The organism is Pseudomonas sp. KH_024_B2, assembly GCF_057839965.1.
Genome location: NZ_CM174502.1, coordinates 3058823 through 3289508, shown reverse-complemented (window position 1 = coordinate 3289508; position 230686 = coordinate 3058823). Strand labels below are relative to the sequence as shown.

The following is a 230686-nucleotide window of genomic DNA, read 5'->3' as shown; positions in this document are numbered from 1 at the left end:
CTTGCTTCGTCTCTATGGTGAATCAGCGCTGCCAGCAAATTCCTGTAAGTCGCCTGTTGGGAATCCGGGAGAAGTCTGAGTACCCAGTTTTGCAGCGCACCTGCTGCGCGCTCGGTCAGTTCGGCTATCAGATTGCCGGCATTTTCGAACTTTTCCAGGCCGCCGTATGGGGGATAGTTAGTGCTTATGCGTGACAGATACAGATTTCGCGACCAGCGCTTGCGCACGAGCCATCGACAAGAGTTGACAGGAAGCTCGCCAAGCGTTGTTTAATCGCGGTGCCGGACCTTCATACGCTGTTGCCCCCTCCAATAATTAAACTGGAGCTTCAGATGTCTGCATCACCTTTGGTTGTCGAAACCCCTTCAGAACATGTCACCTTCGCTCAGCTGGTGGCGCTGTTAGAGCAAATTTTTCTGCATCACGGTACCTCGGTCAAAGTGGCTCGCGTCCTCGCCGAAAACTGTGCCAGTGCCGAACGCGATGGCGCCCACAGTCATGGTGTATTCCGTATTCCCGGTTATGTCTCGACGCTGGCGAGCGGCTGGGTCGATGGTAAAGCGGTACCTGTTGTCGAGGACGTGGCATCAGGCTTTGTAAGGGTCGATGCGGCCAACGGTTTTGCTCAACCGGCACTGGCGGCTGCTCGGGCGCTTCTGGTAGAAAAAGCCCGAAGCGCCGGGATCGCGGTATTGGCGATTCGCAACTCTCACCACTTCGCTGCACTCTGGCCGGATGTCGAGCCCTTCGCCGATGAAGGGCTGGTGGCGTTAAGCGTGGTTAACAGCATGACCTGCGTGGTGCCTCACGGTGCTGATCGTCCACTGTTCGGCACCAACCCGATTGCCTTTGCCGCGCCGCGGGCCGGTGGCAATCCGATTGTCTTCGATCTGGCCACCAGTGCCATCGCCCACGGCGACGTACAGATCGCCGCGCGCAAGGGCGAGCGTCTGCCGGCCGGCATGGGCGTGGACAGCCTGGGCCAGCCGACTCAGGACCCCAAAGCGATCCTCGAAGGCGGTGCGCTGTTGCCGTTTGGCGGCCACAAGGGCTCGGCGTTGTCGATGATGGTTGAGCTGCTGGCGGCGGCCCTGACCGGTGGCAACTTCTCGTTCGAATTCGACTGGTCGAATCACCCGGGGGCCAAAACCCCCTGGACCGGGCAGTTGATTATCGTGATCGACCCCAGCAAAACCGCCGGGCAGAACTTCGCCGAGCGCAGTCAGGAACTGGTGCGACAGATGCATGGGGTAGGGCTCAAGCGAATGCCGGGGGATCGTCGTCATCGTGAGCGAGCCAGGTCTCACGAAAAAGGGATTGCCATTGCGCTGGATGAGCTGGCGCATTTGCGTGTGTTGGCTGGAGATTGAGGCACCAGGCTCAGGTGTTTAGCTGCGACGCCCGAGCAGTAGACCCACCACCAGCCCGAAACCGGCAGAGATCGCCACCGTCTGCCAGGGATGTCCACCGATATAGACTTCGGTGGCATCGACCACCGGCCTGCTGCGTTCGCGCACGACCGACACCGAATCCAGTGCCTGCTTGAGTTTCAGCGAGACTTGTTCGCGCAGACCTTCACCTTCCGGACCCACCAGCGAGGCACTGTTTTTGAGTAATTTTTCCGACTCTTCGATCAGCGCCTGCAGCTCGCTGAAGACTTGATCCTTGATTTGTTCGTCGGCCATTTGCGTGTCGTTTCTTCGGGCCATTGGGGTACTCCTTGCAGGTGAATGGGCAGTGAACAATGGAGTCGGCTGCAAGTGGAAAAGTTGCAGCTGTTTTGTGCCTGGGTCGTAAGCCTACGAAAAATCCAGGCCAGGACATTCCTTCCTACAGTGTAAGATGTCGCCAATTTTACGCAGCAGGTAACTCCCATGAGCTTCAATCTGGCCAACCAGCCCCTTGCCGAGCGCGCTGCGCTCGAAGATGAAAAGTCCCGTCTGTTCGACCTTTGGCAGAGCAATCTGGGCAAGGCCAAAGGCGAGGGCGCACGCTTGCTCGGTGAGCGCGCCAAGCGCAAGGGCAAATGGGCGGAATGGGTGCGCTCGGAGCTCGATACCCTGTCCCCGCCGGAATTCGCGAACATGGTGCGCAGTGAAGTCAACCGGTTGATGGCGGCGAAGTAAGCGGATTTTCCTGTGTCTATCGGCAAGGCCACCCTTGTACCTGTAGGAGCCGAGCTTGCTCGCGATGGCGGCCTGACAGCCGACCGATCACTTAATAGTGTACATATCCATTCCTGCGGTAACGGCCACTAATGGTTCCGCCCTTACGGCGTGTCACTTTTTCAAACGCCAAAAAGTAACCAAAAGGCTTGCCCCAAGCGTTCGGCCCCTCGCCAAGGCTCGGCGTTCCCTCGCTCCGGTGTCCATCAGGGGGCATCGCCCTCCGGTCTGCTGCGCGACGACCTCCATGCAATGTCCTCGGCTTCGCCGAGGGGTGCGGTGGTCAACTAATTCCAGACACCTCGATAGGTGGTTTCGACGCCATTGTCCGTTCGTAAACGGTCGGTGGTAGATATCCCAGTTTCGAGTGCAGCCGTTTGTTGTTGTAAAACCCAACGATGTACTCCGTGATGTCGCGGATCGCTTCGCCATGGTTGGCGTAATCACGTCGCCAGACCCGCTCCATTTTCAAGCTCAGGAAGAAGCGCTCCATCACCGAGTTATCCCAACAGTTACCTTTACGGCTCATGCTTTGCTGCATGTCATTTCGCGCCAGCAGCGCTCTGTAGCTCGCGCTGGCGTATTGGCTGCCACGGTCTGAGTGAGCGATCAGTCCCGGTGGTGGTTGACGCTGAGCAATGGCCAACTGCATCGCGCTACACACCAGCTCCGCCGGCATGTTCGGGGCCATGGACCAGCCGACAATTTTACGGGAGTACAAGTCCAGCACCACCGCCAGGTATAACCAGCCGCTGCGGGTCCGGATGTAGGTAATGTCAGCCACCCAAGCCTTGTTCGGCGCAGCGGGGTCAAACTGACGATTCAACACATTTTCGGCAATGGGCAGGTCATGATTGCTGTCAGTCGTATGGACGAACTTGCGCTTCCAGGCCGAACGCAGACCGTTGGCACTCATCAAACGGCGGATTTTATAAAGGCCGACCACCATGCCCTTGCCACGCAAAGCATCCCGCAACGGGCGGCTGCCGTAGCAACCACCACTTTCGACAAACGAGGCTTTGAGCTGAACCGTGATCGGGCACACAGATGCCGGCTCAGCAGCGCGTTTGTTGGCCTCATAGAAACCGGATCGACTGACGTTGAGTAACCGACAGACATGCGCAACCGAGTAAGCCTTCTGTTGCAACTGCCTGACCAGCCGATAGGTCATTTCAGTTCGCGGGCAAAGAAGGCGGTAGCCTTTTTTAAGATGTCATTGTCCATCTTAAGCTGGCGGTTTTCCTGCTCCAATTGCCGGATACGTTGTTGCTCAGTCGTCAGTGGTTTGCCGATACCGGTCTCTCCCAGTAGCTCAGCATCGTACTGACGCACCCAACGTCGAACAGCCGTCTCACCTAGATTCAAATCCAGGCAGACCTGTGGAACGGTCAGGCCTTGGTCCTTGATCATCCTAACGACTTGTAGCTTGAAGCTCTCGTCAAAAACTCTGCGTTTGTCGGTCATGAAAAACTCCTCGATAGATGTATTTTCCACCTATCGGGGTGTCTGGGGAAATTAGACCACTGCAGGGCGCTGCGCGCCAGTCCCCTGATGAACACCTCCACTCGGCCTGCCGAAGGGGCGGGTAGATCAAAAGCGAAAGCAAAAGCCAAAGCGAGGCGGCCTACCGGCCGGCCTGTTTATGTGGTGACAAGCGAGCCGGATTACAGCAAAACCGTGTTGACGGAGAGGCTCAGGGCGTGATGGCGGCCTGACAGCCGGCCAATCTCTTGCTGGTGTACATATCCATTCCTGCGGTAACGGCTGCTTATGGTTTCGCCCTTACGGCGCCTCCCTTTGGCAAACGCCCCAAAGGAAGCAAAGGTCTTCGCCCCAAGCGTACGGCACCTCGCCAAGGCTCGGCGTTCCCTCGCTCCGGTGTCCATCAGGGGGCATCGCCCTCCGGTCTGCTTCGCGACGACCTCCATGCGATGTCCTCGGCTTCGCCGAGGGGCGCTGCGCGCCAGTCCCCTGATGAACACCTCCACTCGGCCTGCCGAAGGGGCGGGTAGATCAAAAGCCAAAGCAAAGCAAAGCGGGGCGGGGCGAGGCGGCCTACCGGCCGGCCTGGCTCCCACAGGTTCTGCGCTCGGCGCTATTGCTACAGAAAGCATGCCACTATCGCTTCGCGGACTTTCAACACCACCGGATCGAGCTGAGTACTGGTGCGCCAGCCCAGTTCGATCGGATAGCGCGGCAGCGCCAGAGGGCAGGGCAGCAGCGTCAGCCCGGTGAGCGCGGCAATGCTCCGGGCCGCATGGGCCGGGATGGTCGCCACGGCCTGGCTACCCTTGAGCAACCAGGGCAACGCCGCGAAGTGGGTGGTCGAGGCGCAGACCTGTCGGTTCAGTCCCAACCCGGCCAGGCCCTCATCGGTGATCCCGATAAACCCTCCCGACGACACCAGAATATGTTCGCGTCTGACGAACTCGTCGAGGTCGATTTCATGCTGCCCGTCGGCCAGGCTGCCCGGGTCCACCAGGCACAGATAACTCCCTTCGCCGAGCACCTGGCGGCTGAGCATGCGCTCGGCAAAACCACCGGCGGTGATTGCCAGGTCGATACTGCGCTCCATCAATGCATGGGCAACAATCTGACTGTGGGTTTGCCGAAAGATCAGGCGCAGTTTCGGTGCGCGCAACGCGATCTCCTCAATCAACCTGCGGCCGTAGGCAATTTCGAAGTCATCCGATAAACCGACGGTGACCGAGCGGCCTTCGTAGTGGCCGACATTAGGGTCGACCATCGCCAGGCTTTGCCGACACTTGTTCAGTGCTTCACTGACCACCGGTTTCAGTTGGTTGGCCCGCAACGTCGGTGCCAACCCGCGACCCGTGCGCACGAAGAGTTGATCGCCATACAAGTCCCGCAACCGCCGCAATGCCGCACTCATGGCCGACTGCGTCACTCCCAGACGCAACGCCGCGCGGCTGGCACTGGACTCGTCATGCAGCGCCTCGAAGGCCTTGAGCAAGTTGAGGTCGACGTTGGCGATATTCATCTGGCTCATATCATTCAGCAGTGAAGTGGTCTTTGTTCATCATCGGTCGCGGCCGGAGAATGAGCAACACCTCATTGCTTATGGAGTTACCGTGATGCCCAAGTCCATCGTTGCTGCACTGCAAATCGGTTCATTGCCCGGCGGCAAGGACGAGACCCTGGAACAGATTCTCGCTTATGAAGGGGCCATCCTCGAGTCCGGTGCGAGCCTGGTGGTGATGCCGGAAGCCTTGCTTGGGGGATATCCAAAAGGTGAAGGTTTTGGTACGCAACTGGGTTATCGCTTGCCGGAAGGTCGCGAAGCCTTTGCCCGTTATTTCGCCAATGCCATCGATGTCCCCGGCGTTGAAACCGAGGCCTTGGCGCGATTGTCCGCGCGCACTGGCGCCAGTCTGGTGCTGGGGGTGATCGAGCGCTTCGGCAGCACGCTGTATTGCACCGTGCTGTATTTCGAACCGCAAGGCGGTCTGGTGGCCAGGCACCGCAAGCTGATGCCCACCGGTACCGAACGGCTGATCTGGGGTAAAGGCGACGGCTCGACCTTGCCGGTGATTGACTCCAACGTCGGACGAATCGGCGCCGCGGTGTGCTGGGAAAACATGATGCCGTTGCTGCGCACCGCGATGTACGCCAAAGGCGTGGAAGTCTGGTGCGCACCGACGGTGGATGAGCGGGAAATGTGGCAGGTCAGCATGCGGCATATCGCTCACGAAGGACGTTGCTTTGTGGTCAGTGCCTGTCAGGTTCAGGACTCACCGCACGCCTTGGGCCTGGATATCGCCAACTGGCCGGCCGAGCGCCCGCTGATTGCCGGCGGCAGCGTGATTGTCGGCCCCATGGGCGATATTCTCGCCGGACCGCTATTGGGCGGCGCGGGTCTGCTGAGCGCTGAAATCGACACCGATCAATTGGTCGGCGCCCGCTATGATTTCGACGTCACCGGACACTATGCGCGCCCGGACGTATTCGAATTGACCGTGGATGAGCGGGCGAAGCCGGGGGTGCGGTTTATCTGAGACGCCGCCATTCCTCGCGGGTGATTTCCCAGATATCACAGGGGAAGCGCCCGCCAACGAAATCGCGTTCTTCGGTGCCGATCAGACGCATGCCATCACGTTCTGAAATACGCCGTGACGCCAGGTTCGGTGAGGCCTTGGGCACTCGCATCAGCGGGCGATCCAGGGTCTGGAACCAATAGTCGGTCACCGCGGCGCTGGCTTCGCTCATCAACCTCTGGCGCTGCCATTGCGGTGCGAGCCAAAAGCCCCGGTTGTTGTCTTGCTCCGCCATCAGGCTGACGTTACCGATCAGTTGTTCGGGCGCCGACTTCAGGCGGATCGACCAGTGCCATTCTTCGCCCCGGGCTATGGCCGGCAAGGCAATGTCACGCAGATAGGTCAGCGCGCCGTCCGCCGGATAAGGCCAGGGCACCAGGGCATTGAGATAACGCACCACCTCCCAATGGGGGAACTGCTGCTGAATGGCCTCGGCGTCAGACAGATCAAGCGGGCGCAGAATCAGGCGCTCGGTGTACAGGATTGGGGTGGGTTCCATGTGCGATGTTTCCTCCTTGGTGTGTAACAGAAATCTACGTCTGGCGATCAATTGTGGCGAGGGAGCTTGCTCCCGCTGGGGCGCGTAGCGGCCCCAATACCAGCCAGCTCGTTGTGTCAGGTAAAACACGTTTGCAGGCTTTACGACGGCTTCGCCGCCGAGCGGGAGCAAGCTCCCTCGCCACAGGTCTGCGCTCGGCTTATCGGGTCCCGGTGATCGTGCCAGGCAGGCTCAGATTACCGCGCTCAACGAAACGCATCGTGCCAATCACCCCGCCCGCCAGTTTGCCGCGCAGCACATAAGGCAGGTTGTCGAGGCTTTGGGTCTGGCTCAGGCCCAGGGTCTGGCGCAGCACGGAGAAGGCCGAGATGCTCACCGGCACTGTCAGGATCGCTTCGGAGAAACGCGGGATCGAACCCTGTTGATCGCTCACGCCACTGGCCAAGGGGTGTCCGTTGACTTCAAGATTCAGCGCCACACCGTTGTAAGTGATCGGCGTTTCGTTAGGGTTTTGCAGGCGCAGTTTCACCGCGAAACGCACTTCCAGGCCCTGACTGGGCAGGGGGTCGATGCCCACCACATTGATGTTCAGCGGATCACGATCAGGGAACAGGGCGCAGGCGCTCAAGGTGAGCAGGAGCAGGGAGAGGGATAAACCGAGGAATCTGCGCATGAAATACTCTCTGATTGATTCGGTCGACATCCGGGTTCTGCATGCCAGGTCAGGGAAAACGCCGTCAGCAAGTCTTCCTCGAATGCCCGCTGCGCATCCCCGGGAACCTGTGCCCGATGGCGGGCCAGGTGAAAGGCCACCTCAAAGCTCAAGTCTGGCCGAGGCACGGCCCTGAGCAAGCCTTTTTCCTCCCACGAACGGGCGAAGTGGCTGGGCAGATAACCAACGTGCTTGCCGGAAAGGATGAAGGCGAGAGTGCCTTCGACTTGCTCCGAGCGGGCCGAGCAGAGCTTGCCCTGAAAGGGTTCATCACTGCGCAGAAAACGATAAGGGTGGTCGACCCGATCGGTGCTGTGTAGCGCCTCATCGTCAGGTGCGTCGTTGCTGAACAGCGGATGTCCTTTCGCACAATACAGATGCTGGGTTTCAGTGAACAGTTGACGGTAATTGAAAGCGCTTTGCACCTGTGAGAAGTAGCCGATCGCCAGGTCCAGCCGCTGTTGCAGCAACAGCCTTTCCATCTCGCCGGGCATGGCGCTGATCAGTTCGATGCGCACCGATTCATCCCGTTCGCGAAAGCGCCGGATCGCTTCGGCTACCCGTTGCAGTACCGACTGATCGAGAGCTTCGGACAAACCCAGACGCACTTCACCGAGCAATCGACCGGCCACCCCGTTGGATTGATGGCGGAAGGCTTCAATGGATTGGAACAGCTCGCGAGTCGAGCCGAGCAGTTGTTCACCTTTGGGCGTCAGTTTGAAACCGCCTTTGCCGCGACTGCACAGCCGGTAGCCGAGACGGGTTTCGAGCTTGGCCATCTGCTGGCTGATGCTCGACTGGCTGAGCCCGAGTTCACCTTGGGCGGCGCTGAAACCGCCGCATTCCACGACGCTGACAAACAGGCGCAGCAGGTGCAGGTCCAGATCGTGAATTTGACCGAGCATCAAACATTACTCCTGGATAAAGTCAGGATAATAAACTTAATATTTTTACAATGTATCCTAAGGCAGCATGCTGCAGGCACTCAATCCCGGCAGGTATTTCGTCATGGGTAAGTTTCTCGGATTCTGTTGTCCAGCTCTGGCTTTCGCCATTGCGCTGTCGGCTCATGCCGAAGACAAAGTGCTTAATCTCTACAGTTGGGCCGATTACGTGGCGCCCGAGGCGTTGCAGCGTTTCGAACAGGAAACCGGCATTCGTGTGCGCTATGACACCTTCGATACCCCGGAAGTCCTGGAAACCAAACTGCTCACCGGCGGCAGCGGCTATGACGTGGTGGTGCCGTCGTCCAGTGTGCTGGCCCGTGGTATGGCCGCCGGTGCGCTGAAGGAAATTCCCCATGACAGCCTTAAAGGCTACGCCAACCTCGACCCGGACTTGCTGGAAAAGCTCGCCGCTGTCGACCCCGGCAACCGCTATGGCGTGCCTTACACCTGGGGTACCTTGGGTCTGGGCATCAATGTCGAGGCGGTGCAGAAGCGACTGCCGGGCGTAGCCCTGAATAGCCTGGACCTGCTGTTCAAACCCGAATATGCCAGCAAACTGAAAGACTGCGGTGTGGCCATTCTTGATTCGCCGCAGGAAGTGATCGGTCTGGCACTGCATTATCTGGGTAAAGATCCCTACAGCACCGATAAGAACGATCTGGCCGCCGCCGAAGCCTTGCTGCATCGGTTGCAGCCCTCGGTGCTGTACGTAGCCACCGGGCGCCAGATCAGTGATCTGGCCAACGGCAGCGTATGCCTGGCGTTGACCTACAACGGTGACGCGAGCATGGCCGCCGACCAGGCACACAAGGCCAACAAGCCGTTCGAAGTGGCCTACCGGATTCCCAGGGAAGGCACGCTGGTGTGGCAGGACAATCTGGCGATCCCCAAGGATGCCCCGCACCCGGAAGCCGCGCGGGCCTTTATCGAATTCATGCTGCGCCCGGAATCGGTGGCAGGGCTGACCAACAGGTTGTTTTTCGCCACCGCCAACCGGGCCGCGACACCCTTGGTGGATGCCGCGGTGCGTGATGACTCCGACATTTTTCCGCCCGCCGATGTGCGTGGCCGTCTATACGCCGACCGCAGCATGAGCCTCAAGGACATGCGTCAGCGCACCCGCGTGTGGACCACTTTCCGTAGCCGCCAATAATAAGGATCTCTCCATGGAAATCGCTGACCTGAACGATCAGGCCATGACCCGCGACAGCCTCTACGGGACTGCCGCTGAAAGCACCTACGCCGGCATCACCAGTTTCATGCGCCGGCGTTACAGCCGCGACTTGCGCGGTGTCGATGTGGTGGTCAGCGGCGTGCCGTTCGACACCGCCACCAGTAACCGCCCGGGCGCACGTTTCGGCCCGCGGGGGATCCGCAGTGCCTCGACCGGAATTGCCTGGGAGCGGCATTGGCCGTGGGCCTTCGATCCATTCGATCATCTGGCGGTGATCGATTACGGAGATTGCAGTTTCGATTCCGGTACGCCGCAGTCGGTGCCGGACAGCATCGAAGCCCATGCCGAAAAAATTCTCGCGGCCGGCTGCGCGATGCTGACGTTTGGTGGAGACCACTTCATCAGCTATCCGCTGCTCAAGGCCCATGCCCGACAACACGGTCCGTTATCGCTGATCCATTTCGACGCCCATAGCGACACCTGGCCCGATGAGGATGGCAAGCGCATCGACCACGGCACCATGTTCTGGCATGCGGCGAAGGAGGGACTGGTGGATCCGTCCCGCTCGGTGCAGATCGGTTTGCGCACCACCAATAATGATCATCAGGGATTTCAGGTGCTGGATGCGCGGCAGGTGCATCGGCGTGGCTGCGACGCGATCATCGAGTCGATCCGCGAGCGGGTCGGCGATAACCCGGTGTACCTGACGTTCGACATCGACTGCCTCGACCCGGCATTCGCTCCCGGTACCGGCACACCGGTGTGTGGCGGTTTGAGCACGGTGCAGGCGCTGGAGATTATCGGCGGCTTGCGCGGGATCAACCTGGTGGGCATGGATGTGGTGGAAGTCGCGCCAGCCTATGACAGCGCAGACATCACCTCATTGGCGGCAGCGACCCTGGCGATGGAGATGCTGTGTGTGTATGCCGCGCGGCATAAGGTGGATCGGTAGATTGGAGTTTCCTGCACTTCTTCGGTGACTGTCAGACCACCTTCGCGGGCAAGCCCGCTCCCACATGGATTGAGTACAGTCACAATTTTGTGCTCACCCATGATTTGTGGGAGCGGGCTTGCCCGCGAAGCTTTTAAACCACCTTGCGCAACCCGACGGTGCTTGCCGGACCGGCGGGTTACGGCTATCCGCAAAATGCCGTGGAGTTGAATGTCTTTCGCCAGGCCATTCGCAGCCAGGTAAAGCTGCACATCGATTATGCAGACGTGAATAAAGTCCCCCGGCTGATTTAGCATGACTCCAGAATCAATAGACAAGGCGCTGTATCAACATGTCGAATCCAGTAACTTCCACACGTATTGTTTCGGCGTGTGTTGAAAACACGGTTAATGTGTGTCGGATACTAATACGCTGAAAAGATCAATGCTGTGCAATAACGTATTTGTAGTTTTTCGGACGCTTTACCGATTGGCAAGGCGGGAATTGCGAAAGTGTCATATATAAAAAAGGCACCCAAAAGGACGCCAAAGCTAATCTCTGCCAAAGGAGCGGTATTGCCAGAACTTAGTAGATTGCTGCGTGGGGTCAGGTGTTGGGCTGTTGTTCTTTTTCTATCTGATAGTCATTAGCGGGTGCGGTTTTAACCGTGTCGACGGACGCCGTGCTATCGGATTTACCGTGGAGTTGTTGCTGACTCAACTTGAAATTGTCCCAATGTTGCCTGATTCGTTCAGCCCCCCCTTCGGCGAAGACTGCGGCAGAACTAACGGTCATCAAGCCAGCGAGGATCAGAGTTGAAAGTTTCATACTGTGTTTAGCCTCAAGAGTGTGTGGTGTCCGCTTCGGACGTGATATGAAGTCACGGGTGCAGTGTGTGGCCATTCTATTAAGTGGAAGTTAACGCCCGCGTGGGGCGAAGATTACATTTTTGACAGGTAATCGCAGGGCGGATGAAGTAATACGACAACCCGAGAGTTTCAGGCTCGCCGCCACAGCAGGGCGAGCGCTATCCGGGACGTCGCAGCGACCTGCTGCGGGCCTGGCGCAAAAACTGGATGAAGCGGGGCGTTTCACTCCTGACAAGAACTGACACAGGGCTGTTTTAGCATGCTTCCAGAATCAACCAACAAGGAGCCATACCCACATGTCGAATCCAGCCTCTTCACTTGCGCCCGCCATCGCCGCTTACATTGCCGCCGCCAATGCCCGCGACAGCTCGACGGTCGTGTAGCAGCTGGCGAAGCCTGCTGCTACATTGCCCAGCTTCAACCTCCCGGACTCTTTTGCCTGTATGACCTTCGATTCTCCCCTCAGCGCCTATCGACATGCTATCGAGCAACAAGGCTTCGTCCAGGATGACGCGCAATGGCAAGCGGTGCAGGCGCTTGAGCAGTGTCACGAAGCTCTGCATCAGGGCCACACGCACGTCACCGGCGTCTACCTCTGGGGGCCGGTGGGCCGAGGCAAGACCTGGTTGATGGATCAGTTCTACCAAAGCTTGCGCATCCCGGCCCGGCGTCAGCACTTTCACCATTTCATGGGATGGGTGCATCAGCGCTCGTTCCAGCTGACCGGCACCGCCGATCCGCTAAAAGCCCTGGCCCGCGAGCTGAGTGCCCAGGTGCGGGTGTTGTGTTTCGACGAGCTGTTCGTCAACGACATTGGCGACGCGATCATTCTCGGCCGGCTGTTTCAGGTGATGTTCGAGGAAGGCGTGGTCATCGTCTCCACCTCCAATCAGCCACCGGAGCAGCTCTACGTCGATGGTTTCAATCGTGACCGGTTTCTACCGGCGATTACCGCGATCAAAAGCCGTATGCAGGTGGTGGCGGTGGAGGGGAGTGAAGACCATCGATTGCATCCGGGCCTCGGAGTTCAGCGTTATTGGGTCAGCGCACCCGACCAGGCAAGCGCCATGAGCGAAGTGTTCAAGGGATTGACTGTCGGGCAAGCGGTTTTCAGCGAGCCGGTCAGCGTCGGTTACCGCTGCGTCACGGCCGTGCAGTCCAGCATTAGCGTGCTCTGGTGCCATTACGCGGACCTGTGCGCGCAACCCTTTGCGGCGATGGACTTCATGGCGCTGTGCGACAGCTTCAGCGCTATTCTATTGAGCGAAGTCCCGAATCTCAGTGCACACCAGCGCCCCGGCCGAATTGCCCGCGGCACGGAAGACGGGGTCGAACGGGTCGACGCCGGAGACCGCGAGCTGCCGCAGTTGTCGGTGTATGACGACAGCGTGCGGCGCTTTATCGCCTTGGTCGATGAGTGTTACGACCGCAAGGTCCCACTGTACATCGAAGCCCGGGTGCCAATGGAGTCGTTGTACACCGAGGGTTATCTTGCATTTGCGTTTCGCCGCACCCTCAGTCGCTTGCGGGAAATGCAATTGCAGCGGTTTTGCCAGGCGCTTTGAACATCATGGGAGGTACCGCTGTGAGCCAGCCTCTGTCCCACCATTTACTGACCATGGCTTACCAGAACGCCTGGGCCAATCACCGCTTGGCCAAGGCTTGCGGGCAGTTGAGCAGGTGTGGGGGACGTAAGATATAGACTCTAATGCTGAAGGAAAAATGCAAAGGTATTGTAGGAATGGGTCTGGCCGCGATAATGTCCGTTGACCTTTTCAGCCGTCTGGAGACGTACTGGGGAAGGGAAAACCACTAGGTGATCGAGGATGGAAATGGAAGCCGCAGAAATTCTGGTACTACAAGCCAGCTATACCAATCCGGTGCATGCCGAGGCCATCGGTTTTGTCTTGAACCACTACGCCGAAGATCCCATGGGCGGTGGCGCGCCGTTGTCGGCCGATGTATTGCAGAATTTGCCCGGTGAACTGGCCAAGCGTCCTCACGCATTCAGTGTTCTGGCGTTCGTCGGTGGCGAGCCTGCCGGGTTGGTGAACTGTTTCGAAGGGTTTTCAACCTTCGCCTGTCGCCCGTTGGTCAATGTGCATGACGTGTCGGTGGTGAAGAAATACCGTGGGCTTGGCCTGAGCCAGAAAATGCTGCAAAAGGTCGAGGATATCGCCCGCCAGCGTGGTTGCTGCAAAATTACCCTGGAAGTCCTTGAAGGCAATGACGCGGCTCAGGCGTCCTACGGCAAATTCGGTTTCGCCGCCGGGATGCTCGACCCGGCCCATGGCCGCATGCTGTTCTGGACCAAAGCCTTGTAGGAGCACGGATTGCCGGCAAGCCGTGCTCCTGCAAAAGCCATCTTACTTCTGAACGACTGCCGGAGCTTGCGGTGCGATCTTCGGCTTCATCAGACTGAAATCGATCAGCGGTTTTGTTTTGCGTTCATACGGATTGCCGATCAACAGCGGACGCACCTTGAAGCTGTCACTGACCAGGCTTTTACTGCGGTCCAGTTCGTCAAAGCTCAAACCGGCCAGATCAGCCCAGGTGTGGATCAAGTGCGAACTGCTGTAGGGGCGGTCCACATCACCGGCAAAATCCCAAGTGTGGGTTTCACGCCATTTCGGTGAGGCCCAGGCCATGAACGGAACGGTGTACATCGGAGCGGTCGGCTTGCCTTCGTTGCGTCCCAAGGTGTTGTGGCCAGGGGAGTCGAAGACATCTTCGCCATGGTCGGAGAGGTACATCAAGAAACCGTTCGGGTCAGTCTTGGCATAGTCCTTGATCAGGCTCGAGACCACGAAGTCGTTGTACAGAACCGCGTTGTCATAACTGTTGTAGGTCGGCAGCTGATCGTCCCGCACGCCATCAGGTACACCTTTGCGGTCGGTGAACTTGTCGAAGGTCGGCGGGTAGCGGTACTGGTAGCTCATGTGCGTGCCGAGCAGGTGCACGATGATCAGCTTGCGCGGTGCGCTGTCGGCCAGTGCCTTGGAGAAGGGCTGCAGCACATCGCCGTCGTACTGACGGGCATTCTGATTGCGGTTGTTGTTCAGGTAGACCTGCTCGTCGGCCTGCTCGGAGAAAGTCGTGAGCATGGTGTTGCGTTTGGTCATGGTCTGCTGGTTGGTGATCCACCAGGTCTTGTAACCGGCCTGTTTCATCATGCTGACCAGCGACGGAGTCTTGAGGTACAGGTCCGGGTTTTCTTCGTCGGCGAAGGTCAACACCTGTTGCAGCGCCTCGATGGTGTAAGGGCGCGGCGTGATGACGTTATTGAAAACCGCCATCTGGTCTTTGAGTTTGTCCAGTTCCGGCGTGGTATCCCGAGGGTAGCCATACAGGCTCATGCGCTGGCGGTTGGTCGACTCGCCAATCACCAGCACCAGGGTCGCCGGCTGGTCGGCCATCGCATCCTTGAGGTTATGCAGAGGCGCGATCTTGCTGACGTTGTCGAGCATGCCTTGCATGTTTTCCAGTTGCTGGGTGTAGCGACGCCAGGCGACGACCATTTGCCATGGCACGGCCGGTTCGACCCTGGTTTCGAATTTTTCGATGGCGGCGGTCAACGTGTCGTTCTTGATGATCTGTCTGATCAGCGGGTAACCGACGACGGCGATCACGATCGCCATGGCGGCAATCCAGGCCTGAGCGCGGGGCAAATGCACCGCACGCAATCGGGTCCAGAGAAATATGGAGAACGCAGTGTGGGCGATGAACGCCAGCACGATCCACCAGGCAAAGTATTGGGTCATGTACTCGCCGGCTTCAGAGATGTTCGACTCGAACATGATGAAGATCACGCTTTGCGAGAATTCTTGCTGGTAGATGAAGAAGTAGCCCAGGCTCGCCATCGAACAGGCCCACAACACCACACCGATCAATGCCGCCAGCAACCGGGTGCGCGCTGGGAACAGCAGCATCGGTGCCAGCCACACGGCACTCATCACAAAGGCCTGACGGAAGCCGGAGAAACCGGATGTGCCGGTCAAAAGGATCAGCAGTTGGGTGATGCCGGAAAAATACCAGAAGAACAGAAACAGCCAACCGAATCCTGCCCAGTCAAAACCTTTCGCAGACGTATTGCTGCGTTTAAACAATGCCATTCAGGGCTCCAGCCGATTAATGACTTCAACCGCTGGAGATTTCTACGCGCCAGCGACAACAAACCGCTCAAAAATCGAGCAGCCATAATGTTCAGGAGTATCACTATCTGAGTGTGAAAAAAACGTGAGTAGCATGGTCGAGGCGCACGGAGGGATATTTAGTTACCGCACATCGACCGGTGAAATCGCATTACATCCCGTTGAAGCAGGCCAGAGGGGCCTGCTGCCCAATGCATAACAACAGGATGTTGAAATGACAGACGTTCCAGCAACACCGGAAAAGGCCTCTGACACATTGGCCCAGGCGGTCTATCAAGAGTTCAAGGACCGACCGATAGTGATCACGGCTGCTTTGAGACAGTTCAGTGCGGCGCTGAACAACAAATACCCCGAACTGAAAATTAACGTGCTCACGGTGACCCTCAATACGCCCAATTGGGTCAGCGGAAAACGGACTGTTCTTGAGGGCTACGGTGAACACAGTCGCTTTGTTGAACGCCAGGACACCTGGATCAATGGCTATACCAGAACACCGCTGTTCGAGGTGATGATCCATAGCATTACCGCAAAAGCCCGGTTGCATTTCACCCGCGAGCACTTTCTGAGCGATGAACGAAACCGGCGCATAGCGGTAGAGATGCGCGAAGTCGAAGATCTTTTACGAAGGTTGCCCAAGGTCATGATTGCCGCATTGCAGCAATCCTTGACGGATTACTGGAATGAGCCGGCGGTTGAAGGCACCAGCCGCTGGCAATGGCTCAGCGATGTGCTCAGAAGCGCATTGCTGGTCAGCATGGGGCCTTCGGGCAGTGGCTCCTTTCTGGATGCAGAGCAGGCCGGCACCCTCTTGCAAGTCATCAACTGCCCCATCAAAGAGGATCGTTTGATTCAATACGGACCGGACTGCGCGCAGGCTTTCCTCATTGACTATCGTGCCCGGACTGGAGGCACCTACAGGGCTCACCTGAGTTATGACATATTGGTGATGCGTTACGTCAGCTGTCGCCAGGTTGTAGTGTGGTTTGAACCCAGTGGCTTTATCAAAACCTACGACTCGCTGCAGGCTTTCGCTGACGCAGAGGGGAGCAAATGGGGGCGCCGGGCGGAAATCAGCACGCTTGAGCTGCAACCCTATGAGTCGTTCGGTGATGTCTTTGTTACTCAGGCCCAGGCGTTGCTCAATAATCAGCTTGAGGTCTTGAACTTCTTCGGGGCATTCGAGGGGCAGGATCTAAAAGCGTTGGAGGATCGATATGCGCGTCTGACAGATCTGGCTCCCTATCTGCTCAAACAGAACCCCGGTGTTTACGAGCAAACGCTTTATAACGAAGTCAGCATTCAGTTGCCCGACTGGATAGAGCTGGCCAGCCCTGTCGAGACTCAGGAATACAGTCGTTACATGTTTCGGCTGGCGGCCCTTCAGCAAGCGACAAAAGGACAGGCCTACAATCACGGGATTCGTACTGCCGAGCAGTTCGCCAGGAAGGCCCTGGAGGACGGGATGTCTGCCTATGGCGAAGCGGTGGACCCGGACCAGATCGACGTCACCCAATACCGTAATGAAGATGGCGTGCTGGTAATCCTTGGGCCTGGGACCGGACGGCTTACCAGCGAAACCCAAAGCCTGACTCACAGGGCGTTGAATAACCTCGCCGGATTACCCTTCCTGGCCACTGAGTTCAAGCGTAAAGACGGTTCGCCTGCGCCGGCCTGGATGACCCTCGACAGGCTGAGAGATCTGATCAGCGCCGCGGACATCGGCAAAAACTACCCGGCCGAAATCAAAAGATTGCTGCTCGGTGATCAGCTACAGAGAGCCGAGCGCGAAAAACTCTTCGCCAATCAGTTGCGTATTCAACTGCCGATGCTGGCACTCGAGAACAAGATCAGGAAGCGCTCGGGCTTTACCGACGCAGGATATCGTTGCGTGGCGGCAATCATGGAAGCAAAGCCTGAAGCCAGGCGCGTTTGCGGGCAAGTGATCGTGGCCAGGTCCCTGGCCTTCAATACCGATGTGTCGAATCAGACGCATGTGGTTCCCGATATGTTTGTGTTCGGGCCAACAGACGTGACGGTCGGCCCGCATATCCTGTACCGGCCTCTTTACCCGGAACGACTGATTGAGTTTGCTTCGCTCGATGCCTTGATGGATGAGGTCGTCAGTAACGACCCTCGGCCAACGTTAGAACTACCCCGGGGCAGCCGGCCCAATCCGTCGCTGCAAAAAAGCATCCTGGACTGGTTGGCGCCTGATGTGCGGAGAATCTATGACAACGGAGGATTTCGCGAACCCCATCCGGCAGGTGTCATATTCGATGCGGACTTGCTCCGCCCGGCACCCGCTGAGCTCGACAAGCAAGTGCTGAACGGCGATGTGCTGGCTCATTTGTACGAAGCAAACGCCAACGTCCTGGCTCTCCAGGCCGACGAGCAAACGCTGTCCAATGCCGAGTACCGTTGGAACACGCTGAAAGAAATGGGCTTGATCACCTTCAACAGCGTACTTAACGTGGTGTTGCCATTTGTGAGTGGGCCCGCAGCAGCCGTTGGCTGGTTGTTTGTTATGGAGACCGCTGTTTTACAGGCCTTGGAGTCACTCGCGGAGGACGACAGCGAACCTCTGAAAGACTTGACGTTCAACCTGTTGATCAATCTGGCGCTGGCCTTGTTGATTCGTTTTTCACCCGCTTCCACTACGCCGGTCAAACCCTTCGAACCCCACCGGATTGTGTCCAGACCGGGTGCTGTCGAGGTCAAGGCGCAGCTGAAACCTCCCATCGGGTCGGGTGCGGCCAGCGCCCTTACCGACAGTGTGCTGGATTTCTCCTCGCCGATTTCCGGCAATTCCCGGCAATTGCTCGAGCGTTTTCTGCGGGTCAATCAGGACGGACGCGGGCCGGTCATTACCGCACCGGCGCCGAAAGGGATCGAGGTGGTCGATGGACGCTGGTATGCAAAAGTGCCCGGTCGTCTCCGTGGGCAGGGTTGGGCGAATGTCGCGCCGACCGAGGGCGAGAACGTCGTGGTCCTCGATAATCTTGGGGCGCCGATAAAATGGCTGGAGTTGAAAAACAACGGCCAGGACCTTTGGGATATCGCACCGGAGTTTCGTGTGCGTGGCGGCGGACCAGGAATGAGCCGCTATCTGTCTGACGTGTTCGCTGATCCGCAGCTACGAGCGCGACGTGTGGATTATGCGCTCAAGGTCAAGAGACTGAATGATCGCATAGCTGAATTGCACTCAGGCATACAGCAAGCATTGAACGAAGCAAAGGGTGCCTTCGGTAAAGCGCGCCATATAGCGGAGGATATAATACGCGACGCTGCAACACGTGAGACGCTTGTCGGTGACGAGCGTAGTCGGCTTGAGACGAAACTCGAAACGCTGAAAAAGAGTCTGCGCAATGCGGATATAGATTACAGGAAGAAAGCCAGGCGATTCATTGATGGTCATTTGAATCTAATCAGTCTACGTGAGGAAGTTGCGAGGCTTCTTGAAAAAGATAAAGACTATCAACGTGATGCCATTCTTGAAAATCTGCAGGGGATCGTGATCGGTTATGGTGTTGTCGATGAGGAGCTGATCAGGCTGTCGGCGATATGGTTGGAGCTGGGGCTTTCTCAGAAAAACGTATTTCCACTGGCCTTTAATCTCAAGACCGTTACGACTGATGTGCCTTACAGCGCGTTGCTGGAAATCAGGAAGCGAGTACTTAACGGGTTTCCCGAACGGATCAGAGTCAGTACCAGACTTGAGCAGACAATGGCAGAGCTTGAGGCCCTGGATAGAAGTACAAGAAAGGGTTATTTACAAAGAACCGGCTATTTGTCCGCAGAGACTCAATTGCTTAAAGACGCGCTGGAGAAGCGCGCGGAGACCACCGAGTGGTTAATCGTTCGTGAATTGGCGTGCTTGCGAGGTGTGCTGGCCGGGGATCCCGCACTTGAGCCCAGCCTCGCTGAAGTGGCGGGCCTGGAAGGGGTGGGCAAGGCGAGATTGGGAGCAGTGACGGTTAACGTATTGAAGCTGGAATCGACGCAGGGGTTTGAGCCGCGGCAACGTATCGACCTGCTCCAGGAGGCGGTCAATGTTTACAATGACGCGGAACTGATGGCGGGCAACCTGCGCAAAGTTGGAAATCAACGTACTTATGTCCCTCAGGACTTTCTCGAGAGGTTTCTTGATGCCTTGAAGCGTGTGCGGGCTATCGCTGAAAAAGAGTTGTCCGAGTCGATCAATGAGGAGGTGCTGGGTGAAGAACCTTCCCCGGTAGAGACTGAACAACCCGTCGGGGAGGCCCCGAAAAAAACCAGAAAGAGGGTCAAGCGTCCCAATGAGCGTCTGATTAAAACATCGGAAGGCTACCGCTTGGGAGACGCTCAAGAGAAAACAGCGAGCGAACCTGACGAAACGGTGGCGGTAAAGGATGTCGAAACCGGAGAAGACATTATTTACTACAAGCATGAGGGTGAAGACATTTACCGGCAGAGAATTGTCGAGCAACCGCAAGAACCCCAATCACCCACGCCTGCTCCAGCGCTCCTTACGTTAATCGACAAGGGCAGAAAGTTTGTCGATGGCGTCATTAAACTTATTGCTGATTACAAGAAAGACGCTCATCGGTACCGTGAGCCAGCCAGTCTCGAAGACAGGTTTCTGGCTCAGGCAAAAAAACTGAATGAAATGGCTGCGGATATCCAGCAAAAAATGCAAGGCGTTACAGGCCCTGATTGGGGCGCGGCTGTCAAAGTGTTCCAGGATCTGAAGAGCGCAGGTGAGCGGCTGACCGTTGAAGGGAAAAAGCTGCGAATTGATGTAACCAAGACCTTGCCGCCGAATGCCGGGAGCTTCGAATATCTACTGGGAGAGCGTGAAGTTCATGTCGAAAACCCGTCCTGGACGGATAAGTCTACGCCGAACGAAAAAAGTTTTTTACTTGAGTACGAAATAGTCGACAGCAAAAGTCGAAGCGCTAGAAAAGTAGTGTGGTATGCACACTTTCATTGCTCTGCCAAATCAGTCGTTTCCATGACGCAAGGGCATCTGAAACTGGCGCGTTTAAGGTTCATGACTGTTAAAGATCAGTTGAGCAACCCCGGGGGCGGGGCGGGAAGCGTTATCTATCCCGGCACTATGAAAACCGATTTCGCCAGGAAATACTTCTTCGATCCCCTCCCACCAAGGGCGTAACGCGGAGCAAGCAGAAGTCATGCACTAATCAAAAGACTGGATCGTATCGATGGCTATCATAGCGTCAAAACCGCCGATTAGCCGTGTACATCTGCCAATCAATCCAGGGAGCGGATCAGCGAACGAGGCGACAGATCTTCGAAGCCCAGCGCCTGCAATTGCAGGCGCAGTTGTGCAACCTGGTTGAGCAACTGCTCGCGCTCGTCTTTGAGCTGGCGCAGTTCATCGCGACGAATGGTGACGTAAAGAGTTTGTGCAGGACGTGCTGTCAGTAATGTGCCCACTGCTCACCTCGCAAATGGCGTGTCTCAACTGTGGTCCGGCCGCTCAAGTCTGAGGGTCGGATCACCATCGGCGTCGATTCTGATTTCTTTTTCCGGCAAATGGAACTTTTTTATTTTTTATTGTCCTTGTGTCTTCGTCGCGATTTCTGACGTGATCCTGCGCATCGATCCCCTTGACGGGAAACTATGTCGAGCCGCTCTGGACTAACCCTCATTAGCCTCATTGCGCTATAACCTTTGACACGTCTTTATTTGTAGTAGGGAGCATCAGTACATGCAACTCGGGATTATTGGACTGGGCCGCATGGGCGGCAATATTGCGCGACGCCTGATGCTCAATGGGCATACCACCGTGGTCTACGACCGCAACGCAGCATTTGTCAGCGCCTTGAGCGAAGAGGGCGCAACTGGCGTGGCGGATTTACCGGCGCTGGTCGCGGGCCTGGAAAAACCACGAGCGGTCTGGGTGATGCTGCCGGCCGGCGCTCCAACCGAAGACACCATCGAAACCTTGAGCCAACTGCTCGACGCCGGCGATGTGATCATCGACGGTGGCAACACCTTCTATAAGGACGACATCCGCCGCGCCAGGACGTTGTCGGAAAGCGGCCTGCACTACATCGACGTCGGCACCTCCGGCGGCGTGTGGGGGCTGGAGCGTGGTTACTGCATGATGATTGGCGGCGATAGCGAAGTGGTCAAACGTCTCGACCCGCTGTTCGACAGCCTGGCGCCCGGCCTGGGTGACATCCCACGGACCAGGGATCGCGTGGCCGAAGATGATCGCGCCGAACGCGGTTACATCCATGCAGGTCCTGCGGGTTCCGGGCACTTCGTGAAGATGATCCACAACGGCATCGAATATGGAATGATGCAGGCGTTCGCCGAGGGTTTCGACATCCTCAAGACCAAGGCGTCCGAGAACCTGCCGGAAGATCAGCGCTTTGACCTGAACGTGGCGGACATCGCCGAAGTCTGGCGTCGTGGCAGCGTGGTCTCGTCCTGGCTGCTGGACCTGACCGCCGATGCGCTGGCCAGCGACCCTAAACTCGACGGCTACTCTGGCGCCGTGGCCGACAGTGGCGAGGGCCGCTGGACCATCGAGGCGGCCATGGAGCAATCGGTGCCGGTACCGGTCCTGTCCAACTCGTTGTTCGCGCGCTTTCGTTCGCGCCAACAAAGCACTTACGGCGACAAACTGTTATCAGCCATGCGCTTCGGCTTTGGCGGCCATGTCGAGACACCGAAAAAATGACCTCGCACCGAAAAAAAAACAAGGCAGAACCCGCGCCGCCGACCACGCTGTTTCTGTTCGGCGCCCATGGTGATCTGGTCAAGCGGCTGCTGATGCCGGCGCTGTACAACCTGAGTCGTGACGGTTTACTGGACGATGGCCTGCGCATCGTGGGCGTCGATCACAACGCTATCAGTGATGTGGACTTCGCCAGGAAAATCGAGGACTTCATTCGTGCCGAGGTGGCCAACAAGGTCGGTAAAGGCAAGGAAGCCCTGGACCCGCTGTTGTGGTCCAAGCTGGCCAAGAGCATCAGCTACGTCCAGGGTGATTTCCTCGACGACAGTACCTACGAGGCACTGGCCGCGAAAATCGCCGCCAGTGGCAGCGCTAATGCGGTGTTTTATCTAGCGACCGCACCGCGCTTTTTCAGCGAAGTGGTGCGTCGCCTCGGATCCGCCGGCTTGCTCCTGGAAACCCCGGAAGCCTTTCGCCGGGTGGTGATCGAAAAACCGTTCGGCTCCGACCTGCAAACCGCCGAAGCGCTGAACGCCTGCCTGCTCAAGGTCATGACGGAGAAGCAGATCTACCGGATCGACCATTATCTGGGCAAGGAAACGGTCCAGAACATTCTCGTCAGCCGGTTTTCCAACAGTCTGTTCGAGGCCTTCTGGAACAACCATTACATCGATCATGTGCAGATCACCGCGGCGGAAACCGTCGGGGTCGAGACCCGCGGCAGCTTCTACGAAAATACCGGCGCGCTGCGGGACATGGTGCCCAATCATCTGTTTCAGCTGCTGGCGATGGTCGCTATGGAGCCGCCGGCCGCTTTTGGCGCCGATGCGGTGCGCGGAGAAAAAGCCAAGGTCATCGGGGCGATCCGTCCCTGGTCCACCGAGGAGGCGCTGGCTAACTCGGTACGCGGCCAGTACGCGGCGGGTGAGCTTGATGGCAAGCCGTTGGCCGGTTATCGCGAAGAGCCGAATGTGGCCCCCGACAGCAGCATCGAAACCTATGTCGCGCTAAAAATCATGATCGATAACTGGCGCTGGGTCGGCGTGCCGTTCTACCTGCGCACCGGCAAGCGCATGAGCGTGCGCGACACGGAAATCGTCATCTGTTTCAAACCCGCGCCGTACGCGCCGTTCCGCGATACCGAAGTCGATGAGCTGCAACCGACCTATCTGCGGATCCAGATTCAGCCCAATGAAGGCATGTGGTTCGACTTGCTGGCCAAGCGTCCCGGGCCTGCGTTGGCCATGGCCAACATCGAGCTGGGATTCGCCTACAAGGACTTCTTCGAAATGCAGCCGTCCACCGGCTACGAAACCCTGATCTACGACTGCCTGACCGGTGACCAGACGCTGTTCCAGCGTGCGGACAATATCGAGAATGGCTGGCGCGTCGTGCAACCTTTCCTCGATGCCTGGAAGGAGCAGTCCAGGGTTCAGACTTACGCGGCGGGCGAAGACGGCCCGGCCTCAGCAGAAGATTTGCTGACTCGAGACGGGCGCGTCTGGCACAGCCTCGGATGAGAGGTGTAACGGATTATCCGATCCAGTTTGTGCTCAGCGATATGGACGGCACCTTGTTGCTTCCCGACCACAGCCTCAGTCAGCGGACGATCGAGGCGGTGCGGGCGCTGCGTCGGGCCGGGGTGTTCTTCAGTCTGGCCACTGGCCGACCGCCCAAGGCCATGCTGCAGCAGATCGAGGCCTTGGGCGTCGATCTGCCGACGGCGGCGTTCAATGGCGGAACCATCGTTCATCCGGATGGCAGTTTTCTGGTCGCCCATTACCTGCCGCGGGATGCGGCAATCACCACCCTGGAGTTGTTTTGCGGGCAACCGGAGGTGGAGGTCTGGGTCTTCGCCGACGGTGACTGGTTGCTACGAGAGCCGACCGCGCCCATGGTTCCCCGTGAACAGCACAGCCTGGGTTATCCGCCAGTGACGGTCGAGAGTTTCGAGCCGTACCTTGAACGGATCGACAAAATCGTCGCCGCCAGCGCCAATGGGCAATTGTTGATTGAGCTCGAAGCGCGACTGCAACCCAAAGTCGAGGGCCAGGCCCAGGTTTCGCGTTCGCAACCGATCTACCTGGACGTAACCGCGATGCAGGCGACCAAGGGGCATGCCTTGGCAACCCTGGCCGAATTCCTCGGCGTGGCACTGGAGCAGACCGCGGCTATCGGCGATGGCGGCAACGACCCGCCGATGTTTCATCGCGCCGGGCTGTCGATTGCCATGGGGCAGGCGCCAGAAGAGGTGAAAGGGCAGGCCGACGTGGTCACTGGCAGCAATGTCGAGGATGGCGCGGCCGAGGCGATCGAGCGGTTTATTCTCGGGATGGGCTAGCCTGAGACACCGAGTCGCCTGAATCGCAGGCAAGCCAGCTCCCACACTGGACCGAGTACGGGTATCAATTTTCGGCCCGCCGCAGATCCAGTGTGGGAGCGTGGCTTGCCCGCGAAGAGGCCGGTGCAATCACCTCACAACCAGAAGCTCACCGCATACCACCCCAAAACCCCCATCACCACGGTATACGGCAACGCCATCCAGACCATCCGCCCGTACGACAGGCGAACCAGCGGCGCAATCGCCGACGTCAGCAGAAACAGAAACGCCGCTTGCCCATTCGGGGTCGCCACGCTTGGCAGGTTGGTGCCGGTGTTGATGGCGATCGCCAGGGTCTCGAAGTGTTCGCGGCTCATATGGCCGGAAATGAACGCCTGTTTCACTTCAGTGATGTAAATCGTCGCCACGAACACGTTATCGCTGATGGCCGACAACAGACCATTGGCGATAAACAGCATGCCCGGTTGCTGCTCTGGCGGCAGGGTCAGTACCCACTGAATCAATGGCGTGAACAGCTGTTGATCGTGAATCACCGCCACCACGGCGAAGAACACCACCAACAACGCGGTGAACGGCATTGCATCCTTGAAGGCATTACCGATGCGGTGCTCTTCGGTGATGCCGGTGAATGAGGTGATCAGCACGATCACCATCAAGCCGATCAGGCCGACTTCGGCAATGTGAAACCCCAGCCCACCAATCAGAATCAACGCCGCCAGGCCTTGGACCAGCAGCGCCGCGCGCTGACGCGAGGTGCGTTCGGCGTTGTCTTCAGCGGCATAGTTGGCCAGTACCGCGCGCACGTTGTCCGGCAGCAAGGTGCCGTAACCGAACCAGCGCAGCTTCTCCAGCAGCACGCAGGTCACCAGGCCGGCCACCAATACCGGCAGCGAGACCGGGGCCATTCTCAGGAAGAATTCGGCGAAGTGCCAGCCCATCTCATGGCCGATCAACAGGTTCTGCGGTTCGCCCACCAGGGTGCAGACACCGCCTAGCGCCGTGCCCACTGCGCCGTGCATCAGCAGGCTGCGCAGGAAAGCGCGGAATTGTTCGAGGTCTTCGTGGTGCAGCGTCGGCAGGTGTTGGTCGTCGTCGAACTCGCTGTCCTGGCGCGGGTCATTGCCCGAGGCCACGCGGTGATAGACCGAATAAAACCCCACCGCGGCGCTGATGATCACCGCCGTCACGGTCAATGCATCGAGAAACGCCGACAGAAACGCCGAAAGAAAACAGAACATCAGCCCCAGCAACGCCTTGGAGCGAACCCCTAACAGCAAGCGCGAGAACAGGAACAGCAGCAGGTCCTTCATGAAATAGATGCCTGCGACCATGAACATCAGCAACAGGATCACCGGGAAGTTATGCAGCAATTCGTCATACAGCGCCTGGGGCGTGGTCATGCTTAGCAGCAAGGCTTCGACCAGCAACAGCCCGCCGGGCAGCAGCGGGTAGCACTTGAGCGCCATGGCCAGGGTGAAAATGAACTCCACCACCAGCAGCCATCCGGCAGCCACCGGGCCGACGGTCCAGAGCACCAGCGGATTGAGGATCAGGAACGCGAGAATGCTTGCCTTGTACCAGCGTGGCGAATGCCCGAGAAAATTGTGCGCGAACGCCTGGGCCATTGAACCGGACATCGGCAGCTCCTTGTATTAAGAAGCGCGCAAGGTGCCGTAAGCGAAGGGGAAGTTCAAGGTGCGCTATTGCTTTACTGACTTGTGATTGATCGTCTGCATAGGCCCTTGAATACTGCAATCTCGTCTTTTTGCAAAGATACAACTGTCATTTATGACAGTTTCGAACGCTCAACAGTTCTGTTTGAATCATCCCGGTAAGTCGTGGGTTGTGATGACTGGCTTGTCAGGCGACTCAGGGCGTACCGCGAGCAGTATTCAAAACTATAGAGACAGGTGCAAACATCATGGAAATTCAGGCAAAAGAGGTCAGCCGGGTTGACCCGGGCAAACTCGACCCGAAATTTGTTGATTCTGGACAAATCAGACCCAACTTTCAGAGCGGCTCGGTCAGGGCCACTGTGTTATCAGCTGAAGGTGCCTTGACCTACGCTGCCTGGCAGGGAAAAGGTTTCACTTTATACCGCACCGATCCCGACGGTATCCCGGACCCAGGGTTTGGTGGTGGTAGTGGGAATACCGGTGAGTGGCAGTTTGTCGACGGTGAAGATGCAAGACCAACGCGCTTGCTATTGCAAAAGGATGGCAAGGTTCTGGTGATCGGCAATAGCCTGGAAGTCACCGGTCTCAAGCCGGCAGCACTGACACGTTTTAATGCCAACGGTAGCCCGGACCTGGTCTTCGGCAGGTTCGTTATCCCTATACCACACCGTGATTACGCCTTTGTGGATTGGATCGACGGTTGTCTGCAGGATGATGGAAAAATTCTCATAGCCTTCAGTTATTTCACTTCTACCTCCGGAGGGTCAGTACTGCTTCGCCTGCAAAGTAACGGTGAACTCGATACCAGCTTTGCCGGTACCGGTTTTGTCGAGGTCGAAAGTGAGGACACCACTATCTTGCTTCGTAGCGTTGTGATTCAAGACGGAAAAATCATTGTAGGAGGTGGCGCCACACCCGGTCAGCTGGTTCTTGTGCGTTATGACATGGAGGGGAAGATCGATACCAAATTTGGTGACAATGGTTTTGCTTTTTTTGCGACGGACGGCTTGTCACTCAGCTTTGGGCAACTCATCGTGCAGACGGATGACAAGCTGGTGTTTGCTGGCATGAAATCAGAAGGGGGCGTGAGGACAAGGGGCATCGTGATGAGGTTCACCGCAGACGGTCACCCCGATGAGCAGTGGAATGGCGGGCTTCCTGTATTGACCTACGCCAATAGTGCTCTTTTACGCTGGACTTCATTGGTCCAACAACTGGATGGCAAGCTCGTGGTGGTCGGATACACCGACAGCACAGTAGAGCAGCCGATTGCTCGGGATCTGATCGCTTGCAGGCTATTACCCAATGGTGTTCATGACATCAGCTTCGGTACGACCGGGTGGGTTCATGTCGGTACGTCAGGAGGATTGTCCTGGGATGTGAAGGTTCAGAGCAGTGCTCGTATTATCGTTGGCGGTGAAGCTTTCCTCGATAGTGGGCGTCGCGGCCCAGTGGTTTACGGGCTCCAGGCTTGAACTCATGCGAAGGGCCGCAATACCCTTCATGACCACCGAGGTCAAGATGTCATAACCGGCCACCCACTCACCCTGTGGGTGGCTCATTCTTCGGCACTGGACGCCGATACTTTTTCAGCTAAATACCATTCACTGGTTTCTTGACCAAAAATGGTTGAAAGAATGAGCATGTCCGTTCTTTCAACCATTGTCTTGCACCTGAAGGCAATGGCTTACTCCGGCATTGTCCAGGATTGCAGTGTGTAGCCTTCCTGACTCAACTCGGCGCGAGCCTCTTCCAGCAGACTTTCCAGCTGGGCAGGATCGGAGTAGGTGCTGCTTGGAATCTGTTTGCGGCCAATACGGGTATTGGTCCGGTCGATGACGGTCAGGCTGAGTTCGCCATTACCGTCGGCCCAGGCGACACACTGAAAAGGCTCGAATGCGTGGCCGGCAATCAAAAGTGCTTCGTTGATGCGGAGCGGGGCGTCCATGTGTCTTCTCTCCAAATGCCCAAACAAGTGATATGCCGCCGGTTGGGCTTACCGTTCGGCTGGTTACTAGTACTGATGCACAAAGAGGTGGGGCAGGTCACACGCAATAACAGGTTTTTTCAACTTTTCTTCAAATAGCCAGTTAAACAGTGCTTTTGAAAGCTGAATGAAAGGTTTGTAACTCAATAGGCAACTAACAAAGTCCGTTCTTATAGCGAATCAAGGATGATTGGGTATTGCCCCTATAATCAAACGATACAAGGCCGCGTCAAGTTGTTGCTAATGTTACAAACGGGCCCGCCAAATGATTGTTTCTAATAACATTTCTTAAATTTGGCGCCAAGGAACAGTCATGCTCGAAGCGCCTGCCCTACGACGACTGCTAGTGGTCGATCCTTGTGACGATTGTCATCGTCTGCTGCCTGGTTTGCGCACGGTCGGCTGGGACGTCGACAGCTGTACGTTGGAGGCCGCCACCGACCGTTCCTGCGATGTGGGTCTGTTGCGGTTGCAGCCGTTTCATCTGGAGCGACCGGAGGCGGTCAAGGAACTGATCAGCCACAGCGGGACCGAATGGATCGCCGTGCTTAGCCAGGACATGCTGCATTTGCAAAACGTTGGTGATTTTGTCTGCGAATGGTTTTTTGACTTTCATACCTTGCCTTTCGATGTATCGCGGGTTCAGGTGACCCTGGGGCGGGCATTCGGCATGGCGCGGTTGCGCGGTCAGGGCTCTATTCATGTCGATCAACCGGAGCATGAACTGCTGGGCGACAGTCGACCGATTCGCGAGTTGCGCAAACTCTTGAACAAACTGGCGCCGACCGAGTCGCCGGTATTGATTCGTGGCGAGAGCGGCACCGGCAAGGAGTTGGCGGCTAGAACCCTGCATCGGCAGTCCCAGCGTCACAGCAAGCCGTTCGTGGCGATCAATTGCGGTGCTATCCCCGAACATCTGATCCAGTCCGAACTCTTCGGGCATGAAAAGGGCGCTTTTACCGGCGCTCACCAACGCAAGATCGGACGTATCGAAGCGGCCCACGGCGGCACGCTGTTCCTCGACGAAATTGGCGATTTGCCGTTGGAGTTGCAAGCCAATCTGCTGCGGTTCTTACAGGAAAAGCACATCGAGCGGGTCGGTGGCAGTCAGCCGATTCCGGTAGACGTGCGGGTATTGGCAGCCACCCATGTCGATCTGGAAGCAGCCATCGAAAAAAAGCGTTTCCGTGAGGACTTGTATTACCGTTTGAATGTATTACAAGTCGTCACTGTGCCCTTGCGTGAGCGCCATGGTGACCTGTCGATGCTGGCCAATCACTTTTCGCACTTTTATAGCCAGGAAACCGGTCGACGTCCGCGCAGTTTCAGTGAGGATGCACTGGTAGCCATGGGCAAGCATGACTGGCCTGGCAATGTCCGTGAACTGGCCAATCGTGTTCGCCGCGGGTTGGTCCTGGCCGAGGGACGGCAAATCGAAGCGCAGGATCTGGGATTACTCAGCCCCCACTCCATCGCAACACCCATGGGCACCCTCGAAGACTACAAGCACCGCGCCGAACGCCAGGCGCTGTGCGACGTATTGAATCGGCACAGCGATAATTTGAGTGTGGCCGCCAGAGTATTGGGTGTATCGCGTCCGACGTTTTACCGACTGCTGCACAAGCATCAAATTCGTTAGGTTTCCCAAGGGAAGAGGCCCGCTGCGATTTCCATCGCAGCGGGCCTTTTCTTTTGGATCGCTAGAAGTAGTACGGGAGTTTCAGGCTGAAGGTGAAGTCCGGCGCATCATCGGTCAGACCAATGGACAGGTTGGGCACGATGGTCAGGTTGTCGGTGGCGGCCAGGGTCATGCCGACGTTGAAGTAGCCTGCGTTGGCATCGCTGGAAACCACCGATTGCCAATCGCCGCCATCGGGCTTGAGCTTGCTCTTTTTCTGAATCAGGTCGGAGAACGAAAACGACATACTCATTTTTTCGTTCAAGGCGAACGCGATGCCAGCACCGATCTGGAAGCTGTCGCCCAGTCTGACCTTGCCCGGGGTTTGCACATTGACCGTCGAGCTTATGTCGTCGAAAGACTCCTCCAGGTTGTGGGTGTAGGACAGGCTGCCGAAGAGAACGGCCGGGTCGTAGGTCTTGACCAGCGAGATCCCCGGAGTGACCGACCAGACGCCGTTACCGGTTGGCAGTTCGTCAGGTACGAACAGGTTGGTGTTGTTTTGCACCTGGCGCAGTTTGATCCCGAACGGCTCCTCGCCGGTGGGTGCCTTGACCCGCAGGGTCAGCACGGCATCCGGGGTGTTGACCGATTCGTCGAGAAATTTGTAGGCAATACCGAAGTGGACGTCGCCAAGGGCCGGATCTCGGGTGACCGTTTCTTCGCTGGTTACGCCTGCTGCGCCGTTATTGGCACCACCTGATTGATAGGTCGACTCACGGTAAACCACCGGTACGTTGAGTTCGAACTGCCAGCGGTTGTTGAAGTTGTAGCGCCCGGTGACGTCCAGAGTCCAGGTATCCGCCTTGATCCGGTCCAGGTTGATGTTGCCGAGGAAGATCGAGTCCAGGGCCAGGAAGCCATTGAGAATCAGCTGCCGGTTGTCATAGCGCGAATAGGTCAACCCGGTTTCGACGCTGAACTTGCCGCCACCGAAAAAGCCGCTGGCCTCGTCGTAGAGGTTGGAAACGCTTTGCGCCGGTTCCGAATCATCCTTGAGCGATTGACCGTAGGAACTGCCACCCGCAGCGCCCCCTGAGGCGGCGCGAGCACCAGTGCCTGCGACCTGCGTGTTGCCCTTCATGTCCGCTGGAGATTTGGCCAGGCGTCTGGGTTGTGGCGTGGCCGGTTGCTCCTCCACCTGACGAACCCGTTGCTCCAGTATCGCTAATGCTTTTTGCTGCACTTCGTATCGTTGTTTCAGCTCTAAAAGTTCCTGTTTCAGGCTCTCTACGTCCGCATCAGGTGCTGCTTGCAGCAGTGCTGCCGGATAGAGAGCGCTCAAGCATACAACCACTCTAAGCGCCGCTGATCGATACATGAGTTAACCCATCCCTTGTAGCCCAATGGTCGAGAACAGCGTAGTTCAATATCCCTGATTGCGTAGCCCTCTGAGTTGACTCAAATTGCAGTCCAGCGCACCGGCACTGTGGCCGTTATTGTTGAGCACCACGTTGAGTCGAGTCAGGTTGTTGACCTGGTTGCTGTTGCCCAGCAGTCGGGTGTTTTGCAGCAGGCCGCCGTGGGCCGTTTGCTGCAGGGACCTGCCCTGATTGTTATTGGCTTGAATCGCCATCTGGACGCCGCCGCCACTGGCGGATACCGCGACACTGCCAGCTTCATTACTGCTGGTAATCGTTTGTCCGCTCATCAACATCTGGCCTTGTGTGGGAGGCAGTGCCGGGGCCTGACTGGCTTCTGTAACGTTGATACTGACGTCGTTGTAGGCCGTATTGCCGTCGCCTGCGGCACGCACGCTTTGAGTGACGCCCTGGGTAGTACTCAGGCCTGCACCGCCGGTGATGTTCCCCGTGCCATGGCTGGGGGTGGTGCCATCGCCCGCTTGGCTGATGGTCGAGACATAGAATTCGGGTTTGATGGTGGACTGCTGGATCTGCATGAACGCGGTTGCGCCAATCAGATCACCACTGGCATTGCGCCAGGTGCTGCTCATGACAATGCCGAAGCTGATGATCCGCCCTGGCATGACATAACGACCGCGTAATTGCGCGAGTTCCTGATCCTTGACTTCTATCGGTTTGAATCCTGCGTTGGCAAGCGCAGGAAAGGTTGCTGCCAGGCAGGCGGCGGCCAGCCAGTATGAGGTTTTCATCTGCTGCTCCCGGAGCTTCCTGCCCCATTATCATTATTTGGCTTCTAGAAAAAGTCGCTCTGAATGAAACCAAAGTCCATCAGTTCTGCATCTTTGACGGGGTTGAAGGTATCCAGCTTGTTTTTCGCGGTCAGGGGGATCGGTGGGTCGAGCAAAGCGTTGGTTTTGTCGTAACCGGTGCCGATGATTGCGAAGACGATGCCGTTCCAGCCTTTGACAAAGTCCGCGTGGGAATAGCGTTTATGGCCCAGTACCGGGTCACCTATGTAGACCCAGTCCTTGTGTGCCCGCTGCATCACCACGAAGTGCTTGTAGCCGCGAACTTCCATCAGTACCACCACCGGAATCGTCACGGCCGCAAGCTTTTCTGGAGGAATCCGGTAACCCCGGGCACGCATGCCGATGCTTTCTATGTAGCGCTTCATGTCGAGCATGGAGAAACCTTGAGTGCGTACAAGGTTCTGGTCAGCGTTGACCAGCATGCCTTTGATGACATGCTCCTCATCGACGTCGAGCCAGTAGGCTTGGCGTAACACCGTGGCCAGTGCAGCGGCGCCGCAACTGAAATCGGTTTTCTGTTCGACCAGGTCGCTGAATTTGCGCTCGCGCACGCTTTGTACAGGCTTGTACACCAGGTTTCCGCCCGGGAGGACGGCGACCGGCATTTGTGCGGCCTGAGTCAGGCCAGCCAGGCAAAGGAGGAAGGTGAGGGCAGCCATACGCATGATCGATTCGCCTTGTGGGGACTGTGGAAAGCCCCGTTTCCGGGGCTTTTTGATCATCGTGGTTAGAACGTGCTTGGGCAGGCATTGCAGCCGGCAGCAATGGACATCGAGTTGCTTTGTTGGTTACCCACACCCGCCGCTACGTTGGCGCCACCGTTGCCGGAGAAGCCGTTCATCGAACCGCTCATGCCGGCGAAGTTCACCACTGGGTCTTTCCAGCCGTCTTTGGTCAGCACTTGCTGGGTCGTTACGCCAGAGAGATCGATAGTGCCTTGTTCGTGGAAGGTGAATCTGTCCCCATGGTGGCCAATGCGGCCCCTGCCAGTACCCTCGTAAGTGCCACTGGACTCGACAGTGCCGGTAAGGGTGTCTGTTTTGTAAGTCCGCACACCTTTGTTGTCCACATCCAGACCGCCGGAGTATTGGTCAGCGTCAGCTGATGCGGTCGCTACGCGTCCGCCGGACACGGCGATTGCCAGGTTGTTTTTCTGTTGGTTGAAGTTGCCGGCAGCCACGTTGATGCCAATGTTGCCGGAACCGTTATTGCCCGAATTGTCCAGCGTAGCGGTGTTTTGCGTGGAGAAGTTTCTGACGGAGTTATTGGTGTTGTCCTGGTACGCGGTGGACGATGCCACGGCACTGCCGAAGATGAAACTTTCATCAGCGGTAGCCAGAGCGACGGCATTGTCTTGTTGGTTGCCGTCACCGCCCGCCACGTTGGCGCCCATATTGCCGTCGGAGCCGTTCATCGAGTCGTCGACTTCGGCACTGTTTTCGGTGGCCTGGTTGAGCACTGAGTTGTTCGAGCTTTCCTGGTAGTCGCCTACGGTCGCGGTAGCGGCGGCATCGATTGAAAGCTGCTGTTCCCAGGTTGGACCTTTGGGTCCGTGATGGTGGTGACCATGCCCGTGTTCGTTTCTGCCGTTTGCTTGTACAGCCATAGCCATGATCGCCGCCAGAGCGAAGACCAGTGGTTTGAGAGCCGTTGTGGGTTTCATGGTGTTTCTCCGTGCTTATTAGTTGGTTAAGTGTCGGTACGTTCTAAATGCACTTCGTTTAGCCTAATCGCACTGCGTTCGGGTCAGTCAGCGACCCGGATGCTCAGGGTGTTAGCCATTCGGTTCCCCACCCCGGCACTCTGGTTCACCTGAATCACTCCCCGGCTGCCAGTGAATGCCTGGTCGCTGGTAACGACCTGGCGGCTGCCTTGCGAAGCGTCAGTTGCTCCCGAGTCTGGTAATAGCGCTACGTTCTGTTGGGACAGGACGCTGTCATCGATGCTTTGCGGTTGGGCACTGATGCTGATCCGCATCGCGTTGATCATTTGGTTGTTGGCCCCGGCGGACTGGTTGACGCCCAGCGCGCCGTTGCCATTGCTGAAAGAGCTGCCGCCAATGGTGGTCGTGGCATTCATGGATCGATCGGCACCAGTGGTGAGTTTTTGCTTCAGGCTACCGCCGGCCTGTGCCTGGGTATCGATAGCAATGGCCCGGCTGTTGATTTGTTGTTGCTGATCGCCGGCGGCCTGGTTGACGGTAAGGTTGCCGTGGTATTGCGCGCCCGAGTTCTGCAGGGTGGCGTTGTTCACCACAGGTACGGCGGAGTCGGCCATGGCCCAGGTACAACCGAGCAATGCCAGAAACAAAAGGGAGCGCTTCATCTCATTTCCCTCCGCCAATGTTGGACAGCGGAGAAAGGCCCACACCGATGGAACGGTTGATCGTTCCCGAGATCGCGTTGCCGCTGCCGCCACCGTGGCCAGCACTCATGCCGGGCATGCCGTTGGGATTGGTCACGACGTTGAGCCCTGGCAGGTTTGAACTGTTTGGAAGGTTATTGCCGCCGCGAATGGACGAACCGCTGCTGACCCCGGCAAAGTCGCCGTCACTCAATTCGGTGTTATTGGCCGACTGAATGACCCGCGCCGAGGGATTGGCACTGACGGTGGTCGGATAGGGGTCTTTTTGCAGTGGAGGTCTGCCGACGGCTTGTGGCTGCACATCGCGTCGCAGGACGATTGTGCCGTCATCAGTGGCCTGGGCCGGGAAGCTGAGTATCGAGCTGATGGTACAACCGATGAGCAGGAAGCGAGCAAAACCCGTATTGATAGTTCCCACGGCGAAAATCCTTCTCTATGCGCTGGCCCTATTCAGCGATATGAAGGAAAGAGCAGAAGTTGTGCCGCTTTCGGTTTTTACTTGTTAATCAGCGGGTTGTGTTTAAACGCTGAAACTTTTTCAGGTTCAGGTGTTCCAGCTGTGAGACAGATAAACTTTCAGTAACTACCTGTACACAGCGTGGAACTATGAATCAGGCATTGACGAAGAGGTGTATCAAACGATTAACAATCGTAATGACAATGTAGTGAACCCGCGTGGGGAGGGTGTTTTTGTGAGCAACGAGTGTTTCAGGAATGGACACATCCTCAAGCAAATGGAGGTTTTATGTCTCTATTTGAGCAGGATCAGCGAGCGAGCAGTTTTTCGACGGCATTGAACGCCTGCTTGCGGCGTTCCTCCCAGTCACCCCTGATCACCTGAAAGGGTTGTTGATGCTGCTGCAACCAGACCAGACTGGCGTCGAAAAAGCACTGGCGTTCAGTCAGCTCGGGCTGGCAGCGCTGACCGTCATCGGTCCAGTCGACGCCTTCGGGTGACAGCAACAGGTGCAGATCGTAATGCCGGGATAACAATGCCTGTTCGACCCAGTCTGGACAGTCACCAAACAGGGTCCGGCTCCAGAGCATATTGCTCAGCAGATGGGTATCGAGAATCAGCAAGGCCGGTAATTGTGCCCGGGCCTCGTCTTCCCGGGCCAGCTGTCCGTTGGCGATGTCCGGGATATCGGCCAGGCAGGTGTCGCGCAGATTCTGCTCAATGAAATAACGCACATACTCACCCACCAGCACCCCGCCGAAGCAGGCTTGCAGCTCGGCCGCCAGCCAACTCTTGCCGCTGGACTCCGGGCCGCTCAAGACCAGTACTTTCATGTGCGCAACGCCGGATCGGCGCGCCATTCCCGCCAGCCTTGCACCGCCAGCAGCATAAATATGCCGTAGAGCGCGGCGGTCAGGTACATACCTTTATAGACAAACAGACCGACGAAAATCACATCGAGCGCGATCCACAGCGGCCAGCACTGTATGCGTTTCTGCGCCATCCACAGCTGCGCGACCAGACTGAATCCTGTCAGCGCGGCGTCCAGCCAAGGCTGAGCCGCATCCGTCCAGTGGGCCATGGCGGCCCCCAGCAGCAGGCTGCCGACTGCACCAACAGCAAGACCGAGCAGCATGGGTTGAGTGTCCAGCTGACTGATTTGCCGTCCATGATGAGCCTCGCCCGCACGAGTCCATTGCCACCAGCCATAGAGCTGCAGCGCGGCATAGATCACCTGCAAAAGCATGTCCGAATACAGCTTCACCTCAAAGAAGATCCAGCTGTAGAGCAGCACCATGACCAGGCCGATCGGCCAGCACCAGGGGTTTTGTTTGACTGTCAGCCAGACGGCGATAACACCCAGCGCGGCGGCAAACAGTTCAAGCCCGGACATGCGGATTCCTTGGAGGAGTTGAAGAGGGTGGATTGTAACCAGAGAGTGCGCCGGCGCGTTAGCCTGCGGGAGTTAGCGCAAATTTTCAGTTGGGTGGCATTTGTGGCGAGGGAGCTTGCTCCCGCTGGGGCGCGCAGCGGCCCTAAAACCTGCAAGCCGGCTCTGCCAGACAGACCGCATGTACAGGCTTTACGACTGCTGCGCAGCCGAGCGGGAGCAAGCTCCCTCGCCACAGTTGACCGTCCGACAATAGATTTTCGTTAACTGACCGGGCAAGCACCCTTCGCCACAAAAACATCACACGCGAAACTGGCGCAACAACCCGTTCAACTGCTCACTGAGCTCTTTGAGGTGCAGGCTGGCGACACTGGACTGCTCGGCGGCCAAGGCGGTGCCATGGGACAGGCCGGCAGCCTGGGTGACGTTCTGGTTGATGTCCTCGACCACCTGCGCCTGTTGCAATGTCGCGCTGGCAATCGAGGCATTCAGGCCGTTGAGATTGCGCAAAGCCTGGCCGATGGCGTTCAGGCTGGCACTGGCCAGACCTGTCTGTTCGATGGTCAGTTGCGATGCCCGACTACTGTCGCTGATGACTTTGACTGCAGCCTCGGAGTGATTCTGCAGGCGCTCGATCATCGACTGAATCTCGGCCGTGGATTTTTGCGTACGCTGGGCCAGCAGCCGGACTTCATCGGCGACCACCGCAAAACCACGGCCTTGCTCACCGGCTCGCGCTGCTTCGATCGCGGCGTTGAGCGCCAGCAGGTTGGTTTGCTCGGCGATGGAGCGGATCACCTCGAGTACGCTGCCGATCTGCGTGCTTTCTGCCGCCAGCGTGCGGATAACCTCGACGGCCTGATCGATGGTGGTCGAGAGCTGGTCGATCTGCTGCAAACTGCCATCGATATTCACCTGGCCTTGCTGAGCCTGTACCTCGGCGTCACGCATTTCGCTGGCCGCATGCTCGGCGTTTTTCGCCACGTCCTGCACGCCGTAAGTCACCTCGTTGATTGCCGTGGCCACCCGTTCCATTTGCCGGGATTGCTGTTGGCTGCGTTCCTGAGCCTGTGCGGCGTTGCTGCCCAGATCCACGGAGGACTGACCGAGGGCGCTGGCGGATATTTGCAACTGGCTGATGACCTGACGCAGCTTGGCCGTGAAACCGTTGAAGTGCCGGGCCAATTGAGCGACTTCATCCTGCCCGTGGGTATCGAGGCTGCGGGTCAAATCGCTTTCTCCGCTGGCGATATTGGCCATGGCCTGCACCGCTTCCTGCAGGGGGCGCACAATGCTGCGGGCGATCAAGGTCACCAGCAGCGCCATGATCAGCGCAATGGCGAGCCCGATGAACGAGGCTTCCCCTACCTGGCCATAGAACTCGGCCTGCATGTCATCGATGTAGACACCGGAACCAAGAATCCAGCCCCAAGGTTCGAACAGCTGTACATAGGAGGTTTTCTGAACCGCAGCGCTGGCGCCTGGTTTTGGCCAGCGGTAGTTGACCATGCCGGCGCCTTTGGCCTTGGCGATGCTCACCATCTCGTTGAACAGCGCATAGCCGTCAGGATCCTTGATCCCGGACAGATCCTGGCCTTCGAGTTTTGGATTAGTCGGGTGCATGAGCATCACCGGCTTGAGATCGTTGATCCAGAAGTAGTCGTTCTGCTGATAACGCAAACCGCGAACAACGCTCAGCGCCTGTTTCTGCGCAGCATCACGGCTCAAGGTGCCAGCGGTTTCCAGGCCATGGTAATAAGCCAGTACCCCATTGGCGGTTTGCACTACGTGCTGGGTCTTCTGCGCCTTGGCCTGGTAAAGGTCATCATGAATCTGCTTGAGCATCACCACGCCCAAGGTCAATAGCATCAACACCGCCACTATCAGGATGAGCCACAACCGACGACTGATCGACACACTGCGCAAGCTATTCATAACCCGTTACTCCCGATTCTTATTCTTGTAATAAATGCCGCCAGCCCTACCCAAGTCTGCTAACGCGACAGCGTTAATCGGGTATGTCTGATAGGATTTCGGCCGCGCGCGGAAAAACCTGAGTCTGGTATGGTTTTTTACCGAATTTTTACGGTTCCTGTTGATCTGATGCGCGCAGAAATTTAGCTGCGCTAGCGAAGCAAACGCTATGGAAAATATTAACGAGGCATGCCTGGAGGCATCGCTTCATTTGGGGGATTGATGGATCTTTGGACTGCCGCTCAGGCATTGATTTTAGGGATTGTAGAGGGACTGACGGAATTTCTGCCCATTTCCAGTACCGGGCACCAGATTATTGTCGCCGACTTGCTCAATTTTGACGGTGAAAGGGCCATGGCCTTCAACATCATCATCCAGCTGGGGGCGATTCTGGCGGTGGTCTGGGAGTTTCGCCGCAAGATCTTCGACGTTGTCGTCGGGTTACCCACAAAACCCAGCGCTCAACGATTCACCATCAATCTGCTGATCGCCTTTTTGCCGGCGGTGGTGTTGGGCGTGATTTTCGCCGACCTGATTCACCACTACCTCTTTAACCCGATTACCGTGGCGACAGCGCTGGTGACAGGCGGGATCGTCATGCTCTGGGCCGAGCGTCGCCAACATGAAGTGCATGCTCACAGCGTTGACGAAATGACCTGGAAAGATGCGCTGAAAGTCGGCTTTGCCCAATGCCTGGCGATGATTCCCGGTACTTCGCGTTCCGGCTCGACCATTATCGGCGGCTTGCTGTTCGGCTTGTCGCGCAAAACCGCCACGGAGTTTTCGTTCTTTCTGGCGATGCCGACCATGGTCGGAGCGGCAGTGTACTCGGGCTATAAATACCGCGACCTGTTCCAGCCAAGTGACTTTCCGGTGTTTGCCCTTGGCTTCGTCACCGCATTCATCTTTGCGATGCTTTCGGTCAGGGGGCTGCTCAGGTTCATTGCCAGCCACAGCTATGCGGTGTTTGCCTGGTATCGGATTGCCTTTGGCCTGGTGATCCTCGCCACCTGGCAGTTCGGCTGGGTCGACTGGGCGGCGGCGAAACCGTGATCGAGCCCCGGCCCCGCGGCAACTCCGGGCAAAAGTCCGGGATTGTCATCCGCTACCCGCGATTCAAAGGGCTGGTCTTTCTCGGTCTATGTGTATTACCGGGCTTCGGCTCGGTGCTGCTATGGCTTCGCGATATCTCGCTGATTCCTTTGGCAGCCTACGGGATCGTCAGCCTGCTGGCGTTCTTCCTGTACTGGAGCGACAAACGCAAGGCCAGCGCCGACAGGTGGCGCACTCCGGAAAACGTTCTGCATGCAGTGGAGCTGGCCGGTGGCTGGCCGGGCGCTTTGTTGGCCCAGCAGCTGTTTCGGCACAAGACGCGCAAGGTCTCCTATCAACTGGTGTTCTGGGTGATCGTGCTGTTGCACCAGGTGTTCTGGATCGACTGGTTGTTTCTTGGCGCCACTGTGTTTTCCCTGTTCTAGAGCTGTAAGCCGATCTGCGCGCGCTTGGGCAACTTGCTGACCACCAATTGATGGGAGCGTTGCAACAAGCCTTGCAGCTCATCGGTGGCCAGCGGGTAGGGCGTTTCCATGATGATCCACTGCGCCCGTGCCAGATAAGGCGCAGGATGAATGCCCGGGCGGTCGACATGGCCGAGAAACAGCTCCTTGTCGACCTTGAAGGCCAGCGACGCACCCCGCAGGTTCTGCAGCGCAAACATCTTGTTCCCGGCAATCGAGAACACCCGCACGCCCCCCCACTTGTAGTCTTCCCTGGCGCCGGGCAGTGCCAGGCAGAAGTGAGCCACGTCCTCTTCGGTCATGGGTCTGGCTTTCATAGCCGTCGATCTCCGCAGCTTTTGAACGACTCGGTCAAATGATCAATCCAGGCGCGCACCGCTGGCAGCACGCCGCGCCGATGAGGGTAGACCGCTTGCAGCCAACCGCCAGGCAGCGACCACTCGGGCAGTAACTGAACCAGTTGACCGTTTTCCAGTTCCTGTTCGCAATACATCATCGGCAGGGTAGTAAAGCCCAAACCAGCCAGTGTGCAGGCTTTGCGCACGATGAAATCATCGACCCCCAGGCGTGCTTCGAGCGCCAACTCAAAGGCCTGCCCCTGGGCATCGAGCAGACGCAGGTGAACCAGGCGATCAGCTTCCAGAGCACCCAATACCGGAACACTCTTCAAGTCTTCGGGGGTGTTGATCTGCCGCTCGCGGACAAAAGCCGGGGTGGCAACCATGATCGTCTGGGCCTGACGCAGGCGTCGGGTGACCAGCAACGGGTCTTCATCGCCCAATTCCCTGACTCGCAAGGCGACGTCTATGCCTTCGGTCACCAGGTCGACTCTGCGGTTGAGCAGCATCATCTCAAGCTGAACTTGCGGGTATTTCTCAAGAAAGGTGCTGGTCACCACCGGCCAGAATTCATGGGCCAGCCCCACCGGGCACGACACCCGCAAACGTCCACGGGGTTCACTGGACATGCTGGCGACCGCCTCGTCGGCCATTTCCGCCTCCAGCAACATGGCCTGGCAGTGCCGAAGGTAACGTTCACCGACCGCTGTCAGTTTCAATTGACGGGTAGTGCGCTGCAGCAATCGGGCATTCAACCGCTCCTCCAGCTCGGCAATACGCCGGGACAAGCGCGACTTCGGAATGCCCAGCATGCGCCCGGCGGCGGCAAAACCACCGGCTTCGACGACCTTGGCAAAATAGTAAAGATCATTGAGGTCTTGCATGGTCAACACTCGACTGTTCTATCAGTGAGACGAACTATCGCATCAATGCCGTCTAATCAGCTATTGGTTTCACCTGTAGGATTGTCCTCAATTGATCGCCCGGTGGCGATCCTCACTTGGAGATCCCACATGAAACTTCTGCATATCGATTCGAGCATCCTCGGCGACAACTCCGCTTCCCGTCAGCTCAGCCGCAGCGTCGTCCAAGCCTGGCAAGCCGCTGAACCGGCAGCCGTGGTGACTTACCGCGATCTGGCGAGCGATGCCATCAGCCATTTCTCCGCCACCACCCTGGTTGCCGCTGGCACTACCGCTGAACTGCGCGACGCCGCGCAACAGCACGAAGCCGAGCTGAGCGCGCAGGCCCTGGCCGAATTCCTCGCGGCTGACGCCGTGGTCATTGCCGCGCCAATGTACAACTTCACCATTCCAACCCAATTGAAAGCCTGGATCGACCGTATCGCGGTGGCCGGCCAGACCTTCCGTTACACCGAAGCCGGCCCTGAAGGCCTGTGCGGCAACAAGAAAGTCGTGGTGGTGTCGACTTCCGGCGGTTTGCATGTCGGTCAAGCGACTGGCGTTGCCCACGAAGAGTATTTGAAAGTCATGTTCGGCTTCCTCGGCATCACTGACATCGAATTCGTCCGTGCCCATGGCCTGGCCTATGGTGACGAAGTCCGCGTCAAAGCCATGAGCGATGCTCAGGTGCAGATCAGCGAGCAGTTGTTCGCTGCCGCGTAAGGCTTGTGTAAAGGCGTAAGCCGCTCGGTTAACAGCCGCTAAACTCCATACCTTGGCCGTCAGTAGACGGTCAGGGTATGGAGTTTTTTGTTTCTGGCGTTTCAGGTGTTGGCCCAGGTTATGCGGTCGTGGCACTTTGAGGGCGTGGATGCCGATCAATAACAGCTCCTACGCGGACCGGTGTTTCAGTAGCAAGGTCAAACCCAGCCCGGTCACCGACAACATCGCCGCGCAGAAAAAAATCCACGAGTAACCCAGGTTCAGCGCCACGGCGCCCATCAACGGCCCGGCAATCGCCAGCGCCAGATCGAAAAACACCGCATAAGCACTCAGGCCCGCGCCGCGACTGGTACTTGGTACTTGCTTGATCGCTTCGACACCCAAGGCTGGGTAGACCAGCGACAAACCGAATCCGGTCATCCCGGCACCCAACAGGGCATAGCCAGTCGATGGTGCAAGCCAAAGCAATACCAGGCCCAGGGTTTCGATACACATACAGGCGATCGCCGCCGTGAAGCCGCCGAATCGGCTGATGCTGGAGATAAAGAGCAGTCGCGCCAGAATAAAACACACGCCGAATACCGTCAGGCAGTAAGCGGCGCCGGTCCAGCCACGGCTGACATAGAAGAGCGTAATAAAGGTGGTCAAGGTGCCATAGCCGATCGATGCCAGGCTCAGGCTGGCGCCATACGGGGCAATGCGCCCGAACACGGCCCAAAACGGCAGGCGCTCGCCGCTGATGACGGGCACCGAGGGCTTGTTGCGGATCAGCAGCAAAGCCATCGCTGCCAGCAATGACAGGGCAATGCCCAGACTGGCGAAGCCCAATTCACCGACCATCACCACGCCCAGCGGTGCGCCAATGGCGATGGCGCCATAAGACGCGATGCCATTCCAGGAGATCGAGCGGGCCGTATGTTCCACGCCGACTTGGCCCATGCACCAACTGATGGTGCCGACCCCGATCAAGCCTTGGGCGATACCCAGCAGCAAGCGGCCGCCGATCAGAATCAACAGACTCAGCAGCGGCAAACTTTGCAGCAAGGTCGAAACCAGCGTCAGCCCGCCACTCAAGACAATCCCCAGCAACCCATAGATGATTGCGCGCTTGGTGCCGATGCTATCCGACAGGCGTCCCGCCATGGGGCGGCTGAGCAGGGTGGCGAGGTATTGCGAGCCGATGGTCAGCCCGGCCACCACGGCACTGAAACCCAGTTGTTCATGGACATAACCGGGCAGCACAGCGATCGGCAGGCCGATGCAGAGAAAGGCGATAAAGGTATAGAAGACGATGGCGACGATCTGCAGGGTGATCGCCGTCGAGCTGAGTAGGGGCGTTTGCTGCGCAGACATGAGGGCTCGTTCGCGGGCGGGCGGTTGGAGAACTGCATCATGGCGCGGGAGTGGGATAAAAGAAAGCAGGCTAACGATTTGTTTAGTTGTGGTGCCTTTCAGACCGCTATCGCGAGCAAGCTCGCTCCCACATTTGATCTCTGGTGTTCACAAGTAGTGTGTCCACAGGAGATCCAGTGTGGGAGCGAGCTTGCTCGCGATGATCCTGAGACCACTGAAGATACAAGCCCAAAAACACAAAAGCCCCGTCACAAGGACAGGGCTTTGGCTTGAAGCTATGCGTTGGTGCTAAATCAGAACACCACGCCCTGGCTACGCAGGTAGTCGTCGTAGGTGCCGCTGAAGTCCATCACACCGCTCGGGCTCAGCTCGATGATGCGGGTTGCCAGGGACGATACAAACTCACGGTCATGGCTGACGAAGATCAGCGTGCCCGGGTAGTTTTCCAGCGCCAGGTTCAGCGCCTCGATGGATTCCATGTCCAGGTGGTTGGTCGGTTCGTCCATGATCAGCACGTTCGGCTTTTGCAGAATCAATTTGCCGAACAGCATGCGGCCTTGCTCACCACCGGAGATGACCTTGACCGACTTGAGGATCTCGTCGTTGGAGAACAGCATGCGGCCCAGGGTGCCACGAACCACTTGCTCGCCTTCCTTGGTCCAGCGACCCATCCAGTCGAACAGGTTGGATTCGTCTTCGAAGTCAGACGCGTGATCCTGTGCGTAATAGCCCAGCTCCGCCGCTTCGGTCCATTTCACTGTGCCGGCATCCGGGCTCAGTTCGTTGACCAGAGTACGCAGCAGGGTGGTCTTGCCGATACCGTTCGGGCCGATGATCGCCACGCGCTCGCCGGCTTCGACGGTGAAGCTGAAGTCCTTGAACAGCGTCTTGCCATCGAAGCCTTTGGCCATACGCTCGACGATGACCGCCTGGCGATGGATCTTCTTGGTCTGGTCGAAGCGGATGAACGGGCTGACCCGGCTCGACGGCTTGACTTCGGCCAGCTGGATCTTGTCGATCTGCTTGGCGCGGGAAGTGGCCTGCTTGGCTTTCGAGGCGTTGGCCGAGAAGCGGCTGACGAACGATTGCAGCTCGGAGATCTGCGCTTTCTTCTTGGCGTTGTCCGAGAGCAGCTGCTCGCGGGACTGGGTGGCCACGGTCATGTACTCGTCATAGTTGCCCGGGAACAGGCGCAGCTCGCCGTAGTCCAGGTCAGCCATGTGGGTGCAGACACTGTTCAGGAAGTGTCTATCGTGGGAAATGATGATCATCAGGCTGTTGCGCTGGGTCAGAATGTTTTCCAGCCAGCGAATGGTGTTGATGTCCAGGTGGTTGGTCGGTTCGTCGAGCAACAGCACTTCAGGATCGGAGAACAACGCCTGGGCCAGCAACACGCGCAGTTTCCAGCCCGGCGATACTTCGCTCATCGGGCCGTTGTGCTGCTCGATGCCGATACCCAGGCCCAACAGCAGCTCACCGGCACGGGATTCGGCGGTGTAGCCGTCCATCTCGGCGAACTCGGTTTCCAGCTCGGCCACGGCCATGCCGTCTTCTTCGGTCATTTCCGGCAGCGAGTAGATGCGATCGCGCTCGGCCTTGACCTTCCACAGCTCTTCGTGACCCATGATCACGGTGTCAAGCACGGTGAATTCTTCGTAGGCGAACTGGTCCTGGCGCAATTTACCCAGACGTACGTTCGGCTCCAGCATCACCTGGCCACCGGAAGACTCCAGATCGCCGCCGAGGATCTTCATGAAGGTCGACTTGCCGCAACCGTTGGCGCCGATCAGGCCATAACGGTTACCAGCACCAAATTTGACCGAAACGTTCTCGAATAACGGCTTGGCGCCGAACTGCATCGTGATGTTCGCTGTGGAGATCAATTACCTTACCTATCAATGGTTTAGAGCTGGCTTATGTCTGCTGAAACCGATTTTTCAACCCTCTGGAGCTTTCCAGTCCGGTTCAGGTTCAGTCTTAGCTTGATTCGAGCCAGCAGGCATACGTCGACAGCAACATCTGGACGCGCTGGCCAGGTTGCTGAGCAATAAATGCGGGGGTCATGGTGGAATTTGGGGCGCATTATCGCATATGTGAGAGGGTAGTTGTACGGCGATCGGTAATGGTTTTTCAGCGCCCGATCGCCGGGTGCCCGCCGTGATCTCCCGGCCATCCATCCAAAGCTGCGCATATTCAAGGCCCGAGATTGAAATGGCCCAAGCTGCCGTTGCGCGCCTGCCTCTGCCTTCAGCGCAATAGGTGAGGGGCTATGCTGAGGATTGATCAGATCGAGAAGGTGAACCCTTCAAGGTGAGCCCATGGTGCATTATGTGGTTACAGCCGTTCGAATCAACGATGACGACGAAATAGAGCTCTTCATGTGGGCAAAGACTGACCCCAGCGTCAGCAGGGGAAGGCTTCTTGAAAAGCCGCACATAGCTTCGATGGAAGACATCATTGCGGCTATTCGCGATGGCGACGTTGTTGAGATCACATTCGAAGCGGGCATCGGGACGGTGTCAGGTGGAAAGCTACTGGAGGGTCACTTGCAAAGTGGTGAGGTGACCGTAACCGAAGAGCGTGCTGTTCCAGGCAGAATGATTGGCGACCTACCAAGATTTTAAATCGTTTCAACTACCCGTCTGCCAGCGAGGATGCAATGGATAAATATCCGAAGGGAACGCTAAACTTAGAGCCACTCATGAAATTCATTGATCACATGCCAAACAGTGGCGATGTTGAGCTGGCTTTATTGAAATCACATCTTTTAATTGAGGAAGTGTTAACTCACATTCTTTTAAAGAAGGCGCAAAATCCTCAACATCTGAAAAAGACACAGATATCATTTTCCTCAAAAGCTACGCTGGCTCGTTGTTTTAGCGACCTTGACGGCTCCCCGTGGATTTGGACGGCTCTGAAGAAACTAAACTCGGCTCGCAACTCGCTGACTCACGATTTAGATCGGAATGACTTTGCCAATAAGCTGGAAGATTTTGTGAGTTACGTTGAGACCACCCAAGGGAAAATAGATCCAAGCCTCGTCAGCGAAAAAATATCAAGCTTCCACTATGCAGTTTTCAACCTTTATTCTGCTCTTTCCGCGTACGCTCATTTTGATCCCGCAGCCATGGGGGTTCTGACGATTTTAGGGTTAGGAAAGAAAAACCCATAACTGCGCAATCGATCAACTCGGCGTGAAGTGCTCGTCGCCAGGGTCTTTGCGCATAACATTCTGGTTGATTCGGTAGAGCAGGGCAGGGAGGGGATCGTTTGGTATGGCTTATTCCTCCATTGAGAGAGGAAAGCGTAGTCCAGGATCAAAAGCTGGCGCACCTTCAACAAATCGCAGACAACAAAAAGCCCGCACGTAGCGGGCTCTCTGCCGATGGGGCCAAATCATTTGGCTGGATGTAGCCTGCACCTCTGGTTGTGAAGAAAGCGTGAAAAGGTGCAGATACGAAAAAGCCCGGCGCTGGGCCGGGCTCTCTATAGAAGGGGCCAAATCCTTTTGGCTGACCGCATTGTGCCTGGAAGGTGTGACAAAGGCATGACAGGGCAGATCGGCAAAAGGCCCGCGCCAGACGGGCCTGGGTACTCTGTGTCGTTAGCCTTTCTTCTTTGTGCACTCATCCATATTCCTATAGGAGAAGCTCACAATTGCCGAGACATTAGGCTCAGAACCTAAAAATTCACTGGAAATCTCTATCAGGTCGTCGCCTAGCTTGTACTTATCCGCTGACCAGACAACGCCCCGGGGGACCTTGTCATCCTTCACGGGCACTCCGTATCTGGATTTAAGCTCCAGAATAGCGGGTGAGGCCGTTTGACTCACATCATCGAAGAGCAGCTGGACCAGGCATAAATCACCTTCTGCGCTAAAAACGTATTTGTACGAGTCCGCTTGCGCCTTCATGGATGGAGCTTGCTTTGATGAATACACAGTGACCCCTGTATTGTTCGATCCAGAAGCCTCAAGCACGGCATATTTTTCAATCTGATCTTTCTTCAGGCCCATCTTTGTGCCGGCAGGCCCATTCCATGGTCCGGAGTCGCTGCATCCTGGCAGCCACAGCATCAAAGAAAGAATCAGCATTCCCCGAACCATAAATATCTCCTCTTATCGGCTTAAGACAGGCGGGCACCTCACAGCAAAAAGCCCGGCGCTGGGCCGGGCTTGGGACGACCAATCCCGACTGGATGACATGCAGGTCGACTCAGCGCGCAATCATACCCCACCAGAGCACATCTCCAGGATCGGGGGCCGCTATTCAAACTACAAATGCTTTCTGCGCATGCACTTCAAAGGCGACCAACTCACCCTCTACCCGCTCAAGTTGGAGAAGGTCTGCCGGCGCTGGTCCCTGGCACCGGGCGTCGCCAGGCTGGCGAAGGTGCAGCGCACCTGGAGGTTGCGGGCAACGCCTGGAAGCACCGGCCCGCGCTTCGTGCCAGCCTCGGGTGCGCTCGAACCGCAGTTGATCGAGCCACCCATCATAGTGAATCATCTTTTCCAACAGCGGGCATAGACGAGCTAACAGAGAGCGAGCTCACCTCCACTATTTCAAAGTAGAGCGCAACGTTTGTGCCTGGTCATGCCTCTGGCTCCCGCCGTTTCGCCATGGGGCACGGGATCAGAGGCTATAGCGTGATTCGAGAGATGCGCGCGCAGCTATCTGCCATCAATCGAATATCTACCCGCGCCTGTAATACCCAGAAGCAGCAAGCCGCCCATGATGCTGAGATTCTTGAAGTACAGGGCCATGTTGGCTGCGCGTTCCGGATCAGCCATGGTCCAGAAGTGGTGTCCGATCAGTGCCGTGCCGAGTACGAACAAGGCGAAGAGAAAGGCCAGCGGACGGGTGTAGAAGCCCAGGATGATCGCTATGGCGACAAAGAACTCCATGACTACCGCAACTCCCGCAGCGAGCATCGGCACAGGGGCGCCGAGTGAGGTCATGTAACCAACGGTACCGTCAAAGTTAGTCAGCTTGTTCCAGCCGGCCATGATGAAAAGGATCATCAGAAGAATGCGGGCGAGCAGGATGATCACGTCTCTTTGGTTCTCGAACAGGTTGTATCTCATGACGAGTTTCCTTTGATAGTGGCAGTTTTACATTAGCACCTGCTGAAAAGTTTGCCGGATCGCAACAAATGTGTGAGGGCAGTTATATGGCGGCCGGTATCGGATTCTCAGTGCCTGCTTCGAGTGGCGCGAGGGTAAAGGGTGTGCCTTACTGAGCATTGAATTCAGGAGGATGCGGTGATGACCGAGCGCCATATAGATCACCACGAAGGGCTATCAAACGGCTGCAGAATCGAGGTGCACGCGAAGATCCTCAGGGATGGCTCCCTGCAGCTGGTCATCGATGCGTACAAGCCGGATGGGGCACCCATCGTTGAGGGCTACGCGCCAGCGGTCCATCACCTGGACATGGAGGCTGCTATGGATTTGGCGATAGAGATCGCCAGACGCATTGGCAATGGCGAAAAACCTCCCGCGCCCTGATGCCCGCGATTTTTATTTTGATCTGAAACATTCGAAATGCCGATTACGCTATCGCGAGCAAGCTCGCTCCCACATTTGATCTTCGTTTGTCTGCATTTATGAGCACGACGCAAAACCAGTGTGGGAGCGACGGTGCGGCGATCCGACTTGCTCGCGATGAGGCCGGAACATTCAGCAAAAAAATCCCATCAAGACACCGCTCTCACGGGTTCCTGCCCCCCAGCTTCTCCCACATCTTTTTTGTAATCTTCTGCCGATGGGCATAGCCCGCCCAAGGATCGGTTTTCAATCCCTCCAGCCGCTCGGGCAACGTATGGATATCCCAGTGCTGAGAGTTGTGCAGTTCACCCAACTCCTCACGGGCAATGGGCACCGAGACCGGCAATCCGGGCCGGGCACGTACCGAATAGGCCGCCACCGTGCTGGCACCACGGGTGTTGCGCAGGTAATCGATAAAAATTTTCCCCACCCGGTTTTTTGGCCCCATGGTCGCGGTAAAACGTTCCGGCAGTTGCCGGGTCAAGAACTGCGAGATGGCTTTGGCGAATGCCTTGACCGTATCCCAGTCGTCCTTGCGGGCTAACGGCACGATCACGTGCATGCCTTTGCCGCCGCTGGTTTTGAGAAACGCCTCGAGGCCCAGCTCGTCCAGCACCGAGAGGGTCAGCTGGGTTGCTTCAACCATGCTTTTCCAGGGCAGCGCTGGGTCGGGGTCCAGGTCGAGGACGAAGCAGTCTGGCGTTTCAATCTGGTCGTTGGTTGCACCCCAGGTATGCAATTCGATGGCGCCCATTTGCGCGGCGCCGATCAGTGCCTTGGTACTGTCGATTTCCATCAGGCGCGCGTGTCCGGGATCCAGTGCCGGATCGAGGTGTTTGATATTCGGGATCGCCAGCCGCTCGGCATGTTTCTGGAAAAACTGCTCGCCACCGACGCCATCCGGTGCCCTGAGCAGGGAGACCGGCCGATTGCGCAGATGTGGCAGTATCCAGTCGCTGATGGTGTTGTAGAACTCAGCCAGTTGCAGCTTTTGCGTGCCGCTTTGCGGGTCGATCAGCCGGTCTGGATGAGTGATCTTGATCCCGGCAACGATGGCGGTGGTTTTTCGGCTGTTGGACAAGGCGGATTTTTCAGCGTTGGGTTGTGTCGCGTTAATCGATTGCGGCTGTTCGCGAATAATTTCCTTTGCCGGTTTATCGTTGCGCATGGCAATAAACGCCGCCTGGCGAACCACGCCTTCGCGGGTCCACTGTGCGAATTCGACCTCGCAGACCAACTGCGGCTCGATCCAGTGAACCCCGCGAGCTTGAGAGGAGGTGATGGCCTTGGCCAAAGGCGATGAGTCGCGCTCAAGCGCCTGCATCTGCTCATGAAGCCGCTTCAGGGTCGCCTGGTCGAAGCCGGTACCGACCCGGCCGGCGTATACCAGCCCTAAGTCATCATTGACTGCCAGCAGTAATGCGCCAAAGCCACTGCGCGAACCTTGCGGACCGGTGTAGCCCACCACCACGAACTCCTGGCGCAACCGGCATTTGAGCTTGATCCAGTCGGCACTGCGCCGCGACACGTATGAGCTGCCGGCACGCTTGCCGATCAAACCCTCCAGCGCCAGTGCGCAGGCACTTGCGAGGATATCAAGAGGGTGCGCCGCAAATGCCTCGGAGAAACGCAACAGCTTGCTGGCTTGACGCCCCATAGCCTTCTTCAGGGCTGCACGACGTTCCTCCACAGGAGACTCGCGCAGGTCGACGCCGTCGAGGAACGGTGCATCGAACAGGTAATAGATAATGTCGACGCTGCGACCGATCTCGAACGCGTTTTGCAGCGCCTGAAAGTCCGGCAAGCCTTGATCGTTGAGCACCACCATTTCGCCATCGAGCCAGCTGTCCTCGAGTTTCAACGCGGCCAGCGCCTTCGCTTGCAACGGCAGCTTTTCGGTCCAGTCGTGACCGTTGCGGGTCAGCAGGCGCACCTCGCCGTCGGCGATACGCGTGAGGATGCGGTAGCCGTCGAATTTGACTTCATAGGTCCAGTCACCGGCCGGGGCCTGGTCCATCAGCGTTGCCAGTTGTGGCGCGAGGCTTTCGGGAAGGGCGCAGGTGTTCTTTTTCACGGCTTTGGCGCTGGGAGATTGGCTGGCCTTGGCCGCCTTTGGTTTTTTATCGCCCACGGTTGCACCGCTCAACACGCTTTTGGGTTGCGCCTGGACGATGTCGTATTCGCTGATTGGCCGTGCCTGCCGGTCGTGTTCCTTGATCAACAGCCACTGCTCCTTGTCGCCGCTGCCCTTGAGGTGGGTTCTGACCAGGGCCCAGTCGCCCGCGAGCTTCTCGCCGATCAGCGTGAACTTCAGTTTTCCGGCCTTATAGGTCGCCTCGGGGTCGCCGTGGGGTTGCCAGACGCCTTGGTCCCAAACGATCACGTCACCCGCGCCATATTGTCCGGCGGGAATCGTGCCCTCAAAACTGCCATAGCTCAGCGGATGGTCTTCGACGTGGACGGCCAGACGTTTTTGCGTCGGATCCAGGCTTGGACCTTTGGGCACCGCCCAGCTTTTCAGGGTGCCGGCCAATTCCAGGCGGAAGTCGTAATGCAGGTTGCGCGCATCGTGTTTCTGGATGACGAAACGCAGGGACGCGGTGGTCTTCCTGCCCTTGGCGGAAGGTGTTGCGTCCGAGGGCTCGGAGGTGATGTCGAAGTTGCGTTTGCGGCTGTACTCACTCACAGGTTTGGCCATGAAGAACTCCCTTGTGCAGACCCGCGAGGCGTTCAGCCGCGCGAGGTCTTCGTGGCCTTTTTGGCTGGGGCGGTCTTGCCGGCAGGCTTGCCTGACCTGGACGTGGATTTACCCGGTGCTTTACCCGCCAGGCTGCGTCTGAGCAACTCGGTCAGGTCGATCACATCGGCAGTTCTGCGCTCTTCTTCACCGGTATCGGCTTCGACGGTTTCGATCTTGCCTTCGCGGGCTTTTTGGTCGACCAGTTGCATGATCTTGTCCTCGAAGCTGTCGCGGTACTCGTCCGGTTGCCAATCGGCACTCATGTCCTCCACCAGACGTTTGGCCATATCCAGCTCGCCCTTGGCCAGGTCGGGCTTGGTCACGTCGCTGCCCAGGGCCAGCTCGTCGAGGCTGCGCACTTCGGCCGGCCAGCGCAGCATCACCAGCACCAGGGCCGATTCGAGCGGCATCAGCGCCGCAAGATGTTGGCGGGTATGCAGCACCACTTGGGCGAGGGCGACCTTGTTGGTGTTATTCAGGGTTTCGCGCAGCAAGGCATAGACCTTGCCGCCGCGCTTGTCGGGTGCCAGGAAATACGGAGTGTCGATGTGTTGCAGCGGGATTTGCTCGCTGTCGACAAAGGCAAAGATGTCGATGGTCTGGGTCGACTTGGGATGCGCCGAGCGAATTTCCTCTTCGCTGAGGACCACGTAGCGACCTTTTTCGTACTCCACGCCTTTGACGATGTGTTCCATGGTCACTTCCTTGCCGGTGACTTTGTTGACCCGCTTGTAACCCACCGGGTCCATGCTGCGTGAATCCAGCCAGGAGAAATCGACCCCGTGGGAAGAGGTGGCCGAGACCAGCGCCACCGGGATATACACCAGCCCGAAACTGATTGCGCCTTTCCAGATTGCCCGTGCCATCGCCGTAGTCCTGCAAGCCTCTAATGTTCAGGTGACCTGTGGCGCGCGGCAAAGTTTCAGTCGGTTGCGGCCAGGGATTTTCCGGCGGATCAGCGGTCTTGAGAGTTCGTGTTACATGTTCCGAGGGACTTTTTGTTAACAAATCCGAACCCGGCGCGTAGCGTGTTATCGAAGGGAAAGTTTTTGGCGTCTTGGCTACACAAAGGAGGTATCCAATGAACAGGCTTGTGCTCAGATTCATAGTGCTGGCATTGAGTGGTTTGCTGAGCAGCCTGGTCCAGGCCCGACCAGAAGCACTCACGTCAGAGGATGCCGCGCGCCAACCCATGGTCCTTGCCCAGAATCTACCGGGCAGCAGCGACAATCCTTACAACAGCCCGATCCGTCGGGCCAATCCCAACAGCATGCAGGGCACTCGGCCCAGCGCCCCGACGGTTCGCTCGCCGAATTTCGTGCCAGTGCCGCGTCCACCGACCCTGGAAAACGGCGGCATCCGCAATGGCTATCCACGCAACGGTTCTGAGCCGGGCGCGGTCAGACCCATTATCCAGCCACAATCGGCCCCAAGAGATTCGAATGACAGCAAGCGTTGAGCGGTGGACGAGGAAGTCTTGCCGGTCATTTTTTCGACAAAAGGAATCGTGCATGTTGCGTAAAACTCTTCTGGCAACCCTCTGTGCCAGCGCTCTGGTGACGGTGCCGGCCTTTGCCGCTCAAAACCAGCAGTTTCAAAGCGAGCAAGGCACCCTCAGTGCAACCCGGATCACCAAAGGTCTTGAGCATCCATGGGCGCTGGCATTCCTGCCGGACAAAAAAGGCATGCTGGTGACCGAAAGGCCGGGCAACCTGCGCCTTGTCAGTCCTGAAGGCAAACTGTCCGCCCCGCTGAGCGGAGTGCCAAAGGTTTGGGCCAAAGGGCAGGGTGGTCTGCTGGATGTGGTGCTGTCGCCGGCTTTCAACGAGGACCGCATGGTCTATCTCTCGTATGCCGAAGGCGGTGGTGAGGGGGGGACTGCTGGAACCGCGGTCGGTCGTGGGCGATTGTCCGAAGACTTGAGCCAATTGAAGGATTTCAAGGTGATCTTCCGTCAGGAGCCGAAGCTTTCCACCGGACTTCACTTCGGCTCGCGGCTGGTGTTCGACCGCGACGGCTATCTGTTCATTACCCTGGGCGAAAACAACGATCGGGCAACGGCCCAGGACCTCGACAAGCTCCAGGGCAAAATCGTGCGGATCTATCCTGACGGTAAAGTGCCGGACGATAACCCCTTTGTCGGTCAGCAAGGCGTACGCCCGGAAATCTGGTCCTATGGCCATCGCAATCCGCAAGGCGCAGCGCTGAACCCCTGGAGCGGTACGCTCTGGGAAAACGAACACGGGCCCAGGGGCGGTGATGAAGTCAACATCGTCGAACGCGGCAAGAACTACGGCTGGCCGCTGGCGACCCACGGCATCAATTACTCGGGCGGGCCGATACCGGAAGCCAGGGGCAAAACCGCCGAAGGCACCGTGGCACCACACCATGTCTGGGAAAAATCCCCGGCCATCAGTGGCATGGCGTTCTACGACGCCGACCGATTCAAAGTCTGGCAGCACAACCTGTTTATCGGAGCGCTGGTATCCCGGGAGCTGATCCGCCTGCAATTCGAGGGCGACAAGGTCGTCCACGAAGAACGTCTGCTCGGTGAGCTGAACGCGCGGATTCGGGATGTGCGGCAGGGCCCGGATGGTTACCTGTATGTACTGACCGATGAGGATGATGGGGCGTTGTATAGAATCGGGTTGGAGTGATCGACCCTAAGAACAGTGCTGATGCCTGTTAGTTAAGTAGATGGGCAGATGCAATCTACAGGGTGGGAGCGAGCTTGCTCGCGATGGCATCACCTCGGTGTTACAGACAAATCGTGTCGCCTGCATCGCGAGCAAGCTCGCTCCCACATTGGATTGTCTTCGCATCAAGCCCGCGTTCCGTTAGAAGACATTTGAGCTCGGCCCGCGAAGCCCCCGCATCACCAGATACAGCAACGGCCCAATGGACACGAAAACCGCGGTGATCAGCAGGTACGGCAGCACCGCAAGTACCGACTGACCACGACTGCGCGCATCCTTGTACATCCAGACGCAGGCCAGTGTCGCCAATAGATAGAGATCGATCACCACTTGCGCAGTATCCGGGCGGGACATCAGGCTGATACCAAAATCAATCAGCGACTGCTCGGCCTGTAACATCACCGAGACGGTATAGCCGGCGAAGGCGATGAGGGCGATCAAAGGGAGTGCGACAGCTTTCATGTATTCCTTCCTTGGGTAGATGAACCGGGTATTCAGCGTGGCAGGGGAGTCATCAAGAGAGTACCGGGCGCAGGAACGTAAAATAAATGCATGCATTCGAGTCTATTTCTTTATGCCAAAAAAGTCTTGGCAAGGCCAGTTCCAAAAAGCTTAGAAGGTAAATGAAGGCCTTTGAATCAACGATTAAAAAAAGCTGACAGGGATCGGAAAATCGGCCTACTCTAGGAATTGGCATTGGCTCTCCAGGGTCGGTGGAGCAATGCAGGAAGTCACTCAGCCCGGGTGGCTTGCGAATACACATGGTACTGACAAAAACTGATAGACAGTCTCCTGCTAAAGAGAGGGTCACGATGTTTCTTTCTGCCTTGGAAGTACGCCATATCATTGAAGGCAGTTTCCTGCCCAAGCGTTGCCAATGCACCTTGTCCCCGGATTTGTCGATGACGGTGAAGGTGTACGGCGACCACGAAACCGACCGCGTGGAATTGGTAGTCACAGGCATAAAAGCGGACCGCCTCAACGGATGCCGCGAGATTGGCGACCTGATCGCAGAGTTGCGCTACGACCTTGAACACAACCCAGGTAGCCACCCTTTCGTCGGCTTGGGGGCGAAACCGCATTAACCCATTGTTTGCGTGAGCCCGATTGATGCGCGCCTGGTCTGGATAAACCCCAGACCAAGCGCGATCTCGACTATTACCGCTAGCGGTTATGCCAGTCAGTTCTGATAAACGCAGGCATCCGACAGCTTGAGATAACTGATTTCCTTGAGCTCGCCTGCTATATCGATGAACTTCATGTTCGCGGTAATCACCTTGCACTCCATCGTTGACGGCTCGGTCATGGAAACTACTTTGGCCACATGCAACGGCATTCCGTAGTGATAGGGCACGGCTTGGGTGGTGGTGTCGGTGTCGGCCTGAACTGCACCGGCAAATGCAGAAAGGGCGAGGGCACCTGCAATCAGCAATGTACGACTGTTCATGAGAATTCTCCGAGCTGCTCTGAATCGTCAATCCGACGTTGAAACGACGTCGAACTTGCCGCGCAGGGCGTCAGGAATATTCTGCGCTAACGCGGTCCTGTTTAATTTTAGACTGCTGGATTAGCCAATAATTAAGTTGGGAGCTTGCAGCTTTTCTGAGGTGCGACAATCAGATTCGGACCAGGATTTGTGTTGCTTGTTCTACCGTCATCGCGAGCAGGTCGGATCGCCGCACCGTCGCTCCCACATTTGAATTGCGGTGTGCACACAATGTGTGGCTAACGCAGATTTAGTGTGGGAGCGACGGTGCGGCGATCCGACCTGCTCGCGATGACGTCAGAGCAGATCAAAGTAGATCTCGACCAGATCTCAATCGAGCTGATGCCGATACGGCAAATCCGGCCCGGTTTTGCTGCAGGTCAGGGCGGCGGCACTGACGGCGAAGGTGAGCATGGCGTTGATTTGCTCGCGGGTCAGGCGCTGCAGGCCTTCGATTGAGTCAAGTTGCTGTTCTGTGAGCCAGGCAATCAATGCGGCTTGAAAGGTGTCGCCGGCGCCCACGGTATCGGCCATCACCACGGAGCAGGCCGGCACCGACCAACTGCCATGGCGGCGGCTGAATACCGTTGCTCCCTGGCCGCCTCGGGTGAGGAATACCAACTGACAGCGGTGTTCCAGCCAGCTTTCGATCACGCTCTGCGGGTCACGCTCGGGGTAGAGCAGGTTCAGGTCTTCGTCGCTGACCTTGATCAGGTCGGCGTGCTCGACCAGCGTGCTGATGCGTTCGCGCCAGAGTCCGATATTCGGCTCAGGGTTGAGCCGCACGTTGGGATCGAGACTGATCAGGCGTTTGCCGCTTTCCCGGTGTACCAGGGCGAGCAGGGTGTCGGCAACCGGCTGCACCACCAGCGAGAACGAGCCGATATGCAGGCCACGAACCTCTGGCCCCAGTTCAGGCAAGTGTTCGACCTGTAGCTGACGATCGGCACAGCCTTCACCGCGGAAGCTGTAATGCGGCGAGCCATCGGCACCGACGGCGACCATCGCCAGCGTGGTGGGCGCGTCGAAGTCCAGCAGGTAGTCCGGGCGCACGCCTTCTTCGCGCAGCACTTGCTGCAAACGGCGGCCGAGGTAGTCGGTAGATAGCCCGGCAAACAGCGCCACGTCGATGCCCAAACGGCGCAAACCCAGCGCCACGTTGAACGGCGAACCGCCGGCAATTGCCTTGAAATTCACTTTTGAAGCCTGACCGCTGGCGTCGTTCTCACTGAAGAAATCGAACAGCGCCTCGCCACATACCAGATACATAGTCATTCGCTCTTTAAAGGGTTGCTACATGCTGTTGATAGCGTTCATAAACCTGTTGATAGGCGCTCACATTAGCCTCGATGGGCAAGGTTTCGCTGGCCGGATCGAGGCTGACACAGCGCTCGCACAGTTCAAGCAGGCTGTGTTCTGTTCCATTTACCCAGGACTCGCACCAGGCGGCCTGAATTGCCGCACCCAGGGCAGCGGCTTCGCTTTGTTCGGTGCAGATCACCGGGGTGTTCATGATATCGGCGACCATCTGTCGCCACAGTGGGCTTTTCGAGCCGCCGCCAATTAGCCGGATACTGCGGCTCTGCAAACCGTTATTGCGCAGCAGGTCCAGGCCATAGCGCAAACCGAAGGTGGTGCCTTCGACCACCGCACGGCACAGGTTGGCCTGGGTCAGGTTGCTCATGGTCAAGCCCAGCAGACTGCCGGTGGCATGGGGCAGGGCGGGAACCCGTTCGCCATTGAGGAATGGCAGCATGCACACGCCTTCGGCGCCGACAGGAGCCTCGGCGACCAACTGGTTGAAGCGTTCGATGTCCAGCTCGAACAGTTCACGAATCACTCCCGTGGCATTAGTCAGGTTCATGGTGCAGATCAAGGGCAACCAGCCGCCACTGGATGAGCAGAAGGTTGCCACCGACGCATCCGGGCTGACGTGCGGCTGTTCGGCGTAGGCATACACGGTGCCGGAGGAGCCGAGGCTCATGGTGATCGCGCCGGGCTGGATATTGTCGGTGCCAATGGCGCCCATCATGTTGTCGCCGCCGCCAGTGGATACCAGCGCTTTTGGATTGAGGCCCAACTGCTCGGCGATCCCCGGAAGGATCGTACCCAACGACTGATGGGCGTCAATCAGCTCGGGCAGGGCCGACTGCAAACGGCCGCTGGGGTCGATGTCACGCAGCAATTGCAAGTCCCATTGGCGAGTGCGCACATTGAAATAGCCAGTACCTGAGGCATCACCGTATTCGCTGCAACAGCGGCCGGTCAGCCAGTAGTTGAGGTAGTCGTGGGGCAGCAGGATATGGGCGATTCGGGCGAAGATTCTGGGGTGCTGTTCTTTGGTCCAGAGCAGTTTCGACACGGTATAACCCGGTGCGATGACCACGCCGAGCCGCTCCAGCGAGCCGCGTTCGCCGCCCAGATGAGTCAGCAGCCGGTCGTTCTGCGGGGTGGATTCGGTGTCGCACCAGAGTTTGGCCGGGCGCAGCACTTCACCCTGCTCGTCCAGTAGAACCAGGCCGTGTTGCTGGCCCGAGACGCCGATGCCGAGGATCTCCTGGCCGCTGACGTTTGCCGCGAGCAATGCCCGGCGGGTGGCGAGGATGAACGCCTCCAGCCACTGCGCGGTGTCCTGCTCACGGCGGCCATTGGCGCCGCTGATCATGCTGTGGGCTGCCGCACCCTGGCCCAGGACCTTGCCGCTGATCGAGTCGAGGACAAGGGCTTTGGTGCCTTGGGTGCCGCAGTCGATGCCGAGGAAGAGTGATTGGTTTGCCATGGAAAGACCTTGGTTCGTCAGTTCAATATCGTTGCTGCACAAATCGTTGTGACCGCTTCACGGTCATTCGCGAGCAAGCTCGCCCCCACAGGAATTCGCGCCAGCCTTCGATTGTGTGAACAACGAACAACCTGTGGGAGCGAGCTTGCTCGCGAAGGCGGCTTTGGCTTCACCACAAAAGCCTGAGGCTCAACCCACTTTCTCCAACACCCGCTCCAACGTCCGGGTCACCCCATCCTCGCGCAAACTGTCAAGGCATCGCTCAAACGCCGCGACAAACTCGGGCGACTCAGGAATCGCTGTTCCGAAGATTTCTTCCACGCTCAGCAACCGCTGCGTGATCAACCCATCATCAGCCACCAACGCCTGACAGAACCCGGCCCGCGGATCGGGAATGCGGTAGCTGTCACCCTTCTCATCGACACCTTTCAGATACAGCGCCCAAGCGGCAATCACCAGGGCCGCGCGCTCTGTCTCCTGACCATCAGCGATCAAGCGATTGATGGTCGGCACGATGAACTTGGGAAATTTCGACGAGCCATCGGAACACACCCGTTCCAGCTGATCGGCAATCGCCTGGTTGGAGAAACGTTCCACCAGCGTGTCTTTGTAACGCGTCAGATCGATCCCGGGGACCGGCGCCAATTGTGGGGTGACGTCGAGGTCCATCCAGGCGCGCATATAACGCACGAACAGCGGGTCGTTCATGGTCTCGTGAACGAAGCGATAACCCTTGAGAAACCCCAGATAAGTCAGCGCCAGATGGCTGCCGTTGAGCAGTTTGATCTTCATTTCTTCATAGGGCGTGACGTCATCGGTGAACTGCACGCCGACCTTCTCCCAGGCCGGGCGACCGTTGACGAACTTGTCTTCCAGTACCCATTGCACAAAGGGCTCGCAGACCACCGGCCAGGCATCGTCGATGTCGTGTTCGTCGTGCAGTTGCAGGCGATGGGCGGCGCTGGTCATCGGCGTGATGCGGTCAACCATGGCATTGGGAAAACTGACGTTGGCGCCGATCCAGTCGTGGAGGTCGGCATCACGCAGGGCGGCAAAGGCCAGCAGCGCCTTGCGGGCCACCGCGCCGTTGTGCGGCAGGTTATCGCAGGACATCAGGGTGAACGCCGGAGTGCCGACGGCGCGACGTTTGGCCAGGGCGGCGCAGAGGAAGCCGAACACGGTTTTCGGTGCATCCGGATGGGCCAGGTCATGCTGGATCTGCGGCAAGTGCGTCATGAACTCGCCATTGCTGTCGTCGATGCAGTAACCGCCTTCGGTGATGGTCAGCGAGACGATACGAATCTGCGGGCTGGCGAGTTTGTCGATCAGCCTGTCGGCGCCGTCTTCGGCCAGCAGCATGTCGCTGATGGCGCCGATCACCCGTACCTGGGTGGCGTCGGTGTCGCCCATTTCATACAGGGTAAAGAGGTAATCCTGGCCGGCCAGGTCGTCCCGGGCGCGGCGATCCTCGGGGCGCAGGCCGACGCCGCAGATGCTCCAGTCCAGGCCTTCACCCAGGTTCATCAAGGCGTCGGTGTAATACGCCTGATGGGCGCGGTGAAAGCCGCCGACACCGATATGTGCGATGCCTTGCCGGGTATCAGCCACTGCGTAGGCTGGCACGACCACTTCAGGCGCCAGACGGCTGAGGTTCTGCTGGTTCAATTTCATTACTAAGGTCTCGGCGATCAGGCGGCGGCGCGCAGCGGTCGGGTAACCGCCACACCGTCGGCATCGAATAAATGGCAGTGTTCAGCGTCCAGGTGCAGGCTCAGTGTCTCGCCATAGCGGCTGGCCAGATCACCGCGTATGCGCAGGGTCAGGGCTTCACCGCAAGCGGTCAGGACGTGGCAGAAGGTGTCGCTGCCCAAACGTTCGCTGACGTCGGCGGTTACCTGCAACGTGCAGTCACCGGGTTGCGCCAGGTTCAGATGCTCCGGGCGAATGCCCAGGGTGACCGGGCTGCCGACGCTCAATGTCGCACTACTGAGCGGCAGGCTGATGCGGGTGCCGGCGTCCAGTTCGACTTCACAGCCCTGAGCCTCGACACGGCTGACCTTGCCTTTGAGAAAGCCCATTTTTGGCGTGCCGAGGAAGCCCGCCACAAACAAGTTGGCCGGCTGGTGATAAAGCTCCAGTGGCGAGCCGACCTGCTCGACGCGTCCGGCATTGAGTACCACCACTTTGTCGGCCAGGGTCATGGCTTCGACCTGATCGTGGGTCACGTAGATCATCGTCGCTTGCAGTTCTTTGTGCAGCCGCAACAGCTCCAGGCGCATCTGCACCCGCAGGGCGGCATCGAGGTTGGACAGCGGTTCGTCGAACAGGAAGATTTTCGGATTACGCACAATCGCCCGGCCGATGGCCACACGCTGGCGCTGACCGCCGGACAGCTGCTTCGGTTTGCGCTCGAGCATCGGTTCCAGCTCCAGAATCCGCGCGGCGTCGCCGACTTTTTTATCGACTTCGGCCTTGGCCACACCGGCCAGGTCGAGGGCGAAGGACATGTTTTTGCGCACGCTCATGTGCGGGTACAGGGCGTAGGTCTGGAATACCATCGCCAGGTCGCGTTTGGCCGGGCTGACTTCGGTGATGTCGCGGCCATCGAGTTCGATGGTCCCGCCGCTGACTTCTTCTAGCCCTGCGATGAGCCGCAGCAGTGTGGATTTCCCGCAACCGGACGGGCCGACGAAGACCACGAACTCGCGGTCGTTCACTTCCAGGTCGATGCCTTTGATGATGGAAAAGCCTTCGAAACCTTTTTGCAGATTCTTGATTTTCAGGTTGGCCATGATGGGCCTCCACTTTTAATTGTTCGCGAGAATGTTTACTTCACGGCGCCGAAGGACAGGCCGCGGACCAGTTGTTTCTGGCTGATCCAGCCGAAGATCAGAATCGGCGCGCAGGCCAGCGTGGACACCGCCGACAACTTGGCCCAGAACAGACCTTCGGGACTTGAGTAGGAGGCGATCAGCGCGGTCAGCGGCGCGGCGTGGGATGAGGTCAGGTTCAGCGACCAGAAGGCCTCGTTCCAGCACAGGATCAGCGACAGCAGTACGGTGGACGCCAGGCCGCCCTTGGCGATCGGCAGTAGCACCCGGACCATTTCCTGCCACAGCGTCGCGCCATCGAGGCGGGCGGCTTCGAGGATGTCCTTGGGGATGTCTTTGAAGTAGGTGTAAATCATCCAGACCACGATCGGCAGGTTGATCAGGGTGTAGATGACGATCAGCGCGATCCGCGTATCCAGCAGGCCGAAACTCTTGGCCAGCAGGTAGATCGGCATCAGCACGCCCACTGGTGGCAGCATCTTGGTGGAGAGCATCCACAGCAGCGTGCCTTTGGTGCGTTTGGTTTCGTAGAACGCCATGGAGTAGGCCGCCGGCACCGCGATCAGCAGGCACAAGGCGGTGGCGCTGAAGGAGATCAGCACCGAGTTCCAGGCGAAACTGAAGTAACCGCTGCGGTCTTCGATGTGCAGGTAGTTCTCCAGCGTCGGGGTGAAGATGAACTGCGGCGGCGTGGCGAAGGCGTCGATTTCGCTTTTGAAACTGGTGAGCACCATCCAGAAGATCGGGAAGAAAACCAGGATCGCGATGGCCCAGGCCAGGGTGCCGAGCAGCAGGCTTTGCAGACGACGGGATTGTTGAAGGGTCATGGCGCAGGCCTCAAGGCTTGTCAGTCAGGTTTTTGCCGATCATCCGGATCAGGACGATCGCCGCGATATTGGCGATCACCACCGCAATCAAGCCGCCGGCCGAAGCCATGCCGACATCGAATTGCACCAGCGCCTGGTTGTAGATCAGGTAGGCGAGGTTGGTCGAGGCGTAGCCGGGGCCGCCGTTGGTGGTGGTGAAGATTTCGGCGAACACCGAGAGCAGGAAGATCGTTTCGATCATCACCACCACGGCAATCGGCCGCGCCAGGTGCGGCAAGGTCAGGTGCCAGAAGATCGCGATCGGCCCGGCACCGTCCAGGCGCGCGGCTTCTTTCTGTTCCTGGTCCAGGGACTGCATGGCGGTCATCAGGATCAGGATCGCGAAGGGCAGCCATTGCCAGGACACAATGATGATGATCGACAGCAGCGGGTAATGCGCGAGCCAGTCCACGGGCTGGGCGCCGAACAGCTTCCACAGCGCGGCGAGAATCCCCGAGACCGGATGGAAGATCAGGTTTTTCCAGATCAACGCCCCTACGGTGGGCATGATGAAAAACGGCGAGATCAGCATCACCCGAACGATACCGCGACCGAGGAACTCACTGGCCTCGAGCATGGCGCTGATCAACACACCGAGCACCACGCTGATCAGCAACACGCTGCCCACCAGCAACAGGGTATTGGTGGCGCCGGGCAGGAAGCCCGAGTCGGTCAGGAAGTAGCTGAAGTTCTCCAGCCCCACGAACTGGTTTTCACCGGGGTAGAGCAGGCTGTAGCGGATCAGCGAAAAGTACAGGGTCATGCCCAGCGGCACGATCATCCAGAGCAACAACAGGGCGACCGAGGGGCTGACCAGAAACCAGCCGGGATTGGCCAGACGGCTTTTGCGCAGCGGCTGGGGGATGTCCATGTGAGCTTTGAGCGTTGAAATATTCATGGTGATAACAACCAATTGGGAACAGACAGATGAAGATCCAGTGTGGGAGCGAGCTTGCTCGCGAAGGGGCCGGTACATCCGACACATCTTCTGCGACTGGAACACCGCTTTCGCGAGCAAGCTCGCTCCCACAGGGGTTGCGGGGTTACTTGGGATAACCGGCGCGCTTCATCTCACGTTCGGTGGTTTGCTGGGCGGCGGCCAGGGCCTGGTCGACAGTGCTCTGGCCGGTCAGTGCGGCGGAGAACAGTTTGCCGACCTGGGTGCCGATCGCCTGGAACTCGGGAATGGTCACCAACTGGATACCGATGTAAGGCACCGGCTTGAGGGTCGGCTTGCTCGGGTCGGCGGCTTTCAGCGATTCCAGTGTGACCTTGGCGAACGGCGCGGCGCTCATATAGGCCTCGCTGTAGGTCGAGGCGCGAGTGCCTGGCGGTACGTTGGCGATGCCGTCTTTCTCGGCGACCAATGCGCCGTATTCCCTGGAGGTTGCCCAACTGGTGAACGCTTTCGCCGCGTCCTTGGCTTTGGAGCTGGCCGGAATCGCCAGAGACCAGGAGTAGAGCCAGGCCGAACTTTTGTCGCTCACTTGATGGGGGGCGTAGGCGAAGCCGGCATGCTCGCTGACTTTGCTTTGGGTTTTGTCGGTGACAAAGGAGCCGGCCACGCTGGCGTCGATCCAGATGGCGCACTTGCCACTGTTGAACAGCGCCAGATTTTCGTTGAAACCGTTGCTGGAGGCGCCCGGAGGGCCGGATTTCTTCAGGGTATCGACGTAGAAATTCAGCGCGTTTTTCCATTCCGGACCATTGAATTCCGGTTGCCATTGCTCATCGAACCAGCGCGCGCCATAGGCGTTGGCGATGGTGGAGATCACCGCGATGTTCTCGCCCCAGCCGGCCTTGCCGCGCAGGCAGATACCGTATTGATCCTGCCCGGGTTTGTTCAGTTTGCTGGCGAACTCGCCAATCTGCTCCCAGGTCGGGCGTTCAGGCATCGTCAGCCCGGCGTCCTTGAACAGGTCGGTGCGGTAGTAGGTCATGGAGCTTTCGGCGTAGAACGGCAGGGCATAGAGCGTGCCCTTGACCGAGAGGCCTTCACGCACCGAAGGAAATACATCGTTGAGGTCGTAGGAGGCGGGCAGGTCTTTCATCGGTTCCAGCCAACCCTTGGCGCCCCAGAGTGCGGCTTCGTACATGCCGATGGTCAGCACATCGAACTGGCCGCCCTGGGTGGCGATGTCGGTGGTCAGGCGCTGGCGCAGGACGTTTTCTTCCAGCACCACCCAATTGAGCTTGATATCCGGGTGCTCGGCTTCGAAGGTCTTCGAGAGCTTTTGCATGCGGATCATGTCGCTGTTGTTGACCGTGGCGATGGTCAGGGTTTGTGCGCCAAGGCTGACGCCGCTGAGGGTCATGCAGGTGGAGACAAGCAGAGCTTTTACAGAGGGTTTCATCGCGCACTCCTCTTCTACGCCCGGCAGGCAGCAGAAGGACCGTTGTTGTTTTTATGTCTTCCGCAGGTAAGGAAGAATGTGGGCTGATTACAGCCCTCTAACGACGCGATGACAAATCATCCATGACACTTGAATCGATACTTTTTTGCACTGGAGGGAGATGCAGGGGTAAAGCGCATTAAACGATTCAGCAAAAAATCCGTAGGCGCGGATGTACACAGACCACTGTGTGGCTTGCCTGCGATGGTGGCCTGACAGCCGACCTGTCTTTTGCGGATGTACCCAATCAAATGTGGGAGCTGGCTTGCCTGCGAAGGCGGCCTGACAGCCGACCTGTCTCTTGCGGATGTACCCAAATCAAATGTGGGAGCCGAGCTTGCTCGCGATGACGGTCTTACAGCCGGCCTATTTCTCGCTGGTGTACATATCCATTCCTGCGGTAACGGCCACTTAGGGTTTCGCCCTTACGGCGCCTCACTTTTCCAGACGCCGAAAAGTAAGCAAGGCTTCGCCCCGAGCGTCCGGCCCCTCGCTAAGGCTCGGTGTTCCCTCGCTGCGGTGTCCATCAGGGGGCATCGCCCTCCGGTCTGCTGCGCGACGACCTCCATGCGATGTCCTCGGCTTCGCCGAGGGGCGCTGCGCGCCAGTCCCCTGATGAACACCTCCGCTCGGCCTGCCGAAGGGGCGGGTAGATCAAAAGCCAGATCAAAAGCCAAAGCGAGGCGGCCTACCGGCCGGCCTGTTTGTATGGGCCGGAGTACGCGTTTCCCCTGTTAGCCGCCGCAGACTGCGAGCTTTTGGTCTTGCTTTCGATCTTGATTTTGATTGGGCTCAACCCGGATTCTGCTCAGTCAGCCGCTGCACAGCGAAGCGCCGGTAATGAGTTGGCGTCATACCTTTGAGCTGCTGAAAACGCCGGTTGAAATTGGAAATGTTGTTGAAGCCGGACTCGAAGCACACATCGGTGACCGGTTTGTCGCCATCAGCCAGTAGCTCGCAGGACTTGCTGATCCGCAAGCGATTGACGAACTCGATGAAGCAGCGTCCGGTAGCCTGCTTGAACACTCGGGAAAAATACGTGGGCTTCATGCCCAGGTGTTCGGCGACTTCTTCGAGCGGCAATTCGCGGGTGTAATGGGCAAAGATGTAATCCACCGCGCGGTTGGTGCGGTCGATGTTGTGTTCGTCGGCCAGTTGCGGGGTGGTCGCGCCCGAGAGCAATTGGTAATCATCGGTCGCCGCCAGCAGTTCCAGTAGAATGAAAAAATGCCCGAGCCGGGTGATTCCGTTGGAATCGGCGATGCGTTGCATCAAGGTCATTGCCTGGCGGATCGTGTGTTTGCCGCGAAACTCGATCCCGTATTGCGCGCGTTCGAGCAAGGGCGTGAGGGCCTTGAGCTCGGCGAACACCTGATGACCGCTTTCAAACAGCTCGTCAGTGAAATTCACCAGCATGTCGCGCTTGGGGACTACTTCGTCCTCGGCAATCTGGCTGATCCAGTTGTGTGGCAGGTTGGGGCCGGTGAGGAAGAGTGTTTCGGGGTAGAAGTTACCGATGTAATCGCCGATGAACACCTTGCCGGAGCTGGCGACGATCAGGTGCAGCTCGTATTCCTTATGGAAATGCCAGCGCACCAGCGGACTGGGAAAACCGTGCTGGCGATAGATGATGGACAACCCGTTGTGGTCGTCCATCAGTTCGTAGGAAGGATCGGTGATTCTTGCTGCTCGGGTCATGCCGGGGCCGTTTTATTGTTATGGCTGAAACGATAATGCCTCCTTGCAGTGAACCGCGCCAGCTCAGGACTTTCAACTGCTGCGGTTTTTCGCCTCGATCCACTGCGCCATGTATTGGGTGCTTTTGTGGTGATGGTGACGCAGCATGCCGCCGGTGAAGTTGTTGCGCCGCTCTTGCGCAAGATTTGCCCGGCATAGCGCAATACGCTCGATCAGCGCGGGGCCATGGACCTGTTGCCGGTACCGGGCAGCCAACAGTTCACGGCCACGAACCTGCGCCTGAGTCCATAGGGTCTGGTCCTTATACAACTGCACGGCGGCCTCGGCGAATGCGCTCGCGGTTTCGGCAATCGCACCTGGCCAGGGCAGGTCGCCATTCATGGCTTCCGCGCCAATCGGTGTGGTGACGTTGGGTGTGCCACAGCGCATGGCATCGAAAATCTTGCCTTTGATCCCGGCACCAAAACGCAGCGGTGCGAGGCAGATCCGTGCGGCCGACATCACCTGCAAGGCGTCTTCGGCCCAGTTCATCACATGAAAGCCTTGGGCCGGATTGTGCAACGCGGTGGCCTTGGGCGGGGTGTAGGAGCCGTATATGTGCAACTGCGCGCCGGGCAGTTGCTGACGGATCAGCGGCCAGATCGTGGTTTTCATCCAGAGCACCGCGTCCCAGTTCGGCGCATGGCGGAAGTTGCCGATGCTGAGAAAATGCGCGCGGTCTTCGAAGGGCAGAAACTCGCCCGGCGGACTGTCGAGCATCAGCGGACACCAGTGCAGTAAACAGCGCGGAACCTTGAATTGCTCGACCAACAGCTCGATTTCCACTTCGGAAATCATCAGGCTCAGGTCACAGCGATAGAGCGCGGCGATTTCCCGCCTGGCCAGGTCAGTCTCGGCCATATGCTCGAATTCCTGACGCAGGGCAGGGGCAAACAGTGCACTGAAGTCGTCCTGGTCATCGCTGGCCTTGAGACGTTCCTTGAGTTGCTGGTGACGGGCATGCCGCAGGCTTTGCAGATCCGATGTCTCCAGAATGCGCAGGGCGTCGGGGCATTGTTTCTCGACGCGCCAGCCGAATTGCTCCTCCATCATGAACTGATCGAACAACACGATATCCGGCGCCAGTTCGGCGATGAAAGTATCGAAGCTGCTGTTATTCAATTCGATCGGGCATTCACGAATGCCCAGCGCGAGCAGGTCGGCCTTGTGCTCGCCAATGCCCGCGGGACTGCTGAAAGTGACGTCCCAGCCTTGCTGTAAAAAGGTTTCGAGGATCTGCATCACATGCCCACCGGCGGCAGATGAGCGCGGCTCGGGCCATACGTAACCAATGACCAGGACTTTGGTTGCGCGGGGCTGAATCATGAGCGATCAATTCCTGATGGCGAGCAGAAGGTTGGGACAAATGAGGGGGCGCAATTAAACCACAGTCGGCGAACAGGAGTGGGACTGTCAGGCCCGCGAGCGGTGAGTTCTTCGTATGCACCGCCCGCAGGCACTGGCAACCGTTATAAGCCATTCACGCCTATCCAGGCACTCCGCTCGCCGGTAGAACTATCTAAAAGCGGTCAAATAACTGGTTATCTTCGCCCCTCGCGCCTGGTAGGAATTCAGCGAGAGGTGGTACCAATCGTTGCCTCTTTTCAAGACCAGTACATCAGCTGCTTGGGACAGTTCGCCAATGCTTTCCAAATGGGCAATTTTAACGTCTACGCAATTCAAGGACTTTGCCGCGTTCAATGCATCGAGTGTTCCGCTTACAGATCGAAGTTGTCGGGTAGCTTTACCGGAGGTTTTGACTCCATGACCGGTGATGAGCAGCGCACCATTTTTGGTGAGTTTCGCACCTTTTTTCATGAGACTTGGGACACCATCCAATGGGTTGATCAAACTCAAGGCAAAGCTGCCACTGACCCTGATCAGCTTTACGGATTTCGAAAGCAGGCTTCCGGATTTCAAAGCGATGCTTGCGAGTTTCGGAGCAACGCCTACTACCGCACCAACGACCGCCAGCGCGTCCAGTGCGCATCCGAAAGCCCCGGATGCTTCACGGTCAGGATCACCCGAGGTCAGATCTTCGATGCAACTTTTGAACGGAATAATCAAATTAAGAATCAAATCCAGGTTTTCTTTCGAGTTCTTTCTTGCCGCCTCAAGTGGCGTTATGCCGTAACCCACATCGTACAGTTCGTCATATTTGGCAGGCGGGAAATGTTTAAGTACCTTGTTTATAATGTCTTCCGTTTTCTGGGAGAAAAAGGTTTCCAGCTGACCCATGGTGATTGGAGCGACTCGCTCGGCTTCGTATGATTCCCATAACTTCTCGACAACCAATTTGTTAGTAGCGCCTTTAACGGGCTTGGTTCCATTAAGGTAAGCGTCAATATCCAAGGGCCAATCAAGAGCTTGCGTCTGCCATTGTTTCTTGTCCTTGTCTGCTGATTCGGTGGGATCAAAATATTCGATGGGGGTCCCCACGAACACGTTTCGGAGGTCGTGGCGGCTGTCGCATACAGCTCGCAGCGTAAACAGTTCATAGTAATAACGTTGCGATTTGTATTGGGCGCAAATGATAACACCATAGCGGCCCCTGTGTTTGTCCCTCTGTCGTTGTGTTTCTTGTGTCGCATGATCGGAAAATTTCTTGCGCGCGGTATAAAAGCTGAGAGTGCCATATTCCAGGCGAATTCGATCTTTCTCAGGCAGTTTGGATAGGGCAAGTTTTAATGCGGTGGCTATTCCAAGCTGTAATTGTTTGAAATAATTGTCGAATTTTTCCTTGTGCAGGGTTTGAATATTTTTAAGGCTGTGGGTATAGGGAGTGATCAGGTCTAAATCGTTTTTTGTGTCGAGTAAGACGATGTTATATGCTGCCGCGTTTCCGGTCCAGCCAAAATTTAATAAATCTCCGGACATGGATAATTCATGAATCGATACCTCACCAGATGAAAAATCCGGGTGCATATAGTTTTTTTCTGTCAGGTAGTCGCCACCCGGCAAGACTCTTTTAAGTTCTTCCAAGGCCACCTCTTCTCGCGTAGGGAGTGGTGTACTTAGTGCTTTGCTGCATTGCTCCAAGGCCTCGGTGTATTTGGCATAGTGGGTCTCGGCTGCGCAAAAGTTATCAGCGGTGTATTCACCGTCAGCGCTGTACGGAATGATGCTGTTGACTGCGCCCCAGTTCAGTGCGGACTCTATTACAATAAGACTAAATAGTTGCTCGAGTTGCTCGTCGAACGGTTCAATATCGGAATGCATTTGTACTTGTTCATAACTCATTGCACGCGATGAGCCAGGGGCAATAGTTTCGATTTTCGCAACGGTAACGCTATGCACGAGCCATCCTGGCGCACCGATTGTCATGTCGGCGGGGATTTTTTTTACGAGGAGTTCAGGTGCTACGCCAGATACAAGAATGTACGCGGCCAAGGGGGCTGTTTTTGCGTCGATTACGTTGTTATCGACAAGGTGCTTTTCCAGGCCGAGTAAAACTTGAGACGGGTGCCGTTCTGCGTTCGCAGGCTTGTAAAGTTCGTAACCCATTACACGGCCCTTGCTTTCAACCTCACCTATCGTCGGGTCAATGTTCAGCAGGATGGCTGTCATGAGGAGCTGTTGAAGATCCTCTTGGGATGGCGACTCATCCGCGTTAGTGCCGTACCACTCTAAAGCGCTCAGGTAACCCTTTGCCCATATGTTACCAATCGTATTCGCCATTAAATGGTTTATATATTGGTGAGGTTCGCTCCTCAACGCATCGACTGATGCGCTAATTGCTTGCTCGAACAAACGGTTTAATAGTTGACCTGTACCACTTAGTCCGAACGTTTTTGTTACCTTCTGGATTTCTTCGCGCTGGGCCTGGGAGAGCGCTGTTGGGAAAATATCCGGATTTTTAAGAATCTCGTAATAGTCTCCTCTTGCTGATAATTCAGGACGTTTTTTGTTCAAAAAGTCCACCAGGCTCATGAGCTGCTTTGCCGTGGACGGCATAGGATATCCATAAAATCGCAGCCACTGCTCGATGTTGATGTCATCGGAGCTGTATATAAAGCCGCCGGCTCTGCTCGCATATTCGCTGAGTTCGTCCAGGTATTGGCTGAGGGCTTCATTTTCCGTGAGAAGGTCGTCAATTTGCATTGGATCGTCATCAACTATAACCTGCACGTTCTTCTTGGAATCGCACAGGTACGTTGCGGTGTTCGGAAGGCTGGATAATTCTTCCAGGCTCAAAAATTCAGCGCTTCGCAACAGGTCATTCAGTTTGGATTGACCTGCCTGTTGAGCTAGTTGCAATGAGCTTCCAGGGGTGGCCGAAACAATCAGGTTGGAAAGTTTGAATTCGGCATTGGCGTCGGGAGGATTGGCTAAATAGCTTTCCAGGTCTGCAATAATGGATTGTTTTTCTGATTTGTTTATTTCCAGCAAAGCTTCAATGTCGGATTCTAAGGTTTCAATGGTTGATGGCTTTCTATAATCATATTGAGTGGTGTTCATCATAAGTCCTTTTTGATGATTGACAGGCGTGCGCATGCCTGCGAAGACGTAATTGTCAGTTGTTGATTTGTGTTTGGTTTAGTAAATGGCGGAATTTAGAGTAATACTAATAATATCGAGCTGGCCAGGTTATATGTTGTGCTTTTTGTTTCGTTGAGGCATTAGTTGTTCCCAAGGACAGAAACCCGGTGAAGGCTGCTCCGGGATCAGAGCATGCCACGAACCTTGTCGCGCAACTGATCGATCGAGAACGGCTTGCCAATGACCGACATGCCGACAGGGACTTCGATGCTTTCGGCATAGCCGCTGGCAAACAGAATCGGCAACGCGGGTCGAAGTTCACGGGCGCGGGCAGCCAGCTCCTTGCCGTCCATGCCAGGCAGTCCGACGTCGGTCAGCAACAGGTCGATGATCTGCCCACTGTCCTCGATAAGCTTCAAGGCGGCTTCGCTGCCGTCGGCTTCGAGTACCTTGAACTCCAGCTCCTCCAGTACATCGACGATCAGCATGCGCACGATGGTGTCATCTTCGACTACAAGGATGGTGGACATGATGGGCTCTCGAAAAATGAAATCGCGCATACCGGTCGCAGAAATGTACCGGCCTCTTGCATGAGTAAGTGGCGGATCCTGACAAGTTCCCGAAGCTGTACAAAAAAACATGGCTGTACAACGGTCTGCAAGAATAACCGGTCTGCTTGACCCTGGGCAGCACTGTGTAGGGATTTGCGCGTAGAGTTGTCAGAAGATTAGATGTTGCGTCCAGCTATGGGGCAAACTCCATGGCTATCAACACTCCATCAAGGCCAATAAATGACCCCTCCGTCTTCGGTTGATGAGCAGAGTTTGCGCCGACTCCTGAACCGTAACGTCAGTCTGCCGTTGGGCGTCGGCGTGCTCAGTGCAGTCTTTTTCGTGTCCTTGATTACCTATTTGCTGTCGGTGATCCAGTGGGTCGAGCACTCCGATCGAGTGATCAATAACACCAATGAAGCGGCGAAGCTGAGCGTCGACCTCGAAACCGGGATGCGCGGGTTTCTGATCACCGGTGACGAACATTTTCTCGATCCTTATGAAGTGGCCAGACCGCGAATCATCGGCGAACTTCGCGGGCTGCAGGATCTGGTGGCGGATAACCCGCAGCAAGTTGACCGGCTCAAGCGGCTTGAGGCCTTGCAAGTCGAGTGGAATAACTACGCTCAGAGCATGATCCAGTTGCGCCGGCAAAATGGTGATTACCGGGGGGCCGTGCAAGCCGGGCGGGGCAAGCGCCTGACCGACGAGATGCGCAAGGAATACGACGAAACCGTGGCGATGGAGCAGCAGTTGCGGGTTGGCCGTAATCAGGAAGTCAGCAGTACGACGATTTTGAGCGTCACGCTGTACCTGGTGTTTGTGCTGGGCTTCAGCGCCTTGCTGGCCTATATAGGTCGGCGCGACTTACTAAATATTTCAAGTAGTTACAAAGAAAACCTCGAGTCGCAACAGAAGAGTGCGCAACGTCTGGAACAACAAGCGTGGCTGCGTAACGGCCAGACCGAACTGGCTGAACAGGTGCTTGGCCAGCTGACGTTGAATGTGTTGGGGCGCAATATCCTGCAGTTCTGCGCGCAGTACCTGGGAACCGCCGTCGCAGCGATGTATGTGCGCGAAGAGCACGGCGGCCTGAGACGCGTGGCGTCCTACGGTTTCTCCCGTGAGCAGGAAGAGCGAGGTCAGGCCATTTTCAGCGGCGAAGGCATTGTCGGCCAGGTGGCGCAGCAGGATCGTTTGATCCGCCTGGACGATGTGCCTGTCGATTACTTCAAGGTCAGCTCCGGGCTGGGTGAAGGCGTGCCGCGCAGTGTGCTGGTGGTGCCGACCAACAGTGATGACCGGGTCAATGGGGTTATTGAACTGGGTTTTCTGCGGGCATTGACCGACCGCGACGTCGAATTGCTGGAGTTGATTGCCGACAATATTGGCACCTCCATCGAAGCAGCACGCTACCGCCAGCGTTTGCAGGAAGTGCTCGCCGAAACCCAACAACTCAATGAAGAGCTGCAAGTGCAGCAGGAAGAACTCAAGAGCGCCAATGAGGAGCTTGAAGAACAGTCGCGGATCCTCAAGGACTCCCAGGCCCATCTGGAAGCCCAACAGATCGAACTGGAGCAGACCAACGAGATGCTGGCCGAACAGGCATTGGCTCTGGCTGAGCAGCGCGATGCCATGGACCACAAGAATGGTGAGCTGCGTGAGGCGCAGATCCAGCTGGAGGACCGCGCGCTGGAGCTGCAGCGCTCAAGCACCTACAAGTCCGAATTCCTTGCCAATATGTCCCATGAGCTGCGCACGCCGCTGAACAGTACGTTGATCCTGGCCAGGTTGCTGGCGGAAAATCCGCAGGAGAACCTCAGCGCCGAACAGGTCAAGTTCGCCGAGTCGATCTACTCGGCCGGCAACGACTTGCTCAACCTGATCAACGATATTCTCGACATTTCCAAGGTCGAAGCCGGCAAGCTGGAAATACGCCCGGAAAACACCCACGTGGCACGTCTGGTGGAAGGCTTGTGCGAGCTGTTCCAGCCTTTGGCCGCGGATAAACACTTGCAGTTCCAGATTGAATTGCAGGATGGCGCTCCCCAGATGATCTTCACCGACCGTCAACGTCTGGAGCAGGTCCTCAAAAACCTGCTGTCCAACGCAGTGAAGTTCACCGAAAGGGGCAACGTCAGTCTGACCGTCTCTCGTCAGCCGGGCGGTATTGCCTTTACCGTGCGTGACTCGGGAATCGGTATTGCCCGGGATCAGCAGGAAAGCATTTTCGAAGCCTTCCGCCAGGCCGACGGCACCACCAACCGCCGTTACGGCGGCACCGGGCTGGGCTTGTCGATCTCCCGCGATCTGGCGGCGCTGCTGGGTGGTTCCATCAGCGTCAGCAGCGAGCCGGGGCAGGGCAGCATTTTTACCCTGGTGTTGCCTGAGCAGTATGTCGAGTCTGGCGAAGTGCCGATCGAACCCCTGCGGGCCGCGTCTATGGTCGTCGCACCTGCTGTTGCTCCATTACCTGTGGTGAGCGAAGTCGAGATTCCACGCTTTGCCGATGACCGCGACAAGGCACCGTTCGCCACCCGTTGCATTCTGGTGGTGGAAGATGAGCCGAACTTCGCGCACATCCTCTTCGATCTGGCCCACGAGCTGGGTTATCAGTGCCTGGTGGCCCATGGTGCCGACGAGGGCTACAGTCTCGCCACCCGGTTCATCCCGGACGCAATCCTTCTGGACATGCGTCTGCCGGATCACTCCGGGCTGACCGTGCTGCAACGCCTCAAGGAACATGCCGAAACCCGGCATATCCCGGTTCACGTGATTTCCGTCGAGGACCGCTTCGAGGCCGCCATGCACATGGGCGCTATTGGCTACGCCATCAAACCCACTACCCGCGAAGAGCTCAAGGACGTGTTCGCCCGTCTGGAAGCCAAATTGACCCAGAAGGTCAAACGCGTGCTGCTGGTGGAAGACGACGACCTGCAGCGTGAGAGCATTGCCCGGCTGATCGGCGATGATGACATCGAGATCACCGCCGTCGGCCTGGCGCAGGAGGCGCTGGATCTTTTGCGCAGCACGATCTACGACTGCATGATCATCGACCTCAAGCTGCCGGACATGCTTGGCGATGACCTGCTCAAGCGCATGTCCACCGAAGATATCTGCTCGTTCCCGCCGGTGATCGTTTACACCGGGCGCAACCTGACCCGCGATGAGGAGAGCGAGCTGCGCAAGTACTCACGCTCGATCATCATCAAAGGCGCGCGTTCACCGGAGCGCCTGCTCGATGAAGTGACACTGTTTCTGCATAAAGTCGAATCCCGACTGTCCCAGGAACGGCAAAAAATGCTCAGGACCGCCCGCAGCCGCGACAGGGTTTTCGAGGGGCGCAAGGTTCTATTGGTGGACGACGACGTACGCAATATTTTCGCCCTCACCAGTGCCCTTGAACAAAAGGGGGCAATCGTCGTCATTGGCCGTAACGGCCGCGAGGCGATCGAGAAGCTCAATCAAGTCGATGACATCGACCTGGTGCTGATGGACGTGATGATGCCGGAGATGGACGGCTTCGAAGCCACGATCGAGATTCGCAAGGATCCGCGCTGGCGCAAACTGCCGATCATCGCGGTGACGGCCAAGGCCATGAAGGATGATCAGGAGCGCTGCCTGCAGGCGGGGTCCAATGATTACCTGGCCAAGCCCATCGACCTGGATCGACTGTTCTCACTCATTCGTGTGTGGTTGCCGAAGATGGAACGCATCTAAGTGGAGCGAAATTCCGAGATCGAACTGCGTTTGCTGATCGAGGCGATCTACCTCAAGTACAGCTACGATTTTCGCGACTACTCCAGCGCCTCGATCAAGCGCCGGGTCAACCATGCGCTGCACCAGTTCGAGTGCAAGAGCATTTCCGCGTTGCAGGAGCGTGTGCTGCACGACCCGACGGTGTTCATGCAACTGCTGCAACTGCTGACCATTCCGGTCAGCGAGATGTTTCGTGATCCCGCGCACTTTCTGGCGATTCGTCAGGAAGTGGTGCCGCTGCTCAAAACCTGGCCCTCGATCAAGGTCTGGATCGCCGGTTGCAGCACGGGGGAGGAGGTCTACTCCATGGCCATCCTGTTGCGCGAAGAAGGCCTGTTGGACCGCACCATCATCTACGCGACCGACATCAACCCCCGTTCGCTGGAAAAAGCCAGGCAGGGTATTTTCTCTCTGGAGAATATTCGCGCCTACACCCACAACTATCAGCAGGCCGGTGGCCAGTCTTCGTTCGCCGACTACTACACTGCTGCCTATGACTATGCGATTTTCGACAAGACCTTGCGCGAGAACGTGACCTTTGCCGATCACAGTCTGGCGACCGATAGCGTTTTTTCAGAAACTCAATTAATTTCGTGTCGTAACGTACTGATTTATTTCAATAAAAAATTGCAAAATCGAGCTTTTGGTTTGTTTCACGAATCGCTGTGCCATCGCGGTTTCCTGGCGCTGGGCAGCAAGGAAACCCTGGATTTTTCCACGTATGGCAAGCAGTTCGAGCCTTTGGTCAAACAACAACGGATTTACCGCAAATCATGTTAAGTAATATCCAGGCAAAACTGCTGATCGTCGACGATCTGCCGGAGAATCTGTTGGCGCTCGAGGCGCTGATCACGCGTAAAGACCGCACGGTGTATAAAGCCCGGTCCGCGGACGAAGCCTTGTCACTGCTGCTGCAGCACGAATTTGCCATGGCCATTCTCGACGTGCAGATGCCGGACATGAATGGGTTCGAACTGGCGGAACTGATGCGCGGCACCGAGAAAACCAGGAACATTCCAATTGTTTTTGTCAGTGCCGGGGGGCGCGAGCTGAACTATGCCTTCAAGGGCTATGAAAGCGGGGCGGTGGACTTCTTGTACAAGCCGCTGGATATCCACGCGGTGAAAAGCAAGGTCAATGTGTTTGTCGATCTTTACCGGCAAAGCAAGGCCATGCAGCAGCAGGTCGAAGCCCTGGAGCAGAGCCGCCGCGAGCAGGAGGCGCTGCTTGCGCAATTGCAGACCACGCAAAACGAGCTCGAACAGGCGGTACGCATGCGCGATGACTTTATGTCGATCGTCGCCCATGAAGTGCGCACGCCGCTGAACGGGTTGATCCTCGAAACCCAGCTGCGCAAGATGCACCTGGCCCGGGACAATGCTGCGGCCTTCACCCTCGAGAAGATGCACGCGATGGTCGATCGCGACGAGCGACAGATCAAAAGCCTGATCCGGCTGATCGAAGACATGCTCGATGTCTCGCGGATTCGCACCGGTAAGCTGTCGATTCGTACCACCCGGTTTGACCTGGCGCAGCTGGTGCGCAACCTGCTGCAAAACTTCGCCCCGCAGATCGACGCAGCCGAATGTTCGGTGAGTCTGGTCGCGGATCAACCGGTAGAGGGCGACTGGGACGAATTTCGCATCGAACAGGTCGTGTCCAATCTGCTGACCAATGCCTTGCGTTATGGCGCCAAGGGGCTGATCGAGGTGCGCGTGTACGCCGAAGACGGCCAGGCGCGGGTCGAGGTGCGTGACCACGGCATTGGCATCAGCGACGAGAACCAGAAACGTATTTTTCAACAGTTCGAGCGGGTGTCGGCGAAAACCGCAGTGGCGGGCCTCGGTCTCGGACTGTTCATTTCCGAGCAGATTGTCGCCGCCCATGGTGGCTCTATCAGCGTCGAAAGCAAGATCAACCAAGGCTCGTTATTTCGCGTTTGTCTGCCGCTCTAGAAAACAGCCGCACGCAACGCAACCTCTGCCTGACCCTAGGGTCGTATCTGGCAGCTATTGACCGAACAAAGGTTTTCCATGAGTGAAGATGCACAAGACGTTGTATTGATCGTCGAAGATGAACCGGTAATCCTCATGCTCCTCGCCGACTACCTGTCGGGCCTGGGCTATCGGGTATTACAAGCCGGGAACGGCGAGCAGGCCTTCGAGATTCTGGCCAGCAAACCGCATCTGGACCTCATGATCATCGATTATCGACTGCCCGGCGGCATCACTGGGGTAATGATCGCCGAACCTGCGGTCAAGCTGCGTCCGGACCTGAAAGTGATCTTTATCAGCGGCTATGCGGCTGAAATTCGCGAGTCCGGCAGCCCCATCACACGGACTGCACCGATCCTCGAAAAACCCTTCGACCTGAAAACCTTGCAAGAGAAGATTCAGGAAATGCTGGAGTAGAAACTCGTATCGCTTACGTAGCAGCTGGCGAAGCCTGCGTCAGGCCCGGTCCGCGTTCGGGCGCAGCGGTCGTAAAGGCATAAAACGCGTTTTTACTGAATAACCGTGATCGCAGGATTTACGAGGACTACGTCCTCGGACGCAGCCTTCGGCAGCTGCTACGAGATCGGCGTTCGCTTCAAACCCGAATCATTTCCCGCACCTTCGCCGTCAGTAGATCGAAGGTGAACGGTTTGGAGATCAACTGCATGCCGGGGTCGAGAAAACCTCCGCGCACCGCCGCATGCTCGGCATAACCGGTGATGAACAGCACCTTCAGCTCTGGCCTGAACTGCCGGCCAATTTCCGCCAATTGACGGCCGTTCATGCCCGGCAGCCCCACATCGCTGATCAATAGATCGATACGCTGGCCGGAGTCGAGAATCGGCAACGCGCTATCGGCATCGCCCGCTTCGACGAAGGCATAGCCCAATTCGCGCAATACTTCGCTGACCAGCATGCGTACGGCGACGTCATCCTCGACGATCAACACGGTTTCACCATTGGCGGCATAAGGCGTCTGCTGTTGATCGACCGGCGTGTCTTGCGCCGGGTCGCCGCACAAGCGTGGCAGGAACAGGTTTACCGTGGTGCCCTTGCCGACCTCGCTATCGATTGTGACATGGCCGTGGGACTGCTTGCTGAACCCATAGATCATCGACAGTCCCAACCCGGTACCCTGGCCGATCGGCTTGGTGGTGAAGAAAGGATCGAACGCACGCCTGATAATGTGCTCCGGCATGCCGCAACCGGAATCCCCGACGCTCAAGACCACATAGTCGCCCGGTTCAAGGTTGCCATAGGCCTCGGTGTATCCGCTGTCCAGGTGTTGATTGAAGGTTTTCACCAGCAGTTTTCCGCCGTTGGGCATCGCGTCACGGGCGTTGAGCACCAGGTTGAGCAGGGCGCTTTCCAGTTGGCTGGAGTCCGCTTCGGCCACCCACAGTTGCTCACTCAATTGCATCTGCAGCTGGATGCTTTCGTTGAGGTTGCGCTGCAGCAGTTCACCCAGGGAGGTGACCAGCGCGTTCATTTCCACTGGCTTGGCATCCAGCGATTGCCGACGAGAAAAGGCCAGCAGTCGGTGAGTCAGACCGGCCGCGCGGTTGGCCGAGGTCACGCCGAGATCGATCAAGCTGTCCAGATCTTCGGTACGGCCACGGGCCAGACGCCTTCGCAGCAACTCCAGGCTGCCGATGATGCCGGTCAGCATGTTGTTGAAGTCGTGGGCGATACCGCCAGTGAGTTGCCCCACCGCTTCCATTTTTTGCGCCTGACGCAGTACTTCTTCGTTGTGGCGTAATTGGGCGGTGCGTTCTTCAACCTGTTGATCGAGGGTTTTCAGGGTGTTCTGCAAGCGCCGTTCGCTTTCACTGAGGTCGATCAAGCGGTCCCGGGCTTCATATTGCCGACATCGGCTGCGAAGCGCGCTCGTCACCAGGCTGATCAGGGTCATCGGATGAAACGGCTGCTCCAGGAAGGTGACGTTGCCTAACTGTGCCCCCAGCCGTGAAGACGGGTCCTGCTCCGGGCCGTCGTGCTGCGTGAGCAACACGATGGGCAAGTCCGACCATGCCGGTTGCTGCTCAAGGTAATGCATCAAGGGTGCAAGATCTGCACCGCGCAAGGCATCGGTGGCGATGATCAGCAAGCCGGCGCCCCGTTCGAGTTCTTCGCACAATCCAGGCAGATCCTGGGCTACGACGCCACTGAAACCGGCCCCGTTGAGCACTGCGAGCTGACCGTCACTTTCCGGCGGCGCGAAAATGATCGTGCGCTGGGAGATCGGTTCGCTGATCAAGGTGTTTGAGGTAGACAAAAAAATGCCCTCTCGTGACTCGGAACAAACGGGCAGCAGGCCGGGTGGCCTGAATTCACTGCCTTCTCACTTGACCGTTGTGCACCGTGACGGTTCAACCTTTCTTTGCCGGGAAAGAATTGTGTTAGCGAATAGACCCTAATATCGATCACGAGCGAGGAATCTGTGGCGAGGGAGCTTGCTCCCGCCGGCCGGTCCGCGCTCGGGCGAAGCAGTCGTAAAATTTGAGAATGTGGTGTGTCTGACACAACGGGGTTGCAGGTTTTAGGGCCGCTGCGCGCCCCAGCGGGAGCAAGCTCCCTCGCCACAGGAGGGCAGAGGTCAACCTACAACTACAACCCCTGCTGCAACGCCGGATCATCCGGATTCTGTTGTTCCAGCTGCGCGAGCAGGATTTGCACGTTCTGCAATTGTCCGGTTTCTTTCCAGTAGTTGATCAGCAGCACCCGCGCCTTGCGATTGGCCGGCTGGCGCTGAACGATCTCTTCGAGCTGCTTTTGGGCGGCTTCGACTTCTTCTTCGGCGTGCAGTGTGGTGGCCAGGTCGTAGCGGTACTCGTTGTTGTCCGGCTCAAGCTCTACGGCTTTGGACAGGCCCAGCAGGGCGAATTCACTTTGCCCGTGATGTAGCAGCCAGAGACCCAGGGCATGTTGCAGATAAGCCGAACCGGATTGGGCTTGCAGCTGTTTGGCGAGCAACTGTCGGGCTGCGTCACTCTGACCTTGTTTGTCCAGTACCTCGACCTGCATCACTACCGCATGCAGATTCCCGGGTTCCAGGCGCAGTACCTGTTCAAGTGCCTGCTGCGCCTCCTTCAATTGCGCATTGTGCAGGTGCAAACGGGCCAGTTGGTACTGTGCCTCGACGCTCCCCGGTTGAGCCTTGAGGACTGCTTCATATTCGTCGAGCACTTGCTCCAGAGGCCCGAAGTACAAGCCCAGATCGTCCGGCGAAAGTCCCAGCAGCGCGGATGACGCGGCAAAACGTATGCGCTGTTCGGGGGCGTCGAGCAACGGTCCCAGCAACAGGCTTCTTTGTCCACCGGGCAGCAGCCCGACAATGCTTTTAATCGCCGCCTGACGAACCACCACCGAGGAGCTGAGCAGATCGGCATCCGCCAGTTTCAACGCCTGTGGGCTCGGATAGTTGGGTAATTCGGCATGCAGTCTGACGCGCTGACTGTCCGAGAGATCCGGTCGGGCCAATTGTTGGTAGAGCACTCGAGCAGCTCCCGGCAGGCCGTTGCGGGCCTGTTCCAGCGCTTTGCTGTAACCGTGCTTCACCGCAGGCGGGACCACTGGCGCAGTGCTGCGCATAAAAAACCAGGTAGTGCCGACGGCAAACACGATAAGCAAACTGATGAGCAGATAGCGGCGGGGCTTGGACATGCAGGAATCCGGGGGCTGGCAGGCTTTTGCAAAGGCGTCAGCTTCGGTCAGGAGGGGCCGCGAGTCAAACCCTGAGTCGGATCGCCGCTGGAATTCACAACACCGTGGGAGCTGGCACAAGTCTCAACACAGCGAAGATCGAATGTGGGAGCGAGCTTGCTCGCGATGACGGAATAACATTCAGCATCAATGTTGACTGACCCACCGCAATCGCGAGCAAGCTCGCTCCCACAGGATCTCAGTGTTTCCCAAAGGGCTGGAGCCAAAAAAAGCCCCGCGTCCGAATGCGGCGCGGGGCAAAAAAACGGGTTGGTTGCGGCCAACCAAAGGAGCTCTTGAATCAGTTGCTGCTGGCGACCGTCTCTGGCTGCCAGCCGCCGCCGAGGGCTTTGTAGATGGCGACGATGCCGCGGTACAGATCGACTTCGGCCTGAGCCTGGGAGTCTTCGGCCGCCAGACGTTCGCGTTGAGCGTCGAGCAGCACGAGGAAGTCCACGGTGCCTTCGCGGTAGCGGATCTGGGCCAGGTCGGCAGCGGCGCGGCTCGATTCGCTTTGACGAATCAGCGAGATCAAGCGTTGCTGACGTTTGCCGTAATCGCTGAAAGCGTTTTCCGATTCCTCCAGGGCCAACAGCACTTGCTGTTCATAGGTCGCCAAGGCGCCTTCGGCATCGGCATCGGCACCGCGCAGGCGAGCCCGCACGCTGCCCAGGTCGAACGCCGCCCAGGTGATGCTTGGGCCCAGCGCCCAGGCGCTGGCCGCCGAGGAACCGATCTGCGAACCCCGTCCGGCGGTGAAACCGAGGAAACCACTCAAGCTGACCTTGGGGAACAAGTCGGCCTTGGCCACGCCGATCCGCGCAGTCGCCGCCGCCAGTTTGCGTTCGGCGCTGAGGATGTCTGGACGACGTTGCAGCAACTCACCCGGATCACCAATCGGTAGCGCCTTGGCAATCGCCGGCAGGCTTGCCGGGCTGAGGTCGACGGTCAGTTTGTCCGGGCGCTGACCGAGCAGGGTGGCGATGCGGTTACGCTGGCGCACTTGCTCGGCTTGCAGTTGCGGCACGCTGGCTTCGACGGACGCGAGGCGCGCGTCGGCACGCACCACATCGAGCTGATCACCGACACCCGCCTCACGCAGGCTTTCGGTGATGGTGCGCGAGTCCTGCTGGTTCTTCAGGTTGGCCAGCGCGATTTTTTCCCGCAGTTGCGCGCCGCGCAGTTGCCCGTAGGCATCCACCAGTTCGGCAATCATGCTGACTTGCAGTTGGTAGAGGTCGGCTTCGACAGCCTGCTGGTCGGCATCGCTGGCTTCCAGGTTGCGCTGGATGCGCCCGAACAGGTCCAGCTCCCAGGCCATGTCGAGGCCCAGGTCGTAGCGTTCGCTGCTGACCCGTTTGGTGGTCTGGCCGGGAATCTGGCCTTTGGCCAAATCACTGCTGGCACGGCTGGTGATGGTCGGCATGGCGTCATTGCTGGCGTCATCGCGAATCGCTCGAGCCGCTTTCAAACGGGCAAAGGCCACACGCAACTCACGGTTGCCCTGCAAGGATTGAGTCACCAACCGGTTGAGGGTCGGATCGTCGAATTGCTGCCACCAGATGCCTTCGAAGCGCGCGCGGTCGAAGTTCTTCTGACCGGCGGCGCCATCGGTGGCGGCCGTGATGTTGGCCGCCTCCGTCGTTGGAGTTTTGTAGTCCGGGCCAACGGCACAGGCGCTCAAGGCCAGTGCCAGCAAGCTTGGCAGGAAGGCTTTCAGGCTCATTGTTGCGCCTCCGGTTTCAGGGCCTTGGCCGCTTTGCGGGCTTCGCCGCGCTCGACAAAACGGCGGATCAATACGTAGAACACCGGCGTCAGCAACAGACCGAAGAAGGTCACCCCGAGCATCCCGGAGAACACCGCCACACCCATGGCATGACGCATTTCCGCACCGGCACCGCTGGAGAAGACCAATGGCACCACACCCATGATGAAGGCGAACGAGGTCATCAGGATCGGCCGCAGACGCAGACGGCAGGCTTCCAGTACCGCGCTGAGCGGGTCCATGCCTTCCTCTTGCTTATCCTTGGCGAACTCGACGATCAGAATCGCGTTCTTGCAGGCCAGTCCCACCAGTACGATCAAGCCGATCTGGGTAAAGATGTTGTTGTCGCCGCCCGAAGCAATCACACCGGTGATGGCCGAGAGCAGGGTCATAGGTACGATCAGAATCACCGCCAGTGGCAGACTCCAGCTTTCGTACTGTGCCGCGAGCACCAGGAACGCCAGCAGTACACAGAGCGGGAACACGAACAACGCGGTGTTACCGGAAAGGATCTGCTGATAGGTCAGGTCGGTCCATTCGTAGGTCATGCCGTTAGGCAGTTCGTCCTTGAGCAGTTTCTCGATGGCTTTCTCGGCCTGGCCAGAGCTGTAGCCGGGTGCCGCGGCACCGTTGATTTCAGCGGTGATGAAGCCGTTGTAGTGCATCACACGGTCGGGACCCGAGGTGTCGCTGATCTTGATGAAGGTCGCCAGCGGGATCATCTCGCCTTTGTTGTTGCGCACTTTCAACTGACCGATCTGTTCAGGCTCAAGACGGAACTGTTGCTCGGCTTGAACGTTGACCTGATAGGTGCGACCAAAGCGGTTGAAGTCGTTGGCATACAGCGAACCCAGGTAGATCTGCAGGGTGTCGAAGATGTCGCTGACGGCCACGCCGTGGGTCTTGGCTTTTTCACGGTCGATAGCGGCATCGACCTGCGGCACGTTCACCGTGTAGCTGGTGAACAGGCCTGCCAGTTCCGGCACGCTGTGGCTTTTGTTGATGATGTTCATGGTTTCTTTGTACAGCTCGTCATAGCCCAGGTTACCCCGGTCTTCGATCTGCAGACGGAAACCACCGATGGTCCCCAGGCCCTGTACCGGCGGCGGTGGGAAAATCGCGATGTAGGCACCCTGGATATCAGCGAACTTTGCGTTCAGCGCGGCCGCGATGGCACCCGCAGACTGGCTCGGGTCGGTACGCTCATCGAATGGCTTGAGCGGGGTGAACACGATGCCGCTGTTCGGACTGTTGGTGAAACCGTTGATCGACAGGCCAGGGAAGGCCACCGAGTCGGCGACACCGGGTTGCTTGAGGGCGATTTCCGACATCTGCTTGATCACTTCTTCGGTGCGATCCAGGCTCGAAGCGTCGGGCAGTTGGGCAAACGCCACCAGATATTGCTTATCCTGGGCCGGAACGAAACCGGTCGGCGTGCTGGCGAACCCCATCCAGGTCAGCACCATCAGGCCTGCATAGACCAGCAGGGCGATGCCGCTGCTGCGGATCACGCGGCTGACGGTGCCGACATAGCCATGACTGGCTCGATCGAAGAAACGGTTGAACGGACGGAACAACCAGCCACCGAACAGCGTGTCGAGCACCTTCGAGAAACGGTCTTTGGGCGCGTCGTGGCTTTTCAGCAGGACTGCGGCCAGTGCTGGCGACAGGGTCAGCGAGTTGAAGGCCGAGATCACGGTGGAGATCGCGATGGTCAGGGCGAACTGCTTGTAGAACTGCCCGGTCAACCCGGAAATGAACGCTGCCGGGATGAACACCGCGCACAACACCAGCGCCGTGGCGACGATCGGCCCGGTCACTTCACGCATGGCGCGCTTGGTGGCCTCGACCGGGGTCAGTCCGAGCCCGATGTTTCGCTCGACGTTTTCCACCACCACGATGGCGTCGTCCACCACGATGCCGATGGCCAATACCAGTCCGAACAGCGACAGGGCGTTCAACGAGAAGCCGAACAGGTGCATCACGGCAAAGGTACCGATCAGCGAAACCGGAACCGCCACCAACGGAATGATCGAGGCACGCCAGGTCTGCAGGAACAGGATCACCACCAGTACCACCAGGATCAGCGCTTCGAACAGGGTATGCACCACTGCCTCGATGGAACCGCGCACGAAGATGGTCGGGTCATAGATGATGTCGAAGTCCATGCCTTCGGGGAAGTTCTTCTTCAGTTCGGTCATTTTTGCCCGAACGTCGTTGGAGATCTCGATGGCGTTGGAGCCAGGGCGCTGGAAAATCGGGATCGCTACGGCCGGCTGGTTATTGAGCAACGAGCGCAGGGCGTATTGGCTGGAGCCCAGCTCAACGCGGGCAATGTCTTTGAGGCGAGTGATTTCACCGTTATCGCCTGCGCGAATGATGATGTTCTCGAACTCTTCCTCGGAGACCAAACGCCCTTGGGTGTTGATCGACAGCTGGAACGCGGTGGCGTTCGGTGCCGGCGGCGCACCCAATGCACCAGCGGCGACCTGACGGTTCTGTTCGCGGATCGCGGTGACCACATCGGTTGCGGTCAGGTTGCGCGAAGCCGTTTTGTTCGGATCGAGCCAGACCCGCAGCGAGTAGTCGCCCATACCGAACAGTTGCACGTCGCCGACACCGCCCAGACGCGCCAGCTCATCCTTGATGTTGAGCAGGGCGTAGTTGGACAGGTAGAGCATGTCGTAGCGTTTGTCCGGCGAGGTCAAGTGCACGACCATGGTCAGGTCAGGCGATGCCTTGTCCACCGTGATACCGATCCGGGTCACTTCCTCGGGCAGCTTGGGCTCGGATCGGGTGACCCGGTTCTGCACCTGGACCTGGGCGTTGTCCAGGTCGGTACCGAGCGCGAAGGTGATGGTCAGGGTGATCTTGCCGTCAGCGGTGGACTGCGAGGACATGTACAGCATGTTCTCGACGCCGGTGATGGCTTGCTCCAGGGGAGCGGCCACGGTTTCACCGATGACTTTAGGGTTGGCACCCGGGAAGTTGGCGCGCACCACCACGGTCGGCGGAACCACTTCCGGGTATTCGCTGATCGGCAACTGGAACAGCGAGATGGCGCCGGCGATCAGGATCAGCAGCGAAAGCACCGCTGCAAAGATCGGCCGTGAAATGAAGAATTGGGAAAAATTCATCGGAGTCGCCCCTTAACCGCGTGGAGTCGCAGCAGCCAGTTTCACAACCGTACCCGGCGCGACCTTGGCAGGTGCGACTTGGGGCAGGTTGCTGGCTTCCAGCGCTTGTCGTTGTTGTGCGAGAGCCGCGAGGGTTTGCTCGCTGGCCATCGGGATCACTTCCGGTGCTAGCGGTGAGCCCGGACGTACCCGCTGCAAGCCCTTGACGATGATCGTGTCGTCTTTGTTCAGACCGCTGCGCACGATGCGCAAGCCCTCGATTTTCGGACCCAGCTCGACCGCGCGATAGACCGACTTGTTGTCGGCATCCATCACCAGCACGAACTTCTTGCCCAGGTCGGTACCGACCGCTTCATCGTTGATCAGCACGGCGGAGTAGGTACCGCTGCCCACCAGTTTCAGACGGGCATACAGACCAGGGGTGTATTCGCCTTTGCTGTTGTCGAAGACGGCGCGACCACGGATGGTGCCGGTTTTCGGGTTGACCTGGTTGTCGACGAAGTTCATCTGACCCAGGTGCGGGTTGCCATCTTCATTGGACAGGCCGAGGTAAACCGGGGTGGTTTGACCGCGTTGGCCCTCACGCGCCAGCTGGGTGTACTTGAGGTACACGCGCTCGTCGGCGTCGAAGTAGGCATAGACCTTGTCGGTGGACACCACGCTGGTCAGCGCAGTGGTATCGGCGGTCACCAGGTTGCCGGCGGTGATTTGCGCACGGCTGACGCGACCGCTGATGGGCGAGGTCACGCGGGTGAAACTCAGGTTCAGTTTGGCCAGGTCCAGTTGCGCTTGAATCGCTGCGACACCGGCACGGGCTTCCTGGGCGGCGCTGGTGCGCGAGTCGGCGAGTTCGGCGGAAATCGCATTGCTGATACGCAGACGTTCGCCGCGTTGGGCTTCGTTCTCACTGCGGGTGGCGCTGGCGCGGGCTTGTGCAACCTGGGCTTCGAGGCGGCGGACTTCGGCCTGGAATGGCCGAGGATCGATCTGGAACAGCAGGTCGCCTTTCTTGACCAGTGCGCCTTCGGTGAAAGCCACTTCATCGATCTGGCCGGACACCCGTGGACGGATCTCGACGGTTTCCGGGGCCTCAAGACGCCCGGTGAATTCGTCCCACTCGTTGACCGGTTGTTCCAGCACCCTGGCCACGCTGACCTTGGCCGCAGGCAGGGTGGCGGCAGCGTCCGGGGTCTTGCCGCAGGCGCTCATCACCAACAAGGCCAGCGCGGCCAAGGGGAAGCGCAAATGTTTGAGTGACTGTTCCATGGATGCATCCGCCAATGTATTGAGATGGGCGGATAATGCTTGGCGAGGCGGTATCGCACGAATCGAATGAAGCAAAGGTAACTATCATTCGTAATGATATAGGTGCAAAGCGAGCGCTCTAGACTGCAGCTTTCGTTAGGTGGCTATCAAATGAATTGATGACAATTCGGCGTTAAACCGAGTTGCGGCCATCGCGAGCAAGCTCGCTCCCACATAGGATGGCGGCGCACGCAAAACCCCTGTGGGAGCGAGCTTGCTCGCGATAGGGCCAGAAGCCCTCATGCAACATCAGGATCAAGCCAGACTGTCCGGATCCCCGAAGAACAGAGGCCGGGAAGGTGCTACCAGCAGGGCGAATCTTCCCTCAAGTGGCATTAATTCCAATAAATTGCAGGCAATGCCCCAAATAAAACACAAATCCAGGGAATTACGTGCCTTGAACTGAATTGTGGTTAATTCTATAATTTTGGGTATTAATCGGTGTTCAGCGACGGAAGACACGTTATGTTGGATTTAAGCTTCAGTAAGCCGAGTGAGATCGTCAAGCGACTCTGCGATCGCCTGCGCACGGAGCGGCTGGCTCTGCAGATGACGCAAGCCGATGTGGCCGGTCGCGCCGGTATCGGGACCAATACCGTGTCCAACCTCGAAGCTGGGCGCAATGTCGGGTTCGAGAATGTGGTCCGTGTGGCCATGGTCCTTGGACGAACCAAGGAGCTCGAAGGACTGTTCTTGCCAAAGCTGGACAGCCTTGAAGACATTCGCCGATACGAAAACAGTGTCAATCGTCATCGTGCCAAGAGGAAGTCCGACAATGCTCGAACAAGTTGACGTCTACTACGATGGTTGGGGTGAACGTTGGCTGTGGGGCACGCTTGTGTCTACGACCGCCATCACCGGTCGCCCACAGATTGTGTTTGAGTACAGCAATGAAGCGAAGAGTAGAGGCCTGGAGCTGTCGTCCTACACACTTCCATTGGCGGGGCCCCAGTTACGTCGAGGCTTTGCGTCCCACCAGTTGGGTCTGCCAGGGCCTGTCTATGACTCGTTGCCTGACGGTTGGGGCATGCTGCTGATGGACCGGTTGTTCAGGCGCCGCGGCCTCAACACGGCACGCATAGGACCTCTGGAACGGCTGGCCTATATTGGCAACAATGCCATGGGGGCAATGTCGTTCGAGCCCGTGGCGCCCGAGGGGCAGGAGCCGCAAGCGCATATCCCCCTTGAGCTGCTTGCGGCTGAGATTAAGGAAGTTCTCCATGGTGAAGGTGGGGAATTCCTGCAGACGTTGCTGCTGGTGGGGGGCTCGCCTCAAGGCGCCAGGCCAAAGGCGTTGGTCTATCGCGACCCTCAAACTGGAGCCTTTACCACCGCCGCCAAGCCGGGCTTTGAAGCCTGGCTGATCAAGTTCCCGGCAAAAGAAGAACATTCCGAGGTGTGTGCTATCGAAATGGTCTATGCCGAGTGCTTGCGCATGTGCGGCATCCAGACCCCGGACACGCAGCACTTCAGTCTGCCCAACGGGCTGGCAGCCTTCGCGAGTAAACGCTTTGATCGTATAGACGGTCAGCGCGTGCCCATGCAAAGCCTTGCAGCCTTTACCGGGGCCGACTACAAGTCACCGGGGGCCTTGGACTATGTCAACTTCTTGCGTGCGACACAGATGTGCACCAACGATGTGCGAGAGAAAGCTATCGCCTTCGAGCGTGCCGTCTTCAATGTCGCGTTCAACAACCGAGACGACCATCCCAAAAACTTCGCCTACGTCATGTCGCCGTCCGGTGCATGGCAGCTGGCGCCGGCCTACGACGTGACTTTCTGCGAGGGACCGGGCGGTTATCACCAGATGGACGTGATGGGCGAGGCCTTGGAGATTGACCGGGATGCAATGCTCAGACTTGCAGACGAAGCAGAGGTCGCAGTGGAGACTGCTGGCGGCATCATTGACAGAATTTGCCGCGTCGCCAGCCAGTTTGCGGCCATCGCCGAGAACATGTACCCACGCATGATCACCCAAGACACCCTGGATATCGTTCAAGGCCGAATCGACGAGAACATCGACCTGCTGCGCTAACGCCGCTGCTCGCCTACAACTTCAAACGGGTGTTGAACCTGCTGGCGGGTGCTGCATACTCGATCTGCTTTCGGTCCAAGGAACCAGCGTTGTGAATGAAGATCACTCTTCGCCGCTCCCCACTTCTCGTTCTTCGAATGCGCAGCGCACGGCTTCCACAACACGTTCCGCCCGGTGAGCGTCGTCCAGCTGCGGATACGCTTTCTTCAATTTGCCAGATACCTGCCAGCCATTTTCCTTGAGAGAGCGAATGATGCGGTTTGCGTCCTGATCCGGCATTTCCAGCACCTCTTTGAGCCGCTCCTGGGCGCGCTGGAAAATGACCAGCACACGGGCCTCATCGGCCATCTCGGTACGGACCGTATGCGCCACGACCTGTGCCGTGTACAGGACGTGTTCAGTCAGATCGGGATAGCGCCATGCGAATTGCGCATCGTCGTAGTCATCGAAGATCAGGTTGCTCGAGGTGCCGTCCTCGTAGACGACGAGTTCGCCAAACCGATAGGACGCTGCGTAACGTTGCATGAATGGCCGCGAAAACACCTCCAGCGTACGATCGTAGCGCGCCCGGAAGTCGATCGAACTCGTGATGGTGGCCGATATGGGCAAGATAACGCCATCAGGCATCGCCTTATCGCGGATCAGGGTGTCGTTGATCAGGAAGCGATGGATCCGACCATTGCCGTCCCGCATGGGGTGGATATACACAAAGGCGAAGGCGATTACAGCTGCCCGGGCCAGCGGCTCGGCGCCCCGTGTTGCTAGCTCGAATGCTTTCAGGCCTTCGAGCAGTTGCGCTAGCACCTCAAATTGCGGCGCAATGTAGTGCACGATGTCCTCGTGCATGGTCGCCTGCCCCACGAAGACTGGCGAGCGCCGCAGGCCCAGTCCGAAGGCCTCATGACCCAAAATACCGGCTTGCAACGTGTGCAGGCTGTCGTTGCTCAACGGATCCTTGATATGGCCACAGTACTTGACGATCACGTGGGCAAACCGCTGGATCCTGTCGGTTTGGTCTGCCTCTTTCTCGATCAGAAAGCTCGCACGCGACTCCTTGAGCGTCAGCCAGCTGGCCGTGCGCATCAGGATGTCGGCGCCAAAGGTTTGGTTCAGCTCGCGCAGTGCCGCATCCAGGTCAAATTGCAGCGCTTGCTGTACGGTATCGGTACGGCGGACCAGGGGGCAGAACTCCGGCACGCCGGGCAGATTATCCTTGATGCGCCAGCGCCGTATCCGCAGTGGCGCAACGCGGGCCAGGTACTGCTGCTTTGATACGGCATCGACATAGCCGCCATTGGTGACATCTGGCACATCCAGATGCTGTCCGGTCAGCCACTCGTACAGGAATCCGGTGCGGCGGGCATATTGGCCAAAGGGCGCTTGCCGGCACCAGGCTTCGATGGGCTCTGGGCCAACAGCCGCAAACAGACGGGCGAAAAACTCGAGGTGAATTTCTTCGTACTTGAGCCCAAATTCGAAATGCCCCGCGAAATTGTCCACCGGCTGGTAGCTGGCGGGATACTTGTTCTCGACATGTCCGTTGCTCTCGCGGCTCATCCGTGTCGTACCGATCACCGATTCGACACGTAGGGGTTGTGCAAGCGCGATACCGTAGCGATCGGCGAGTAGCTTGAAGCCTACTTGCATTGTCGAATCCCCTAACGAGAGCTAAAAAATGATAACCAGAAGGGGATAGTACGCGAAAACAATAATTCGATGAGCACGAAAACGCTAACGTGCGCTTAAATTTATTAACGAATGAGCTTTTTTCGCCGAAAACGATAAAGCGCTGAGGCGCCCCGTTGGACACTTGCCCTGGAGTCAGTGTCAGGGAAGCCCAGGCTTTGGTTACAATAGGAGTGCTCGGCCTGCAACCGCCCAGCAGGGTGTTCAAGGCTTGGCCGATGCCTGTAGATACGCGTTCACCCAGTCCGGAGTGACAGGGGGCAACAGCGCTTCGATGGGATAAAGCGTATAGGGCTGTGCTTGCCTTGCCGCCCAACGTTGTGGCAGTCAAAGGCTCTCAGGGTCGCCAAAGAACATCTGTATCCGCGAGCGCAACCAGCGTTCGCCCGGATCATTATCCTGCGAACCGCGCCAGGCCATGTGCAGTTCGAAGCTGCGCACCGGCAACGGCGGATCTTCGGCCCGAACGCCCCCAGCGGCGGTCAGCGCCTCGGCGGTGTAGTCGGGCACGGTGGCAACGATATCCGTACCGCTGATCAGCGTGCTGAGCCCGTTGAACTGCGGCACGGCGAGCACCACATGGCGTTTGCGGCCGAGCTTCTCCAGCTCTTCGTCGATAAACCCGCTCAGGTCACCGGCAAACGACACCAGTGCATGGGGGCGGGCGCAGAAGTCGTCCAGGCTCAAGGCGCCGGGCATGCTGTCCGCACGCAATAGTTTCGGCAGGCTGCGGCGCAAGACTTTGCGTTTGGCATTGGCTGGCAAGTCGGTGGTGTAACTGACGCCAATCGAGATTTCGCCGGACGCCAGCAACCCCGGCATTAATATGTAGTTGACCCGCCGCACCACCAACACGATGCCCGGCGCTTCGGCGCGCAGGCGTTTGAGCAGCATGGGCAGCAGAGCGAACTCAACGTCATCCGACAGACCGATACGGAACACCGCGGTGCTGGTCGCCGGGTCGAACTCGGCGGCGCGGCTCACCGCGGTGGAAATCGAATCCAGGGCAGGTGAGAGCAGGGCGAAGATTTCCACCGCCCGGGCTGACGGTTCCATGCTGCGGCCAGTGCGCACGAACAGCGGGTCGTCGAACAGTCCACGCAGGCGCGACAACGCCGCGCTGATGGCCGGCTGGCCGAGGAACAGTTTCTCCGCAGCACGGGTCACGCTGCGTTCATGCATCAATGTTTCGAACACGATCAACAGGTTCAGGTCGACACGACGCAGGTCATTACGGTTCATCTTGTGTCCTGGCAAAATCAGCAAGGAGAGTCAGTAAACTTGACGAGAGCGGCCATATGAGAACAATGGCCGGCATGAATCTTACGGGGAAAGGCTGGTACTCTGCACCGGCTAATTCAGTTTTCCTGCAATGCGGGTTCGGTTTACTACGGCATTTGACGTCGTAGCAGGAGTTGCGGAATCAATGACAGGCATGTCGACTATTAATAGCCACTGATGGTCTTGGCTGGTAAGCCCGGATAGAGTTCATGGCATTAGAGGTTACTTTGACGAGGTTTGCGATGTCCCGCACGATCCGTTTTCACAAGTTTGGTCCAGCCGAGGTGCTCAAATGCGAAGAGCATGCGGCAGCGATGCCTGCACCGGGCGAAGTGCAGGTGCGCGTCGAAGCGATTGGCATCAGCTGGTACGACATTCTCTGGCGCCAGAACCTGGCGTCGTCCCATGCTCGTCTGCCTTCGGGGCTTGGCCATGAAATGGCCGGCGTGATAACGGCGGTCGGTGAGGGCGTCGATGACCTGGCGGTGGGTGACAAGGTCGCCAGCTTCCCGGCAGAAAGCCCGAACGATTACCCGGTCTATGGCGAGCAGATCGTTCTGCCACGCTCGGCGTTGACCCGTTACCCCGACGTACTCAGCCCGATTGAAGCCAGCGTGCATTACACGCCGCTGCTGGTTGCGTACTTTGCCTACGTCGATCTGGCGCGGGTCAAACCGGGTCAGTTTGCCCTGGTGACCGATGCCAGCCATTGTGCCGGACCATCCTTTGTGCAGCTGGGTAAAGCATTGGGCGTGCGGGTCATTGCCGCGACCAAAACTGCGGATGAACGTGAATATCTGTTGTCCCTCGGTGCCGAGAAGGTGATCGTTACCGAAGAACAGGACCTGCTGATGCAGATTAACAAGTACACCGATAATCGCGGCGTCGACGTGGTATTCGATGGCCTCGGTGGGCCACAGATGTCGTTGCTCGGTGATGTGCTGGCGCCTCGTGGTAGCCTGGTGTTGTATGGCCTGCAAGGCGGCAACCAGACACCGTTCCCGGCCTGTGCGGCGTTCCAGAAGAATATTCAGTTCTTTGTGCATTGCATCGGCAACTTCACCGGCAAGCCGGAACTGGGCATCATTCAGGATCAGGTGGCATTGCAACGAGCGTTGCGCGACATCAATCAGCTGACTGCAGATCGTGTCCTGCTGCCGCTCAAGACTCGGGTCTTCCCGTTCAATCAGTTTGTCGAAGCCCACCGCTATATGGACGAATGCCCATGCCGCGAGCGGGTTGCCCTCCAGATCGAGCCTGCTTGATCATTTTCGCCAGAGCCCACTACTCCAGTGGTCTCTGGCGTTTTTGCCAGAACGAATTAACCCGCACTCTCTAACGATCGCTGAAAACTTTAGGCTCTGGCCTGTTAGTCCTTGCCAGCACTGCCCATTGAAAATGTTCCGGTTTTCGTGTGCGCGATTAAGCCCGCATCTGTAGATGTTCTGCCCCCTGAGCTGTTGAAGTTAAATGACGCTTCAGGCCGCGCATTTTAAATACTCGGCAACTGAACTGGTTTTTTGTCCGAATCTGTATCTTCCAATCATTATATAAGCCTTGATAATTGGATGGTCGTTTTCGTCTCAAGGAATGAGTCATGGTTGAAGTTAATGGGTTGTTTTGTTTTTGCCTCGAAATCCTCCCTGAAGCCCCCGCTGCACATGGTTGCACGCGTCATTCGAAAGAAACAAGGTACGTTGGATTAGTTGTGGCAGGTAACGCACGCGTGCATCTTCTTTATTTTATGTACTCATTGTTTGTGGGAAGTCGTAGGAAGTCTCCTAGGCCATGTTCATTTGCCTTTTAACAGTTCCGATGCTGCATTGGGGTGTTAACATTCGGTAACTGATGTCTGTGGTGATGGGCGATATTACTTTTCCCGGAAACAGCAGGTGAGGCAAGGCCAATGATTGCCTGCTTAATACTGACTATATATTTCAGGAGTACGACAATGAGCGCTATTCACGATCAAGCAATGAACTATGTTTATCAGCAAGTATTGCACCGCTTGCTGGGGTATTTCTCCCGGGCAGAACGGACGGCATTGCAGCTTTTTATCCAGCGTCTGGTCATTGCCGCCGGGGGAATGGAGCGTATCGGTGACTACAAGGTGCTGGTGGTCCAGGCGGGCACCAGGGACAGCGGCTATACGCTGGCATTCTTGCGCGCCGCTCAGCTGAGCATTGCCGCCAGAGCTCCGAGCACTTTCAACCTGCGGATCGCGACCTTGCGCCATGCCTGGATGAGTCCGGCAGCCATGGCCAATGTTCATCGCAGTTACGGCGCCTTGTTCGTTTATGACGACCCACGGGTGGAGGTATTGATGCTCGATGAGCGCAATGTCCTGCCCTTTGATCATCTGACACCCATCTCCGATGCCGGGCGTGAGCGCAATCGTCGAAACGTGCTGCTGAGTGGCCACCTTTCGCCAGGCAAAAAGCGCTCGACGTTTCGCGATGAGTATCACCTGTCTATGGGTGACTTCTACGCAGTGATGACTCGCTGGGAGGGTGGCGTCGATACGCTGGTCAACGGCGACTCCCCTCGCGAGCAAAGACAGTACCTGTCCTGCTTCATACGCGCCGCACAGAGAATAGGGTTGTCGGTGCCGGGCACCAGTGCGCTCGATTTCGATGATCTGTTCAGGACACTGGACGAGTTCGGGGAGGATTATTATCGCGAACTATGCGCCGGCAATGATCAGGAAAACCTCGGCATCGCGGCTCGGGAGGCCAGTAGACCGGTGTCATATGTTGGCCTGCATGATTTGGTCGGTGGCAACGATGAGGAGCGATGGCCATTACTCAGCGAGTTTCTCGGGTTCCAGTTCGATCAGCTCACCTCGCATGTCGGCGAAAGCGAATGCGCCAGCCCTTTGTTGCTGGCTCACATGCGAGGCCTGCAGGCTCAGTTCGTACGCGGTAGGGGGTATGAGGAGGGGATTGCCGAATACCTGCAACGGGTCTCGGTCATGATGCGCAAGAAGAACCTGCCCGAGAAGGTTGTAGAGCAAGCGCTGCATGCCTACAGCAGCCCGGACAGGATTGAAGAGCGTCGCGCCCTGGCGAACGCTTACGCCCGGCAAACCCTGGGCCTGAATGAGACACAACTGGTTTGTCTGCTGTTCTCGCCCTTTGTCGACGAAGGTGCGGGTCTTGAGGACTTTCTGCGTCGTTGTCACCCCGGCATGCTGGTGGCCATACCCGAGTTGCATAAAGCACTGCGGACCCAGTCGGCGCCCGAGCAGGTCATGCAGTGGATGGTCGACGTCAGCGGCCTGCCGGTCAGCTTGCTTGGCAAGCTCTACAGCCTGCAGGTGGACGTTGATGACGAAGCATCGTTTGACGTTGACGACCCTGATCAATGCCGGGAAGGGCTTCTCATCCTCGATGGCCGTGGCGTGACGACCGAAAAGTCAGCGGGACGTTGAAGGGGTTTGAGTTGATTGGTTCAAAGAAAGTGTTCCCGTGTTCGCACGTACCGGGTATCGAAAAGCGCCGGCGGGCGTCCGGCACCTCCACGCGGGTCGGTCATTTCTCATGAAAGGAGTCAGACAAACCGATTTCGCTTATCAGGCGGTGTACCGCTATCTGACCAGTCTGATCAGCGAGGTGGGGACCGATGATGCCCGCGTCAAGCTGCCTTCCTTGCGACAGTTGGCGGACCGGCTGAATGTCTCCATTTCGACGATTCAGTATGCCTATTCACTGCTGGAAAAGGAGGGACGGGTCTATTCGGTCGCCAAGTCTGGCTACTATGCATTGCCGGTGTCCTCCAGCAGTTTTTACAGCAGTAGCAATGATCTGCTTGAGACGGTCTACGTCAGTGCCAGACGTCCGGACATGCTGGTGTTGAGCAACGACGAGCCGGCGTTGTTGCTTTCTCTGGACAGTCCCTTATTGCTCCTGGAGCGCGAGTTGGTGCGCCAATACCCGCGTCAGCTGCAGTCGCTGTCGCAGCCTTGTGGTGAGCTGGAACTGCGCACCGCCCTGGCGGCCCGCTACACCTCATCGCCGGTGCGTTACTGGCATGCGGACGATGTCTACATCGGCGCGGACCTGCGTGGTGTGCTGGAAATCCTCATCACAGTACTGGGACTCAAGGGCGCTACGGTGCTGGTGGAGTCGCCCTGTGACTGGGGAATTCTGCGCTTGCTCCAGACCGCAGGTGTATTGGTGATCGAGTTGCCACTGCAAGACAGTGGCTGCCTGGACCTCGATGCGCTCACCTATTTGCTGGAAACCCAAGTGGTGCGTCTAGTGATACTGTCCTCCGGCATCAGCATGCCGATGGGCAGCCTGATGCCGGTGAGCGAAAGACGACAGGTGGCGCAATTGCTGGAGCTGCACGGTTGCTGGGTGCTGGAGAACGACATCTACGGTGAACTGGCTTTTGAGCACACCCAATGGCGATTTCGTGATCTGGTCAATGCTGACCGGCTGATGGTGTTTTCGACGTTCGAGAAAGTCATCGGGCCGGAAGCGCCTTATGGGTATGTGCTTTCACGTCACTTGAGTGCCGAACTGCAGCGACATTTTCTCTTGCGGTCTTTTCGCTTGTCGCCGATCCGTCAGAAGGCCATTGCCCGTCTCTACACCAGTGGCCGCTTCGATCAACATCTGCAGGTGCTGCGCCGGTTATTGAAGGAACGCATGCAGCACATGATGCGGCTGCTGCAGGAGCGTATGGCCGACTCACTGCAATTCATCGTGCCTGCCGGTGGCGCGACTGTCTGGGTGCGCTCCTTGCGTCCGGTCGATTTACGTCGAGTATTCCAGCGCCTGCTCAAACAGCGGATCGTCGTTGCCCCCGGCGAACTGTTCAGCATTCACGGGCTTCATTCCCAGAGCCTGAGATTGAGTCACGCCTTCAACGGTCATCACGACCTGGATGCGGCGCTGAGCTATCTGGCGGATGCCTTGAGACTTGAACTGCTCGAGTGAGTGCTGCCGACAAACATCTCGGGAGGATGGGATATATAACATGGGATAGATAACGTCGCACAGTGGTCGAACTGCCAGTAAACTGCGTTTCTATCCCTGAATCATTCTTTCCAGAGGTTATGCATGACAATCAGTCCTTTTGCGGGCAAACCGGCACCGGCAGAACTCTTGGTCGATATCCCGCGACTGGTAACGGCCTATTACACCGGCCAACCTGATGCAGCAGTCTCCACACAACGCGTGGCTTTTGGCACTTCGGGACACCGTGGCAGCTCCTTCGAACTGAGCTTCAATGAATGGCATGTTCTGGCTATCAGTCAGGCCATCTGCCTGTATCGCGAAGCTCAGGGTATCGATGGTCCACTGTTTGTCGGCATCGACACCCATGCGCTCTCGACTCCGGCCGGAGCCAGCGCGCTGGAAGTGCTCGCGGCAAACGGCGTGACGGTAATGATCGCTGAAGGCGATGAATACACCCCGACACCGGCGATTTCCCACGCCATTCTTTGCTACAACCGCGGCCGCACCTCGGGCCTGGCCGACGGCATCGTCATCACGCCGTCGCATAACCCGCCGCAAAGCGGTGGCTACAAATACAACCCAACCAATGGCGGCCCGGCCGATACCCATATCACCAAATGGATCGAAGCCAAGGCCAACGAACTGCTGAGCAACAAGCTCGCCGGCGTAAAACGCATCAGTTACGAGCAGGCGCTGAAGGCCAGCACCACCCATCGTCATGACTACCTCAACACCTACGTTGCCGATCTGATCAATGTGATCGACATGGACGCCATTCGTGACGCCAAGCTGCGTCTGGGCGTAGACCCGTTGGGCGGAGCAGGGGTTCGCTACTGGTCGGCGATTGCCGAGCATTACCGTCTGGATCTGGACGTGGTCAACACCCAGGTTGACCCGACCTTCCGCTTCATGTCGGTGGATTGGGATGGTCAGATCCGCATGGACCCGTCTTCCAGCTACGCCATGCAAGGCTTGATCGGCCTTAAAGAGCGCTTCGACGTGGCCTTCGCCTGTGACCCGGACCACGACCGCCACGGTATCGTGACCCCGTCGGGCGGCTTGCTGGCGCCGAACAACTATCTGGCAGTCTCCATCGACTATCTGTTCCAGAACCGTCCGCAATGGCGTGCTGATGCTGCCGTGGGCAAGACTGTGGTCAGCAGTGGTTTGATCGATCGTGTCGCCAGGCGACTGGGTCGGCGTTTGTATGAAGTGCCGGTGGGTTTCAAATGGTTCGCCGACGGCTTGTTCGACGGCTCTTTGGGCTTCGGCGGCGAAGAAAGCGCCGGTGCCTCGTTCCTGCGCAAGGACGGCGGCGTCTGGAGTACCGACAAGGATGGTCTGATTCCAGCGCTGTTGGCGGCGGAAATGACCGCTCGTACCGGTCGCGATCCGAGCCAGATCTACCGCGCCTTGACCGATGAGTTGGGTGAGCCGTTCTCGGTGCGCGTCGATGCCAAGGCCAATCCTGAGCAGAAAGCCTTGCTCGGCAAGCTATCGCCGGATCAGGTCAAGTCGACCCAATTGGCCGGGGAAGCGATTCAAAGCATTCTCAGCCATGCACCGGGCAACGATCAGGCCATCGGTGGGTTGAAAGTCATGACTGAGAACGGCTGGTTCGCGGCACGCCCTTCGGGCACCGAAGACATCTACAAGATCTACGCCGAAAGCTTCATTGGTGAGGAGCATCTCAAGCAGCTGGTAGCAGAAGCTCAGACGTTGGTGGATGGGGCAATTTCTGTGAAGTGATTGAGGATGCCAGTCAGTTAAGAAAAAGGAGCGCCTAACACAAAACCTGTGGCGAGGGAGCTTGCTCCCGCTGGGGTGCGCAGCAGCCCTAAAATCGGTGATCGCGTTTTATCAGGTTGAACGCATTAGCCGGTTTACGACTGCTTCGCAGCCGAGCGGGAGCAAGCTCCCTCGCCACAGTTGATCGCGTAAACGCAGAAAAAAAAGGGGCGGCCAAACGGCCGCCTCTTTTTTCATCTGGCATTTACCGGATCAAGCCAGATCCACCAGCACGATTTCACTGTCTTCGATCGCGGTCACTCGCAGCACTTGCTCATGCTCGACTGCAACTCCGTCTCGAGCTTGCGCACGCAAGCCATTGATATCAATGACTCCAGTGGCTGGAACCAGATACGCCCGACGGCCACTGTCCAGGCGATATTCCGCAGTCTCACCAGCTTTCAGATTGGCTGCCACCAGTCGTGCATCGGCGCGAATGCGCAGGCTTTCAGCGTCGCCGGCCTTGCCGCTGGCCAGGGTGACGAAACCTTCGCGCTGCCCTTTGGGGAATGGCTTGGCGCCCCACGACGGAGCCGAACCGGCCTCATTCGGGATGATCCAGATCTGAAAAATCTTGGTCGCGGTCGACTCCAGGTTGTACTCGCTGTGGGCGATCCCGGTACCGGCACTCATCACCTGCACGTCACCGGCTTCGGTCCGGCCCTTGTTGCCCAGGTTGTCTTGGTGGCTGATCGCACCTTCGCGAACGTAGGTGATGATTTCCATGTCGCGGTGCGGGTGCTTCGGGAACCCGGTACCGGCAGCAATCACATCATCGTTCCATACGCGCAGGTTGCCCCAGTTCATGCGTTTGGGATCATGGTACTCGGCGAACGAAAAGTGGTGATGGGCATCCAACCAGCCATGGTCAGCACTGCCCAGGGATTTGAAGGGTCTGAGTTCAAGCATGATCGTCTCCTGTAAGGGTTCGTCATGTGGCAAGCCGCAGAACGATAACCGGTGGTTGATGGCGAGCATCATCTATCAAGCCAATATCGATAAAAAGCGGAAAAAATGCCTCAAACAAATCTAATTAATAGATATATCTGAGGCCAAGATTCTCTCTTTCAGCTTTCAGTTCATCGCTTAACCCAATGACGAATAAGCATTTCACTAGAAGTCATCGGTAAATGAAGCGACCATAGCCCTCAACAGCCTCACACCCTGGAGTCAGCGTGCCGCGACACACCCCCGATCTTCCTCCCGAACTCGTGCCTCTAGCCGAGATGCCGCTGTTCAAGCGACTTGCCGCCAGGTTTTTCGGCCACGGTCTTAATCGCTTGCGTGCCCAGCACCGTGCGTCCTGGCTGCATGGCCAGGCCGACGGCTTTCGTAGCGGCCACAGTGCTGGCGTGGATTACGGCTATAAAGAAGGCAAGCTCGAAGGTATCGAGGAAGGTCGGCAGGTTCTGCTGATTCGCGACACGCGCTCTAGCGAACACCGGGCGCCGGGTATCGATGACAACCTGTTCGATGACTGGCGCCTGCCGCTCACCGCCGAGTTGAAGAAGCGCATCAAGGCCGATGTGAGCCGGTTGCTCCCACCACAGGCGCAGCCCAGCGCAGCGCAGTGGAAAATGATCTTCAGCGACACACCTTCGACCTCGGTGATTGCCGGCGCGGGGGCGGGCAAGTCGACATCGCTGGTGCTGCGCATACTGTTGCTGACCCATTACCTGGGTTTTGAGCTGAGTTCTTTGACCGTGGTGACGTTCACCCGTGAGTCGCGCAAAGACTTCATCAATAAACTGATGGAGATGTTCGCCATCTGGGGGCGCACGCTGAGCCCCAAAGATGCCCGGGACGTGGTACGAACCTTCCACTCGCGAATTCTGCCGATGGTCCGCAGCCTGCCGGGCTTCGCTCGGTTGCAGGCCTTCGAGAATCTCAACGCTCGCTCGCTACTGGGCGATGACGGGGCTGACAGCAATCCGTTCGATCTACGGATCAATGACACTCAGCGTCAGTACCTGAATGCCTGTTACCAAGCTTTGCACGGCAGTGATGAACGTTTTCGCGAGTTGATCAAGCCACTGTCCCGGCACGCTTTGCAACTCAAGGAGCTGGAGCGTGATCACCCGGACGTGCAGAAGCGAGTCGCGGTAACCGAGCTTGCCGCCAAGCGTGATGAAGAACTCTGCGACACGCTCGAAGACCTGTGGTTTCGCGCGGGTGCCTGGCCGATCAAGGGCATCGAACCCAGCCGCCAGACATTCGAGATCAATGGCTCGTCATTCCATTGCCATGGCTATATTGCCGAACTGGATGCCTGGGTCGTTCTGGGCTTCGATCCTCGGGAGAATGCACAAGTCAGCCGGCCCGGAGCCAAATTGTCAGTCCGCGCGGAATGGGCGGTAAAGCGCACCCTATTTCAAGCTTTCTGTCGTAAGCCACTGATTTGGCTAGATAGTTATGAATCAGCGAAACGAGTTTTATCGTCGCTGGCGGGGGATGCCAGCGCTGGCCCGGGTTTCGATTACAAGGTCAAAGGCGAGCTGAGTTCCGCGCCACTGCTGGATTGTTTTGTCTTTGCTGCCAGTTTTATCGAGAACCTGGGGCTGGATGTACCCGCCGCCGTAGGGCAGATGACTTTTGCCAAGGACGATCCGGATCGCTACTTCTTTGAAGCCCTGAGCCTTTTCTGGCGAGCGCTGGAAGATCACTTGCTCGATCAATCGCCGCCGATCATGACCTATAACCGCATGTTCGCCTTGTTCAGTGAGCATTCACCGGAAAACTTAAAGTTGCTCAGCGATGAGCTGCTGAGACCGTTGTCGCACTTGATGATCGACGAGTTTCAGGACGTTTCGCCGCAAATCGTTTCCTGGATTCGCGCGAGCCTGCGGGAGATTCGCAGTCGTGGCCCGGCCATGCATGTCGGTCGGGGCGCGCAACGTTCATCGCTACTGTGCGTCGGTGATGACTGGCAATCGATCTACGGCTGGCGCGGCAGTTCACCGAAATACTTCATGGAATTCAACAAGGAGTTTCCCTCTGCGAGCACCACACGGGTCATGCTCAGTGAAAACTACCGCAGTCATCAGCACATCATCGACGCGGCAGAGCATATCGTCCGTGGTGCTGCGGCGATTACCGGGAAAAAGGCCAAGGCCAGCGGCGAACCCAAAGAATTGCTGCCGGTGAACATCATGGATCGGGACGACCAAGGGCTGGCCAAGCGCTTGATCGAGCATTATGGAAACGGCGACTCAGTCTTGATGTTGTTTCGAAAAAGCAGCGATAAGTTATTGATAGAAGAGCATATTAAGTCTGTAGTTAATGTTGATTCTAGATTGCCTGTCGAGGATCGACGACTCAAACAACTGACCTACCACAGCTCCAAAGGCCTACAGGCAGACGCGGTGTTTCTGTTGGGCGATTGCCAGCATCTGACCAGTTCACCTTACAAGAATCAGGTTTACCGAATGGCCGGGCTGGCCAGGGATGGCGATGCCGAACCTTATGACAGCGCCCAGAAAGACGAAATCCTGCGCCTGGCGTATGTCGGTATCACTCGGGCAGTGAAACATTGTTACTGGTATGTCGATGGCCAGGATGCGCAAGCGGCCAATGTCCCGAAGGCCTCCGACCGGATTGCCAGGGACAAGGCGTTCTTTGCCGATCAGCGGGGGATGAAGGTTCAGGCTTGAGCAGAGTGTTGTATCCAGCAAAAAGCCCACAAACTGTGGGCTTTTTGTCGGAATATCAATGGCTAACCAACACTTCTCAATCCAACGGGTGGAATGAAGGATTCAAGCTCATCTTCTACCGCCTCGATTATTCGCTCTACATCGGCGGCGTTCATCACTGTTGCACAAGGGATACCGGCAATGGCAATCATGGTTTCGCCGCTGGCACGGTCGAACAACCGGGCAATCATACTGTCCGGTGCATCCATACTGGCCTCGAAGCCCATGGGATGAAAATGCCAGCGCATGAGCTGGCAGGCATTCGGAAAAGTGACCTTGCTGAAAAAGACTTGATTCATGTGTTGCCCACCTCATTTCATTGAGCGCGTCCTTGAGCTCGCGGTAGGAACGGAAGGGCCGTTACTGGCCCAACCTGTGTAGTGCTTAAAAGTAGCAGTCCCTGTGGAAGGCATGAGGTTTTTTTCAAACCGTTTGGCTATTGCTTGAAAAAACTTTGATGTAGGTCATGTTCCACCGATCGTTAGGCAAAGTGCCGCTATGTCTGGCATCCAGCGACCGCGCCGTGGCGGCGCAAGCTCGCCAGTCGTGTGGCGGACTTCATGGGCGGCTTCATGCAGCAGTAGCTCGCCGAAAACAAATAGAAGCGGGCGACGCCCTGATGTTGCCAACCAACAGCGCCGGGATCCGGGATATCCAGGAAACCGAAATGGCACCTGTCAGGTACCGAGATGCACAACCCAAAGCTCTTCGTTTTGGCTAGGTAGGCGTTTGATTTTCACTGACATGATGACACCTTCAGATTTGAGCTAACGGTTAAAAATGGATTTCTGCGTTCTTGATCCCCAGATCGCGGAGCTCGTCAATCAAGTCATCCAAACGTGCAAATGTCTCTACCTCTTCTTTGTCATCGACCAGGAAATAGCTCCTTCCCAAGTCCTTTTTGAAGAACACAATCCATTCCTTGGTGTTGGTCGGATTTGCAATCACATGGGTGTCGAAGACAATTCCTTCAGAATGTTTGGCTTGCACATCATTACGGTTCATTTCAGCTACCACGCTAGGTGTGCTCTCGCACGTTGTTACTTTCAGTACAGGGTCAAGGGGCTGCTCACCAGCTTGAAAGCAGCGGATCAAGACCTTTGTCATTATCACAGCATGTTAATATTATGCACATGCACCTTTTGAGGAGCTAGTCATGATTGCAGTGCGTGAAGCGTGGAAAGCAGGTCTGTTTGGCCGCGATCAGTGGATACGGAACCTGGTTTGCGGCGTGATTGTTGGGGTCGTGGCGTTGCCACTGGCAATGGCATTTGCCATCGCGTCAGGTGTAAAGCCTGAACAAGGCATCTACACAGCGATTATTGCCGGTGTGCTGGTTTCACTATTGGGCGGGAGTCGGTTGCAGATTGCGGGTCCAACGGGTGCCTTCATCGTGATTTTGGCGAGCATCACGAGCAAATATGGCGTTGATGGTCTGCAAATCGCCACGATGATGGCCGGTATGATTCTGTTGCTGTTGGGGGTTACTCGGCTTGGCTCAATTATCAAATTTATTCCTGATCCAGTGATTGTGGGGTTTACCGCTGGTATTGGAGTGATTATCTGGGTTGGGCAGTGGAAGGACTTTTTCGGCCTGCCAAAGATCAGTGGAGAGCATTTTCACGAGAAGCTTTGGCATCTGCTGCAGGTTCTCCCTGATCTGCATATGGCCACTACGTTCTTGGCCGTCGTCAGCCTCGTCCTCGCCATCACCGCGTCCAAAGTGCCTGGGCTCCGGCGAGTGCCTGGTCCACTGGTGGCGATGATCGTCGCCACGGCCATCCAGTCAGTATTCCATTTCGAGGGTGTGGCCACGATTGGCAGCGCCTTCGGAGGTATTCCCCAAGGGCTGCCAGAGATAAGCTTGCCTGAAGTTACATTGCCTCGCGTCATTGAGCTGATTGGTCCAGCATTTGCGATTGCCATGCTGGGGGCAATCGAATCGCTTCTCTCAGCGGTAGTAGCCGACGGCATGGCAGGTACCAAGCATGATTCCAATCAGGAGCTGATCGGGCAAGGCATCGCCAATCTGGTAGCCCCATTATTTGGTGGCTTCGCAGCCACTGGAGCGATTGCGCGCACGGCGACCAACATTCGTAACGGCGGTACCAGCCCGCTGGCGGGCATCATGCATGCCGTCACTCTGTTGCTGATCATTCTGTTTCTGGCACCGTTGGCTTCCAACATCCCGCTGTGCGCCCTGGCCGCGATCCTGTTTGTCGTCGCCTATAACATGAGTGAGCTGAAACACTTCAGGCGTATGGTCCAGCGGGCACCTCGTGCCGACGTGGCAATCCTGCTCATCACCTTCGGTCTCACCGTGTTCAGTGACTTGGTGATCGCGGTGAATATCGGTGTCATTCTCGCGATGTTGCACTTCATGCGCCGCATGGCTGAGTCTGTTGAGGTGCAACAGGTCGTCGAGCAAGAGCTCGAGGCTGAGCTACGAGTCAATGGCCATGCCCATTTACCGCCGGGAGTTCTGGTCTATACGATTGAAGGACCGCTATTCTTCGGTGCTGCGGAGACCTTCGAGCGCGCATTGGCACAGACCCACACTGATCCACGCATGCTGGTTATTCGCCTCAAGCGTGTGCCATTCATGGATATCACAGGCCTGCAGACGTTGCAGGAGGTCATTGAGCAACTGCACAAGCGGAATATCGTGGTGAAGCTCTGTGAGGCAAACAAGAAAGTTTTGAGCAAACTCGACAAAGCGGGGATCCTGCAGGAGATTGGCAGGAAGCATTATCATGACGAACTCCACGCCGCTTTGGGGAGCGACGAGGAGTAAAAGAAAACTCCGCTACAACCAGGTCTGCTTTGGGTGAGGTGAGTCGACCAGGTGGAGCCAACTCTATCGCAGAGTCATGATCGAGCGCTGACAGCTATTTTGCTCTTGGTTGCATAGGTGACACCGTGAGTGTCCAGGTATTCACGGATCAACTGCCGGACGACCTGCGAAGGCGTCAGGTCCTGTGCCGCGCAAAGCTCCTCGAACGCTTTTTTCTTGATGGGATCTATGAGCACAGTGAGACGTGCAGTCTTGCGTTCCATGGGGTATCCGCTCATTCAAATCGATAGATGTTAATCAAATTATAATGATGACGTCTTGTGCTGTCACTGCAAAGGCTCTGCAGAGAGTGAAGCGAGCCCTGGGGGGATTCATCTGGTGCGGTGATCGGATCAAGCTCTTGTGGTGGGATGGCGATGGTTGAGCGGCGATATCTTCCTGGCCTTCGCCACCGGCAACCATAACCTGCCGCCCGCGGACTATGGGCGCAAGGATCTGCCGCTGAGCACTCCTCTGGAGATGCTGAACAATGACCATATTTCACCCTTGTCCAGCGCTGCCGCCGAAGCGGTGGAGGAGGCGATCATCAATGCACTGTTGGCAGGTGAAGACATGAATACGGCCGACGGAACCTTAGTTCCTGCGCTCGAAGCGGATGTGTTGCGGCAAGCATTAAGCTCGACCGGATGGAGCAAGCGTTAGTTGCCGAAAACTGCGACGCAGCGAACAAAAACTAACTTACGCCTATTTAAATTTTAAATAGTAGATTGTCGGACAATTTGGCGGGGTGCGAAATAACCAAGAATATTTATAGCTTGCAGGCGTTGTTTTCGGGCGTTTGCTGGAACAACACAGTTTGACGTCAAAAAAAGTAGTGGACGTTTGTTTTCGAATTGTGTCAGCTTTCTTTTCCCGAACCGGACGGCCTATCGCTGACGGGTAAAGAGGGCTCGAGAATTATTCATTTAACCCGACAAAAAGAAGGGCTCTACCAAGCCACTTTGAAGTCCGAGACAGTGCTTATTCTGCAACGCGCTCAGTAATAGAGAACAACTGTGCGCTGAGTATTATCGGAGATGCTTATATTCGCTCGCCCGCAATTTAGAACTTGCAGGTCATTAAATGGCTGGATCGTTATTTTTTCTGATAATGGCGTTTCAAACATCCAATAACGTTTCGACGTGGGTGCGGACATTCTATTGAACCCTCGCCGAACTGCCGCGCGGAATATTAGCTCATGGGACTAATGAAGATGGCGAAGACCACCTCCACTGCACCGTTATTGAAGGCACTGGGCGATTATAAGAACACCCTGATCAGCGTCGGCTGTTTCACCGCGCTGATCAACGTGCTGATGTTGGTACCGTCGATCTATATGCTCCAGGTCTACGACCGGGTGCTCTCTTCGCAGAACGAAACCACCCTGGCCATGTTGACCTTGATGGTGGTCGGGTTCTTCGCGTTTATCGGCGTGCTGGAAATCATCCGCAGCTTCATCGTCATCCGTATCGGCAGCCAGTTGGAGCGGCGCTTCAACCTGCAGGTCTACAGCGCCGCGTTCGAGCGCAACCTGTTCAAGGGCGAGGGCAACGCCGGGCAATCGCTGGGGGATCTCACCCATATTCGCCAGTTCGTCACGGGGCCTGCGCTGTTCGCCTTCTTCGACGCACCCTGGTTCCCGGTCTATCTGTTGGTTATTTTCCTGTTCAATACCTGGCTCGGCGTGCTGGCCACGGCTGGCGCCTTGCTGTTGATCGCGCTGGCCTGCCTCAACGAGGCCATGACCAAAAAGCCGCTGGGTGAAGCCAGTGGCTATTCGCAAAAATCCAGCCAGTTGGCCACCAGTCATTTGCACAATGCCGAAACCATCCAGGCCATGGGCATGCTCGGGGTTTTGCGCAAACGCTGGTTTGCGCTGCATTCACGTTTTCTCGGGTTGCAGAATCAGGCCAGCGACACCGGCGCGATCATCAGTTCCCTGAGTAAAACCCTGCGCCTGTGTCTGCAATCGCTGGTGCTGGGGCTGGGCGCGTTGCTGGTGATCAAAGGCGACATGAGCGCCGGGATGATGATTGCCGGCTCGATCCTGATGGGCCGGGTCTTGAGCCCGATCGATCAATTGATCGCGGTGTGGAAGCAATGGAGTTCGGCGAAGCTCGCCTACCGGCGCCTGGACAGCTTGCTGCAAGAGTTCCCGCCCAGCGACAGCGCCATGGCCTTGCCGGCGCCTAAAGGTCAGGTGGCTTTCGAGCAGGTCAGCGCCGGCCCACCGGGCAAGCGCGCAGCGACCTTGCATCAGCTCAGTTTCAGCCTCGGGGCGGGCGAAGTACTTGGCGTGCTGGGCGCGTCCGGCTCGGGTAAATCCACATTGGCGCGGGTGCTGGTGGGAGTCTGGCCGACGCTGGCCGGCACGGTGCGTCTGGACGGCGCCGATATCCATCGCTGGAATCGCGATGATCTCGGCCCCTACATCGGCTATCTGCCGCAGGACATCGAACTGTTCAGCGGCAGCATAGCCGAAAACATCGCGCGGTTTCGCGACAGCGACCCGCAGAAAGTCGTCGAAGCCGCCCGGCAAGCCGGTGTTCACGAACTGATTCTGCGTCTGCCACAAGGTTACGACACGGTTCTAGGGGAAGACGGCAGCGGCCTGTCCGGTGGTCAAAAGCAGCGCGTGGCTTTGGCCCGCGCGCTGTATGGCGGTCCGAGCCTGGTGGTGCTCGATGAGCCGAACTCGAACCTGGACACCGTCGGCGAGGCCGCGTTGGCAGCCGCCATCGCACAGATGAAAGCCCAGGGCACCAGCGTGATTCTGGTGACTCACCGTTCCTCGGCATTGGCCCAGGCCGACAAGCTGCTGGTGCTCAACGAAGGGCGACTGCAAGCCTTCGGCCCCAGCCATGAGGTGCTCAAGGCGCTGTCCGGCGCTCAGGAACAGCAACGGGAAAAAGCCCCGTCTCCGACACCGACCGGGCTCAGCCTGAGCCGCCAGTATCAGGCTTCAACCAAGGGGGCCGGCGCATGAGCAAGGACTGCGACATGACACTCGAACAAGGTTATGCGCCGGAGCGTCCTGAGCGCGACGCGCGCTTTTTTGCCCGCATGGGCTGGATTCTGGCCGTGGTCGGCGCCGGCAGTTTCTTTACCTGGGCCAGCCTCGCACCGCTCGATCAAGGGATTGCGGTGCAGGGTACCGTGGTGGTTTCGGGTAAGCGCAAAGCCGTGCAATCGCTCAGCGGTGGTGTCGTCAGCCGGATTCTGGTGCGCGAAGGCGAGGCGGTGAAGCAGGGCCAGCCGTTGTTTCGGCTGGATCAGACTCAGGTCGCGGCCGACGTTCAATCCCTGCAGGCGCAATACCGGATGGCCTGGGCCAGCCTGGCGCGCTGGCAGAGTGAGCGCGACAACCTCAAGCAGGTCAACTTTCCTGCAGAGTTGAGCAGCGATCCCGACCCGCGACTGGCGCTGGTGCTCGAAGGTCAGCGGCAACTGTTCAGCAGCCGCCGCCAAGCGTTTGCCCGGGAGCAGGCCGGCATCCGCGCCAACATCGAAGGCGCCACCGCGCAGCTGGCCGGTATGCGCCGTGCCCGCACCGATCTGAGCGCACAGGCCGAGTCCCTGCGTGAGCAACTGAACAACCTGCGCCCGCTCGCGGCCAACGGTTACATCCCACGCAACCGCTTGATGGAGTACCAACGACAGTTGTCGCAGGTGCAACAGGACCAGGCGCAAAACACCGGTGAAAGCGGCCGCATCGAGCAGGGCATCCTCGAGTCGCGCTTGAAGCTGCAACAACACAGCGAGGAGTACCAGAAAGAAGTCCGCAGCCAACTGGCTGAAGCACAACTGAAAAGCCTGACCCTGGAACAGCAGCTCCGCTCGGCCGGGTTTGACCTGCAACACAGCCAGATCGATGCGCCCGCCGACGGTATCGCAGTGAACCTCGGCGTGCACACCGAAGGCGCGGTGGTGCGGCCCGGTGAAACGTTGCTGGAGATCGTTCCCCAAGGCACCCGCCTGGAGGTGGAAGGGCATCTGCCGGTGAACCTGATCGACAAGGTCGGTGGCAACTTGCCGGTGGACATCCTGTTCACCGCCTTCAACCAGAGCCGCACCCCCCGTGTGGCCGGCGAGGTCAGCCTGATTTCGGCCGACCAGATGGTCGATGAGAAATCCGGCGTGCCCTATTACGTGCTGCGCAGCAGTGTCAGCGATGTGGCCATGGAGCAGCTCAACGGGCTGGTGATCAAACCCGGCATGCCCGCGCAAATGTTCGTGCGCACCGGCGAGCGTTCACTCCTCAATTACTTGTTCAAACCTCTGCTCGATCGGGCAGGCTCCGCATTGACCGAGGAATAGGAATGTTCCGTCGTATGAGTTCCGTCGTATGAACAAGCTTTCCATTCTCGGGGCAACCTTGGCGTTCCTTGCTTGCAGCAGTGTGATGGCCATGGGGCCGTTTCAGGTCTATGAGCAGGCGCTGCGCAATGATCCGGTGTTTCTCGGCGCCATGAAGGAGCGCGATGCCGGCCTGGAAAACCGCGCCATTGGTCGCGCCGGGCTGCTGCCGAAACTGGGTTACAACTACAACAAGGGTCGCAACCATTCCAAGGCGACTTATCTGGATACCCAGCGCGGTACCCAGCATGACGATCGCAACTACAACAGCTACGGTTCGACCCTCACCCTGCAACAGCCTTTGATCGACTACGAGGCCTATGCCTCCTACCGCAAAGGCGTGGCCCAGGCGCTGTTCGCCGACGAAAACTTTCGCAGTAAAAGTCAGGAGCTGTTGGTCCGGGTGCTGACCTCCTATACCCAGGCGCTGTTTGCCCAGGATCAGATCGACATTGCGCAGGCCAAGAAAAAAGCCTTCGAACAGCAGTTCCAGCAGAACGAACAGATGTTTCGTCAGGGCGAGGGCACCCGCACCGACATTCTCGAGGCCGAATCGCGCTACGAACTGGCGACCGCCGAAGAAATCGAAGCGCGGGACGAGCAGGACGCAGCCTTGCGCGAACTGGGCGCGCTGATTGGCGTGCCGGCGGTCGACATCGCCGATCTGGCACCGCTGAGCGACGGGTTCCAGTCCTTTACCCTGCAACCGGCCAACTTCGATACCTGGCATGAACTGGCGGTCAGCAACAACCCGACGCTCGCTTCCCAGCGTCAGGCGCTGGAAGCCGCACAGTTCGAGGTCGAGCGCAATCGCGCCGGGCACCTGCCCAGGGTCAGCGCCTACGCCTCCGTTCGGCAAAACGAGTCGGAAAGCGGCAACACCTACAACCAGCGCTATGACACCAACACCATTGGCGTCGAAGTCAGCGTGCCGCTGTATGCCGGTGGCGGTGTGTCCGCGTCCACCCGTCAGGCCAGCCGTTCGATGGAGCAGGCCGAGTACGAACTCGAGGCGAAAACCCGGGAAACCCTGATCGAACTGCGGCGCCAGTTCAGCGCCTGTCTGTCCGGGGTCAGCAAACTGCGGGCGTATCAGAAAGCCCTGCGCTCGGCCGAGGCGCTGGTGGTTTCGACCAGACAAAGCATCCTCGGTGGCGAGCGGGTCAACCTCGACGCCTTGAATGCCGAGCAGCAGCTCTACACCACCCGCCGGGATCTGGCCCGCGCCCGTTATGACTATTTAATGGCCTGGACCAAATTGCATTACTACGCCGGCACCTTGCGCGAAGACGATCTGGCCAAGGTCGACGAGGCCTTCATGCCCCGTTAAGTAACCTGCTAACCCGCGAGTGAAAGGGTAATAACTGCTGCGTGAGCTATCTCGAACAATTCCAACAAAAAGAGAGGCAATACCATGGGTGTCTATGACTACAAAAACCTCGGTTCAGAGGACTCCAAAGCGCTGTTTGCCGATGCGCTGGCGATCACGCTTTACTCCTACCACAACCTCGATAACGGCTTTGCCACCGGTTACCAGGACAATGGCTTCGGGTTGGGGCTGCCGGCCACGCTGGTCACTGCGTTGATTGGCGGCACCGATTCTCAGGGGGTCATTCCCGGCATTCCGTGGAACCCTGACTCGGAAAAAGCCGCATTGGACGCCGTGCAGCAAGCCGGCTGGACGCCGATCAGCGCAGGTCAACTGGGCTATGACGGCAAGGTCGACGCACGCGGAACCTTCTTCGGTGAAAAGGCCGGTTACACCACGGCGCAGGTCGAAGTGCTCGGCAAGTACGATGCAAGCGGCCATTTGACCTCGATCGGTATTGCCTTTCGCGGCACCAGCGGGCCAAGGGAGTCAGAGATCAGCGACTCCATCGGCGACGTCATCAATGACCTGATGGCAGCCCTCGGGCCAAAAGACTATGCGAAGAACTACGCTGGCGAAGCCTTTGGTTTACTGCTCAGCGACGTCGCCGCGTTTGCCAGTGCCAACGGTCTTACCGGCAAGGACGTTCTGGTCAGCGGCCATAGTCTCGGCGGTCTGGCAGTCAACAGCCTGGCGGACTTGAGTGCCGATCACTTTTCGGGTTTCTACCAAGACGCCAGCTACATCGCTTACGCATCGCCTACCCAAAGCAGCACCGACAAAGTATTGAACATCGGCTACGAAAACGATCCGGTGTTCCGCGCGCTGGACGGCTCGTCATTCAGCCTGGCATCGCTGGGCGTACACGATGCCCATCAGGATACGGCGACCAATAACATCGTCAGCTTCAACGACCACTATGCGTCCACGGCCTGGAACATCCTGCCATTTTCCATCCTCAACATTCCGACCTGGATTTCCCATCTGCCCACCGGTTACGGCGACGGCATGACCCGGGTGCTTGAATCGCAGTTCTACGATCTGACGAGCAAGGACTCGACCATCATCGTCGCCAATCTCTCGGACCCGGCCCGCAGCAATACCTGGGTCCAGGACCTGAACCGCAACGCTGAAACCCACAAGGGCAGCACCTTCATCATCGGCACTGACGCTGCAGACCTGATTCAGGGCGGTGGCGGCAACGACTACCTCGAAGGCCGCGACGGCAATGACACCTTCAGGGAAGGTGGAGGCTACAACATCCTGCTGGGTGGCAAGGGCAGCAACACCCTGGACGTGCAGCAGTCGGTGAAAAACTTCGATTTCGCCAACGACGGCGCCGGGACGCTGTATGTTCGCGATGCCAACGGCGGCATCAGCATCACCCGCGACATCGGCACGCTGACCAGCAAGGAACCGGGGTTCATGTGGGGGCTGTTCAAGGATGACGTCACCCACAGCGTCACCAACAATGGCCTGCTGGCCGGCACCAGCCTGACCCAGTATGAGTCATCGGTGAAGGGCGATGTCGGCGACAACACGCTCAAGGCGCACGTTGGCGGCGACTGGCTGTTCGGCCTGGACGGCAATGACCACTTGATCGGCTCCACCGGCAACGACATCTTCGTCGGCGGCGCGGGCAATGACCTTTTGGAGTCGGGGGGCGGTAGCAATACCTTCCTGTTCAGCGGTGATTTTGGCAACGACAAAATCATTGGCTACCAGTCCACCGACAAACTGGTGTTCCTGGGGGTTGAAGGCGTGGGCCAGAGTTATGACTACCGCGAGCACGCCACGGCGGTGGGCAGCGACACGCTGCTGACCTTTGGCGACGATTCGGTGACGCTGGTCGGTGTCGGGCTGGATCATCTGTCCGGCGCGGGTATCGTCATCGCCTAATCCTGGAGAAATGATCGTTCCCACGCTCTGCGTGGGAATGCCTCACTGGACGCTCTGCGTCCGCTCTTGAATGTGACGCGGAGCGTCACGGGCTGCATTCCCACGCGGAGCGTGGGAACGATCCGGCAGCTGCAGGTCTCAGGTTTCAATCTTCCTGGCGAACGGTGGCGACATCATCCGCCTTGACCTTGACGTGTTTACCCGAGATGTCATCGAATTCATAAGTACCATCACTGTTCTTGGTTTGCGGAGTGTCCTTGGTCAAGTACTGAGTGCCGTTCTGCAGGGTGACTACCGTCGCAGAAGAGCAGCCGCCCAACGCCAGAAACGCCATGACTGCCAGGGGCAAGCCCAGGATTCTGATGTTCATACTCAAACCTCTCGTTCAAAAAAAATCCGCATCCCTCGGCTGAAGGGAGTCATGAATGCAGTGATATCGGTGTTGGTGTAATTAACGGAAAGAAAGTTCGCACCGCCCTGAAAAAATCCCTCTATCCAGCCCATTTATCCAATACCGTTTGCCAGCGCAGGGACTGAACTGTTATCTGTACGCATAACCAGTACCCCATTGCGTGGCGCGCTCAATTCGTGACTTCCAACCCGCTCGACGATCCGTTCTATTACCTGAACAACTTTGTGCAAGTGCTCGGCTGGCTTGAGCAGCGTTATGCCGATGTGCTGAGTATCGAAGAGCAGCAGTTCATTCTCGACTTCAGTCAGCTGTCCCGAGCCTCCCAAGGGTTGCTGGTCAGAATGGTGATGCGCAAAGGCGTGCGGTTTCGTGCTGGCAAACTGCGTTACGACGAAATCGCTGAGGTTGAGCCTGCGGTCGCACCCTTGCTGCGGCTGGGCTGGGTCGATGAACAGGCGTTGCTGTCGATCGAAGAGCTGTTCGAGGTCTTGCTGAAGCAGGAAATTCTCCAGTGTTTCAAAACCGCCATCGATCAGCCCAAGGCAAAAAAGACCGATTGGCTGGCGTCCTTGAGCGGACAGTTCAGCGAAGCGAAGACCTTCAAGCAATGGTGTCCGACGCTGGAAGACCGGCTCTTTACGTTGACCATCATGGGCCTCTGCGATCGGCTGCGGCTGATGTTCTTCGGCAACCTCTATCAGGACTGGTCGGAATTCGTGTTGGCGGATCTGGGGATCTTCACCTACGAAAAAGTCGAGTTTTGCGCCGAATCCCGTGGCTTGCGCAGCCGTGACGATGTGGATGGCTTTCTGTACCTGCACAATTGTCAGGAACGGTTCGAGAGCGGGGAGCCATTGAGTGAGGTTGTTGAACACATCAATGCCCTGGAGACGGCCAACCCCTGGCTTGAACGACGCCGCGCCAGGCTGTTGTTTCAGATTGGCCAGCACTGCGAACGAATCGCCGATTTGTCGGCTGCGCTGGCGATCTATCGTGCTTGCGATTATCCCGGCGCGAGGCTGCGCCTGATCCGGGTGCTCGAGCGCCGCGCCGAGTATTCGTTGGCAATGGCGCTGGCTAGCCATGCCGATCAGTACCCGGAAAGCGCCGCCGAACAGCAGCAACTGCTGCGAGTCCTGCCAAGGCTGCGACGCAAGCTCGGTGGCCCGGTCATGCCGCGAACGGTTGTGCGGGAGATGCTACGCCTGGATCTCAGCCTGCCGCGAAGCGACCCGGCGTTATCGGTCGAGCAGCATGTTCAAGCCCATCTCGATGAAGAACTGGCGCCGGTGCACTATGTCGAAAACAGCCTGATCAATTCATTGTTCGGGCTGCTTTGCTGGCCGGCGATCTTCGCGCCATTGCCGGGCGCGTTTTTTCACCCGTTTCAGCGAGGGCCGGTCGACCTGCTCAACGAGGACTTTCATTCGCGGCGCGCCGAGCTGTTCCAGGCCTGCCTGGCTGAGTTGGACGACGGCCGTTACACCGACACCATCCGCAATCGTTACGCCGCCAAGTGGGGCGTGCAGTCGCCCTTCGTGTTTTGGGGCGTCTTGACTGAAGAGTTGCTCGAGCAGGCCCTCGAGTGCCTGCCGGCCGAGCACCTCAAACACTGGTTCAATCGTTTGCTGCTGGACATCAAGGCCAACCGCGCCGGCATGCCGGACCTGATCCAGTTCTGGCCGCAGCAAAAGACCTACCGCATGATCGAAGTCAAAGGTCCGGGGGATCGCCTGCAAGACAACCAGCTGCGCTGGCTGGAGTTCTGCCGGCAGCATCAGATGCCGGTGGCCGTCTGTTATGTGCAATGGGCGGAGCCGGACGCGTGAGCTACAGCATCGCGGTACGCGCCTTGTGCGAGTTCACGGCCAAGGTCGGTGATCTCGACCTGCGCTTTACCCCGTCACCCACGGCGCTGGAAGGCATCGTGGGTCACCGCACTGTCGCTTCACGGCGTAACCAGGGTTATCAAACCGAAGTCGCGCTGGAAGGTCAGTACGGGCAATTGAAGGTGCGGGGCAGGGCGGACGGCTATGACCCCGCTCAGAGCCAGCTGGAAGAAGTGAAAACCTACCGCGGCGACCTGGGCGCCATGCCAGCCAATCATCGTCAGTTGCATTGGGCGCAGGCAAAGATCTATGGCTGGTTGATGTGTCAGCAATTGCAGCTGCCTGAGATCAGCCTGGCGCTGGTGTATTTCGACATTGTCAGCGAAAAGGAAACCCGGTTCGTCGAAGTATCGAGCGCCGTGGATCTGGAGCTTTTCTTCGATCATCACTGCCGGTTGTTCCTGCAATGGGCCGAGCAGGAGCTGAGCCACCGCGATGAGCGTAATCAGGCCGCGCAGTCGCTGGGTTTTCCCCACGTCGGCTTTCGTCCGGGGCAACGTCACCTCGCTGAATCTGTCTTCAAAGCCGTGAGCACCGGCCGCTGCCTGATGGCCCAGGCACCGACCGGCATCGGCAAAACCGTCGGCACTCTGTTCCCGATGCTCAAGGCGCTGGCGCCGCAGCAACTGGACAAGGTGTTTTTCCTGACCGCCAAGACGCCGGGCCGAAAACTCGCGCTCGATGCAGCGCAAGTGATCTACGACAGCGCGCCCGATCTGCCCTTGCGAGTGCTCGAACTGGTGGCGCGCGACAAGGCCTGCGAGCACCTGGACAAAGCCTGTCACGGTGAATCCTGTCCCTTGGCGAAAGGCTTTTATGATCGTCTGCCAGCGGCCCGGGAAGAGGCGACGCAGGTACAGTTATGGGATCAGAGCAGTCTGCGACAAATCGCGCTGCGGCATGAAGTCTGCCCGTACTACCTGAGTCAGGAAATGGCCCGTTGGGCTGATGTGGTGGTTGCCGACTACAACTACTACTTCGACTTCAGTGCCTTGTTGTTCGGCCTGGCGCAGGCCAACCAGTGGAAGGTCGCAGTGCTGGTCGACGAGGCCCACAACCTGGTGGACCGCGGGCGGCAGATGTACAGCGCGAGCCTCGATCAATTCACCTTGAACACGCTGCGTAACACTGCGCCAGAGCCGTTGAAGAAGTCGCTGCAACGGCTGAATCGTGAATGGAATGCCCTACACAAGGAGCAGATCCGCCCGTATCAGGCCTACGCCCAAACACCGGGCAAACTGCTGCAAGCGCTTTCGCTGTGCACTGCAGCCATCGGTGATTACCTGAATGATCATCCTCAGGGGCTGGACAGCACGCTGCAAAGTTTCTATTTCGAGGCGCTGCAGTTTTCCCGGGTTGCCGAGCTGTTCGATGAGCAGTTCCTGTTTGACATCAGCAAGCGCGACCTCAACGCCAAACGCAGCATGTCGCAGCTCTGCTTACGCAACGTCGTACCCGCCGGCTTCATCCGGCCACGGCTCACCGCGGCTCGCAGTACCGTGCTGTTTTCCGCGACCTTGAGTCCCCGGCATTACTATGCCGACCTGTTAGGGCTGCCGACGAATACGGTATGGATCGATGTCGAGTCACCGTTCACCGCCAATCAACTGGATGTGCATATCGTCAGCCGGATTTCCACGCGCTTCGTGCACCGACAGGCGTCGCTTGCGCCCATCGTCGAGTTGATGGCCGCGCAGTTCCAGCAGCGTCCCGGCAACTACCTGGCGTTCTTCAGCAGCTTCGATTATCTGCAACAAGTGGCGCAGTTGCTGGCCGATAAATACCCGCACATCGAGCTTTGGTCACAATCGCGCGGTATGGATGAAGGGCAGCGTCAGGTTTTCCTTGAACAGTTCACGACGAGCAGTCAGGGGATCGGCTTTGCGGTGCTCGGCGGAGCCTTCGGCGAAGGCATCGACCTGCCGGGCGCACGGCTGATCGGTGCTTTTATCGCTACCTTGGGGTTGGCGCAACTTAACCCGGTGAACGAGCAACTGAAACAGCGCATGGCGGCGATTTTCGGTGCCGGGTATGACTACACCTACCTGTTCCCCGGCGTACAGAAAGTCGTGCAAGCCGCCGGAAGGGTGATCCGCACCGAGCAGGATCGCGGCGTGGTGATGTTGATCGATGACCGATTTGCGCAAGCCCGGGTTCAGCAGTTGCTGCCGCGCTGGTGGTCGCTCGGCCAACCCCCGTCAGATCCGGGACCCCCCCTCACTGCGCGGGATAAACCGCATCACGAATGTCCCGCGTAAACGCCCCGGACATGCCTTCGAACGCGGTATTGGTCAGCGCAACCACGGTCAGCTTTGCCTGCGGGTCGACAAACCAGCTGTGACCATAGGCGCCGCCCCACTGAATAGTGCCTTTGGATTGTGGGGTGTTCGTCAGCTGCGGATCGTCCAGCACCGCCCAGCCATAACCGAAGCCCCAACCAGGGCCCTGGGTTTGCGCTTGAGCGCCCACCTGGTCGGTCATCATCAACTGAACGCTCTGGCTCGAAAGGATCGGCCCGCCGCCCTGACGCAGGATTTCCAGAAACCCGCTGATGTCGCCAGCGGTCCCTGCCATGCCGGCACCACCTGAAGGATAGGCGTGAGCGTCGAGAATTCGCCTCAACGAAAAAAGCGTGCTGCTTTCGCCGGTCTTGATAATGCCCTCATCGGGCATCCTTGACGGAACAGGTTGCGCATCGAGGTACACCGCCGACAGGCGACGGATGTCGCGAACCGAGAACGCTGTATCCCTCAGACCGGTCGGGCCAGTGACCAGCTCATCGACCAGCACCGGCAGGCTTTTCCCCGTGACCTTTTGCAGAACGGCACCCAGCACATCGGTGGCTATGGAATAACGCCATTGCGTTCCCGGCGCATAGCTCAAGGGGACGCTGGCAATGCGTTTCAGGTTTTCCTCAAGGCTTATGCCCGGTTCAGCCAGCCCATCGGAGACGCCCGCGGTGCGATAAGGCCCGTGCTCGGCCTCCAGAAGGCCATAACTCAAGCCCGCGGTATGGTTGAGCAACTGGCGGATGCTGATGTCGGGTTCGCTGCCGTCAGCCAGTTTGGGCCGAAACGCTGGAAGCCAGCGACTGACCCGGTCATCCAGAGACAGCTGTCCTTGCTCGACAAGGCGCATCGTCGCGGCGGAGACCAGTGGCTTGGTGACGGAGGCGAGCCGGAAAATCGTATCCAGGGTCATCGGCTTTGCGGCCTCACGATCAGCAAAACCGGCAGCCCGGCGGTAAATGACCTGACCGTCACGAACGACTATCACCACCGTGCCGACTATCCGCTGGTCTGCGATGGCGCGCTCGATTACCGCATCGACCCGCCCCGACAAGTCAGGATCGTCGGGGTTGGCAGTGGCTATGATTGCGCAGAGAGAGGTTGCGAGGGCGGCAAGGCATTTGGCAGGTAGATTCATGACATCTGCGCCAATTCACTCGCAAAGCGTATTGGTAAGAGCTTCATGCAGGCTTACTCGTATTCACGTCATGCAGGTAATTGTGCTCGTTCACATTAATTTCAATCCGAGCGTCTATGCTGACATGGCTTTCTTGGGGGAACTCCCCCTAAACTAGACGACATTGCCGAGTTTTAAAGGACTAGATCTTCAATATGCCTCAGTCGAACCTATGACGTCTTCCCCAGTCTGGATCATCTGCGAGCACTGCGACTCGGTGTATACGGCTGTACCTCTGGCCAAGGGGCAGACCGCTCGTTGCATTCGTTGCGCGGCCATTCTGGACCGTGGCGGTCAGCTCAGCATTCAACAACTGCTCGCGCTGTCCATCGGCGCTGCGCTGCTGTTTGTTCTCGCCAACGCGTTTCCGGTCATGTCCATCAGCCTGCAAGGCCTGAGTAACCAAGCGACGCTGTGGCAGTCCGTGGAAGCCCTGGCGCAGGGACAAATCAGCGTGATTGCAGCAGTGGCGGGGCTGGCAATCATCCTCGCGCCGATGCTGCAAATCATCTTGTTGTGCTGGGTGCTCGGTTACGCCCTGGTCGGGCGTGCGGCGCCCGGCTTCAAGCTGTGCATGCGATCCCTGGAACACCTGCGCCCCTGGAGCATGCTCGAAGTCTGTCTGCTGGGGATTCTGGTGGCCATCATCAAACTGGCCGGCATGCTCGATGTGCATCCGGGTCTCGGGCTATGGGCGCTGGCCATGCTGACGGTGCTGATTATCCTGATTTCGGGCAAAGGCATCCGCAGACTGTGGAAAGACCTGGAGGGCGTTATTCCATGAGCCAGCCGCGCTATGCCAGCGAAATGAATCTGGTCCTGTGCCATACCTGCGACCAGGTTTGCCCATCGACGGACTCGCGTTGCTCTCGTTGCGAATCCACCCTGCATCGACGTAAACCCAATAGCCTGGCTCGCACCTGGGCACTGCTGCTGGCCAGCATGATCTGCTACATCCCGGCCAACGTGATGCCGGTGATGTACACCAACATCTTTGGTAACGGCGCCGAAAGCACCATCCTCGGCGGGATCATTGAGTTCTTGCACGCAGGAGAGTGGGACCTTGCGTTGCTTATTTTCATTGCCAGCGTGGCGGTACCGTGCATGAAGTTCCTGGTGCTGGGCATGCTGCTGATCACCTGTCAGCGCCGCAGTCGCTGGGCCATGCGTGAGCGGGCGAAACTCTATCGGTTGATCGAGGTGGTCGGTTACTGGTCCATGCTCGACGTACTGGTGGTGGCCGTGATCGCCGCGCTGGTGCAATTTCACTCGCTGAGTACCATCGACCCGCGGATGGGCATTCTGTTTTTTGGTTTGGTGGTGGTACTGACGATGTTCGCTGCCATGAGTTTTGATCCCCGGCTTATCTGGGACGCAGAGGTTGAAAATGCCTGATCACCCAAGTTCTACCGACACGCCGGTTCCAGGCAAGCCTGAAGTCAAGCGTCGACGCTTCAACGTTTCTCTGGTGTGGCTGGTGCCGATTGTTGCGGCGCTGGTGGGGTTGTCGATGGTGGTGCATGACGCCAGGTCGAAGGGGCCGCAGATCACGGTGAGCTTTCTGACTGCCGAGGGGCTGGAGGCGAACAAGACCCAGGTCAAATTCAAGAACGTGGTAATCGGCAAGGTGACTGCGATCGCCTTGAGAGAAGACCGCAGCCATATCGACGCGACCATCGAGCTGGACGCGTCCGCCAAGTCCTTTGCGTCCGAGGACTCGCGCTTCTGGGTAGTGCGGCCGCGTATCGGCGCCGGCGGTATATCCGGGATCGATACGCTGTTGTCCGGTTCCTTTATCGGCGCCGATGCCGGCGCATCGGACAAGACCAAGAAGGACTTCGTCGGCCTGGAAACCCCGCCGCCCATTACCTACGGTCAAAAGGGTACGCGTTACACCTTGAAAACCGACAACCTCGGCTCGCTGGATATTGGTTCCAGCGTCTACTACCGGCGAATCGCGGTTGGCGAGGTGGTGTCCTATCAGCTGTCCGAGGACGGCAAAGGCGTCGAAGTACAGATCTTCGTCTACGCCCCGAACGACAAATTCGTGACTCGCGATACACGCTTCTGGAACGCCAGTGGCGTCGATGTCAGTGTCAGCGCCGAAGGCCTGAAGGTGGATACCCAGTCGGTGTCATCGATTCTGGCCGGGGGGATCGCGTTCGTTGAGCCCAAGTACAGCCCCAATCCCCAGTTGGCTGAAGCGAACACTCAGTTTTCCCTCTTTAATGATCAGGAAACCGCCATGGCGCCAGCCGATGGCGAGCCACGTTACATCCGCATGCGCTTCGATCAGTCCTTGCGTGGCCTGGTGGTGAATGCGCCGGTGGAATTTCACGGGGTGAACCTCGGTCGGGTGGTATCGGTTGACCTGGACTATGACGAGGTCAAGAAAGACTTTCCCATCATCATTGGCGCCGTGATTTACCCGAACAGGCTGGGTAAAGCCCATGAAAAACTGCTGAAACTGCGGGGCTCTGACGAGGATGCCCAGGCCGCGCAAATGATGGCCCTGTTCGTCTCGCGCGGGCTCAGGGCACAGGCCCGAACCGGCAACCTGCTCACCGGCCAACTCTACATCGCCCTGGATTTTGTCCCGAACGCCACACCGGTGAACTTCGACGTGAGCGCGCGACCGGTGGAGATTCCAACGGTGCCAGGCAGCCTGGATAAACTTCAGGAGCAGCTGCACAGCGTTGTCGACAAGATCAGCAAACTGCCGCTCGAACAGATTGCCGCCAACCTCGATGCCAGCCTGGGCGAACTGCAGAAAACCCTGAAAAAGGTCAATGGCGAAGTGCTGCCGCAGTTGCGCGATACCTTGGTGCAGACCCAAAAAACCGTGACCTCGGCCAATGACAGCTTTGCCGAAGAGTCGCCGCAACGCCTGCAATTCGGGCAGGCGATGGATGAGGTTCAGCGTACCGCGCGTTCAGTGCGGGTGCTGACCGACTTCCTGAGCCGGCATCCCGAGGCGCTGATTCGCGGGCGCATCAAAGACAACCAGCCCGATGCCTATAAATCGTCATCTTCGTCCTCTCGAGACATTGACCAGGAATGAACACCATGACCCTTCGCTCCATGGCCATTTTCGCCACGCTGGGCCTGGCCGCCTGCACCTCGGCGCCGACCCATTACTACACCCTGATGCCGACGGCGACGGACAGCGCTGCGCGGGCGAACCTGTCCGCGCCAGCTTTTCAGTTCGAGATGCAGTCGGTGGTGATACCGGTTCAGGTCGACCAGCCGCAAGTCGTCGTCCGCAAGAGTGACGGCGCCTTGGCAATCCTCGAAACCGAGCGCTGGAGCGCACCGTTGGCCGACGAGTTCCATGACTCCCTGGTCAACCAGATGGAACTCAAACTGGGCACCCGTAACCTGGCGGGCTTACCCAAGACCTCAGGTCGCCAGATACTCTCACTGCAAACCGATGTCCGACGTTTCGACTCTCTGGCGGGTCAGTACGCCCTGATCGATGTGGTCTGGAGCATCAGCCTGCGCGGCGATGGCGAAAAGCGTCGCAACCTGACGTGCAGCAGCATCATCCGTGAAACTGCCGGCCCTCAGGTGCCGGATCTGGTGTTGGCCCATCAGCGGGCCATCGGACAACTGGCGGACGTTATCTCCGGCACCGCACGTAGCTGGTCAAAGCAACAGGGGACAGGCTGTCCTTAGGGCGATTGAATCTGTAGGAGCGAGCTTGCTCGCGATGGACGTTAACGATAACGCGTGTTTTCTGAATAAACGCGTCGTCCTCGAGTCCATCGCGAGCAAGCTCGCTCCTACAGAGGGGCGCAGCGCCTACGAAATTCGGGCCATTGATTAAATGTGCCCGTGCCCATCTCTACAGGCGATAATGCCCGGCAATGGCGTTCAATAAGGCAACAGTGATGTTCGAGATCAAACAGTGGAATCCTGAAACCTATCGACGGCAAACGCGACGCAGCACACTGATCATTGCGCTGATTTTCGTGGTGCTGGCCGTGGCGCTGTCCAGCGTTGCCGTGATGCTGTTCGGCGAAGCCGATGGCGATAATTTTCGCTTGAATCTGGGCGGGGTCATTGTCGGGCTGGTGCTGAGCGTGGCGCTGGTGCGGATCAAATTCTGGTCGCAGGCGTGGATGGCACCGGCCATCTACGGCTGGCAACTCAAACGTAGCCTGATGAGCATTACCAACGTCATGCATTACGTCACCGCCGGCGTACTGGCCGGTGATCCGACGGCCATGAAACTGCTGCGTTTTTATCATCTGGGACTCACGCAGATGCACCAGCTGGACGGCAACTCCAGCGCTCTCGGCCAGATGGTGCGAGAGATCGACCAACACAAGGAGAGCATGCTGGCTCTGGCAATCGATACCGAGCAATATCGATTGAATCCCGCCTGGCTTGAGGCGGTGAAGAAGGCCGGTGCAGCGAAGTAAGACACTAAAGCGCGGCTGATTTTCCATTCATCCGGCATTTTTTTATAAGGACATAAGGAGGCCTGTGATGCTTCATATAAGAACACCACTGATTTTGCATCCGGGGCTATCGACCGCAACCCGGCGTATCTGGCTCAAGCTGGAAAACCTGCAGCCCAGCGGGTCATTCAAGTTGCGCGGCATGGGCCTGCTCTGCACCCACGCGGCCGAGCAAGGCAAGAAGAAAGTCGTCTGTCCTTCCGGGGGCAATGCTGGACTCGCTACGGCGGTGGCGGCGGCCGTGCTGGGGCTGAAAGCGATCATCATCGTGCCGCACTTCACCCCTGAAATTACCCGCGCGCGCATTGCCAAAACGGGTGCAGAGGTGATTGTGCACGGCAAGTTGTGGGACGAAGCCAATCAGCGGGCGCTTGAACTCGCGCAAGACGCCGATACCGAGTACGTACCAGCCTTCGACCATCCGACGTTGTGGGAAGGGCACAGCACGATGGTCGATGAAATCCTTCAGGATTACCCGCAGGTCGACACCATTGTGACCTCGGTCGGCGGCGGTGGCTTGCTGGCTGGGGTGCTCACGGGGTTAGAGCGTCATGGACGGACGGACTGCCGGATCGTCGCCTGTGAAACCCAGGGCGCTGCTTCATTCGCAGCAGCCATCAAGGCCGGACATCCGGTAAAGCTTCCCGAGATAAAAACCATTGCCAGTTCACTGGGCGCTTCGCAAGTTGCGTTGTGGCCAGTTGAGCACATCGGCAATTTTCAACACCAGAGTGTGGTGTTGTCAGATGCCGAGGCAATCATGGGCGTCGTTCGCTATGCCGATGATATGCGTCAGTTGGTGGAGCCTGCTTGCGGCGTTTCTCTTGCCGTCGCGTATCTGGATCATCCGGCGATTGCCCATGCCCATGATGTGGTGATCGTTGTCTGTGGCGGTGTCAGCATCAGCGCAGAGATGGTTGCCGGATGGGAGAAATCCCTGATACCAGCGTAGAAACCGTCTTACCCCCCTCACCAAGCTGCCGCAGACTGCGATCTTTTGATCTGACACCTTCAAAAGATCGCAGGTCGGGCCAGTTCGTCCGCAGGAAAGTGCTGACCTCCGATATCAAGCACAAACCATAACTATGTACCGCATCTGCCCATCGCGGAGTCGACATCCTGCGCCATACAGAAAAGGAGAAACTGTATGGCTAAACAAACACTTCAAGATGGATCAACTGGGGACGTCGTTATCCGGTCGGGTCCGCCGCCCTCGAACGGCGGTGGCGGTGGCGGCTTTTTCACGATCGGCGGTGGTGGCGGATTCTCGGGCGGCTTTGGTGGCTCGAGCAAGAAGCGCAGAAAAGCCAGGAAACGCGCCAGGCAGGCTCAGGAACAAGCACGGGCGCAGGCCGCCGCTCAAGCGCAAGCAGCTGCTCAAGCACAGGCAGCTGCCGCACAGGCCCAGGAGCAAGCTCGCGCCCAAGCGGCCCGTGAGCAATTCCTTGCCGGGCTGGCGCAACGTCATAACGCCATAAGGGCAGAGGTCGATCGAACCTTTGCAACCCGATCCGGAAAACTCGCAGAGTCGATTCAAAGCGAAATCTGGGCTGCGAAAAAGCCACACGATAAGCAGTCGAGCGAGCGCTGGCAGCTCCACCTCATTACCAAGGAAAAAAACGAAGTCGATGGACTGATCGCCAGCAAGAACGCTGAGCTCAAGGCAAAGAATGCAGCCGCCAGATCCTTCGACGGGCACGATCCCCTGAGTCGCTCGGCAAACGATTACCTGACGCGACTGACGGAGTTCGGCCCGGCGCTCAACGACGGTCATCAGTTATGGGAAAACGCCTATAACGCGGCCCATGAAGCCCGGCTGCTGTCCGCACAGATACAAGCACTCACGGATAAATCCACTGCCCTCGCCGGGCATCACGCGCAGCAGACCACCGTCTGGCGTGCCAGGGAGCAGGACTGGGAGCGCCAACGGCTGCACGCGGAACAACGGGATGCGCGCATTCGTTTCAAGCAGCAGGCCGATGCCGATGTGCGGCATGAGCGGGTCAGGGCGGCCAATACCCTGACGGTACCCGCTACCTCAGTGGCTGCTGGTGGGATGGTTCTAACCCGTGGCGGCGCATGGGTTGTCGAGGGCGCCGCAGTGGCGCTTGAAGGCACCATCACTCGCGCAACAGGCGAACTCCTGCGCATTGCAGCGATACCGGCAGGCCAGTTGGCCGGTGGGTTCGTCACCGCGATGCTCTACTCGCCGGTGCTGGGCGATGGCGAACTCACGGCTGAGCAGCGCAGTCGTCTGTTTCAAGGTATCGGTGTCAGAGCCGACCTCATGGGCCTGCCCGAGGGCCGGGACCTGCAAGCCATCGCCGATGCAGGCGGTTCGGTGGAGCTGCGCCATCGCATCAAGCCTGAGGCCGTGCAAGGCGGCACTGCGATCATTGTGGCCAGTACCGGCGGCCAGCTATCGGCCAGCGTTCCGGTGGTCAACGCCGTTCCTGATCCATTGACCGGTACCTACCACGCCGAGATCCCGGGTTCTCCTGCAAGACATCTGCAGTTCAAGCCAGACGCGACGGTCACTTCAACGCAACAACCCAGGACAAGCTATCCTGGTTTGTCCTTCAGTGCATCGCAGGCCCAGGACATTCCGGCCGGCGTCGATACCCGGATCAACGATTGCATCGTCTGCATTCCCGGGCTGCCGCCGACCTATCTGTCGTTCGGCTTGCCTCCCGTAGGCTCGGGCATCGTGACCGGCAATGGACAACCCGCCACCTGGGAGTGGTGGAAGTCAGCCTCCCAGGAAAGCGGTGCGCCCATTCCCGCGCAGATCGGCGAGCAGTTTCGCGGCCGTGAAATCCCATCGTTCGGGGCGTTCGACAAGGCGCTCTGGCATACCGTCGCTGGGGATTCGACGCTCAGTTCGTCCTTCGATGAGGTGAACAATAAACGCATCGAACAAGGTTTCGCACCTGTCGCACCGAAAAACACCTGGGACGGTGACCGACGCGAATTCGAGATCCGTTATCGGGGAAACGCCGCCCAGGGCGCGAACCCTTACGACCTCGACGGGATCAGCATCACCACACCCCAAAGCGCCCAGGGCACGCGCGGCGTCACGCCAACATTCACGCCCTGGCCGATCGAGTTCGCCAACTCCGAGGCGCACCGGCCAACCGGCAGCCGAACCTGGACGCCACTGGTACCGCCGGGTAGCGAATCGCTTGGTTCGACGACTTCGCCGATAACACCGCCACTGCCTGGGGTTTATCCGGGCGGCACTATCAGCCCCGTCCTACCGGAAAACGAAACGCTTCCGGCTGTTGACGGAGTGGATATCGGTGCCAAGATTCCTGGGTATCCGGCGGATCTGGATTTGCCGTCGCCTGATGTTCTGTTTCTGGACCGGCGAGACGATCCGGGAGTGGCAGCGGGATTTGGACAGCCGGTCTCAGGGATTTGGCTTGGTGAGGCTGCACGAGGAGAGGGTGCGCCGATTCCTGTTCAGATTGCGGATCAGTTGCGAGGGCAGGAATTCAGAAACTTTCATCGATTTAGAGAGGCGTTTTGGAGGGCAGTTGCGGCAGATACCAACTTGAGTCAGCAGTTCAGTGAGTCCAATCTGGTCAATATGCGAACTGGCGCAGCTCCTTATCCCAGCCTTATGGATCAGGTAGGTGGTCGAACGAAATTTGAAATCCACCATGAAATAGAGATTGCCAAGGGTGGGGCGGTTTACGATATAGAAAACCTTTCAGTGTTAACGCCGAAGCGCCATATTGAAGTTCATAAGGGTAAAAAGAATGATTAAATTAAAGAGCAAGCTTGAAGATTATACAGAGGCTGAGTTTTTGCTGTTTATAGAAGAATTTTTCGAAAATAAAAACGGACTAGAAGGCGAGGCGCGAAGTAACTACACAGATAGGCTTCTTAATCACTTCGAATTGATTACAGAACATCCAGGAAGATCGGATGTGATTTTCTATCCCAAAGAAGGCCAGGAGGATAGTCCAGCGGGTGTGCTGAAGGAAGTCAAAGAGTGGCGTGCACGCAATAACAAGCCTGGATTCAAGTCGTCATAACGATATTGCATTCAATGTGGCGTGAATGACTCATAAACATCTGCTCACTGGAAGTGAGCAGATGTTTTATGAAAAGTAAATCTTTCACCTTTTTTAGTCATCTTTTTCAGTTGCATTGTATTTTCAAGAATCAAAAGGGAAATATCAAGATGGAACTTAAATCAAACCTCCAGGACTACACCGAACCGGAATTCCTGAGTTTCGTGGAAAAAATCTGGGCTGTGGATGTTCGTAAACAGGATCATGACCGACTGATCATTCACTTCGATCGAATCGTGGGGCATCCCAAAGGCGCTGATCTGTTGTTTTACCCCGATGACCAAGCCAATGGGCATTCCGCAGGTGACGTCGTGTACTACGTCAAGGACTGGTACGCGAAGCAGGGCAAGGTTGCGTTCAAGGGCGGGGTAGCTCCCGGGCCGGCTCCGGCCGGGCCGGCAGCAACGTCAAGCGCAGCAGAGAGGGCGCTGAGGAGTTCGAAGCAGAACCTCGCAAAAGTCCAGAAATTAGCCACCGACCTGGGTGTCGCAGAGCAGGCCGTCGAAACTGCGTTCGCTCACTTCGATCAACTCCTGGGGACACTGCCATCAGGCATCGACGAACTGCAAAGCAGGATTTCATCCTGGGAGGCCGCACAACAGGAGGCGTTGACGGCGGTCAGGAAGTTCGAGTTTCTGAAAATGAGCATTCAGTTCGCCAGGGATGATGCGCAACGAAGCCTGGGACGTCCATTTTTGGACGCAACATTGCAGCAGACAGTTTTTCAGCAGATTACCCGAACGCATGATCGATACATCGCCCAGCTTCCCGTCATCGCCCAGCGCCATCATGATCTTCAAACCCGGGTTGAAGCGGTGCTTGATGCCGCCGAGGAACAGCTGGTTCGCCTGCGTTCACTGGCCGGAACGGGGCCGACGAAGACCGGCACTTCGGTTACCGCGCCTGCAGCTTTTGCCAACTCGCGGCCCCATGTGCTGTTGAACGGTGCGTCATCGCCAGGGGATAGCCAGCTTGTCGCTCTGCAAAAAGCCATACGCTCTGCAGTGGCTGAATTCACCTGGCTGATTACCTCAGGAACCGAGGAACACCGGGGACAATATGCGGCTGTCCTGCAATTCGACTTTGCCAGTCGGGGCGCTGACCATCGTTATGGGCTCAGTGTTCCGCTCACCGAGTTGTTGCAAATCGAGGGGCATGATTGGCAAAACCTGGCCGCGACCAAAGCCGAAGTCGATGTGGCGTTCAGGATGAGCACTGGCATTGTCGCTACCAAACCCGGCACGATGTTTCGGGGCTTGAAAGAAATCCTCGAAGTCTCACAGGTGTATATCACCCCCACCAATGGCAGCGTGCTTTCGTCGAAGGTACGAGCAAGAGCCGCTATTTGGGATGAACAGCTGAACCGCTACAGTTTTACCGCCGAGGGTCTGGCACCGACCACGGTGTCCTGGCTACCGCCCGTCGCCCTCGAAAGCAGCATACCGGTTGAGCGGAACCAGCCGAACAGGATGGGGTTCATTCAAACCCCACCCTTGCCGTTGCTGGAACCCTTCGCTGCTATTGAAGAGGTTCAATTCGACGACTACATCGTGGTATTCCCGCCCGATTCGGGGCTGGATCCTGTCTACGTCATGTTCAAGGACCGTCGAGGCTACCCAGGTGTTGTGAGTGGCAACGGCCAAGTGGTTGCAGAAGATTGGCTGGCCAAGGCTTCAACCAATGAGGGTGCTCCGATCCCGTCGGCCATAGCCGAGCAAATACGCGGGCGCCTGTTCAACCATTTTGATGCTTTCAAAACCGCATTCTGGAAGGCTGTTGCCGCAACTCCAGCGCTGAACGCCCAATTCAATGCGAGCAACCAAGGGTTGATGCTGAACGGTCTGCCGCCTTTGAACGAACAGGAAGAGGGTGGGCACAGACTGCTCATTCGTCACCAGCGGGATATCGCAGAAGGTGGCGAGGTGTACGACGTGGATAACCTGATCATTCGGCGCTAGAACGGCGGATTACACGGGAGGCACTGCGAGCTGCAATCTGGCAGCAAGCCCGGAACCTTGACAGTCCCGGGCCTTGCGACCTGTTTTCAACGCCTTCGCAACCGCGACAGACAGGTGACTGCCCTGGTTTTCAGGTCACTACCCGATAGCAGGGCACATAGGCCGCGCCACCTGGCAGCTTCATCCGGTGTTGCTCGACGAACGCATTCAGCAATTTGTCCAGAGGCTGCATGACGGCCACGTCACCGCGAATCTCGTAGGGGCCGTGTTGCTCGATCAGGCGAATGCCCTTGTCTTTCACATTGCCGGCAACGATGCCGGAAAAGGCGCGTCGCAGATTGGCCGCCAGCTCGTGAGCAGGCAAGTCCTGGCTCAGCTGAAGGCTGGCCATGTTGGCGTGGGTGGGGTCGAACGGGCGCTGAAAGCCTTCCTCGATCTTCATCAGCCAGTTGAAGTGGAAGGCGTCGTTGCGTTCCCGGCGGAACTGCTTGACCGTCTTGAGTCCCTCGGTCATTTGCCTGGCCACTTCGGCGGGATCATCGATGATGATCTGGTAGTGATCCTGGGCCGCTTCTCCCAGCGTAGCGCCGACGAACGCGTGCAACTGCTGCAGGTAGGGCGCGGCACTTTTTGGCCCGGTCAGGATGACTGGAAACGGCAGGCCACGGTTGTCCGGGTGCATCAGGATGCCGAGCAGGTAGAGGAACTCTTCGGCCGTGCCGGCGCCACCGGGGAAGATGATGATGCCGTGGCCGACGCGCACGAAAGCTTCCAGACGCTTTTCGATGTCCGGAAGGATCACCAGCTCGTTGACGATCGGATTAGGTGCTTCGGCAGCGATGATTCCTGGTTCCGTCAGGCCCAGGTAACGGCCGCCGCTCATCCGCTGCTTGGCGTGGGCGATGGTGGCGCCCTTCATCGGCCCTTTCATCACCCCGGGCCCGCAACCGGTGCAGACATCCAGGCGGCGCAGTCCGAGTTCGTGACCGACCTTCTTGGTGTACTTGTACTCTTCTTCGTTGATCGAATGGCCGCCCCAGCACACCACCATCTTCGGCTCCACGCCGGGGCGCAGGGTGCGGGCGTTGCGCAGCAGGTGGAAGACGTAGTCGGTGATTCCCTGAGAACTGCTCAGGTCGATGCGCAAGCTGTCCAGCTCGTTCTCGGTATAGACGATGTCGCGCAGGGCACTGAACAGCATCTCGCGGGTGCTGGCGATCATCTCGCCGTCGACGAAGGCATCTGCCGGCGCATTGAGCAGCTCCAGGCGGACTCCACGATCCTGCTGGTGGATGCGCACCTCGAAGTCCTGGTAGGCCTCAAGAACAGTCTTGGCGTTGTCAACCTGAGCGCCAGTATTGAGGATCGCCAGGGCACACTGGCGAAACAGATTGTAGATGCTGCCTGAGCCGGCTTCGCTCAGCTGTTGTACTTCACGTTGGGACAGTGTCTCCAGGCTGCCCTTTGGGCTTACCGAAGCGTTGATTACATGTCTTTGGTGCATTCTGAATTCCCTGAAAGCGATGCCGAGGAGCCGGGTAGGGCCCGCGGCAAGAAGATGGTGAGCGCCGAAGGTGGTCGTGTGCGGCTGGTATTTTGTCCGGCGACAGGGCGGGAAGCAAACGTTGCGATGAATGGTGTTCCATCTTACCCCGGCATTGTATGGAGCGGCGCGAAAGAGATATTGAACAGGATGTTGCGTCTTTTCCTCTGGGGTAACCTGATGGTATCGCTGCGCTCACCCCAACCTGGAGGTGCAAGGAATGAGTTATGACTCTCGTGAGCAGAAGGAGCCACTCAAACGTTTATTTTTCGCTCTGCCCTGCGCATCTGCACAACGCCGGGCCATCGCCCAATGGCGCAGTGCTCTTGAGCTAAGTAACGGACGCCCGGTGCCAGCGGAAAACTTTCATTTGACGCTGATGTTTCTGGGAGCTGTAGCCGTGACGCAGATTCCGCGCATCTGTGCCGCCGCCGCAGGTATTCGAACCTCAGGCGAGCACTTGACTGTAACGCTGGACCGCCTGGATGTATGGCGCCGAGCCGGTATCTTGTTACTCGTTCCAGCGCAGGAATCATTGGTTTTGCGCCAGCTGGTCTATGCCCTGGAACAGGCGCTGCTACCGCTTGGGTTTGTCGACGCCCCCCGGGAATTTCGCCCCCATTTGACCTTGATGCGGGACTATCGAGCACCTATCCCTGAATCCAGTACACCACCCGACTTTCACCTGAGTGCCAGGCACTTCACCCTGTTCGAGTCGCATAAAGGCCGCTATCGGCCGCTGGCCGAATGGCCTCTGGTTAACCCGGTCGCGTAACCTCAGATACCTGGCGAAACCGCGTCGGAATGGCCTCCGCGAACGGATAGAGTGAAAAGCAGGGCCTGGCTTCGTCGATTACCCGCTGGAACGACGGTCTCTGGGTCAACCTGTCGAAATAGGCGCTCAAGTGGCTGAACTCGTCCGGGAATGGCTGGAGGGTGCTGGCATAGAAAAGGGCCGGGGCAGCGGCACAATCGGCCATGCTGAAGTCTTGACTGGCAACCCAGGTCCTGGACGCCATTCGGCGGTCGAGCATGGCGTACGCTGTCTCCAGCGTGGAGCGTTCTTTGGTCAAATCACCTTTGGCGCCACGTAGGCGATCACCGACAATCTGCTGTATCGGCGCTTGAAGATAGTTGTCGAAAAAGCGGTCCCATAGACGCACCTCCAACGCGGCCTCCCAATCGCCTGGAATCAACGGATGCTCACCTGGATAGAAGCGATCCAGATACTCGATGATGACGGTGGACTCTGGCAGGTCGCGCTGACGGGCATGGTCACGGATGACCGGAAATTTGCCGATTGGCCATAGGGCTTGAAGCTCCGCTCTGTCGGCAGCGTCCGCGAGATCGATGACCCGCCTTTCGAATTCGATGCCGTTTTCGTAGAGCGCGATGAGCACTTTGTGGCAGAACGACGCTAGCGGATGGTAGTAAAGCGTCAGTGACATCTTTCGGCTCCATGTGAGGTCCGCCGGGGCTTTCTGGCGGTATAGATTGCCTTGCTCATTTACACCCGGCGAAGCCCCACCACAGTCCACTAATGACCAGCAGGTACCTCATGTTGAATGAGGATCGCTTTGGCCAGCTCTTCATCGCTTGCCTTGAGGCCTGGATTGTCGAGTCGAATCTGTTTCAATACCGACTCCAGATAGACCCCGCGAATGGTGCCTCCACTGGCGACGAAGCTGGAGGCGTCATCGCGGGCGGGAATCGCGAGCTTGTCGTCCTTAAATGTGGAGTACAGCGATGCAGAAACCCCAGCGGAGGTGGCGACATCGCCCGCATCCACATCGGCCATGGCCGAACCAAAGGGCAGGCAAAGCATCAGCGAAGAGATGAGAAATAGACGGCGCATGACCGTGTCCTCCGAAAGATAGGATGTACCACATACCTTTGGATGCGTGACGGCAGCCATGAGTTCCCTGGCGTGCGCTTCTGTTACCCGATAGCACTCATTGACCGCATGGAAACCGTCCAGCCATTCACTGCGTACCGAACATGGCCGTCCAGTAAATCCCTGCATCACTCTTCGGATCAACCGCATAGGCCGCACCCAGTTGGTGAAACTGCGGGTTCATCAGGTTGGCACAATGACCGGTGCTGGTCAGCCAGCCATCGACCACCCTGCGCACGGTGTCGTGCCCGGCGGCGATGTTCTCGCCGATCTGCCCACCGACGTAGCCCGCCAGTTCAGCCCGATCACCCGGCGTGTGGCCGTCGCGGTCCTTGTGATCGAAGAAGTTGTTATTGGCCATGGCCCGGGCATGGGTCTCGGCCGCCGTCGCCAGCGTGGCGTTCCAGGCCAGCGGCGTGGTGGCGGCAAAGGATTGGGCGCCGCACTGGCGCGGCTGCGTGCGGGCTGTATTGATCATCTCAAGTAGCTTCTGTCCTTCCGCCTGCCAGTCGCCCAGGCGCCCACTCAACAGCGGACGCGCCAGTACGATGCGCCACTCGTGTCCCTCGCGGCTCACGCCGATATCGATGAATTGCGGGTCCAGCACGATCCGGCAGAAGCTCTCCTGCACTGCCTTCATGGCCGACTGCACATCACGCGGCCCGGACAGGCTGATCGCCTGCACATTGACCATCGGATAAGCCGCACGCGCCAGCGCCTGCTGCAGGTCGCCGATACTGTTGGCGGGCAGGACCAGGCGCGGATCGCTCGCCAGTGGTGGCAGCTCTTGAGACACCTGGCCTGCGCAACGCTGCACCTGGCTGCGGTAGGCGTTGATCGACTCGACCAGTTGCGTCTCCTCGGTCGCCACGGCAGTGGCGGCGAACACCAGGCCTAGCGGCAACGCGGCAAGACGCATAACGGATGACAGGACGCGCATGGCACTCTCCTTGAGCTGACTGCGTCCATGATGCGCGATTTCGCCCCACCCGGCGCAATGCCTTTTCACGCCGAAACAAAATTCGTCTGGCAAACACGAACCTGAATCCGCCAATCGAGATCTGAAGTTCGGCGGAGTCAGTGTGGTGGAATGATTTGGCTACTACAGTATTGATTAAATAAGGCGAAGTTGCCTTTCACTCAGGTTCGACCATGCGCCTCTTATGGGTAGCAATCTACCTCGCAACAATCCTTCTCGGGGGCCAGGCAATCGCGGCTGAGCAGGAACAAAAAGCCGAGGTGGCTGAAGAAAAGGCACAGGTTCTGGAAGAGAAGGCCGCAGAGAAGGGGACCGAGGTACCTGTGCCCAAGACCGAGGCCATCACGAAGTCTGAGGTGCAGGCGGTCGATCCGGCAGGCGCAGCGCCTCTGGACGATGCAATTACGTGCCTTGCGCGCAGCATCTACTGGGAAGCCAAAGGCAAGGCAGCTGCCGATATGGAAGCCGTCGCCAGCGTGGTCATGAACCGACTGGGCCATGAGGGGTTTCCGGATACGGTGTGCAAGGTGGTCAAGCAAGGCTCCGAACAGAAAAACTGTCAGTTTTCGTGGTGGTGTGATGGGCGTTCGGATCAGGTAGTGGAGGACGATCAGTACATGATTGCCAAGGAAATAGCGCGAAAAGCGCTCAACCAGCAACTACCGGACCGAACCCATGGCGCTTTGTATTTCCACGACAGGACTGTGAGGCCCGACTGGGCCAGTAAATACATCAAGACCACCGAGACCGGAAAGTTTCTCTTCTATAAGCCTAACGACGGTACGGCACGATAGGCCTTCAATCCTGGATGATCGCCATTGCTTAAAGCGTGAAGCAAACCGCCGAATCGTCAGCCGGCGGCTGAGCGATGCATCGCTGATGGGCGTCACCTACAGCAGTTATCTCCAACCCGGCAAAAACAGGACGCACTGATCTCCACATCGGCTCGTGCCATTGCCAGGTTGAGGCGGGCTTGTGCAGCCGTCGCCTCGGCGTGTTTACCAAGGCGGTGCAGGCACTCCACATACCCGTGCAGACTCCACACGTTGTCCGGATGTCGGGACGCCCGACTGAGGGTATTGTCCAGCCCCAGATCGGCCCGATATACCTGTACGGCTTCTTCTACCCGGCCCTACTCCAGGAGCAGCGCTCCCAGCGCATGCCGGATCGGTTGCATCCATCCCCACGGCTCGTCATAGGGCAGGTTGTCGTCCAGTTCCAGCGCATGGCGCAGGTGGGCAAAGGCGCTGTCGTGCTGGCCTTTGCGGTACTCGATTTCCCCCTGCAACATGGCCGCGGCAATTGCCAGAATATCCGTGCATTTGTTGTTGAATATGTACCGCGTCTGCGGCACTCGGGCCAACGCTTCAAGGAAGCGTTGTTGTTCGGTTTCTGCAGCGGCTATCTGCGCCTGAGCCGCGTGCGCCACGCCTTTGGCGTAATGCAGCATCGCCGTCGTCACACAGTACAGCTGCGGGTCGTCGGGCAGGGGCTCGGCAAGAATCTCGTGCCACCTGCCAAACCGTACCAGTACGTGCATCTTCATCGCCACGAAGCCTTCCACCCAGTCGGCCATCGGCGGCTGCGCCACGCGCAACAGTTCTTCTGGAATAGTCGCGATCAGTTCATTGGCAGCTTCCAGGGCGGGGCGGTACTGACCGAGAAACATCGCCGAATAGAGCTTGAAGTGATAGTTGTGGCTTCTGTAGAGGGTGTAGAAATTGATCGGGCCTTCGCGTTCCAGATATTTGCGGTCGGCCAGGATCGCGCGGCTGTTGGTCACCATTGCGGCATGATAATCGCCGCAGAGCACGTCGATATGCGACGGCATATGGCGCAAATGTCCCGCGTCCGGCACCAGGTCGCGCAGGACATCGCAGGCCCGCAACGCCCGTTCCGGATAGGGCGACATTTCCATGGTATGGATGTACATGTGCAGCACGCCGGGGTGCGGCGCATCCCCGCGCTGGTCGATCAGCCGCAGCGTTTGCTCCAGCACGGCCACCGCCTCAAGGGTATCCGCGCCTTGCAACGGTGCGCCGCTATTGAGGTCCCATAGCTGCCAGGGCGTGCGGTTGATCATCGCTTCGGCAAACAGCGCGCAGACATCAAGATCGTCGGGAAAGGCGGCGTAGACATTTCGCATAGACGCCGAGTAGGCATCGTTCCAGGTGCAAAGCTCGCCGATGCTTACCGCGTGATCCGCTTGGTAACGCTGCTCCAGAGCCCGGATCAGAGCCTGCTCCACTGGCGTTGCACCCTCAATACGCGCCAGCGCAGCTTCCGTCGCTCGGCGTGCATCGGTGACGGCCTCGCCCAATTCCTGTTCTGCAAATGCGTCCCAGCGCTTGTTGTAATTCGAACCTGAGGCATGGGCGATGCCCCAATAGGCCATTGCGCAACCACTGTCATGTTCGGCGGCCTTGCGGAAACAACGTACGGACTCTTCGTGGTTGTAGCCGTAGCACCATAACAAACCACGATCAAACCAGATCTGAGCCTGTGACGAGCTTGTCGTCACCGGACGGCTGTAGGTGCCCAAATCGTAATAGTCACGCATCGACTGATCCTCCCTCCAGGTTGGCCTGAGGTGCTATGCCAAGGCAGTTGGTTGGCCGGGGCAGTTGACTGACTCCTAAGTATGTGGCCGATGGTTATGATGGTTATACGGCCAGGAGGATGCCGCAGTATCTGCCGATGGACTTTGTGGCGGGGCGGCCAGTTCCTCCAGGTGGGTGATGATGTCGTCCGGTTTGAGCACCAGTACGTCGCTGTCCAGGGTGTCCAGAATCATCTCGGCGGTGTTGCCGATCAATGCGCCGGACAGTCCGGTCCGGGCCACGCTACCGATCACCGTGAGCGCCGCTTCGAGCTTGTGCGCGATGTACGGGATCAGCACCTCGGCCGAACCTTCCTCGATATGCAGGCGTTCGTCGCTGATGTTGAATTCGGCCTGGAATGTCTTGCACAGTTGGCGATAGAGAGCCTGAATGCTCTCCTTGAGTTGGAGTACGGGGTCGGCCGCCGAAAGCATGGGATAAGGGTGGGCGCTCATCATGTGTAGAGTGCCGCCAGCCAGCGCGGCGATGTCGTAGCCGTGGCTGACGATGCCGGAATGCAGGACGCGATGCTCCATGTCACTGTTGCCAGCATCGATGGCCGCGAGAATGGTGCCGCCGGTCCAGGGTCTCGCGGTTTTTACCAGAAGCACCGGGCTGGGGCAGTATCGCAGTAGCTTCCAGTCCTCGGGGGTGAGAAGGGCCTTCATCAGCGGGGTATCGGGCAGGTGCTGCTTGATCACCAGCCCGCAGCCCTCCGCCTGTTGGGCGGCAATGATGGTCTTGTGTGAACTCCCATGCCAGGCCTGCTGGGCGCTGACGCTATAACCCTCCTGTGCCAAGGCGCCTTGCAGGTCGTTCAGGTAGGAGCAATGGTGGTTTCCCTTGTCGCAAGCCAGCAGATGCAGGTGCGACTGGGTGGCGCTGGCAATCATTTTAGCTCTATTCAGGATCAGGTCCCTGGACTGCTGCGAATCCACCACCACCAAGGTGTTGCGAATGGTGTGCATGAGTATCTTCCTGTGCGTGAGTACAGTTTTTATGTGAGGCGGCGGCACGGGCGCTCTTGGCCTATACCCCTTCGGGCGGGTTGTACGCGTTAGGCCAACCCTTGCCCGCCCATCAACCGGAAGCTCACTTACCGACATCATGCACGCGACAGCTAAAATCGAATCCTGCCTGCTCAGTCCGATTGTTGACGCTTGAATCGAGCTGGCATTAATAACCGGAACTGCTGCTGATCGCTCATGCAACTGCGCAAGTTGACTCCACAGCACTGGCGCTGTTGTTCCATTGCATCTATATTGAGTTGTAACGCGGCCGGTACACTTGGTGCCGGATGAATTGCGTTACTTCTTGCTGGTTGCGCTGCTGGCAAAGGAAGCGTGTGAGCGTTTGCCGCTTTCAATGCCCCGCCTGCCTGCGCCTATCCGCCCGCGCAAATACTACGCGCAGGTAGATACCCCCGACCTTGGTGGAATGAATCGAGTTGCTCTCTTGCGGGCGTTTTTTGCTCGCTCAACTCAATGACTAAGTATGGTGGCTATTCTGCTTAATGCTTAGGTAGATGGTCGACTGGGTTAGTTGATTTTCACCTAAGGAAACTCTGAATAAACCCCATTCGATCTGATGAAAAAGCACCGCTCTCGCTGGCCGAGACACCTGAAGCGGATTACCTTTTCCATAGCTGTGCGTTATAGCGCTGTTCACAATGGTTATATCCGCGTTCCAGCATTCGGCTACCGTCATCGTATATGACTTGATCGCGCAGGCTCTGCTGCGATACACCCACAGCCGCCAAACACGAGGAAACCATGATGACCTCCCACAGAGCTGTCGCTGTTTCGCTGGCCTTGCTCAGCGCAGCCTTCCTGGCATCTGCCGCCCTGGCCGAGGGCGCGGGTTTGATTACCGCCACCCCATCCGAACTCAAGTGGACGGCCGCGCCGTCGGTGGGACCCGGCGCGATGATTGCGGTGATTGAAGGTGACCTGAAAGCCGCCGAGCCCTTCACCCTGCGCTTGAAGCTGCCGGCAAATACGAAAATCGGTGTGCATACCCATCCTGTGACCGAACGCGTAACCGTTATCTCGGGCACCTTCTACTTCGCCATCGGAGACACATTCGATCCGGCACGGGCCAAGGCCTATCAACCGGGGACACCCTGATCATTCCCGTCGGCATGTCGATGTATGGCGCCAGTCGAGAACAGGAAACCGTGCTCCAGCTCCACGGCACGGGGCCTTGGGGGATCACCTACCTCAACCCGGCGGACGACCCCAGGAACAAAAAAATGTAGCGAGCGACAACCCGATAAAATGAATCAATCGTGCCTGGCCCCGTTAGCTCCCATCAGGACACACGTGGTCATCGAGTCCTCGCCTATCAGGGCGCTTTACCTTTATACACGTGACCTGTCGAGCCACTGCTGAAGCGCGACCAGCGAAATACCCTTGAAATATCTCTTAATAGGAGCGGCCCTGGAAAAGCGCAATGACATGGTAATTTCTGTCGCCCAATAAAATATCGGACGATCTCAATGCGCCCAAATGGAACGATCTGCGCACAGTTGCTTTTCCTTGCCTGCACGACGTTTTTCGGCACCTCCGCAGCCGCGAATACGCAGCCGGATATCGACAACCTCGTGCACGACGCCGCCCAATCGGTGATGCAACAGCACAATATTTCCGGGCTGGCTATCGCAGTTACCGCGAATGGCCAACAACAGTTCTACAACTACGGCGTGGCCTCCCGGCAAACCGGTCAAAAGGTCACCCGCGATACATTGTTCGAGATTGGGTCGATCAGCAAGACGTTTACCGCAACCCTGGCCACCTACGCGCAGGCCAGCGGCCGGCTTTCACTCACCGACAAAACCGGCAAGTACCTGCCGCAACTCAAGGGTAGCGAACTGGACAAGGTGACGCTGATCAATCTGGCGACCCATACGGCGGGAGGCTTTCCCCTCCAGGTTCCTGACAATGTCCAGAACAACGAACAGTTGATGGGCTACTTCAGCACTTGGCAAGCGCAATTCGCCCCCGGAACTCACAGAACCTATGCCAACCCGAGTATCGGGCTGCTTGGCGTGATTGCGGCCAGGAGTTTGAACATTCCTTTTGAGGAGGCGATCGAGACGCGGCTCTTCCCGAAACTCGGCATGCACAATAGCTACATCAATGTGCCGTCAAGCAAGATGTCGCTCTATGCACAGGGCTATAACAAACAGGACGCTCCCGTCAGGCTGAATCCTGGAGTGCTTGCAGCCGAAGCCTACGGGGTCAAAACCAGCGCCTCGGATTTGATTCGCTTCGTCGAGGCGAACCTGAGTCTCGTCGAGACAGACGCCAGGCTCACGCGAGCGATCACCGAGACCCATACCGGCTACTTCAAGCTTGGATCGATGACCCAGGACCTGATCTGGGAGCAGTACAACTATCCGGTGAAGCTGGAGACGCTGCTGGAAGGCAACTCCGACAAGATGATCTACGAGAGCCAGGCGGCCACTGCGCTGATCCCGCCCATGCCTGCGCAACAGGCGGTCTGGATCAACAAGACCGGCTCAACCACCGGCTTTGGAGGGTACGTAGCCTTCATTCCAGCGAAGAAGCTCGGCATTGTGATACTGGCCAACAAGAATTATCCCAACGAGTCCCGTGTGCGCCTGGCGCATCAAATCCTGAGCAAGCTCGATTGCTGTTCGCTTGCAACGAACTGAGGTCGTCCAGGGTCCGGACAGTCGATGCTCCTGCATCAGCTCTTTGGCCTGGGCGAAAAAAACGCGAACCCGATTAAGGTTCGCGTTAAGGGGGAGGTCAGGTGCAGAGCAGTTTTACGCTGAACAGGCTGCCAAAGCAGTCCTTCATTGCTTCACATAACTGCCTGGCGCCGGCTCCAGCGCCGGGTATTTGTCATTGCCGATCTCGGTGATCGCAGGCTGGCGCTCACCGGCGTGTCCGGCCAGCCAGTTGAACCAGTCATTCCACCAGCTTCCAGGTTGCTGTTCGGCATTCTTGAACCAGGTGTCCGGGTTTTTCGTGACCCGATTGTTGGTCCAGTAATGGCGTTTCTGCTTGGCAGGCGGATTGATCACGCCGGCGATATGCCCGGACGCGCCCAGTACAAAGCGCTTGGTCCCGGAGAGCAGGTTGGTGCTGGCGTAGGCACTCTTCCAGGGCACGATATGGTCGTCATGGGTCGCAAGGATATAAGCGGGAGCGTCAATTGCACGCAAATCCACCTTGGCTCCACAGCACTCCAGCTCACCTGATTTCAGGTCGTTCTGCAGATAGGTGTGGCGCAGGTACCAGCAGTACATCGGGCCTGGAAGGTTGGTGCTGTCGTTATTCCAGAACAGCAGGTCAAGCGGGATCGGCTTCTGCCCCTTGAGGTATTTGTCGACGTTGTAGTTCCACCACAGATCGTTGGGGCGCAGCAGGGAGAACGTATTGCCCATGTCCTCGCCCTTAAACAGACCGATGGGGCCATCCTGGCCGCCGATGGTGCGCTCGCGGTAGGCCACCAGTTCTTCGTCGACGAATATGTCGATCGGACCGGTATCCAGGTAATCAAGGAACGTGGTCAACAGGCTGACGCTGGCAATCTCACGGTCGCCGCGCGCCGCCAGTACCGCCAGCGCTGTGCTCAACAGGGTGCCGCCGATGCAGAAGCCCACGCAATTGAGTCGCTGTTCGCCACTGATCTCGCGGGTCACTTGCAGTGCGTTGATCACCCCGCGCTCGATCAGGTCATCCCAGGTGGTGCCTGCGTGTTCCTGGTCGAAGTTGCGCCAGGACATCAGGAATACCGGATGTCCCTGTTCCAGCAGATGGCGGACCATCGAGTTGTCCGGACGCAGATCGAGAATGTAGTACTTGTTGATCGCCGGCGGTACGACGAATACCGGGCGCTTGTACTGGGTTTCGCTTTGCGGGTAGTACTGAATGAGCTGGAACAGTTCATTCTCGAAGACGACTTCGCCGGGGGTGTTGGCCAAGTCGACGCCCACCTTGAAGGCGCCGCTATCGCACTGGCGCATCTTGCCTTCATGCAGGTCGCTGGCCAGATGCTGCAGACCGGTGATCAGACTGGCACCTTTGGTCTCAACCACGCGCTGGAGGGCATCCGGGTTACTTGCCAGGAAATTGCTTGGTGCATTGGCGGCGATGGCTTGCTCCACCAGATAGCGCAGGCGTTGGCGCGGTTTCTTGTCTTCGATCAGCAGCGTATCGAGCAATTTCAGGAGAAAGCTGGAGTTGAGCAAATAGAAGGCGGCGAGGGAGCCGAACAGTGGCTGGCTCCAGTTACCGCTGGCGAAACGTCGATCATCGAAGCTGAAGGGTTGACCGGTCAGCAGCTGTTGGCCGAGTTGACCCCATTGAAGCTGGTAGTCCGCCTGCAGACTATCCAGTGTTTCGCGAGGCAGCTCGAACCAGGCGCTGTGCTCGTGCCCGGAAAACCAGGGGTTGGTGCTGACCCATACGCGCAATTGTTGCACCGCAAAGGAAGCGATGAATGGAACCTGGCCTGACCAGTAGGTAGTGAATGTATGCGCGTTGTTGTCCATAGAGCTCCTTGCTCACCGAAATGAGCCGGGCAAAAAAATAAGCCGCGCTTTGCAGGTTGATTCCGGCAAAGCGCTGGCAGAAATGCGAGCAGCACTGTTTGACGTCAGATGCGCGGAGCAAGGATTTTCCCTGCCCGCGCATTGGCTATCGAGTTAGCTTTGGTTAGCGCTCGATGGCCAGGCCGACGCCTTGTCCGCCGCCGATGCACAAGGTGGCCAGACCTTTTTTGCCGTCGCGACGGATCAGCTCGTGAACCAGTGACACCAGGATCCGGGCACCCGAGGCGCCGATCGGATGGCCAAGGGCAATCGCGCCGCCATTGACGTTGACTTTGCTGGCGTCCCAACCCAACTCTTTGCCTACCGACAGCGCTTGAGCGGCGAACGCTTCATTGGCTTCGATCAGGTCCAGGTCCTCGATGCTCCAGCCGGCCTTTTGCAGGGTCAGACGTGTAGCCGGGACCGGGCCGATGCCCATGATCGACGGGTCCACACCAGCACTGGCATAGGCTTTGATCCGCGCCAGAACCGGGAGGCCCAGGGCCTGGGCTTTGGCGGCGCTGGCCAGCAACAGCACGGCAGCACCATCGTTGAGGGTCGAAGAGTTGCCGGCGGTCACGCTGCCGTCTTTCTGGAAGGCCGGCTTGAGTTTCGCCAAGGCTTGCGCGGTGCTGTCGATACGCGGCTGTTCGTCGGTGTCGAAGACCAGCGGATCGCCCTTGCGCTGAGGAATCAGGATCGGGGTGATTTCGCTCTTGAAGCGTCCTGCCTCAATGGCGGCTGCGGCCTTTTGTTGCGAGGCGGCGGAGAAGGCATCCTGTGCTTCGCGAGAGATCTCGTACTTTTGCGCCAGGTTCTCGGCGGTGATGCCCATGTGGTAGTCGTTGAAGGCGTCCCACAGGCCATCCTGGATCATGCTGTCCTGCAGTTGCGCATGGCCCATGCGCAAACCGGTGCGTGCCTTGGGCAGCACATAGGGGGCCAGACTCATGTTTTCCTGACCGCCGGCGATCACCAGCTCCGCGTCGCCGCAACGGATCGCCTGGACGGCGAGCTGGACGGCCTTGAGGCCGGAGCCGCAGACCTTGTTCAGGGTCAGGGCAGGGGTGGTATGTGGCAAGCCGGCCTTGATCACTGTCTGGCGGGCCGGGTTTTGCCCAGCGCCGGCGGTGAGCACCTGGCCGAGGATCACTTCATCTATCTGGGCTGCATCGATACCCGTCTGCTCCAGCAGCTGGCGAATCACTGCGGCACCGAGTTCGGTCGCGGGAATTGCAGACAAGGCACCCTGGAAACTGCCGATGGCGGTACGAGTGGCGGCAACGATTACGACTTCGTTCATGCATGACCTCATAGGAAAGACAAAATTCGTCGAACAAACCAGGGCGTTCATGCCCTGGTTGGGGTTACTGCATGTTCATGCCGCCGTTTACCGAGAAGTCGGCACCGGTGCTGTAGGCGGACTCATCGGAGGCCAGCCAGGCGACGATCGAGGCGATCTCTTCGGGTTGGCCAAGGCGACCGACCGGTGTTGCCGCGATCATGCCGTCGAGAATGTCCTGGCGGATTACCGCGGTCATGGCGGTCTGGATGTAGCCAGGGGAAACGGTGTTGACGGTCACGCCCTTGCCGGAAACTTCCCGGGCCAGTGCCATGGTGAAACCATGGATGCCGGCTTTGGCGGCGGAGTAGTTGGTCTGACCGAACTGGCCGCGCTGGCCGTTGATCGAGGAGATGTTGATGATCCGCCCCCAACCCTTGGACAGCATGCCTTCAATGACCTGCTTGGTGGTGTTGAACAAGCCCGTCAGGTTGGTCCCGATCACTTCGTTCCAGTGTTCCGGGGTGAGCTTGCGAAAGGAGGCGTCGCGAGTGATGCCGGCGTTGTTGACCAGCACGTCGACCGGGCCGAAGTGTTCGCGCAGCAGTTCAAAGGTTTTGCTGGTTGATTCCCAGTCAGTGATATTGGTTTCGACGCATTCGAACTTGAAACCAGCCTCCAGTTGGGTCGCCAGCCAGTCATTCTTGCGGCTGGAATTGGCGCTGCAGACTACGATTACCTTGAATCCATCCTTGTACAAACGTTGGCTGATTGCTGTGCCAATACCGCCCATGCCACCTGTTACCACTGCTATGCGATTACCAGTTTCCATGCAATTTCCTTATCTGTTGCGCTGCAAGATGAAGAGATTGTTCAGGATCGACAGGTCGTGAGGAAGTGTTGGTCGGTGACTGTTTGGTGTCCAGAGGTGCCATCTAGACCTTTCGGCGGGTCGCGAAAAAATGAATGGCACCTATACTGGATCAATACTTGAATTGTAAGGAATGGTTAACATACGTTCGATATAGTTAAGGTTTGTTCAACGCTGATCAGTAATGGCCTCGGACGGGACGTTCGGTTTCACAGGTTATTGGGGGACTCCATGTATAGAATGAGCTCGGGTTATGCCAGCGTGCTGGTGAATACGATCCTGGCTCAAGGACTGGATGCTGCCAGTCTGTGTCAGGAGGTTGGATTGGACATGCCGCTCGCGAGTAAACCGGGAGCGTTCTGCGATCGAAGTGCTATCTACCGTCTATGGAACCTGGCAGCTCAGGTCTCTGGCGATCCGGACATCGGTTTGAAGGCCTATGGGAATTTCCATCCCAGTAATATTCAGATCGTCGGCTACACCATGATGTCCAGTTTGAATCTGAAAAAAGCCCTCGAACGGCTGGTTCGTTTCAGCCCGCTGATTGGCACCGGATTCAGCCTTTTCTTTGTTCGGGAGCAGCAGCATTACCGCTTGGCCTGCTTCGATCATCATCAGCGCGGCTCGGTCAAACCCCGGCAATACACGGACGCCGGACTGGCTTCATTGCTGGGCTTCTGTCGTTGGCTGACGGGTGGCAACTTACCGCAACCACTGTGTATGGAGTTCTCCTACCCGGAACCTGCGGACACCTCGGAGCACCAGCGAATTTTTGGCTGTCCGCTACGTTTCGGCGCTGCCTATGACAGTATTTTGTTTGATGGGCAGGAGCTTCTGCGTCCTTTGAGTATGGCCAACGAAGAGTTGGCCGTACTCCATGACAGTTTTGCCGAGGCTCAACTGGACCAGTTGTTCGGCTTGTCCATTGTTGGCAGGATTCGCGCGCTGATCACCGAGCGTATGAGCCAGGGGCAAGGGCATGATATGGAGTCGATAGCGGCAGCATTGAATATCAGCAAGCGCACGCTGCAACGAGCCCTCGAGAAGGATGGCACGCAATTCAAGGATGTCCTGAACGATATGCGCCGACAGTTTGCCGACTTTTATCTGCGCCATTCCAATTTCAACATGAAGCATGTGGCTTACCTGCTCGGCTTTCACGACCACAGCAGCTTCCATAAGGCGTGCACCCGCTGGTTCGCCATGACGCCCGGCCAGTATCGAGCCGATGAGTCGTTGCTTGTGGTCGAGGAGATTGCGCCGATCCGACCCATGAACCCAGTTGATCTGCGCAACAATCAAAAGATCGCAGGCTTCGCCAGTTCCTACGCCGAGCGGATGCACCGGTAATCCCTTGTGAATGTTCATTGGGGCTTGGGGTAATGTCGGTAAGTTAAGAAAGCGACGAAGATCCTGTGGGAGCGTGGCTTGCCCGCGAAGAACGATGACGCGTAATGCCTGAAAAACCGCGGTGTTTTCTTCGCGGGCAAGTCGGATCGCCGCACCGCCGCTCCCACAGGTTCTGCGCCTTGACTTATCGGCATTAGGGCTTGGGACCTTTTGACTTTTTGCTCGCTTTACGCTTTGGGGCTTTAGCCTCGATGGCGGGGGTGGGCGTTGGTGTGATCTCCGGCGGCAGTATTGCCGCAAGCGGGGATGGTTCCAGAGGTGTCTCTTTCTGGATAGTGTCCGCTTCACCAGGCGGTTGGGTCAGGCTAAAGCCTGGCAGGGGGACTTCGAGTAGCGCGTGCAGTTCGCGCCAGAATTCCCCTTCAACTCCAGCAATTGTCAGCAGTTCGGGCATCAATTGCCCAACGGCTGCGAGGACCTGTTGGCGTGCCTTGGTGTCCGGCAGTAGCAAGGGCAGGCTGCGCAAGCTTTCTTGCGGGTGGGCAAAAACCAGCAGGTTCTGCAATCGGATGGCTTCGCGCAGGGCCGCAGGCTCATTGCTGTAGTCCTGGACCAGCAGGTGCACCTGCTGGATCAGTTTCTCGATGCTTTCCTTGCCCGCCTTGTCGCTGTCGCGGCCCAGCAGAAACAGAATCCGCACCAACGCTTCCAGGGGGCCGCCATGGGGCAGTGCATCCTGCAGGCGTTCGATCAGGGCTTTGTCCTGCAGGTCGGCATGTTCCTGAAGATTTCGCGCAGGCTCGCGGTCGATGAGGCTGCTCAGTGCGCCATACACACCGTAGAAACACAGTTCCTGCGCTGCGTCCCGCACATCACGATAAGCGTTCAGGGCGTCTTGCATCTGGTTGGAAAACAGGTCTTGCCATGCCAGCAGCGGGTTGTCCTTGCGTGCGGGATGACGATCACCGCTCACCCGGGAGGCGGTCCCGGCCAACCACCACAGCGCCGGATTCAGGCTGCTCCATAGCACTTGCTGCTGATGGAAGGGGTGCGTCCTGCGCATCAGTTCGGCAACGGGCTCGTTGACTATCTGGCGTAGCCACGGACGTATGAACCCGTCGTAAAACGTGCTGTTGATTTCAGAGGCACGCTCCACCAGAGTGAATTCGCGATCGTCATCACGGGGCGGCTCGCCGTCATCATGGATATCGGCGATTCGCCTTGATTCGAAACGCACGCCATATTGCGTGCCGTCGGTCCCTCCGACAGCGGGCAGATCGTCGATCAGCATTTCATACAGTCCTGCCGGCAGCGCAGTAATGGCTTCGACTGCGCCGAGCAACCCACGGTGTTCACGCCGGGCAACCTTGCCGGAAACGAAGATGCCCAGATGGCCGATGCTGGCGTGCCGCAGGTAGACGATGGTTCGTCCGGCGTCATGCAAAGCGAGATCGCTGGGATAGACATCGGCGATCCAGTTCAATGCCTGCTGTGGTGGGGTGATGTTGTCTCCATAGGAGCAGAACACCACCACCGGTACTTCGATCCGCTTCAGGTCAATGCCGGAGCTCTTGCGGCCAAGGCCGCCGGACAGCTGGTTGCCGATGAAAAGGTCGTCGACAATCATCTCGATTTCTTCGCCATTGAGCAGGGTCGGGCTGCCCCACCAGCGTTCGAAGTCGAGAAAGCGCGCAGCCTCGCTGTCGACCTGGCTGAACAACTGGTAGTACTTGCCCCAATAGGTGTTGGCCGGGTCCAGGTTCTCGAAATTGCTGACCAGCCAGGTGCCGTCGAAACGGTCATTGCCCAGATCGCTGCCCAGGCGAGCCATCCAGCCTCCACCCAGCAGGCCGCCGCTGTAGCGCATCGGATTGCGTCCGTTGAGACCAGCCCAGTACGACAAGGGAGCACCATTGATGATGATCAATCCCGGCAGTTCCGGCCGTGTTGCCGCCAATCCCATCAAGGCCCAGCCTGCCTGGCAGTTGCCAATGACGATCGGCTTGCTGCTGGCTGGGTGAAGGGCGCTGACGACTTCAATGAACCTTGCCTGGGCTTCGACGATATCCGCCAGGGTTTGCCCAGGCTTTGGGGAATGACTGAAAGAGATGAAGTAGGTCGGGTGGCCGGCTCTGAGGCTTTCGCCTAATACCGAATCCTGTTTGAAACCACCGATTCCCGAACCGTGGCCGCCGCGCGGGTCAATGATGATCACCGGTTGGCCGTTGCTGTCGATCCTGTGCTCTGGCCCGGGGAGAATTCGCAACAGTGAATAGTTGACCGGGCGCGGGAGATCGGCGCCTGCGATCAGGGTTTCATGATCGAACTTGAGCAGCAGCGGATACCCGGCGCGTTCATGGGCCAGCGTATTGTCGCCGCGCTGGCGCAGAGTGTCCCAGAACAGCAGGCTGCGTTGACCGAGGTCGGCGAAGTATTCCTGCCAGTCAGCGGGCGTGGGTTGTCTGAGTTGACCCTGGTTCAGCGGCGCGAGGGTTTTTTCCTGGCGCTGGCGCAGGGCGTCGAGAACGTTCTGGGTATTGAGGCGCTGCAGATGACTCAGGTGTTCGAACAGGCCGCGTTGAGAGGAGAATCTGTCATATTGCGATGCAATAATATCTTCCTGGCCCATGGTGATCTCCTGGCTTTATGCATGAGAAGCAGCTCGCCTGCAGCTCATCATTAAAGAGAGCATGGCTGAGCGTTCGCCTTTCAGGAGTCTATAGCGAATGGCAGCGGTCGGTGAGAAAACTTTGTGCGGTGCACAAAAAAACATTGCCAAACGAATTTGTGCACTGCAATATCAAGGCTAACGCGATGACCGGCAGGATCGCTATCGCGTCCTCAGGCCCATGTCGGCCTTTCAGAATCAGGAGATTCAAGCATGACTTTTTTCAATGCGGAAAAATTGCAAGACGCTCAGAAAGCCAACCTGGACCTGCTGCAGCAAATCAGCGGCAAAATTTTCTCCAGCGTTGAACAGCTCAGCCAGTTGCAGTTCAAGACACTGCAGGCTTCCACCGAGGAGCAGTTCGACGGTTTCCGCAAGCTGCTGGCAGTCCGTGATCCACAAGGGTTCGCCGAGTTGCAGGCTTCTTTCATCCAGCCGAATGTGCAAGCCGAACGTCTGGCTGAGTTCAACCGTCAGGTGCAAGCGCTGATTGTTGGCACCCAGTCGGAAATCGCCAAACTGACCACACGTCAGGTCGAGGCAGGCACCCAGCAGGTACAAGAGTTCGTTGAAGTGATCAGCAAGAATGCACCGGCTGGCTCCGAGCCTGTTGTGGCCGCGTTCAAGTCGACTCTGGCGAATGCCGGTACCGTGTTTGAAAGTGCACAGAAAGCTGTAAAACAGGCTACTGACGTTGCCCAGAGCGGTTTCGAAGCAGCGACTGCCGCCGCCGGGAAAACCGCGCCAGAGACTGGCAAGGCAAGCGGTAACAAATAAGTCACATTAGAACGGTTGCACCGATGGCGATGGGTTTACTCCCCATCGCCATTTTTTTTCGGCCCACCACCGGCGCCTGGCGTGCCACCGAACAGGCCGAAAAGATTCTGCGTGTTCAGGTAGAGCGCCTTGGACTGGTCGACATACTGGCGCATCAAATCCTGCATGACCGGTGCCTGCTGGTGCATGAACTCGCTCCAGGCCTCGGAGGATTGCGCGCCGGTCTGGGACTGGACGTCGATGACCGTCTGGATGCTTTTATCCAGGTAGCTGCCGAGAACGCCCTGGTAGGGACCGTAGAACTGGATGATCCCCATGAGCATTTCGCTGGAGAAGATCGGCTCGCCGCCACTTTCGGCTTCCAGAATGACCTGCAGCAAAATACTTCGGGTCAGATCCTCGCCGGTCTTGGCGTCGACCACCTCGAACGGGATTTTATCGACGACCAGTTGGCGTATATCCGCAAGGGTCAAATGACTGCTGGTATGCGTGTCATACAGACGGCGATTCGGGTACTTCTTGATCAGACGGGTAATGTTCCGACTGTTATCTGTCATGCGGGCTACTCACAGCAAGCCTGATTAGCAGGCATCTTATCCTACTCTGACCACTGCGGCAGTTTGGTGTTGCGGGAGGGGCGTGTGCAGACTTACGCGGTTCCCGCCTCGAGCTTTCAGGGCTCGATATTCGGGGGAATACTTCGAAAAAGACGCGTCGGGCGCAAAACCTGTGGCGAGGGAGCTTGCTCCCGCCGGCCGGTCCGCGCTCGGGCGCAGCAGCCGTAAAACCGGCAGATGCTTTCTACCTGACGAATTGCGGCGGCTGGTTTTAGGGCCGCTGCGCGCGAGCGCGGACCGGCCGGCGGGAGCAAGCTCCCTCGCCACAGGTTCAATCGTCAGAACTGTTCGGCGCTCAGGCCATACAACGACGCACTGCCAGCCCGAATACACTGTTCCAGGCTCAATATCCGCGGTAGCAGGCGGTTGAAGTAGCAGTCGGCGGTGGCGATTTTCGCGCCATAAAAAGCTTCGTCTTCACTGCGTTTTTGCTCGGCCACCTGAGCCATGCGCGCCCAGAGCCAGGCGTAGGCGACGTAGCCGAACAGGTGCAGATACTCCACCGAAGCGGCGCCGATTTCGTTGCGGTTGGTCGCGGCCTGGTCTTGCAGCCAGTCGCTGAGGTTTTCCAGACGCTGCACGGCGTCGAGCAGTGGCTTGGCGTAGATGGCATCGGGCTGGCCGGCGAACGCGCGGATCTCGCCGGTGAACTGACGCAGAGCAGCGCCGTTATCGGCGAGCACTTTGCGCTCGAGCAAGTCCAGCGCCTGAATGCCGTTGGTGCCTTCGTAGATCTGCGCAATGCGCACATCGCGCACCAGTTGTTCCTGACCCCATTCGCGGATGTAGCCATGGCCGCCGAGTACTTGCTGGCCGTTGATGCAGCTTTCCAGGCCGGTGTCGGTAAAAAACGCCTTGGCCACGGGAGTGAGCAGCGCGACCAGGGTTTGGGCAGTGTTCCGTTCTTGCGCATCGTTGGAAAACCTGGCCAGGTCCAGTTGCTGCCCGACATAACTGGCGAAGGCGCGACCACCTTCGGTCATGGCTTTCATGCTGAGCAGCATGCGGCGCACATCGGGGTGGACGATGATCGGGTCGGCAATCTTGTCTTTGGCAATGGCTCCGGTGGGCGCGCGGCTCTGAATGCGTTCGCGAGCGTAGGCGACAGCGCTCTGATAGGACGCCTCGGCGCAGCCGATCCCCTGAATACCGATGGACAGGCGCTCGTAGTTCATCATGGTGAACATCGCCGCCAGGCCTTTGTTGGCTTCGCCGACCAGCCAGCCGCTGGCACCGTCGAAGTTCATCACGCAGGTGGCCGAGGCCTTGATGCCCATCTTGTGTTCGATCGAGCCGCAGCTCACGGCGTTGGCATTGCCGAGGGAGCCGTCGGCGTTGATCAATACCTTGGGCACCACAAACAGCGAAATGCCTTTGGGCCCGGCCGGCGCATCCGGCAGTTTGGCCAGCACCAGGTGGATGATGTTTTCGGTCAGGTCCTGATCGCCGCCAGTGATGAAAATCTTGCTGCCGGTGATGTTGACGCTGCCGTCGGCCTGAGGTTCGGCGCGGGTGCGGATGATCCCCAGATCGGTGCCGGCATGGGCTTCGGTCAGGCACATGGAGCCCGCCCAGCGACCTTCATACATCGGCGGCAGGTAGAGATTTTTCAGCTCTTCGCTGGCGTGGGCATCGATCGCCAGGCAGGCGCCGGAACTCAGTGCCGAGTACAGGGCGAAGCTGGAGTTGGCGCCGTAGAGCATTTCTTCGAATTGCACGGCAAGCATCTTGGGCATGCCCAGACCGCCGAATTCCGGGTTACCGGAAAGACCCACCCAGCCGCCCTCGATGTAGGTGGCATAGGCCTGCTTGAAACCGCTTGGCGTGCTGACCTGACCTTCGTGCCACTGCGCGCCTTCCTCGTCGCCGCTGCGGTTCAGCGGCGCGATCAGGTGTGCGGTGACCTTGGCCGCCTCATCGAGAATGGCGTCGGCGGTGGCGGCGTCGACACTGTCAGCCAGAGCGGGCAGGCGCGCCCACAAGGCCGGGGCGTCGAACACTTCATGCAGGACAAAGCGCATGTCGCGCAGTGGGGCGTTGAATTCGGGCATAACGTGAACCTCGTTGTGACGGGTTGTGACGGTTTTGACAGTGGTGCGATGGGCACGGCGTCGCTGGCGCGGGCCGTGCCCTGTAGATCAATGACTGGAGGCGCTGGCTATGCCGAGGCCGGTCTGTGCTCGCACGAACTGGTCGGCGTAGGCATCACGCTCCTTGTCCGCCCGCACGCTGCGGTCGAGTTTCGACACCACGACTATCACCAGGAAGGCCAGCGGCATGGAGAACAGTGCCGGATGGTCGTAGGGGAAAATCGCCTTGGCGTGGCCGAGCACGGTGACCCATACCGCTGGCGAGAGGATCACCAGCACCAGCGCGCAGACCAGCCCGGCGAAACCGCCGATTATCGCGCCCTTGGTGGTCAGGCCTTTCCAGTACATGGCCATGATCAGCACCGGGAAGTTGGTCGAAGCGGCGATGCCGAAGGTCAGGCCGACCAGGAACGCGACGTTCATCTTCTCGAACAGGATGCCCAGCAGGATGGCGATGACGCCCAGTGCGACTGTGGCCATACGGGTCACTCGCATCTCTTGCTTCTCGGTAGCCTTGCCTTTCTTGAAGACGGTGGCGTAGAGGTCGTGGGAAATCGCCGAGGCACCGGCCAGGGCCAGACCGGAAACCACCGCGAGGATAGTGGCGAAGGCCACCGCCGAGAGGAAGCCGAAGAACAGGTTGCCGCCCACGGCCTTGGCCAGGTGCATGGCGACCATGTTGCCGCCGCCAATCAAAGTGCCGCCCACTTCGCCGTTGACGTAGTACTGCGGGTCGGTACCGATAATGACCATCGCCGCAAAGCCCAGGGTGCAGACCACCAGGAAGAAGAAACCGATGAAGCCGGTGGCGTAGAACACCGATTTGCGGGCTTCCTTGGCGTTCGGCACGGTGAAGAAGCGCATCAGGATGTGTGGCAGGCCGGCAATGCCGAATACCAGACCGAGGGACATCGAAGCGGTGTTGATCGGGTCGGCGAGCATCGCGCCGGGGCCCATGATGTTCCAGCCGCTGGCGTGGGCCTGGACGGCTTTGGCCGCCAGTGTCTCGTAGCTGAAGCCGAACTGCGACATGGCCATGACCGCCAGGGTGGTGCCGCCGGCGAGCAGCAGCACGGCCTTGATAATCTGCACCCAGGTGGTGGCGATCATGCCGCCGAAGATCACATACACCAGCATCAGCGCGCCAACGATCACCACCGCCACCGGATAGTCGAGGCCGAACAACAGCTTGATCAGCTGGCCGGCGCCGACCATCTGCACGATCAGGTAGCAACACACCACCGTCAACGAGCCAAACGCGGCGAAGATGCGGACCTTGTTCTGATCCAGGCGATAGGAAACGATGTCGGCGAAGGTGTAGCGCCCCAGGTTGCGCAGGCGCTCGGCCATCAGAAAGGTAATAATCGGCCAGCCGACGAAGAAGCCGATGGTATAGATGAAGCCATCGTAGCCCTTGGCGAACACCAGGCTGGAAAGGCCCAGCAGGGTAGCCGCGGACATGTAGTCACCGGCAATCGCCAGACCGTTCTGGAAACCGCTGATGCCACCGCCAGCGGTATAGAAATCCGCGGTGGATTTGGTTTGGCGCGCAGCCCACAGGGTAATCAGCAGGGTGCCCAGAACGAACACGAAGAACATGCCAATGGCATGCAGGTTCAGCGGTTGTTTTTCCACCGCGCCCAGTGTCGGTGCTGCGAGTACCACGCAGGCGAACAGCAGGCCCGCGGCCGCGAGGACCAGCTTACGGAGCATGCTCATCACTTGCTCTCCTCGAGAACTGCCGCGCCCAGTGCATCGAAACGGGTGTTGGCGCTATGGACGTACCAGCCGGTGAGTAGCCAGGAGAACACGATGATCGCCGCGCCTACCGGCATGCCGACGGTCATCAGGCTTTGGCTGGCGAGCGGCGCATGCAGCCACTGCGGAGCAAAGGCCACCACCGCCATGAACACGTAGTAGGTGCCCAGCACGGCGGCACTCAGCGACCAGGCCAGGCGTGAACGACTCTTCACCAGCTGGAGGAATTTCGGGTTGGTCCGGATGCGTTCACAACGCTGGGTATCGGTTGAATGAATGTCGCTCATTGTGGGCTCCACCTTTGTTTTTGTTGTCGATGTGTGGGGGCGGGGCGGGTGCCTGGCCGATTTCGGCGTGCACAACCCCAAAGCGGCAGGTGAAACGCCTGCCGCAGTTCAAATCAATGTCGGGGTTAGAGGTTTTTGGCCATTTCCCGCAGCACGTACTTCTGGATCTTGCCGGTCGAGGTCTTCGGCAGCTGGGTGAAGACCACGGTGCGCGGCAGCTTGAATCCAGCCAGGTGTTCGCGGCAGAAACTGATGATGTCGGCTTGGCGGATATCCTGGTGATCGGCCTTGAGCGTGATGAAGGCGCAGGGCGTTTCGCCCCATTTCTCATCGGGACGGGCGACCACTGCCGCTTCCATTACGGCTGGATGGCGGTACAGCACACCTTCCAGTTCGATGGTGGAGATGTTCTCGCCGCCCGAAATGATGATGTCCTTGAGCCGATCCTTGATCTCGACATAACCGTCGGGATGACAGACCGCCAGATCGCCGGTGTGGAACCAGCCGCCTTCGAAAGCTTCGGCAGTGGCGGTAGGGTTCTTCAGGTAGCCCTTCATCACGGTATTGCCGCGCATGAAGATTTCACCGATGGTCAGACCGTCGCGCGGAGTTGGTTCCAGTGTCGTCGAGTCGGCCACCATCACGCCTTCCAGTGTCGGGTAGCGCACGCCTTGGCGGGACTTGATCTGCGCCCGTTCCTCCAATGGCAACTTATCCCACTCGGCATGCCAGGCGCAGAGTGTCACCGGACCATAGGTTTCGGTCAGGCCATAGACGTGGGTGACCTTGATGCCCATTTCTTCCACGGCACCGATCACTTTGGCCGGTGGCGCGGCGCCGGCGACCATGGCGTTGACCGGGTGATCGATGGCCGCCTTCGCCGACTCCGGCATGTTGACCAGCGCGTTGAGCACGATCGGCGCAGCGCACAGGTGAGTGACCTGGTGCTCGCGGATCAGCGTGAGGATTTTCTGTGGATCGACGCGGCGCAGGAATACATGCACGCCCGCCAGGGCGGTGACGGTCCATGGGTAACACCAGCCGTTGCAATGGAACATCGGCAGCGTCCAGAGATACACCGGATGGTTGCCCATCGCCCAGGTCATCTGGTTGCCCAAGGAGTTCAGGTAGGCACCGCGATGGTGATAGACCACGCCTTTGGGGTTACCGGTGGTGCCTGAGGTGTAGTTCAGCGAGATGGCTTGCCATTCATCGTCCGGCCATTGCCAGGCGAATGCCGGGTCGCCTTCGGCCAGCAGCGCTTCATAGTCGAGATCGCTGACCGCCTGACCTTCACCGTATTCCGGATCGTTGACATCGATCACCAGCGGCGGGTGATCCAGCATGCCGATAGCCGCATGAATCACATCATGGAACTCGCGATCGGTAATCAGTACCTTGGCCTCGCCATGCTGCAGCATGAAGGCAATGGCTTCGGCATCCAGCCGCACGTTGAGCGGGTTGAGCACGGCGCCAATCATCGGCACGCCGAAGTGCACTTCAAGCATCTCGGGGATATTGGGCAGCATCACCGCCACCGTGTCGTTCTTGCCGATGCCGCGACCGGCCAGCGCCGAGGCCAGGCGCCGGCAGCGGGTGTAGGTCTGCGCCCAGGTACGGCGAATCGAGCCATGGATGACGGCGGGATAATTTGGGTAAACGCTGGCGGTGCGTTCGAGGAAGCTCAGTGGAGACAAGGCAATATGGTTGACAGCCGTAGGGGCTAGCCCTTGTTCGAAGATCGACATGTACGGTTACTCGGTGGCTGATTGTTAGCTCTATAGGTGACCTTGCTGCGTACGCCGCAGAGGTCAACTTTTATGTCCGGTGTGCTTTATATAACATTCAGCATTCAATATGGAAGTACAACCTGAGTAGTATAGTATATATACTATATTAAATTCTCTACTGACTAAATGACTGCAGTCATCCCCCCGAGGCCGGTATATGCTTGGTTTCCCTGACAAAGTGGACCCGCGATGACCCATACCCCCGTTCGATTGCACAGCTGGTTGCGCCTGCAGCGCGAGGGCGTCTCTCTGGCCGCCAGGGCCGATGCCTTGTGCCGGGCATTGCAGGATTGTCCCGAAGTGCACCGGGCGGTGTATTTGAGTTGGCAACCGCAGGCGTGCATTTACCGTCATGAGGGCGCCGCCCAGCATTTGCCCCCCGGCCTGGGAGACCCTGCGCTGGCCAGCGATCAAGTGCTGTTCGAGCGTCTGGTCGAGGAGCGGCGACTGGATCTGGATCAAGTGCGCCAGCTCGAATGCTGGTTGTCCGGCCGTTTGCGCCGGGCAGCCATCAGTCATGGTCAGGTGTTTGATCTTGCACTGCAGCCGGGGCAGGCGGGGCTGCTGCTGGTGGAGGTGTGCGACGGGGTGAGTCTCGATTGGCTGGGCTGGGTGCAGGACCTGTTGACGACCCTGCTGAACAGCGTCAACGGCATGCTGCGTGGCTCGCCCTTGCTGGGTCATGATCCGCAACCGGGTTTACTGCTGGATGCACAGGGCCGGCCGCAGGAGTTCAATGCCGCGCTGTTGGCACTGCTCGGCGACAAGCCTTTGAGCGATGTGCTGGATTTTCTGCCGGTGAACCATCGGGTGCTGGTACGCGCCTGCCTGGACCAACAGCGCGCCATCGAAGGGGTCGAGGCGCAGTTCCAGGCGCAGATATTGATCTGGACCTTTATTCCCGATCCGCAGGACAACCGCGTGCTCGCCCGTTGCCGCGAAGCCACCGCGCAAGTGCTGGCCGAGCGCGAGGCGGCCAAGGCGCGCCGGCTGTACCGATTGATCATCGAGAACACCACCGACCTGATTTCCCGGCATACGCCGGACGGACGCTTTCTCGACGCCTCGCCGGCCTCCTGGACCTTGCTTGGATACTGGCCCGAAGAGTTGCGCGGGAAAATGGCCCAGGGCCTGTTCCATAGCCAGGATCTGGCCAGCCTGGTGCAGCGCGCGCGAGACGCCCTGGAGCAGGATGGTTATCACACCATGACCTATCGCATCCGTCATCGTGCCGGGCATTACCTGTGGTTCGAAACAGCCAGCCGGGCGATTCGTGAAACCTACACCGGCGCGATGGTCGAGGTGGTCAGTGTGTCGCGCGACATTACCGCCCGGGTGCAGGCCGAGGAGAACAAGCGACGTTTGGCCGAAGTCGTCGAGGCCAACACCGATCCGGTGTTGTTCATCGATCCTGACGGGCAGGTCACTTACCTCAACCCGGCTGCACGGCGCACCCTCGGGCTCGACGAGCAACAACCGATGCCGGCTCTGGCCGAACTCTTCGCCAGCGACGACCTGGGACGTCTGCAACGTGAAGGCTGGAGCAGCGCTGAGCGCAATGGTGTCTGGAGCACCGATGCGCGGCTGCAACCACCGGGCGGCGGCGCTTCAGTACCGGTGTCGCTGGTACTGCTGGCTCACCGTTCTGCCGGGCAGGAGCGCTACTACTCACTGGTGGCGCGCGACATGACCGAGCGTGAACTGCGCGAAGTGCAACAGCGCCACCATCAGGACGAACTGGCGCACACCGCGCGGCTGGTAACACTGGGTGAACTGGCCTCGGGTATCGCCCACGAAATCAATCAGCCGTTGGCGGCAGTAGTCAACTATGCCAACGCCAGCCAGCGTTATTTACAAACCCTGGGGACCAATCCGCAGGCCGCCGAGCGGGTGGCGCAAGGCCTGGAACGCATTACCCTGCACGCCACTCACGCGTCGGAGGTTATCCGGCGTTTGCGCGCGTTCCTGCGCAAGGGCCAGCGGCGTATGCAAGCACTGAACGTCGCTGAAGTGGCGCGTGAAGCGGTGCGCCTGTGTGCCTGGGAGGCGAGCAATTGCCAAGTGGCAATCGAGGAGCGACTGCCGGATAATCTGCCGCCCATTTATGCCGACCGGGTGCTGCTGGAGCAGGTACTGCTCAATCTGTTGCGCAACGCCATCGACGCCAACCGCGAGCAGCATCCGGGACAGCCTTCGCTGATTGTCCTCACCGCAGGGAAGGGCCGCAGCGCACACCTGGAAATCAGCGTGCAAGACCAGGGACCGGGGGTCAGCGAGCCTGAGCTTGAGCAAATATTCACCCCGTTCTACACCAGCAAAGCCGATGGCCTGGGACTCGGGTTGTCCATGAGCCGCAGCATCATCGAAGGTTTCGGCGGCGAGTTACAGGCCCGGCGTCAGCCCGTCGGGCTGCTGATGTGTTGCCGCTTGCCGCTTGCCGGCCCAACAAAACAACAACAGGAGTAATGCAATGGCAAGTGTCGCGGAGCAGGTGGTTTATGTGGTCGACGACGATCAAGGCATGCTTGATTCGACCGTCTGGTTATTGGAGTCGGTCGGGCTCAAAGCCTTGCCGTTCACCAGTGGCCGGGCCTTCCTCGATGCCTGTGATGCCCGACTCAATGCCTGCGTATTGCTGGATGTTCGCATGCCCGGTATGGGCGGGTTGAACGTACAGGAAGAGATGCGTGCGCGTGAGCTGAACTTGCCAATCATCTTCGTCAGCGGGCATGCGGACGTGCCGATCGTGGTGCGGGCGTTCAAGGCCGGCGCTCATGACTTCATCGAGAAACCCTACAACGAGCAATTGTTGCTCGACAGCGTGCAACAGGCACTGAGCAACTGCGATGCAAACCGTACTGGCAATCAGGGGCATGAAGAGTTACAGGCTCGCTTGCTCACCCTGACACCACGCGAGCGCGATGTATTGCTGCCGCTGGTGCAGGGTTACACCACCCGCGAAATTGCCGAGCAGCTTGGGGTGAGCGCAAAAACCGTGGACCTGTATCGCTCGCGCGTGATGAAACGCATGCAGGCCAATACCTTGCCAGACCTGGTGGGCATGGCCATCGTGGCCGAAATGGTTGACCCGCTGAAGCTGCGTTAACCCGCGCCGCGGTCGCCTGCCTGAAACTTGAACAGGGTGCCTTCATGACCATTGACCGACACCTGATGACGAGTGAACTCACCCTTGGTCAGGTCGGGGATTACCTTGGCCCAGAATGACCGTGCCGGTTGATTGGCGTCGATATGGAGGATCTGCCACTGACCGGGAAATTTGTTGAGTAGCGCAGACACCACAAACTTTCCGACCCCTCGACCGCGATACCGGCGACTGACGAAAAAATAGCCGATGTTGTACTGGACACCTTCAAAACGGACCTCGTCGTCAATCGTCACGAAACCGGCAATTTCCCCGTCAACCTTGATCAGGAAGGGCAGTGTCGAGGGTTTTCTCCAGTAATCGGTTTTTGGCTGGATATTGAAAAAGCCATGGGCGCCGAACTCCAGCGCCAGCCACTCGCTGAAGTCATAGGTATAGAACTGCATCAGGTTCTCGATGCATTCAAGTTCGTCGCGCTGTGCGCTGTGCAGCTCTATCGAGAGCATGGCGGCAAGCTCCTTTTTGTTCTCAAAGCGGCACGAATGTGGGAGCGAGCTTGCTCGCGAAAGCGGTGGATCAGTCGCCATCAATGTTGAATGTGATGGCCTCTTCGCGAGCAAGCTCGCTCCCACAAGGACTGCGCCCCCTAGGCGCGGGTAAATATCTCCAGCAGATGACCGTCCGGGTCATCGAAATACACCCTGCGACCACCGTTGAGCCGATTGATTTCGTCAGGCCGTAGCTTGCCGGGATCGGCCCAGTAGGGCAGTCCTCGACTCTGTAGACGGGCGAAAATCGGCTCAAAGTCGTCCTCGCCGATCAGGAAGGCATAGTGCTGGGAGGCGATCTCGCCATCCTCGTCGTAATAATCCAGCGAGACACCGTTATCGAGCTGGACAACCAGCATCGGACCGAATGGGGCAGGGCTGGGCAGGCCAAGGATGTCCACGAGAAATGTCGATGAAACCTGCTTGTCGCGGCACCAGACGATGGTGTGGTTCAGCTGCACGCTCACGTTGTGATCCTCCTGGCACGACTGACATTCAGGTTAGGCGAAATTGGCGGTGAGCGGCGCGCAAAACCGCCAGACGACCGGACAGTCCTGGCCGACGACCGGGCAGGACGTCGGCGTGTCCGAGCGCGATAGTTAGCAAACAGTGTCTCTACCGTCCCTGTCATCAATAACCAATAACAAGGTGGAGGTTGCCAGGCCAAAGTTCATTTCAATAGCGTTTCCCGAGTCACCTCTTATGGATCCGACAACGTCGGAGTGATTCATCCCCAGCCAACTCACGAAGGAGCCAGACTCCATGAGTACACCGATTGATTTGACCGCCCTGAAAAACCGTCAGATGGCTGCATGGGCCAGCGGCGACTATGCCGTGATCGGCACCACCTTGCAGCTGGTCGGCGAGCTACTGGCGGAGGCCTGCGACCTGCGTTGCGATGAGCGGGTGCTCGACGTGGCGGCCGGCAACGGCAATGCGACGCTCGCTGCAGCGCGTCGAGGCTGCAAGGTGACCTCGACTGACTACGTGGCCGCTTTGCTCGAACGCGGCGAGGACCGGGCCAGGGCAGAGCACCTGGCGGTGACTTTCCAGGTGGCCGACGCCGAAGCATTGCCGTTCGAGGATGCGAGCTTCGATGTCGTGCTTTCGACCTTCGGCGTGATGTTTACGCCGGACCAGCCGAAGGCCGCCGCGGAACTGGCGCGGGTGTGTCGTCCCGGGGGCCGCATAGGCCTGGCCAACTGGACGCCTGAAGGTTTCATCGGCCAGATGTTCAAGACCCTGGGACGCCATGTGCCGCCGCCAGCCGGCGCGCAACCACCGTCGTTGTGGGGTTCGGAGGCGCATCTGCATTCGCTGTTCGATGAACGCGCGGCGTCAATCGAAGTGACGCGACGATTGTTCAACTTCCGTTATCGTTCGGCTGCGCATTTCATCGAGGTTTTCCGCACCTGGTACGGACCGATCCATAAAGCCTTTGCGGCGCTTCCTGCCGACGGCGCCATGGCGCTGGAGCGTGACCTGACCGAGCTGCTGAACCGAATGAACCGGGCGGGCGAAACGTCGCTGGTGGTGCCGAGCGAATACCTGGAGGTGGTTATTACGCGGCGTTGAATTGTGGCATTGGTATGGCGCCGAAATGCACCTGTGGCGAGGGAGCTTGCTCCCGCTGGACTGCGCAGCAGTCCCAAAATCGGCTACCGCGTTTTATCTGGAAGAACGTGCAGCTGGTTTTACGGCTGCTGCGCAACCGAGCGGGAGCAAGCTCCCTCGCCACATAGGGTAGGCAGGCTGATATTGGTTACCGAACCTCAGGCCACCACAGCCTGAAGCCCAGACGCTCCCGCAGGACAGGAGCCAAGCAGCCGCTCTATCGCCCCCGTCACCAGGTTCTCTATCAATTCCTCACGCTCCCGATCATCGAGGCTGTGCTGTGCCAGCCAGGACGGCGCGCTGTTGAGCACGGCCGCAATGGCATGTCCGGCGGCAAGCAATCCCTGTTCGGTCAACGGCGTTCGATGGCCAAGCATCGCCAGTAGCTGGCGTTCGTATTGCTCGCGCAGTTGCTTGACCTGCTGTTGTTGATCTTCGTTAAGGCAGCCACTGTCGCGCTCGGCCAAACGAAAGTGCCGGGGCATTTCCCGATGCAGCTTCAGGTGGGCGCGGATGATCACTTGTAACTTGTCCGGGGCGGGTGACCGGCGGCGCTCGATTCGCTTCAGGGTGGCCAGCAGCTCTTCGTAGAACTCCTCGATCAGATCGAGCAGCAAGTGCTGCTTGCTGGGGTAGTGGTGATACAACGAGCCTGGGGAAAGCCCCAGGCAGGTCGCGAGCTCACGCATGCCGACCTGGCCGAAACCCTTGCTGGCGAACAGCTCCAGCACTTTGTCCCGGTACTCGGCGAAACGTGAGCAACGCTCAGGCATAGGCATGGAAGCCACGCCCCGTTTTGCGTCCCAGATAGCCAGCGGCGACCATTTCCTTGAGCAGCGGCGCCGGGCGGTATTTGCTGTCGTTGAAGCCGTCGTAGAAGGCTTCGAGGATCGCCAGCAAGGTGTCCAGTCCGATCAGGTCGGCCAGCGCCAGCGGGCCTATCGGCTGATTGCAGCCAAGACGCATGCCGGCATCGATGTCTTCGGCGCTGGCCAGCCCCTCCTGGAACACCAGAATCGCTTCATTGATCATCGGTACCAGAATCCGGTTGACCACAAAGCCCGGACGATTACCGGCAGTGATCGCGGTTTTGCCGAGTTTTTGCGCCAGTTCCAGCGCCAGCGCATGGGTCGCGTCGCTGGTCTGCAGGCCGCGAATCACTTCGATCAGCCCCATCATTGGCACCGGATTGAAGAAGTGCAGGCCGATAAACCGTTCAGGCTGGCTCACGCTGGCGGCGAGCTGAGTGATGGACAGCGAAGAGGTATTCGAGGCAATCACACAGTCGGCACCGACCTGCGCGGCGATCTGTTGCAGCACGCGCAGTTTCAGGTCGAGGTTTTCGGTCGCCGCTTCGATCACCAGGTGCGCGTTTTTCAGCGTTTCGTATTGCGTACTGGTCTGGATTTTGTCCAGCGCTGCCGCCTTTTGCTCCTCGGACAAGACCTGCTTGGCGATTTGCCGATCCAGGTTCTTGCTCACGGTCGCCATAGCGTTTTGCAGCGCGGTCTCGGAGATATCCAGCAGCGTCACGTTGAAGCCGGCGAGGGCGCAAATCTGCGCAATGCCGTTGCCCATGGTGCCAGCGCCGATCACGCCGATGTTTTGCAGGTTCATGTTCAGGTCTCTTTCTCGATCAAACGCGTTCGAACAGCACGGCGATGCCTTGACCGCCGCCAATGCACATGGTCGCCAGGGCATAACGTCCCTGACAGCGGTGCAGTTCGTGAATGGCCTTGGTCGCGATAATCGCGCCGGTGGCACCCACCGGGTGGCCCAGAGAGATGCCCGAACCGTTCGGGTTGACCTTCTGCGGATCGAAGCCCAGCTCTTGCGCTACGGCACAGGCCTGGGCCGCGAACGCTTCGTTGGATTCGATCACATCAAGGTCGGCGACCGTCAGGCCTGCGCGCTTGAGCACCAGTCGAGTGGCGGGAATCGGTCCCAACCCCATCATCGACGGTTCAACCCCGGCGTGAGCGTACGCAACCAGTCGGGCCATGGGCTTGAGGCCTTGCTCCTGAACGACTTGACCGGTGGCCATGATCAATGCGCCCGCACCATCATTGAGACCGGAGGCGTTGCCGGCGGTGACGCTGCCGTCTTTCTTGAACGCCGGTTTCATGCCGCTCAGCTGTTCGGCACTGACATCCGCCCGTACATGTTCGTCGATCGCGAACGAAACCGTGCCTTTGCGTGTAGCGACTTCGATCGGCACGATCTGCTCGACAAAACGCCCTTCGGCAATGGCCCGGGCTGCCCGTTGCTGGCTGAGAAGGGCCAGTTCATCCTGGGTCTGGCGGCTGATGCCAAAGTGCTCGGCAATGTTTTCCGCGGTGATGCCCATGTGGTAGCCGGCAAAGGGATCGTGCAAAGCGCCAAGCATGTAATCGATGCCCTGCAGGTCGCCCATCCGCGCACCCCAGCGCGCTTGGGGCAGCAAGTAAGCGCCGCGGCTCATGGACTCGACGCCACCGGCCAGCACGGCCCCGGCATCGCCCAGCAGCAAACTTTGCGCGGCGCTGACAATGGCCTGTAACCCGGAGCCGCACAGACGGTTGACGTTGAATGCAGGCGTCTCTTTCGACAGGCCGGCATTCATCGCCACGGCCCTGGAAATGTAGGCATCGCGGGCTTCGGTCGGGATCACATGCCCCATCACCGCATGGCCGATATGTTCCGGCGCAAGACCCGAGCGCGCAATGGCCGCGCGGCAAACGTCGGTGGCCAACTGGATAGGCGTCACCTCTTTCAGCGATCCGCCGAAACTGCCAATGGCGGAACGCACTGCGCTGACGACGAAAATATCGGAATTGTTCATATCGACTCCTGAAATCAATGTTGAGTTCGTTGGCAGTCAGCGACTGGCGTACCATGGGCGCCGTCCGGCTTCAGACACCCCCCACAGGTGCTGCACTGCAGTACCAAGTATGGACGCGAGTCTAGAGTCCGCAGCGCGGGTGGCCTATGCCATAACTGTTCAAGGACACTGGCGTTTTTTGCCATTTTCAGGCGATCAAGAGAGAAACGTTCAAATGCGGGAAAAAGATTCGGTTGCCGTCTACTTTATGCAGGCAATGCTCCATGCACTGCGTGATAACCCGCAGCGTTTGCAGGCGGTACTCGAGCAGGCGGGAATCGACCCGGCACTGATGGACCAGCCCACGGCGCGGGTTCCGGCCAGTGCTTTTGCCGCGTTGTGGTTGATCCAGATTCGCGAGTTGAACGACGAATTCTTCCATCTCGACTCCCACGGCATGCCGCCTGGCAGTTTCGCCTTGATCTGCCGGGCATTGATTCAGGAACCGAATCTGGAAAAGGCCATGCGCCAGTGCCTGGCCAACTTCGCGCTGTTCCTGCGCGACTTTCGCGGCAGCCTGAGTGTGCGCGGCAAGCGCGCAGTCATCAGCCTGCAGACCCGATCGGACCACAGCGACGCCAGTCGTTACGGCGAAGAAACCTTCCTGGTGTTGATGTTCAGTCTGCTGTGCTGGCTGGGCGGGCGGCGCATTCCCATCGACCGCGCGGATTTTCGCCATGAGCGCTTGTCCCTCAGTGATGATCCGTTGCTCTGGGGCGCCAATCTGACCTTTGGCGCTGAACGCACCGAGATCGAGTTCGCCAGTCGCTACCTGCGTCTGCCGGTGGTTCAGGACCTCGCGTCACTGAAAGTGTTTTTGCGCACGGCTCCGCAATGGCTGGTGATTCGTTTTCGCAACCAGCATGGCCTGGCGTCGCAGGTCCATCAGCGTCTGCGCAACAGCCATTACAGCCAATGGCCGACCTTGCAGGCGTTCGCGATAGAACAGCACCTGAGCCCCAGTACCTTTCGCCGGAAACTGGAGCGCGAAGGCTGTTCGTTCCAGGAGATCAAGGACGAAGTGCGCCGTGGCGTGGCCTTTGAACAACTGCGCCAGACCCGCGCGAGCATCACCGAAATTGCCGAACAGATCGGCTTTCAGGAACCCAGCGCGTTTCACCGGGCGTTCAAGAAGTGGACGGGGGAAAGTCCGGGGCGTTATAGGGCGAGGTTTCAGGACAAACCGTGATGCCAGTCAGTAAAGAAGAATAAGTGTGGGCACAGAACCTGTGGGAGCGGCGGTGCGGCGATCCGACTTGCCCGCGAAGAAAACACCGCGGTTTTTCAGGCATTACGCGTCATCGTTCTTCGCGGGCAAGCCACGCTCCCACAGGTTCTGCGGCGTCCACAAATCCCCCAACCTCAATGCACAATCTGCGCAAGAAACGCTTTAGCCCGTGCGCTTTTCGGTGCACCGAAGAAGTCGTTCGGCGGTGCGTCCTCGATGATTTTTCCGCCATCCAGAAACAGTACCCGTTCTGCCACTTGCCGGGCGAAGCCCATTTCGTGGGTGACGCAGAGCATGGTCATGCCGCTGCCGGCGAGTTTGACCATGACGTCGAGGACTTCACTGACCATTTCCGGGTCCAGCGCTGAGGTCGGTTCGTCGAACAGCATGATTTTCGGTTCCATGCACAGCGCCCGGGCGATGGCCACACGTTGCTGCTGGCCACCGGAGAGTTGGCTGGGGTATTTATCGGCCTGGTTCTCGATGCCGACTTTATTGAGGTAGTTGCGCGCCAGCTCTTCGGCTTTTTTGCGCGCCAGACCGCGTACCGAAATCGGCGCCAGGGTGCAGTTGTCGAGCACGCTCATGTGCGGGAACAGGTTGAAGTGCTGGAACACCATGCCCACTTCGCTGCGCACTTTGGCGGCTTGGCGGGTGTTCTGCGACAGGTCGGTGTCGTCGATCAGGATGCGGCCTTTTTCGGCGATTTCCAGGCGGTTGATGCAGCGGATCAAGGTCGACTTGCCGGAGCCGGACGGTCCGCAGAGGACGATACGTTCGCCTTCGCGGACTTTCAGGTGGATGTCGTGCAGCACATGGAAGGCGCCATAGAACTTGTTCAGTCCGGCGATATCGACCACTACTTTGCGGGTGTCCGGGGCGGTGAACGGCGGGGTTTCCAGCAGGGCAGTATTGGATTGCATGCACAGGTCTCCAGCGATCAGTGGAAGCGCTCGGCGCTGTAAGGCGTCGGGTCGGTAAACGGCATGCTGCCGGTCATCATCTCGGCCAGCAGGCGTCCGCTGACCGGGCCTAGCGTCAGGCCGTGATGGGCGTGGCCGAAGTTGAACCACAGCCCCGGGTGACGACTGGCCGGGCCAATCACCGGGCGCATGTCCGGCAGGCATGGCCGACGACCGAGCCAGGGTTCGGCGTCGAGGCGTTCGCCCAGCGGATAGAAATGCCGCGCATGCTCTTCGCAGCGGCGCAGCTGGATTTCATTGACCGGGTCATCGCTGTCGGCGAACTCGATGCCGGTGGTCAAACGGATGCCACGCACCATCGGCGCCAGCACATAACCGCCCACCGGATCGAGAATCGGGTGATGCAACTGCGTGCCGGGTTTGGCCGCGTAGTGCATGTGGTAACCGCGCTTGATTGCCAGCGGTATGCGATAGCCCAAGGGCTCGAAGAGGCCTCGGGCCTGAGGGCCAAGGGCAATGACCGCTTCGTTGCCGGTGATCAGGCCTTCGTCGCTTTGCACCTGCCATTGGCCGTTGCTTTGGCGCAGGGTCAGGGCATCGCCGAGGACGAAGGTGCCGCCGCGGTTTTTGAACAGCTCGGCGTAACCCCGGGTCAGGCCACCCGGATCACTGACGGTCTTGGGGTCGAGCCAGTGCAGGCCACCGATAACGTCGGCATGCAGCCCGGATTCGCGTTGATGGATCTGCTGTTGGTCGAGGACCACATAGTTCAACCCGTACTCGCTCAGATCCAGGGCATCCTGTTGGGCCTTGGCGAATGCGTCGGGATCGCGGAAGGCTTCAATCCAGCCGTCGCCATGAATCAGGTGGGTCATGCCCGCCGGTTCCGCCAGCAGGTCATGTTCGATGATGCAGCGCTCTACCAGCGGCAACATGGCGCGGGTGGCCGCGGCCAGTCCTTTGGAGCTGGAGTGACGCCAGTATTGCAGCAACCAGGGGCCGACCTTGGGCAGGTAGCGCAGGCTGTAGCGCACGTCCGACTGCTGGTTGAGGCCATAGCGCAGCAGCTTCGAGAGTTGACGCGGGAACGCGTAGGGGATCACGCTGGCGCGCTCGATCAACCCGGCGTTGCCGTGACTGGTGCCGTTGCCCGGTTGCTGACGGTCGAGCAGTACCACTTTGCGGCCGCGGGCCTGCAAGTGCAGCGCGGTGCTGACGCCGACAATCCCGGCGCCGAGAACGATGGTTTCGCAATGCATGGGTAAATCCTTGGTACGTGGGCCGCTGTGGCAGTCCAGGAAGATCGGTTCAGTTCAAATGACGGCCGAGACGGCCTTCGATCAGTTTCAGGCTGCGTCGCACCACTTCGACGATCAACAGGTATAGCACCGCAGCCCACAGGTAGATCTGGAAGTCGAAGCTGCGGGAGAACGCCAGCTTGGTCACCCCCATCAGATCGTAGACGGTCACCAGCGAGGCAATGGCGCTGGCCTTGATCATCAGGATCAGCTCGTTGCCCAGCGGCCCGATGGCCACCAGCAGCGACTGCGGCAAGATGACTTTGCGAAACGTGGTCCAGCGCGACAGGCTCAGGGCTTTCGAGGCTTCGCGCTGACCCTGGGCGACCGCCAGCAGGCTGCCGCGCAGGATCTCGGCCTGATAGGCCGCGGTGTTCAGGGTGAAGGCCAGCAGCGTGCAGAACCAGGCATCGCGGAAGAACCACCAGAGGCCAACGTCCTGCCAGAAGCCTTTGAATGAACCCAGGCCGTAATACAGCATGAACAGCTGCGCCAGCAGCGGCGAGCCACGGAAGAAGTACCCATAGGCGCCGGTAAAACTGCGCACAAAGCGGTTGCTCGATAACCGGCCCAAGGCGATCAACAGACCGAGCAGGGCGCCGAGGGTGAAGGAAATTGCCACCAGTTTTCCGGTCACCAGCAGCCCGTCGATAAAGCGCGGGCCGTAGCGTTCGAGCAGTTCGGGGTTGAGGAACAGGTTCAGCAGATCATCGACGCTCATGGGCGCGCACTCCGTTGATGGCGGCTGAAGTACTGCTCGAGGAAGTGGAACAAACGGCCGGACAGGGCGGAGAAGAACAGATAACCAAAGCAGGCCACCGCGTAGAAGAACAGCGGCTCCTTGGTCACGCTGACCGCCAGATTGGTCTGACGCATCAGATCGACCAGGGAAATGGTCGACACCAGTGACGTGTCCTTGAGCAACGACAGCCAGTTGTTCGACAAACCCGGCAAGGCAATGCGCGCCAGTTGCGGGAGTACGACTTTGCGAAACGTGGTGCCCTTGGACAGGCTTAGCGCCGTAGCCGCCTCGAACTGGCCCTTGGGTACGGTCTTGAAGGCGCCGAGCCAGATCTCGCTGGAAAACGCGGCGAACACCAGGCTGAAGGCGATCATCGCTGCTACAAAAGTGTTGATCGTCACTTCGGTCTGGTAGCCCATGGCCGCGAGGATCTTCTGCGCGGCGATCTGGCAACCGTAGTAAATGATCAGCAGCGTCAGCAGCTCCGGCAGCCCACGAAATACTGTTGAAAACAATGTGGCCGAGGCCCGCAGCCAGCGCCGTTTGGAACGGGCCGCCAAAGCGACGCCCAGGCCCAGCGGCAAGCCGATCGGCACGCAGCTGAGGGCCAGGGCGATGGTCACCAGGGCACCGGCCAACAAGGCCGAACCCCAACCGCCGCTGGCGAAGGATAACAGTGACAGATGTTCGAACATGCCCGAACCCTTTCGCGAAATTGCGCCTGCACGCCGCCGACGCGCTCAAGGTGAGCGCGGGGCAGGGGTGCTGAAAATGTGGTCCGCAGCCAAGGGCCCGGACCTGAGGGATCAATAGATGTCGAAGGCGAAGTAGCGGCTGGAAATCTTTTTGTAGGTGCCGTCAGCGACGATTTCGTCCAGCGCCTTGTTCAGCCGTTCACGCAGGGCGTTGTCATCCTGGCGTACGGCGATGGAGGCGTCGGCGGTGGTGCCGTTAACGTCACCGATGATCTTGCAGCAGTCTTTGCCAGCGCCTTCGACCCAGGTCAGCAGCGGGAATTTGTCGGCAATCACCCCGTCGACGCGGCCAGCAGCCAGATCACTGGCGGCCTCGTCCTGGGTGGGATAGAGCTTCACGTTGGCTCCGGCCGGGCCGTAATGCTCTTCGGCGTAGATGGCCTGGGTCGAAGACGACTGGGCGCCTACCGCCAGGCCTTTGAAGTCGGTCTGGGCATCGGTGATCTTCGAGTCCTTGGCCACGGCGATCGACAGTGGGGTGCGGTAGTAGTGATTGGTGAAGGCGATTTTCTTCTTGCGCTCATCGGTGGCAATCATCGAGGCGACTACCGCATCGTATTTCTTCGCCATCAGCGCCGGGATGATGCCTTCCCAGTCCTGAGCGACGATCGTGCATTGGACCTTCATCCGCTCGCACAGGGCATTGGCGATGTCGACGTCAAAGCCGTGCAGTTTGTTGTCCGAGTCAACGTAGTTGAACGGCGGGTAGGCGCCTTCGGTGGCGATTCTCAGCACTTCAGCCTGGGCGCCTGACACACCGGCGATGACCATTGCACAAGCACTTGCAAAGCGAATGACGTTCTTCATCTGACACCTCGATTATTGTTTTGGTCCTGGTGAGGATGTGTATCCAACGAACTCGTTATGTAATGCGGCGGTTGCTTCAAGACGTCTTTCGACTTCGGGGCCCAACTGTATGCACACCTCGTTGACCAGCAGGTGCACCAGCGACAGCATGGCCGCCGTGGACTCCCAGAACAGGTTGAACTCGGTAGGCACGCGGAACACCTCATTGGCGTTCTGCTCGGCCCAGTCACAGAAGGTGTCGGTGACCAGGGTCACCGCGATCCCGGCTTCGCGGGCCTTGCGGCACAGGGTCAGGGCGTGACGGGAATAACGCCGGGCTTCGAACACCACCAGTGCGCACTCCTCAGGTTTACTCAGCAGCACGTCGGCGTAATGCCCGGCGGCGCCGTCCACCAGTTGCACGCCATCGCGCAGGTACTGCAGCAGATGCACCATGGCCGCGGCGATGCCGCGTTCGGTCTGGAACCCGGCGACAAATACCTTGCGCCGCGTGGCCAGGCGCTGGCTGACGGTTTGCCAGGCCGGGGTCAGGCTGTATTCGTAGACTTTCACCAGCGCGCCGACTTCCAGTTCAAAGCTGCGCGGCAAGCCTTGCGGGCTCTGACTGGCCTGTTGGCGGAACTCCTGCAAACGCTCCCCGACCAGCCATGGGCCTTCGCCCAGATCGGTTTTCAGGTCGTTTTTCAGGTCCTTGAAATGGCTGTAACCGATGGAGCGGCAGAAGCGCCCGACGGAGGATTCGCTGACCCCCAGCTTGGCGGCGATATCGGCCGAGGTCTGGAACGGCAACTCGTAGAGGTTGGCCAGCATGTAACTGGCGATCGCCCGGCCCGAGGCGGCGGCGGTCGACAGACTACTTTCAAGACGTTGTTTGATGGGCTGGCTCAAGGCTGTTTCCTGTTGTTATTCAGCGCTTGGAGCAGAAGATGAATGTTTTCTGGCATTAAGTCAATATTTGACAGATAACTGGCATTAAGCAACGCACTACTCCCCGTAGCAGCAGGCTTCGCCAGCTGCTACGGGAGATGTACGGAGCGGACGGGCTAGTCGATCATCCCATTGGCAAACCCGTGCACGCCTTAAGTCTCGCACCCCATAGCAACCCGGTCGTACACCGAATTTGCCGAGCCGCTCGCGCCCAATACAAAGCACCTGCCCATTGCCGCCAAGGCAGCATATGAGCCAGTACGCAGCCTTTCGATAATCGCCTCCGACATCTCGTCCCCCGGTTGCGGAGCGCGCCATGCACAACAATAAGAAATTCCAGCACTGTTTCTTGCCAGCCTTGATTGCCAGCCTTGATTGCCAGCCTGTCGGCCCTTGGCATGAGTTCGCCGGCCAAGGCTGAAATCATGCTGTACGACAAGGATCAGACCACGTTCTCCACCGATGGCTACATCAATGCCTTCTACGTCAACAGTGACGTCGACCGCGAGGGCGAGCAGTTCGACCGCCGGCAGGCGCGGGTGAAGATGGGCTTCTTGCCCAATTACCTGGGTTTCAACATGGGCAAACAAGTCGATGACTTGAAGCTCGGCGCGCGGGCGTCGTTCTGGGTGACCATCAACGACAGTGAAACCAACGGCACCGACACCGCCATCGATGTGCGGCAGTTCTACGGCACAGTCGCCAATCCTGGCTGGGGGGAGGTGCTGATCGGTAAGGACTTCGGTCTGTTCGCCCGTTCCAACATCCTGCTCGACGAGATGCTCGCCGGTTATGGCCAGGTCAGCGACACCCTGGGGCTGGTGGACGGTGGCGGGGTGTCGTTCGGCAACATCGGCACCGGCTACCCGTACCCGTTTCCGACCTCGCAAATCACCTACCGCACGCCGGTCATGGATGGCTTGCGCGTCGCGGTGGGGATCATGGATCCGGTGGACACCAACGACGACAGCGCATTGGGCAAGGCCTATCAGGAAAACCCGCGGACCGAGAGCGAGATCACCTACCAGTTCGACGTCGCTGGAGCGAAGATCTACAGCTGGCTCAACGGCAGCTACCAGACTTCGGAAAATACCGACTCCACGGTACAGTCGGTCACCTCCAAAGGCGTCGGCTACGGCGTGCAGGCGAAGATGGGGGGCTTGTCGCTGACCGGCTCGGGCTTCCAGGCCAAGGGCATCAATCCGTTCTTCACCAACAACGCCGGTGAAGCGACCTTGCGTGAAGTCGACAGCGACGGCTACCTGCTGCAGGGCTCCTACAAACTCGGCAAGAACCGCCTGGCGCTGTCCTATGGCAAGACCAAGGACGACGGTAACGGCGTGGTCGGCAGCGGTGCGGATTATGAAACCCGCGGGGTCGCGCTGTTCCATGACGTCAATGACAACCTCAAACTGGTGGCCGAGTACAACCAGTTCGAAATCGAGGGCCACGACACCGTTGCCCAGAATGAAAACACCGACACCTTCGCCGTCGGGGCCGTGTTGACCTGGTAACCCAACCGGATCGGCCCGCGCTGCGCGCATCGCGGCGTGGGTTGGATCCGCTCTTGTCGGCGCGGCTGATCTGGTAGTCCAGCGTCACACAACACCTGTGGCGAGGGAGCTTGCTCCCGCTGGGTCGCGAAGCGGCCCTAAAATCGGCACCCGCATTTTATCAGGTAGAACGCATCAGCCGATTTACGACTGCTGCGCAGCCGAGCGGGAGCAAGCTCCCTCGCCACAATTAATCGTCATTCTACCGTCAGCCACCCACACCTCATCCCATCGAACCGGCTATCCGCTACCCAAGTAGCATACGGCCCGCGCCGCTGGCTTCGTACACTCATGCCTCAGACCACGCATCTGCGGGAGGCGAACATGCAACAGGGCCAGACCGATGGCGTCGTCAGTGCAATGTCCCAGGCCACCGATGCTCAAGAGGCCGCCCAGGACCTGGCGCGGCAACTGTTGCATCCCCACTTGGGCTTCGTGCTGTTCTTTTGTTCCGCCGAGTACGACTTGCAGGCCCTGGGCCCGGCCTTGCAGCAGAGTTTTGGCGGCATTCGCCTGGTGGGCTGCACCAGCGCGGGGGAAATCACCCCCAACGGCTACGGTCGCGGTTGCATCACTGCGGTGGGTTTCGATCACCGGCATTTTTCCATCGCCATCGAACTGATCGATCAGATGGAGCATTTCAGCCTGATCGACGCCCAGCAAATGGTCGAACGTCTGGTGGGCGACTGTCGCAGCAACACCCTGGCACCGATCAAGGGCAACAGTTTCGCACTGACCTTGCTCGATGGCCTGTCCAGCCGCGAAGAAATGGTTCTCGCCGCACTCAGTGCGGCCCTCGGCGATATCCCGCATTTCGGCGGCTCGGCCGGCGATGACAACTACCTGACCCACACCCATGTGTATTTCGGCGGCGAGTTCCATAGCGGCGCGGCGGTGGTGGTGCTGGTCAATACCTGGCTGGACTTCGAAGTGTTCACCACCCATCACATTCTGCCGCGCGAAGAGAAATTGGTGATCACCCGCGCCGACAGCCCTTCACGGCGGGTCTACGAGCTCAATGCCGAGCCTGCCGCCGCGGAATACGCCCGGCATATCGGCGTACCGGTGGCCGAACTCGATCATCGGGTGTTCGCTGCCCATCCTCTGGCGGTGCGCATCAACGATCAGTACTACGTCAGGGCGATCCAGCAGGTTCATCCGGACCTGAGCCTGAGTTTCTATTGCGCGGTGGAGAACGGCATCGTGCTCACCGCCATGACCCCCGGGCCGTTATTGCCGAACTTGCAGACGCTGTTCGAAGGCCTTGAGGCGCGGCTCGGCACGCTACTTCTAACCATTGGTTGTGACTGTTTCCTCAGGCGTCTGGAGCTCGAAGACGTCGGCAGCCTCGAGCAGATCGGTGCCTTCCTGCGCGAGCAGCGGGTGATGGGTTTCAACACCTACGGAGAACAGTTCAATGGCATGCACATCAACCAGACCTTCACCGGGGTTGCCATCGCTCGAAACCGGACCCCCGTCAGCCGCTGAGCTGAAAGAGCAGATCGCCCATTTACAACACGAAAACCGCAAGCTGCAACGGATCAATGGCGCGCTGATCGAACGGATCGAGTCCGGAGGCACCCGTGGCAACGATCCGTATTCGGCGTTTCAGCATTCGGTGGTACTGGCCGAACAGGTCCGCGAGCGCACCGATGCGCTGAATCAGGCCATGGCCGAACTCAAGGCCGGCAATCATTTGCTCAGCGAAGCACGGCTGCGGGCGGAAACCGCTCATCGACACCTGATCGATGCGATCGAAAGCATTTCCGATGCCTTCGTGCTGTTCGATGAAGATCAGCGCATCGTGCTGTTCAACAGCCGCTTCAAGGCGTTTTGGGCCAACAGTCGGGTGCGGATCATGGCCGGCATGCGCCTGACCGAGGTCAAACGCTTGATGACCGGCACCGGCCTGTTCAACGAAGAGCCGCGCGGCCATGCCGATGAGCATCTGCTCTACCGGTTGCATAACGGCCGCTGGTTGCAGGTCAGCGAACGGCCGACCCAGGAAGGCGGGCGGGTGATCCTCTTCACCGATATCACCGAGGTCAAACTCAGCGAAACCGTGCGCCGCGAGCAGGCCGTCGCGCAGAAGTCCCATTTGTTGCAGCGCGCGGTCGACAACCTGTCTCAGGGTGTAGCGATGGTGAACGCCGACGGCATCCTGGAGTTATGGAATCGCCGTTTCCTCGAGTTGAGCGGCCTGGCGCCGGTGGCGGCCCATCGACTGTTCGCCGAGGTGATCGGCGACAGCGAGTTGAGTCTGCTGACGCCGGCCAGCCGCGATACCAACGGGCGAGTGGTCCATGAATGTGAGCAGCGGCTCTACGACGGGCGGGTGCTGGAAATTCGTACGCATCCGTTGCCGACCGGCGGTTTCGTCAACACCTTTACCGACATCACCGAGCGTTATCAGCATGCCGAAGCCCTCAGCGAGAGCGAACGCTGGATTCGCCTGATCACCGACCATGTGCCAGCGTTGATCGCCTACCTGAATGCCGATCTGGTCTACGAATTCACCAACAAAGTGTATGAAGAGTGGTACTGCTGGCCACGCGGCGTGATGCTCGGCCAGAGCCTGCGCGAGGTCCACAGCGAAGAGCATTACCGGCGTCTGGAATCCTATGTGGCGCGGGCGCTGGCCGGGGAGAGCGTGACCTTCGAGTTCCCGGAAACCAACATCAACAATCAGGAACGCTACATGCTGCGCTCCTATGTGCCGAACCGCCTGGCGACGGGCGAAGTGGTGGGGATCTTTGTGTTGATCCGCGACATCACCGAGCGTCGCCGCACCGCCGAGGCGTTGCATCAGGCTTATCAGAATCTTGAAGTGCGGGTTCGTGAACGCACCGCCGAGCTGACCACCCTCAACGATCAATTGCTGCGCGAGATCGATGAGCGCAGTCGCGTCGAATCGCGTTTGCGCGAGGCCAAACTGGAGGCGGAACAGGCCAACCTGTCGAAAACCAAATTTCTCGCCGCGGTCAGTCACGACCTGCTGCAACCGCTCAATGCCGCGCGGCTGTTCACCAGCGCGCTGCTCGAACGCCGTGAGCCGGTGGCCAACGCGATCCTGGTGCGCAACGTCAGCAACTCGCTGGAAGACGTGGAGAACCTGCTGGGTACCCTGGTGGACATTTCCAAACTCGACGCCGGGGTCATCAAGGCCGATATCGCACCCTTTGCCCTCAGCGAGCTGCTGGAAAACCTCGCGACCGAGTATGCCCAGGTGGCCCGCAGCGAAGGTCTGCAACTGCACTTCGTGGCCTGTTCGGCGCTGGTGCGCAGCGATATCCAGCTACTTGCGCGGATTTTGCGCAACCTGTTGAGCAACGCCATTCGTTACACCAGCAGCGGCCGTGTGGTGCTGGGCTGTCGCCGACATCGTCAGCGGTTGTCCATCGAGGTCTGGGACAGCGGCATGGGCATCGCTGAAAACAAGCTGGAAGAGATTTTTCAGGAGTTCAAACGCGGCGACGTGCAGCGGCCGAATCAGGATCGGGGTCTGGGGCTGGGCTTAGCGATTGTCGAAAAAATCGCCGGCATTCTCGGGCACCGGATCAGCGTGCGGTCCTGGCCGGGCAAGGGCTCGATGTTTGCCATCGAGGTGCCGCTGACCAACAGCGCGCCGAAGACAGTGGCGCAATTGCCCATGAGCGAGCCAATGCTCGAACGTTTGCGCGGGGCACGAATCTGGGTGCTGGACAACGACGCGGCGATTTGCGCCGGAATGCGCACGCTGCTGGAAAGCTGGGGCTGTCAGGTGGTGACGGCACTGTCGGAAGAGGACCTGGCGCGTCAGGTGGACAATTACCACGCCGAGGCCGAACTGCTGATCGCCGACTACCACCTGGATCACGGCAAGAACGGTGTCGACGCCGTGGCGCTGATCAATGCCCGACGGGCGTCACCCTTGCCGGCCCTGATGATCACCGCCAACTACAGCAATGAACTGAAGCAGCAAATGCGCGAGCTGGGCCATACCCTGATGCACAAACCGGTACGGCCGATGAAGCTGAAGATGGCGATTAGTCATCTGTTGGGGCGGCCGTGAGAAAGGCCGCATAACCTGCAGGAACTGGCTTGTGTGGGAGCGGGCTTGCCCGCGAATAGGCCCTCGAGGGCGCTAAAAGCTTCGCGGGCAAGCCCGCTCCCACAGGGTTATCACAGACCTTGAATGAAATGTCACCGCCGCAAATACGCCGCAAAATCAATATCCCCGGCACTAAGAATCGCCTGCACCCGATTGTGCACATTGAGTTTGCGCAAAATCGCCGAGACATGGGCCTTGACCGTGGTTTCGGCGATTTCCAGGGTGTAGGCGATCTGTTTGTTCGACTCACCTTTGGTCATCCGTTCCAGCACCAACAGCTGTTTGCGGGTCAGGGCCTGGAGCAACTCCGGCGGGAAGTTCGGTGTGTCGTTCATGCTGCGCCGAGTGCCGGTTTTTTGCGTGCGGATGATGTCTGAAGGCAGGTAGACGTTGCCGTTCAGAATCTGCTGGATGGCCTCGGTCATCTGTGCGCGAGGTGAGGATTTGGTGATGAAACCCACCGCACCATAGGTGATGGCTTGCAGCACGACTTGTTTGTCCTGTTCGGCGGAGACGATCACCACCGGAATGGTCGGAGCCTCGTTGCGCAGATTGATCAGGCCGTTGAGGCCGTGCATGCCGGGCATATTCAGATCGAGCAGGATCAGGTCCAGATCGTCATGCTGCTGTGTCAGCTCCAGGGCGCTGTCCAGGTCGGCGGTTTCCATCACTTCACTGCCAGGGAAACCGTCGCTGATGACGTTATGAATGGCTTCACGAAACAGTGGGTGATCATCGGCAATCAGAATCTTGTACATGGCCTTTCACCTCGTTATTTTGATTATGGTGTGGCGGGAGCGCGCAGCATAGGGTTTGGTTCTTCCTGTTATAAACCCATTACATGCCAGTGTTGATGCTTTGTGAATGCGACGATAGACAGGAAAACCAGTACTAAAGTAGTAGTTTCGAGGTCGCAAGGCCGACATCGAACCTTGTGGGAGCGAGCCTGCTCGCGAAGACGTCATCTCAGGCGATAGATATGTTGGGCTGCAATCGCTTTCGCGAGCAGGCTCGCTCCCACAGGATATGGGTACACACCTGAGATCAGGTGTGTACCCGTTCACCCAACCCGCCGCACCGCCGCATGCTGCGGATTGAAGGTCAGCACCGCCAGCAGCGAAAACAACAGGGTCAAGCCCAGGCACACCACCAAAGCCAGCAGGTTGAAGCGCTCATACAAGGCAAAACGCACCAATTCCACCGCATGGGTGAACGGGCTGAGGGCACAAAGCCAATACAACCATTCGCTGGCTTCGCGCATTTTCCACAGTGGATACAGCGCCGAAGACAGGAAAAACAGCGGGAAGATCACGAAGTTCATCACCCCGGCGAAGTTCTCCAGTTGCCGAATCGCATTGGACAGCAACAACCCCAGCGCACTGAGCATCAACGCCACCAGCAGTAATGCCGGCAGTGCCGCGATCAGACCGAAGGCCGGCGGTTGTACGCCGTAGACCCAGGCGATGGCGAGAAAGGCATAGACCTGCAGCAGCGAGATCAATGAGGTCGCCAGCAATTTGCTGCTCAACAGAAAGGCCCGGGGCAGGGGGCTGGTCAGCAGCACCCGCATGCTGCCCATTTCCCGGTCATAGACCATCGACAGCGACCCTTGCATGCCGTTGAACAACAGGATCATGCAGGCCAGCCCCGGGATGATGTAGACCTCGTAGGGAATGTAGGTGTCATAGGGTTCGATGATGGCGATGCCCAGCGCCGCCCGGAAACCCGCGGCGAACACCAGCAACCACAGCAATGGCCGCACCAGCGCACTGAGAAAACGCGTGCGCTGCAGGATAAACCGCAACCATTCGCGCAGGACGATACCGCGCAAACACTGCCAATAAGCGTTCATCGAGCCGCGACTCCTGGAGTGGTGAGGCGCTGGAACGCCGAGGTCAGATCGCCGCCGTGTTCGAGACTCAACGCATCGGCTTGCCCGCTGGCTACCAGGCGGCCTTGATGCAGAATCAGCAGATCATCGCTGGCCTGCACTTCGTCCAGCAGATGGGTGGTCCAGAGCACGCTGATGCCGTGGTCCTGGCACAGGCTGCGCATGTGTCGGTTAAGCGCCAGACGGCTGGCAGGATCGAGACCGACGCTGGCTTCATCGAGCAGCAACAGCCGTGGTTCATGCAGCAGTGCCCGGGCAATTTCCACGCGGCGGCGATGGCCGCCATTGAGCTCGCGAACCCGTTCACGGCGCCGTTCGGTCAGTGCCTGGCGCGCCAGTTCGGCTTCGACCCGCGCATGGGTCTGACGCCGGGACAACCCATGCAATGCGGCGTGATAGCGCAGGTTCTGTTCGACACTCAAATCCAGATCCAGTGTGCTCTGTTGAAACACCACGCCCAATTGACGCAAGGCCGGACGCGGGGCGCTGCGCAGGGACTGACCGCCGACCCGGATGTCGCCGTGCTGCAGGTCATACAGGCGTGTCAGCAACGCGATCAAGGTCGACTTACCGGCACCGTTTGGCCCCAGTAACGCGGCGAAACGCCCGGGCAGCAGACTGAACGTCACGTGTTGCAGCGCTTCACGGGGGCCGTAGGCGAAGCTGAGGTCAGTCACTTCCAGGGCGTTCATGGGGTGACCACCACGCCCCATGGATAACGGCCGACCTTGACCGACTTGATGACCTTGAGGTTGTTCACATCGATCACCGACACATCGCCGCTGACGCCATTGGTGGCCAGCAACTGACTCTGATCCGGGGTAAACGCCATCTGCCAGACCCGGCGACCCACCAGCAGGTAGTCGAGGATCTCGAAGGTCCTGGCGTCGATCACCGCGACATGATTGGCCGGGCCGAGGGCGACGAACGCGTACTTACCGTCGGCGCTGAGTTTGACCCCGACCGGCTGGACCTTGTCCGGGTGCACGCCCTTGATCTGGAATTTCAGCGTCTTGAGGACCTGCCGGCTGGCAACGTCGAGAATGGTCACCGTGCCACCGATCTCGGCCGAGGCCCAGAGCTGCGAGCCATCCTGGCTGAACTCGACAAAACGCGGCCGCTGATCCACCAGGGTGCTGTCGGCCAGGGTCTGGGTACTGGTGTCGATCCAGTGCAGCATGTTGGTGGTTTCGCTGGTGTTCACCGCCCACTTTCCGTCAGGGCTGACCGCCATGCCTTCCGGCTCGACGCCGACGTTTACCTGAGCCAGGACTTTGGAGGTTTCGGTGTCGATCACCGTGACCAGCGCATCGTCCTCGTTGGACACGTACAGCCAACGGTTATTGGGGTGCAGGGCGAATTGCTCGGGGTCTTTGCCGGAGGGCAGTTCCTTGATGATTTGGCGGGTGGCGACGTCCATCACCTGGACCCGGTCCGAGTCGCTGGCACAGATGTACAACAGCTTGCGGTCATGGGACAACAGCAAACCCCGTGGGCGCTGGCCGACCGCCAGGGTGTCGGTGACTTGCAGGGTCTGCAGGTCGATCAGGCTCAGGCTGTTGTCCTTTTCATTGGAAACCCAGGCGGTGCTCGCCAGCGCGGGCGCGGTGGCGAGCAGTAAGGCGGATGCAAGCAGGGTGCGGCGCATGGCAGGTTCCTTTTTTTATCGTTGTTGGAATCAGGGATAGCGGCAAGTCACTTCGGGCTTGTCGTAGCCCAGACTGTCCATTTCGTTGGATGGGTGCAGGAAACCCTCTTGTGGTGAAGTGCTGACCAGTGCCCGTGGCTGAACGATGGGGATCGGCTGGCGTAACTGGCCGTTCCACGAGCGATAGCTGAGCTTGCGGCCCTTGAAGCCATCCAGTGGCAACTGATCGCTCAGCGCGAGTTGGCGGATGGCCTGGGCATCGCTCTGACGCAATTTGCTCACCGCACTGGCAACGCTGCGCACGGCGATCCAGGCGGCGAAATCGCGATCGTTCATCCAGCGTCCAGCCATGGCTTCGAAGCGCTTTTGCAATTGCGCGGCGCCGTAGGTTTCCACGGTCTTGTGCCAGCCGGTCGGGGTCAGGCCCTGAGTGCCGGCGACCGGGCGCGGATACCAGGTCTGGTAGGGCACGTACTCGCCAAAGTCGCCGCGCTCATCGGCCACCAGCACTACGTCGTACTCAGCCGTCTGGGTGAACAGCGGCATGTCGGCCTGGGCGCTGTGGCGCTGGTCGTTATCAAAGGACCAGGGCTTTTGCGCGACGATCTGCAAACCGAAACGTTTCGCCGCACGGTGCAGGGCGGCGGCATAGGCCTGATCGTCTGGCGTCGGGCCTGCGATCAACAGCGCTCGCTGCCATTTGCGCAGCACCAGAAACTGCGCCAGGGCATCGGCGAGCATCGCCCGGCTCGGCAAACTGTGCAGCACGTTCGCCAGGCAGTCGCTGCTGCGCAGGCTGTCGTCTGCACTGCCGGCATTGAACAGCAAGCTGTCGGGCAGGGCGGCGCTGAGCTGGCGCAAGCTATCGCCCGGCGCATTCACCACGAACAGTCGCAGGCCCTGGTCGTGTTGGACTTTGGCCGCCTCGAGCAAGGCTTCGGGGCTGTCGACATTGCTCCCGATCAGGCTGTAGCTCTGGTTGAGAAAGCGCCCGGTGCTGTTGCTATCGGTAATCGCCAGTTGCGCACCGCGCAGCCCGGCGTCGGTCGGCTCGGGAATGATGTTCGACAACAACGGACCTGGGTCGGGCCGATAGCCCAGATAACCGATGCGGATCTGTAATCCGGCGTCCGCTGCCTGGCTTTGGGTCGCCAGCAATGCGCCGCAGCCAATCGCCAGCAGATAGAACAAGGCGTAACTGACAAGCTGGCGCATAGGGCACTCCACTACAGGTAGCGCCAGCATAGGAAGTGACGGGGTGCGGGGAAATATGCAGAAAGTACCAGTAAGCCGGTACCAAGGTAGTAGTGCCGGGAATATTTCCCGGTAGGCAAGCGCCACAAGCCCTACACCCAAAGGACTAGAGGGCGGCCACCAAAGCAGCATACGGCTTACAGATCGCTGTTCTTAATATGACGGCATAGCCTCTGCAGAGAGGTTTTGCGTGCAATCTTGAGGGCATAACAATGACAACAAAACGCAACGCCATACTCGTCGCCGGACTGCTGGCTGGTCTGATCACTAGCGGTTCAGTACTGGCCCACGGCAATGTGGTGCCGCAAACCGTGGAAACCAAAGGTTTGACCCCGATCAAGGACGCCGGAGTACAGCTCGATGGTGATGGCTGGGCCGCGGTAAACCCCTATCGCAATTCCCCGGAAAAAGACAAGGCCGTCGAAATCGGTTCCTCGGCCTTTAACCAGAACTGTGCGGCCTGCCATGGCCTGGAAGCCAAGTCCGGCGGGATCGCCCCGGATCTGCGCATGCTCGATGTCGGCGAAGCCGGCGACGAGTGGTTCGTCGAGCGCGTACGCCATGGCGCGGTGCGTGACGGTCGCGTCTACATGCCGAAAATGGCCGACTACTTGAGTCAGGAAGCCTTGTGGGCAGTGCGCACCTACCTGGACAGCGTGCACCTGGAGGAGTGACCCATGCGCCTGCTCGCTGTGGTGTTTACCGCTCTGCTGCTGTGCTGTCAGACGGTGCAGGCGCAGATCCGCACTTACGATGAGATGATCGCCGCGGGCGAGCTGAAGGTCGCGATCTACAAGGATTTTGCGCCCTACAGCTTCGAAGACGGCGGCCAGCCGCGGGGCGTCGATGTCGATCTGGCAAAAGCGTTGGCCAAAGCCCTCGGGGTGCGTCTGGAGCTGGTTTGGGCGCCGGCAGGCGAGAAGCTCGACGACGATCTGCGCGACTACATCTGGCGCGGCAACCAGCTGCGCAACCAGCAGCTGGCCGACCTGATGATGCGCGTGCCTTACGACCGCGACTATGCACAAAAACGCAATGAACTCGGCGAGCTGGAGAACGGCCATGTGGTGATGTTCGGCCCTTACCAGAACGAGTCCTGGCAGGTCGCCTATGACCGCCGTCGACTCGACTCGGTGGGCAGCGTCGCGGTGTTTGAACACCATCCGATCGGTGTCGAAGTCGACAGCGTGCCGTCGTTCTACCTGAGCTCGGTGTTCAACGGCATGCTCCGCAACAGGACCCGCCATTACCCCGGCGTGCCGCAAGCCTTTGCCGCGATGAAAGCCGGTGAGGTGGATGCGGTGATGGCGATGCGCGGCGAGATCGACTGGCAAGTCCATGAGGCCAACGATTCGCAACTGGCACTGGCGCAAAACGCCTATCCGAACATGGGCAAACAGCTCTGGGAAATCGGCATGGCGGTGCATGAAAGCAATCGCCAGTTGGCCTATGCCGTGGAAGAAGCGCTGGAAGGACTGATTCGCGACGGCACGCTCGAGGCGATCTATACCGGGTACGGTCTGCGCTGGGAAGTGCCAGAGATGTATCAGTAGGAGCACGGCGGTTAAAGCGGATGGCTTCAGATAACCGCAACTGAGCACCATTGTGGCGAGGGAGCTTGCTCCCGCTGGAGCGCGAAGCGCTCCCAAAACCAGACGCTGCGGTTTATCAGTGGGACCGCATTCGCCGATTTTACGACTGCTTCGCAGCCGAGCGGGAGCAAGCTCCCTCGCCACAATGGTCCTGGGGCAACCTTCTAATCCAGGCCCTTGTACCAAGGAACTAGAAAACTCAGTACTGCGGCTAATTGTCGCCGGGGCCTCACGGACCAAGAATCTGCACCAGACCGGGAAAGTTTCCCGGGTATAACAATAACCGCAGAGGTAGCCGTCATGACCCAACCCGCACGTCGCCAATCCTTCGCCTTGAGCGTGCTGCTCAGCGCTATGTTGTTGTCCGGCTCGGCACTTGCCGCAGTCACCGATCAAGACATCCTCCAGGATCCGAAAAATCCGCAGCAGGTCGTCACCAACGGCCTTGGTGTTCAGGGCCAGCGCTACAGCCCGCTGGATACCCTCAACGTCGACAACGTGAAACAGCTGCGTCCGGTCTGGGCCTTCTCTTTTGGCGGCGAGAAACAACGCGGTCAGCAGGCGCAGCCGATGATCAAGGACGGCGTGATGTACATGACCGGTTCCTATTCACGGGTGTTCGCCGTGGATGCACGCACCGGCAAGAAGCTCTGGCAATACGATGCGCGCCTGCCCGATGACATCCGTCCCTGCTGCGACGTGATCAACCGCGGCGTTGCGCTGTATGGCGATCTGGTGATTTTCGGCACCCTCGATGCGAAGCTGGTGGCCCTGAACAAGGACACCGGCAAGGTGGTCTGGAGCAAGAAAGTCGCCGACCACAAGGAAGGCTATTCCATCAGCGCCGCGCCGCTGGTGATCAACGGCAAACTGATCACCGGGGTGGCCGGCGGTGAGTTCGGGGTGGTCGGCAAGATCGAAGCCTATGACCCGAAAAACGGTGCCTTGCTGTGGACCCGGCCGACCGTGGAAGGCCACATGGGCTTCGTCTACAAGGACGGCAAGGCGCTCGAGAACGGCATTTCCGGCGGTGAAGCCGGCAAGACCTGGCCGGGCGATCTGTGGAAAACCGGCGGTGCCGCACCGTGGCTTGGCGGTTACTACGACCCGGAAACCAATCTGCTGCTGTTCGGCACTGGCAACCCGGCGCCGTGGAACTCGCACCTGCGCCCGGGCGACAACCTCTACTCCTCGTCGCGTCTGGCGCTGAACCCGGACGATGGCACCATCAAATGGCACTTTCAGAGCACCCCGCACGACGGCTGGGATTATGACGGCGTCAACGAGTTGGTGTCCTTCAACTACAAGGACAAGGACGGCAAAGAGATCAAGGCCGCAGCCACCGCCGACCGTAATGGTTTCTTCTACGTGCTCGATCGCACCAACGGCAAGTTCATCCGCGGCTTCCCGTTCGTCGACAAGATCACCTGGGCCAGCGGCCTGGACAAAGAGGGTCGGCCTATCTACAACGAAGCCAGCCGTCCGGGTGCGCCGGGCAGCGAAGCCAAGGGCAGCTCGGTGTTCGTCGCGCCGGCGTTTCTCGGTGCGAAGAACTGGATGCCCATGGCCTACAGCCAGGACACCGGTCTGTTCTATGTTCCGTCCAACGAATGGGGCATGGACATCTGGAACGAAGGCATCGCCTACAAGAAGGGCGCGGCGTTCCTTGGAGCCGGTTTCACCATCAAGCCGCTGAACGAAGACTACATCGGCGTCCTGCGCGCCATCGACCCGAAAACCGGCAAGGAAGTCTGGCGCCACAAGAACTTCGCGCCGCTCTGGGGCGGGGTGCTGACCACCAAAGGCAACCTGGTCTTCACCGGTACGCCGGAAGGTTTCCTGCAAGCGTTCAATGCCAAAACTGGTGAGAAAGTCTGGGAATTCCAGACCGGCTCCGGCGTGCTCGGCTCGCCTATCACCTGGGAAATGGACGGCGAACAGTACGTCTCGGTGCTTTCCGGCTGGGGCGGTGCCGTACCGCTGTGGGGCGGCGAAGTGGCCAAACGCATCAAGGATTTCAACCAGGGCGGCATGCTCTGGACCTTCAAATTGCCGAAGGATTTAGTGGCCAAGCATTGAGATAGGCGACTCCTAACCTGTGGCGAGGGAGCTTGCTCCCGCTCGGCTGCGAAGCAGTCGTAAAAATCGGCAAATGCGGTCCAACTGACGAACCGCAGCGTCTGGTTTTGGGAGCGCTTCGCGCTCCAGCGGGAGCAAGCTCCCTCGCCACAAAAGCCCGCTCCCACAAGAGCATCTTCATCGTCAGCAGAAATCTACGACCAAATAACGAGAATCCCCCTGCCAACGGCGCATTCGTCTGGCACGCGGGGCTCTCTACCATCGGTTCATCGCCTGTCCACCCGACAGGCACCGACCCAAACAGAGGCCCACCATGATTTACGCTCAACCCGGAACACCAGGCGCCGTCGTGTCTTTCAAACCGCGTTACGGCAACTTCATCGGCGGTGAGTTCGTCGCACCGGTCAATGGCGAGTACTTCACCAACACCTCGCCGGTGACGGGTGAAGTGATTGCCGAATTTCCTCGCTCCAGCGCCGCCGACATCGAGCAGGCGCTGGATGCCGCCCATGCCGCAGCCGATGCCTGGGGCAAGACCTCGGCCCAGGACCGCTCGCGGGTGCTGCTGAAAATCGCCGACCGCATCGAGCAGAATCTGGAAATCCTCGCGGTCAGCGAAACCTGGGACAACGGCAAGGCCGTACGCGAAACCCTGAACGCCGACGTGCCGCTGGCCGCCGACCATTTCCGTTATTTCGCTGGCTGCATTCGTGCTCAGGAAGGCGGCGCCGCCGAAATCAACGAACTGACCACCGCCTATCACTTCCACGAACCGCTGGGCGTGGTCGGACAGATCATTCCGTGGAACTTCCCGCTGCTGATGGCCGCCTGGAAACTCGCCCCGGCGCTGGCCGCCGGCAACTGTGTAGTGCTCAAGCCCGCCGAGCAGACGCCGCTGTCGATCATGGTCTTCGCCGAGCTGATCGCTGATTTGCTGCCAGCCGGTGTATTGAACATCGTCCAGGGCTTCGGTCGCGAAGCCGGTGAGGCCCTGGCGACCAGCAAGCGCATCGCCAAGATCGCGTTCACCGGTTCCACCCCGATCGGCGCGCACATCATGAAATGTGCGGCTGAAAACATCATTCCGTCGACCGTTGAGCTGGGCGGAAAATCGCCGAACATCTTCTTCGAAGACATCATGCAGGCCGAGCCTGCGTTCATCGAAAAGGCTGCCGAAGGTCTGGTGCTGGCGTTCTTCAACCAGGGCGAAGTCTGCACCTGCCCGTCGCGGGCACTGGTACAGGAGTCGATTTACGACGACTTCATGAAAGTGGTGATGCAGAAGATCGTCAAGATCAAACGCGGCAACCCGCTGGACACCGAAACCATGGTCGGCGCCCAGGCGTCCGAGCAGCAATACGACAAGATCCTCTCCTACCTGAAAATCGCCCAGGAAGAGGGCGCTGAACTGCTCACCGGTGGTGCTGCGGAGCGGCTTGAGGGCGACCTGTCCACGGGTTACTACATCCAGCCGACCCTGCTCAAGGGCCACAACAAGATGCGCGTGTTCCAGGAAGAAATCTTCGGTCCGGTGGTCGGCGTGACCACCTTCAAGGACGAAGCTGAAGCTCTGGCAATTGCCAACGACAGCGAGTTCGGCCTCGGTGCCGGTCTCTGGACCCGCGACATCAACCGTGCCTACCGCATGGGTCGGGCGATCAAGGCCGGGCGCGTGTGGACAAACTGCTACCACCTGTACCCGGCCCATGCCGCGTTCGGTGGCTACAAAAAGTCCGGCGTCGGCCGCGAGAACCACAAGATGATGCTCGACCACTACCAGCAGACCAAAAACCTGCTGGTCAGCTATGACATCAACCCGATGGGGTTCTTCTGATCTAGCACAAATAGCGTCAAGCCATTCGCGGGCAAGCCCGCTCCCACAGGATATTCAGTGTCCTTGTGGGAGCGGGCTTGCCCGCGAAGAGGCCCTACCTGACACCCCGCATCAACCCCCTACCAACGCACCCCGCAACCTCCTTCCAAAGTAGCATTCGGTCCCGCCACACCCCGTGTATTAATGCCTCTACCGGAATTGCCCGGCATAAGAAGAGGCTTGACCCATGTGGACTAAACCCGCGTTTACCGATTTGCGTATCGGCTTCGAAGTGACCATGTATTTCGCCAGCCGTTGATCGTCTTCCCGGCCAATCCCCGCATTGGTCGGGCTTCCACCCTGGAGCATTGCCCATGCACATCCGGATTCTCGGCTCCGCCGCTGGCGGTGGTTTCCCGCAATGGAACTGCAACTGCCGCAATTGCGCCGGTGTCCGTAACACCAGCCTGCGGGCGCAACGGCGTACGCAGTCTTCGATTGCCCTGAGCGACAACGGCGTGGACTGGATACTGTGCAATGCCTCGCCGGACATTCGCGCTCAACTCGAGTCCTTCCCAACGTTGCAACCGGCCCGCCAGTTGCGCGACACGGCGATTGCCGGGGTGATCCTGCTCGACAGCCAGATCGATCATTGCACCGGTTTGCTGAGCTTGCGCGAAGGCTGCCCGCATAAAGTCTGGTGTACCGAGATGGTTCATCAGGACCTCAGCACAGGATTTCCGCTGTTCAGCATGCTCAGCCACTGGAATGGCGGATTGCAGTGGCAGCCCATCGGGTTGAGCGGCGAACCTTTCAGTGTTCCTGCCTGTAGCCACCTGCGGCTGCGAGCGATTCCGTTGCGCAGCAGCGCGCCGCCATACTCACCCCATCGCGGCAATCCACAGCCGGGTGACAACATCGGGCTGTTCGTCGAAGACCGGCGCAGCGGCGCAAGCCTGTTCTACGCCCCGGGTCTCGGTCAGGTCGACGACTACTTGCTCGACTGGATGCACCGCGCCGACTGCCTGCTGGTGGACGGCACCCTCTGGCGCGACGATGAAATGCGCGTCTGCGAAGTTGGCGACAAACTCGGCAGCGAGATGGGGCATCTGCCGCAAAGCGGCCCCGGCGGGATGATCGAGGTGCTCGATGGTTTCCCCGAGCAGCGCAAGATACTCATCCATATCAACAACACCAACCCGATCCTCGACGAAGACTCGGCCGAGCGGGCGCTGCTGGAACGGCGCGGGATTGAAGTGGCGTTCGATGGGATGGATATTCATTTATAGAACACACCGAGATCCCTTGTGGCGAGGGAGCTTGCTCCCGCTCGGCTGCGCAGCAGTCGTAAAATCAGTGAATGCGGTCCAATTGATGAACCGCAGTGTCTGATTTTGGGACCGCTTCGCGATCCAGCGGGAGCAAGCTCCCTCGCCACAGGTCTTGTGTATGGCGTGACATATTGCCTGCGATACATTGGTCTCATTGCATTCGTAACAAGATGCTTTAGGCTGGCTTTTATCTTCAAAACAATAAAAAAGGCTTTCCATGAGCCAGAACCTCAGCCAGCTGCGTAAATTCGTTTCTCCTGAAATCATTTTCGGTGCCGGGTGCCGGCATAACGTCGGCAACTGCGCCAAAACCTTCGGCGCCCGCAAGGTCCTGGTGGTCAGTGATCCAGGGGTGATTGCCGCCGGTTGGGTCGCCGATGTCGAAGCCAGTTTGCAGGCCCAGGGCATCGACTACTGCCTGTACAGCGCCGTCTCGCCCAATCCGCGGGTGGAGGAGGTGATGCTGGGTGCCGAGATGTACCGGGAGAATCACTGCGATGTGATAGTCGCGGTCGGCGGCGGCAGCCCGATGGACTGCGGCAAAGGCATCGGCATCGTGGTCGCTCACGGGCGCAGCATCCTTGAGTTCGAAGGCGTGGACACCATCCGGGTGCCGAGCCCGCCGCTGATTCTGATTCCAACCACTGCCGGCACCTCGGCCGACGTCTCGCAGTTCGTGATCATCTCCAATCAGCAGGAACGGATGAAGTTCTCCATCGTCAGCAAAGCGGTGGTGCCGGACGTGTCGTTAATCGACCCGGAAACCACCCTGAGCATGGACCCGTTCCTGTCCGCCTGTACCGGCATCGACGCCCTGGTGCATGCCATTGAAGCCTTCGTCTCCACGGGGCATGGACCCTTGACCGATCCCCATGCGCTGGAAGCGATGCGCCTGATCAACGGCAATCTGGTGCAAATGATCGCCAACCCGACGGATATCGCCTTGCGGGAAAAAATCATGCTCGGCAGCATGCAGGCCGGGCTGGCGTTCTCCAATGCGATCCTGGGGGCGGTGCACGCCATGTCCCACAGCCTGGGCGGTTTTCTCGATCTGCCCCATGGGCTGTGCAACGCGGTGCTGGTCGAGCATGTGGTGGCGTTCAATTACAACTCGGCGCCGGAGCGCTTCAAGGTGATTGCCGAGACCTTCGGCATCGACTGCCGTGGCCTCAATCATCGGCAGATCTGTGGCCGACTGGTGGAACACCTGATCGCCCTCAAACATGCCATCGGCTTCCATGAAACCCTTGGCCTGCATGGTGTCAGCATGGCCGATATTCCGTTCCTCTCGCAGCACGCCATGCACGACCCATGCATCCTCACCAACCCGCGCGAGTCGAGCCAGCGTGACGTCGAGGTCGTCTATGGCGAAGCCCTCTGAAGAGCAACAGCGCGCCCTGGCCGGCCTGTTGGGGCTGGGCAGTCATTCGGCGCGCAAGAGTCATTACCCGGAGCTGGCCGCGCGCCTCGATGATCTGGAAACCGAGCGCAACCGCTACAAATGGCTATTCGAGCACGCGGTGCACGGTATTTTCCAGGCCAGCCTGCAAGAGGGCATGCGCGCCGCCAACCCGGCGCTGGCGCGGATGCTCGGCTACGAAGACCCTCAGGAGGTGTTGTTTTCCCTCGCCGATCTGGCCGCAAATCTGTTTGTTGGAGGCGCTGGCGAGCTGCAAGCGATCGGCGAGAAACTGCAGCTTCAGCGCAGCCTGCTCGGCTATGAAACCCAGCTACGGCGCAAGGATGGCAGTTGTCTCGATGTGCTGATGAACCTGCTGCTCAAACCCGATCAGGATGGGCTGGTGGAAGGCTTCGTCACCGATATCACCGAACGCAAACTGGCCCAGCAACGTTTGCAACAACTCAATGATGAGCTGGAGCAACGGGTTGCGGCGCGCACCGATGAGTTGCTCGAGGCCAATCGCAATTTGCAACAGCAGATCGCCCAGCGTGAACAAGTCGAGCAGGCGTTGCGTGATGCCCGAGATGCCGCCCAGGCGGCCAATCGCAGCAAGGACAAATACCTCGCCGCCGCCAGCCATGACTTGCTGCAACCGCTGAACGCCGCACGCTTGCTGATCTCCACCTTGCGCGAGCGGGACTTGCCGGGCGTCGAACAGGTATTGGTCGAGCGCACCCATCAGGCGCTGGAAGGCGCCGAAGACTTGCTCACGGACCTGCTGGACATTTCCAAACTCGATCAGGCTGCGGTCAAACCGGACATCGCCTTGTACCGGCTTGACGAACTGCTCGCGCCGCTGGTCTCGGAGTTCCAGTCGGTCGCCGAGGCAGCCGGTTTGAATCTGCGGGTGCATATTGGAAATTTTGCCGTGCACACCGACCTGCGGCTGATGACGCGGATCATGCGCAACTTCCTCAGCAACGCCTGCCGCTACACCGATCAGGGCAGCATTCTGCTGGGCGCCAGACGGCGGGGCGATTGCCTGCGCCTGGAAGTCTGGGACACCGGTCGCGGAATCGCCGCCGACCGGCTGGAGTCGATCTTCCTCGAGTTCAACCAACTCGATGTCGGTCGCGCCGCCGACCGTAAAGGCGTGGGGCTGGGGCTGGCCATCGTCGAGCGGATCGCGAAAATTCTCGGCTATCGGGTGCAGGTTCACTCGTTGCCGGGACGCGGTTCGATGTTCAGCATCGAAGTGCCGATCTCCCGCGAGGTGCCGCTGCCCATCAGCCAGGCGGCACCGCAGTCCGGCGCTGGCAATCCCTTGCCAGGCCGACGTTTACTGGTGCTGGACAATGAGTTGAGCATCCTCGAAAGCATGAGCGCGTTACTCGGGCAGTGGGGCTGCGAGGTGGTGACCGCGACCGATGAACCCGGCGCCCTGGAGGCCTTGCAAGGACTGGCACCGGAACTGATTCTGGCGGACTTTCATCTGGATCACGGGGTGGTCGGCTGTGAGGTGGTCAGACACCTGCGCGAGCATTTTGCTCAGCCGATCCCGGCAGTCATCATCACGGCGGACCGAAGCGACCAGTGTCGGCGTTCCTTGCAAAAGCTCGGCGCGCCGTTACTCAACAAACCGGTGAAGCCCGGTAAGTTACGTGCGGTGTTGAGTCAGTTGCTGGGTTAGATTTTTTCCGGATTTCCAAAGCGGCTCAATACGTAGGGGGAACGTTCGACCGTTGGCTTGTCAACGACCGGTTCCGCCTCCCGCGCCACCCGTTCCTCCACCTGCACCGCCCGTACCTCCGCCTGCGCCAAAGCCGCTGGAAATACCCGTGCCAATGCCCATTGTGCTACGACCATTGGCAGCGGTTCCCGAGTCGCTCCGAACACTGGATGAGCCCGAGCCAGTGCTGCTGATCGGGTGTGTTCCTGACGGCGATTGAGTGCCCGTTACGCTGCTGGAAGTGGATCCGTTTGAAACCGCAAAGGACGAAACCGATGCAGCTGAAAGCAGTCCAGCGAGTATAAGGAGAGTGATTTTTGTCTTGATCATGGTGGGTCTCCTGATTTCATTTTACCGGTCGTCAACTGGACCGAACGGCGCGCAAGGCCCTCTCTCAAAACAAGTATGACCTGCATTTTCGGGTCTCAAGAGAGGTGTTCATGACTACCCGACCAAAACGTTCTGACGCGGACACAACGCCAGAATATCCGCTCTCGGCGCCGATCGATCCGCGGGACCCGGAACGCAAGAAAATCGATGTCGAACTCGACGAGGCCGAGGCATCTACGGATGATCCGGAGATTGCCGGTAACGATGGCTCAGGTCAGCCGAGCTGAGCACGAACGACACCCGGCTCATATGGGCGGCCTGGCAGGTTCACCTGTGGCGAGGGAGCTTGCTCCCGCTGGGTCGCGAAGCGACCCTAAAACCAGCAATCACATTTCGTCAGACACACCGCATTCACAGGTTTTGCGGCTGCTGCGCACCCGAGCGGGAGCAAGCTCCCTCGCCACAATTGGTTTCTCCATTAACTTATTGGCATTACTGCATATTCCGTCGTTCGTAATGAGCAAGCATGGGCTGAGTGCTGACGCCATGAATCAGGATGCTGAGCGCGACGACGGATAAGGTCAGGTCCGTGCACACAGAGGCCTGGGATTGCGTAAGGCCGTGATTGAGGGCGTAAAAAAGGTAGTAGAGGCTACCAATGCCGCGAATGCCGAACCAGCCAGTCAACAGCCGCTGGTGGCCATCAAGCAGCGTGCCCCATGGCATGGCCAGCACGCTGAGCGGCCGGATCACGCAAAACAACGCAAAACCCAAGGCCAGCGCCCGCCAGTCCCAATGTGTCGCCAGCACCACGCCCAGCAAGGTCACCAGAAACACTTCCATGGCGCGCTCCACCAGGCTGCCAAACGCAAGCATGTCGCCCATCATGATCGCGGCCGCAACCTGGCCGTCCTCAAGGTTCTCAATATCGCCATGAACCGCTTTATCCGGTTCGACATTGAGATGACCGACCACCGGTTGGGCCAGGTGTTCGGCAGGCGTTTGCGAGCCGCCACTGGATTTGACTTCAGCCTTACGCAGGCCGAGCCCGGCGGCGAATACCGAAAGGAAACCGTAACCGCCAACCGATTCGGCCGCCACATACGCCAGAGCGATCAGTGCCAGGGTCAGATAATCATTGGGGGAAAGCGTGCTGTCGGCATTTTTGATGCGCATCGACAGGGTCATTCGGCCAATGCCTCGGCCCATCCAGTAACCGATGAGCAGGCCGGCAGGTACCGCCCAGAGCAGACTGTGCAAGGTCCAGTCGGTCATCCAGGCGGTATTGCGCTCGTCCTGTTGCAAGACCAGCAAGCCAAGGATCACAAACGGGAAGGCGATACCGTCGTTGAGTCCCGCTTCGCCAGACAGTCCGAAGCGCACCCGGTCGTAATCCTGCGCATCGTTGACTTGAACCAGTCCGGCCAGCACCGGATCCGTGGGTGCCAGGATTGCGCCGATCAGCAAGGCTACGCCCCATGGCAACCCGAAGAACATATGCAGGAACAGGCAAATGCCGCAGATACTCAAGACCATCACCGGGCCGGCGAGGCCGAATGCCACGCGCCAGGTTCGGTTCGTCAGCGGCAGGCGTAATTTCAGGCCGCTGACGAACAGCGAAAATAGAACCGCCACTTCCGTCAGATGTTCGATCCAGCTGGAGGCCTCGTGGGTATCCAGTTGCAGCAGGCCCAAAGCCGACGGACCAATGACAACGCCCAACAGCAGGCACACCGCCGAGGTGGTGACCGGCATCCAGCGAAGATAGGAAGAGGTCAGCGCCAAGGTCAGCAACACCGCACCCAAAACAGCCACCCACAGGATGAAGCTCATGTTCGGTTCCCGCCGCAAATCTGGCCCCATTGCATATGGAGGCCTGCGATGAGCAAGGGTTTCATCTTTCCTGTCAGCGGCAGGGAGCAGCGTTAAAAGTCGCGCCTTTGGTTCGCGACACTGAACATCCAGATAAAAATTCAGGTCTTAACTAATAGAGGAATTGGTCAGGAGCGCCATCATGATTCAGCGACGCAGGTACCATTTTTCACAAATCTCGCTTCGGCTGGAGGCGTTGCGCGCCAACGTTTGCCAGTTCAAGTACGATGAAATTGTTCTCCAGCAAATCCTTCGTGGTGAGCAGGCACCGGAAAACCTGGATCAGGCATTCGATGAGCTGCGCGAGTCGATCAATCATACCGAAGAGCTGTTGATCGCCTTGGCCGCAGCGACCGGGGAGAGCTATAGCCAGATCCAAAGGTGAAGTCATGAACAGTGATCGCAAGCCCAGCGAGCTGAAAGCCTGGTATGAGCTGCTGGATGATGAGGGCTTTCGAATGGAATCCCCCGACGCTTATCACGCCGACCTGATGCGACAGGCTGAAGAACTGTTCAGGACAGACGTTATCGAGTGGGCAGACTGGATGGAGCTCAAAGAACTGGCCGACGCCGCTTACCTACAGGCCCTTGAAGAGGCGATCAGCAAGAGAATGGCTGATCCGGATGAGTGATCAAAGATCGGTCTGCACCGGTCCGGTTTCAGGGGGTGGCAAGCTGGAAAACTTGAAGTCAGGCAATGCTTGCAGTCGGTTAGTCTTGATTCCCTGCCTGGACAACACCATTTCTTCCAGAATCTCTCGGGCAAGTCTGGCGATTGACTCGGCTCCTCGGTAATTCGATCTGATGATGCCGGTAATCGCGAAATGATCGGAGTCGGGTCCGGTCAAAATAGCCGAGAGGGTGCCATCTGAATGCAGGCAGCACTCAATGCGGTAGCTGGGAAGCCGTGCAGTAAGGGCCGTCTCTATTTGAATTTTGCTGAGTGTGTCCATTACCGCATTCGATTCCGAAGTGGGTACCGTCCCTGGATCGCGAAGTGAGTACTGTCTTTGATCGTAGGCTCTATTATGTACCTGTAAATGATGGCCTTCTACCATTGGTCTGGGACTGGAAAAATCTTTACCACGCCATTTCAGGTAATGAGAAAAAACCTCAAAGAAATGCTGTCGGGGACAGCGGAACTCGTCCGCGGGCATCGAGTCCGTGGTCAAAATCACTTCAAAAAGAGGTAACGGCCATGCCACTCGTGCTTGAATCTCCCGCTTTTCATGCTCAAGGTCCGATACCGGCGCTCTACAGCTGTGAAGGCAAGGATGTATCTCCGCCGCTGGCCTGGAGCGGTGTGCCGTCGGGCACCAAGAGTCTGGCGCTGATCGTCGACGACCCGGACGCGCCGGACCCCGCGGCCCCCAGAATGACCTGGGTCCATTGGGTGCTCTATAACGTGCCCGTGGCAACGACTGAATTGCCCGAAGACCTGCGCACGCTGCCGCCCGGCACGCTACAGGGGCTCAACGACTGGCAGAATGCCGGTTACGGTGGACCTTGTCCGCCGATCGGCACCCATCGGTATTTTCACAAGCTCTATGCGCTGGACACTGTCTTGCCAGACCTGAAGCAGCCCACCAAAGCCCAACTCGAAAGCGCAATGCGCGGTCATATCCTGGAACAGGCCGAGCTGATCGGTACCTATCGTAAAACGAGGTGAGGGTTAAATCTGCGGAACTTCACAGATCTAGTGTGGAAGCGAGCCTGCTCGCGATGCAGGCGACTCGGTCTGTCTGTATCACCGAGGTGATGCTATCGCGAGCAAGCTCGCTCCCACATTAAATTTTCTTGGCATCAAGTCCGTGCTCGCTTTACTGAACACCCCCGTTGTTCATGCTGTGGCGATCAGCTTCCCGCCTGTTTATTCAACGCCTCTTCAGCCGCAGCGATTTCTGCCTGACGCTTGATGATCATCTCGCCCACGGGCGGGCCCTGGAAGCGCCGGGCTTCAAAGGCGAACCAGATGATTGCCGTCAGAATCAGGAAACCGAGCGTGATGTACAGCGCCCAATCGTTCGGCGGCTGGATGCCGATGACGAAGATCAGCACCATCGAGAGGATCGAGAGGATGGCGAACAACGAGTACAACCCGCGGCCCATGTTCCACGGTCCCATGGTCGGCCATTTCGAGGTCCCGTAGGTAAACAGGCCCAGCACGATGGGAATGATGAAAGAGAAGAACAGGAAGATCACCGTGCAGGAGACCACGATCGTGTAAACCGGCGTTTCGCCGATCGAGACCAGGGACGATCCCCAGACGAACAGCACCGCGAGCGTGGCACCGGTCCAGATCGCCGCCACCGGACTGCGATGGGTCGGTGAAACCGTGGCCAGCGCTTTCGAGCAGGGCAGGCCGCCATCACGGGAGAACGCGAAGATCATGCGTGAGACCGAGGTCACGGTCGCCAGCCCGCAGAGAACCTGCGAGATGAAAATCGCCAGGTAAAGCGCCATCTTGATCGTCGGGTTCACCTGGGTGTCCATCGCCCAGAAGAACACATTCCAACCTTGCTTGGCCGCTTCGTCCATGCTCGGCAGCATCAGGACAAACGAGCAGAGCATGACCCAGCCGAACAGCAACGACCAGGCCACCGAGCTGACCATCCCGAGCGGCACCGACAGGGCTGCCTGCCGGGTCTCCTCGGAGGTATGCGCGGAGGCGTCATAGCCGGTGATGGTGTAGATCGGCAAGAGCAGGCCGAGCATGAAAATCCAGCCGTTCGACACCTGTGGCCAGACGTTGCCGCCGGCCTCGCCGGAGTAGTTGCCGAAGGTCACCAACCGGACGAACTCATAGCTGGGTGCGGCTATCAGGCAGACGATGGTCAGCGCGATCGCCGTGGCGAAGATCAGATAGCCCGAGAAGTCGGTGAGTTTTGCGGTCAGACCGATACCGAAGTGGTTACACAAGGCCTGGAGGCCGGTCAGGATTGCCAGGAAAGTGATCCGTGTGGTGATGGTGTCTTCCATGCCCAGGGCCGATCCGAAGGCACCGAAAAAGAAGTAATAGGTACCGACGTTGATCGCGCCGAGCACCGTGATCAGCCCCAACAGGTTGAACCAGGCGGTCAGCCAGCCGGTGAAGCGGTTACCGAGAATCGAGCCCCAGTGATAGAGGCCGCCAGCGGTTGGGTAGGCCGAGGAAATCTGCGCCATGGCCATGGCGAAAACCCCGGAGATCAGGCAGCCAAGTGGCCAGCCGATGCCGATTGCCGCGCCGCCTGCACCCGAAGTGCCCTGTGCCAGTGAGTTGATGCCACCCGAGAGGATGCAGATGATCGAAAAGGAAATGGCAAAGTTGGAGAAAACGCCCATTCGTCGCGAGAGCTGCTGGGCATAGCCCATGTTGTGCAACACCTTGAGGTCGTCGTCTTGTGGCGCGGTGGCGCCGGGTTGGCTTAGTGGAGTCATCATGTGTGGCCTTGTCAGGTTTTGATACCTATCCATCCGCGTTGTGCGTTGCCGAATGGGTCTGTCTTCAACCCCCTGTCGTACTGCTCCTGCCTCTAACCCTGCCTCTAATGGATAAAACCTAAAGACGGCCGTGGTAAGCCGCTGCGAAAATTTCTGCCGCGCCATTTCGTGTCAATGGCAGCGGGTTGCCGCCGGCGCAGGGGTCGACAATCGCCATGTCCGCGATCAGGTCGGCCTGCCGATCATCCACCCCCAGCTCAAACAGTGTATGGGGCACGCCGATGTCCTTGCGCAGCTTGAGGACGAAGGCCAGAAAGCTGTCGAAGCCCGGGGAGGGCAGGCGCAGATAAGCCGCCAGGCGGGTGATGCGTTCTTCGATGGCCGGGCGATTGAACTTGAGCACATAGGGCATGAAGGTGGCATTGGTCATGCCGTGATGGGTGTCGTACAGGGCGCCCACCGGATGCGCGAGTGCGTGCATCCCGCCCAAGCCTTTCTGGAACGCGGTGGCGCCCATCGCGGCAGCCGCCAGCATGTAGGCTCGTGCTTCGAGGTCGGAGGGGGTGTGTACAGCCCGTACCAGGGCATTGGCCACCAGGCGCATGCCTTCCACCGCGATACCTTCGGCCATGGGATGGAAACCGGGGGCGCAGTACGACTCCAGGCAGTGGGCAAACGCATCCATACCGGTGCCGGCAGTGACCTTTGCCGGCATGCCGACGGTGAGGGCCGGGTCGCTGATGACCACCCGCGGCATCATCTTCGGGTGGAAGATGATGCGTTTGGTGTGCGTACGCTCGTCGATGATCACCGCCGCCCGGCCCACCTCGGAACCGGTCCCCGCGGTGGTCGGCACCGCGATGATCGGGGCGATGTTGCTTTCGTCGGCGCGTGTCCAGTAGTCGCCGATGTCTTCGAAATCCCAGACCGGTCGGGTCTGGCCGCTCATGAAGGCGATGAGCTTGCCCATATCCAGACCGCTGCCACCGCCGAAGGCGACCACGCCATCGTGTTTGCCGGCGCGCCAGGCGTCGAGCCCACCCGCCAGGTTGGCTTCAATGGGGTTTGGCTTGAGGTCGCAAAACAGCGCGACACCAAGGCCGGCGGCGCGCAAGGATTCCAACGCCGCCGTGGTGATCGGGGCACGCGCCAGGCCACTGTCGGTGACCAGCAACGGTCGCTGGATCCCTTGACTGCGGCAGACCTCGGCCAGTTCGGCGATGCGGCCGACACCGAAGCGGATGTTCGTCGGGTAGTTCCAGTTCGCGGTCAGGCTCATGGCTCAGATCTCGTGGCGCAAATGGAAGGATTTCGCTCGGGTCAGGTGATCAAAGCCCAGGCGCGACAACGTTACGCCGCGCCCGCTGTTCTTCACCCCGGTCCAGGCCAGGGCCGGGTCCAGATAATCGCAGCGATTCATGAACAGGGTGCCGGTGGCGATTTCGTCGCCGATGCGTTCGGCGGCGGCGAGATCCTGGGTCCAGATGGACGCGCTGAGCCCGAACGCACTGTCATTCATCAACGCGATGGCTTCGTCGTCGCTGGCCACCGGCATGATGCCGACCACCGGGCCAAAGCTTTCCTCGCGCATCACCGACATTTGGTGGGTGACGTCCACCAATACCTGCGGCGCGAGGTAGGCGCTGCCCGGCGCGTCAGCGGGAAAAGCGCCTGGATCGATCAGCGCCCTGGCCCCTTGGGCCAGGGCATCGGTGATCTGCCCGCGCACGAATTCGGCAGCACTCGGTGTGACCAGCGGGCCGAGGGTGGTGGCTTCGTCCAGCGGGTTGCCCAGCACGTATTGGCGGGTCAGGGCGACGAAGCGCTCGACAAAGGCCGAGTAAATGTTTTTATCGACATAGATACGCTCGACGGCACAACAGCTCTGCCCGGAGTTGAAGAAGCTGCCGTCCACCAGGTTTTCCACCGCCTGTTCAAGGTTGGCGTCTGCCCGGACGTAGGCCGGGTCTTTGCCGCCCAGCTCCAGGCCCATGCCGAGGAAGCGCCCAGTGGCGGCGTTTTCCATGGCTTTGCCGGCGTCGACCGAGCCGGTGAAGTTCACCTGCTGCACCCGTCCAGAGGCAATGATCGCCGCGGTATGGGTATGATTAAGCAGCAGGTTCTGGAACAGTCCTTCGGGCAGGTTGGCGCGGCGAAAGGCCTCGGCGAACCGTTCGCCGACCAGCAACGATTGCGAAGCGTGTTTGAGGATGACGCTGTTGCCGGCCATCAGCGCCGGGATGATCGTATTCACTGCCGTCAGATAAGGGTAGTTCCAAGGGGCGATGACCAGCACCGTACCCAGGGGTTCACGTTTGATACAGCGCCGAAAACCGGCGACAGGCGTAGGTTCGACCGCAGCCAGCGCTTCAGGCGCAATGGCAATCATATGCCGGGCCCGCTCTTCGAAACCACGCAGTTCGCCAGCGCCAAAGCGCACCGGGCGACCCATCTGCCAGGCCAGCTCCGGGACGATCTCGGCCTTCATCGCCAGCATCGCGTCCACCGCAGCGCTGCATAACGCGGCGCGTTCACTCAGTGGCCGGCGCTTCCATAACGTCTGGGCGGCAGCGGCAGCCGCCAGAGCCTGCTCGATCTGCTGCGCATTGGCACACCGGCGTTCGACATAGACCCGGCCATCGACTGGTGAGATGAGTTGAACGATCTTAGTCATGGCGTGCTCAATAGCGCTCGAAGCCGCGCTGCAGTTCCCAGTCGGTGATCCGCCGGTCGTACTCTTTCTGCTCCCAGTCGGCGGTGTGCACGTAGTGGTCGATCACTTCATCACCGAACGCCTCGCGCAACATGCTCGAAGCCTTGAGCGCGGCGCAGGCATCGCGCAGAGTCTTCGACACTTCAGGCAAATGCTCATCGACGTAGGCATCGCCCTCGAAAGGCGGAACGAGGTCGAGCTTCTCGTCGATACCGGCCAGGCCCGCGGCGATCAACGCGGCGAAGGCTAGATAGGGATTGAGGTCGGCACCGCCGATGCGGCATTCGATGCGGATAGCCTTGCTGCCTTCCGCGCACAACCGAAAGCCCGCGGTGCGATTGTCCCGGCTCCATACGGCCCGCGTCGGCGCAAAGGTGCCGGCCTGAAAGCGCTTGTACGAATTGATGTAGGGCGCGAGAAAACAGGTGATGTCATTGGCGTATTTGAGCTGCCCGGCCACCCAGGAGCGCATCAGCTTCGACATGCCGAACTCGGCCTTGGGGTCGAAGAACAGCGGCTTTTTGGCATTCTTGTCCCACAGCGAATTGTGTACATGGCTGCTGGAACCGGCGGCGTCATAGCGCCACTTGGCCATGAAGGTGATCGCCTTGCCCTGCAGTTGCGCGATCTCTTTGCAGGCGTGCTTGATGATGACGTGGTGGTCGGCCATGGTCAGGGCGTCGGCATAACGGATGTTGATCTCTTCCTGGCCCGGGCCCCATTCACCCTTGGAGTTTTCCACGGGAATGCCGGATGCCTGCAGGTGTTTGCGAATCGCCCGCAGCACTGGCTCCTCGCGGGTGGTCTGGAGGATGTTGTAATCCTCGATGTAGTGACCGGCGGTCTTCGGCTTGTGGTAGTTGCGCTCGTGGATGGCCTGGTAACTCTCGTCGAACAGATAGAACTCCAGCTCAGAGGCGAACATGCCCGTGTAGCCGCGCTCGCGCAGGCGTTCGACCTGCTTTTTCAGGATCGCCCGCGGGCTGTGGGGCAGGTCGCGCCGATGGTGATGATCGAGCACGTCGCAAAGCACCAGCGCCGTGCATTCCAGCCAGGGCACGCGACGCAAGGTGGCCATGTCGGGTTTGAGCACAAAATCGCCATAGCCTTTGCTCCAGCTGGCAGCGGCGTAACCCGGCACCGGCTCCATGTCGATGTCGTCGGCCAGCAGGTAGTTGCAGCAGTGGGTTTCTTCGTGACCGCTGTCGATGAAAAACTCGACCTGGAAGCGCTTGCCGACCAGTCGCCCCTGCATATCGACCATGCACACCAGCACGGTATCGATTTCGCCGGCGGCAGCGGCGCGCTTGAGTGCTTCGAAGCTGAGGAGGGGCTCGGTCATCACGTCAGTCCTGCGTGAAAGGTTTGGGCCTGTCACCCATGAATTATCGGGTGCGCGAGCATTGCGGGCGATGAGCTACCAAGAGCTTAGCCTACCGCTGCTGAGCGCAAGTCTCGGCGCACCGCGATATTGACAATCAAGGGCGGACGGTCTAGCTGTTGAGTCAGGCGACTCAGCGTCGTGCTGCGGGCGCCGGTTGCACCCTGGAGTGGCGCCATGAGTGAATTCGTCAAGGTCGCACGCGTGGGCGATATCGAACCGGGTACCGGCAAGACCGTGAACCTGCTGGGAATACCCGTCGCGCTGTTCAACGTGGACGGCGAGTATTTCGCCATTCACAACACCTGCCCGCACGAGGACGGTCCGCTGGGGGAGGGAACGCTCTGCGGCAGCGTTGTGACTTGCCCCACGCATGCCTATGAGTTCGATGTGATCAGCGGTGAGTGCCTTACGGAACCGGCTTATTCAGTCGAGCAGTTCGAGGTCCGGGTGGACGGTGATGACATCCTGCTGCGGCAATCGGCGGATGTGTAGGAGCCGAACCTGCTCGCGATGGCGATCTCAAGGACGCCATCGCCGGCAAGCCGCAATGCCAGTCAGTTAAGAAAAGAAGCGCCGAACGCAAAACCTGTGGCGAGGGAGCTTGCTCCCGCTCGGCTGCGAAGCAGTCGTAAAGTCGGTGAGCGCGGTGTGCCTGACACAACGCGTTGGCAGGTTTTAGGACCGCTTCGCGCTCCAGCGGGAGCAAGCTCCCTCGCCACAGTTGATCGTCCGACCATGGATTTCTGTTAACTGACTGGAATCGCCGGCAAGCCGGGCGCCTACAGGTTTTGTGCTTGCCAAACAATCGGAAGGAGTATAGTTAAAATGATTGAATCGTCCGACGAGCAACCGCTCGGGACGAGGAGTGGACGATGTCAGCCACCACCAAGACCATTCGGCGCAACCCTCTGCCCGAGGTCATCGATACCTCGCGCAGCGTGCAGCGCGCGCCGTTCAGCCAGCACTTCAGCAGTGCAGGTCACGACTGCGGCTACCGGCCCGACCTGGTCAGATCCCTTATCGAATACCTCGAGCAGATCGCCCGGCGCCTGTGGCTCAGCCCGCGCCGCGCCGATCGCTCGCAAGCGCCAGGAGCCCGCGATGAGCACTGACAATGCCAAGATCCGCGAATTCAGCAGCCGGGCGTACAAGTACGGCTTCGTCTCCGATTTCGAGAGCGACGCCGCACCGCGCGGGCTCAACGAAGATGTCATCCGCCTGATCTCGACGAAGAAGAACGAGCCGCAGTGGCTGCTCGACTGGCGCCTGAAGGCGTACCGCCACTGGTTGACGATGCGCGAGCCGACCTGGCAGAACGTCCACTACGAGCCCATTGACTACCAGGACATCATCTATTACTCGGCGCCCAAGCCGAAAACGCCGGGGCCCAACAGCCTCGACGAGGTCGATCCCGAGCTGCGCGAGATGTTTGGCAAACTCGGCATCTCGCTCGCCGAGCAGGAACGCCTGACCGGGGTCGCGGTGGACGCCGTGGTCGATTCGGTCTCGGTGGCGACCACCTTCAAGCACAAACTCGCCGAGGTCGGGGTGATCTTCTGCTCCTTCTCCGAAGCCGTGCAGAACCATCCAGAGCTGGTGCGCAAGTACCTGGGTTCGGTCGTCCCCTATAGCGACAACTTCTTCGCCACACTGAACTCGGCGGTGTTTTCCGACGGTTCCTTCTGCTACGTGCCCAAGGGCGTGCGTTGTCCAATGGAACTGTCGACCTACTTCCGCATCAACGCCGCGGATACCGGCCAGTTCGAGCGCACGCTGATCGTCGCCGAGGAGGGCGCTTACGTCAGCTACCTCGAGGGCTGTACCGCGCCGATGCGCGACAATAACCAGCTGCACGCGGCGGTGGTCGAGCTGGTCGCGCTGGATAACGCCCGGATCAAGTACGCCACGGTGCAGAACTGGTACCCGGGCGATGCACAAGGGCGCGGTGGCATCTTCAACTTCGTCACCAAGCGCGGCAAGTGCGCAGGCGCGCACTCGAAGATCTCCTGGACTCAGGTCGAGACCGGCTCCGCCATCACCTGGAAGTATCCGGGGGTGATTCTCCAGGGCGACTATTCAGTCGGCGAGTTCTATTCGGTGGCCCTGACGGCCAACCACCAGCAGGCGGATACCGGCACCAAGATGATCCATATCGGCCGGCACACCCGCAGCACCATCCTTTCCAAAGGGATCAGCGCCGGCCATGGGCAGAACACCTACCGCGGCCTGGTGAAGATCCAGAAGGGAGCGACCGGCGCGCGCAACCATACCCAGTGCGACTCCCTCCTTCTCGGCAGCCAGTGTGGCGCCCACACCTTCCCGTATGTCGAGGTGAAGAACCCGAGCGCCCAGGTCGAACACGAAGCCTCCACCTCGAAGATCAGCGATGAGCAGCTCTTCTACTGCCGGCAGCGCGGCATCAGCGCGGAGGACGCGGTGCCGATGATCGTCAACGGTTTCTGCCGCGAGGTGTTCAAGGAACTGCCGATGGAGTTCGCGGTGGAAGCCCAGAAGCTGCTGGGCGTGAGCCTGGAGGGCTGCGTGGGCTGAGGCCCGGGGTGGAGCATGCTCGAGATCAATGATCTGCACGCCAGCGTTGAAGGCCGCGAAATTCTGCGGGGTATCACGCTGCGGGTTGAGGCCGGCGAGGTGCACGCGATCATGGGGCCGAACGGCTCCGGCAAAAGTACCCTGGCCCAGGTGTTGGCGGGCCATGAAAGCTACGAAGTCAGCGGCGAGGTGCTCTACGAGGGCCGGGATTTGCTCGCCATGTCGGCGGAAGAGCGCGCGGTCGCCGGCATCTTCCTCGCGTTCCAGTACCCGGTCGAGATCCCCGGCGTCGGCAACCTCTACTTCCTGCGCACGGCCCTCAATGCCGTGCGCAGGCAGCGCGGGCTCGAGGAACTCGACGCGCTGGACTTCCTCGCACTCGCCAAGGAGCGCATGGCGCTGGTCGAGATGGACCAGAGCTTCATGAACCGCTCCGTCAACGTGGACTTCTCCGGTGGCGAGAAGAAGCGCAACGAGATCTTCCAGATGGCGATTCTGGAACCCAGACTGGCGATTCTCGACGAGACCGACTCGGGCCTCGACATCGACGCGTTGCGAGTGGTCGCGGCCGGCGTCAACGCGTTGCGGCGCGAGGATCGCGCGCTGCTGGTCATCACCCACTACCAGCGACTGCTCGACTATATAGTCCCGGATCATGTCCACGTCATCGCCAACGGCCGGATCGTGCAGTCTGGTGGCAAGGAGCTGGCCGTCGAGCTCGAGAAGCACGGTTATGGGAGCTTCGAGCAGGCTCCGTCAGCGCCCGGAGCCACGCCATGAATACGCAGGCCCGCGTAGCGTCTCTCGCGCAGTTGGAGCCCCGGGCCAACGACCGGCAGCCCGCCTGGCTTCAGGAACTGCGCAGCGCAGCGTTCCAGTGGGTGACCGAACACGGTTTTCCCACGGCAAAAGACGAGGCCTGGAAGTACACACGGCTCGCGCCGATCCTGGAGACCTCTTTCCAGCCGGCCAAGCCAGGCACGAGCAGGGGCCTGTCCGATGCCAGCATCGAGCAGCTTGTCGGCAACAACTATGGCGGCCCGCGGCTGGTCTTCATCAATGGCTATTTCGCTGCCGAGTTTTCGGTGCTTGAGGAGCTCCCCCCAGATACCCAGGTGACCCATTTCGCGACGCTGCTGCGGGCCGACAGCGGGGCGCTCGAAGCGCCGTTCTCCCATGCATTCCGCACGCAGCCGCAGGCCTTTACCGCGCTCAATGCGGCCCTCGCCGAGGACGGAGCCCTGGTGCGGATACCCGCCCATACGACGGTCGAAGAGCCGATCCATCTGGTGTTCGTCTCGGCCCCGGGTGCCACGCCGCTGGTGACCCATCCGCGCGCCTTGGTGCTGATGGGCGAGGGGAGCCGCGCAACCCTGGTGGAAAGCCACGTCGGCAGCGGGGCAGAGGTCTACCTCAGCAATGCCGTCAGCGAGGTGGTACTCGACGCGGATGCGGCGCTCGAGCATTACCGGGTGCAGAACGAGAGCACAGCGGCGTTCCATGTCGCGCTGCTCAATGTGCGCCAGGCCCGGGGCAGCCGCTTTGCCGCGCACTCCTTTGCACTGGGCGCGGCGCTGGCACGGCAGGAGGTGCGGATCATGCTCGAAGGCCCCGGCGCGGAGGTTGCCCTGAATGGTCTGTACCTGCCCCGGGGCACGCAGCATCTGGATAACCAGACGACCATCGAGCACCTGGCGCCGCGCTGCACCAGCCGCGAGCTTTATAAGGGCGTGATCGATGATCGCGGGCATGGGGTTTTCGACGGGCGGATCATTGTGCGCCCGGGGGCGATGAAGACGGATGCCAGCCAGACCAACAAGAATCTTTTGCTGTCGCAGTTGGCCCAGGCCAACACCCAGCCACGGCTGGAGATATTCGCCGATGACGTCAAGTGCGCCCACGGCGCCGCTGTCGGCCAACTGGATGAGCAGGCGGTTTTCTACCTGCGTTCGCGGGGGATTCCCCTGGCGGCGGCGCGATCCCTGCTGATCTATGGGTTTGTCCGTGAGATGCTCGAGCTCATTCACCTGGAGCCGCTGCGGGCCGATGTGGAGCGACTGGTCGCCGCGCAACTGCGGGGCCTGGAGTTGGCGTATGAGTGACCTCGAAAGCAGCCTTCAGGCACTGCCGAAACAGCTCGACCTTGCGCCAGGCTACGACGTCGAGCGGGTGCGCCGGATGTTTCCGATCCTCGCGCAGCAGATTTATGGCAAGCCGCTGATTTACCTGGACAGCGCCGCGACCAGCCAGAAGCCGCTGGCGGTCATAGAGGCGATGTCGCGTTTCTTCTTGCAGGAGAACGCCAACGTGCACCGTGGCGTGCACTACCTCTCGGTGCGCGCTACCGAGGAGTACGAAAAGGCTCGGGCCAAGGTCCAGGGCTTCCTCAATGCCGAACACGTCGAGGAGATCGTCTTCGTCCGCGGCACCACCGAAGCGGTCAATCTGGTGGCGCAAACCTATGGCAAGACTCAGGTCCGCGCGGGCGACGAGGTGCTGATCAGCGCCATGGAGCACCACTCGAACATCGTGCCCTGGCAGATGCTCTGCGAGCAGACCGGCGCCCGGTTGCGGGTGGCCCCCATCGACGATGCCGGGGAACTGCGGCTCGATGAACTGGAACGGCTGATCGGACCGAGAACCCGGCTGGTGGCCGTCACCCATGTCTCAAATGTACTCGGCACCATCAACCCGATCCGCCGCATTGTCGAACTGGCCCACGCCCGGGGTGTACGCGTGCTGGTGGACGGCGCGCAGGCGGCGCCCCATCTCAAGGTCGACGTGCGCGCGCTGGGCTGCGACTTCTACGCCCTGTCGGGTCACAAAATGTACGGTCCCACCGGCATCGGTGTGCTCTACGGCCGCCGCGAGCTGCTCGAGAGCATGCCGCCCTATCAGGGCGGTGGCGACATGATCCTCTCGGTCACTTTCGAGAAGACCGTCTACAACAAACCACCGTACAAATTCGAAGCGGGGACGCCGAACATGGCCGGCGCCATAGGCCTCGGCGCGGCGGTCGACTTCCTGGGCCTGCTGGGGCCTGAGGCTATCGCCGCCCACGAGCAGACCGTGCAGGCCTACGCGCTGAAGGCACTGGCGGCGGTGCCCGGCCTCAGGCTGATCGGCACTGCGGCGCAGAAAGTCGGCGTGCTCTCGTTCGTCCTCGACGGCATCCATCCCCACGATATCGGCACCATCCTCGACCGCGAGGGGATCGCGATTCGCACCGGGCACCACTGCGCACAACCCTTGATGAACCGCTTCGGCCTGGCCGCCACCGCCCGCGCCTCGCTTGGCTGCTACAGCAACGAACGAGATATCGATGCGCTGGTGGCAGGTCTGGCCAAGGTCCAGGAGGTGTTCCGATGAGCGGCGACGAACTGCGCGACCTCTACCAGGACGTGATCATCGACCACGGCAAGCGGCCACGCAATTTCCGCACGCTTGCGGACGCTAGCTGTACGGCGGAGGGCTTCAATCCGCTGTGCGGCGATCAGCTGAGGATTTATATCAAGCTCGCAGACGGGGTGATCGAGGATATCGCCTTCCAGGGCACCGGCTGCGCCATCTCCCAGGCCTCGGCATCCTTGATGACCCTGGCGGTCAAGGGCAAGACGCCGCAGGAGGCGCAGGCACTCTTTGTCCGTGTGCATACGCTGCTCACCGAAGGGCCGAACGCCCGGGTCACGGCCGCGGAACTCGGCAAACTCGCGGTGCTTTCCGGGGTATGGGAGTTTCCGGTGCGGGTCAAGTGCGCCACCTTGGCCTGGCACACGTTGCGCAGCGCCCTCGAAGGGGGCAGCTCACAGGTCACCACGGAGTAATAAACCATGGCCGCCGATTCATTCATTCCCCACATTAACCTCAGCGACAACCCGAACCAGCCGGGGCGTCCCCAGCCGATCGAGCTCACGCGGGACTGTGCGGCGACCCTGATTCCGAGCGGGGAGCGGCTGCAGCTGGGACGCGGCGAGCGGGTGCTGGTCACCCAAGCGCTCGGTGGCAGCTTCACGGTTCAGATCACCCAAGGCCGACTGGCGCGGATCGCTGCCGATGACGCCGACGCCCTGGGGCTGGATGTCCCCCAGAGCGAGCAGCCCCAGACCAGCAGCTCCTTCGACATCCAGCAGGTGCTCGACATACTGCGCACCGTCTACGACCCGGAGATTCCGGTCAACGTGGTCGATCTTGGGTTGATCTACCAATGCGCAGCCCGGCCGCTCGCCGACGGTGGCCAGCGCGTCGAGATCAAGATGTCCATGACCGCGCCCGGTTGCGGGATGGGCGACGTGCTGAAGGAAGAGGCGCGCGCCAGGGTCCAGTGCATTCCCGGGGTCAGCCAGGTCGAGGTCGAGATCGTCTGGGAACCGCCTTGGGATCAAAGCCGTATGTCCGATGCGGCCCGCCTGCAGTTGGGTCTGCTGTGAGAAGTCCATGAGGAGTCAGCCATGAGCAATCGACTCGCCAAAGAAACATCGCCTTATCTGCGCCAGCACGCAGAGAACCCCGTCGATTGGTATCCCTGGGGTGAGGAGGCATTCCAGCGCGCCCGCGACGAGGACAAGCCCGTCCACCTGTCGCTGGGTTATGCCGCCTGCCACTGGTGTCACGTGATGGCCCACGAGTCGTTCGAGAACCCGGAAATCGCGCGGCTGATGAACGAGCGCTTCATCAACATCAAGGTCGACCGCCAGGAGCGGCCTGACCTCGACGACATCTATCAGAAAATCGTGCAGATGATGGGGCAGGGTGGCGGTTGGCCGTTGACGGTGTTTCTCACCCCGCAGCGCGAGGCGTTCTTCGGCGGCACCTATTTTCCACCACAGGAGAGCTATGGCAGGGCTGGATTCCCCCAACTCCTGCGCGGTCTGAGCGACGCCTGGCAGAACAACCGCGCGGCGCTTGAGCAGAACGTCGAACAGTTCCTCCAGGGTTACCGCGCCATGGACACGCAAATGCTGCAGGGCGACACGCCGCTGGAGCAAGACCAGCCGGCCGCCGCTGCCCGGCTGTTTGCCAGGAACACCGACCCGGTGCACGGTGGCCTGGGCAACGCACCGAAGTTCCCCAACGTGGCCTGCCATGATCTGGTCCTGTGTCTCTATCAACGTCTGCACGAGCCAGACTTGCTGCGCTCCGTGGAATTGACCCTCGATCAGATGGCCGCCGGTGGGCTCTACGATCACCTGGGCGGTGGTTTCGCTCGCTATTGCGTGGATGAACACTGGGCCGTGCCGCATTTCGAAAAAATGCTCTACGACAACGGCCAGCTGGTGAAGCTCTATGCCGACGCCTGGCGTGCGACCGGCAAGCCTGGCTGGCGGCGGGTGTTCGAGGAAACGATCGACTACATCCTGCGTGACATGACACACCCTGAAGGTGGTTTCTACGCCAGCGAGGACGCTGACAGCGAGGGTGAAGAAGGCAAATTCTATGTGTGGACGCCCTCGCAGGTGCAGGCCGTCCTCGGCGCCCCGGACGCCGCGCTGGCCTGTCGGGCCTACGGCGTGACCGCCACCGGCAACTTCGAGCATGGCACCACCGTGCTGCATCGCGCAGCCACACTGGACGCCACGCAGGAAGTGCAACTGGCCGGCCTGCGCGACAAGTTGTTGCTGGCGCGTGCCCAACGCGTTCGTCCGGGGCGCGACGAGAACATCCTCACCAGCTGGAACGCACTAATGATCCAGGGCCTTTGCGCCGCCTACCAGGCGACCGGAACCACAGCCCATCTGGACGCCGCGAGGCGCGCCGCCGACTTCATTCTGGACCGCCTCTCGACTCCCGACGGTGGCCTGTACCGGGCCTGGCGGGAGGACACGGCCAAGGTTCCAGGCTTCCTCGAGGACTATGCCTTCCTCGCCAACGCCTTGCTCGATCTCTATGAGTGCGACTTCGATCAGCGTTATCTCGAACGCGCCACGCGGCTGGTCGAGCTGATCCTCGAGAAGTTCTGGGAGGACGGACTCTACTTCACCCCCAGCGATGGCGAGCCGCTGGTGCACAGGCCACGGGCGCCGCAGGACAATGCCTGGCCATCGGGCACCTCGACCAGCGTGTTCGCTTTCCTGCGACTCTTTGAGCTGACCGGCCGCGAGCTTTACCGCGAGCGCGCCGAGCAGGTGTTAGCGATGTACCGCGCCGCAGCCGCCCAGAATCCCTTCGGTTTCGCTCATCTCCTGGCGGCGCAAGACTTCGTACAGCGTGGCCCGATCAGCATCGTCGTCGCTGGCGAACGCTCTGCCGCCAGCGTGTTAGTGGCGAGCCTGCAGCGCCGCTACCTGCCGGCCCGCGTCCTGGCGTTTGCCGAAGATGTGCCGATCGGCGCAGACCGGCATATGCTCAAAGGGCAAACGACTGCCTATGTGTGCCGAAATCGCACCTGCGAACCCCCGGTGACCAGCGCCGCGGAGCTCGTAGCGCGTTGCCTGAAGTGAGTGAAGGGCGAGTCTCAGAAGTAATACCCGATATTGACATTGGTCCGGTAGTACCAATCATTGCTGCCGACCGAACTGGTGCTGGTGAAGCCACTGCCATTTTCCGCGCCGCCGTAAGGGTTGGCGTTTTTCGCCCAGGTCAGGTCGACCCAGGCGATGATCGGCATGGCCAGGAACTGCGCGCCGACGGTGTACATCTGCGAATCGTCCCAACCACTCTTGTCTTTCATCATGCGACTGTAGTCGTTGTACAGTTTGATCTTTTTCAACTGCCCCAGTTTTGGCGTGAGGATGTCGTAGCCGACGTTAAATGAAGCAATGGTGGCTTCTGAGGCAATCAGATACGCCGGAGTCAGACCGTTGCCGCCCATCAGCACCGAGTCTTCGCTGACACCTGCAGGGTTTTTCGGGTCGTACTCATAGCGGATACCCTGGGTGGTGACGGTCCACGGACCGGCATTGATGATGGCGTGGATACCACCGGCCCAGTAATCGCCATCGTCTTTAGTGGTGGCGTTGTACAGCTGGGCGGCGGCCACCGATGCGCCGACTTCGGTTTTCCAGCCATCATTGGTAAAGGTCCGCGCGACCCGGGCATTGATCTGGTTGCGCTTCTCGTTGTCCTGGCGCGACTGGGTAAAGGCAATCGCATTGTCCTTGAGGTCCGCGTAGCGCCCGACTTCCGGCGAGTAGCGAATGTCGGAAGGCAACATGCGCGGGAAGTACGCCAGTTGCACATCCCAGTCCTGATCCTTGTAGCTGTACTTCAAACCGGAGCCGGCGCTGACGCCATAACCCATAAAGAACGGGAGGTGATAACTCCAGCCGAATTGCGGGTACGGTTCCAGGCCGAACGGCTTGAACGGTGCACCCAGTTGCAGGTTTGAATTGCTGTTCAGGCGGTAACCGACGAAGCCGCGATCGATGGAGCGTTTGCCGTCATCCTGGAACCAGTAGCCGACATCGCTGAAGAGGTTCTTGTAGGTCGCCTTTACGTCGATGCGGAAGGTGTCGAAGAGAAAACGCCCGTTGTTTTCGGTGGTGTCCCAATGCTCGTCGCGGTAGTTAGTCCGCAAGGCACCACCGATGTCGAGGCTGCTTTCGCCATCATCACTGCGCCAGGCGATATGCGGAAACGGTTTTTTACCGGTACTCGATGGCACTGGTGTGGCGGGACCGGGTTCGCTGGCGAAACTCACGCAACTGCTCATCATCAGTCCCAGACATATAACGTAATGCTTCATGTTGACTCCGCTGCTCAATTGAACGCTACAAAGTGACCGGCAACACTTTTCCGTTCGCCTTTAAAGTGGCGATTGGCGGATGACTTCGAGTGTTGCTTTGATTAAGTGCGTTTCTGTTTTTATTGTTTCATGGGTAATACGGCGTATGACATATGAACTCATGTTTATCTGAGCAGAAACCATGCCAACTGTTGAATGTCTGCCGGATGAGCAATAAATCCAATAAAAACAATTGTTTATATAGGAAACATAGTTATTTGTGTTGCCCATGAAACAGGGGCTTCAGGGGGTAACTAAACTGCACGTTAACTGTGCGTCTTTATGTCACGTCCATAAAAAAGGCCGACATAAATGTCGGCCTGTTTAACCCGGGAAACACAACGTCAGTGTTATAGGTCAAGTACCAACCGCCGGCTCTTGCACCCCGACACACACACCATCATGGACTTATTGGCCGCACGCTCGGCCTTGGTCAGCACGCCGTCGCGGTGGTCGATATCACCTTCCAGCACCCGTGTTTCACACGAGCCGCAGACCCCCTCGCGACAGCTGTACTCGATGTCGCAGCCAGCCTCGAGCAACACGTCGAGCAAACTCAGGCCCGGCTCTATCGACAGCGTCTTGCCGGATTTTTTCAGCTCGACGCTGTAACTGCTCTGAGCGTCTTCGGACGGCGGCAGTTCGGCAGCCGCAAAACGCTCGATATGTGCATGGGGGTAACCGAGGCCTTCGCAGGTGCTTTCGAAGGCATCGAGCATCGGCGTCGGACCGCAGCAATAGAAGTGCGTATCGCTCGGCTGATCGGCCAGATAGGCGCTCAGGTCCGGTGGCATGCCCTTTTCGTCGTTGAAGTGGTAAAGGACTTTGGCACTCAAACCGCTGAGTTCTTCCACCAGCGCGGCTTCCTGTCGCGAACGGGCGCAGTAGATCAGCTCGGCGGATTTTCCCAGCGCCAGCAGTTGGCGGAACATGCAGTAGATCGGCGTGATACCGATACCGCCGGCCACCAGCACGCTGTGTTTGGCACTCAGGTCGAGCTGGAAATTATTGCGCGGTGACGAGATCGGCAGTTGCATGCCGACCCGCAATTGTCCGTGCACATATTCCGAGCCGCCGCGGCTGTTGCGATCACGCAAAATGCCGATCACATAACGGCCTTGATCGCTCGGCGAGTTGAGCAGTGAGTAACTGCGCACCAGTCCGTTGGGCAAGTGCAGGTCAATGTGTGAGCCGGCGTCGAACGGAGCGAACACCGTGTCGCCAAACGGCCGCAACTCGACGCTGATGATGCCTTCGGCTTCATAGCGCAGAGTATGCACGCGCGCGGTAAGGGGGGAGGAATGGGACATCAATCACCTCTTTTCGACAGTACGCAAATTCATGGCAACAGCTTCGCGTCGATCAGCTCCAGTTGGGCCTTGGCAGCGTTCTTCAGGTAGCGGCGCAGACGCACCACACCCAGGTCATGCTGGTAGAGGTTTTCCCGCTGGTTGGCGTCCGGCTCCATGAATTCGAGCAGCACCCGGTCCTGTTCCAGCACGGCCCAGTGCCGTGCTTCCAGGCGATTTTTGTAGAGGAAACGCCAGGTGTCGCGCTGCCAGCCGGTCAGCGGACGGCAGCGCCAGTGGAAGACCGCCGACAAGGAGCGGCTGCTCGGTGTGTAGCTGCCGATGATGGTGAAGTTGCCACCCGGGCCGCCGGTTTTCGGATACGGGATTTCCAGACGCAGCCAGTGGCAGCCGTTATCCATAAACTCGGTCCAGTCGAAATTCACCCCGCGCTGGCCTTCTTTCTCGAAGAAGAAACCATTGTCGGTGTCGCGGGTGACGAACTTGGCGGTAGCTTCGCCTTCGCTCATGGAGTGCGACATCTTGTGCAGGTAGGTGCCGTGCATCGGGTCCATGACGTTGTCGATCACATAGCGATAATCGCCTTTCCACTCGGTGTAGCAGACGAAGCTGCTCCATTCGGGGGAGGTCAGTTGCTCTGGCAGGACCAGTTCCGGCGGGGTGTCCACGTGCGGTTCGGCGGCGTTGTAGAGGAAGATTGCGCCGGCGGCTTCACGGGTATGGAACATCCGTGTCGGGCGGCTGCCTTCGAGCTTGCAACCAGGACTGCCGGGCACTTTGGTGACGGTGCCGTCGCAGCGTACTTCCACGCCGTGGTAAGGGCATTGCAGCCGGTCACCCAGCACCGGGCCCTGAGACAACGGCGCTCCGCGATGGGGGCAATGATCTTCCAGGGCATGGACGCTGCCGTCATTGTCGCGCCACAGGGCGATCTTGTAGCCCAGTCGGCGGATCGAAACCGGTTTTTCGCCCAGCTGATCGGAGGGCAGGACCGGGAACCAAAGGTTCTTCAAACCATTGGCCAAGAGGTTTTCAGCAGGATCGACGGTTGTATTCATGTTCATTTCTTATTTACCTCCGGCGGGTCATTCGCCCAGCCGAGCCATCAGGGTTTTATAGGCGTCCGGTGTCCACTCTCCGGTGGTCAGCGGGCAGGGCGGCCCGGCCAGGTTCAGGTGCGCGAGCAGGTCGGGCAGCTCGGTCACCCCATTGCCAAAGGCGCGTTCGATCGAGTCGCCGAGCAACTCTTCGAACTGGGTATTGGGCCGTTTGCGGGCCTGATGTGGCTCCAGGTAGGGTTCGGTATTGCTCATCTCATTGACCTCCGTTACGTACCCGTTCGCGGATCATTTCGCGCACGGGTATAAAAGTCGGGAAACATTAGGGGCTGAATGTCTTCCAGGTTCCTGGATTGTTCAGGCCGCGTTCGGTGTCGGCACGGTCCAGGCGTCGTAGCCATAAACCCAGTCGGCGTTGCCGCCGTCCTTGAGCCATTGGTTGCCGCGCGAGCCGATCTGGATCTGGCTGGTGCGTTGCAACCGTGCCTGCTGGTAAGCGAGCAGGGCATCGGCGATCTGCGAGGTGCTGGTCAGGTCTTGCAGGTGACGAGCCAGCACCACCGCGTCCTCGATAGCCTGGCCGGCGCCCTGAGCCATGAACGGCATCATCGGATGGCAGGCATCGCCCAGCAGGGTCATCGAACCCTTGGACCAGAACGGCAGCGGATCGCGTTCATACAGGGCGGTCTTGAGCACCTTGCTACAGGCATCGAGCAGCGCACGGGCATCCGGGTGGAAATCCTGATAGTGGCTGCGCAACTCGTCGGCATTGCCGGCGCTGGTCCAGGACTCTTCATGCCAGCTGTCCTGGGCGGTGGTGGCGAAGATGAAAATGTCCCGACCCTGATTCAGCGGGAAGGTCACGATCTGGCTTTCCGGGGTCGGTCCCCACCATTTGGTGAACGCCTGAATGTTCGGCACATGGGCCACACTTTCCGCCGGCACGACGGCGCGGTAGGCAACCACACCGGTAAAGCGTGGTTGCTCATCACCGAACAGCGCATTGCGCACCACCGAATGGATGCCATCAGCGCCGATCAGCAGATCGGTGATGTGACGGCTACCATCCTTGAAGCGCAACTCGATACCGTCGACGGTTTGCAAGATTTGCTCGGCGCATTTGCCAAATTGCACCTGTTCTGAGGGAAAGACGTCCGCCAGCGCGGCAAGCAGGTCGGCGCGGTGAATGGTCAGTTGCGGTGCACCGTATTTCTGTTCGGCGGCATCGGACATTTCCAGGCGCGAGGTTTCCTCGCCGCTGTCCCACAGACGGCTGATCCGATACGTTGGACGCGCCGCCGGGATGCGCACGGCGGCGCCAACCCCCAGACCGTCCAGAGCACGTACGGCATTAGGTGTCAGGTTGATATCGGCACCGACCCGCAAAAAGGCTTTGGACTGTTCGAATACGGTGACGTTATGGCCCGCGCGGAGCAGGGCAATGGCGGCGGTCAGGCCGCCGATACCGGCACCGGCAATAGCGATATTCAGCGAAGACATGGGCTACTCCTGCTCAGGATTTCGGCTTGTCGGTAAGGAACTTGCCTTGCGGCGCCTCGACATGTTGCTGGCGTCGGGTATTGCCATCGATGCCACCGGCAATCGCCCACTCAGCGAACATCGTCGGGCCAGGCTCGAAGGCGCGCGGCTCCCATTCACCGGTCAGTTGGTCTTCGTCGGCGTAATACTCGACCAGCGCGCCGGCCGGGTTTTTGAAGTACCAGAAGAACGCCGAAGACACCGGGTGCCGACCCGGACCGATTTCCGTTGCCCAGCCGCAGCGGGAAATGTGCATACCGCCGCCGAACACTTCGTGCACATCGCGCACGGTGAAGGCGACGTGGTTCAGGCCGGCCCGTGGTGCAGGCAGTTGCAGCATGAACAGATCGTGATGGCCACCTTCTTCAGCGGTGCGCAGGAAGGCCCCGCGATCCGGATAACGATCGGAGGCCTGGAAGCCGAATCGCTCGTGATAGAAGGCTTCGCAGGCGTTCACGTCCTTGACGAAAAACACCACATGGCCAACTTCGATCGGCGTGGCGCGATCGTAGATCGGTGCCGCCTTGTTGATCCGGCCTTTGGTCTGCCAGGTGTTGTGGCCGCTGCATTCGATTTGCAGCTCGCGCTTTCGGGTCACTTGCAAGCGGATCGCCAGGCCATTGGGGTCGGTGCAACCGATGCGTCCGCCGGCGCAGATGAAGCCCGGATCCTGAGCGATGCGTTCGCTGTAGAGCGCAAGATCTGCCGCGTTTTCAACGCCCCAGACTACTTCGCGCACCGTCGAGCCGGTCTCGATGGCCGGCGGCAGGCCAGCCTTGTTGAGGTCGGCGAGCACCACGCGGCAGCCGTTGAGGGTTTCGAAGATCACTTCGTCGGCCTGCTCGCTGACTTTCGTCAGGCCCCAATCGCTGAAAAAGCGCGCGCTGGTGTCGAGGTCCTCGACGCCGTAGGTGACTTCATCAATGCCTAAAACGCTCATAACCCAACCTCTCGTTGCACACCGGCCCAGGCCAGTGGCTGTTCATTCATGCCCCAGTAAAGGCTTTTCTGTTCCATGTACTGCAGGATGCCCAGGCGACCCTTTTCACGGCCCAGACCGCTGTCGCGCCAGCCGCCGAACGGCGTGGAAATCGAGAACTGCTTGTAGGTGTTGATCCACACCGTTCCGGCCTGGATTTTTCGACCCAGAGCCCAGGCGCGTTTGTAGTCGCGAGTCCAGATTCCGGCGGCGAGGGCATACAGGCTGTCGTTGGCCTGCTCGAGCAATTGCGCTTCGTCATCGAAGGGCATGGCCACCAGTACCGGTCCGAAGATCTCTTCCTGGCAGACCTGTTGGCTGTTGTTCAGGCCTTCGAGGATGGTCGGCGGATAGTAATAACCCCGGTCGTACAGTGCGCCGCTCAACCGTTGGCCGCCGAGGCGCAAGCGTCCACCTTCGGCCAGCCCCAGCGCGACGTAGCGCTCCACCGACTCGCGGTGGCCGGCGCTGATCAGCGGACCCATTTGCGTACGTTCATCGGCTGGATCACCGACGCGCAGCTCGGCCGCCGTTGCCACCAGACGCGTCATGAACGGCTCGTACAACGCGCGGGCGACGAACAACCGCGAACCGGCGATGCAGGCCTCGCCCGATGAGCTGAAGATGCCGTACAGCACCCCGGCCACGGCGTGATCGAGATCCGCATCATCGAGGACGATGGTCGGTGATTTGCCGCCCAGTTCCAGCGACACCGGCATCATCTTGTCGGCAGCGATGTGGGCAATGTGTTTGCCGGTTTTGGTGCCACCGGTGAACGACACGCGCTTGACCAACGGGTGACGAGTCAGCGCATCACCGAGCAGCGAGCCTTTGCCGGGCAGCACACTGAGCAGACCTTTCGGCAACCCGGCGTCTTCGCAAATGCGCGCCAGTTGCAAGGCCATCAACGGCGTGATTTCCGCCGGCTTGATCACCACCGCATTGCCGGCGGCCAGTGCCGGAGCGACCTTCTGCGCTTCGCTGGCAATCGGTGAGTTCCACGGGGTGATCGCGGCGATCACACCCATTGGCTCGTAAACGCTCATGCTGACGAAATCACCGCGCGATGGCGTGATGGTTTCTTCGAGGGTTTCACAGGCGGCGGCGAAAAACTGGAAGGTCCCGGCCGCGCTGGCCACCAAGGCACGGGTTTCGTTGATCGGTTTGCCATTGTCCTGACGCTGCAACTGCGCCAGCTCTTCGCTGCGCTGACGGATCAGCTCGGCAATGCGATACAGCACGCTGGCCCGCTCGTGGGGTTTGCGCTGCGCCCAGCCGCTGTGTAGAAACGCTTGATGAGCGCCTTGCACGGCGTCTTCAACGTCTTCCACGCTGGCGGCGTTGAGCCAGGCAACGGCTTCGCCGGTAGCCGGGTAGCAGGTGGCATAGCGCTCGCCGCGACCCAGTCGCCAGTCGCCGGCAATGCAGATCGGTAAAGTCTGTTCGAGAGTCATCGACTGTCCCCTAGATGGAAATCGCGTGGGCGTGGTTGCCCAAGGCACGGACCACGCTGTAGACGGTCAGCGCCGAGGTCTTCGGGTTGGCCAGCAGCGGTTTGCCACGCAGGCTCAATTCGAATCCGCCAAAGGCACCGCGAGCTTCGAAGTGGTGGACGTTTTCCTCGCTCAGCGGATCGGCGATCAGCGTCACGTGGGTGCGATCCAGGCCGAGCCCGGCCAACGACAAGGTCGCGGCGACGTTGGCGTTTTTCGGATAGAGCCGCGCGGCTTCGCGGGCGCTGCCCTGAAAAATCACGGTGGCTTCGGTAATGCTGTCCAGATCGCAGACCTGCTCACCGGGGGTGTTTTTCCAGGCGCTCGCCGGTTTGCGGCCGGTGTAGTTAACCGAGTCCAACCCACCGACCTTGGCCGCGGACAAAGCATCGATACCGCCGATGGCGCCTGGCAGCAGCTCGATGCGGGTCTGACCACGCTCGGCCGCTGCTTCCAGGCGTTCGACCAGGCCGACTTCGGACAGCGCGCCGACCGAGACAATCAGGCAGGCGATGCCGCGTTCCAGCGCTGGCAGCACATGTTCTTCGATGGCGCGGTGGCCGGCGCACTCGACCAGCAGGTCAGGGCGGGCGTCGGCTGGCAACGCGGTCAGCACCTGCGGAGGTTGTTTGAAACAAGCCAGCCGCTGGCGCACCAGTTCTTCAGATCCGGCCGAGGCGATGACGTAATCAACACACAGCTGCGAGTCCTTCTCCAGCAGTTCGAGCACGCCGACGCCAATGGCGCCGCAGCCGATCATGGTGATATGCAACATGACAAAGTCCTCAAGCCGTGGCTTTCTGCGCTTTGGTTTCGCTGTTGGGCGGACCGGCGAACTGGGTGGCGAAGCTGCCGACGCTGAGCATGTCGACTTCCAGCAGGAACGGCCCGGGTTGACCCAGTGCGCTGTCAACGACGCTGCCGAAATCCTTCAAATCGGTCACCAGGCCGTGGCGCAGGTTCAGGGACTCAGCCAGCTTGGAATAGTCCGGGGTGTGCAGGTCGACGTAACAGTGACGGCTGCCGTAGACCGCGTCCTGAATGTTGCGGATCACGCCGTAGCGCTGATCGTTCATCAGCAGAATCACCACGTTGGCCTTCTCTTGTACCAGCGTCGCCAGCTCGCCGAGGTTGAGAATGAAACCGCCGTCACCGGCAAGGGCGAAGACCTTGCGCTCCGGCGCGGTTTCAGCGGCGGCCACGGCGGCACCGATGCCCATCGACAGCCCCTGACCAATGCCGCCACCCAACGCATGTACGCCTGCGCGCGGATGAAACAGTGTCAGGAGGCGGTTGCCCCAGATGCTGTTGGACAGTGTCACGTCGCGCACCCAGGAAAAATTGCGCCCGGTGATGGCTTGCAGCTGTTCAACCATGGCCGAGTACGGGCCGAGATCGGCGATCAGCTGGTTTCGGGATTTTTCGCGGACGTCCTTGAGCTCGGCGAGGAAAGTCGGATCGATCTGCAGGCGACCTTCGAGACGGTCAGCCAGGCCTTCGAGGGCCAGCGCCGAGTCGCCACAGATGAACAGTTCGCTGTTATAGCTGCGACCTTCGATGGCCGGGTTTGCGTCGATACGCAGGGTATTGCGTGGCAGTTTCAGCGCGTACTTGAAGGTCTCGTTGCTGCGCAAGCGCGAACCGGCGATCAGCAGGGCGTCGCAGCTTTGCAGGAACTGCTCGACCAGTTTGTTTTGCGAGAAGGCGCCGAGGCAGCGCTCGTCATCTTCGTTGACCACGCCGCGGCCCTGAGTCGAGGTGATCACGCCGACGCCCATGTCCAGCAGGCGTTTGACTTGCTTTCCTGCATGCCGCGCGCCGCCACCGAGCCACAACAGTGGACGCTTGGCAGTGGCCAGGCGCTCAGCCACCAGGTCAAGCGCTTCGGGTGCGGGTACGGCAACCGGAATCGGCAGTGGTGACAGGTCGGTTGGCATTGGAATAAAGGTCGACTGGATGTCGATCGGGATTTCCACGCTGACCGGGCCGGTCGGTGCGGTCAACGCGGTTTGTACTGCCAGTTTCATGGTGCTGATGGCGGTTTCGACGCTGCGCACGCGGAACGCGGCCTTCGATACGGCCTTGAGCATATTCAGTTGGTCGCGCGCTTCATGGATGTAGGCGAATTCCTGATCAAGATACGGCGTTTCGATCTGCCCGGTGATGTGCAGCAGCGGTGTGCCGGCGGTCAGCGCTTCGACCATGGCGCCGGCGGCGTTGCCGGCCGCGGTGCCGGTGGATGTCAGGCAGACGCCAAGGCCGCCGGTGGTGCGAGCATAGGCGTCGGCCATGTTGGTGGCGCCAGCTTCACCCCGAGCCATGACGAAACGGATATTTCCGCGCACAGCGAAGGCATCGAGGATCGGCATGTTATGGATCGAGATCACGCCGAACGCGGCCTTGACTTCGCACTGCTCGAGAAAGGCGGTGATGGCAGCGCCAACGGTGACAGTGTTTTCGTTACGCATGGCGGGACAAACCTCCAGAAACATCGATATGGCTGCCTGTGGTGTAAGCCGACAGAGGCGATGCCAGAAACAGGATCGCGCGGGCCGCTTCAATCGGCAGGCCCAGGCGCCCCAAGGGAATGTGTTTTTGTTGAGCAAGCTGGGCGGTCCATTGGCTCCAGTCCAGATCCCGCTCTTCACGGGCCTCGAAACGTCGGCGCCATTGCCCGGACTCGACCAGGCCAATGAGGATGCCGTTGACCCGGATACCCTGACCGGCAAATTCGGTGGCCATCGAACGCACCAGGTTCATGACCCCGGCGCGAGCGGCCGAGGTGGCGACCATGTGCGGTTCCGGCTGGCTGGCCAGCAGCGAATTGACGCAGACAATGGCCGCGTCCGATTGACTTTCGAGCTGTGCCTTGAAGGCGTGGACCGGGTTGATCACCGAGAAAAATTTCAAGTGCAACTCTTCGGTCCAGGCGCTATCAGTGGTGTCGGCGAAGGTCGATACCCGACCTTGCCCGGCGTTGTTGATCAGCACGCTGGCCGGTCCCAACGCGGCCAGGCTGGCGGCGGCAAAGGTCTTGACCGCGTCCGCGTCGAGCACGTTGCAGACCTGGGCCAGCAGCCGCGCTTCAGGAAAGCGTTGACGCAAGTCGGCTTCGACGCGGTGCAAGCGACCTTCGTCGCGACCGCAGAAGGCCACGGCTGCGCCGGCTTCGAGTAACAACCCGACGCAGGCCAGGCCAATGCCCGAAGAACCTCCGGTGACAATCGCGGTACTGCCTTGCAGTTGATAGAGACTCATCTCAATCCCTCATCAATGCAGTCACGCGGTTCTGGCCATCGTTGGCAGCACCGCTGTTGTAGTTGAGCAACCGCGACAGCTCATCGGCGCTGCGGCGCACTTGCAGGAGCAATTCGTTGAAGTTGACGTGACCGATCTGTGCGGTCGGGATGGTCACGCCCAGAGCGGCGACGATCCTGCTCGTCTCGTCGCGCACCGGGGCGGCGACGGTCGAGATCGCCGACTCGAAGAACCCTTCGCTGCTGACGAAACCGCGCTGACGGTCGGCTTGAACCATGTCAAACAGTTCCATCACGGTTTTCGGCGTGCAGGGAGAGTGCTGTTCCAGGTGATCTTCCGGGTACAGCTCGCGCAACTCGGCCAGTGACAGGTCCTCGAGCAGAATTCGCCCAAGTACGGTGGCGTGGGCAGGCAGGCGAGTACCGACGTTGACCGCGCTGGAGAACACCGACGGCGGCGAGACTTTGGCCACATAGACGATCGAGCGGCCATCGCGCACCACCAGATTGCTCGGGTAGTTGAGGCGGTCACACAAACGGGCCAGCAACGGTTGGCCGAGTTCGGTCAACTCCAGCGAAGCCAGGTACTCGAAGCCCAGACGCAGCACCGACATGCCGAGGCGGTATTCATTGCCGCTGCGGGTGACGAAGCCCATGGTTTCCAGGGTCGTCAGCAGGCGAAAGATCGTCGAGCGCGGCAGCGCCAGACGCCGGGCCAGTTCCGGCGCGGTCAGCGTGCGGTTGCGCCGGCTGAACTCGCAGAGCAGCAGCAGGCCGCGCTCCAGACCCGGCACGATGTATTTGTCCTGAGCGTCCTTTAGCAGATCTGAATCGTTCATAGCGATGCACCTGTCAGGGATTCTTTGATGGCAAAGGCCAGACGGCCCGCCACTACATAGGGTTGTTCGATAGGGCTGGCATGCCCGGCATCGGCAATCAGGTTGAAACTGGCTCCCAATGCCTTGGCCAGGGTCAGGCAGCTTTCGGGGGCGGTGATGCCGTCGGCTTCGCCGCAATGCACTTCGCAAGGCATCGACAGCGGTGCATGCCGCAGCAGGTCATCGCCGCACAGCAGTTCAATGGCCTGGCGATAGCCATCGGGGTTGAGGCGGGCCATGTTCCACTGCACCCAGGCCTGTGCCTTCGGGCTGGCAGTGGGCGAAAGCATGTAGGCACTGCGTTGCTCGGCCATGCCTTGAATGCCCAGTTGTTCCAGGGCACGCAGGCGTTTGCTGCGCACTTCCTGACGCTGCAAGGCGCGTGATGGATGGCCGTAGCCTTGGGCAGGGCTGATCAATACCAGCCGGCTGATCCGCAGTTGCTGCACGCCGCTGGCGAACGCTGTGGCGGTGATCGCCCCGAGGGAATGACCCACCAGCACACAGCGCTGGATGTCCAGTGCATCGAGCATCTGCAGCAGTCGTTCGGCGTAGTCCGAAGCGTCGGGGGCTAACGATCTCAGCGGCGTGGAGTCACCGTAGCCGGGAGCGTCCCAGGCAATCACCCGGGCGCTCTGGCCAAGCTCCTGCGCCACCTCTAACCACGACGCCGAGCCCGAGCCGATCCCGTGCAACAACACAATGGCCGGGCCGGTTCCGCATTCGCGCAAGGCCTGGCGGCCGCCTGCGATCTCCAGCGTGCGCTGGGGAAAGTGCAGGGCCAGCCGTGCCTGGAGGTCCGCCATGAGCTGCGGTGCGAGATTATCGATGGCGTGCAACATGGGCTTATCCGCGCTTGATCGAGGCCAGAGGGTGTTCTGGCGGGTAGGTCGGGGTCAGCGGTTTCTTCGCGCCGAGCATCACGCACATCAGCGCGTCTTCATCGCCGATGTTGATCTCTTCGCGGTACACGCCGGGCGGCACGGAAATCACGTCGCGGTCGGTGAGGATGGTTTCGAAACGCTCGCCATCCTTCTCGATCACCACTTTGAGCTTGCCGCGCAGCACGAAGAACACTTCTTCGACGTCGGTGTGCAGGTGCGGCGGGCCCTCGTGACCGGCCGGAATCACCATGGTGGAGAAGGTGAAATTCTCCGACGGGATGGTGTTCATATCGTTGCTCACCCCGGTGCCGCCGGTGCCGATGTAGCGCATTTGCGCACGGCGGAATTTCGGGTCGTAGTCGGCCTGGAACTTCAGCGCGTTCCAGTCGTACTTGCGCGTGTCGTAGCGGGCGATGCGGGTTTCCATCCAGCTTTCGAGATCGCTGCCGGCCGGTTGTTCCCAGCTTTTCGGGGTGTCCTGCTCTGAAGATGAGTGTGCAGATGAGTGTGCGGATAGATCGGTCATGGCAGTCTCCAAATCAAGGCATGACGAACCCGCCGTTGACCGGCAAGGTTTGTCCAGTGATGAAACGGGCGAGGTCGGACAGCGCGAACAGCACGGCGCCGCTGACGTCTTCGGGGAGTTGTGGGCGTTGAATGGCCCGTTGGTCGTTGTACAAACGGTGACGTGCTTCGGGCACGTAGGCAGTGGCTTCGACCAGCACCAGGCCAGGCGCGATGGCGTTGACCGTAATGTTGTCGGTCCCCAGTTCGCGGGCCAGGCTGCGGGTCATGGCGATGATTGCGCCCTTGCTCGCGACATAGGCCAGCAGGTTCGGCGCACCCCACAGTGGAGTGTCGGAAGCCAGGTTGACGATGGCGCCCTGGCCGCTGGCCCGCAGGGCTGGCAGACAACCTCTGGTCATCAACCAGGTGCCGCGCACGTTGACCTGCATGACCTGATCCCAGGTGTCGAGGCTCAGCTCTTCGCAGGTCTTGCCGCCGGAATTGGTGATCGAGGCATTGTTCACCAGACCGTCGAGCCCACCGAGCAGCCGGGTGGTTTCGGCAATGCAGGCGTCGATCGAGTCGGGTTGCGCAAGATCGACGGCCACGCCATAGACGTTCAGGCCTTCGGCGACCAGTTCAGCGGCCGATTGCTGGACGCGTTCGGCGAGAATGTCGGCGATCACCACGTGGGCACCGGCCCGGCCGATGGCCTGGGCAAAGGCATAGCCCAGGCCGCGGGCGCCACCGGTGACCAGTACCCGACGGCCTTCGAGCAAACGATTGAGGGCGGTCATCATTGGGTACTCAGCATGGCTTTAGGCATGTAATGCAGGACGCGTTTCTCGGTCCAGACCACAGCGCCGTAGGCGAGCACCCCGATCAACGTGAGCATGACGATGGCAACGAACACGCCAGCGGTATTGCCCTGACCTTCGGCATCGACCAGCAGGAAACCCAGGCCCTGGTTGCCGCCCACCAGTTCTCCGACAGTGACGCCGATCACTGCCAGGGTCGAGGCTATGCGCAGACCGGAGAACAGCGCGGCCATGGCCGAGGGGAATTCCACCAGGCGGAAGATCTGCCAGCGGCTGGCGTTCATGGTCCGCACCAGGTTGATCATGTCCGGATCAACGGTGCGGATCGCCGACAGCACGTTGATCATTACCGGGAAGAACACGATCAGAATGGCGATCAGGATCTTCGGATAGATGGTGTAGCCCAGCCACATCACGAACAGCGGGGCGAAGGCGACTTTCGGGGCGATTTGCAGGGCCAGAATGTAGGGTGACAGCATGGCCTCGGCGGAAGGCGAAAGCCCGAGCGACACACCGATCGCCACGCCGAGCAGGGCGCCCAGACCGAAGCCGACAATGATCTCGAACGCGGTAATCAGGGTATGTTGCAGCAGGCCGCCGGTTTGCCACATCACTACGCTTTCCTGGGCCACGCGGCTCAGCTGCGGCAGGACGAATTCGGGCATGCCAAGCAGTCCAGGGCCCCATTGCCAGAGCACCAGGAACAGAATCAGCAGTGCGACGCTGCCGAGCATGGAGTTATTCAAGCTTTTCATCGTGTCGGTACCTTGTTGTCACTGGCCGTTATTGAGCGGCTGTTTGGGTGTCGATGAACTGGTTGGTGTACAGGTCGTCGAGCTTCGGCTCCTGAGTGACGATGCCTTCGCTGACATAGAACTGCCGGACCTTGTCCAGACGCGCCGGATCGATGCGGCCCAGTACGCTCTGGTTGGCGTAGACGTGTTCGACGTAGAGCTTGAAGATTTTCTCCAGCGAATCTTCCTTGCCGGCATACGCCGGAACGGCCTTGGCGAAGGTCACAGCGGCGGCACGCGGGTCCTGGATGATGTCGCGCATGCCTTGCAGCGTGGCCTGGACCACCCCGCGAACCACCTGCGGATGGTTTTTGATGGCATTGTCGGAGGCGACGATCGCCTGGGCCATGCTCTCGAAAATCTCTGTTTGCGGGATCAGCTTGATCTTCACGCCGGCTTCTTCGGCGTTGACCACCCAGTCCGGCACGCCGGCCATGGCCTGGGCCTTGCCGGCCGAGAACAACTGCCAGACGCCCGAGGGCCCGGCTGCCTGAATGTTCACATCGGTTTTGCTCAGACCGGCTTTGCGCAGAGAGGCGAGCAAGGCGTAGTAGGTGGTGTCCGAGTAGGACATCACGGTCATCGTCTTGCCCTTGAGGTCGGTGATCGAGTTGATGTTTTCAGCAGCATTGGTGGCGATCATGGTCACCCCGCCAGCGCCCAGCACTGCCACGGCGCGCACCGGAATACCGTTGGCACGCACCACAATCGGGGTATCGCCAAGAGCGCCACCGAGCATGGCGTTACCGGCACCGATCTGTTTCGCCACGTCCACACCGCCCTTGGCTGCGATGAAATTCATGTTCAGGTTCTGGGCGGCGTAGTAACCCTTCTGCTGGGCGATAATCCATGGGGCGAACGCCGGCAAGTTCGGCGGCGCCGGCAACAAATAAGTGACATCGGTCGGCTGCGCCTGGGCGGCGAATGACAGCCCCAGACCGAGCGCGATGCCGGTGGCCTGGCTGAAGCGTTGAAACAGAGAATTGAACATGCGTACTCCTGAATCAGTTGATGGTCGCGAGAGCGTTGATCAATGCAGTTCGGTGTCTTCACTGACTTGCAGCAGCTCCATCAAGCGACCTACCAGCGGGCCGATTTCCGGCAGCTTGCGGCGCTCCAGGGGGTTGTCGCGAAACGGCAGATCGATGCTGATTTCTTCGATGATGGTGCCGGGGCGGGCGCTCATGACCAGCAACCGATCGGACATGGCGATGGCTTCGATCAGGTCATGGGTAATGAACAAGGCGGTTTTCTTTTCATCGAACAGCATCCGCGCCATGTCCTGCTGCAGGATCATCTTGGTTTGCGCATCGAGGGCCGAGAACGGCTCGTCGAGGAACAGCACCTGCGGGTCGATGGCCAAGGTGCGTGCCAGGGCCGCGCGCTGGCGCATGCCACCGGACAGCTGGAACGGGTAGTGGTCGGCAAAACCTTGCAGGTGGCAACGGTCGAGCAGATCCTTGGCCACAGCCTGACGCGTGGCAGCAGGCACACCTTGAATCTCCAGGCCCAGCTCGACGTTGCGACGAATGCTGCGCCATGGCATCAACAAGTCTTTCTGCAGCATGAACGCGACCTGACGGACCGGGCCGGTGACCGCTTCACCGCCGACGAAGACTTCGCCTTCGGTAGGCCGATAAAGGCCGGAACCCATATTGAGAATGGTGCTCTTGCCGCAACCGGAAGGACCGATGATCGACACCACTTCACCGCGGCGAATTTTGAAGTTCACCTCGCGAATGGCAAATGGCGATTCGGACTTTCCTTTGGCCGGGAAACTTTTGCCGACATTGCGGAATTCAATTTCGGTCGGCTCCAGGTCTTCCTTGGGAGCGGTGTTTTTCCATTGAGGGGCGACGGCGTACATCTCGTTCACAGCCATGGGGAAAGGTCTCTGGTCTGTTTTATAGGTGATACGGCGTTTAGTGCATGAACAATGCCATCAGGATGATGGGCCAACTTTCTATTTAAAAAGTCTTGTTTATTAATGGGTTGCGAATAATTTAAGGTTTTTACGTTGTTTCATATACGAAACAACGTTTCTTATTTGGCACGAAACTGCACATTCGATTGCACATCATGGGAAGTGGCCAAGAGGCAGTTCTTTTGAAGGTAACGTTGGATGTATGGAAAATGACGGGTTTGTTTTATATATGGAACGAGATGTCTGATCTGTGCCGGCTATTTATAAAAATCAGGCTATAAAGAACAGCACCGCGCGACCTTGAAGAGGTGATTCGCGAACGGGTCACCTTTGAAATGCCTGACAGGCCATACTGATTCAATGAGGCAATCCCCATCGCACCTCTAACGCGAGGAAACAAGGATGGAAAGCAAGAAAGAGCACAACATCTACCAACGTCTAAAACAGCAGTACCCGGATTACTTTGGCGCAGTGCAGGCCTTGGGTGCGGCTGCGCATCATGCCGGCCCGCTGGACGAGAAGGTTGTCCAGTTGATCCAGCTCGCTGCCGCAGCGGCCATCCGCTCCGAGGGCGCGGTGCACAGTCATACCAGACGGGCACTGGAAGCGGGCGCCACGACAGAACAGATCCATCACACGCTGATTTCACTGACAAGCACCATCGGTTTCCCGACCGTCGTTGCGGCCTTGAGCTGGGCTGATGATGTGATTGGGGGCGCAAGCAAGTTTGTGGCTGAGTAATACGACCTGACACCACCGATGATCGGTTTTCATCGTGCCCCCTGCAATCCTGACTAAAATGTCAAGTGTCGGTGAGCCTACAGCCGTCACCGTGATCGTCCTGGATCCTGGTTAATACCGGGTACCTCCACCTGATCAGGAGTGCACGATGGACCTCAACCGTCGTCAGTTCTTCAAGGTCGCCGCGATCGGCCTTGGAGGCTCGAGCCTGGCCGCGCTGGGCATGGCCCCCGCGCCTGCCTTCGCCGAGCAAGTCCGCCACTTCAAGCTGGCCCATACCCATGAAACCCGCAATACCTGCCCCTACTGCTCGGTGGGTTGCGGTTTGATCATGTATAGCCAGGGTGATATGGCCAAGAACGTCGCCCAGAGCATCATTCATATCGAAGGCGACGCCGACCATCCAGTCAACCGCGGTACCCTGTGCCCCAAAGGCGCGGGCCTGCTGGACTTCATCCATAGCCCCAACCGCCTGCAATACCCGCAGGTGCGCAAGCCGGGCAGCGAGGAGTGGACGCGGGTGTCCTGGGACGAAGCGATGGATCGCATCGCCGACCTGATGAAGGCCGACCGCGACGCCAACTTCGTCGAGAAGAACGCCCAGGGACAAACGGTGAACCGCTGGCTGACCACCGGTTTCCTCGCGGCGTCGGCGTCGTCCAACGAAGCGGGTTACATGACTCACAAGGTCGTGCGCAGTCTGGGCATGCTGGCGTTCGATAACCAGGCACGTGTCTGACATGGCCCGACGGTGGCAAGTCTTGCCCCGACGTTTGGCCGTGGTGCCATGACCAACCACTGGACCGATATCGCCAACGCGAATCTGGTTCTGGTGATGGGCGGCAACGCAGCAGAAGCCCACCCTTGCGGCTTCAAATGGGTGACCGAAGCCAAGGCTCACAACAAGGCGCGGTTGATCGTGATCGACCCAAGGTTCACCCGTACGGCCTCGGTGGCCGACTATTACGCGCCGATCCGCACGGGTACCGATATCGCCTTCATGGGCGGGTTGATCAACTATTTGCTCACTGAAGACAAGCTCCAGCACGAGTATGTGCGTGCCTATACGGACGTGTCGTTCATCGTCAAATCCGACTTCGGTTTCGAGGACGGGCTGTTTACCGGTTACGACGCCACCAAGCGCATCTATAGCGACAAGTCGAGCTGGGGCTATGAAATCGGCGAGGACGGCTTTGCCAAAGTCGACCCGACCCTGCAGGACCCACGTTGCGTCTACCAGCTGATGAAGCAGCACTACAGCCGCTACACCCTGGAGCTGGCCAGCCAGATCTGTGGCATGCCGCAAGACAGCATGCTCAAGATCTGGGAAGAGATCGCCACCTGCTCGCAACCGGGCAAGACCATGACGATCCTCTACGCCCTGGGCTGGACCCAGCATTCGGTCGGGTCGCAGATGATTCGTAGCGCGGCCATGGTGCAACTGCTGCTGGGCAACGTCGGCATGCCGGGCGGGGGCGTCAATGCCCTGCGCGGGCACTCCAACATCCAGGGCCTGACCGACCTTGGGCTGCTGTCGAACCTGCTGCCTGGCTATCTGACCCTGCCGGCCGATGCCGAACAGGACTACAACGCCTACATTGCCAAGCGCGCACTCAAACCGCTGCGCCCCGGGCAGATGTCTTACTGGCAGAACTACGGCAAGTTTCACGTCAGCCTGATGAAGGCCTGGTACGGCACCAATGCCACCGCTGAGAACCATTGGGGCTACGACTGGCTGCCCAAGCTCGACATCCCGGGCTACGACATCCTGAAGGTGTTCGACATGATGGGCCAGGGCAAAATCAACGGCTACATCTGCCAGGGCTTCAACCCGATCGCCGCCTTGCCCGACAAGAACCGCGTGATGAAGGCGCTGGCCAAACTCAAGTGGCTGGTGGTGATGGACCCACTGGCCACCGAGACCTCGGAGTTCTGGCGCAATGTCGGGCCTTACAACGATGTCGAAACGGCCAGCATCCAGACCGAAGTCATCCGCCTGCCCACCACCTGCTTCGCCGAAGAGAACGGCTCGCTGGTCAACAGCGGCCGCTGGCTGCAATGGCACTGGAAGGGGGCCGACGGCCCGGGGCAAGCGCGCACCGACGTGAAGATCATGGGCGATCTGTTCCTGCGCCTGCGCAAGCGTTACCAGGCCGACGGCGGTGCCTGGGCCGAGCCGATCCTCAAACTCAACTGGCCCTACAAGATACCCGATGACCCAACATCGGAAGAGCTCGCCCGGGAATTCAACGGCTACGCTGTTGCCGATATCACCGACGCCACGGGTGCGACGGTCAAGGCCGGTCAGCAACTGTCCGGCTTCGCCCAGCTCAAGGACGATGGCAGCACGGCTTCTGGTTGCTGGATCTTCTGCGGCAGCTGGACCGAGCAGGGCAACCTGATGGCCCGTCGCGACAACAGCGATCCGTTCGGGATGAAGCAGAACCTGGGGTGGGCCTGGGCCTGGCCGATGAACCGGCGGATTCTCTACAACCGTGCCTCTTGCGACCCTCAAGGCAAACCCTGGGCCGAGAACAAACGGCTGCTGTGGTGGAACGGCAAGCTCTGGACCGGTACCGACGTGCCCGACTACAAGGCCGACGCCGCACCGGAAGCGGGCATGAACCCGTTCATCATGAACCCCGAAGGCGTGGCGCGCTTCTTCGCCCTCGACAAGATGAACGAAGGGCCGTTCCCGGAGCACTACGAACCGTTCGAGACGCCCATCGGCATCAATCCGTTGCACCCCAACAACAAAAAGGCGACCAGTAACCCGGCCGGGCGCATCTTCGATTCGGTCTGGGAGACACTTGGGACGGCCAAGGACTTCCCCTATGCCGCCACCAGCTACCGGCTGACCGAGCACTTCCACTTCTGGACCAAGCATTGCCCCATCAATGCCGTGACCCAGCCCGAGCAATTTGTCGAGATCGGTGAAGCCTTGGCCAAGGAGAAGGGCATTGCCGCCGGTGACCGGGTGCGGGTCAGTTCCAAACGCGGGCATATCGAAGCGGTGGCAGTGGTGACCAAGCGGATCCGTCCGCTGCAGGTCAACAACCAGACCGTGCACCAGATCGGCATCCCGTTGCACTGGGGCTTCACCGGCGCAACCCGGCATGGCTACCTGACCAACACCCTCGTGCCGTTTCTCGGTGACGGCAATACCCAGACCCCGGAATCCAAGTCATTCCTGGTCAACCTGGAGAAAGTCTAATGGCCAGCCAAGACATCATCGCCCGTTCGGCCACCACCACCGAATCGCCCTCGGTGCGTCAGCAGGAGGGGGTGGCGAAGCTCATCGACACCACCAAATGCATCGGTTGCAAGGCCTGCCAGGTCGCCTGCTCGGAATGGAACGAAACGCGCGAGGAAGTCGGCCACAACCTTGGCACCTACGACAACCCTCAGGACCTCAGCGCAGACACCTGGACCTTGATGCGCTTCACCGAGCATGAAACCGATGCCGGCAACCTGGAATGGCTGATTCGCAAGGACGGCTGCATGCACTGCGCCGAGCCCGGCTGCCTGGCGGCGTGCCCGAGCCCGGGAGCGATCATCCAGCACGCCAATGGCATCGTCGATTTCGATCAGGACCATTGCATCGGTTGCGGGTATTGCATCACCGGTTGTCCGTTCAACATTCCGCGCATCTCGCAAAAGGACCACAAGGCCTACAAGTGCACACTGTGCTCGGACCGGGTGGCGGTGGGGCTGGAGCCGGCCTGCGTGAAAACCTGCCCGACCGGCGCCATCGTTTTCGGCACCAAGGAAGACATGAAAGAACACGCCGCCGAACGTATCGTCGACCTCAAGAGCCGCGGTTTCGAAAACGCCGGCTTGTATGACCCGCAGGGGGTCGGCGGCACCCACGTGATGTACGTGCTGCACCATGCCGACACGCCCAGACTGTATGCCGGGTTGCCGGATAACCCATCGATCAGTCCGCTGGTGGGCCTGTGGAAAGGCCTGAGCAAACCCCTGGCGCTGCTGGCCATGGGCGCGGCGGTGCTGGCCGGGTTCTTCCACTACGTACGCGTCGGGCCACAGTTGGTCGAGGAGGATGAACATCCGACCACCCTCGATCCGGCCGTGCATGAAGTCGATCCGTCGGTGCACACCTTTGATCCCACCTTTGATCCCAAAAAGCCGGGCGGGGAGGACAGGCCATGAACGACAAACCGATCCTGCGCTACACCGTCAACCAGCGCACCAACCACTGGCTGGTGGCAATTCTGTTCCTCATGGCCGCGCTGTCGGGATT

Annotated in this window: 196 protein-coding genes and 8 pseudogenes (2 of these 204 cut by a window edge); 94 read left to right on the top strand and 110 right to left on the bottom strand. The window is 59.0% G+C overall.

Features of this window, described 5'->3' with window-relative positions; all coding sequences use genetic code 11:
- Nucleotides 1-227, bottom strand: partial view of a hypothetical protein gene (locus AC3I0A_RS15365; RefSeq protein ID WP_489372807.1) — the 5' portion only. 112 nt of this gene lie to the left of the window's left edge; the window shows 227 of its 339 coding nt (coding positions 1-227); its start codon is at nt 225-227; its stop codon lies off the left edge, out of view.
- Nucleotides 228-332: 105 nt separating this feature from the next.
- Here AC3I0A_RS15365 and AC3I0A_RS15360 point away from each other — a divergent pair, with 105 nt between their 5' ends.
- Nucleotides 333-1370 carry an Ldh family oxidoreductase gene (locus AC3I0A_RS15360; RefSeq protein WP_489372805.1) on the top strand — a complete coding sequence of 346 codons (1038 nt, stop codon included), beginning with the start codon at nt 333-335 and terminating at the stop codon, nt 1368-1370.
- 18 nt (nt 1371-1388) lie between these two features.
- On the opposite strand, the gene AC3I0A_RS15355 is transcribed toward AC3I0A_RS15360, so the two are convergent.
- On the bottom strand, nt 1389-1709 hold the full coding sequence (locus AC3I0A_RS15355; protein WP_489372803.1) for an ElaB/YgaM/YqjD family protein: 321 nt from the start codon (nt 1707-1709) through the stop codon (nt 1389-1391).
- 165 nt (nt 1710-1874) lie between these two features.
- Here AC3I0A_RS15355 and AC3I0A_RS15350 point away from each other — a divergent pair, with 165 nt between their 5' ends.
- Nucleotides 1875-2126, top strand: coding sequence for a hypothetical protein (locus AC3I0A_RS15350; RefSeq protein ID WP_489372801.1), 252 nt, complete (start codon nt 1875-1877; stop codon nt 2124-2126).
- A gap of 322 nt (nt 2127-2448) precedes the next feature.
- Here AC3I0A_RS15350 and AC3I0A_RS15345 read toward each other — a convergent pair.
- Together AC3I0A_RS15345 and AC3I0A_RS15340 are read right to left on the bottom strand one after the other, a co-directional pair.
- A protein-coding gene (locus tag AC3I0A_RS15345; RefSeq protein ID WP_489372800.1) for an IS3 family transposase occupies nt 2449-3629 on the bottom strand; the annotation gives its coding sequence in 2 pieces (ribosomal slippage) (nt 2449-3365 and nt 3365-3629; 1182 coding nt in all).
- A gap of 637 nt (nt 3630-4266) precedes the next feature.
- Nucleotides 4267-5175, bottom strand: a complete 909-nt coding sequence (locus AC3I0A_RS15340; protein WP_489372798.1) for a LysR family transcriptional regulator — start codon at nt 5173-5175, stop codon at nt 4267-4269.
- A gap of 85 nt (nt 5176-5260) precedes the next feature.
- On the opposite strand from AC3I0A_RS15340, the gene AC3I0A_RS15335 reads away from it, so the two are divergent.
- Nucleotides 5261-6181 carry a carbon-nitrogen hydrolase family protein gene (locus AC3I0A_RS15335; protein WP_489372797.1) on the top strand — a complete coding sequence of 307 codons (921 nt, stop codon included), beginning with the start codon at nt 5261-5263 and terminating at the stop codon, nt 6179-6181.
- Here the strand turns inward: AC3I0A_RS15335 and AC3I0A_RS15330 are convergent.
- The 3 genes and pseudogenes from AC3I0A_RS15330 to AC3I0A_RS15320 all read right to left on the bottom strand — a co-directional run.
- A complete protein-coding gene (locus AC3I0A_RS15330) occupies nt 6174-6719 on the bottom strand; it encodes a GNAT family N-acetyltransferase (protein WP_489372795.1) in 546 nt (181 codons plus the stop codon). The two genes, AC3I0A_RS15335 and AC3I0A_RS15330, sit on opposite strands and share 8 nt — an antisense overlap.
- 199 nt (nt 6720-6918) lie before the next feature.
- Nucleotides 6919-7392, bottom strand: coding sequence for an LEA/WHy family protein (locus tag AC3I0A_RS15325; protein WP_489372794.1), 474 nt, complete (start codon nt 7390-7392; stop codon nt 6919-6921).
- A gap of 53 nt (nt 7393-7445) precedes the next feature.
- Nucleotides 7446-8336 (bottom strand): annotated as a pseudogene (locus AC3I0A_RS15320) (LysR family transcriptional regulator); the annotation flags it as partial.
- A 103-nt stretch (nt 8337-8439) separates the two neighbouring features.
- On the opposite strand from AC3I0A_RS15320, the gene AC3I0A_RS15315 reads away from it, so the two are divergent.
- From AC3I0A_RS15315 to AC3I0A_RS15305, 3 genes and pseudogenes are all read left to right on the top strand, one after another.
- Nucleotides 8440-9531 (top strand): polyamine ABC transporter substrate-binding protein, encoded by a 1092-nt coding sequence (locus AC3I0A_RS15315; protein ID WP_489372792.1) that lies wholly within the window; start codon nt 8440-8442, stop codon nt 9529-9531.
- 13 nt (nt 9532-9544) lie between these two features.
- Nucleotides 9545-10504 (top strand): agmatinase, encoded by a 960-nt coding sequence (speB, locus tag AC3I0A_RS15310; RefSeq protein WP_489372790.1) that lies wholly within the window; start codon nt 9545-9547, stop codon nt 10502-10504.
- Between the two features lie 143 nt (nt 10505-10647).
- A pseudogene (locus tag AC3I0A_RS15305) lies at nt 10648-10785 on the top strand (transcriptional regulator); the annotation flags it as partial.
- Between the two features lie 304 nt (nt 10786-11089).
- Here the strand turns inward: AC3I0A_RS15305 and AC3I0A_RS15300 are convergent.
- The gene (locus AC3I0A_RS15300; RefSeq protein ID WP_489372789.1) at nt 11090-11311 is read right to left on the bottom strand and encodes a DUF2790 domain-containing protein; all 222 of its coding nucleotides are present in this window, start codon (nt 11309-11311) and stop codon (nt 11090-11092) included.
- A 185-nt stretch (nt 11312-11496) separates the two neighbouring features.
- Between AC3I0A_RS15300 and AC3I0A_RS15295 the strand changes: the two are divergent.
- From AC3I0A_RS15295 to AC3I0A_RS15275, 5 genes and pseudogenes are all read left to right on the top strand, one after another.
- Nucleotides 11497-11594: pseudogene (locus AC3I0A_RS15295) on the top strand (transcriptional regulator); the annotation flags it as partial.
- 54 nt (nt 11595-11648) lie between these two features.
- Nucleotides 11649-11729, top strand: a pseudogene (locus AC3I0A_RS15290) (nuclear transport factor 2 family protein); the annotation flags it as partial.
- A 66-nt stretch (nt 11730-11795) separates the two neighbouring features.
- Complete coding sequence (gene zapE / locus AC3I0A_RS15285; protein WP_489372788.1) at nt 11796-12917, top strand: cell division protein ZapE; 1122 nt, start codon at nt 11796-11798, stop codon at nt 12915-12917.
- A 20-nt stretch (nt 12918-12937) separates the two neighbouring features.
- Nucleotides 12938-13030: pseudogene (locus tag AC3I0A_RS15280) on the top strand (DinB family protein); the annotation flags it as partial.
- A gap of 154 nt (nt 13031-13184) precedes the next feature.
- Entirely contained in the window at nt 13185-13676 is a 492-nt protein-coding gene (locus AC3I0A_RS15275; protein ID WP_489372786.1) for a GNAT family N-acetyltransferase, read from the top strand.
- 42 nt (nt 13677-13718) lie between these two features.
- Here AC3I0A_RS15275 and AC3I0A_RS15270 read toward each other — a convergent pair whose 3' ends face one another.
- Nucleotides 13719-15464 (bottom strand): phosphoethanolamine transferase CptA, encoded by a 1746-nt coding sequence (locus AC3I0A_RS15270; protein ID WP_489372784.1) that lies wholly within the window; start codon nt 15462-15464, stop codon nt 13719-13721.
- Between the two features lie 253 nt (nt 15465-15717).
- On the opposite strand from AC3I0A_RS15270, the gene AC3I0A_RS15265 reads away from it, so the two are divergent.
- Nucleotides 15718-20655, top strand: a complete 4938-nt coding sequence (locus AC3I0A_RS15265) for a dermonecrotic toxin domain-containing protein (protein ID WP_489372782.1) — start codon at nt 15718-15720, stop codon at nt 20653-20655.
- 98 nt (nt 20656-20753) lie between these two features.
- Here AC3I0A_RS15265 and AC3I0A_RS15260 read toward each other — a convergent pair whose 3' ends face one another.
- The gene (locus AC3I0A_RS15260; protein ID WP_489372781.1) at nt 20754-20939 is read right to left on the bottom strand and encodes a DUF6026 family protein; all 186 of its coding nucleotides are present in this window, start codon (nt 20937-20939) and stop codon (nt 20754-20756) included.
- A 274-nt stretch (nt 20940-21213) separates the two neighbouring features.
- Between AC3I0A_RS15260 and gnd the strand changes: the two genes are divergently transcribed.
- Genes gnd through AC3I0A_RS15245 form a run of 3 tightly spaced genes read left to right on the top strand, consistent with a single transcriptional unit; the run spans nt 21214 to nt 24532 of the window.
- Entirely contained in the window at nt 21214-22194 is a 981-nt protein-coding gene (gene gnd / locus AC3I0A_RS15255) for a phosphogluconate dehydrogenase (NAD(+)-dependent, decarboxylating) (protein ID WP_489372779.1), read from the top strand.
- Nucleotides 22191-23711 (top strand): glucose-6-phosphate dehydrogenase, encoded by a 1521-nt coding sequence (gene zwf / locus AC3I0A_RS15250; RefSeq protein ID WP_489372778.1) that lies wholly within the window; start codon nt 22191-22193, stop codon nt 23709-23711. Before gnd ends, zwf begins: the two co-directional genes overlap by 4 nt.
- Nucleotides 23708-24532 carry an HAD family hydrolase gene (locus AC3I0A_RS15245; RefSeq protein ID WP_489372776.1) on the top strand — a complete coding sequence of 275 codons (825 nt, stop codon included), beginning with the start codon at nt 23708-23710 and terminating at the stop codon, nt 24530-24532. Before zwf ends, AC3I0A_RS15245 begins: the two co-directional genes overlap by 4 nt.
- A gap of 134 nt (nt 24533-24666) precedes the next feature.
- Here AC3I0A_RS15245 and nhaB read toward each other — a convergent pair whose 3' ends face one another.
- Nucleotides 24667-26169 (bottom strand): sodium/proton antiporter NhaB, encoded by a 1503-nt coding sequence (gene nhaB, locus AC3I0A_RS15240; RefSeq protein WP_489372774.1) that lies wholly within the window; start codon nt 26167-26169, stop codon nt 24667-24669.
- A gap of 284 nt (nt 26170-26453) precedes the next feature.
- Here nhaB and AC3I0A_RS15235 point away from each other — a divergent pair, with 284 nt between their 5' ends.
- Complete coding sequence (locus tag AC3I0A_RS15235) at nt 26454-27683, top strand: hypothetical protein (protein WP_489372772.1); 1230 nt, start codon at nt 26454-26456, stop codon at nt 27681-27683.
- Nucleotides 27684-27895: 212 nt separating this feature from the next.
- On the opposite strand, the gene AC3I0A_RS15230 is transcribed toward AC3I0A_RS15235, so the two are convergent.
- Complete coding sequence (locus AC3I0A_RS15230) at nt 27896-28156, bottom strand: DUF1652 domain-containing protein (RefSeq protein ID WP_489372770.1); 261 nt, start codon at nt 28154-28156, stop codon at nt 27896-27898.
- Between the two features lie 352 nt (nt 28157-28508).
- Between AC3I0A_RS15230 and AC3I0A_RS15225 the strand changes: the two genes are divergently transcribed.
- Nucleotides 28509-29834, top strand: a complete 1326-nt coding sequence (locus AC3I0A_RS15225; RefSeq protein WP_489372769.1) for a sigma-54 dependent transcriptional regulator — start codon at nt 28509-28511, stop codon at nt 29832-29834.
- A 61-nt stretch (nt 29835-29895) separates the two neighbouring features.
- Here the strand turns inward: AC3I0A_RS15225 and fapF are convergent, their stop codons facing one another.
- From fapF to AC3I0A_RS15180, 9 genes are all read right to left on the bottom strand, one after another.
- Nucleotides 29896-31194, bottom strand: a complete 1299-nt coding sequence (fapF, locus tag AC3I0A_RS15220) for a fibril amyloid transporter FapF (protein WP_489372767.1) — start codon at nt 31192-31194, stop codon at nt 29896-29898.
- Nucleotides 31195-31239: 45 nt separating this feature from the next.
- Nucleotides 31240-31986: a fibril amyloid subunit FapE gene (gene fapE, locus AC3I0A_RS15215; protein ID WP_489372765.1), complete on the bottom strand. Its 747-nt coding sequence runs from the start codon at nt 31984-31986 to the stop codon at nt 31240-31242.
- Between the two features lie 44 nt (nt 31987-32030).
- Nucleotides 32031-32711, bottom strand: a complete 681-nt coding sequence (locus AC3I0A_RS15210) for a C39 family peptidase (RefSeq protein WP_489372763.1) — start codon at nt 32709-32711, stop codon at nt 32031-32033.
- A 62-nt stretch (nt 32712-32773) separates the two neighbouring features.
- Complete coding sequence (locus AC3I0A_RS15205) at nt 32774-33709, bottom strand: heme utilization protein (protein WP_489372762.1); 936 nt, start codon at nt 33707-33709, stop codon at nt 32774-32776.
- Between the two features lie 83 nt (nt 33710-33792).
- Nucleotides 33793-34371, bottom strand: coding sequence for a fibril amyloid subunit FapB (fapB, locus tag AC3I0A_RS15200; RefSeq protein WP_489372760.1), 579 nt, complete (start codon nt 34369-34371; stop codon nt 33793-33795).
- 1 nt (nt 34372) lies between these two features.
- Nucleotides 34373-34828, bottom strand: a complete 456-nt coding sequence (fapA, locus tag AC3I0A_RS15195) for a fibril amyloid chaperone protein FapA (protein ID WP_489372758.1) — start codon at nt 34826-34828, stop codon at nt 34373-34375.
- Between the two features lie 347 nt (nt 34829-35175).
- A complete protein-coding gene (locus AC3I0A_RS15190) occupies nt 35176-35700 on the bottom strand; it encodes an AAA family ATPase (RefSeq protein ID WP_489372756.1) in 525 nt (174 codons plus the stop codon).
- On the bottom strand, nt 35697-36260 hold the full coding sequence (gene pnuC / locus AC3I0A_RS15185) for a nicotinamide riboside transporter PnuC (RefSeq protein ID WP_489372754.1): 564 nt from the start codon (nt 36258-36260) through the stop codon (nt 35697-35699). The genes AC3I0A_RS15190 and pnuC overlap by 4 nt, the downstream gene beginning before the upstream one ends.
- A gap of 297 nt (nt 36261-36557) precedes the next feature.
- Nucleotides 36558-38192 carry a methyl-accepting chemotaxis protein gene (locus AC3I0A_RS15180; RefSeq protein ID WP_489372752.1) on the bottom strand — a complete coding sequence of 545 codons (1635 nt, stop codon included), beginning with the start codon at nt 38190-38192 and terminating at the stop codon, nt 36558-36560.
- Nucleotides 38193-38453: 261 nt separating this feature from the next.
- Between AC3I0A_RS15180 and AC3I0A_RS15175 the strand changes: the two genes are divergently transcribed.
- Both AC3I0A_RS15175 and AC3I0A_RS15170 read left to right on the top strand, forming a co-directional pair.
- Complete coding sequence (locus AC3I0A_RS15175; protein ID WP_489372751.1) at nt 38454-39284, top strand: undecaprenyl-diphosphate phosphatase; 831 nt, start codon at nt 38454-38456, stop codon at nt 39282-39284.
- Nucleotides 39281-39709, top strand: a complete 429-nt coding sequence (locus AC3I0A_RS15170; RefSeq protein WP_489372749.1) for a DUF1294 domain-containing protein — start codon at nt 39281-39283, stop codon at nt 39707-39709. The genes AC3I0A_RS15175 and AC3I0A_RS15170 overlap by 4 nt, the downstream gene beginning before the upstream one ends.
- On the opposite strand, the gene AC3I0A_RS15165 is transcribed toward AC3I0A_RS15170, so the two are convergent.
- Both AC3I0A_RS15165 and AC3I0A_RS15160 read right to left on the bottom strand, forming a co-directional pair.
- Nucleotides 39706-40065 (bottom strand): MmcQ/YjbR family DNA-binding protein, encoded by a 360-nt coding sequence (locus tag AC3I0A_RS15165; RefSeq protein ID WP_489372748.1) that lies wholly within the window; start codon nt 40063-40065, stop codon nt 39706-39708. The genes AC3I0A_RS15170 and AC3I0A_RS15165 overlap by 4 nt on opposite strands.
- Nucleotides 40062-40970 carry a LysR substrate-binding domain-containing protein gene (locus AC3I0A_RS15160; protein WP_489372746.1) on the bottom strand — a complete coding sequence of 303 codons (909 nt, stop codon included), beginning with the start codon at nt 40968-40970 and terminating at the stop codon, nt 40062-40064. The genes AC3I0A_RS15165 and AC3I0A_RS15160 overlap by 4 nt, the downstream gene beginning before the upstream one ends.
- 129 nt (nt 40971-41099) lie before the next feature.
- Between AC3I0A_RS15160 and AC3I0A_RS15155 the strand changes: the two genes are divergently transcribed.
- Nucleotides 41100-41711 (top strand): FMN-dependent NADH-azoreductase, encoded by a 612-nt coding sequence (locus AC3I0A_RS15155; RefSeq protein WP_489372744.1) that lies wholly within the window; start codon nt 41100-41102, stop codon nt 41709-41711.
- A gap of 168 nt (nt 41712-41879) precedes the next feature.
- On the opposite strand, the gene AC3I0A_RS15150 is transcribed toward AC3I0A_RS15155, so the two are convergent.
- Together AC3I0A_RS15150 and AC3I0A_RS15145 are read right to left on the bottom strand one after the other, a co-directional pair.
- Nucleotides 41880-43064 carry an MFS transporter gene (locus tag AC3I0A_RS15150; protein WP_489372743.1) on the bottom strand — a complete coding sequence of 395 codons (1185 nt, stop codon included), beginning with the start codon at nt 43062-43064 and terminating at the stop codon, nt 41880-41882.
- A gap of 293 nt (nt 43065-43357) precedes the next feature.
- A complete protein-coding gene (locus tag AC3I0A_RS15145; RefSeq protein ID WP_419117330.1) occupies nt 43358-44947 on the bottom strand; it encodes an ABC-F family ATPase in 1590 nt (529 codons plus the stop codon).
- A 435-nt stretch (nt 44948-45382) separates the two neighbouring features.
- On the opposite strand from AC3I0A_RS15145, the gene AC3I0A_RS15140 reads away from it, so the two are divergent.
- Nucleotides 45383-45688, top strand: a complete 306-nt coding sequence (locus AC3I0A_RS15140) for a hypothetical protein (protein ID WP_489372741.1) — start codon at nt 45383-45385, stop codon at nt 45686-45688.
- 77 nt (nt 45689-45765) lie between these two features.
- Nucleotides 45766-46236: a hypothetical protein gene (locus AC3I0A_RS15135; RefSeq protein ID WP_489372739.1), complete on the top strand. Its 471-nt coding sequence runs from the start codon at nt 45766-45768 to the stop codon at nt 46234-46236.
- A 432-nt stretch (nt 46237-46668) separates the two neighbouring features.
- On the opposite strand, the gene AC3I0A_RS15130 is transcribed toward AC3I0A_RS15135, so the two are convergent.
- The gene (locus AC3I0A_RS15130) at nt 46669-47157 is read right to left on the bottom strand and encodes a hypothetical protein (RefSeq protein ID WP_489372738.1); all 489 of its coding nucleotides are present in this window, start codon (nt 47155-47157) and stop codon (nt 46669-46671) included.
- Nucleotides 47158-47326: 169 nt separating this feature from the next.
- On the opposite strand from AC3I0A_RS15130, the pseudogene AC3I0A_RS15125 reads away from it, so the two are divergent.
- Nucleotides 47327-47590 (top strand): annotated as a pseudogene (locus tag AC3I0A_RS15125) (preprotein translocase subunit YajC); the annotation flags it as partial.
- A gap of 143 nt (nt 47591-47733) precedes the next feature.
- On the opposite strand, the gene AC3I0A_RS15120 reads toward AC3I0A_RS15125, so the two are convergent.
- Nucleotides 47734-48147: a DoxX family protein gene (locus AC3I0A_RS15120; RefSeq protein ID WP_489372736.1), complete on the bottom strand. Its 414-nt coding sequence runs from the start codon at nt 48145-48147 to the stop codon at nt 47734-47736.
- A gap of 180 nt (nt 48148-48327) precedes the next feature.
- Between AC3I0A_RS15120 and AC3I0A_RS15115 the strand changes: the two genes are divergently transcribed.
- Complete coding sequence (locus AC3I0A_RS15115; protein ID WP_489372735.1) at nt 48328-48570, top strand: hypothetical protein; 243 nt, start codon at nt 48328-48330, stop codon at nt 48568-48570.
- 202 nt (nt 48571-48772) lie between these two features.
- On the opposite strand, the gene ligD is transcribed toward AC3I0A_RS15115, so the two are convergent.
- Both ligD and ku read right to left on the bottom strand, forming a co-directional pair.
- On the bottom strand, nt 48773-51307 hold the full coding sequence (gene ligD, locus AC3I0A_RS15110) for a DNA ligase D (protein ID WP_489372734.1): 2535 nt from the start codon (nt 51305-51307) through the stop codon (nt 48773-48775).
- A 32-nt stretch (nt 51308-51339) separates the two neighbouring features.
- Entirely contained in the window at nt 51340-52215 is an 876-nt protein-coding gene (ku, locus tag AC3I0A_RS15105) for a non-homologous end joining protein Ku (protein ID WP_489372732.1), read from the bottom strand.
- A 215-nt stretch (nt 52216-52430) separates the two neighbouring features.
- Here ku and AC3I0A_RS15100 point away from each other — a divergent pair, with 215 nt between their 5' ends.
- Together AC3I0A_RS15100 and AC3I0A_RS15095 are read left to right on the top strand one after the other, a co-directional pair.
- Nucleotides 52431-52808 (top strand): hypothetical protein, encoded by a 378-nt coding sequence (locus AC3I0A_RS15100; RefSeq protein WP_489372731.1) that lies wholly within the window; start codon nt 52431-52433, stop codon nt 52806-52808.
- 52 nt (nt 52809-52860) lie between these two features.
- Nucleotides 52861-54006, top strand: a complete 1146-nt coding sequence (locus tag AC3I0A_RS15095) for a PQQ-dependent sugar dehydrogenase (RefSeq protein WP_489372729.1) — start codon at nt 52861-52863, stop codon at nt 54004-54006.
- Nucleotides 54007-54186: 180 nt separating this feature from the next.
- Here the strand turns inward: AC3I0A_RS15095 and AC3I0A_RS15090 are convergent, their stop codons facing one another.
- Nucleotides 54187-54507 carry a DUF2834 domain-containing protein gene (locus tag AC3I0A_RS15090; RefSeq protein ID WP_489372728.1) on the bottom strand — a complete coding sequence of 107 codons (321 nt, stop codon included), beginning with the start codon at nt 54505-54507 and terminating at the stop codon, nt 54187-54189.
- A 350-nt stretch (nt 54508-54857) separates the two neighbouring features.
- Between AC3I0A_RS15090 and AC3I0A_RS15085 the strand changes: the two genes are divergently transcribed.
- On the top strand, nt 54858-55130 hold the full coding sequence (locus tag AC3I0A_RS15085; protein ID WP_489372726.1) for a DUF1652 domain-containing protein: 273 nt from the start codon (nt 54858-54860) through the stop codon (nt 55128-55130).
- 95 nt (nt 55131-55225) lie between these two features.
- Here the strand turns inward: AC3I0A_RS15085 and AC3I0A_RS15080 are convergent, their stop codons facing one another.
- The 12 genes from AC3I0A_RS15080 to AC3I0A_RS15025 all read right to left on the bottom strand — a co-directional run bounded on the left by AC3I0A_RS15080 (nt 55226) and on the right by AC3I0A_RS15025 (nt 71146).
- Nucleotides 55226-55492: a DUF2790 domain-containing protein gene (locus AC3I0A_RS15080; RefSeq protein ID WP_489372724.1), complete on the bottom strand. Its 267-nt coding sequence runs from the start codon at nt 55490-55492 to the stop codon at nt 55226-55228.
- A 369-nt stretch (nt 55493-55861) separates the two neighbouring features.
- Entirely contained in the window at nt 55862-56800 is a 939-nt protein-coding gene (locus AC3I0A_RS15075) for a carbohydrate kinase family protein (protein ID WP_489372722.1), read from the bottom strand.
- Between the two features lie 13 nt (nt 56801-56813).
- Entirely contained in the window at nt 56814-58310 is a 1497-nt protein-coding gene (gene xylB / locus AC3I0A_RS15070) for a xylulokinase (RefSeq protein ID WP_489372720.1), read from the bottom strand.
- A 189-nt stretch (nt 58311-58499) separates the two neighbouring features.
- Nucleotides 58500-59981, bottom strand: a complete 1482-nt coding sequence (locus tag AC3I0A_RS15065) for a mannitol dehydrogenase family protein (RefSeq protein WP_489372718.1) — start codon at nt 59979-59981, stop codon at nt 58500-58502.
- A 17-nt stretch (nt 59982-59998) separates the two neighbouring features.
- Nucleotides 59999-61102 (bottom strand): ABC transporter ATP-binding protein, encoded by a 1104-nt coding sequence (locus tag AC3I0A_RS15060; RefSeq protein WP_489372717.1) that lies wholly within the window; start codon nt 61100-61102, stop codon nt 59999-60001.
- Nucleotides 61103-61137: 35 nt separating this feature from the next.
- Nucleotides 61138-61968 (bottom strand): carbohydrate ABC transporter permease, encoded by an 831-nt coding sequence (locus AC3I0A_RS15055; RefSeq protein WP_489372716.1) that lies wholly within the window; start codon nt 61966-61968, stop codon nt 61138-61140.
- A gap of 10 nt (nt 61969-61978) precedes the next feature.
- Nucleotides 61979-62878, bottom strand: coding sequence for a carbohydrate ABC transporter permease (locus AC3I0A_RS15050; protein ID WP_489378509.1), 900 nt, complete (start codon nt 62876-62878; stop codon nt 61979-61981).
- Between the two features lie 172 nt (nt 62879-63050).
- On the bottom strand, nt 63051-64361 hold the full coding sequence (locus tag AC3I0A_RS15045) for an ABC transporter substrate-binding protein (RefSeq protein ID WP_489372714.1): 1311 nt from the start codon (nt 64359-64361) through the stop codon (nt 63051-63053).
- 831 nt (nt 64362-65192) lie between these two features.
- Nucleotides 65193-66098, bottom strand: coding sequence for an AraC family transcriptional regulator (locus AC3I0A_RS15040; RefSeq protein WP_489372713.1), 906 nt, complete (start codon nt 66096-66098; stop codon nt 65193-65195).
- A 72-nt stretch (nt 66099-66170) separates the two neighbouring features.
- The gene (locus AC3I0A_RS15035; protein ID WP_489372711.1) at nt 66171-67463 is read right to left on the bottom strand and encodes a glycosyltransferase; all 1293 of its coding nucleotides are present in this window, start codon (nt 67461-67463) and stop codon (nt 66171-66173) included.
- 189 nt (nt 67464-67652) lie between these two features.
- Entirely contained in the window at nt 67653-70595 is a 2943-nt protein-coding gene (locus AC3I0A_RS15030; RefSeq protein WP_489372710.1) for a hypothetical protein, read from the bottom strand.
- Between the two features lie 206 nt (nt 70596-70801).
- On the bottom strand, nt 70802-71146 hold the full coding sequence (locus AC3I0A_RS15025) for a response regulator (protein WP_489372709.1): 345 nt from the start codon (nt 71144-71146) through the stop codon (nt 70802-70804).
- 261 nt (nt 71147-71407) lie between these two features.
- Here AC3I0A_RS15025 and AC3I0A_RS15020 point away from each other — a divergent pair, with 261 nt between their 5' ends.
- The 4 genes from AC3I0A_RS15020 to AC3I0A_RS15005 all read left to right on the top strand — a co-directional run bounded on the left by AC3I0A_RS15020 (nt 71408) and on the right by AC3I0A_RS15005 (nt 77337).
- On the top strand, nt 71408-74887 hold the full coding sequence (locus AC3I0A_RS15020) for a response regulator (RefSeq protein ID WP_489372708.1): 3480 nt from the start codon (nt 71408-71410) through the stop codon (nt 74885-74887).
- Entirely contained in the window at nt 74888-75706 is an 819-nt protein-coding gene (locus tag AC3I0A_RS15015; RefSeq protein ID WP_489372707.1) for a CheR family methyltransferase, read from the top strand. It abuts the gene before it with no gap.
- A complete protein-coding gene (locus tag AC3I0A_RS15010; RefSeq protein ID WP_489372706.1) occupies nt 75700-76881 on the top strand; it encodes a hybrid sensor histidine kinase/response regulator in 1182 nt (393 codons plus the stop codon). Before AC3I0A_RS15015 ends, AC3I0A_RS15010 begins: the two co-directional genes overlap by 7 nt.
- A 78-nt stretch (nt 76882-76959) precedes the next feature.
- Nucleotides 76960-77337, top strand: coding sequence for a response regulator (locus AC3I0A_RS15005; protein WP_489372704.1), 378 nt, complete (start codon nt 76960-76962; stop codon nt 77335-77337).
- Nucleotides 77338-77515: 178 nt separating this feature from the next.
- On the opposite strand, the gene AC3I0A_RS15000 is transcribed toward AC3I0A_RS15005, so the two are convergent.
- The 5 genes from AC3I0A_RS15000 to mexE form a co-directional block, all read right to left on the bottom strand.
- Entirely contained in the window at nt 77516-79195 is a 1680-nt protein-coding gene (locus tag AC3I0A_RS15000; RefSeq protein ID WP_489372703.1) for a response regulator, read from the bottom strand.
- A 332-nt stretch (nt 79196-79527) separates the two neighbouring features.
- Entirely contained in the window at nt 79528-80583 is a 1056-nt protein-coding gene (locus AC3I0A_RS14995) for a tetratricopeptide repeat protein (protein WP_489372702.1), read from the bottom strand.
- Nucleotides 80584-80923: 340 nt separating this feature from the next.
- Nucleotides 80924-82348 carry an efflux transporter outer membrane subunit gene (locus tag AC3I0A_RS14990; RefSeq protein ID WP_489372701.1) on the bottom strand — a complete coding sequence of 475 codons (1425 nt, stop codon included), beginning with the start codon at nt 82346-82348 and terminating at the stop codon, nt 80924-80926.
- The gene (locus tag AC3I0A_RS14985) at nt 82345-85524 is read right to left on the bottom strand and encodes an efflux RND transporter permease subunit (protein WP_489372700.1); all 3180 of its coding nucleotides are present in this window, start codon (nt 85522-85524) and stop codon (nt 82345-82347) included. Before AC3I0A_RS14985 ends, AC3I0A_RS14990 begins: the two co-directional genes overlap by 4 nt.
- Before the next feature lie 12 nt (nt 85525-85536).
- Entirely contained in the window at nt 85537-86790 is a 1254-nt protein-coding gene (gene mexE / locus AC3I0A_RS14980) for a multidrug efflux RND transporter periplasmic adaptor subunit MexE (RefSeq protein WP_489372698.1), read from the bottom strand.
- A gap of 504 nt (nt 86791-87294) precedes the next feature.
- Between mexE and AC3I0A_RS14975 the strand changes: the two genes are divergently transcribed.
- Nucleotides 87295-87621, top strand: a complete 327-nt coding sequence (locus AC3I0A_RS14975; RefSeq protein WP_489372697.1) for a helix-turn-helix domain-containing protein — start codon at nt 87295-87297, stop codon at nt 87619-87621.
- Nucleotides 87605-88864, top strand: a complete 1260-nt coding sequence (locus AC3I0A_RS14970; protein WP_489372696.1) for a type II toxin-antitoxin system HipA family toxin — start codon at nt 87605-87607, stop codon at nt 88862-88864. Before AC3I0A_RS14975 ends, AC3I0A_RS14970 begins: the two co-directional genes overlap by 17 nt.
- Nucleotides 88865-88966: 102 nt before the next feature.
- Here AC3I0A_RS14970 and AC3I0A_RS14965 read toward each other — a convergent pair whose 3' ends face one another.
- The gene (locus tag AC3I0A_RS14965) at nt 88967-90511 is read right to left on the bottom strand and encodes a Fic family protein (RefSeq protein WP_489372694.1); all 1545 of its coding nucleotides are present in this window, start codon (nt 90509-90511) and stop codon (nt 88967-88969) included.
- A 366-nt stretch (nt 90512-90877) separates the two neighbouring features.
- On the bottom strand, nt 90878-91792 hold the full coding sequence (locus tag AC3I0A_RS14960; protein WP_489372692.1) for a LysR family transcriptional regulator: 915 nt from the start codon (nt 91790-91792) through the stop codon (nt 90878-90880).
- 281 nt (nt 91793-92073) lie between these two features.
- Between AC3I0A_RS14960 and AC3I0A_RS14955 the strand changes: the two genes are divergently transcribed.
- The 4 genes from AC3I0A_RS14955 (at nt 92074) to pgm (ending at nt 98544) form a co-directional block, all read left to right on the top strand.
- A complete protein-coding gene (locus AC3I0A_RS14955; RefSeq protein WP_489372690.1) occupies nt 92074-93096 on the top strand; it encodes a zinc-dependent alcohol dehydrogenase family protein in 1023 nt (340 codons plus the stop codon).
- Nucleotides 93097-93782: 686 nt separating this feature from the next.
- Entirely contained in the window at nt 93783-95261 is a 1479-nt protein-coding gene (locus AC3I0A_RS14950; RefSeq protein ID WP_489372688.1) for a hypothetical protein, read from the top strand.
- Nucleotides 95262-95370: 109 nt separating this feature from the next.
- A complete protein-coding gene (locus tag AC3I0A_RS14945) occupies nt 95371-96774 on the top strand; it encodes an aminotransferase-like domain-containing protein (protein ID WP_489372687.1) in 1404 nt (467 codons plus the stop codon).
- A 123-nt stretch (nt 96775-96897) separates the two neighbouring features.
- Nucleotides 96898-98544: a phosphoglucomutase (alpha-D-glucose-1,6-bisphosphate-dependent) gene (pgm, locus tag AC3I0A_RS14940; RefSeq protein ID WP_489372685.1), complete on the top strand. Its 1647-nt coding sequence runs from the start codon at nt 96898-96900 to the stop codon at nt 98542-98544.
- Between the two features lie 252 nt (nt 98545-98796).
- Here pgm and AC3I0A_RS14935 read toward each other — a convergent pair whose 3' ends face one another.
- Entirely contained in the window at nt 98797-99492 is a 696-nt protein-coding gene (locus AC3I0A_RS14935; protein ID WP_489372683.1) for a pirin family protein, read from the bottom strand.
- Nucleotides 99493-99758: 266 nt separating this feature from the next.
- Between AC3I0A_RS14935 and AC3I0A_RS14930 the strand changes: the two genes are divergently transcribed.
- Nucleotides 99759-102233, top strand: a complete 2475-nt coding sequence (locus tag AC3I0A_RS14930; protein WP_489372681.1) for a UvrD-helicase domain-containing protein — start codon at nt 99759-99761, stop codon at nt 102231-102233.
- Between the two features lie 62 nt (nt 102234-102295).
- Here AC3I0A_RS14930 and AC3I0A_RS14925 read toward each other — a convergent pair whose 3' ends face one another.
- Together AC3I0A_RS14925 and AC3I0A_RS14920 are read right to left on the bottom strand one after the other, a co-directional pair.
- Complete coding sequence (locus tag AC3I0A_RS14925) at nt 102296-102571, bottom strand: DUF1652 domain-containing protein (protein ID WP_489372680.1); 276 nt, start codon at nt 102569-102571, stop codon at nt 102296-102298.
- 475 nt (nt 102572-103046) lie between these two features.
- On the bottom strand, nt 103047-103277 hold the full coding sequence (locus AC3I0A_RS14920) for a hypothetical protein (RefSeq protein ID WP_489378507.1): 231 nt from the start codon (nt 103275-103277) through the stop codon (nt 103047-103049).
- A 151-nt stretch (nt 103278-103428) separates the two neighbouring features.
- On the opposite strand from AC3I0A_RS14920, the gene AC3I0A_RS14915 reads away from it, so the two are divergent.
- Complete coding sequence (locus tag AC3I0A_RS14915; RefSeq protein WP_489372679.1) at nt 103429-105066, top strand: SulP family inorganic anion transporter; 1638 nt, start codon at nt 103429-103431, stop codon at nt 105064-105066.
- A gap of 74 nt (nt 105067-105140) precedes the next feature.
- Here the strand turns inward: AC3I0A_RS14915 and AC3I0A_RS14910 are convergent, their stop codons facing one another.
- A complete protein-coding gene (locus AC3I0A_RS14910) occupies nt 105141-105329 on the bottom strand; it encodes a CopG family transcriptional regulator (protein WP_489372677.1) in 189 nt (62 codons plus the stop codon).
- A 160-nt stretch (nt 105330-105489) separates the two neighbouring features.
- On the opposite strand from AC3I0A_RS14910, the pseudogene AC3I0A_RS14905 reads away from it, so the two are divergent.
- The 5 genes and pseudogenes from AC3I0A_RS14905 to AC3I0A_RS14885 form a co-directional block, all read left to right on the top strand.
- A pseudogene (locus AC3I0A_RS14905) lies at nt 105490-105768 on the top strand (P1 family peptidase); the annotation flags it as partial.
- 544 nt (nt 105769-106312) lie between these two features.
- Complete coding sequence (locus AC3I0A_RS14900) at nt 106313-108091, top strand: type I secretion system permease/ATPase (RefSeq protein WP_489378506.1); 1779 nt, start codon at nt 106313-106315, stop codon at nt 108089-108091.
- Entirely contained in the window at nt 108088-109422 is a 1335-nt protein-coding gene (locus AC3I0A_RS14895) for an HlyD family type I secretion periplasmic adaptor subunit (protein ID WP_489372676.1), read from the top strand. The genes AC3I0A_RS14900 and AC3I0A_RS14895 overlap by 4 nt, the downstream gene beginning before the upstream one ends.
- 28 nt (nt 109423-109450) lie before the next feature.
- Nucleotides 109451-110791 carry a TolC family outer membrane protein gene (locus AC3I0A_RS14890; protein WP_489372675.1) on the top strand — a complete coding sequence of 447 codons (1341 nt, stop codon included), beginning with the start codon at nt 109451-109453 and terminating at the stop codon, nt 110789-110791.
- An 84-nt stretch (nt 110792-110875) separates the two neighbouring features.
- Nucleotides 110876-112729 (top strand): polyurethane esterase, encoded by a 1854-nt coding sequence (locus AC3I0A_RS14885; protein ID WP_489372674.1) that lies wholly within the window; start codon nt 110876-110878, stop codon nt 112727-112729.
- A 145-nt stretch (nt 112730-112874) separates the two neighbouring features.
- On the opposite strand, the gene AC3I0A_RS14880 is transcribed toward AC3I0A_RS14885, so the two are convergent.
- A complete protein-coding gene (locus AC3I0A_RS14880) occupies nt 112875-113099 on the bottom strand; it encodes a YgdI/YgdR family lipoprotein (protein ID WP_489372673.1) in 225 nt (74 codons plus the stop codon).
- A gap of 218 nt (nt 113100-113317) precedes the next feature.
- Here AC3I0A_RS14880 and AC3I0A_RS14875 point away from each other — a divergent pair, with 218 nt between their 5' ends.
- On the top strand, nt 113318-114970 hold the full coding sequence (locus tag AC3I0A_RS14875; protein ID WP_489372672.1) for a VRR-NUC domain-containing protein: 1653 nt from the start codon (nt 113318-113320) through the stop codon (nt 114968-114970).
- The gene (locus AC3I0A_RS14870) at nt 114967-117288 is read left to right on the top strand and encodes an ATP-dependent DNA helicase (RefSeq protein WP_489372670.1); all 2322 of its coding nucleotides are present in this window, start codon (nt 114967-114969) and stop codon (nt 117286-117288) included. The genes AC3I0A_RS14875 and AC3I0A_RS14870 overlap by 4 nt, the downstream gene beginning before the upstream one ends.
- On the opposite strand, the gene AC3I0A_RS14865 is transcribed toward AC3I0A_RS14870, so the two are convergent.
- Nucleotides 117248-118456 carry a serine hydrolase domain-containing protein gene (locus AC3I0A_RS14865; RefSeq protein WP_489372668.1) on the bottom strand — a complete coding sequence of 403 codons (1209 nt, stop codon included), beginning with the start codon at nt 118454-118456 and terminating at the stop codon, nt 117248-117250. The genes AC3I0A_RS14870 and AC3I0A_RS14865 overlap by 41 nt on opposite strands.
- 211 nt (nt 118457-118667) lie before the next feature.
- Here AC3I0A_RS14865 and AC3I0A_RS14860 point away from each other — a divergent pair, with 211 nt between their 5' ends.
- The 9 genes from AC3I0A_RS14860 (at nt 118668) to AC3I0A_RS14820 (ending at nt 128995) form a co-directional block, all read left to right on the top strand.
- Complete coding sequence (locus tag AC3I0A_RS14860; protein WP_489372667.1) at nt 118668-119279, top strand: paraquat-inducible protein A; 612 nt, start codon at nt 118668-118670, stop codon at nt 119277-119279.
- Nucleotides 119276-119890 carry a paraquat-inducible protein A gene (locus tag AC3I0A_RS14855; RefSeq protein ID WP_489372665.1) on the top strand — a complete coding sequence of 205 codons (615 nt, stop codon included), beginning with the start codon at nt 119276-119278 and terminating at the stop codon, nt 119888-119890. The genes AC3I0A_RS14860 and AC3I0A_RS14855 overlap by 4 nt, the downstream gene beginning before the upstream one ends.
- Entirely contained in the window at nt 119883-121556 is a 1674-nt protein-coding gene (locus AC3I0A_RS14850) for a PqiB family protein (RefSeq protein ID WP_489372663.1), read from the top strand. Before AC3I0A_RS14855 ends, AC3I0A_RS14850 begins: the two co-directional genes overlap by 8 nt.
- A gap of 5 nt (nt 121557-121561) precedes the next feature.
- Nucleotides 121562-122170, top strand: a complete 609-nt coding sequence (locus AC3I0A_RS14845) for a PqiC family protein (protein ID WP_489372662.1) — start codon at nt 121562-121564, stop codon at nt 122168-122170.
- Nucleotides 122171-122385: 215 nt separating this feature from the next.
- Complete coding sequence (locus AC3I0A_RS14840; protein WP_489372661.1) at nt 122386-122919, top strand: DUF3087 domain-containing protein; 534 nt, start codon at nt 122386-122388, stop codon at nt 122917-122919.
- 67 nt (nt 122920-122986) lie between these two features.
- The gene (locus tag AC3I0A_RS14835; RefSeq protein WP_489372659.1) at nt 122987-123910 is read left to right on the top strand and encodes a pyridoxal-phosphate dependent enzyme; all 924 of its coding nucleotides are present in this window, start codon (nt 122987-122989) and stop codon (nt 123908-123910) included.
- A gap of 195 nt (nt 123911-124105) precedes the next feature.
- Nucleotides 124106-126727 (top strand): S-type pyocin domain-containing protein, encoded by a 2622-nt coding sequence (locus AC3I0A_RS14830; RefSeq protein WP_489372657.1) that lies wholly within the window; start codon nt 124106-124108, stop codon nt 126725-126727.
- Nucleotides 126723-126998 (top strand): bacteriocin immunity protein, encoded by a 276-nt coding sequence (locus tag AC3I0A_RS14825; protein ID WP_489378505.1) that lies wholly within the window; start codon nt 126723-126725, stop codon nt 126996-126998. Before AC3I0A_RS14830 ends, AC3I0A_RS14825 begins: the two co-directional genes overlap by 5 nt.
- Nucleotides 126999-127066: 68 nt before the next feature.
- Nucleotides 127067-128995, top strand: a complete 1929-nt coding sequence (locus AC3I0A_RS14820) for an S-type pyocin domain-containing protein (RefSeq protein WP_489372656.1) — start codon at nt 127067-127069, stop codon at nt 128993-128995.
- Nucleotides 128996-129125: 130 nt separating this feature from the next.
- Here the strand turns inward: AC3I0A_RS14820 and ppnN are convergent, their stop codons facing one another.
- Entirely contained in the window at nt 129126-130499 is a 1374-nt protein-coding gene (gene ppnN / locus AC3I0A_RS14815; RefSeq protein ID WP_489372655.1) for a nucleotide 5'-monophosphate nucleosidase PpnN, read from the bottom strand.
- On the opposite strand from ppnN, the gene AC3I0A_RS14810 reads away from it, so the two are divergent.
- Entirely contained in the window at nt 130485-130769 is a 285-nt protein-coding gene (locus AC3I0A_RS14810; RefSeq protein ID WP_489372653.1) for a hypothetical protein, read from the top strand. The two genes, ppnN and AC3I0A_RS14810, sit on opposite strands and share 15 nt — an antisense overlap.
- Nucleotides 130759-131313, top strand: a complete 555-nt coding sequence (gene thpR / locus AC3I0A_RS14805) for an RNA 2',3'-cyclic phosphodiesterase (protein ID WP_489372652.1) — start codon at nt 130759-130761, stop codon at nt 131311-131313. The genes AC3I0A_RS14810 and thpR overlap by 11 nt, the downstream gene beginning before the upstream one ends.
- Here the strand turns inward: thpR and AC3I0A_RS14800 are convergent.
- The 3 genes from AC3I0A_RS14800 to AC3I0A_RS14790 all read right to left on the bottom strand — a co-directional run bounded on the left by AC3I0A_RS14800 (nt 131297) and on the right by AC3I0A_RS14790 (nt 133372).
- Complete coding sequence (locus AC3I0A_RS14800; protein WP_489372650.1) at nt 131297-131986, bottom strand: glutathione S-transferase family protein; 690 nt, start codon at nt 131984-131986, stop codon at nt 131297-131299. The genes thpR and AC3I0A_RS14800 overlap by 17 nt on opposite strands.
- 89 nt (nt 131987-132075) lie before the next feature.
- Nucleotides 132076-132393 carry a DUF2388 domain-containing protein gene (locus AC3I0A_RS14795; protein ID WP_489372648.1) on the bottom strand — a complete coding sequence of 106 codons (318 nt, stop codon included), beginning with the start codon at nt 132391-132393 and terminating at the stop codon, nt 132076-132078.
- A gap of 127 nt (nt 132394-132520) precedes the next feature.
- A complete protein-coding gene (locus AC3I0A_RS14790; protein WP_489372646.1) occupies nt 132521-133372 on the bottom strand; it encodes a CAP domain-containing protein in 852 nt (283 codons plus the stop codon).
- Nucleotides 133373-133584: 212 nt separating this feature from the next.
- Here AC3I0A_RS14790 and AC3I0A_RS14785 point away from each other — a divergent pair, with 212 nt between their 5' ends.
- A complete protein-coding gene (locus AC3I0A_RS14785; protein ID WP_489372645.1) occupies nt 133585-134205 on the top strand; it encodes a cell wall hydrolase in 621 nt (206 codons plus the stop codon).
- A gap of 338 nt (nt 134206-134543) precedes the next feature.
- Here the strand turns inward: AC3I0A_RS14785 and AC3I0A_RS14780 are convergent, their stop codons facing one another.
- Complete coding sequence (locus AC3I0A_RS14780; RefSeq protein ID WP_489372643.1) at nt 134544-135971, bottom strand: hypothetical protein; 1428 nt, start codon at nt 135969-135971, stop codon at nt 134544-134546.
- A gap of 75 nt (nt 135972-136046) precedes the next feature.
- A complete protein-coding gene (locus tag AC3I0A_RS14775; protein ID WP_489372642.1) occupies nt 136047-136979 on the bottom strand; it encodes a universal stress protein in 933 nt (310 codons plus the stop codon).
- 807 nt (nt 136980-137786) lie between these two features.
- Here AC3I0A_RS14775 and AC3I0A_RS14770 point away from each other — a divergent pair.
- Nucleotides 137787-138268: pseudogene (locus tag AC3I0A_RS14770) on the top strand (cupin domain-containing protein).
- Between the two features lie 240 nt (nt 138269-138508).
- Nucleotides 138509-139687, top strand: a complete 1179-nt coding sequence (ampC, locus tag AC3I0A_RS14765; RefSeq protein ID WP_489372641.1) for a class C beta-lactamase — start codon at nt 138509-138511, stop codon at nt 139685-139687.
- A gap of 144 nt (nt 139688-139831) precedes the next feature.
- On the opposite strand, the gene phaC is transcribed toward ampC, so the two are convergent.
- The 3 genes from phaC to phbB form a co-directional block, all read right to left on the bottom strand.
- Nucleotides 139832-141535 carry a class I poly(R)-hydroxyalkanoic acid synthase gene (phaC, locus tag AC3I0A_RS14760; protein WP_489372639.1) on the bottom strand — a complete coding sequence of 568 codons (1704 nt, stop codon included), beginning with the start codon at nt 141533-141535 and terminating at the stop codon, nt 139832-139834.
- A gap of 163 nt (nt 141536-141698) precedes the next feature.
- Entirely contained in the window at nt 141699-142877 is a 1179-nt protein-coding gene (locus AC3I0A_RS14755) for an acetyl-CoA C-acetyltransferase (RefSeq protein WP_489372638.1), read from the bottom strand.
- A gap of 64 nt (nt 142878-142941) precedes the next feature.
- Nucleotides 142942-143688: an acetoacetyl-CoA reductase gene (gene phbB / locus AC3I0A_RS14750; protein WP_489372636.1), complete on the bottom strand. Its 747-nt coding sequence runs from the start codon at nt 143686-143688 to the stop codon at nt 142942-142944.
- A 270-nt stretch (nt 143689-143958) separates the two neighbouring features.
- On the opposite strand from phbB, the gene AC3I0A_RS14745 reads away from it, so the two are divergent.
- Nucleotides 143959-145077 carry an AraC family transcriptional regulator gene (locus AC3I0A_RS14745; protein WP_489372635.1) on the top strand — a complete coding sequence of 373 codons (1119 nt, stop codon included), beginning with the start codon at nt 143959-143961 and terminating at the stop codon, nt 145075-145077.
- Between the two features lie 193 nt (nt 145078-145270).
- Here AC3I0A_RS14745 and AC3I0A_RS14740 read toward each other — a convergent pair whose 3' ends face one another.
- A complete protein-coding gene (locus AC3I0A_RS14740) occupies nt 145271-147706 on the bottom strand; it encodes a DUF3141 domain-containing protein (RefSeq protein ID WP_489372634.1) in 2436 nt (811 codons plus the stop codon).
- A 252-nt stretch (nt 147707-147958) separates the two neighbouring features.
- On the opposite strand from AC3I0A_RS14740, the gene phaP reads away from it, so the two are divergent.
- Nucleotides 147959-148522 carry a TIGR01841 family phasin gene (gene phaP, locus AC3I0A_RS14735; RefSeq protein ID WP_489372632.1) on the top strand — a complete coding sequence of 188 codons (564 nt, stop codon included), beginning with the start codon at nt 147959-147961 and terminating at the stop codon, nt 148520-148522.
- A 35-nt stretch (nt 148523-148557) separates the two neighbouring features.
- On the opposite strand, the gene phaR is transcribed toward phaP, so the two are convergent.
- The 5 genes from phaR to AC3I0A_RS14710 all read right to left on the bottom strand — a co-directional run bounded on the left by phaR (nt 148558) and on the right by AC3I0A_RS14710 (nt 155022).
- Nucleotides 148558-149079, bottom strand: coding sequence for a polyhydroxyalkanoate synthesis repressor PhaR (gene phaR / locus AC3I0A_RS14730; protein ID WP_489372631.1), 522 nt, complete (start codon nt 149077-149079; stop codon nt 148558-148560).
- A 338-nt stretch (nt 149080-149417) separates the two neighbouring features.
- The gene (locus AC3I0A_RS14725) at nt 149418-151190 is read right to left on the bottom strand and encodes an acyl-CoA dehydrogenase C-terminal domain-containing protein (RefSeq protein WP_489372630.1); all 1773 of its coding nucleotides are present in this window, start codon (nt 151188-151190) and stop codon (nt 149418-149420) included.
- 87 nt (nt 151191-151277) lie between these two features.
- Nucleotides 151278-152948, bottom strand: coding sequence for a cation acetate symporter (locus AC3I0A_RS14720; protein ID WP_489372629.1), 1671 nt, complete (start codon nt 152946-152948; stop codon nt 151278-151280).
- Complete coding sequence (locus AC3I0A_RS14715; RefSeq protein ID WP_489372628.1) at nt 152948-153274, bottom strand: DUF485 domain-containing protein; 327 nt, start codon at nt 153272-153274, stop codon at nt 152948-152950. Before AC3I0A_RS14715 ends, AC3I0A_RS14720 begins: the two co-directional genes overlap by 1 nt.
- Nucleotides 153275-153399: 125 nt before the next feature.
- Entirely contained in the window at nt 153400-155022 is a 1623-nt protein-coding gene (locus AC3I0A_RS14710; protein ID WP_489372627.1) for an acyl-CoA synthetase, read from the bottom strand.
- 231 nt (nt 155023-155253) lie between these two features.
- On the opposite strand from AC3I0A_RS14710, the gene AC3I0A_RS14705 reads away from it, so the two are divergent.
- Together AC3I0A_RS14705 and AC3I0A_RS14700 are read left to right on the top strand one after the other, a co-directional pair.
- A complete protein-coding gene (locus AC3I0A_RS14705; RefSeq protein ID WP_489372625.1) occupies nt 155254-157530 on the top strand; it encodes a PAS domain-containing sensor histidine kinase in 2277 nt (758 codons plus the stop codon).
- Between the two features lie 4 nt (nt 157531-157534).
- Nucleotides 157535-158170, top strand: coding sequence for a response regulator transcription factor (locus tag AC3I0A_RS14700; protein ID WP_489372623.1), 636 nt, complete (start codon nt 157535-157537; stop codon nt 158168-158170).
- Here AC3I0A_RS14700 and AC3I0A_RS14695 read toward each other — a convergent pair.
- Nucleotides 158167-158673, bottom strand: coding sequence for a GNAT family N-acetyltransferase (locus AC3I0A_RS14695; protein ID WP_489372622.1), 507 nt, complete (start codon nt 158671-158673; stop codon nt 158167-158169). The genes AC3I0A_RS14700 and AC3I0A_RS14695 overlap by 4 nt on opposite strands.
- A gap of 140 nt (nt 158674-158813) precedes the next feature.
- Nucleotides 158814-159182, bottom strand: coding sequence for a VOC family protein (locus AC3I0A_RS14690; protein WP_489372621.1), 369 nt, complete (start codon nt 159180-159182; stop codon nt 158814-158816).
- A 295-nt stretch (nt 159183-159477) separates the two neighbouring features.
- Here AC3I0A_RS14690 and AC3I0A_RS14685 point away from each other — a divergent pair, with 295 nt between their 5' ends.
- On the top strand, nt 159478-160290 hold the full coding sequence (locus AC3I0A_RS14685; RefSeq protein WP_489372619.1) for a class I SAM-dependent methyltransferase: 813 nt from the start codon (nt 159478-159480) through the stop codon (nt 160288-160290).
- A gap of 197 nt (nt 160291-160487) precedes the next feature.
- On the opposite strand, the gene AC3I0A_RS14680 is transcribed toward AC3I0A_RS14685, so the two are convergent.
- From AC3I0A_RS14680 to AC3I0A_RS14670, 3 genes are read right to left on the bottom strand one after another with little or no spacing between them, the layout of a single operon-like run.
- Nucleotides 160488-161108 carry a TetR/AcrR family transcriptional regulator gene (locus tag AC3I0A_RS14680; RefSeq protein WP_489372618.1) on the bottom strand — a complete coding sequence of 207 codons (621 nt, stop codon included), beginning with the start codon at nt 161106-161108 and terminating at the stop codon, nt 160488-160490.
- Nucleotides 161095-161946 carry a 3-hydroxybutyryl-CoA dehydrogenase gene (locus AC3I0A_RS14675; RefSeq protein ID WP_489372617.1) on the bottom strand — a complete coding sequence of 284 codons (852 nt, stop codon included), beginning with the start codon at nt 161944-161946 and terminating at the stop codon, nt 161095-161097. Before AC3I0A_RS14675 ends, AC3I0A_RS14680 begins: the two co-directional genes overlap by 14 nt.
- Nucleotides 161947-161965: 19 nt before the next feature.
- Entirely contained in the window at nt 161966-163150 is a 1185-nt protein-coding gene (locus tag AC3I0A_RS14670) for an acetyl-CoA C-acyltransferase family protein (RefSeq protein WP_489372616.1), read from the bottom strand.
- 214 nt (nt 163151-163364) lie between these two features.
- Between AC3I0A_RS14670 and AC3I0A_RS14665 the strand changes: the two genes are divergently transcribed.
- The gene (locus AC3I0A_RS14665; RefSeq protein ID WP_489372614.1) at nt 163365-164378 is read left to right on the top strand and encodes an AraC family transcriptional regulator; all 1014 of its coding nucleotides are present in this window, start codon (nt 163365-163367) and stop codon (nt 164376-164378) included.
- 173 nt (nt 164379-164551) lie between these two features.
- Here AC3I0A_RS14665 and AC3I0A_RS14660 read toward each other — a convergent pair whose 3' ends face one another.
- The 6 genes from AC3I0A_RS14660 to AC3I0A_RS14635 form a co-directional block, all read right to left on the bottom strand.
- Nucleotides 164552-165340, bottom strand: coding sequence for an amino acid ABC transporter ATP-binding protein (locus AC3I0A_RS14660; RefSeq protein WP_489372612.1), 789 nt, complete (start codon nt 165338-165340; stop codon nt 164552-164554).
- Nucleotides 165341-165357: 17 nt separating this feature from the next.
- Complete coding sequence (locus AC3I0A_RS14655; RefSeq protein ID WP_489372611.1) at nt 165358-166599, bottom strand: NAD(P)/FAD-dependent oxidoreductase; 1242 nt, start codon at nt 166597-166599, stop codon at nt 165358-165360.
- 49 nt (nt 166600-166648) lie between these two features.
- Nucleotides 166649-167359, bottom strand: a complete 711-nt coding sequence (locus AC3I0A_RS14650; RefSeq protein WP_489372609.1) for an ABC transporter permease — start codon at nt 167357-167359, stop codon at nt 166649-166651.
- Nucleotides 167356-168075: an ABC transporter permease gene (locus tag AC3I0A_RS14645; RefSeq protein ID WP_489372608.1), complete on the bottom strand. Its 720-nt coding sequence runs from the start codon at nt 168073-168075 to the stop codon at nt 167356-167358. The genes AC3I0A_RS14650 and AC3I0A_RS14645 overlap by 4 nt, the downstream gene beginning before the upstream one ends.
- A gap of 111 nt (nt 168076-168186) precedes the next feature.
- Nucleotides 168187-168942, bottom strand: a complete 756-nt coding sequence (locus AC3I0A_RS14640) for a transporter substrate-binding domain-containing protein (protein ID WP_489372606.1) — start codon at nt 168940-168942, stop codon at nt 168187-168189.
- Between the two features lie 12 nt (nt 168943-168954).
- The gene (locus AC3I0A_RS14635; protein ID WP_489372604.1) at nt 168955-169830 is read right to left on the bottom strand and encodes a MurR/RpiR family transcriptional regulator; all 876 of its coding nucleotides are present in this window, start codon (nt 169828-169830) and stop codon (nt 168955-168957) included.
- Nucleotides 169831-170231: 401 nt separating this feature from the next.
- Between AC3I0A_RS14635 and AC3I0A_RS14630 the strand changes: the two genes are divergently transcribed.
- From AC3I0A_RS14630 to nahK, 3 genes are all read left to right on the top strand, one after another.
- Nucleotides 170232-171383, top strand: a complete 1152-nt coding sequence (locus AC3I0A_RS14630; RefSeq protein WP_489372602.1) for a porin — start codon at nt 170232-170234, stop codon at nt 171381-171383.
- A 363-nt stretch (nt 171384-171746) separates the two neighbouring features.
- A complete protein-coding gene (gene nosP / locus AC3I0A_RS14625; RefSeq protein WP_489372601.1) occupies nt 171747-172910 on the top strand; it encodes a nitric oxide-sensing protein NosP in 1164 nt (387 codons plus the stop codon).
- The gene (gene nahK, locus AC3I0A_RS14620; protein ID WP_489372600.1) at nt 172840-175473 is read left to right on the top strand and encodes a hybrid sensor histidine kinase/response regulator NahK/ErcS'; all 2634 of its coding nucleotides are present in this window, start codon (nt 172840-172842) and stop codon (nt 175471-175473) included. Before nosP ends, nahK begins: the two co-directional genes overlap by 71 nt.
- A gap of 131 nt (nt 175474-175604) precedes the next feature.
- Here nahK and AC3I0A_RS14615 read toward each other — a convergent pair whose 3' ends face one another.
- The 5 genes from AC3I0A_RS14615 to AC3I0A_RS14595 form a co-directional block, all read right to left on the bottom strand.
- Nucleotides 175605-176270: a response regulator gene (locus AC3I0A_RS14615; protein WP_489372599.1), complete on the bottom strand. Its 666-nt coding sequence runs from the start codon at nt 176268-176270 to the stop codon at nt 175605-175607.
- Nucleotides 176271-176572: 302 nt separating this feature from the next.
- Entirely contained in the window at nt 176573-177364 is a 792-nt protein-coding gene (locus tag AC3I0A_RS14610) for an ABC transporter permease (protein WP_489372598.1), read from the bottom strand.
- A complete protein-coding gene (locus AC3I0A_RS14605) occupies nt 177361-178095 on the bottom strand; it encodes an ABC transporter ATP-binding protein (protein ID WP_489372597.1) in 735 nt (244 codons plus the stop codon). The genes AC3I0A_RS14610 and AC3I0A_RS14605 overlap by 4 nt, the downstream gene beginning before the upstream one ends.
- Entirely contained in the window at nt 178092-179051 is a 960-nt protein-coding gene (locus tag AC3I0A_RS14600) for a YVTN family beta-propeller repeat protein (protein WP_489372595.1), read from the bottom strand. Before AC3I0A_RS14600 ends, AC3I0A_RS14605 begins: the two co-directional genes overlap by 4 nt.
- Before the next feature lie 30 nt (nt 179052-179081).
- A complete protein-coding gene (locus AC3I0A_RS14595) occupies nt 179082-180266 on the bottom strand; it encodes an ABC transporter substrate-binding protein (protein WP_489372593.1) in 1185 nt (394 codons plus the stop codon).
- Between the two features lie 251 nt (nt 180267-180517).
- On the opposite strand from AC3I0A_RS14595, the gene pedF reads away from it, so the two are divergent.
- The 8 genes from pedF to AC3I0A_RS14555 all read left to right on the top strand — a co-directional run bounded on the left by pedF (nt 180518) and on the right by AC3I0A_RS14555 (nt 190212).
- Nucleotides 180518-180979: a cytochrome c-550 PedF gene (gene pedF, locus AC3I0A_RS14590; protein WP_489372591.1), complete on the top strand. Its 462-nt coding sequence runs from the start codon at nt 180518-180520 to the stop codon at nt 180977-180979.
- A gap of 3 nt (nt 180980-180982) precedes the next feature.
- A complete protein-coding gene (locus tag AC3I0A_RS14585; RefSeq protein WP_489372590.1) occupies nt 180983-181858 on the top strand; it encodes a substrate-binding periplasmic protein in 876 nt (291 codons plus the stop codon).
- Between the two features lie 339 nt (nt 181859-182197).
- Entirely contained in the window at nt 182198-183976 is a 1779-nt protein-coding gene (locus AC3I0A_RS14580; protein WP_489372588.1) for a PQQ-dependent methanol/ethanol family dehydrogenase, read from the top strand.
- 313 nt (nt 183977-184289) lie between these two features.
- Nucleotides 184290-185810: an acetaldehyde dehydrogenase ExaC gene (exaC, locus tag AC3I0A_RS14575; RefSeq protein WP_489372587.1), complete on the top strand. Its 1521-nt coding sequence runs from the start codon at nt 184290-184292 to the stop codon at nt 185808-185810.
- Nucleotides 185811-186036: 226 nt separating this feature from the next.
- Complete coding sequence (gene pqqA / locus AC3I0A_RS14570) at nt 186037-186108, top strand: pyrroloquinoline quinone precursor peptide PqqA (RefSeq protein WP_010209364.1); 72 nt, start codon at nt 186037-186039, stop codon at nt 186106-186108.
- A 55-nt stretch (nt 186109-186163) separates the two neighbouring features.
- Nucleotides 186164-187078 (top strand): pyrroloquinoline quinone biosynthesis protein PqqB, encoded by a 915-nt coding sequence (gene pqqB, locus AC3I0A_RS14565; RefSeq protein WP_489372585.1) that lies wholly within the window; start codon nt 186164-186166, stop codon nt 187076-187078.
- 259 nt (nt 187079-187337) lie between these two features.
- Entirely contained in the window at nt 187338-188501 is a 1164-nt protein-coding gene (ercA, locus tag AC3I0A_RS14560) for an alcohol dehydrogenase-like regulatory protein ErcA (RefSeq protein ID WP_489372584.1), read from the top strand.
- Complete coding sequence (locus AC3I0A_RS14555) at nt 188485-190212, top strand: PAS domain-containing hybrid sensor histidine kinase/response regulator (protein ID WP_489372583.1); 1728 nt, start codon at nt 188485-188487, stop codon at nt 190210-190212. Before ercA ends, AC3I0A_RS14555 begins: the two co-directional genes overlap by 17 nt.
- Here AC3I0A_RS14555 and AC3I0A_RS14550 read toward each other — a convergent pair.
- On the bottom strand, nt 190209-190388 hold the full coding sequence (locus AC3I0A_RS14550) for a hypothetical protein (RefSeq protein WP_489372582.1): 180 nt from the start codon (nt 190386-190388) through the stop codon (nt 190209-190211). The two genes, AC3I0A_RS14555 and AC3I0A_RS14550, sit on opposite strands and share 4 nt — an antisense overlap.
- Before the next feature lie 303 nt (nt 190389-190691).
- Between AC3I0A_RS14550 and AC3I0A_RS14545 the strand changes: the two genes are divergently transcribed.
- Nucleotides 190692-190868: a hypothetical protein gene (locus AC3I0A_RS14545; protein ID WP_489372581.1), complete on the top strand. Its 177-nt coding sequence runs from the start codon at nt 190692-190694 to the stop codon at nt 190866-190868.
- Between the two features lie 205 nt (nt 190869-191073).
- On the opposite strand, the gene AC3I0A_RS14540 is transcribed toward AC3I0A_RS14545, so the two are convergent.
- On the bottom strand, nt 191074-192414 hold the full coding sequence (locus tag AC3I0A_RS14540) for a cation:proton antiporter (protein WP_489372579.1): 1341 nt from the start codon (nt 192412-192414) through the stop codon (nt 191074-191076).
- Between the two features lie 181 nt (nt 192415-192595).
- Here AC3I0A_RS14540 and AC3I0A_RS14535 point away from each other — a divergent pair, with 181 nt between their 5' ends.
- Together AC3I0A_RS14535 and AC3I0A_RS14530 are read left to right on the top strand one after the other, a co-directional pair.
- Entirely contained in the window at nt 192596-192838 is a 243-nt protein-coding gene (locus AC3I0A_RS14535; protein WP_489372577.1) for a hypothetical protein, read from the top strand.
- Between the two features lie 4 nt (nt 192839-192842).
- Nucleotides 192843-193085, top strand: coding sequence for a hypothetical protein (locus AC3I0A_RS14530; protein ID WP_489372576.1), 243 nt, complete (start codon nt 192843-192845; stop codon nt 193083-193085).
- On the opposite strand, the gene AC3I0A_RS14525 is transcribed toward AC3I0A_RS14530, so the two are convergent.
- On the bottom strand, nt 193086-193406 hold the full coding sequence (locus AC3I0A_RS14525; RefSeq protein WP_489372575.1) for a hypothetical protein: 321 nt from the start codon (nt 193404-193406) through the stop codon (nt 193086-193088). It abuts the gene before it with no gap.
- Between the two features lie 245 nt (nt 193407-193651).
- On the opposite strand from AC3I0A_RS14525, the gene AC3I0A_RS14520 reads away from it, so the two are divergent.
- Nucleotides 193652-194122 carry a YbhB/YbcL family Raf kinase inhibitor-like protein gene (locus AC3I0A_RS14520; protein WP_489372574.1) on the top strand — a complete coding sequence of 157 codons (471 nt, stop codon included), beginning with the start codon at nt 193652-193654 and terminating at the stop codon, nt 194120-194122.
- 185 nt (nt 194123-194307) lie between these two features.
- Here AC3I0A_RS14520 and AC3I0A_RS14515 read toward each other — a convergent pair whose 3' ends face one another.
- The 4 genes from AC3I0A_RS14515 to AC3I0A_RS14500 form a co-directional block, all read right to left on the bottom strand.
- Nucleotides 194308-195873: an amino acid permease gene (locus AC3I0A_RS14515; RefSeq protein ID WP_489372573.1), complete on the bottom strand. Its 1566-nt coding sequence runs from the start codon at nt 195871-195873 to the stop codon at nt 194308-194310.
- Between the two features lie 121 nt (nt 195874-195994).
- Nucleotides 195995-197155, bottom strand: a complete 1161-nt coding sequence (locus AC3I0A_RS14510) for an iron-containing alcohol dehydrogenase (protein ID WP_489372572.1) — start codon at nt 197153-197155, stop codon at nt 195995-195997.
- Between the two features lie 3 nt (nt 197156-197158).
- Nucleotides 197159-198550 carry an aldehyde dehydrogenase family protein gene (locus AC3I0A_RS14505; RefSeq protein ID WP_489372570.1) on the bottom strand — a complete coding sequence of 464 codons (1392 nt, stop codon included), beginning with the start codon at nt 198548-198550 and terminating at the stop codon, nt 197159-197161.
- Between the two features lie 7 nt (nt 198551-198557).
- Entirely contained in the window at nt 198558-199931 is a 1374-nt protein-coding gene (locus AC3I0A_RS14500) for a glutamine synthetase family protein (RefSeq protein WP_489372569.1), read from the bottom strand.
- Nucleotides 199932-200147: 216 nt separating this feature from the next.
- Here AC3I0A_RS14500 and AC3I0A_RS14495 point away from each other — a divergent pair, with 216 nt between their 5' ends.
- The 9 genes from AC3I0A_RS14495 (at nt 200148) to AC3I0A_RS14455 (ending at nt 208960) form a co-directional block, all read left to right on the top strand.
- Nucleotides 200148-200465 carry a Rieske (2Fe-2S) protein gene (locus tag AC3I0A_RS14495; RefSeq protein WP_489372568.1) on the top strand — a complete coding sequence of 106 codons (318 nt, stop codon included), beginning with the start codon at nt 200148-200150 and terminating at the stop codon, nt 200463-200465.
- A 380-nt stretch (nt 200466-200845) separates the two neighbouring features.
- Nucleotides 200846-201085, top strand: a complete 240-nt coding sequence (locus AC3I0A_RS14490) for a hypothetical protein (protein ID WP_489372566.1) — start codon at nt 200846-200848, stop codon at nt 201083-201085.
- The gene (sufB, locus tag AC3I0A_RS14485) at nt 201075-202523 is read left to right on the top strand and encodes a Fe-S cluster assembly protein SufB (RefSeq protein WP_489372565.1); all 1449 of its coding nucleotides are present in this window, start codon (nt 201075-201077) and stop codon (nt 202521-202523) included. Before AC3I0A_RS14490 ends, sufB begins: the two co-directional genes overlap by 11 nt.
- A 15-nt stretch (nt 202524-202538) precedes the next feature.
- Nucleotides 202539-203303 (top strand): Fe-S cluster assembly ATPase SufC, encoded by a 765-nt coding sequence (gene sufC / locus AC3I0A_RS14480; protein ID WP_489372564.1) that lies wholly within the window; start codon nt 202539-202541, stop codon nt 203301-203303.
- Nucleotides 203300-204625, top strand: a complete 1326-nt coding sequence (gene sufD / locus AC3I0A_RS14475) for a Fe-S cluster assembly protein SufD (RefSeq protein WP_489372562.1) — start codon at nt 203300-203302, stop codon at nt 204623-204625. Before sufC ends, sufD begins: the two co-directional genes overlap by 4 nt.
- The gene (locus AC3I0A_RS14470; protein ID WP_489372561.1) at nt 204618-205892 is read left to right on the top strand and encodes a SufS family cysteine desulfurase; all 1275 of its coding nucleotides are present in this window, start codon (nt 204618-204620) and stop codon (nt 205890-205892) included. Before sufD ends, AC3I0A_RS14470 begins: the two co-directional genes overlap by 8 nt.
- Nucleotides 205889-206347, top strand: a complete 459-nt coding sequence (gene sufU, locus AC3I0A_RS14465) for a Fe-S cluster assembly sulfur transfer protein SufU (protein ID WP_489372559.1) — start codon at nt 205889-205891, stop codon at nt 206345-206347. The genes AC3I0A_RS14470 and sufU overlap by 4 nt, the downstream gene beginning before the upstream one ends.
- Nucleotides 206348-206353: 6 nt before the next feature.
- Nucleotides 206354-206950: a putative Fe-S cluster assembly protein SufT gene (gene sufT / locus AC3I0A_RS14460; protein WP_489372557.1), complete on the top strand. Its 597-nt coding sequence runs from the start codon at nt 206354-206356 to the stop codon at nt 206948-206950.
- Nucleotides 206951-206971: 21 nt separating this feature from the next.
- The gene (locus tag AC3I0A_RS14455; protein WP_489372556.1) at nt 206972-208960 is read left to right on the top strand and encodes a thioredoxin domain-containing protein; all 1989 of its coding nucleotides are present in this window, start codon (nt 206972-206974) and stop codon (nt 208958-208960) included.
- Nucleotides 208961-208974: 14 nt separating this feature from the next.
- On the opposite strand, the gene AC3I0A_RS14450 is transcribed toward AC3I0A_RS14455, so the two are convergent.
- The 17 genes from AC3I0A_RS14450 to AC3I0A_RS14370 all read right to left on the bottom strand — a co-directional run bounded on the left by AC3I0A_RS14450 (nt 208975) and on the right by AC3I0A_RS14370 (nt 225627).
- Nucleotides 208975-210204 (bottom strand): hypothetical protein, encoded by a 1230-nt coding sequence (locus tag AC3I0A_RS14450; protein ID WP_489372554.1) that lies wholly within the window; start codon nt 210202-210204, stop codon nt 208975-208977.
- A gap of 389 nt (nt 210205-210593) precedes the next feature.
- Complete coding sequence (locus AC3I0A_RS14445) at nt 210594-211553, bottom strand: PDR/VanB family oxidoreductase (RefSeq protein ID WP_489372553.1); 960 nt, start codon at nt 211551-211553, stop codon at nt 210594-210596.
- A gap of 29 nt (nt 211554-211582) precedes the next feature.
- The gene (locus tag AC3I0A_RS14440; RefSeq protein ID WP_489372551.1) at nt 211583-212617 is read right to left on the bottom strand and encodes a Rieske 2Fe-2S domain-containing protein; all 1035 of its coding nucleotides are present in this window, start codon (nt 212615-212617) and stop codon (nt 211583-211585) included.
- A 21-nt stretch (nt 212618-212638) separates the two neighbouring features.
- Nucleotides 212639-212866: a recombinase-like helix-turn-helix domain-containing protein gene (locus tag AC3I0A_RS14435; protein WP_140681286.1), complete on the bottom strand. Its 228-nt coding sequence runs from the start codon at nt 212864-212866 to the stop codon at nt 212639-212641.
- 102 nt (nt 212867-212968) lie between these two features.
- Nucleotides 212969-214111, bottom strand: a complete 1143-nt coding sequence (locus AC3I0A_RS14430) for an FAD-dependent monooxygenase (RefSeq protein WP_489372549.1) — start codon at nt 214109-214111, stop codon at nt 212969-212971.
- A 13-nt stretch (nt 214112-214124) separates the two neighbouring features.
- Nucleotides 214125-215090, bottom strand: a complete 966-nt coding sequence (locus tag AC3I0A_RS14425; RefSeq protein WP_489372547.1) for a VOC family protein — start codon at nt 215088-215090, stop codon at nt 214125-214127.
- Nucleotides 215087-216583: an aldehyde dehydrogenase gene (locus tag AC3I0A_RS14420; RefSeq protein WP_489372545.1), complete on the bottom strand. Its 1497-nt coding sequence runs from the start codon at nt 216581-216583 to the stop codon at nt 215087-215089. The genes AC3I0A_RS14425 and AC3I0A_RS14420 overlap by 4 nt, the downstream gene beginning before the upstream one ends.
- Nucleotides 216584-216593: 10 nt before the next feature.
- On the bottom strand, nt 216594-217397 hold the full coding sequence (locus AC3I0A_RS14415; RefSeq protein WP_489372544.1) for an aspartate dehydrogenase: 804 nt from the start codon (nt 217395-217397) through the stop codon (nt 216594-216596).
- A gap of 10 nt (nt 217398-217407) precedes the next feature.
- On the bottom strand, nt 217408-219090 hold the full coding sequence (locus tag AC3I0A_RS14410; RefSeq protein ID WP_489372542.1) for a thiamine pyrophosphate-binding protein: 1683 nt from the start codon (nt 219088-219090) through the stop codon (nt 217408-217410).
- Nucleotides 219083-219880, bottom strand: coding sequence for an SDR family oxidoreductase (locus AC3I0A_RS14405; RefSeq protein WP_489372541.1), 798 nt, complete (start codon nt 219878-219880; stop codon nt 219083-219085). The genes AC3I0A_RS14410 and AC3I0A_RS14405 overlap by 8 nt, the downstream gene beginning before the upstream one ends.
- A gap of 1 nt (nt 219881) precedes the next feature.
- Nucleotides 219882-220718, bottom strand: coding sequence for an IclR family transcriptional regulator (locus AC3I0A_RS14400; protein ID WP_489372539.1), 837 nt, complete (start codon nt 220716-220718; stop codon nt 219882-219884).
- A complete protein-coding gene (locus tag AC3I0A_RS14395) occupies nt 220715-221599 on the bottom strand; it encodes an alpha/beta fold hydrolase (protein WP_489372538.1) in 885 nt (294 codons plus the stop codon). Before AC3I0A_RS14395 ends, AC3I0A_RS14400 begins: the two co-directional genes overlap by 4 nt.
- Nucleotides 221600-221603: 4 nt before the next feature.
- On the bottom strand, nt 221604-222167 hold the full coding sequence (locus tag AC3I0A_RS14390; protein WP_489372536.1) for a cupin domain-containing protein: 564 nt from the start codon (nt 222165-222167) through the stop codon (nt 221604-221606).
- Between the two features lie 13 nt (nt 222168-222180).
- On the bottom strand, nt 222181-222948 hold the full coding sequence (locus AC3I0A_RS14385) for an SDR family oxidoreductase (protein ID WP_489372534.1): 768 nt from the start codon (nt 222946-222948) through the stop codon (nt 222181-222183).
- Nucleotides 222945-223721 (bottom strand): ABC transporter permease, encoded by a 777-nt coding sequence (locus AC3I0A_RS14380; RefSeq protein ID WP_489372533.1) that lies wholly within the window; start codon nt 223719-223721, stop codon nt 222945-222947. Before AC3I0A_RS14380 ends, AC3I0A_RS14385 begins: the two co-directional genes overlap by 4 nt.
- A gap of 28 nt (nt 223722-223749) precedes the next feature.
- A complete protein-coding gene (locus AC3I0A_RS14375) occupies nt 223750-224751 on the bottom strand; it encodes an ABC transporter substrate-binding protein (RefSeq protein ID WP_489372531.1) in 1002 nt (333 codons plus the stop codon).
- Nucleotides 224752-224790: 39 nt separating this feature from the next.
- Complete coding sequence (locus AC3I0A_RS14370) at nt 224791-225627, bottom strand: ABC transporter ATP-binding protein (protein ID WP_489378504.1); 837 nt, start codon at nt 225625-225627, stop codon at nt 224791-224793.
- A 459-nt stretch (nt 225628-226086) separates the two neighbouring features.
- On the opposite strand from AC3I0A_RS14370, the gene AC3I0A_RS14365 reads away from it, so the two are divergent.
- From AC3I0A_RS14365 to AC3I0A_RS14350, 4 genes are all read left to right on the top strand, one after another.
- Entirely contained in the window at nt 226087-226425 is a 339-nt protein-coding gene (locus tag AC3I0A_RS14365) for a carboxymuconolactone decarboxylase family protein (RefSeq protein WP_489372530.1), read from the top strand.
- A 148-nt stretch (nt 226426-226573) separates the two neighbouring features.
- Nucleotides 226574-229639: a formate dehydrogenase-N subunit alpha gene (fdnG, locus tag AC3I0A_RS14360; protein WP_489372528.1), complete on the top strand. Its 3066-nt coding sequence runs from the start codon at nt 226574-226576 to the stop codon at nt 229637-229639.
- Nucleotides 229639-230595 carry a formate dehydrogenase subunit beta gene (fdxH, locus tag AC3I0A_RS14355; protein ID WP_489372526.1) on the top strand — a complete coding sequence of 319 codons (957 nt, stop codon included), beginning with the start codon at nt 229639-229641 and terminating at the stop codon, nt 230593-230595. Before fdnG ends, fdxH begins: the two co-directional genes overlap by 1 nt.
- On the top strand, nt 230592-230686 hold the start of the coding sequence (locus tag AC3I0A_RS14350) for a formate dehydrogenase subunit gamma (RefSeq protein ID WP_489372524.1). 559 nt of this gene lie beyond the right edge of the window; the window shows 95 of its 654 coding nt (coding positions 1-95); it begins with the start codon at nt 230592-230594; its stop codon lies beyond the right edge, outside the window. Before fdxH ends, AC3I0A_RS14350 begins: the two co-directional genes overlap by 4 nt.

What these genes read in the sequence shown, in the direction of transcription:
- AC3I0A_RS15150 (WP_489372743.1), bottom strand. Translation starts at nt 43,064, where the DNA reads ATGTCTGCGCAGCAAACGCCCCTACTCAGCTCGACGGCGATCACCCTG.
- AC3I0A_RS15230 (WP_489372770.1), bottom strand. Translation starts at nt 28,156, where the DNA reads ATGGACGCCCCGCTCCGCATCAACGAAGCACTTTTGATTGCCGGCCAC.
- AC3I0A_RS14380 (WP_489372533.1), bottom strand. Translation starts at nt 223,721, where the DNA reads ATGAAAAGCTTGAATAACTCCATGCTCGGCAGCGTCGCACTGCTGATT.
- AC3I0A_RS14550 (WP_489372582.1), bottom strand. Translation starts at nt 190,388, where the DNA reads ATGGTCGTAGCACAATGGGCATTGGCACGGGTATTTCCAGCGGCTTTG.
- ku (WP_489372732.1), bottom strand. Translation starts at nt 52,215, where the DNA reads ATGGCACGGGCAATCTGGAAAGGCGCAATCAGTTTCGGGCTGGTGTAT.
- AC3I0A_RS15075 (WP_489372722.1), bottom strand. Translation starts at nt 56,800, where the DNA reads ATGTATCTGGTATGTGGCGAGGCGCTGTTCGATTTCTTCAGTGAGAAC.
- AC3I0A_RS15140 (WP_489372741.1), top strand. Translation starts at nt 45,383, where the DNA reads ATGGTGCATTATGTGGTTACAGCCGTTCGAATCAACGATGACGACGAA.
- AC3I0A_RS15045 (WP_489372714.1), bottom strand. Translation starts at nt 64,361, where the DNA reads ATGAAACCCTCTGTAAAAGCTCTGCTTGTCTCCACCTGCATGACCCTC.
- AC3I0A_RS15065 (WP_489372718.1), bottom strand. Translation starts at nt 59,981, where the DNA reads ATGAAATTGAACCAGCAGAACCTCAGCCGTCTGGCGCCTGAAGTGGTC.
- AC3I0A_RS14900 (WP_489378506.1), top strand. Translation starts at nt 106,313, where the DNA reads ATGAAGATGGCGAAGACCACCTCCACTGCACCGTTATTGAAGGCACTG.
- AC3I0A_RS14780 (WP_489372643.1), bottom strand. Translation starts at nt 135,971, where the DNA reads ATGCGTGACTATTACGATTTGGGCACCTACAGCCGTCCGGTGACGACA.
- ampC (WP_489372641.1), top strand. Translation starts at nt 138,509, where the DNA reads ATGCGCCCAAATGGAACGATCTGCGCACAGTTGCTTTTCCTTGCCTGC.
- zwf (WP_489372778.1), top strand. Translation starts at nt 22,191, where the DNA reads ATGACCTCGCACCGAAAAAAAAACAAGGCAGAACCCGCGCCGCCGACC.
- AC3I0A_RS15060 (WP_489372717.1), bottom strand. Translation starts at nt 61,102, where the DNA reads ATGGCCAACCTGAAAATCAAGAATCTGCAAAAAGGTTTCGAAGGCTTT.
- nahK (WP_489372600.1), top strand. Translation starts at nt 172,840, where the DNA reads ATGGCATGCACATCAACCAGACCTTCACCGGGGTTGCCATCGCTCGAA.
- AC3I0A_RS14405 (WP_489372541.1), bottom strand. Translation starts at nt 219,880, where the DNA reads ATGAGTCTCTATCAACTGCAAGGCAGTACCGCGATTGTCACCGGAGGT.
- mexE (WP_489372698.1), bottom strand. Translation starts at nt 86,790, where the DNA reads ATGGAACAGTCACTCAAACATTTGCGCTTCCCCTTGGCCGCGCTGGCC.
- AC3I0A_RS15350 (WP_489372801.1), top strand. Translation starts at nt 1,875, where the DNA reads ATGAGCTTCAATCTGGCCAACCAGCCCCTTGCCGAGCGCGCTGCGCTC.
- AC3I0A_RS14925 (WP_489372680.1), bottom strand. Translation starts at nt 102,571, where the DNA reads ATGAATCAAGTCTTTTTCAGCAAGGTCACTTTTCCGAATGCCTGCCAG.
- speB (WP_489372790.1), top strand. Translation starts at nt 9,545, where the DNA reads ATGGAAATCGCTGACCTGAACGATCAGGCCATGACCCGCGACAGCCTC.
- fapF (WP_489372767.1), bottom strand. Translation starts at nt 31,194, where the DNA reads ATGTATCGATCAGCGGCGCTTAGAGTGGTTGTATGCTTGAGCGCTCTC.
- AC3I0A_RS14965 (WP_489372694.1), bottom strand. Translation starts at nt 90,511, where the DNA reads ATGCAAGTAGGCTTCAAGCTACTCGCCGATCGCTACGGTATCGCGCTT.
- AC3I0A_RS14365 (WP_489372530.1), top strand. Translation starts at nt 226,087, where the DNA reads ATGGAAAGCAAGAAAGAGCACAACATCTACCAACGTCTAAAACAGCAG.
- AC3I0A_RS14880 (WP_489372673.1), bottom strand. Translation starts at nt 113,099, where the DNA reads ATGAACATCAGAATCCTGGGCTTGCCCCTGGCAGTCATGGCGTTTCTG.
- AC3I0A_RS15080 (WP_489372724.1), bottom strand. Translation starts at nt 55,492, where the DNA reads ATGAACAGTCGTACATTGCTGATTGCAGGTGCCCTCGCCCTTTCTGCA.
- AC3I0A_RS14470 (WP_489372561.1), top strand. Translation starts at nt 204,618, where the DNA reads ATGAGTGACCTCGAAAGCAGCCTTCAGGCACTGCCGAAACAGCTCGAC.
- thpR (WP_489372652.1), top strand. Translation starts at nt 130,759, where the DNA reads ATGAGTTATGACTCTCGTGAGCAGAAGGAGCCACTCAAACGTTTATTT.
- AC3I0A_RS14920 (WP_489378507.1), bottom strand. Translation starts at nt 103,277, where the DNA reads ATGAACCGTAATGATGTGCAAGCCAAACATTCTGAAGGAATTGTCTTC.
- AC3I0A_RS15235 (WP_489372772.1), top strand. Translation starts at nt 26,454, where the DNA reads ATGGAAATTCAGGCAAAAGAGGTCAGCCGGGTTGACCCGGGCAAACTC.
- AC3I0A_RS14530 (WP_489372576.1), top strand. Translation starts at nt 192,843, where the DNA reads ATGAACAGTGATCGCAAGCCCAGCGAGCTGAAAGCCTGGTATGAGCTG.
- AC3I0A_RS14670 (WP_489372616.1), bottom strand. Translation starts at nt 163,150, where the DNA reads ATGAACAATTCCGATATTTTCGTCGTCAGCGCAGTGCGTTCCGCCATT.
- AC3I0A_RS14675 (WP_489372617.1), bottom strand. Translation starts at nt 161,946, where the DNA reads ATGAACCTGCAAAACATCGGCGTGATCGGCGCTGGCACCATGGGCAAC.
- AC3I0A_RS14990 (WP_489372701.1), bottom strand. Translation starts at nt 82,348, where the DNA reads ATGAGCCTGAAAGCCTTCCTGCCAAGCTTGCTGGCACTGGCCTTGAGC.
- phaP (WP_489372632.1), top strand. Translation starts at nt 147,959, where the DNA reads ATGACTTTTTTCAATGCGGAAAAATTGCAAGACGCTCAGAAAGCCAAC.
- AC3I0A_RS14535 (WP_489372577.1), top strand. Translation starts at nt 192,596, where the DNA reads ATGATTCAGCGACGCAGGTACCATTTTTCACAAATCTCGCTTCGGCTG.
- AC3I0A_RS14585 (WP_489372590.1), top strand. Translation starts at nt 180,983, where the DNA reads ATGCGCCTGCTCGCTGTGGTGTTTACCGCTCTGCTGCTGTGCTGTCAG.
- AC3I0A_RS14885 (WP_489372674.1), top strand. Translation starts at nt 110,876, where the DNA reads ATGGGTGTCTATGACTACAAAAACCTCGGTTCAGAGGACTCCAAAGCG.
- AC3I0A_RS14715 (WP_489372628.1), bottom strand. Translation starts at nt 153,274, where the DNA reads ATGAGCGACATTCATTCAACCGATACCCAGCGTTGTGAACGCATCCGG.
- AC3I0A_RS15025 (WP_489372709.1), bottom strand. Translation starts at nt 71,146, where the DNA reads ATGTCCACCATCCTTGTAGTCGAAGATGACACCATCGTGCGCATGCTG.
- AC3I0A_RS14745 (WP_489372635.1), top strand. Translation starts at nt 143,959, where the DNA reads ATGTATAGAATGAGCTCGGGTTATGCCAGCGTGCTGGTGAATACGATC.
- pnuC (WP_489372754.1), bottom strand. Translation starts at nt 36,260, where the DNA reads ATGTCCGGGCTTGAACTGTTTGCCGCCGCGCTGGGTGTTATCGCCGTC.
- AC3I0A_RS14685 (WP_489372619.1), top strand. Translation starts at nt 159,478, where the DNA reads ATGAGTACACCGATTGATTTGACCGCCCTGAAAAACCGTCAGATGGCT.
- AC3I0A_RS14445 (WP_489372553.1), bottom strand. Translation starts at nt 211,553, where the DNA reads ATGTCCCATTCCTCCCCCCTTACCGCGCGCGTGCATACTCTGCGCTAT.
- fapE (WP_489372765.1), bottom strand. Translation starts at nt 31,986, where the DNA reads ATGAAAACCTCATACTGGCTGGCCGCCGCCTGCCTGGCAGCAACCTTT.
- AC3I0A_RS14975 (WP_489372697.1), top strand. Translation starts at nt 87,295, where the DNA reads ATGTTGGATTTAAGCTTCAGTAAGCCGAGTGAGATCGTCAAGCGACTC.
- sufD (WP_489372562.1), top strand. Translation starts at nt 203,300, where the DNA reads ATGAATACGCAGGCCCGCGTAGCGTCTCTCGCGCAGTTGGAGCCCCGG.
- AC3I0A_RS14860 (WP_489372667.1), top strand. Translation starts at nt 118,668, where the DNA reads ATGACGTCTTCCCCAGTCTGGATCATCTGCGAGCACTGCGACTCGGTG.
- AC3I0A_RS14500 (WP_489372569.1), bottom strand. Translation starts at nt 199,931, where the DNA reads ATGACCGAGCCCCTCCTCAGCTTCGAAGCACTCAAGCGCGCCGCTGCC.
- fapB (WP_489372760.1), bottom strand. Translation starts at nt 34,371, where the DNA reads ATGAAGCGCTCCCTTTTGTTTCTGGCATTGCTCGGTTGTACCTGGGCC.
- AC3I0A_RS15165 (WP_489372748.1), bottom strand. Translation starts at nt 40,065, where the DNA reads ATGAAAGCCAGACCCATGACCGAAGAGGACGTGGCTCACTTCTGCCTG.
- ercA (WP_489372584.1), top strand. Translation starts at nt 187,338, where the DNA reads ATGAGCCAGAACCTCAGCCAGCTGCGTAAATTCGTTTCTCCTGAAATC.
- AC3I0A_RS14830 (WP_489372657.1), top strand. Translation starts at nt 124,106, where the DNA reads ATGGCTAAACAAACACTTCAAGATGGATCAACTGGGGACGTCGTTATC.
- AC3I0A_RS14985 (WP_489372700.1), bottom strand. Translation starts at nt 85,524, where the DNA reads ATGAATTTTTCCCAATTCTTCATTTCACGGCCGATCTTTGCAGCGGTG.
- AC3I0A_RS15340 (WP_489372798.1), bottom strand. Translation starts at nt 5,175, where the DNA reads ATGAGCCAGATGAATATCGCCAACGTCGACCTCAACTTGCTCAAGGCC.
- AC3I0A_RS14440 (WP_489372551.1), bottom strand. Translation starts at nt 212,617, where the DNA reads ATGAACATGAATACAACCGTCGATCCTGCTGAAAACCTCTTGGCCAAT.
- phaC (WP_489372639.1), bottom strand. Translation starts at nt 141,535, where the DNA reads ATGGACAACAACGCGCATACATTCACTACCTACTGGTCAGGCCAGGTT.
- AC3I0A_RS15115 (WP_489372735.1), top strand. Translation starts at nt 48,328, where the DNA reads ATGACCGAGCGCCATATAGATCACCACGAAGGGCTATCAAACGGCTGC.
- AC3I0A_RS14695 (WP_489372622.1), bottom strand. Translation starts at nt 158,673, where the DNA reads ATGCTCTCGATAGAGCTGCACAGCGCACAGCGCGACGAACTTGAATGC.
- AC3I0A_RS14840 (WP_489372661.1), top strand. Translation starts at nt 122,386, where the DNA reads ATGTTCGAGATCAAACAGTGGAATCCTGAAACCTATCGACGGCAAACG.
- AC3I0A_RS15020 (WP_489372708.1), top strand. Translation starts at nt 71,408, where the DNA reads ATGACCCCTCCGTCTTCGGTTGATGAGCAGAGTTTGCGCCGACTCCTG.
- AC3I0A_RS14795 (WP_489372648.1), bottom strand. Translation starts at nt 132,393, where the DNA reads ATGCGCCGTCTATTTCTCATCTCTTCGCTGATGCTTTGCCTGCCCTTT.
- AC3I0A_RS14435 (WP_140681286.1), bottom strand. Translation starts at nt 212,866, where the DNA reads ATGAGCAATACCGAACCCTACCTGGAGCCACATCAGGCCCGCAAACGG.
- AC3I0A_RS15205 (WP_489372762.1), bottom strand. Translation starts at nt 33,709, where the DNA reads ATGAAACCCACAACGGCTCTCAAACCACTGGTCTTCGCTCTGGCGGCG.
- AC3I0A_RS14720 (WP_489372629.1), bottom strand. Translation starts at nt 152,948, where the DNA reads ATGAGCATGCTCCGTAAGCTGGTCCTCGCGGCCGCGGGCCTGCTGTTC.
- AC3I0A_RS14710 (WP_489372627.1), bottom strand. Translation starts at nt 155,022, where the DNA reads ATGTCGATCTTCGAACAAGGGCTAGCCCCTACGGCTGTCAACCATATT.
- AC3I0A_RS15035 (WP_489372711.1), bottom strand. Translation starts at nt 67,463, where the DNA reads ATGATTCAGCCCCGCGCAACCAAAGTCCTGGTCATTGGTTACGTATGG.
- pqqB (WP_489372585.1), top strand. Translation starts at nt 186,164, where the DNA reads ATGCACATCCGGATTCTCGGCTCCGCCGCTGGCGGTGGTTTCCCGCAA.
- phbB (WP_489372636.1), bottom strand. Translation starts at nt 143,688, where the DNA reads ATGGAAACTGGTAATCGCATAGCAGTGGTAACAGGTGGCATGGGCGGT.
- AC3I0A_RS15270 (WP_489372784.1), bottom strand. Translation starts at nt 15,464, where the DNA reads ATGGCATTGTTTAAACGCAGCAATACGTCTGCGAAAGGTTTTGACTGG.
- AC3I0A_RS15225 (WP_489372769.1), top strand. Translation starts at nt 28,509, where the DNA reads ATGCTCGAAGCGCCTGCCCTACGACGACTGCTAGTGGTCGATCCTTGT.
- AC3I0A_RS14945 (WP_489372687.1), top strand. Translation starts at nt 95,371, where the DNA reads ATGAAAGGAGTCAGACAAACCGATTTCGCTTATCAGGCGGTGTACCGC.
- ligD (WP_489372734.1), bottom strand. Translation starts at nt 51,307, where the DNA reads ATGGCCAAACCTGTGAGTGAGTACAGCCGCAAACGCAACTTCGACATC.
- AC3I0A_RS14655 (WP_489372611.1), bottom strand. Translation starts at nt 166,599, where the DNA reads ATGCATTGCGAAACCATCGTTCTCGGCGCCGGGATTGTCGGCGTCAGC.
- AC3I0A_RS15325 (WP_489372794.1), bottom strand. Translation starts at nt 7,392, where the DNA reads ATGCGCAGATTCCTCGGTTTATCCCTCTCCCTGCTCCTGCTCACCTTG.
- AC3I0A_RS14425 (WP_489372547.1), bottom strand. Translation starts at nt 215,090, where the DNA reads ATGAGCGTTTTAGGCATTGATGAAGTCACCTACGGCGTCGAGGACCTC.
- AC3I0A_RS14820 (WP_489372656.1), top strand. Translation starts at nt 127,067, where the DNA reads ATGAAAAGTAAATCTTTCACCTTTTTTAGTCATCTTTTTCAGTTGCAT.
- AC3I0A_RS15190 (WP_489372756.1), bottom strand. Translation starts at nt 35,700, where the DNA reads ATGAAAGTACTGGTCTTGAGCGGCCCGGAGTCCAGCGGCAAGAGTTGG.
- AC3I0A_RS15360 (WP_489372805.1), top strand. Translation starts at nt 333, where the DNA reads ATGTCTGCATCACCTTTGGTTGTCGAAACCCCTTCAGAACATGTCACC.
- AC3I0A_RS14855 (WP_489372665.1), top strand. Translation starts at nt 119,276, where the DNA reads ATGAGCCAGCCGCGCTATGCCAGCGAAATGAATCTGGTCCTGTGCCAT.
- AC3I0A_RS14910 (WP_489372677.1), bottom strand. Translation starts at nt 105,329, where the DNA reads ATGGAACGCAAGACTGCACGTCTCACTGTGCTCATAGATCCCATCAAG.
- AC3I0A_RS14415 (WP_489372544.1), bottom strand. Translation starts at nt 217,397, where the DNA reads ATGTTGCATATCACCATGATCGGCTGCGGCGCCATTGGCGTCGGCGTG.
- AC3I0A_RS15010 (WP_489372706.1), top strand. Translation starts at nt 75,700, where the DNA reads ATGTTAAGTAATATCCAGGCAAAACTGCTGATCGTCGACGATCTGCCG.
- xylB (WP_489372720.1), bottom strand. Translation starts at nt 58,310, where the DNA reads ATGGCAAACCAATCACTCTTCCTCGGCATCGACTGCGGCACCCAAGGC.
- sufU (WP_489372559.1), top strand. Translation starts at nt 205,889, where the DNA reads ATGAGCGGCGACGAACTGCGCGACCTCTACCAGGACGTGATCATCGAC.
- AC3I0A_RS14505 (WP_489372570.1), bottom strand. Translation starts at nt 198,550, where the DNA reads ATGACTAAGATCGTTCAACTCATCTCACCAGTCGATGGCCGGGTCTAT.
- AC3I0A_RS14700 (WP_489372623.1), top strand. Translation starts at nt 157,535, where the DNA reads ATGGCAAGTGTCGCGGAGCAGGTGGTTTATGTGGTCGACGACGATCAA.
- AC3I0A_RS15090 (WP_489372728.1), bottom strand. Translation starts at nt 54,507, where the DNA reads ATGAAAGCTGTCGCACTCCCTTTGATCGCCCTCATCGCCTTCGCCGGC.
- sufB (WP_489372565.1), top strand. Translation starts at nt 201,075, where the DNA reads ATGAGCACTGACAATGCCAAGATCCGCGAATTCAGCAGCCGGGCGTAC.
- sufT (WP_489372557.1), top strand. Translation starts at nt 206,354, where the DNA reads ATGGCCGCCGATTCATTCATTCCCCACATTAACCTCAGCGACAACCCG.
- pgm (WP_489372685.1), top strand. Translation starts at nt 96,898, where the DNA reads ATGACAATCAGTCCTTTTGCGGGCAAACCGGCACCGGCAGAACTCTTG.
- AC3I0A_RS14515 (WP_489372573.1), bottom strand. Translation starts at nt 195,873, where the DNA reads ATGACTCCACTAAGCCAACCCGGCGCCACCGCGCCACAAGACGACGAC.
- AC3I0A_RS15100 (WP_489372731.1), top strand. Translation starts at nt 52,431, where the DNA reads ATGAACAGGCTTGTGCTCAGATTCATAGTGCTGGCATTGAGTGGTTTG.
- AC3I0A_RS14800 (WP_489372650.1), bottom strand. Translation starts at nt 131,986, where the DNA reads ATGTCACTGACGCTTTACTACCATCCGCTAGCGTCGTTCTGCCACAAA.
- AC3I0A_RS14545 (WP_489372581.1), top strand. Translation starts at nt 190,692, where the DNA reads ATGACTACCCGACCAAAACGTTCTGACGCGGACACAACGCCAGAATAT.
- AC3I0A_RS14960 (WP_489372692.1), bottom strand. Translation starts at nt 91,792, where the DNA reads ATGAACCGTAATGACCTGCGTCGTGTCGACCTGAACCTGTTGATCGTG.
- AC3I0A_RS15040 (WP_489372713.1), bottom strand. Translation starts at nt 66,098, where the DNA reads ATGACCCGAGCAGCAAGAATCACCGATCCTTCCTACGAACTGATGGAC.
- AC3I0A_RS14510 (WP_489372572.1), bottom strand. Translation starts at nt 197,155, where the DNA reads ATGAGCCTGACCGCGAACTGGAACTACCCGACGAACATCCGCTTCGGT.
- AC3I0A_RS14420 (WP_489372545.1), bottom strand. Translation starts at nt 216,583, where the DNA reads ATGACTCTCGAACAGACTTTACCGATCTGCATTGCCGGCGACTGGCGA.
- AC3I0A_RS14970 (WP_489372696.1), top strand. Translation starts at nt 87,605, where the DNA reads ATGCTCGAACAAGTTGACGTCTACTACGATGGTTGGGGTGAACGTTGG.
- AC3I0A_RS15085 (WP_489372726.1), top strand. Translation starts at nt 54,858, where the DNA reads ATGTTTCTTTCTGCCTTGGAAGTACGCCATATCATTGAAGGCAGTTTC.
- AC3I0A_RS15095 (WP_489372729.1), top strand. Translation starts at nt 52,861, where the DNA reads ATGTTGCGTAAAACTCTTCTGGCAACCCTCTGTGCCAGCGCTCTGGTG.
- AC3I0A_RS15155 (WP_489372744.1), top strand. Translation starts at nt 41,100, where the DNA reads ATGAAACTTCTGCATATCGATTCGAGCATCCTCGGCGACAACTCCGCT.
- sufC (WP_489372564.1), top strand. Translation starts at nt 202,539, where the DNA reads ATGCTCGAGATCAATGATCTGCACGCCAGCGTTGAAGGCCGCGAAATT.
- AC3I0A_RS14790 (WP_489372646.1), bottom strand. Translation starts at nt 133,372, where the DNA reads ATGCGCGTCCTGTCATCCGTTATGCGTCTTGCCGCGTTGCCGCTAGGC.
- AC3I0A_RS14605 (WP_489372597.1), bottom strand. Translation starts at nt 178,095, where the DNA reads ATGAACGCCCTGGAAGTGACTGACCTCAGCTTCGCCTACGGCCCCCGT.
- AC3I0A_RS14650 (WP_489372609.1), bottom strand. Translation starts at nt 167,359, where the DNA reads ATGAGCGTCGATGATCTGCTGAACCTGTTCCTCAACCCCGAACTGCTC.
- AC3I0A_RS14775 (WP_489372642.1), bottom strand. Translation starts at nt 136,979, where the DNA reads ATGCACACCATTCGCAACACCTTGGTGGTGGTGGATTCGCAGCAGTCC.
- AC3I0A_RS14385 (WP_489372534.1), bottom strand. Translation starts at nt 222,948, where the DNA reads ATGATGACCGCCCTCAATCGTTTGCTCGAAGGCCGTCGGGTACTGGTC.
- AC3I0A_RS14755 (WP_489372638.1), bottom strand. Translation starts at nt 142,877, where the DNA reads ATGAACGAAGTCGTAATCGTTGCCGCCACTCGTACCGCCATCGGCAGT.
- exaC (WP_489372587.1), top strand. Translation starts at nt 184,290, where the DNA reads ATGATTTACGCTCAACCCGGAACACCAGGCGCCGTCGTGTCTTTCAAA.
- AC3I0A_RS14595 (WP_489372593.1), bottom strand. Translation starts at nt 180,266, where the DNA reads ATGCGCCAGCTTGTCAGTTACGCCTTGTTCTATCTGCTGGCGATTGGC.
- AC3I0A_RS15275 (WP_489372786.1), top strand. Translation starts at nt 13,185, where the DNA reads ATGGAAGCCGCAGAAATTCTGGTACTACAAGCCAGCTATACCAATCCG.
- AC3I0A_RS15030 (WP_489372710.1), bottom strand. Translation starts at nt 70,595, where the DNA reads ATGAACACCACTCAATATGATTATAGAAAGCCATCAACCATTGAAACC.
- AC3I0A_RS15050 (WP_489378509.1), bottom strand. Translation starts at nt 62,878, where the DNA reads ATGGACATCCCCCAGCCGCTGCGCAAAAGCCGTCTGGCCAATCCCGGC.
- AC3I0A_RS14615 (WP_489372599.1), bottom strand. Translation starts at nt 176,270, where the DNA reads ATGTACAAGATTCTGATTGCCGATGATCACCCACTGTTTCGTGAAGCC.
- AC3I0A_RS14645 (WP_489372608.1), bottom strand. Translation starts at nt 168,075, where the DNA reads ATGTTCGAACATCTGTCACTGTTATCCTTCGCCAGCGGCGGTTGGGGT.
- AC3I0A_RS15005 (WP_489372704.1), top strand. Translation starts at nt 76,960, where the DNA reads ATGAGTGAAGATGCACAAGACGTTGTATTGATCGTCGAAGATGAACCG.
- AC3I0A_RS15180 (WP_489372752.1), bottom strand. Translation starts at nt 38,192, where the DNA reads ATGAATAGCTTGCGCAGTGTGTCGATCAGTCGTCGGTTGTGGCTCATC.
- zapE (WP_489372788.1), top strand. Translation starts at nt 11,796, where the DNA reads ATGACCTTCGATTCTCCCCTCAGCGCCTATCGACATGCTATCGAGCAA.
- AC3I0A_RS14600 (WP_489372595.1), bottom strand. Translation starts at nt 179,051, where the DNA reads ATGCGCCGCACCCTGCTTGCATCCGCCTTACTGCTCGCCACCGCGCCC.
- AC3I0A_RS14610 (WP_489372598.1), bottom strand. Translation starts at nt 177,364, where the DNA reads ATGAACGCTTATTGGCAGTGTTTGCGCGGTATCGTCCTGCGCGAATGG.
- AC3I0A_RS14835 (WP_489372659.1), top strand. Translation starts at nt 122,987, where the DNA reads ATGCTTCATATAAGAACACCACTGATTTTGCATCCGGGGCTATCGACC.
- AC3I0A_RS14455 (WP_489372556.1), top strand. Translation starts at nt 206,972, where the DNA reads ATGAGCAATCGACTCGCCAAAGAAACATCGCCTTATCTGCGCCAGCAC.
- AC3I0A_RS14680 (WP_489372618.1), bottom strand. Translation starts at nt 161,108, where the DNA reads ATGCCTATGCCTGAGCGTTGCTCACGTTTCGCCGAGTACCGGGACAAA.
- AC3I0A_RS14995 (WP_489372702.1), bottom strand. Translation starts at nt 80,583, where the DNA reads ATGTCCAAGCCCCGCCGCTATCTGCTCATCAGTTTGCTTATCGTGTTT.
- AC3I0A_RS15130 (WP_489372738.1), bottom strand. Translation starts at nt 47,157, where the DNA reads ATGCTGATTCTTTCTTTGATGCTGTGGCTGCCAGGATGCAGCGACTCC.
- AC3I0A_RS14525 (WP_489372575.1), bottom strand. Translation starts at nt 193,406, where the DNA reads ATGGACACACTCAGCAAAATTCAAATAGAGACGGCCCTTACTGCACGG.
- nosP (WP_489372601.1), top strand. Translation starts at nt 171,747, where the DNA reads ATGCAACAGGGCCAGACCGATGGCGTCGTCAGTGCAATGTCCCAGGCC.
- AC3I0A_RS14640 (WP_489372606.1), bottom strand. Translation starts at nt 168,942, where the DNA reads ATGAAGAACGTCATTCGCTTTGCAAGTGCTTGTGCAATGGTCATCGCC.
- AC3I0A_RS14935 (WP_489372683.1), bottom strand. Translation starts at nt 99,492, where the DNA reads ATGCTTGAACTCAGACCCTTCAAATCCCTGGGCAGTGCTGACCATGGC.
- AC3I0A_RS15055 (WP_489372716.1), bottom strand. Translation starts at nt 61,968, where the DNA reads ATGACCCTTCAACAATCCCGTCGTCTGCAAAGCCTGCTGCTCGGCACC.
- AC3I0A_RS15335 (WP_489372797.1), top strand. Translation starts at nt 5,261, where the DNA reads ATGCCCAAGTCCATCGTTGCTGCACTGCAAATCGGTTCATTGCCCGGC.
- AC3I0A_RS14845 (WP_489372662.1), top strand. Translation starts at nt 121,562, where the DNA reads ATGACCCTTCGCTCCATGGCCATTTTCGCCACGCTGGGCCTGGCCGCC.
- AC3I0A_RS15175 (WP_489372751.1), top strand. Translation starts at nt 38,454, where the DNA reads ATGGATCTTTGGACTGCCGCTCAGGCATTGATTTTAGGGATTGTAGAG.
- gnd (WP_489372779.1), top strand. Translation starts at nt 21,214, where the DNA reads ATGCAACTCGGGATTATTGGACTGGGCCGCATGGGCGGCAATATTGCG.
- AC3I0A_RS14915 (WP_489372679.1), top strand. Translation starts at nt 103,429, where the DNA reads ATGATTGCAGTGCGTGAAGCGTGGAAAGCAGGTCTGTTTGGCCGCGAT.
- AC3I0A_RS14955 (WP_489372690.1), top strand. Translation starts at nt 92,074, where the DNA reads ATGTCCCGCACGATCCGTTTTCACAAGTTTGGTCCAGCCGAGGTGCTC.
- AC3I0A_RS14895 (WP_489372676.1), top strand. Translation starts at nt 108,088, where the DNA reads ATGAGCAAGGACTGCGACATGACACTCGAACAAGGTTATGCGCCGGAG.
- phaR (WP_489372631.1), bottom strand. Translation starts at nt 149,079, where the DNA reads ATGACAGATAACAGTCGGAACATTACCCGTCTGATCAAGAAGTACCCG.
- AC3I0A_RS14410 (WP_489372542.1), bottom strand. Translation starts at nt 219,090, where the DNA reads ATGCGTAACGAAAACACTGTCACCGTTGGCGCTGCCATCACCGCCTTT.
- AC3I0A_RS14850 (WP_489372663.1), top strand. Translation starts at nt 119,883, where the DNA reads ATGCCTGATCACCCAAGTTCTACCGACACGCCGGTTCCAGGCAAGCCT.
- AC3I0A_RS14495 (WP_489372568.1), top strand. Translation starts at nt 200,148, where the DNA reads ATGAGTGAATTCGTCAAGGTCGCACGCGTGGGCGATATCGAACCGGGT.
- AC3I0A_RS15300 (WP_489372789.1), bottom strand. Translation starts at nt 11,311, where the DNA reads ATGAAACTTTCAACTCTGATCCTCGCTGGCTTGATGACCGTTAGTTCT.
- AC3I0A_RS14540 (WP_489372579.1), bottom strand. Translation starts at nt 192,414, where the DNA reads ATGAGCTTCATCCTGTGGGTGGCTGTTTTGGGTGCGGTGTTGCTGACC.
- AC3I0A_RS14580 (WP_489372588.1), top strand. Translation starts at nt 182,198, where the DNA reads ATGACCCAACCCGCACGTCGCCAATCCTTCGCCTTGAGCGTGCTGCTC.
- AC3I0A_RS15315 (WP_489372792.1), top strand. Translation starts at nt 8,440, where the DNA reads ATGGGTAAGTTTCTCGGATTCTGTTGTCCAGCTCTGGCTTTCGCCATT.
- AC3I0A_RS14665 (WP_489372614.1), top strand. Translation starts at nt 163,365, where the DNA reads ATGCGGGAAAAAGATTCGGTTGCCGTCTACTTTATGCAGGCAATGCTC.
- ppnN (WP_489372655.1), bottom strand. Translation starts at nt 130,499, where the DNA reads ATGCACCAAAGACATGTAATCAACGCTTCGGTAAGCCCAAAGGGCAGC.
- AC3I0A_RS14430 (WP_489372549.1), bottom strand. Translation starts at nt 214,111, where the DNA reads ATGTCTTCGCTGAATATCGCTATTGCCGGTGCCGGTATCGGCGGCCTG.
- pedF (WP_489372591.1), top strand. Translation starts at nt 180,518, where the DNA reads ATGACAACAAAACGCAACGCCATACTCGTCGCCGGACTGCTGGCTGGT.
- AC3I0A_RS14555 (WP_489372583.1), top strand. Translation starts at nt 188,485, where the DNA reads ATGGCGAAGCCCTCTGAAGAGCAACAGCGCGCCCTGGCCGGCCTGTTG.
- AC3I0A_RS14390 (WP_489372536.1), bottom strand. Translation starts at nt 222,167, where the DNA reads ATGACCGATCTATCCGCACACTCATCTGCACACTCATCTTCAGAGCAG.
- AC3I0A_RS14450 (WP_489372554.1), bottom strand. Translation starts at nt 210,204, where the DNA reads ATGAAGCATTACGTTATATGTCTGGGACTGATGATGAGCAGTTGCGTG.
- AC3I0A_RS14865 (WP_489372668.1), bottom strand. Translation starts at nt 118,456, where the DNA reads ATGAATCTACCTGCCAAATGCCTTGCCGCCCTCGCAACCTCTCTCTGC.
- AC3I0A_RS14890 (WP_489372675.1), top strand. Translation starts at nt 109,451, where the DNA reads ATGAACAAGCTTTCCATTCTCGGGGCAACCTTGGCGTTCCTTGCTTGC.
- AC3I0A_RS15210 (WP_489372763.1), bottom strand. Translation starts at nt 32,711, where the DNA reads ATGCGTATGGCTGCCCTCACCTTCCTCCTTTGCCTGGCTGGCCTGACT.
- AC3I0A_RS14705 (WP_489372625.1), top strand. Translation starts at nt 155,254, where the DNA reads ATGACCCATACCCCCGTTCGATTGCACAGCTGGTTGCGCCTGCAGCGC.
- AC3I0A_RS14375 (WP_489372531.1), bottom strand. Translation starts at nt 224,751, where the DNA reads ATGTTCAATTCTCTGTTTCAACGCTTCAGCCAGGCCACCGGCATCGCG.
- AC3I0A_RS14400 (WP_489372539.1), bottom strand. Translation starts at nt 220,718, where the DNA reads ATGAACGATTCAGATCTGCTAAAGGACGCTCAGGACAAATACATCGTG.
- AC3I0A_RS14490 (WP_489372566.1), top strand. Translation starts at nt 200,846, where the DNA reads ATGTCAGCCACCACCAAGACCATTCGGCGCAACCCTCTGCCCGAGGTC.
- nhaB (WP_489372774.1), bottom strand. Translation starts at nt 26,169, where the DNA reads ATGTCCGGTTCAATGGCCCAGGCGTTCGCGCACAATTTTCTCGGGCAT.
- AC3I0A_RS15120 (WP_489372736.1), bottom strand. Translation starts at nt 48,147, where the DNA reads ATGAGATACAACCTGTTCGAGAACCAAAGAGACGTGATCATCCTGCTC.
- fdxH (WP_489372526.1), top strand. Translation starts at nt 229,639, where the DNA reads ATGGCCAGCCAAGACATCATCGCCCGTTCGGCCACCACCACCGAATCG.
- AC3I0A_RS15355 (WP_489372803.1), bottom strand. Translation starts at nt 1,709, where the DNA reads ATGGCCCGAAGAAACGACACGCAAATGGCCGACGAACAAATCAAGGAT.
- AC3I0A_RS15245 (WP_489372776.1), top strand. Translation starts at nt 23,708, where the DNA reads ATGAGAGGTGTAACGGATTATCCGATCCAGTTTGTGCTCAGCGATATG.
- AC3I0A_RS14725 (WP_489372630.1), bottom strand. Translation starts at nt 151,190, where the DNA reads ATGCCCGAATTCAACGCCCCACTGCGCGACATGCGCTTTGTCCTGCAT.
- AC3I0A_RS14785 (WP_489372645.1), top strand. Translation starts at nt 133,585, where the DNA reads ATGCGCCTCTTATGGGTAGCAATCTACCTCGCAACAATCCTTCTCGGG.
- AC3I0A_RS14810 (WP_489372653.1), top strand. Translation starts at nt 130,485, where the DNA reads ATGTCTTTGGTGCATTCTGAATTCCCTGAAAGCGATGCCGAGGAGCCG.
- AC3I0A_RS14370 (WP_489378504.1), bottom strand. Translation starts at nt 225,627, where the DNA reads ATGTACGCCGTCGCCCCTCAATGGAAAAACACCGCTCCCAAGGAAGAC.
- AC3I0A_RS15265 (WP_489372782.1), top strand. Translation starts at nt 15,718, where the DNA reads ATGACAGACGTTCCAGCAACACCGGAAAAGGCCTCTGACACATTGGCC.
- AC3I0A_RS14660 (WP_489372612.1), bottom strand. Translation starts at nt 165,340, where the DNA reads ATGCAATCCAATACTGCCCTGCTGGAAACCCCGCCGTTCACCGCCCCG.
- AC3I0A_RS14950 (WP_489372688.1), top strand. Translation starts at nt 93,783, where the DNA reads ATGAGCGCTATTCACGATCAAGCAATGAACTATGTTTATCAGCAAGTA.
- AC3I0A_RS15160 (WP_489372746.1), bottom strand. Translation starts at nt 40,970, where the DNA reads ATGCAAGACCTCAATGATCTTTACTATTTTGCCAAGGTCGTCGAAGCC.
- AC3I0A_RS14740 (WP_489372634.1), bottom strand. Translation starts at nt 147,706, where the DNA reads ATGGGCCAGGAAGATATTATTGCATCGCAATATGACAGATTCTCCTCT.
- AC3I0A_RS15135 (WP_489372739.1), top strand. Translation starts at nt 45,766, where the DNA reads ATGAAATTCATTGATCACATGCCAAACAGTGGCGATGTTGAGCTGGCT.
- AC3I0A_RS14395 (WP_489372538.1), bottom strand. Translation starts at nt 221,599, where the DNA reads ATGTTGCACGCCATCGATAATCTCGCACCGCAGCTCATGGCGGACCTC.
- AC3I0A_RS15330 (WP_489372795.1), bottom strand. Translation starts at nt 6,719, where the DNA reads ATGGAACCCACCCCAATCCTGTACACCGAGCGCCTGATTCTGCGCCCG.
- AC3I0A_RS14520 (WP_489372574.1), top strand. Translation starts at nt 193,652, where the DNA reads ATGCCACTCGTGCTTGAATCTCCCGCTTTTCATGCTCAAGGTCCGATA.